The organism is Pedococcus bigeumensis, from assembly GCF_039531795.1.
Taxonomy (GTDB): Bacteria; Actinomycetota; Actinomycetes; order Actinomycetales; family Dermatophilaceae; genus Pedococcus; species Pedococcus bigeumensis.
On the sequence record NZ_BAAAQS010000005.1, the window covers coordinates 624,899 to 838,579 of the forward strand.

Here is a 213,681-nt window from a genome sequence, read left to right on the forward strand (position 1 = left end):
TCACCACATGCGGCGAGGGTCAGTGCTGCCACTGACATCACCGCTGCAACCTTCATCGTGTGACGCAAGGCTGTCTCCTGTTCTTTGGTGTGCATGAGGCGCTCTGGTGCGCCACTAGGCCGTGAGGATAGCCCGATGAATCAGCCGGTTGGTCAGGCTTGCCGGTCTTGGGGCACAAACCGTTACCGATCCGCGACTGTCTCTCATACCGGTGCAGGAGCAACGGCGCCGGTCTTGACCACGCCGGAGACGACCGCGCCGGCGAGCAGGCGCGCGCCCTGCACGACCGAACCGTCGTCGACCACGAGGTCACCCTGGTGCAGGTCGTAGGTCCGGCCACCGGGCGTCCGCGTACCCAGGCGCGCCATCGCGCCCGGCACCTGCCGCAGGTACCACGCGAAGTCCTCGCCGCCGAGCGACTGCGGCGTGCTGACCGCCACCAGCCCGGCGCCCTCGGCCGCGGCGCGCAAGACGTCGATGGCCTCGGGGTCGTTGACCACGGGTGGCACGCCCTGGACGTGCTCGAGCACTGCCGTCACGGCATACGGGGCGACGACGTGCTCGACCGCCTCCGCGAGGAGGGGGCCGATCGTGGTCCAGGCCTGCGCGTCGAGCATCCGCAGGGTGCCGGCGATGGCGCCGCTCGAGGGGATCACGTTGGCCGCCTGGCCCGCGTGCACCTCACCCCAGACCAGCGCGAAGGCGCTGCGGGGGTCGAGCCGTCGGGACAGCACCGCGGGGAGCTCGGTCACCACCTTGGCCAGGGCGAAGGTGAGGTCCTCGGTGAGGTGGGGGCGCGAGGTGTGGCCGCCGCGACCGCTCAGGTGGACGCTGACCCGGTCAGCCGCCGCGGTGATGGCGCCCTCGCGCAGGCCCACGCTGCCGACGTCGAGGCTGGGGTCGCAGTGCACGGCGAAGATGGCGTCGACCCCGTCGAGCGCTCCCTCGGCCAGCAGGTCGACCGCGCCGCCGGGGATGACCTCCTCGGCCGGCTGGAACAGCAGGCGCACCCCGATCCCCCGCTCGCGCAGCGCTTCCTCGTGCTGCTTGAGGGCCAGCCCGGCGCCGAGCATGGCGGCCACGTGGACGTCGTGACCACACGCGTGGCAGATGCCTTCGGTGGTCGAGGCCCAGGGCAGGCCGGTGACCTCGCCCACGGGCAGCGCGTCGAGGTCGGCGCGCAGCGCGACCCGGTAGGCCGGCTGCTCGGCCCCGAGGTCGGCGATGATGCCGCTGACGGGGAGGGAGCGGTGCACGATCCCGGCCGCGGCGAGCCGGCGGGAGACGGTCGCGGTCGTGCGGGCCTCACCCCGGGACAGCTCGGGGTGGGCGTGCACGTCGTGCTGGAGTGCGAGGAGCTCCGGGGCGAGGGCGTCGACGGTGGCGCACAGCGCCACCAGGAGGTTGTCGGTCATGTCAGCGCGCACTCTACTCGCGGCGTCCGTGACCCCTTGCCCTCCGCGGGCCTGTGGCGGCCGCGGTTCGGTGGCGCGGGGCTAGAACGTGTCGCGCGGGACGTAGAGGCCCCAGACGTCGCGCAGCGCGTGGCTGACCTCGCCGCCGGTGGCGCGCAGCCGCAGCGCCTCGCGCATCGGGTAGAGCAGGTTGTCGGTGCCGCGGGCCGCCTCGCGCACCGCCTCGAGGGCAGCCTCGACGGCGGCGTTGTCGCGCTCGGCCCGCAGTGCGGCGAGCCGCTCGCGTTGGTCGTGCTCGATCTGCGGGTCGACGCGCAGCGGCTCGTAGGGCTCCTCCTCGTCGAGGGCGAACCGGTTGAGCCCGACGACGGTGCGCGCCTTGCTGTCGATCTCGAGCGCGATCCGGTAGGCCGACCGCTCGATCTCGGACTTCTGGAAGCCCTGCTCGATCGCGGCGACCGCTCCCCCACGGTCCTCGACGGCCTGGATCAGGTCGAGCGCGGCGGCCTCGACGTCGTCGGTCATCGACTCGACGACGTAGGAGCCGGCGAACGGGTCGACCGTCTTGGTCACGTCGGTCTCGTAGGCGATCACCTGCTGGGTGCGCAGGGCGAGGCGGGCAGCCTTCTGCGTCGGGAGCGCGATCGCCTCGTCGAACGAGTTGGTGTGCAGCGACTGGGTGCCACCGAGCACCGCCCCGAGCCCCTGGAGCGCGACCCGCACGAGGTTGACCTCGGGCTGCTGCGCGGTCAGCTGCACGCCGGCGGTCTGGGTGTGGAAGCGCAGCATCTGGCTCTTGGGGTTCTTCGCCCCGAACTCGTCACGCATGATCCGCGCCCAGATCCGGCGAGCCGCCCGGAACTTGGCGACCTCCTCCAGCAGCGTGGTGCGGGCGACGAAGAAGAACGACAGTCGCGGCGCGAAGTCGTCGACGTCGAGGCCGGCTGCCTGGGCGGCGCGGACGTACTCCTTGGCGTTGGCGAGGGTGAAGGCGATCTCCTGCGCGGGCGTCGCCCCGGCCTCGGCCATGTGGTAGCCGCTGATGGAGATGGTGTTCCAGCGCGGCAGCTCCTTGTGGCAGTAAGCGAAGATGTCGCTGATCAGCCGCAAGGACTCCTTCGGCGGGTAGATGTAGGTGCCGCGGGCGATGTACTCCTTCAGCACGTCGTTCTGGATCGTGCCGGCCAGCCTCGACGAGTCGGCGCCGTTCTCCTCGGCGACGAGCTGGTACATCAGCAGCAGGGTCGCGGCGGGGGCGTTGATCGTCATCGACGTCGACAGGTCACCGAGCGGCAGCCCCCCGAACAGCGTCCGCATGTCGTCGATCGAGTCGATGGCGACGCCGACCTTGCCGACCTCACCGTGGGCGATCGCCTCGTCGGAGTCGTAGCCCATCTGGGTCGGCAGGTCGAAGGCGACCGAGAGCCCGCCGGTGCCGTTGGCCACCAGCTCGTGGTAGCGCTCGTTCGACTCCTTGGCCGTGCCGAACCCGGCGTACTGCCGCATCGTCCACGGGCGCCCCGTGTACATGTTCGGGTAGACGCCCCGCGTGTAGGGGAACTCCCCGGGCGCACCGAGCTGGGTGGCGGGGTCGAAGCCCTCGAGGTCGCCCGCGGCATACACGGCCTTGATCGGGAGGTCGGACTCGGTGCGGGTCTGCAAGCGGTCTTCGGGGACGTCGGCGGCCATGCGCCCACGATAGTGAGCCGGTGTGCCGTGTGGTCGCCGCTCGTGGCCCACCTCACCGTGGCCTCGGTCACCCCACCCCGTCACACCTGAAGCTGGGGTCAGTCAGTGGCCCAGCTCGGCCCGGCGCTTGTCCCACCGCTCGGAGAGCTGCTGCATCTCCTCGGTGACGAACTCCAGGAACGCGACGCTCAGGGCCAGGCGGTCCCCCGCCGTCGTGCCCGCGCCCCCGACCTGGTCGACGCCGTCACGCAGCGCCTGGGTGAGCGGTGCGTAGAGGTTGGCCGAGTTCATCATCACGTCGTGCCAGGCGTCGTCGGCGACGACGTAGACGTCGCGACGACTGCCCTGCTCGCGCTCGCGGTGGATCATCCGCAGCTGCTGCAGCGAGCGCACCGCCCCCGACACGGAGGCGGGGCTGACGGCGAGCACCTCCCCGATCTCCGCGGCCGTCATCCGTCCGTCGTCGTCGGCCAGCAGGGCCGCGAAGACCCGCGAGGGCAGCCGTTGCATCCCGGCCGCCGTGAGGGCGGACCCGAACCGCTCGACGAAGCGCGCCGGGTCGGCAGCGGGGGAGGTGGGCGTCATGAGGCGAGTTTAGATCATTCAGAGATTTCTGAAAACAGTGTATGGTGGGCGCCATGGCTCCTGTCATCGAGGCCGTCGGCCTCATCAAGAAGTTCGGCACCACGACCGCCCTCGACGGCCTCGACCTGACCGTCCACGAGGGCGAGGTCCATGGCTTCCTCGGCCCCAACGGCGCCGGGAAGTCGACGACCATCCGGGTCCTGCTCGGCCTGTTGCGCTCCGACGGCGGCACTGTGCGGCTGCTCGGCCGTGACCCGTGGAAGGACGCCACCGAGCTGCACCGCCAGCTCGCCTACGTGCCCGGCGACGTCGTGCTCTGGCCCAACCTCACCGGCGGCGAGGTCATCGACCTGCTCGGCCGGCTCCGGGGCGGGGTCGACGACACCCGACGCGCCGAGCTCCTCGAGGCCTTCGAGCTCGACCCCACGAAGAAGGGCCGCTCCTACTCCAAGGGCAACCGGCAGAAGGTCGCCCTCGTCGCGGCGCTCGCGTCCGACGTCCCGCTGCTCGTCCTCGACGAACCCACCTCGGGGCTGGACCCGTTGATGGAGAGGGTCTTCCAGGATCACCTGGCCCGCGTGCGCGCCGAGGGGCGCACCGTCCTGCTGTCGAGCCACATCCTCTCCGAGGTCGAGACCGCCGCCGACCGGGTGAGCATCGTGCGCGCAGGCCGGATCGTCGACTCCGGCACCCTCGCCGACCTGCGCCACCTCACCCGCACCAGCATCACCGCCACCCTCGCGCGGCCGGTCACGGTGACCGAGGCGCAGGGCTGGCCGGGGGTCGACTCCGCCCGCCAGGACCGCGAGCGGATCGTGCTGTCCGTGGAGACCAGCGCGGTGGGTGAGGTGCTCGGTCGGCTGGGCGACCACGGCATCGAGGCGGTGACCTGCCAGCCGCCGACCCTGGAGGAGCTGTTCCTGTCGCAGTACCACGACGCCATCCCCGACAGCACAATCAGGGCGGAGGTGTCGGCATGACGTCGTCCGCAGGCGCCGGCCTGACGTCGTTCGCCGGCACCGGCGCGCTCCTGCGGCTCGCCTGGCGGCGGGACCGGTGGGTCATCACGACCGCCGCGCTCCTCATGGCGGCCACCGCCTATGCCTCGATGGCAGCGACCCTCGACCTCTACTCCGACCCCGCACAGGCAGCCGCCGGGGCCAAGGTGATGGCGGACAACCCGTCGCTCACCGCGTTGTACGGACCGCTGCCCTCCTTGACCTCCGAGGGCATCGGCGTCCTCAAGACGATCATGATGGGCAGCCTGTTCAGCGCCTTCCTGGCCTTCGCCATCGTGCGACGGCACACCCGCACCGAGGAGGAGGAAGGGCGCTTCGAGCTCGTCGCCGGCGGGGTCGTCGGGCGACGTGCGCCCCTGGCTGCCGCGGTCGGCCTCGCGCTCCTGGCCGTGGTCGGCACCGCCGCGCTGTCCAGCCTCAGCCTGCTGCCCACCGGCGTCGACCTGACCGGCTCGCTGGCGTTGGGTGCGGTCGAGGTCGTCGCCGGTCTCGTGATGACCGGCATCACCGCCGTGGCGGTGCAGCTGACCTCGACCACGCGGGGTGCCGGCGGCATCGCCATCGCGGCGCTCGGCCTGGCCTTCGCCCTGCGCGCCATGGCCGACACGTCCACGGGCCGGGGGCAGGACCTCGTGAACGCCTCCTTCCTGGGCTGGGCGGAGCAGGTCAGTCCGTTCGGCGCGAACCGCCTGTGGTGGCTCGTCCCCGCCGCCGTCCTGACGGCACTCCTCCTCGTCGTCGCCGACGTCCTGCTCCAGCGGCGCGACCTCGGCGCGGGCCTGTGGGCCGCCCGACCCGGCCCGGCCCGCGCCGCCGCGTCGCTGGGCTCACCGCTCGGCCTCGCGTGGCGGCTGCAGCGCGGGTCGCTGCTCGGCTGGACCCTCGGGTATGCCGTGCTCGGCCTCGTCGTCGGCAGCATCGCGAGCTCGGTCAACCAGATCGTGGACAGCCCCGGGATCGAGGAGATGTTCCGCAAGATGAGCGGGGGCCAGGGCTCGATCCTCGACGTCTTCTTCGGTGCCGAGCTGCGGTTCATGTCCGTGGGGGCCGCCGCCTACGGGATCTCGACGACGCTGCGCCTGCGGTCCGAGGAGGGCAGCGGACGCGGGGAGGTTGTCCTCGCGACCCGCGTCAGCCGGTGGCAGTGGCTGGCCAGCCACGCCGTCGTCGCGGCCGCCGGGTCGGTCTGGCTGCTCACGGTGGTCGGGGTCGCCGCCGGACTGGCGGCGGGGTCGGCCACCAGCAGCGGCATCGCCCAGCTGCTGCCGGCCGCCCTCGCGACGGCGCCGGCCGTCCTCGTGTGCGTGGCCCTCACCGTGCTCCTGTTCGGGCTGCTCCCGCGCTGGTCGGCCCTGGCCTGGGGGCTGTTGACCCTGTTCGTGCTCCTGGGTGAGTTCGGGGCGCTGCTCTCGTTGCCGTCCTGGGCGTTGGGCCTGTCGCCGTTCGACCACCTGGGCAGCCTGCCGGGTGGCGAGGCGAACGCCGCCGGGCTGGTCTGGCTGACGGCGCTGGCGGCCCTGGTCGGCGCCGTCGGCTTCACGGCCTTCCGCCGCCGCGACCTCGCCGCCTGATCAGAGGAGGTCGGTGCGGCCCTCGGCGCGCAGCGCGTCGACGACGGCCTTCACGTCCTGGGCGCGTTCGCGCGACATCACGAGCAGCGCGTCCGGGGTGTCGACCACGACCACGTCGTCGAGCCCGACGACCGCGACCACCCGGTCGCCCCCTGGGACGACGACCCCACCGCCGTCGACGACCCGCACGGCCGAGGCGTCCCCCAGGACCCGCACCCCCGGCATACCGTCGGCGTCGCGGAGCAGGGCCCCCAGCGACCTGAAGTCACCCACGTCGTCCCAGCCGAAGCCACCGGGCACGACCGCGACCCGGCCCTCGGCGGCCGCCGGCTCGGCGACGGCGTGGTCGATCGCGATCTTGTCCAGGCCCGGCCACACCTCGGTCAGGCTCGAGGGGTCTGCGGCGAGCGCCCGCAGCCCGGCCGCGAGCTCGGGGTGCCACTGCGCCAGCAGGTCGAGCAGCACGGTCGCCCGCACCACGAACATCCCGGCGTTCCAGCGGAACCGCCCCGTGGCGAGGTACTCCTCCGCCCGCGCGCGCTCCGGCTTCTCCACGAACTGCGTCACCGTGTGCACTGCGCCCGGGGTCGCCACCGCACCCTGCGCCCACGGCTCGCCCAGCTCGATGTAGCCGAACCCGGTGGACGGATGGGTCGGCTCGATGCCGATCGTGACGACGTACCCCTGCTCGGCGGCGGCCACCGCCGTGGTCACGCACGCCCGGAACGCCTCCTCGTCGGCGATCACGTGGTCGGCCGCGAACGACCCGAGCACGGCCGACGGGTCGCGCGCCTCGAGCACGGCGGCGGCCCAGCCGATGGCGGCCATCGAGTCGCGCGGCGCCGGTTCGGCGAGCAGCTGGTCGGCCGGCAGCTCGGGCAGCTGGGCCGACACGGCAGCCCGGTGGGCGACCCCGGTGACCACCAGCACGCGTGAGCCGGTCAGCGGGACCAGCCGGTCCCACGTGGACTGGAGCAGGGAGCGGCCGGTGCCCGTGAGGTCGTGCAGGAACTTGGGCGAGGCGGCCCTCGACAAGGGCCACAGCCTCGTGCCCGCCCCACCCGCCGGGATCACCGCCCAGAAGTGCTCGTTGCTTGTTGCAGCCTCGTTCGCCGCCGCCGATGACATGGCCGGAACGCTAGCCCACCCACCAGCCGGTCACCTGCCGCTCACCCGACACACCCCCGCCCGTGGCCGTTCCCTCACCGTGGGTGCGGACGCTGGAGTCGTGCGAGTCGCCATCGTGACGGAGTCCTTCCTCCCCCACCTCAACGGCGTGACGACCAGCGTCTGCCGGGTGGTCGAGTGCCTGCGCGACGGCGGCCACGAGGTGGTCGTCGTCGCCCCCCGACCGGCCCCGACCAGCTACGCCGGGTATGCCGTGCTCGGCTTGGCGTCGGTCCCGGTGCGGCAGTTCCCGGTCGGGCTCCCGCTCGGCGGTGAGGTGGAGACGCTGCTGCGCGGCTTCGCCCCCGACGTGGTGCACGTGGCGTCGCCGTTCGTCCTCGGCGCGAGTGCCCTGTCGGCAGCCGACCGGCTCGGGCTCCCCGCGGTGGCGGTCTACCAGACCGACCTGCCGAGCTACCTCCGGCAGCACGGCCCCGGCGCCGTGGGGCGGGGTGCGGCGCGAGCGGCGTGGCGCTGGATCCGCCGGATGCACGAGCTCGCCGACCTCACCCTGGCCCCCTCCTGCGCGACGCTGGCCGAGCTCCGCGCCCACGACGTCCCCCGCGTGACGCTCTGGGCGAGGGGGGTCGACGCGGGGCAGTTCCACCCGGGGTGGCGGCTCGACGCGGGGACGGTCGCCCTGCGCCGCTCGCTGGCCCCCGACGGCCAGGTGCTCGTCGGCTACGTCGGGCGACTGGCTCCCGAGAAGGAGCTCCAGCGCCTCACCGCGCTCGCGGGGGTGCCCGGGCTGCGGGTGGTGCTCGTCGGTGACGGCCCCACCCGCGGCCAGGACGGCGCCGCCCTCGCCACCGCCGGGGTCGACGCCGTCTTCCTCGGATGCCGGGAGGGCGACGACCTCGCTCGGGCGTATGCCGCGGTCGACGTCTTCGTGCACACCGGCACCCGGGAGACCTTCGGGCAGACGCTCCAGGAGGCGGCCGCGACCGGGCTGCCCGTCGTGGCACCGGCCCGGGGCGGCCCCCTCGACCTGGTCGACCACTCCCGCACCGGGCTGCTGTTCGACCCCGATGACCCGACGTCGTTGCGCGACGCGGTCACCCACCTCGCCGGCGACCGGGTCAAGCGTGAGGCGATGGGCGAGGCAGGGCGCGCCCAGGTGGCCGGCCGGTCGTGGGCCGGGCTCACCGACCAGCTGCTGGGGCACTACGCCGCCGCCCGACGTCGGCGGGCGCTCGCGGGTGCGCCGGCGACGCGGCATACCCGCGGGTAACCGGACCTGTCTGCTTTCTCACAGCGGGGGCGTTCACGGTCCGCGCGGGCGGGCCGATAACCTGACGGGCGTACTACGGCCCTCGACGCTGGACGACGACTGCCGTGACATCGCTTCGAAAGGGACGCGCAGTGGCGCAGGCAGCCAACGGGACCCTCTACCGCGGCCGCGAAGGCATGTGGTCGTGGGTGGCCCACCGCATCAGCGGCGTACTCCTCTTCCTCTTCCTCTTCGCGCACGTGCTCGACACGGCGCTCGTCAGGGTCTCCCCCGACGCCTACAACGAGGTGATGGGGGCCTACAAGAACCCCGTGGTCGGGCTCGGTGAGGCCGGCCTCGTCGCCGCGGTGATCTTCCACGCGCTCAACGGCCTGCGCATCATCGCCGTCGACTTCTGGTCCAAGGGCCCGAAGTACCAGCGACAGCTCTTCTGGGCGGTCGTCGTCGGTTTCGTCGTGCTCTTCGCGCCCTTCGCGATCCGGCACCTGACCATCGTGTTCACGCACTGAGAGGCCGGGGGAGCTCATGAGCGCCACCACCGAGACCAACTACCACGCCGGCCCCGACGCCGTCTCCAAGAAGAAGTCGCGCTACCGCCGCGTCTCCAAGGGCCGGGGCAACTTCGAGCTCTGGTCGTGGGTCTTCATGCGGGCCAGCGGCGTGCTGCTGCTCGTCCTCGTCTTCGGCCACCTGTTCGTCAACCTGATGCTGGGCGAGGGCATCCACGGCATCGACTTCGCCTTCGTGGCCGGCAAGTGGAGCAGCCCGTTCTGGCAGACCTGGGACATGTTGATGCTCTGGCTCGCCGAGCTGCACGGGTTCAACGGGGTCCGCACGATCATCAACGACTACACCGAGAAGGACCGCACGCGCTGGATCCTCAAGGGTCTGCTCGTGGCCAGCGCGCTGCTCGTCATGGTGCTGGGCACCTTGGTGATCTTCACGTTCGACCCGTGCCTCGACCCCTCCTCCACCCTCTCCGTGTGCACCCGATGACCCCGGACGACCCTGAAACGCTAAGGAATCAGCACTGATGCAGACGCACAAGTACGACGTCGTCATCGTCGGGGCCGGCGGCGCAGGCATGCGTGCCGCGCTCGAGTCGAGCACTCGCACCCGCACGGCGGTGTTGACCAAGCTCTACCCGACCCGCTCCCACACCGGCGCGGCCCAGGGCGGCATGTGTGCCGCCCTCGCCAACGTCGAGGAGGACAACTGGGAGTGGCACACCTTCGACACCGTCAAGGGCGGCGACTACCTCGTCGACCAGGACGCTGCCGAGATCATGTGCCGCGAGGCCATCGACGCAGTCATCGACCTGGAGAAGATGGGGCTGCCGTTCAACCGCACCCCTGAGGGCAAGATCGACCAGCGCCGCTTCGGGGGGCACACCCGCAACCACGGTGAGGCCGCCGTCCGCCGGTCGTGCTTCGCGGCGGACCGCACGGGACACATGATCCTGCAGACGCTCTACCAGAACTGCGTGAAGCAGGGCGTGGAGTTCTACAACGAGTTCTACGTCCTCGACCTGCTCATGAACACCGGCCACGATGGCATCGAGCACACCGCCGGCGTCGTCGCCTACGAGCTGGCCACGGGTGAGCTGCACGTGTTCCAGGCCAAGTCGGTCGTCTTCGCGACCGGCGGCACCGGCAAGGTGTTCAAGACGACCTCGAACGCCCACACCCTCACCGGCGACGGCATGGGTGTGGCGTTCCGGCGCGGGATCCCGTTGGAGGACATGGAGTTCTTCCAGTTCCACCCGACAGGTCTCGCCGGTCTGGGCATCCTGCTGTCCGAGGCAGCCCGTGGCGAGGGTGGCATCCTGCGCAACGCCGACGGCGAGCGCTTCATGGAGCGCTACGCCCCCACCATCAAGGACCTGGCGCCCCGCGACATCGTCGCGCGGTCGATGGCCAACGAGGTCCGCGAGGGTCGCGGCGCCGGCCCCAACAAGGACTACGTGCTGCTCGACCTGACCCACCTCGAGCCGGCGCACATCGATGCCAAGCTGCCCGACATCACCGAGTTCGCGCGGACCTACCTCGGCGTCGAGCCGTACACCGAGCCGGTGCCGGTCTACCCGACCGCGCACTACGCGATGGGTGGCGTGCCGACCAACGTCGAGACCGAGGTGCTGCGCAACAACACCGACATCGTCCCCGGCCTCTTCGCGGCCGGCGAGGTCGCCTGCGTGTCCGTGCACGGGTCCAACCGCCTCGGCACCAACAGCCTCTTGGACATCAACGTCTTCGGGCGCCGGGCCGGCATCGCGGCCGCGGAGTATGCCGCCAACGCGCCGTTCGTGGACCTGCCGGCCAACCCCGCCGGGCTCGTGGAGGGCATGGTCGAGACGATCCGCACCCGCGAGAGCGGAGAGCGCGTCGCCGACCTGCGGCGCGCCCTGCAGGAGACGATGGACCGCAACGTCCAGGTGTTCCGCACCGAGGCCTCGATGAAGGAGGCCCTCGGCGTCATCGACGAGCTCAAGGAGCGCTACGCCGCGGTCGTCGTGCAGGACAAGGGCAAGCGCTACAACACCGACCTGCTCGAGGCCGTCGAGCTCGGCTTCCTCATCGAGCTGGCCGAGGTCATCACGCTCGGCGCGCTGGCCCGCAAGGAGTCGCGCGGCGGCCACTTCCGCGAGGACTACGAGTCCCGCGACGACGTGAACTTCATGCGTCACACGATGGCCTACCGCGCGCCCGTCACCGATGTCGAGCAGGGCCCCAGGTTCGCGGACGAGGTCCGCCTCGACTACAAGCCCGTGACCGTCACCCGCTACCAGCCGATGGAGCGCAAGTACTGATGACCGCCACCGCAGAGAAGGCCACGACCGGCGACTCCCCCAAGCCGGGAGCCGTGCCGTCGTTCACCGTCACGCTCAGGATCGCGCGCTTCGACCCCGAGCAGGACAGCGAGCCGCACTGGGAGAGCTACGAGGTCACCTCGCACGCCACCGACCGCGTGCTGGACGCGCTGCACCAGATCAAGTGGGACCAGGACGGCTCGCTGTCGTTCCGCCGCTCCTGCGCCCACGGCGTGTGCGGGTCGGACGCGATGCGGATCAACGGCAAGAACCGGCTCGCCTGCAAGACGCTGATCAAGGACGTCAACCCCGACAAGCCGATCACTGTCGAGCCGATCAAGGGCCTCCCGGTCGAGAAGGACCTCATCGTCGACATGGAGCCGTTCTTCGACGCCTACCGCGAGGTGATGCCGTTCCTCATCACCGAGGGCAACGAGCCGACGCGCGAGCGGATCCAGAGCCAGGCCGACCGCGACCGGTTCGACGACACGACCAAGTGCATCCTGTGCGCGGCCTGCACGACGAGCTGCCCGGTCTTCTGGAACGACGGCCAGTACTTCGGCCCCGCCGCCATCGTCAACGCCCACCGGTTCATCTTCGACAGCCGCGACGACGGCGGCACGCAGCGGCTCGAGATCCTCAATGACAAGGAGGGGGTGTGGCGCTGCCGCACCACCTTCAACTGCACCGACGCCTGTCCTCGTGGCATCGAGGTGACCAAGGCGATCCAGGAAGTGAAGCGCGCGCTCCTGACTTCGCGGTTCTAGCCCCTTGGCCCTCGTGACAGCGTCGTCGCGCGCGCTCCTCGCTCCCCTGGTGGTGTCGGTGGCGCTCTCGCTGGGTGCCGCGGTCACGGGGTCGGCCGGTGCGGCGACCACGCCGAAGCCGACCCCGACCGTCACGACGAAGACGCTGCCGGTGCCGAGGGCGACCGTGGAGCCGCTGTCGTCGATCGGCGGCCCGGAGCTGGCCTCGATGGCGGTTGTCACCGAGCTGCCCGCCGGCGTGCCGGCGCCGCCGGAGCTCAAGGACGTGGCGTGGGTGCTGGCCGACCTCGACTCGGGGAAGGTCGTCGCGGCCAAGGCCGCCCACGCCCGCCTGCTCCCCGCAAGCACGTTGAAGACGCTCACGGCGCTCACCCTGATCCCGAAGGTCCCGGCGACCCGCACGGTCGTCGCGACGCAGCAGGACGCGAACGCCGACGGCACCCGGGTCGGCATCGTGCCCGGGCTCCCCTACACGGGACGCCAGCTCTTCCAGGGCCTGTTGATGTCGTCAGGCAACGACGCGGCCTACGCGCTGGCCGAGGCCGGTGGCGGACGCGAGGCGACCCTGGCCGCGATGAACGAGCACGCGGCATACCTGGGGGCGCACGACACGGTCGCCAAGGATCCGTCCGGGCTGGACGCCCCGGGCCAGACCTCGAGCGCCTACGACCTGGCCCTGATCGGGCGGGCAGCGTTGGAGCTGAAGGACTTCCGCAGCTACGTCACGACCAAGGAGGTCGACTTCCCGGGTCGGGTCGATCCCAAGACCAAGAAGCGGACGACGTACAAGATCCAGAACCACAACAAGCTCCTCTACAACTACGAGGGCACCATCGGCATCAAGAACGGCTACACCGAGAAGGCCAACCGCACCTTCATCTCGGCCGTGACCCGCGGCGGGCGGACCTACCTGCTCAGCGAGATGTACGGGCTGGACTCGTCGTGGCGACCGCAGGCCGCGATGTACGACTGGGCGTTCGCGTACGGCGACCGGGCGGGGGCCGTGGGCGAGCTCGTCGCGCCCGGCACCGTCGCCGCGCCGCCCCGCCCGCTGCCGAGCACCTCCCCCACCCTGCAGCCGACCGCCGCCGCGGCGGCACCGGCAGCGGGCGCCGCAGCCGGGGCTGCCTCCCGCGAGCCGGGGCCGTCGGCCCGGCCGCGCACCTGGCGCGACACCGCGGGCCTGGCCAGCTCGACCGTCGTGCTCCTGGCCCTCACCCTCGTGGTCCGGGCCCGACGGCGCGTGGTCAGGGCGCGTAGCGCCGCCCGGCACCGCTGATCCCAGCCGGGCCACGCCGGGCACTGGCGAGCCGACACCGCCGGCCCTCGTGCCGCCGGACGGTCACCGCCGGCGGAGCAGGCTCCGTATGCCGCGGCCGATCGAGCCGAGCGCGACTGCACCCACCGCACCGAGCACCGCTCCCGCGGCGACACTCGTGCGGTCGGCGGCGCGCTGTCCGAAGGTGGGCAGTCCCGCGTCGGTGCGCTCACGGATCGTGACCAGGGACTCGGTGTCGGGGCCCTCGACGAGCTTGTCGACCTGACCGGCACTCAGGCCGGGGACCGTCACACCGGTCTCGAGGTCGTTGGCCGCCCAGGCGGCGGAGATCAGGATCACCCGCGACATGAAGTTCAGCCACACGAGCAGGCCGACGACGAGCGCGAACCCGAGGTAGAGCTTGTTGCCGGTCGTGCTCGAGATGAGCAGCGCGCCGAAGGTCTTGAGGAGGGTCAGCCCGATCCCGCCGAAGATCGCGCCGTGTCGCACCGCCCGCCAGGGCAGGTGGATCCCCGAGAGGACGCGCAGCATCACCGCCACGATCGACCCGTCGAGGACGACACCGACGACGAAGGCCACGACGGTCAGGACCCACCCCTGGCCGCCCAGGCCGAGGTGGTCGGCCACCCACGAGGCCGTGGAGCCGGCGACGGCGCCGACCGCCGCCGAGAGCAGGATCGCCACGCCCAGCAGGAGCAGCACCCCGAGGTCACGGAGCTTGGCCAGCACGGCGTTGCCGGATGACGGGCCCACGCCGAAGATGGCGCGGATGCCCTCGCGCAGCGCGCCGAGCCAGCCGGTGCCGGCCAGCACGAGGCCGACGACGGAGACGACACCCTGCACCGACAGGGCAGCGCCGGTCGGCACCGTGACGTCGATGACACCGTCGGGCTGGTCGGGCGTCTTGACGAAGCCGGGCAGCAGGTTGTTGATGGCGTCCTTGGTGTCGGCGAGCAGCTGGGGCTGGCTGCGCAGCACGATCCCGAACACGGTGAAGGCCAGGAGCACCGCGGGGAAGACCGAGAAGAACGCGAAGTAGCCGACGCCACCGGCGATGAGGTTGCCGCGGTGGTCGCCGTAACGCTTCCAGGCCCGCCAGACGGGGGTCGCCTGGAACCGCGCCCACCACCCCTTGAGCGTCTGCACCGTCAGGCCCCGTCCAGCTCGAACGACCGCACCGGGCGCCAGACGCCGTCGGCTCCGTGCTCGTAGAGGTGGAAGTCGGTCACCTCGAAGGTGCACTCGAAGTCGGCCAGGTCGCGGAAGGCACGGTCGAGGTTGTCCTCGGAGACGTGGTGGGCCACCGTCACGTGCGGGTGGTAGTAGAAGTCGAGCTTGCGCTTGAGGGGCCCGCGCCGCACCGACTTCTCGAGCAGCTCGCAGTCGGCGAGGCCGCCGGACACCTGGACGAACACGACCGGCGAGATCGGCCGGAAGGTGCCAGTGCCCCGCAGGACCATCGGGAACGAATGTCCTTGGGCTGCAACGTCTTCGAGGTGCTGGACCACATCGGACAGGTCGTCGCCGTCCACCTCGGTCGGGGGCAGCAGCGTGACGTGCGTGGGGATCGAGTCGGCCAAGGGGTCGCCGAACGAAGCACGCTTGGCCTGGAGCATCTCCGCGTGCGGCGACGGGATGGCGATGGACACACCGATGGTGGGCACGACGGCGACCCTACCCAACGCTCTTGGACCGCGCCGTCTCAGCGGGCACTGGGCAGCAGTCCCGCGGCAGCGCGCACGCGAGCCATCGTGGCCTGTGCGACCTCGCGAGCGCGGTCGGCACCGTCGGCGAGGATCCGGTCGAGCTCGGCCGGGTCGTCGAGCAGCTCGGCCATCCGCTGCTGGAACGGCGTGAGGCGGTCGACCACCACCTCGGCCACCTCCTTCTTGAGGTCGCCGTAGCCACGACCCGCGAAGGACGCCGCGACCTCCTCGACGGGGACGCCGGAGAGCACCGAGTGGATGACGAGCAGGTTGGAGACGCCCGGCTTGGTCTCGGGGTCGTAGCGCACCTCGCCATCGGTGTCGGTCACGGCGGAGCGGATGTTCTTGGCGATCCGGGCAGGGTCCTGCATCAGGTCGATCAGGCCCTTGGGCGACGACCCGGTCTTGCTCATCTTCGACGTCGGGTCCTGGAGGTCCATGATCTTGGCGGCGCCCTTGACGATGTACGCGTCCGGCACCACGAGGGTCTCGCCGAACCGGGTGTTGAACCGCTCCGCCAGGTCACGGGTGATCTCGAGGTGCTGGCGCTGGTCCTCCCCGACCGGCACGTAGGCCGCGTCGTACATGAGGATGTCGGCGGCCATGAGCATGGGGTAGGTGAGCAGCCCGACGTTGGCGTTCTGGCCCTTGGCGACCTTGTCCTTGAACTGCGTCATCCGCCGGGCCTCGCCGTCGCCGGTGAGGCAGTTCATCACCCAGCCGAGCTCGGCGTGCTCGGTGACGTGGCTCTGGCAGAACACCGCGGAGGTCTTGGGGTCGACCCCGCCCGCGAGGTACTGGGCCGCTGTCACCCGGGTGCGCTGCCGCAGCACGGCCGGTTCGGTCGGCACGGTGAGCGCGTGCAGGTCGGCGACGAAGTAGTAGGCGTCGAACTCGTCCTGCAGCTTCACCCAGTTGACCAGCGCCCCGAGGTAGTTGCCGAGGTGCAGGGAGTCGCTGGTCGGCTGCATCCCGGACAGGATCCGGGGCAGCGCAGCGGGAGCGGACGATTCAGGCATGCCCGTCATTCTGTCAGGTCAGGTGCAGGAGGAAACCTTGGGCGGGGGCGAGCACGGGGAGGGCCAACCCGACCTGTCCCAGCGCGGCCCCGCTGACCCGCAGGCCCGCCCCGAGGGCGTCATCCCACCAGCGCGGTCCGCGCACCTGGGTCACCGCGGGCAGGCCCGCCTCCGGCCGGACCCGCACCGTGTAGGTCTGCGCTGGGTCGAGCCCGGGGAGGGTGAGGAGGCCGGGCGCCACCGACGGGCCGGTCTGGGTCCGCAGGACCGTGTATGCCGCCTGCTCACCGCCCGGCGCGACGGTGCCCGTCACGAGCAGCCCCTGCTCCTCGGGGAGGTCGGCGCGCACGAGGTCACCGGTGTGCAGCAGCGGGCGCAGCTCGCGGTACAACCCGGACCAGGCGGTCAGCGCGGTCAGCTCGTCGGGGGTGCACCCGGTGATGTCCCACTCCAGGCCCGCGTGGCCCTGGAGCGCCAGCAGCATCCGGAAGGACAGGTCGAGCGTGCGGTGGGTGGTGTGTGCGGTCGCCGGGCCGACGTGCGTGCCCATCAGCTCGGCCGGCACGAGCAGGGAGGTCCACCGCTGGATCTGGGCGCGCTCGAGCGCGTCGTTGCAGTCGCTCGTCCAGATCCGGTCGGTGCGGGCCAGGACGCCGAGGTCGACCCGCGCGCCCCCGCTCGAGCACGACTCGATCTCGAGCGCGGGGTGGGCGGCCCGGAGCCGGTCGAGGAGGGCGTAGAACGCGGTCGTCTGGGCGTGCACGGCCGGCCGGTCGACCCCGTCGGGGCCGGTGCGCAGGGCCTCGTGCAGGTCGCGGTTGTGGTCCCACTTGACGAAGTCGATGCCGAGGTCGCCGACGAGCGCACTGATCTGCTGCTCGACGTGCGCGGCCGCAGCGGGGTTGGCGAGGTCGAGGACGTGCTGCTGCCGGGACGGACGCGGGTGACCGGCCTGCGGGCCGAGGACCCAGTCGGGGTGGGCGCGCACCAGGTCGGAGTCGAGGTTGACCATCTCGGGCTCGAACCACAGCCCGAACTCCATGCCCCGGCTCTTGACGTGCTCGACGAGGGGGGTGAGCCCCTCCGGCCACGCGTCGGTGGACACCACCCAGTCACCGAGCCCGCTGGTGTCGTCGCGGCGGCTGCCGAACCAGCCGTCGTCGAGGACGAACCGCTCGACGCCGATGCCGGCCGCCGTGTCGGCGAGCTGCTTCAGGCGGTCGAGGTCGTGGTCGAAGTAGACCGCCTCCCAGGTGTTGAGCACCAAGGGCCGCGGGTCGTTGCTGTGGGCGGCGGTGCTGCGCTGGCTCCGGTGCAGCCTGCGGGACAGCCCGTCGAGGCCGTCGGTGGCGTGGACGAACACGACGTCGGGCGCCGTGTAGGTCTCCCCGGGCGCGAGCCGCACCTCGCCGGGCTCGAGCAGCTCCCCACCGCCGAGCACGGCGGCGTGGACGCCCGCGCCCTCGGGGAGCCGTTCGGTGAGGTGCTCGTGGTTGCCGCTCCACGCGACGTGGACCGACCAGACCTCGCCGGCGCGGAAGCCGAAGCCGGCCGTGCCGACGGTCAGCAGCAAGGTGGCGTCGTGACCGGTGCGACCCCGGCGGGAGGCGCGCAGGTGGGTGCCGTCCTGGAGGACCGAGCGTTGGGGTGAGCGCTCACGACACCAGCGTCCGGTCAGGTCGAGCACCTCGGTGGCACGGGACGGGAGCGGGAGCAGTGCCCGCAGCGCGCCCACGTCGAGGACCGTCCCCTCGGCGTCGCCGCCGGTGTTCGTCAGCGAGGTCGACACCCGCAGCACGCCGTGCTCGTCGAAGGCGTGCCGCAGCACGACCTCGGTCCGACCGTCGCTCGCGGTGGTGACCAGCGCCCGGTCACCGTCCGAGCGGGTGGTGACGCCCCACCGGGCGGCGGCCGCGCCACCGCCTCGGTGCGCGGCATACCCGGGGGTGCCCATCCAGCCGTCACCGCTGGTGGGCAGCACGGTCAACGGCCACGGCTCGTCGAGGGCGTTGTGCGGCACGGGGCCGACCACGAGGCCCGGCAGCTCGGACACCACGGCGTCCGGCAGGTCGGCGCCCCAGTGGAGCACCCTCGGGAGGCCTCCCCCCGAGGTGTCGAGGACGAGGCAGGTGCCAGCGGACCGGAGGGTTGCGGTCGGCAACGTCATCCCTTGGTTGCTCCCAGGGTCAGGCCTGCGACGAACTGCTTCTGCAGGAGGAAGAAGACGATCAGGGTGGGCAGGGCGATGACCACGGAGCCGGCCGCCACCAGGTTGTTGTCGGTGAAGAACTGTCCGCGCAGGTTGTTGATCGAGCTCGTCACGGGGTACTTGTCGCCCGACTGGAGCAGCACCGTCGCCCAGAAGAACTCGTTGTAGATCCAGGTCACCTCGAGGGTGGCCAGCGCGGCGAGCGGGGGGCGGCACAGCGGCAGCGTGAGCTGGAAGAACTGGCGCAGCACGCCGGCCCCGTCGACCACGGCCGACTCGTAGAGCTCGCGGGGCAGCGTCTTCATGTAGTTGGAGAGCACGAACGTGCAGAACCCGGTCTGGAAGGCCACGTTGACGAGGATCAGGCCCCAGTACGAGTTGAGCAGGGTGCCCGAGTCGCTGACCCAGAACGGCACCTCGATGGCGCGGAACATCCGGTAGACCGGGATGAGCAGGGCCTGGGGCGGCAGCAGGTTCGCCGCGGTGAAGAGCCCGAGCAGGGCGAGGTTGAACTTGAACGAGAACCGCGCGACCACGAACGCCACGCAGCTCGACAGGAAGAGCGTGAGCAGCACGGCGGGCACCGTGATGTAGGCCGAGTTGAGCATGGTGTGGGAGAAGTTGGCCTGTTCCCACGCGTTCTTGTAGTTGGCCAGCGTGAACCCGCCGAAGGACAGGTAGCCGTGCTTCGACGTGTAGGCGTAGTCCCGGAAGCTGTTGAGCACGGCGTAGGCGACCGGGAAGATCCAGACGAGCGCGACGACGGCCAGGAAGACCTGGATGCCGCGGTTGCCCTTCTTGGACCCGGCGCCCTGGGGACGCTTGTTGCCCAACGGGTTCCGGAGTTTCGGCGCCACCACCTGGGGCGCCTCGCTGCTGGCAGTCATCGCTGCTCCCTCATGACGATCCGTAGGTAGATGACGATGAAGATGGAGGAGATGACGAGCATGAAGGTGGCGAGGGCCGAGCCGAAGCCGATCCGGCTGGCCTCCCCCACGATGTTGCTCGTCACGAGGGTCGAGATCAGCTCGAGGCCGTTGCGGCCCTTGTTGATGACCCAGACCAGGTCGAAGGCCCGCAGCGACTCGATCACGGTGACCACGAGCACGATGATGTTGATCGGGAACATCACGGGGAAGACGACCTTGAAGAACGTGGTCCGCTCGTTGGCCCCGTCGACCTTGGCCGCCTCGCGCAGCGTCGGGTCGACGCCCTTCAGCCCGGCCAGGTAGAGCAGCATGATGTAGCCGACGTGTCGCCAGCTCGAGGCCACCAGGGCTGCCCAGAGGTTGTAGCGGGTGTCGCCGTACCAGTCGATCGAGCCGCCGGTGATCTGGTTGATGAAACCCTGGTCACGGCTGTAGATGAGCTGCCAGATGAAACCGACCAGGGCCAGCGACAGCACCACCGGCAGGTAGATCGCGGTCTGGTAGATCCGCGAACCGCGCACCTCCCGGTCGAGCAGGATCGCGAGGAACATCCCGATCGGGGTGGCGATGAAGAACATCACGGCCAACCAGATCAGGTTGTGCTGGAGCGCCGGCACGAACGGTGGGTAGATCGTCAGGACGTCCTTGTAGTTCTGGAGTCCCACGACCTTGGCCGAGGAGATCGGGCCGATCCCGTCCCAGTTGGTGAAGGAGAGCAGGACCGACCCGACCGCCGGCACGACGACGAGCCACAGCACCAACAGCGTCGGCACCACGATCATCAAGCTGACCACGACCCGGTCGACCGGGCTGAGGTGGTCGATCCCCTTGTACTTGGAGCGCCCAGGCTTCGAGCGCCCGGGCTTGCTGGGCTTGGTCTCTCGTGGTGCGGTACGTGTCGGCACGGTGGCTCCTCGGCGTCGTCGCGGGCGTCAGCTCGCGAAGATGCTCTTCTTCTGCTTCTCGATGTTGTTGACCAGTCCGTCGATGTCCTTCGGGTTCTTGAGGAAGGACTGGATGGCGGGGATCATCACCGTCGATGCGAAGTCGGGCCGGGTGTCCCGGTCCATGAACTGGGCGATCGACTTGGCCTGCGAGACGAACTCGACCGACTTCTTCTGCAGCGAGGTGTATGCCGCCTTGTCGGCCTGGTCGTTCGTCGCGATGACGCTCGGGTCGGCCTTGACGACGATGTTCTGCGCCGCGGCGGAGCCGACGTAGCCGAGCAGCTTCTTGGCACCGGCCTCGTTCTTCGGACGCTTGGCCATCATGTAGCCGTCGATGGGCGCCTCGATGGCGTCCGCGCCGATGGTGGAGTCGATCTCCGGGAAGTTGAAGAAGGTGAGGTCCTCCTGCTCCGCCCCCTTGGCGAACTGCTGGGCGACGAAGGAGCCGAGCAGGTAGGTGCCGGCCTTCTTCTGCTGGAGCGCCTGCGCGGCCTCCTGCCAGGTGCGTCCGAGCGAGTCGGGCTGGTGGTACTCGAGCAGCCCGGCCCAGGTGTCGAAGACCTTCTTGACCTTGTCGCCGTTCCAGGCCTCCTTGCCGGCCATCAGGCTGACGTGGAAGTCGTAGCCGTTGACGCGCAGGTTGAGCTGGTCGAAGGTGCCCATCGCGGGCCAGCCGTCCTTGTCGCCGAAGGCGATCGGGACCAGGCCGTCCTTCTTCATCTGCGTGCCGAGCGTCTTGAACTCGTCGAGCGTCTTGGGCTCGGTGTAGCCGTGCTGCTCGAAGACGCTCTTGCGGTAGAACATCGCCCACGGGTAGTAGGTCGACGGCACGAAGTACTGCTTGCCGTCGTCCCCGGTCGAGGACTTCTTGAGCGCGTCGGACATCCCGGCGCCGGACAGGTCCTTCCAGACGTCCGAGACGTCACCGGCGAGGCCCTTGGAGGCGAAGAACCGCATCCGGTAGCCCGCGAACCACATCCAGACGTCGTCGGGCGAGCCCTGGAGGTAGTTGTTGATGTTCTCCTGGAACGAGTTGTGGTCGATCGTGTTGACCTTGGCCGTCAGGCCGGCGTTGGCCTTCTGGAAGGCGTCCATGACGGCCTGGATCGCAGCCTTCGGGACGGCGTCCGACTGGTTGGAGCCGACGGTCACGGTGCCCTTGGCGGCACCTGTGGTGCCGCCGTCGCCGCCGCCGCCACAGGCGGACAGCAGCGTCGGGGCGGCGAGGAGGGTGCCGGCGCCGAGGGCGCCGCGGAGCAGGGTCCGACGGCTCACACCGCGGACAGAGTCGGGGACGAGGCGGGCGAGGTACTCGGCCTCGGAGGCGGGGCGGGACATGCGGTCTCCTTTGAACGCGAATTGCACCGGCGTGGTGAGGACGATCATCTCGACAGATTCGATCAAAAACCACCAACAAAACACGAGGATGACCGGCCACAGCCACGGCTGTCAACCCTTTCCCAGAACCGTTCCGAATCGTTGTCAGAGAACGAGATTGGCTCAACCACAACCTTTCAACGTTGTAAACACGGTTGCCGCCCGAAGCGCTCCCGTCCGCCGGCAGCAAGTGTTGATTTTTGTTGACATGGGTTCCTGAGCGGCGCAACACTGTCGCCCATGCGTCAGTGGCCGACAGACCGGATCGCCTTCGGGGGCGACTACAACCCTGAGCAGTGGCCCCGTGAGGTGTGGGCCGAGGACATGGAGCTCATGCGGGAGTCCGGCGTCTCGTTCGTGACGCTGGGCGTCTTCTCGTGGTCGTGGCTCGAGCCGGCCAAGGGCGAGTACGACTTCGGCTGGCTCGACGACATCATGGGCCTGCTCCACGAGAACGACATCGCGGTCGACCTCGCCACCGCCACCGCCACCCCGCCCCCGTGGCTGTCCGCGGAGCACCCCGAGATCCTGCCCGTCGACCACGAGGGGCGGACCCTCTGGCCGGGCAGCCGCCAGGCCTGGTGCCCGAGCTCACGCGTCTACCGCGAGCACGCGCTGGCCCTCACCACCCAGCTGGCGCAGCGCTACCACGACCACCCCGCCCTGGCCCTGTGGCACGTCTCGAACGAGTACGCCTGCCACAACATCCCCTGCTACTGCGACACCTGCGCCGCCGGGTTCCGGGTCTGGCTGGTGCGCCGCTACGCAGGGCTCGACCGCCTGAACGACGCCTGGGGCACCGCCTTCTGGAGCCAGCGCTACACCGACTGGGAGCAGGTCCTGCCGCCGCGGCTCACGACGACCTTCGCGAACCCGACCCACGAGCTCGACTACAAGCGCTTCCAGTCCGACACCCTGCTCGACTTCCACCGCAGCGAGAAGGCCATCCTCAACGACCTCTCGCCGGGGGTGCCGGTGACGACCAACTTCATGACGCTCGCGCACTTCGACCACCTCGACTACCACCAGTGGGCGCCCGACCAGGACATCGTGAGCACCGACCACTACGTCGTGGCCACCCTCGAGCACCCCCGTGCCGAGCTCGCCTTCAGCGGCGACCTCACCCGGGGTCTGGCCGGTGGCGCTCCCTGGCTGCTGATGGAGCACTCCACCAGCGCCGTGAACTGGCAGCCGGTCAACCCGGCGAAGGACCCCGGCCAGACAATGCGCGACAGCATCGCCCACGTGGCGAGGGGCGCTGACACCATCGGCTTCTTCCAGTGGCGGCAGTCCCGGTCGGGGTCCGAGAAGTTCCACTCCGCCCTGGTCCCCCACGCCGGTCGCGACAGCGCGCGGTTCCGCGAGGTCTGCGAGCTCGGTGCGCTGGCTGGACGGCTCGGGGCGCTCAAGGGCGCCCGGGTCGAGGCCGACGTCGCGATCCTGTGGGACTACCAGGCCCAGTGGGCCGCCCACGGACCCGCGATGCCGTCCAGCGAGCTGCGCTACCCCACGACCGCCCACGCCATCCACCGCGTGCTGCGCGACCAGGGTGTCACGGCCGACGTGGTGCACCCGAGTGCCGACCTCACGGCATACCGGGTCGTGGTGGTGCCCACCCTCTACCTGGTGACCGACGAGCACGCGGCGGCCATCGCCGCGGCCGCGGAGGCCGGCGCCCAGGTGCTGGTCACCTTCTTCTCCGGCATCTCCACCGAGGACGACCACGTGCGGCTCGGCGGCTACCCCGGCGCCTTCCGCGACCTGCTCGGCGTCCGCGTCGAGGAGTTCTTCCCGTTGATGCCGGGTGAGACCGTCGCGCTCGCCGGGGGCGGCGCCGGACGGCTGTGGAGCGAGGACGTCACCGCCGTCGACAGCGAGGTGCTCGACCGGTATGCCGCGGGCCCCCTGGCCGGACGACCCAGCCTCACCCGTCGCGTCACCGGGGACGGCGCGGCGTGGTACCTCAGCACGCTCCCCGACGACTCCGCACTGGCGGACCTCCTCGCCCGGGTCACCCGGGCCGGCGGGGTCTCCCCGGTCGCCGACGTCCCACCCGGCGTCGAGGCCACCCGCCGCAGCGGCGCCGAGGGCTCGTGGCTGTTCCTGATCAACGACACCGGCAACCCCCAGCAGGTGGCCGTGAGCGGCCATGATGTGGTGGCTGATGGCCCGGTGGGGCCAACCGTCACCCTCGCGCCGGGTGGCGTCGCCGTCGTCAGGGAGGACTGATCGAGATGCTCGCGAGCCAGCGTCGCACCACCATCCTCGGGCTCGTCGAGGAGAGTGGCGCGGTTCGCGTGTCCGAGCTGGTCGAGCAGCTCGGCGTCTCCGACATGACCGTGCGGCGCGACATCGAGCAGCTCGCCGGGGAGGGCCTGGTCGAGCGGGTGCACGGCGGCGCCCTCGCGGTCGGCAGCCGCAGCAGCGAGGAGCCCGGCTTCACCGTCAAGTCCGGGCTGATGCACGCCCAGAAGGTCGCCATCGCCGAGACGGCCGCCCAGCTCGTCGAGCCGGGGGCGGCCATCGGGATCTCCGCCGGCACGACCACCTTCGAGTTCGCGCGGGTGGTCTGCTCCGTCCCCGACCTCACCGTGGTCACCAACTCGGTGCCCGTCGCCCAGCTGCTGCACGAGTCCGGGGCGCCCGGGCAGACCGTCGTCCTGACCGGCGGCGTCCGGACCCCCTCGGACGCGCTCGTCGGACCGGTGGCCGTCACGGCCCTGCGGATGCTCCACGTCGACCGCTTGTTCCTCGGCGTGCACGGCATGGACGCGCGGGCCGGCCTCACCACCCCCAACCTCGTCGAGGCGGAGACCAACCGCGCGATGGTCGAGACGTCCCGGCAGGTGTGCGTCCTGGCCGACCACACCAAGTGGGGCACCGTCGGCCTCAGCACCATCATCCCGCTCTCGTCGGTCGACCTCGTGGTCTCCGACGAGGGCCTCGGGTCGCGCGCCCGCACCGCCCTCTCCGAGGCCGGCGCCGAGGTGACCATCGCCCACCCCTCCCGCACCCGGCTCGACCGATCCCGACGAGGAAACCCATGAACCTGACCCGCACCAGCCGTCGGCTCGCGGACGGTCGGGAGATCATCTACTTCGACGACACCCCGGACGCGCCCCCGCGCACGGCCGAGGACCAGCGCCCCCTCGGGGAGCGCGCGCTCTCGGGCGAGCTGCGCCACGACGCCCTCGTGGGCGACTGGGTGGCCGTCGCCGGGCACCGGCTCAACCGGACCTTCCTGCCGCCCAAGGACGAGTGCCCGCTGTGCCCCACGGGCACCGGCAGCGTCCCCTCCGAGGTGCCGGAGGCGGCCTACGACGTCGTGGTGTTCGAGAACCGGTTCCCCTCCTTCGCGCCGGTCTCGGACCACCACCCCGACGACGGTGCGACCGACGACCTCGACCGCACTGCACCGGCCCTGGGACGGTGCGAGGTGGTCTGCTTCACCAGCGACCACGACTCGACCTTCGCCGACCTCTCCCCCAGCCGGGCCCGCACCGTCATCGACGTGTGGGCCGACCGGACGGCCGAGCTGGGCGCGCTTCCCGAGGTGGAGCAGGTCTTCTGCTTCGAGAACCGCGGCCAGCAGATCGGCGTCACCCTGCACCACCCCCACGGCCAGATCTACGCGTATCCCTATGTGCCGCAACGCTCCGCGGCCATCCTGGCGCAGGCGACGGAGCACCACGCCCGCACCGGACGGCTGCTCGGGGCCGACATCCTCGCCGCGGAGCTCGAGGCGAAGGTCCGGATCGTCGCCGAGAGCGAGCACTGGGTGGCGTACGTCCCCTTCGCGGCGCGCTGGCCGGTCGAGGTGCACCTGGCGCCGCGGCGCGACGTCCCCGACCTGCCGTCCCTCACCCCTGCGGAGCGCGACGACCTGGCCTCGGTCTACCTCGACCTGCTGCGACGGCTCGACCGCTACTACGTGACGAAGGACGGCAGCCCGATCCGGCTGCCCTACATCGCCGGGTGGCACCAGGCCCCGAGCAGCCGGGGGCGCGAGGTGTCGCGCCTGCACCTCCAGGTGATGTCGGTCCTGCGCTCCCCGAAGAAGCTGAAGTACCTGGCCGGCTCGGAGTCCGGGGTTGGTGGCTGGGTGAACGACGTCCCACCGGAGCAGATCGCGGAGCGCCTGCGGGACGTGGCCCTGTGACCGCCGACCACGCGGCCGAGCTCTTCCGTTCCACCTTCGGCGCCGAGCCCTCGGGGGTGTGGTCGGCGCCCGGGCGGGTCAACCTGATCGGGGAGCACACCGACTACAACGGTGGCCTCTGCCTGCCGATCGCGCTGCCGCAGCGCACCTTCGCGGCCGTACGCCGGCGCGACGACGACGTCGTGCGCGTCGTGTCGGCGCAGGCCGACGGCCTGGTCGAGGTCTCGCTCGGAGCCGTCGGTCCCGGAAACCCGAGTGGGTGGGCCGCCTACGTCGCAGGGGTGCCGTGGTCACTGCGCGGCGCCGGGTATGCCGTGGGCGGGCTCGACGTGGCCGTCGACGGCCGGGTGCCGCTCGGCGCCGGACTGTCCAGCTCGGCCGCGCTGGAGTGTGCCGTGGTGGCGGCGGCGTCCGACCTCCACGACCTGGGGCTCCTTGCCTCCGCGTCGGGACGGTCCACGCTCGCCGCCGTGTGCGTGGAGGCCGAGAACGCCGTCGCCCAGGCCCCCACCGGGGGGATGGACCAGTCAGCCGCGCTGCTCGCCGAGGAGGGCCATGCCCTGCTCCTCGACTGCCGCGACCACAGCACCGAGCAGGTGCCGTTCGACCTGGCCGCCCACGGGCTCGCCCTGCTCGTCATGGACACCCGCGCCGAGCACGCGCTCGTCGACGGCCAGTACGCCGAGCGCCGCGACTCGTGCGAGCAGGCAGCCCGGGAGCTGGACGTGGCCAGCCTGCGCGAGGTCTCCGCGGACGACCTTGCGGAAATCCTCCCCACGCTGTCCTCGGACCTGCTCCGACGCCGGGCGCGACACGTCGTCACCGAGATCGAGCGGGTGCGCCAGGCGGTCGGAGCGCTGCGGAACGACGACTTCCAGGCGGTGGGCCGGCTCTTCCTCGAGTCGCACGCCTCGATGCGTGACGACTTCGAGATCTCGGTCGCCGAGCTCGACACCGCGGTCGACGCAGCGGTCAGGGCCGGAGCCCTGGGCGCCCGGATGACCGGCGGCGGGTTCGGCGGGTCGGCCATCGCCCTCGTGCAGGCGGACGCGGCAGAGGCCACCATCACGGCCGTGGAGAAGGCCTTCGCCGACAGCGGCTTCGGTGCACCCGACTGCTTCGTGGTCACCGCCTCCGGGTCAGCCGGCCGCGACGCCTGACCGACCCCGCCCGGGGTGGTCGCACCTGGTCGGCTCCGCGACGACCCGCCCGTCGCGAACCCGGTGGCCGGCTCAGCCCAGGTCGTAGTCGACCACCACTGCCGCGTGGTCCGACCAGCGCAGGTCGTAGGCCGCCGCACGGCCGACCGAGGCGGTCGCGGCCCGAGCCGCCAGGGGGCGGCTCGCCAGCTGGTAGTCGATCCGCCAGCCCGCGTCGTTGTCGAAGGCCTTGCCGCGCCAGGACCACCACGTGTAGGGACCCGGGCCCGGCCCGTGCGCCGCCCGGTGCACGTCGACCCAGTGCCCGGCCGCGAACCAGCGGTCGAAGCGGTCGCGCTCCTCGGGCAGGAACCCGGACTTGCGCAGGTTGCCCTTCCAGTTCTTGAGGTCGTCCTCGCGGTGGGCGACGTTGAGGTCTCCGGTGACGACGGCGAGCGACCCCGAGGAGGTCCAGGCGTCGAGGCGCGAGCCGATGGCGTCGAGGAAGCGCAGCTTCTGCTCCTGGCGCGGGGTGCCGGCGTCACCGGTGTGGACGTAGGTCGAGACGACGGTCACGGTCCCGGCCGGCGTCTCGAGGTCGGCCTCGACCCAGCGCCCGGTGCCGTCGAACTCCGCCGGACCGACCGCGACCTGCACCCGTGACTGGGGCTGCCGGCTGACCACGGCGACGCCGGCGCGACCCTTCGACTCAGCCTCGGTGTGTGCGACGTGCCAGTCACCGAAGCCACCGAGCTCGAGGCACTCCCGGAGCTGGTCGTCCGTGGCGCGCACCTCCTGCAGGCACAGCACGTCGGGCTGCTGCTCGGCCAGCCACGTCATCCCACCACGGCGGGCGGCGGCACGAATGCCGTTGACGTTCGCGGAGACCAGTCGCACCCGGCCATTCTCCGTGCCAGCGCCCGGTGACCCGCACTAGGGTGCCGACCATGCCCGACGAGACCCCGCAGACCTCCCCTGCGCCCACGACCCCGGCCGAGTCCTCCCCGCTCCCGGTGGGTGGCGCGGCCGGCGCGGCAGGCGGCAGGCCCAACGCCGAGGCCCCTCCCGTGCCCCCGAAGGACGACCTGGTGACCACGCGGCACACCCTCAAGATCGGGCGCCGCACCCTGCGCTACACGGCCACGGCCGGGCGGATCGTGATGCGCTCGGAGGTGTTCGAGGACGGCGTCTTCAAGGGACACCAGGCCAAGGCCGAGCTCGGCGTCACCTCCTACGTCCTCGACGCGCCGGCCGGCACCCGTCGCCCCGTGACGTTCGCGTTCAACGGTGGTCCGGGGTCCAGCTCGGTCTGGCTCCACCTGGGGCTGCTCGGACCACGACGGGTCGACTCGGGCGACGTCGGCCGGCTCACGCCCCCGCCCTACGACCTCGTCGACAACACCGAGAGCCTGCTCGCCGTCTCCGACCTCGTCTTCATCGACCCCGTCTCGACCGGCTACTCGCGCGCCGTCGAGGGTGGCAAGCCGAAGGAGTACCACGGGTTCAAGGCCGACATCGAGAGCGTGGGCGAGCTCATCCGCCTGTGGACCACCCGCCACAACCGCTGGCTGTCGCCGAAGTTCATCGCCGGCGAGTCCTACGGCACGATCCGTGCGGCCGCCCTCGCCGAGCACCTGCAGACCCGCCACGGGCTCTACGTCAACGGCATCATGCTGATCAGCTCGGTGCTCGACCTGGCCACGGTCGACTTCGAGTTCCGCAACGACCGCGCGCACGTCGACTACCTGCCGACCTACGCCGCGACGGCGCACTTCCACGGCAAGCACGGGCGCAAGTCGCTCAAGACGGTGCTCGCCGAGGCGGAGGAGTATGCCGCGCGCGACTACCCGTGGGCCCTGTCGCGGGGGTCGCGGCTGACGGCCGCGGAGCGCGCCGAGCACGTCGGCCGCCTCGCCGCGCTGACCGGACTGTCACCGGACTACGTGGACCGCGCCGACCTCCGGATCGAGCACGTCCGCTTCTTCACCGAGCTGCTGCGTGACCGCGGCCTGGCGGTGGGCCGCCTCGACTCGCGGTTCACCGGGCCCCTGGTCCACGGCAACGCGGAGACCTGGGACGCCGACCCGTCGATGGACGCGATCAGCGGTCCCTACGCTGCCGCCTGGAACCACTACGTGCGGGACGAGCTCGACTACCGCAACGACCTGCCCTACACCCAGCTCTCCGAGCTGGCCTCGACCGACTGGTCGTTCAAGGAGTTCGAGGGCAAGCCGGTCGACGTCAGCGCACAGCTCGCCCGGGCCATGCGCGGCAACCCCCACCTCAAGGTGCACATCGCCTACGGCTACCACGACGGGGCGACGCCCTACTACGGGGCGGAGGACGTCGTGGCACACCTGGAGATCCCGGAGTCGCTGCGCGGCAACATCGAGCACGCCTACTACGAGGCCGGCCACATGATGTACGTCCACGAGCCCAGCCGGCTGCAGCAGTCCAAGGACCTCGCGGCGTTCGTCGAGAGGTCCAGCGCCCAGGGGTCCAGCGGGGCGGACGACTGAGCCCGGCCCTGGGCCGGTCGAGGGGCGCGCACCGGCGGTCGGGGGCCTGTCGACCAGCCGTCGAAGGGCGGCTGCCGCCGACTTCGGCATCCCTGCTGCCGAAGTAGACCGCGCCGTCGGGTGGTCCGTGGGGCACGGCACCGGGGGCCCGGTGCGAGGTGCCGGACCACGGCGGCCGTCCCTGCACCCGGCCAGCCGTGACCCTGACCTGAAGGTAGGTGACCGTCTCCCGGCGCCTCGGCAGATCGCCGGAACCCGGTGTCCGTTTCGCGGCATGCGCCCGGTCTGCGGCCACGCTTCGGACGGTTCCGACGAGGCCCTCATCGTCCCTTCGGCGGAGGGTCGGCGGCCCGGAGCCCTCAGGGTGTCGCACATGTGCAAAGCCGCCGAGTGCGGGAGAGTGGTCACAGCCTGGGCCGGGTGGCCCCCTGTCGCACAAGGAGAGCCGCGCATGCGCACACCTGCATTGACCTCACGTCTGGGCGCCGAGGCGCTCGGCACCTTCTGGCTCGTCTTCGGCGGGTGCGGCAGCGCCATCTTCTCGGCGAAGTACCTGGCGCCCAACGTCGTGACCGGCCAAGCGGTCCAGCTGGGCATCGGCTTCCTCGGCGTCGCCCTCGCGTTCGGCCTCACCGTGCTGACGATGGCGTATGCCGTGGGGCATGTCTCGGGTGCGCACTTCAACCCCGCGGTCACGATCGGGGTCGCGGTGGCCAAGCGGTTCCCCTGGCGGGACGTCCCGGCCTACCTCGCCGCCCAGGTCGTGGGCGGCCTGCTCGCCGGGCTGGCGCTGTGGGGCATCGCCCGCGGCGTCTCCGGCTTCGACGCCACGGGCAACCTCGCGGCCAACGGCTACGGCGACCACTCCCCCGGCGGCTACACGCTGGTCGCGGTGCTGTGCGCCGAGGCGATCCTCACCGCCTTCTTCCTCTACGTCATCCTCGGCGCGACCGACGACCGGGCCCCGACCGGCTTCGCCCCGATCGCGATCGGCCTCGCCCTCACCCTGATCCACCTCATCTCGATCCCGATCAGCAACACGTCGGTGAACCCGGCCCGCTCCACGGCGGTCGCCTTCTTCAACGGCAACGGTGCCCCGGCCCAGCTGTGGGCCTTCTGGGTCGCGCCGATCGTCGGGGCCGTGATCGCCGGCGCCACCTACCACCTGGTGACGGGCGTCGACCGCCGCGACGAGGACATCACCGGCGTGGTCGACCCCGAGGACCTCAAGCCCACCACCTGAGGACGACCCGCGCTGGCTGACCGCGCCGGCCGACGCCGGCGCCGCCCACCTGCACGGCCAGAGGCCCCTACCCGGATCCGGGTGGGGGCCTGCTGCCTGCGGGGCTTGCGCAGGTATCTTGATATCAAGATACTGTGGTGACGACCGAGGACGGTGGCCCGTCGGGCCGATAGCCTGAACACCGTCCTCGCAGCCCGACACCCGGACCCCCACCTCAGGAGAGAGTCGCCTCCATGGCCAAGATCATCTACACGCTGACCGACGAGGCGCCCATGCTGGCGACCTACTCCTTCCTCCCGGTGATCGAGGCGTTCGCCGGCACCGCCGGTGTCGACGTGGAGACCCGCGACATCTCCCTGTCCGGCCGGATCATCGCCGCGTTCGACGACCTGCTTCCCGAGGGGCAGCGGATCGGCGACGCCCTCGCCGAGCTCGGTGAGCTGGCCACCACCCCCGAAGCCAACATCATCAAGCTGCCCAACGTGTCGGCGTCCCTCCCCCAGCTCAAGGCCGCCATCGCCGAGCTGCAGGCGAAGGGCTACGCGCTGCCCGACTACCCCGACGAGGCGACCACCGACGAGCAGCGCGACGCCCGCGCCCGCTACGACAGCGTCAAGGGCAGCGCCGTCAACCCTGTTCTGCGCGAAGGGAACTCCGACCGCCGCGCTCCCGCCGCGGTCAAGAACTACGCGCGCAAGCACCCCCACTCGATGGGCGCCTGGAGCCCCGACTCGAAGACCAACGTCGCCACCATGGGCCAGGACGACTTCCGGTCCAACGAGCAGTCCGTGGTGATCCCGGCGGCCGACACCCTGACCATCCAGCTCGTGACCGACGCCGGCACGACCGTGCTGAAGGACGGCCTGACGGTCCTCGAGGGTGAGGTCGTCGACTCGACCGTCATGCGCGTCGCGGCCCTCGACGCCTTCCTGGCCGAGCAGATCGCCCGTGCCAAGCGCGAGGACGTGCTCTTCTCGGTGCACCTCAAGGCCACGATGATGAAGGTCTCCGACCCGATCATCTTCGGCCACGTGGTCCGGGCCTTCCTGCCCGACGTGTTCGCCCGCTACGGCGCAGACCTCGCCGCGGCCGGCCTGTCCCCCAACAACGGCCTCGGTTCGATCATCGACGGCCTGTCGGCGCTCGGTGACCAGGGCGCGGAGATCAAGGCCGCGATCGACCAGGGCCTGGCAGACGGCCCCCGGCTCGCGATGGTGAACTCCGACAAGGGGATCACCAACCTGCACGTCCCGAGCGACGTCATCGTCGACGCCTCGATGCCGGCCATGATCCGCACGTCCGGCCACATGTGGGGCCCGGACGGCGCCGAGGCCGACACCCTGGCCGTCATCCCCGACAGCTCGTACGCCGGTGTCTACCAGGCCGTCATCGACGACTGCCGCGCCCACGGCGCCTACGACCCGACCACGATGGGCTCCGTCCCGAACGTCGGCCTGATGGCCCAGAAGGCCGAGGAGTACGGCAGCCACGACAAGACCTTCGAGATCGCGGAGGCCGGCACCGTGCAGGTGGTCAACGCGGCCGGCGACGTGCTGATGTCCCACGACGTCCAGCCCGGCGACATCTGGCGCGCCTGCCAGACCAAGGACGCCCCGATCCGCGACTGGGTCAAGCTCGCCGTCACGCGCGCCCGGGCCTCCCGGACCCCGGCGGTCTTCTGGCTCGACGAGTCGCGCGCCCACGACCGCAACCTGATCGAGAAGGTCAACGCCTACCTGCCGGAGCACGACACCGAGGGTCTCGACCTCCAGGTCATGGCACCGGTCGACGCAGCGACGTTCTCGGTCGAGCGGATCCGCAAGGGCGAGGACACCATCTCGGTCACGGGCAACGTGCTCCGCGACTACAACACCGACCTCTTCCCGATCCTCGAGCTCGGCACCAGCGCGAAGATGCTGTCCGTGGTGCCGCTGATGAACGGCGGCGGGCTCTTCGAGACCGGTGCCGGCGGGTCGGCCCCCAAGCACGTCCAGCAGCTCGTCCAGGAGAACTACCTGCGCTGGGACAGCCTCGGTGAGTTCCTCGCGCTCGCGGAGAGCCTGCGCCACATGGCCACCACCACGGACAACGCGCGGGCCGAGGTGCTGGCCGACACCCTCGACCGGGCCACCGAGCGCCTGCTCAACGAGAACAAGGGTCCGGCCCGCAAGGTCGGCCAGATCGACAACCGTGGCAGCCACTTCTACCTCGCGCTGTTCTGGGCCCACGAGATCGCGACCCAGACCGCCGACCCGGAGCTCGCCGCCTCGTTCACCACCGTGGCCGACACGCTCGCCGCGAAGGAGGCGACCATCACCGAGGAGCTGCTGGCGGTGCAGGGTCACCCTGCCGACATCGGGGGCTACTACCGCCCCGACGAGGCCAAGACGGCTGCGGTGATGCGTCCGTCCGCGACCTTCAACGAGGCCCTGGCCGCCCTGCGCTGACCTCTCCAGAGCGAGCGGTATGCCGCGTGGTCTGCTGACCACGCGGCATACCGTCTACGCAACGTGCCCGAGGCCCGTGGGGGCGGGCGGTCCTACCGTGGTGGGTGGCCAGCCAGGCGTCCGCACCACCTCGACTCGACCTGCCACGGGCCGTCGGCACGCGGCATGCCCGTCTCATCACCAGAGGAATGCCCATGAAACGACTACTAGCGCGCATGGCCGCACTGGCGCTCGGCGTTGCATCAGTCCTGCTACTCGCCCCGTCGGGCGCGCAGGCCACCGGAAACGGCTCGCTCGACGTCTACCAGCTGGAGATGTCCTACAACTGCAACACCAAGGCCTTCTGTGGCAGCGATCTCGGGGGTTTCTGGGCCTGGGCAGAGCTCGACCGCAACCCGGTCACCGGAGCTACGTCCGGAGAGCTCGACGGTGCGGGTTGTGCACACGGTGAGTTCAGCGGCGCGGTGAGCGTCAAGGCCGAGATCACCCGCTGGTGGGTGGCACCCGGGAGCGCCGGACCGACCACGCTCTTCACGGACGAGGTCGACACAAGCCGGTTCCGCGGCCAGGTCGACGTCGAGACGCTCACGGCCAACGACACCGGGGTGAACTTGGTGCCCGGGCACCAGACTGCCACGTCCGTCTTCGGGTTCAGGCCGCCTCCCGGCGTGGCCATCCAGATCCAGATCGCCTACAAGCCTGCACACTGACACTTGAGGGAACTGCTGCGCCCCGCATCCACCAGGACCCGGGGCGCACGCACCTCAGGGCGGCGGCCCGCCCCCTCATGGTGGGTCCAACCGCAGCTTGAACCCCTCGTGCGACGCCGTGAACCCCAGGCGTTCGTAGAACCGGTGGGCGTCGCCGCGGCTCTTGTCGGTCGTGAGCTGGACCAGCGCGCAGCCCCTGCGGGCCGACTCGTCCACGGCCCAGCGGATCATCTGCTCACCCAGCCGCCGGCTGCGGTGGCTCGCCGCCACCCGCACCGCCTCGACCTGCCCGCGCATCGCGCCGCCCCGCGACAGCCCGGGGATGAAGCTCAGCTGCATGGTGCCCACGACCACGCCGCCGTCGTCGAGCACCACGAGCAGCTGCGACGGGTCCGCGTCGATCGCCGCGAAGGCCCGCAGGTATGCCGTGAGGTCCCGGGGGTCCTCGCGGCTCGCCCCGAGCTGGTCGTCGGCGATCAGGGCGACCACGGCCCGCACGTCGTCCGCTGTGGCCCTGCGCAGCGTCACGTCACCCGGCTGGAGGACCGCGAGCGGCCCGGGTGCGGCCGCACCCGCAACGCAGGCACGGCCGCCGGGCACGGCGGCATACCCGTCGCCCTCGAACCTGGTCCGCCCGTCGAACGCGAGGGCCGTCGCCAGCTTGCGTCGCGAGTTGGGGGCCAGGCCCTCGGGCAGGGCGTCGACGGCGAACCAGCCCACCTCGGTGGACTCGTCGTCGTTGACCCGCGCCTCACCCGAGTCGTAGCGCGCGAGGAAGCACAGGTCGGCGTACTGCGCGCGGTCGCCGTTGGGGTAGGTGACCTCGGGCTGCGTCCACACCCCGGCCAGCGCCTCGATCCGGGCGACCACGCCGGTCTCCTCCTCGATCTCGCGCAGCAGTCCGTCGGCCGGTTGCTCACCGGGCTCGAGGATGCCGCTGACCAGGCCCCAGCGACCGTTGTCGGAGCGCCGCGCCAGCAGCACCCGGCCACGTCCGTCGCGGACGACGGCGGTGACTCCCGGCATCCACAGCAGGTCGTGCCCCAGCCGTTCGCGCAGGGCCAGGACGAAGTCGGGCGTCGGCATGCCCCGACCCTAACCACCCCCGATGCGGTCGCTGCAGCCCTGCTAGCGTCGGTGCCGCAGGGACCGCAACCTCAGCAACCACCCGGGGAAGCAACCGTCGAGAGCAACCTTCGACAGCGACCTCAGGACCAGCGTCCCTCGCCACCAGTCGCCACCCCCATCAAGAGTGAAGGGCCCACCGTGAGCACTACTCCCGTCAAGGTCGCCGTCACCGGCGCCGCCGGCCAGATCGGCTACAGCCTCCTCTTCCGGATCGCGAGCGGTTCGCTCTTCGGCCCGGACACCCCCGTCGAGCTGCGGCTCCTCGAGATCACCCCTGCCCTCAAGGCGCTCGAGGGTGTCGTCATGGAGCTCGACGACTGCGCCTTCCCGACGCTGGCCAAGGTCGAGATCGGTGACGACGCGGAGAAGGTGTTCGACGGCGTGAACCACGCCCTGCTCGTCGGCGCGCGTCCGCGTGGACCGGGGATGGAGCGCGGTGACCTGCTCGAGGCCAACGGCGGCATCTTCGCCCCCCAGGGCAAGGCCCTGAACTCCGTCGCCGCGGACGACATCCGCGTCACCGTGACCGGCAACCCGGCCAACACCAACGCGCTCATCGCGATGAGCAACGCCCCCGACATCCCGAAGGAGCGCTTCTCCGCGCTGACCCGGCTCGACCACAACCGCGCGATCAGCCAGCTGGCCGCCAAGACCGGCGCCTCGGTCACCGAGATCACGCACATGACGATCTGGGGCAACCACTCCGCCACGCAGTACCCCGACCTGTTCCACGCCGAGGTGGGTGGCCGCAACGCGGCCGAGCTGGTCAACGACGAGGCGTGGCTGGCCGACACCTACATCCCGACCGTGGCCAAGCGGGGCGCGGCGATCATCGACGCCCGTGGCGCCTCCTCCGCGGCCTCGGCCGCGTCGGCCACCATCGACCACGCCCGCGACTGGGCGCTCGGCACGGCCGAGGGCGACTGGGTCTCGATGTCGGTGTGCTCCGACGGCTCCTACGGCGTGCCGGAGGGGCTGATCTCCTCGTTCCCCGTCACCACGAGCAACGGCGACTGGCAGATCGTCCAAGGCCTGGAGATCAACGACTTCTCCCGCGCCCGCATCGACGCCTCCGTCAAGGAGCTCGAGGAGGAGCGCGACGCCGTCCGCGGCCTCGGGCTGATCGGCTGACCCGGGCCAACGGCCTCCGCCACGGCAGACCTGAGAGCGGCCGTCCCCCATGGGGGGCGGCCGCTCTCGCGTGGGCCGGACGGCCCGGTGGACGACCCGGTGGAAGCCCGGCGGACGACCCCCGGCGCAGTCAGCCGCGCGGCTTCAGGTCGAGCACGGAGGTGATGAACGCGAGGGCGACCCCGAGGATGGCCATCGTGGCGACGTCGACGCCCCGCGAGCGCACGGCGAGCCCGCCGCTGCGGGCGGTCGGCAGCACGAGCCGCAGCACCGCCGCCAGACCCAGCCCGGCGGCGATCGTGTAACCGGCCGCGCGCACCTCGTCGAAGGCGAACAGGACCACACCGGCCAGGAGCACCGGGGCGGCAACCCACCACCAGCCCAGGCGCGGAGCGGTCACCGGGTCAGGCCGAGGTCTCGGCGAGCTGGCGCTCGGCGGCCGCCACGATGTTGGACAGCAGCATCGCGCGGGTCATCGGTCCGACCCCGCCCGGGTTCGGGCTGACCCAGCCGGCCACCTCGGCGACGTCGTCCGCCACGTCACCGGCCACCTTCGACTTCCCGTCCTCGGCGACGATCCGGCTCACGCCGACGTCGAGCACGGCGGCTCCCGGCTTGACCATGTCGGCCGTGATGAGGCCCGGCTGACCCGCGGCGGCGACCACGATGTCGGCCTGCCGCACCTCGGCGGCGAGGTCTCGCGTGCCGGTGTGGCAGAGCACCACCGTGGCGTTCTCGCTGCGCCGGGTCAGCATCAGCCCGAGCGGGCGGCCGACGGTGATGCCGCGACCGACCAGGGCCACGCGGGCACCGGCGATCGGCACGTCGAACCGGCGGAGCAGCTCGATGCAGCCGGCCGGGGTGCAAGGCAGCGGGGCCTCCTTGCCGAGCACCAGCCACCCGAGGTTCGTGGGGTGCAGGCCGTCGACGTCCTTGGTCGGGTCGACCCGCGAGAGCAGCGCGAACTCGTCGAGCCCGGTCGGCTGCTGCACGAGGAACCCGGTGCAGCCGGGGTCGGCGTTGAGCTCGTCGATGACGGCCTCGACCTCGGCCTGCGTCGCGGTCGACGGGAGGTCGCGGCGGATGCTCGTGATGCCGATCTCGGCGCAGTCCTTGTGCTTGGCGTTGACATACCACTGGCTCCCGGGGTCCTCCCCCACCAGCACCGTGCCGAGCCCGGGGACGATGCCGTGCTCGCGCAGCACGTCCACCCGCCCGCGGAGCTCGTCCTTGATGGTCGCCAGGACCGCTTTGCCGTCGAGGATGCGTGCCGTCACGGTCGCCCATCCTGCCACGCCGGGTCGGCGCCTCCGTACCGGCGGGGCGTCACCCCGCGCGCGGCACCGCCGCCGCGAGCGCGGCGATCGCCTGCGTGAAGCACTCGGCGGGCGGCGTGACGAGGCCGGCGCCCACCTGCCCGGTGCCGGCGACCCGTCCGGCCATGCCGGTGTTGATCTGGGGCAGGATCGCGGTCCGCGCCACCGCGGAGACGTCGATGCCGGTCGGCGTGCCCCGGAACTCCAGGATGGGCACCTGGTATGCCGTGTGCTCACCGACCGTGATCTCGTACATCGTGCGCGTGGCCCGCAGGGCGAGCGGCACGTCACCGCCGACGAACTTCACGATCGCGGGGGCCGCGGCCATCGCGAAGCCACCGATACCGGCCGTCTCGGTGATGGCCGAGTCGCCGATGTCGGGGTTGGCGTCGTCAGGTCCGTAGGACCCGAGGAACAGCCCCTCGGGCGTGTTCGCCGGCCCGGTGAACCACTGGTCGCCGGTGCCTGCGGTCCGGATGCCGAAGTCGGTGCCGTTGCGGGCCATCGTGGTGACGACCGTCGAGCCCGGGATGCCTTCGGCCGCCAGCGTCGACAGCTTGCACGCCGGCATACCCAGGTTGAGGAAGAAGTGCTCGTTCGCGCCGGAGAAGCGCACCGCCTCGGCGATGTCGCTCGCCGACCCGTCGGCGGTGATCAGGGTGGGCAGCAGCTCGCGCAGGAGCATCAGCGAGCCGGCCCGGTTGCGGTTGTGCCCCTCGTCACCCATCTGGAGCATCTGGCTGATGATCGACTTCACGTCGATCGGGCCGGCGGCGCGAATCGCCTGCTGCAGCAACGGTCCGAGCACCGAGTTCATCCAGTGCAGCCGGTCGATGACCTCAGGGCCGTAGGCGCCGTAGCGCAGCACCTTGCCGAGTCCCTCGTTGAGGGAGCACCACGACGTGTGGTCGTGCACCTCGTCGAGGAGCTCGTAGACCCACATCGAGGGCGAGACGACGCCTGCCATCGGGCCGACGGCGTCGCGGTGGTGGCACGGTTCGAGCTCGACGTCGCCGCGGCCAAGGGCCGCCTCGGCCGCCTCGGGCGTGTCGGCCATCCCCTCGAAGAGCATCGCGCCGATCAGCGCTCCCCGCAGCGGACCCGAGGCCCGCTCCCACTCGATCGGGGGGCCCGCGTGCAGGAACGTCCCGCGCTCCAGCCCGAGCGCCTCGCTGGCCGGTCGCACGTCGACGAAGTCCGCGCCCGCTGCCGTCATCCGCTGCCAGGCCAGCTCGTTCGCCTCCCGACGGCGGGGGTCTGCCGCCACGCGGGCGAGGTGGGGTGCGGTGCCCTCGAGCGGTGGCTGCCAGTCGGTCTCGGTCACCTCGACGGCCTGGTCGCGCAACGCGTCAGCGAACATCGACGCTCCTGCCGTGGCGAGCACCGGATCGGCCTGCAGGAGCCCGCGCAGGGGTGAGGTCATCGGGTCGCTCCGTCGTGGTCGGCGCCGAGGAGGGCGAGCGCATGCCTCGTCGCCTCGGCGTTGGAGAGGTGGACGGCCGCCCCGGCCGCGGACAGCCGGGCGCCGCTCGCGTCCAGCCCCTGGGGGTCGCCGCGGGTGCCGGTGAGCGAGACGACCACCGGCAGCTCACGCCCCGCCGCCGTCGCCACGGCCCGGGCATCACGGATCGCGTGGGCCAGCTCGGGAGCCGGGTCGGGGTGCGCGCCGTGGCCCAGGACCAGGTCGAGCAGCAGCACGCCACACGACGGGTCGGCGCCCTCGGCGGCGATCCGCTCGAGCCGCAGCGTCGGGTCGATCATCGGGTGCGCCCGACCCCGGGTCAGCTCGTCGGCACCGAAGTCGATGACCACGTGGGTGTCGGCGCGCAGGTCGGTGCCGAGCGCCAGCTCCGGCGACAACGGGATGTTGGACCTGATCTCTGCGCCGCCCAGCTCCCGGGCGGCGACGAGCATCGCCTCGTCGGCCAGCGTGCCGCCACAGAACAGACCCCGCAGGTACCTCCCGTGGTTCGGAAGATCGCCCGGGTCCTGGCCCGGCAGATCTTCCGAGGAAGCGACCTGCAGGGGCTCCCACGACGGCCAGGCCGGGACCTCGCGGCCGAGCGAGCGCAGGAACGTCGCGACGGCGGCCGTGAGGTCGGGCCGCCCGGCCCCCAACGTCGCCCAGTGGACCGGCTTGCCGACCCCCGCGGCATACTCCTCCAACGCGGTGAGCACCTCGGCGGCCGGTGGCTTCGAGACGACGAGGATGGACCCGGTCGCCTCGTCGGCCGCGAGCGCGGCGAGCGCCTGGCGGGTGGATCGCCCACCGACCGCCGCCGAGAGGTCACGGCCCCCGACGCCCAGGCAGTGGCTGACGCCCACCCCTGCGGCATCGAGGAGCGCCATCACCTGTTGGGCCCCGGTGCCCGAGGCGGCGACGATGCCGACCGGCCCGCGTTCGACGACGTTGGCGAAGCCGAGCGCGACACCGCCCACGACGGCGGTGCCGCAGTCGGGGCCCATCACGAGGACGTCCTGCTCGGCGGCCGCGTCCTTGAGCCGGACCTCGTCCTCGACGGGCACGTTGTCGGAGAAGACCATCACCGAGACGCCTTGGGAGATGGCGTCGAACGCCTCCACGGTGGCGTGCTGACCGGGCACCGACACGAGCGCGAGGGTGGCGCCGCCGGCGCGGACCGCGCGGCCGAGGGTGCGCGGGGGCGGGGCCTCGCCGAAGCCGCCTGCACCCGAGCCCGCCGACCGCAGCCCCGCCAGGGCGGTGTCGAGGGCGGCCAGCCCCGCCGTGACCCCGTCGGCGTCGTCGGCCCGGATGGCCACGACGAGGTCGTTGGGCTGCACGCCCGGTGGCACGGCGAACCCCATCGCGCCGATGACCTCGAGGTTGAGCTCAGTGGCCATCGCCACCTGCGCGGCCGACACCCCACTCGCGTCGGCGACCTGCCGCGACACCTGCATCAGGCTCACCGAGTCGTGGTAGGCGCCGCTGCGCACCTCGAGGTGGTCGGTCACGGCAGGCTCCTCGGGATGGCGGGTACGGGGGTCGCGGGGGTCGCGGGGGTCGCGGGGGTCGCGGTCGGGGCGAGGAAGAGGGGCGCGGTCGAGGCGGGTACGGGGGTCGCGGCGGAGGCGGGCACGGGGGCGGCTGCCGGGGCGAGCACGAGGTCTGGCGCGGCCAGGGCGTCGAGGCAGCCGGCAAGACCGCCGAGCAGGTCGGCGCCCGAGGTGTGGCCGATCGCGAGCACCGCCCGCACCGCGTCGGCGACCGTGCCCTGCTCATCGCGGCGGGAGGAGCCGAGCGAGGCGAGGACCTCGAGCAGCCTGGTGACCGGCGCGGCGGCATACCCGTCGGCGGCCTCGCGCAGCAGCGACGCGGACAGGCTCGTCGTCGTGGCGAGACGGGGCTCGACCGCGCGCCAGAGCTCGTCGACCAGGGCGGGGGTGCCGCGTCGGTGCAGCCGCAGCCCGAGGAGCACACCGCACAGCACGTCGTCGCCGCTCGGCGTGAGTCCTGGTCCTGCCCCGACCAGCGTGCCCACCCGACCGGCGAGGCCGGCTGGCGTGCAGTCGCCGTGCAGGAGCACCTCGGTGACCGCGCGGGCCGGCGGACGCCACGGCAGGGGCAGGGTCGCGAGGTGCCCGCTGTCGAACCCATCGAACCCATCGAACCCATCGACCCCCTCGGACCCGTCGGCCCCGTCGGGCCCGTCGGGTCCACACACCCCGTCGGCCGCGCGCGGCGCGGGCCGGGGGGTCCAGGTCCGGACGGCCCGCACGGTGACGCCGGGCAGCCGGACGTCACCGCCGCCGACCATGACCGGGTCGCCCGGCTGCGCTCCCCAGCCCACCGTCGGGAGCCTGGCGGCCACCATGAGCGCGGTCGGGAGGCGCAGGCCGTCGCGCGTCACGACCGGAAGGACGTCGGCGTGCCCGCCGGCCTGGAGGTAGAGCGCGGTCGGGAACACCGCCAGGACCGTGGCGCTGCGCGGCGCTCCGTGCACGAGCCGGGCGGACCGCAGGGAGACGGCGGCCGGCCAGGTCGCGGCTGACCGTGTCATCGCCGACCTCCTCCCGCGTACTCGCCTCGACCCGTCGGAAATCACCCGACTGACGCAGCGACGCTATCGAGTGCGATTACAGTCACCTCATGGTGAATGTTGCCAAGGATGGCGGCCTGGTTGACGCGGAGTTGCCATCGGTCGGTGCGCCCGCGCCCAGCCGCGACCTCGTCGGCGGCGTGAGCCTCGACGGGCTGCTCACGCTGCCGTCGCTGGCCGGCACCGAGCTGGTGCACGGGCCCGACGGGCTGCTCCCCGGCGTCCTGCGGGCCTCGCTGCTCGGCGCCTCACCCGACCCCCGCCACCACCTCGTCTGCAGCGACGCCGAGACCGTCGAGGCGTGGGAGGCGGCCGGCCAGGACCCGCTCGAGCAGAGCGCCCTCGACGGCGCCGCGGCCCTGGTCATCGCCGGGGGCTCGGCGAAGCAGGTCGGTCGGTGGCGGGCACGCGCGACCGAGGTCGGCCTCCCGCTCGTGCTGGCCCCGCACACGGTCCGGGCCGAACGCGTCGTCACCGAGGTGCTCGGGGCGGTCCTCGACCAGCAGTCGGGCATCCTCGAGCGCGTCGAGGAGGCGCACCAGATCCTCGTCGGGGTGGTGCTGGCCGGTGGCGGACTCGAGGACCTGTGCCAGCGGCTGGCCGGGTTCCTCGGCGGCGCGGCCATGGTGACCAGCAGCGACGGCCGGGTGATCGCGCAGGCCGGGAGCGACGCCGACCTGGGGGCCGCCCTGTCCCTCGACTGCTTCGACCGCACCGGCCGGCTGATCACCGAGCACGAGCCGGTGGGCATCCGCCCGAGCACCGGCCCCCAGGCGCGGCGCGCCATGGTGCGGATCGCGGCCGGCAACCTCAACCACGGCCTGCTGGCGGCCTTCGTCGGCGACCGCGCGCTGACCGCCGACGACGTCCACCTCCTCGAGCGGGCGGCCACCGTCGCGGCGCTCGCCATCACCAAGGAGCAGGCCGTCTCGGCGGTGGAGAGCAAGTACCGCGCCGAGTTCCTGCGCGACGCCCTGGCCGGACGCGCCGGCACACCCACCGAGGCCGTGGCGCACGCGGCGGCGCTCGGGTGGGACATCGACCGCCGCCTCGTGGTGGTCGTGGCGGAGACCGACGAGGACGACGCGCACTCCTCCCGGCCGCCGGAGGAGGTGGGGGTCCTGCAGGAGCGCTTCGCCCGCGCCTGGAACCAGGCCATGGCCGTCCGTGACCCCCGCGCCCCGGTGATGGGGTTCAGCCAGGAGGTGGTGGCCCTCTGCGGCGTGCCCGAGGGCGCCGACACCGAGTCGATCATGCGCACCGTCGCCGAGATCGTGCGCGTGATCAGCGGCATCGGCGGGGGTGGCCGGCGCACCTTCTCGACCGGCGTCTCCCGCCCCGTCGAGTCCGTGGCCGACCTGCCGCAGGCCTACGAGGAGGCCCTCTCGGCCGTCAGTGTCGGACGGCAGCTGCACGGCGACTCCGCCGTGACGCACTTCGACGGCCTCGGCGTCTTCCGGCTGCTCGCCCTGATCCCTGACAGCGCCGACCTGCGCCGGTTCGTCGACGAGGCCCTGGGGCCGCTGTCCACCGACGACTCGGCCGAGAACGCCGACCTGCGCAGGACCCTGTCGATCCTCATCGACACCAACATGAACGTCGCCGAGACCGCGCGCCAGCTGTTCTTCCACTACAACACGCTGCGCTATCGCATCGTGAAGCTCGAGAAGATGCTCGGCCCGTTCACGACCGACCCCCAGCTGCGGCTCAAGCTCGCCCTCGCGCTCAAGGTGCACCAGATGCGCGGCATCTGACCGCGCGGGTGCCGCGGGCGAGCCCCGTGGGTATGCCGCGCGTGAGCCACGTGGGTGTGCCGCGCGTGAGCCCTGTGGGTGTGCCGGCGGGGAACGAAGCTGCCGCGCCCTCTGGCGGGAGGGACGCGGCACAGTCCATTGCACTCCTGCGGGACCCGGAATGCGAGCGCGCCACTCCGCATACTCTGCCGAAAGGCGCGCCGGGCTCGATATCAACAATTGCCCAATGCAGCGGGCGGTGGGGCCGCTAGTTTTCGCCTATCCCGGAAGGGACCGTGGGCCACGCCGGCTGGGTGGCCACGCCGTGGAGAAGGAGTCCGCATGTCACTGGGCCTGGGTTGGAAACTGCACGGAGACGGCAACCTCTCCGGACCGGACGACGTCGTCGCCCCGGACGAGCGCCTCGGGTGGGGCAAGACCGTCGGGCTGGGGGCGCAGCACGTCGTCGCCATGTTCGGGGCGACCTTCGTCTTCCCGCTGATCATGGGCCTCAACGCCCAGCTCGCGATCATGATGAGCGGTATCGCGACGATCGCCTTCCTGCTGATCGTCCAGGGCAGGGTCCCCAGCTACCTGGGCACCTCGGCGTCGTTCGTCGGTGCGGTCGTGGCGATCCGGGCCCAGGAAGGCGCGACCTCCGCCACGGTCACCGGCGCCATCCTCGTCGCCGGTGTCGTGCTGGCGCTGGTCGGGCTGCTCATCCACTTCCTCGGCTCGGCGGTGCTGCACACGGTGCTGCCGCCCGTGGTCACCGGCGCGGTGGTCATGCTGATCGGCTTCAACCTCGCCCCCGTGGTGGCCAACATCTACTGGCCCCAGGACCAGTGGGTCGCCCTGCTGGTCATGACCTTCGTCATCATCTGCGCCGTGGCGTTCAAGGGCTTCGTCGGACGCATCGCCATCTTCCTCGCGCTGATCTTCGGCTACGTCCTGTCCTGGCTGTTCGACAAGGCCTTCGGGCAGATCACCGCCTACGACGCGGGCGCCGGCAAGATCACGACCCACTTCCGCACCAACTTCCAGGGCGTCAAGGACGCCGCCTGGTTCGGCTTCCCGCCGCACACCGAGATCGTCGCCGGCAAGGAGATCGTGGGCTGGCACGCCCCGTCGTTCTCGATGGCGGCCATCCTGCTCGTGATCCCCGCCGTCATCGCCCTCATCGCCGAGAACACCGGACACGTCAAGGCGGTCGCCGAGATGACCAAGACCGACCTCGACCCGGTCATGGGTCGGGCCATCGCGGCCGACGGTGTCGGCACCGTCCTCGCCTCTGCCGTCGGTGGGTCGCCCACGACGACCTACGCCGAGAACATCGGGGTGATGGCGGCGACCAGGGTCTACTCGACCGCGGCCTACTTCGTCGCCGCCTTCGTCGCGATCCTGTTCGGGCTGTCGCCGAAGTTCGGCGCGCTCGTCGCGTCCACCCCGGGCGGCGTCCTCGGCGGGATCACGGTCGTGCTCTACGGCATGATCGGGCTGCTCGGCGCCAAGATCTGGAAGGAGAACGGCGTCGACTTCGCCAACCCGATCAACCTCGTGCCGGTCGCAGCCGGCATCGTCATCGGCATCGGCAACGTGACGCTGAAGTTCTCCGACAGCTTCTCGCTCACCGGGATCGCGCTGGGCACGATCGTGGCCATCGCGGCCTACCACCTCGCCAAGGCGCTCGCCCCCCGCGAGCTGCGTGACCGGGCCGCAGCGGCGGGTGTCCCCGGTGGCACCGTGCTCACCGTCGGCGGCACCGAGACCTACGGCGACAGCGACGGGATCGACGACCTCTACCAGGGCGACGAGCGACGCTGACCCCTCCCGACGACCCGTGGGCCCCCGATCGAGGTCGGGGGCCCACACCCGTTTCGACCCGACACCGCACCACGACCTTTCGCCCATCGACTCCAGACGGCAGGATCAGTCCGTGAAGCCAGCCCCCTTCGTGCACCACGCACCGCGCTCCGTCGCGGAGGCGGTGTCCGTGCTGGCGCGGGTCGGCCACGACGGCAAGGTGCTCGCGGGCGGCCAGAGCCTGATCCCCATCCTCAACATGCGGCTCGCCTCGCCGGCCCACCTCGTCGACATCAACCTCGTCGCAGGGCTCGCCGACGTCGTCGTGAGCGACACCGAGGTGCGGATCGGTGCGCTCGTGCGCCACGCGCAGCTCGAGCACCACGCCGAGGCGTATGCCGCGTTGCCGCTGCTGCGCCAAGCCCTCGTCAACGTCGCCCATCCCGTGATCCGCAACCGCGGCACCACCGTCGGCTCGATCGCGCACGCCGACGCCGCCGGCGAGATGCCCGCCGTGCTCGCCCTCACCGAGGGCGTCGTCGAGGCGGTGTCGGCGGCAGGCCCACGGGAGATCGCGGTCGCCGACTTCTTCGAGGGGGCGCTGGAGACCTCCCTGGCCGCCGACGAGCTGGTGGTGGGTGTGCGGTTCCGCCGCTTCGCGGCCGGCACGGGCACGGCCTTCATGGAGCGAGCCCGTCGCCACGGCGACTACGCCATGGCCGGGGTGGCTGCGGCCGTGCGGGTCGAGGACGGCGTCGTCGCGGACGCGCGGCTGTCCTTCGTGTCCGTCACGGACGTGCCCCTGACCCTCGACGTCACCCCCGCCTTCGTCGGCCAGGAGCCCGAGGCCGTCGACTGGTCCTCGGCGGCCGACCTCGTCGACGGGGCCATCGAGCCCGACGGTGACATCCACGCCACTGCGGCCTACCGCGCCATGCTCGCGGCGGAGCTCTCGCGGCTCACCCTTGCGTCGGCTGCTGCTCGATCCGTTGCCCTGCAACACCTTCCGTCCGAGAGCGAAGGACCCGCCGCATGACCGAGCCCAGCGTCGACGCCACGACCGAGGAGCTGCTCGACCTCACGGTGGTGGTCAACGGCGTGCCGCGTCACGCCAAGGCTCCCGCGCGCCGGCTGCTGTCCGACTTCCTGCGCCACGACCTGCGGCTGACCGGCACCCACGTGGGGTGCGAGCACGGGGTGTGCGGAGCGTGCACGGTGCTGGTCGACGGCCAGCCGATGCGGTCGTGCCTGATGTTCGCCGTGACCGCCCAGGCCCACGAGGTGACCACCGTCGAGGGGCTCGGCGCGATCGACTCGATGGGTCCGGTGCAGCAGGCGTTCATCGAGTGCCATGGACTCCAGTGCGGGTTCTGCACCCCGGGCTTCCTCACCACCATCACGGCCTACCTCGAGGACCACCCGCACCCCACCGCCGACGAGGCGCGCGAGGCGATCTCGGGCAACCTCTGTCGCTGCACCGGCTACCAGAACATCGTGAAGTCGGTGCTCCGCGCCGCGGAGCTCCGCGCCGAGCGCGCAGGCGAGGCGAGGCCATGACCACCCAGATGTTCGGGGCGCCGGTCCGGCGACGCGAGGACCCCCGGCTGGTGACCGGCGGCGGGCGCTACCTCGACGACCTCGGCCACACCGCCCTGGCGGCGGCGTTCGTCCGCAGCCCGCACGCCCACGCCCGCATCGTCGACATCGACGTGGACGACGCGCTCGACGTCGACGGGCTGGTCGGCATCTGGACCCACGAGGACCTCCCCGGCCGCGTCGGCGAGCCCCTCCCGCTGCTCATCCCCCACCCGACCCTCACCCACGGCCGCACCCAGTACGCGCTGGCCCGCGACGAGGTCAACTACGTGGGCGAAGCCATCGTCATGGTCGTGGCCCGCGACCGCTACGTCGCCGAGGACGTCTGCCAGCGGATCAGGGTCGACTTCGAGCTGCTGACCCCGGTCGTCGGCATCGCGAACGCCCGTGACGGGGCGGCGCTGGTCCACGACGACGTGCCGGGCAACGTCGCCTGCCGGATGCTCCAGGAGGTCGGCGACGTCGACGCCGCCATCGCCGCGGCACCGCACACCCTCGAGCTCGACCTCGACATCGAGCGCAGCGCCTGCATGCCGATGGAGGGCAAGGGGGTGCTGGCGCGCTGGGACTCCGACAAGGGCGAGCTGCGGATCTTCTCCTCGACCCAGACCTCGACCGGGGTGCGGGCAGCGGTCGCGGCCAAGCTCGACCTGCCCCTGGCGAAGGTCGAGTGCATCGCTCCAGACGTGGGTGGCGGTTTCGGGGTCAAGATCAACCACCCCTGGCCGGAGGAGGTCCTGATCCCTTGGGCCGCAAGGCTTCTCAACCAGGAGGTGAAGTGGACCGAGGACCGGCGTGAGCACTTCGTCTCGAGCGCGCACGAGCGCGGACAGCTCCAGCAGGTCCGGGTCGGCTTCGACGACGAGGGTCGTGTGCTGGGGCTCGACGTGAAGTTCTGGCACGACAACGGCGCCTACACGCCCTACGGCATCATCGTCCCGATCATCACGTCGACCCAGCTGCTGGGGCCGTACAAGCCCGGCGCCTACCGCTGCGAGTTCTGGTCGCTCTACACCAACACCGTCCTCGTCACGCCGTACCGCGGTGCGGGGCGGCCGCAGGGGTGCTTCGCCATGGAGCGCACCATGGACGCGATCGCCGACCGCCTCGGCCTCGACCGTGCCGAGGTCCGCTCGCGCAACTTCATCCTCCCGAGCGAGATGCCCTACGACCACGGGCTGCTGTTCCAGGACGGGCGCCCGCTGAGGTACGACTCCGGCGACTTCCCGGCCAGCCTCGCCAAGCTCAAGGCCTTGGTCGGCTGGGACGACTTCGCCGCCTACCGCGAGCAGGCCGAAGCCGAAGGGCGGAAGGTCGGCCTCGGGATCGGCTGCTACGTCGAGGGCACCGGCGTCGGCCCCTACGAGGGCGGCCACATCCAGATCGAGACCAGCGGCCGGGTCAACGTCTCGACCGGCCTCACCTCACAGGGACAGGGTCACGAGACGTCGTTCGCGCAGATCGTGGCGCAGGAGCTCGGGGTGTCGATCGAGGACGTCTTCGTGACCACCGGCGACACCCGCCGGATGCCGTATGCCGTGGGCACGTTCGCCTCGCGGGCGGCAGTCATGAGCGGCAACGCGATCGCCCTGGCCGCCCGCAACGTGCGCGCCAAGGCCCTGCGGATCGCGGCCGACGCGCTCGAGGTGTCGGCCGAGGACCTCGAGATCGTCGACGGCGACATCCGGGTGAAGGGCGCCCCCGACACCCACATGTCGCTCGGCACGGTCTCGGTGATGTCCAACCCACTGCGCTACGCGTTCGACGAGGCAGCCAAGGCAGCCACCCAGTTCGCCGGCAACGCCGACCCGTCCAAGCCCCCGGTCGCCGACGACGACGAGCCCGGGCTCGAGGGCAAGGACTTCTACTCCCCCACCCAGGCGACCTTCGCCAACGGCATGCACGCGGCGATCGTCGAGACCGACCCCGTCACCGCCGAGGTGAAGATCCTGCGCTACTGCGTGATCCACGACTGCGGCACCATGATCAACCCGATGATCGTCGAGGGCCAGGTGCACGGAGGCGTGGCCCAGGGCGTCGGCGGGGCGCTCTACGAGCGGATGGCCTACGACGACTCCGGCCAGCTGCTCAACGCCAGCTTCATGGACTTCCTGATGCCCTACGCCTCGGAGGTCCCCCACATCGAGACCGACCACCTCGAGACGCCGTCACCGCTGAACCCGTTGGGGATCAAGGGCGCCGGCGAGGCCGGCTGCATCCCGGTCAGCGCGGTCATCGCGTCGGCGATCTCCGATGCCGAGGGGTTCGCGATCACCTCCATGCCGATCTCGCCGGTCGAGCTCTGGGAGCTGCGCCGGCGCCACGCCCGTGGCGAGATCCCCTCGCTGGCACGCACCCGGCATACCCCGGCCAGGGCGTCGGCACCGGTCGCACCTGCCTCGTCGTCGTCGGCACCGGTCGAGTCCAGACCGTCCGCACCCGCTCCATCCGCACCCGCTCCTTCCGCACCGTCCACGCCCTCCCGGGAGGCACCATGAAGATCTCCGGCACCGCAGCGCTGAAGGCGACCCCGCAGCAGGTGTGGGACGCCTTCCACGACCCCGAGGTGCTCGCCCGTTGCCTCCCTGGCTGCGAGTCGCTCACCCAGGTCGGGCCGGACGAGTACGCCATGACGGTGACCGCCGGGGTGGCCGCGATCAAGGGCACCTACGACGGCAAGGTCGCCCTGATCGACCCCAGGCACCCGGAGCAGTTCACGATGAAGGCGCAGGGTGCTGGAGGACCCGGCACCGTGGACGCCGACGTGGTCGTCCGCCTGGCCGTGTCGGCCGTGGGAGGGACCGAGCTGTCCTACGACGCCGACGCGGCGGTCGGCGGCATGATCGGTGGCGTCGGCCAGCGGATGCTCTCGGGCGTGACCCGGAAGATGGCCGGGCAGTTCTTCGTGGCGGTCGATGACGACATCGCCGGGGTGCGCAAGGAGAAGAAGGCCAAGCCGGTGGAGGTGCCTGCGGGACCGCGGCCGCTCGAGGCCGTCGGCACGTCGACGGCCGGCCGTGGCGGGCCGCGTGACTTCGGCTGGGGCGTCCTGACCGGCGGGGCCGTCGCGCTCGCCGGGGTTATCGTGGGATGGCTGATCGGAGGACGATGATGCGCGCATTCACCGCTGCTGCCATCCAGCTCGCGCCCGTGCCGGGGCCCCTGTCCCCTGAGTCGGTGCGCAAGAACCTCGACAAGTGCGTCGACTTCACCCGGCGCTGTGTCGACGCGACCGGTGCCGAGCTGGTCGTGCTCCCCGAGTCGGCCACGACGGGGTTCACCCCCGACTGCCCGGTCGAGGAGCTGTGGGACCTCGTGTCCGAGATCCCCGGGCCCGTCACCGAACCCGTGCAACAGGTCGCGAAGGACCTCGGGGTGTATGCCGTGCTGGGCACCTACGAGCGTGGCCCCGAGCGCGGCGTCGTCTACAACTCCTCGGTGCTGGTCGGCCGCGACGGCGAGGTGCTCGGCGTCTACCGCAAGACCCACCCGTTCTGCACCGAGCACGTCGACGGAGGCGGCTGGGTCACGCCCGGCAACACCGTCACCGTGTGCGACACCGACCTCGGGCGGATCGGCATGATCATCTGCTTCGACGGCGACTACCCGGAGCTCACCCGCATCCAGGCCGTGCAGGGGGCCGAGGTGATCTGCCGTCCGAGCGCGCTGCTGCGGTCGGCCGACATCTGGGAGCTGACCTCGCGGGCGCGGGCCTACGACAACCACGTGTTCGTCGTGGGGGCCAACGCCACGGGGACCGACCCGGCCGGGGTGCTCTACTTCGGCAACTCCCACATCGTCACGCCCACCGCGCACATCGTGGCCAAGGCGGCGTCCCACGAGGGATGGGTGTCAGCGGTGCTCGACCCGGCCACCGCCCTCTCCTCGCTCACCCCCGGCTCCAACATCAGCCAGGGCTTCGACCACCTGCGCGACCGCAACCTCGACCTGATCCGCGCCCACCGCGACGAGCTCGAGCGCCCCGCGGAGACGTCCTTCCCCCACTGACCCACCCCGCAACCCGTGGCGCTGGTGGCACGAAGGCGCCCCTGCGGGGAGACTGGCCCGATGCCGCTGCCCACCAGCACGCCCTCCGCCCAGGGCGTCGATGCCCTCGGCATCCTCGCCCTCGTCGACGCCCTCGAGTCGGGCGGTCACGACCCGCACAGCCTGGTCGTCGCCCGGCACGGCCACGTCATCGCCCGCGGGTGGTGGGCCCCCTACGCCCCGGAGCGGGTCCAGCTGGTCTACTCGCTGAGCAAGTCGTTCACGGCCACCGCGGTGGGGCTGCTCGTCGACGAGGGTCAGCTCTCGCTCGACCAGCCCGTCCTCGAGCTCCTGCCCCCCGGCGACCTGCCGGCCGGGGTCGAGGTCCCGGAGCGCTACCAGCGGCTGACCCTTCGCCACTGCCTGACCATGACCACCGGCCACGACGCCGAGGGCTACGGTCCGCCTGTCGTGCAGGCGTCCCACGAGCCCTCGCGCGACGACGGCTCCGACCCGGTGCTGGCCGCGATCCTGGCCACCCCACAGGAGCACGAGCCCGGCACGGCATGGGCCTACAACCAGGTCGCGACCTACCTCGCCGCCGGCGCGGTCCGCGGGGCGACCGGCTCGTCGGTCCTCTCGCTCCTGCGCGAGCGGGTGCTGCCGCTGCTCGACCCCAGGGGTGGGTCCGACGTGGTGTGGCAACGCACTGCCACGGGGCGCGAGCTCGGCTTCTCGGGGATCCACGTGGGCACCGACGCCATCCTCGCCCTGGCCCAGGTGTACCTCGACCAGGGCCAGTGGGGCGGGTCGGCACTGCTGTCGCCCGAGTGGGTCACCACCGCCACGACCTCCACCGGCCTGCCCAACCGCGAACCGGACCCCAACCCCGACTGGACGCAGGGCTACGGCTGCTCGTTCTGGATGGCCCGGCACGGGTACCGCGGCGACGGGGCCTACGGCCAGTTCGCCATCGTGCTCCCGGAGCAGGACCTGGCGATCGCGATCACCAGCGAGACCCTCGACATGCAGGCCGTCCTCGACCTGGTCTGGGACCACCTGCTCCCAGCGGTCGGCCGGGACGACGAGGGGGACGGCGAGGTCGGTGTCGGGGTTGGTGTCGGGGTTGGTGTCGGGGTTGGTGTCGGGGTAGGGGTTGGTGTCGGGGTAGGGGTCGAGGTCGGCGACGAGCTCGCGGATGCGGCCCTCGAGGAGCGCCTCGAGACCCTGGAAGTGCCGACCCCCTCCTCGTCGGGTCCGGGACCTGAGGCCGCACGATGGGTGCGGGCCGAGGACAGCACCGTGCCCCCCGCATATGCCGCGATGAGCCTCACGCAGGGCGGCACGGCATACGAGGTGGTCCTGGACTGCCACGACACCCAGGTGCGCCTCGACGTGGGCGACGGCGAGTGGGCTCCGTCGGTGTTCGCCGTCGGTGGCGTGGAGCTGCCCGTGGTGGCCTCGGGCGGTTGGGACGACCACGGCTGCTTCAGCGCCGACGTGCGCATCGTCGAGACGCCGCACACGCTGCGCCTGCGGACCCGCACCGACGGCACCGTGCACCTCGGCTGGCGCGAGGTGCCGATGCACGGCCCCGACCCGCTGGGTCTGGCGGTCCGCGGGCGGGAGATGCCTGCCCAGAACTGAGGTCACCCCCAAACCAGAGCGAGCACACGCGGCTGGTGGCAAACGCAGGCATCTTTCCTTGACACCTCTGTGCGTATCCCTATAGAACTGACTGTCAACATAGGCATAGGAACGCACAGGGGGAAAGATGGGGACATCCATCCGTCGCGCCGCGATCGCCACACTGGTGGCGAGCGGGCTGGCGTTCGCGGCGACGGCCAGCGCCAGCGCGGACACCAAGACGTCGACGTCGTCGACCGGGTCGATCACCGAGTGGAAGCTCGGCGGCACGTACTACTACCAGCACCACGACCACGACGACTTCGGGCTGGACGTGGTCTCCGGCATCGCGATCGACGCGCGCTGGGCCAGCTGCAGCATCAGCGGCGGCACCGGCGCCACGAAGTACGACATCACCGTCGCCGAGGGCCGTCGGGTCCTCGGCACCGACTTCCTGGCCGGGACCTGCCTGCGCGTGCAGTACCGCGGCTACTCGACCACCGGGACGTTCTCGTCCACGCAGTACTGGAACTACAGCTTTGCGTGAGTGCGGTCGGCCCGGGCGTGGGACGGGCGCGGCCCTGGCGGTGACGGCAGGGCTGATGGCCCTGGCGGCCCTCGGCGGCTGCGACCAGTCAGGACACGCCACCACCACGGTCGAGCAGAAGCAGAGCGCCGACGCGACCGCGCCCACGACGGCCGCCGCCGGGGAGCGCGCTCGGGTGCTCCCCATGCTGCGCAAGTACCACGACCAGGTGCTGTGGCCGCAGGGTCGCGACCTCAGCCCGGACGCGATGTGGAAGGACATCGCCCCGCACGTCGGCCAGGTGGTCATCGATGACGCCGCGGTGCAGGGCGAGGTCGGGTTCGACAACCTCTGCGCGTGGGCCTTGACGGCGATCGACACCGTCAAGGCGTCCGAGGACACGACCGAGGTCCGCAAGGGCCTCCTCCAGTCGAGCAAGCTGATGCCGGGTGGGGAGTCGTTCTCCCAGGAGATGGCCGACGAGCTGGTCCTGGGCAACATCGAGAAGACCCAGCAGTTCGTCACGGCCAACAAGTGCGACGACTCCAGCTAGCGGTCGGCCCTGGCGGAGGACCGCCGCCGGTGGGTCCGCGGTGGATGGTGGTGCGGCCGGTGGTGGTGCGGCTGATCGTGGTGCGGCCCAAGGTGGTGCGGCCGGTGGTGGTGCGCCTCTGCGCGGTCCTGGTCGTCACGGCCTGCGTTGTCGCGTGCTCGGCACCGTCGGGTCCTGCGCCCCAGAAGTCGCCGCTGGTGCGGGCCTCGAGCAGCCCTCCCGAGACGGTCGTGGTGGAGAAGGCCGACCTCTACCGGGCCCGGGAGGTCGCCGGCGTGGTCGAGCGCCGCCCCGAACGCGTGGTCCGGTCGCCCTGGTCCGGCACGTTCACCCCGGCCCGTGGCCTGGGGCGGGGCAGCACGGTGGGCAAGGGGGCAACGGTCGGGGTGATCCGCACCTGCGCCATGCCGGGCCCGGCGGCGGCGGTGAGCAGCGGCGCCACCGCCGACACCGGGGGTGCGCCCGCGCCGTCCGGGGCCTCGACCGGCACCGGCACCGACGCGGGCACTGCGACCGGCACCGGGCTCGAGGCCGCCACGGCGACGTGTGCGCCACGGTGGCACGCGGTGCGGGCGCCGGTCGGCGGGAGCGTCACGGCACTGCCGGGTTCGGGTGCGCAGACCACCGAGGGTGCGGCGGTCCTGCGGATCCGCCCGCCGGGCTATGTCATCCGGGCCACCGTCACCGACCCTGCGGCGCTGTACGACCTGATGCGTCCACCGCAGACCGCCCGGTCCAGGATCGTGGGCGGCCCCGCCGGGTTCACCGTGCGGTTCGAACGGCGCACGTACGATCCTGCGGACGGGTCCGTGGTCCTGGTCCTCGCCGTTCCCGCCGACATCGTCGTGGTGGAAGGGCTGCACACGTCGACCGCCTTCGTCGTGAGCCGGCGCACGGACGTCCCCACGCTTCCGGTGACCGCGGTCCAGGGCACGACGGGCAGCGGGCGGGTGGTCGTCGTCGACGGCGACCGCCCCGTGGTGACCTCGGTCCGGCTCGGTCAGCACGACGGGTCGCGGGTCGAGGTGCGCGGCCTGCCCGCCGCCGCTCGGGTGCTCCGCTTCCCGTTGGCCTCCGACTTCCTCGCGGCGCCATGACGACGGCCGAGGACCTCCGTCACCACCGCCCGGACAGCGACCACCACCGCCTCCACAGCGACCACCACCATCAGCACGGCGGACTCGTCATCGACGCCGTGGGACTGTCCAAGTCGTTCCGCGCCCGCGGCGGTGACCCGACCGAGCTCCTGTCCGGCGCGACCCTGCAGGTCGCACCGTGGACCACGGTCGCCGTCATGGGTCGCTCAGGGGCGGGCAAGAGCACCCTGCTGCGAGCCCTGGGGCTGTTCCAGCCGTTCGACGCCGGCCGCTACCGACTCCTCGGCCGCGACGTCGCGGGCCTGTCCGACCGGGCCTGCTCCGCCCTGCGGGCGCGGCACATCGGGTTCGTGTTCCAGGAGTTCCGGCTGCTCCCCCACCTCACGGCGACGGCCAACGTCGAGGTCGCGGCGGCCCTCGCCGGGGTGCCGGCCAGGTCGCGCCGCCGCGAGGCCCAGCGTGCCCTCGACCTGGTCGGGCTGTCGCACCGGCTCCGGGCCCGGCCACGCACCCTGTCGGGCGGGGAGCAGCAACGCGTCGCCCTGGCCAGAGCCCTCGTCAAGCGTCCGTCGCTGATCCTGGCCGACGAGCCCACCGGCGCCCTCGACGACACCACCGCCGCGAAGGTCCTGGAGATCCTGCGCCACGCAGTGGCGACCAGCGCGGCCGCCCTGGTGGTCGTCACCCACGACCCGGTGGTGGCGACGGCCTGCGACCGGCAGCTTCGCCTCCAGGACGGACAGCTGCTACCCCTGCTCCCCGATCCGGACAGCGTCCCCAAAGGGCCGGCCGACCGTCCTGCCGTGGGCCCGAGCGAGCGTCCTGCCGAGGGCTCGGTCGGAGACTCTGGCGTGGGCTGCACCGGAGACGCTGCCGGGGAGTCCGCCGGGGAGTCTGTCGCGGGTCCGACCGCGTGAGGCACGCGGTCACCCTGGCGACGCAGGAAGTACGGGGCAGCTGGCGCCGCAACCTGGTCAAGGGCGCGATCCTCCTCGGGGCCATCGGCACCCAGCTGTTCACCTCGCTCGCGGCGGAGGCGAGCGAACAGGCCGTGGCCACCTACGGCGCGGCGGTCTTCGGTTACGAACAGACCTACCGGGCCGACCTCGAGACCCCACCGACGCTGGCCCAGCTGGCGACGATGGACGCGACCCTCGACCGCGAGGTCGTGGCGCACCCCGCGGCCGTGGTGGTGCTGCAGGCCAGCGTCGGTGCCGGACTCACCTCCCGCACGGCGCCGGTCGGCGGTCCGGAGACGGTCGCCTCGATCAGCTCCTTCCACGGGGCGTGGACCGAGGTCAGTGCCACCATGGCCGGGGCGCCCGGCTTCGCCGAGGTGGCCGGGGCGGACGCCCTCCCCCGCCTCTTGGTCAGCGGCCAGCTCGCGGACCGCCTGGGGGTGTCTCCCACGGCGCTGGTCACGGTCACGGTGTCCGGCGTGGCACCCCCACCGGCCGGCTCGGGCGAGGTGGTCGCCGGGCCGGACGAGGGAGGCAGTGCCGCGCCGGGGGGCGAGGAGCCGTCGGCGCCGGAGGGCGAGGAGTCACCCACGCCGGAGGCCGGCACCGACGCCGGCGGGGCGCAGAGCCCGCTCGTCGTGCCCGACGTCCCGGCCCACCGCGGACCCGTCGAGCCGAACAAGGCGCTCGTCAACGACGTGCTGGCCAGCCGGAGCCTGCTCCACCTCATGGGCGCCGCGCCCGAGAGCGCCTCGATCTACTGGCGCTGCGCCGCCCCCGAGTGCGCCGACACCGCCGGGCTGGCCGAGGATGTCGCGCGCACCGCGGGGTTGCGCCTCGCCGAGGGCCTTCGGGTCGACTCTCACGACGAGCTCACCCCCGTCCTGCACCAGCAGCGCGAGCAGGGCGCCCTGTTCGCGTGGGTGGCCCTCGGGCTCGGTGCCGTCGCTGTCGCCATCGTGGGCACGGCAATGGTCGAGGTGCGCACGCCCGAGCTGGTCACCCTGCGCACCCTGGGAGCCACCCGCTCGACCCTGTTCGCGGCGGCCCTGGTCGAGGGACTGGTCGTCGCCGTGGCGGTGGGGGCCCTCTCGATGGTGGCCAGCCTGGCGCTGGCCCGCCTCGATCCCGACCTGCTCAACCACATCGACGCGGTCGAGCTGACCCGGTTCGACCCACCCCTGGACGTCTACCTGCGCACCGGTACGGTGACCGTCCTCGTCGGCCTGCTCACCGGGCTCCTGCCGGCCCTGCGCGCCCACCGCCTCGTGCGGGCCAGCTGAACGGGCCGAGTGACGACACAGGCCTGACGAGGGCTGTTGGCAACTTGTGCCAAGGCGAGGCAGCCGCCCGACCGGTTGAATCTCACGCATGGCGCAGCGACGGATTCGGATCGGGATCGACACCGGAGGTACGTTCACCGACGTCGTCGCCTTCGAGGAGGGCACCGGCGAGCTGGTCACGACCAAGACGCCGTCGACGCCGAGCAACCCGGCGGACGGGTTCATCACCGGCGTGACGAAGGTCCTCGACCTGATGGGGGCCGCCGGCCAGGACGTCACCGCCGTCGCCCACGGCACCACCGTCGCCACCAACAAGCTCCTCGAGGGGAAGGTCGAGCGGCTCGGTTTCGTCACCACCGAGGGCTACGAGTTCATGCTCGAGATCGCCCGGCAGGCGGTCCCGGACGGCTATGGCAACTCCTACTTCTGGGTGAAGCCACCGCGCATCGTGCCGGCCGACGCCGTGCGGACCGTCGGCGGACGGATGGACTTCCAGGGCAACGAGATCCGCCCCTTCGACGAGGCGTCGGCCGTCGCGGCGGCGCACTGGTTCCGCGACCACGGCATCACCACGCTCGGCGTCTGCTTCCTGCACTCCTACGCCGACGACTCCCACGAGCTGGCCATGCGCGCGGTGCTGCGCCGCGAGCACCCCGAGGCGGTGGTGTCGATCAGCAGCGAGGTGCTGCGCGAGTACCGCGAGTACGAGCGGTCGATGACCACCCTCGTCGACGCCGCCGTGAAGCCCAACGTCAGCCGTTACGTCACCAACATCCAGCAGCGGCTGACCGAGATCGCCCCCGATGCCGCCTTCTCGATCATGAAGTCCAACGGCGGCGTGCTGTCCGCCGACGAGGTCGTCAACCAGCCGATCACCACGGTGCTGTCCGGTCCGGCCGCAGGCGCACTGGGGGCCGGGCTCATCGCGAAGCGGGCCGGCTTCCCCAAGGTCCTCACCTGTGACGGCGGTGGCACCTCGACCGACGTCTCGGTCGTGCTCGACGGCGAGCCGACGCTGACCACCGAGGGCACGGTAGGCGCCTATCCCAGCAAGATCCCGATGATCGACGTCGTCACCGTCGGCGCGGGCGGCGGCTCGATCGCGTGGGTCTCGCCGGAGGGCACCCTCAAGGTCGGCCCCCACTCGGCCGGCGCCGACCCGGGCCCGCTCTGTTACGCCAAGGGCGGCACCGAGCCGACGATCACGGACGCCCACGTCGTGCTCGGCCGGATCCCTCCCCACCTGCTCGGGGGCGAGATCCCGCTCGACGTGGAGGTCGCCCGCACCGGCATCGACGCCCTCGCGGACCGGCTCGGCATCGACCCCGTCCGGTGCGCGACCGGCATCCTCGAGATCTCCGCCTGGAACCAGGCCAACGCGCTGCGCCAGGTCTCGGTGAAGCGCGGCCTCGACGTGCGCGACTTCATGCTGACCACCTTCGGCGGGTCAGGGTCGCTGCTGGCCTGCCGGCTCGTCGACATCCTCGACCTCGCCGGGGTGGTCGTCCCGCAGAACCCCGGCAACGTCAGCGCGTTCGGACTGCTCACGGTCGACGTGAAGAACGACTACGTCCAGACCATGGTCTCCAAGCACACGGCGCTCGACCACGCCGCGGTCCAGAAGACCTTCGACCGCCTCACCGACCGGGCCGCGAAAGCCCTTGACGCTGAAGGTTTCCCGCGCGACGCCCACCGCTACACCCGCACCGTCGACCTGCGCTACTTCGGGCAGGCCTTCGAGGTGCGCGTCACCGCCCCCGACGGCCCGGTCGACGAGGCGTATGCCGCGCACGTCGCCGAGTCCTTCCACGAGGCGCACCGCGCCCTATACGGGTACGACTTCTCGGCCGACCCGAGCCAGCAGGTCGAGTGGGTCAACCTGCGCGTCACCGGGATCGGCCCGATCACCCGCCCGGACCTGCGCGAGCTGCCCGCCCGCGACCCACGGTCTTCGGAAGATCCGCCCGGTCAGGGCACGGCGGAACTTCCGAACACCGGCAGTCGGCGCAAGGTCTGCTTCGACGCCGACGAGGGCTATCGGGACACGCCGGTGCTGTGGCGGCCCGACCTGCGGGCCGGGGACACCTTCGACGGCCCGGCCATCGTCGAGGAGTTCGGGTCGACCGTCCCGGTGCACCCCGGCTTCACCGTCCGGGTCGACTCGATCGGCAACCTGGTGGTCACCAGGACGAGCGCCACGGCCCCCAAGGCGACCGCCCCGACCACTCCCACGACCGCGACGACGACGGAGGGCGCGCGATGAACCCCGCCGGCCTGCCCACGGCATACGAGCACGGCAACCGCCTGACGCCACCGGGGACCCAGGTCGACCCGATCCTCGTGGAGATCGTCCAGGGCACCCTCGCGAGCGTCGAGATGGAGGTCGAGACGGCCATCGCCCGCACCAGCCGCTCCCCGATGATCCGTGACGCGCACGACTTCCGGGCCGGCATCCACGACCGCCAGCTGCGCAAGCTGACCGGCCGGTCCTACAGCGCGCTCGTCCACCCGATCGCGCGCGACTTCCCGCTGTCCGAGATGGCCGAGGGCGACGTCTTCTTCCACAACGACGTCTACGAGTCCGAGGGCGGGATCGGGCACCTTCCCGACCTGTGCGTCACGGTGCCGGTGTTCAGCGGTGGCGAGGTGGTGGCCTTCGTCCAGGCGTTCGGCCACCACGACGACATCGGTGGAGCGGTGCCCGGGTCGATGCCCAGCAACGCCTCCAGCGTGTTCGAGGAGGGCCTCGCGGTCCCGCCGATCAAGCTGTGGGACAAGGGAGTCCCCAACAAGGCCGCGTTGCGGATCATGACCCGCAACAGCCGGATGCCCGACTCGCTGGCCGCCGACCTCGACGCCGAGTGCTCGGCCTGCCTGATGGGCGCCCGTCGGCTGTCCGAGCTGTTCGAGCGCTATGGCCGCGACACCATCGAGGCGACCTTCGACACCATCCTCGACCAGACCACCGAGACCTACCGTCGCGAGATCCTCTCGAAGATCCCCGACGGCACCTACGTCTGGGAGGACTACGCGGAGCACGACGGCGTCGACGACCCCAAGCTGCACACCCAGCGCATCACCCTCACCAAGGAGCCCACCGGCGGGCCGGGACCGGGCGACGGTGGTCCGCGGCTCATCATCGACTTCACCGGCACCGCTCCCCAGGCCAAGGGCCCGATCAACCACTGCGGCGACTACGTGGGGGGCAACTTCCTCAAGAAGTGGCTGGCCCCGATCCTGCGCAACCTGGCAGACAGTCCCGAGCGGATGGCCGAGCTCGACGTCAACGAGGGGGTCGTGCCGCTGATCGAGATGCGTTTCCCCGACAAGGGCACCCTGCTCACGCCGATCTTCCCGGCCCCGACGAACGCCCGGACCTTCGTCATCCTGCGACTGCTCGGGGTGCTGGCCGGGGTCGTGGCCAAGGCGGTCGACGGCAAGATGCCCGCCGACCAGGAGACCATCCGCTACACCGGCGTCTACGGCAAGGACCGCGACGGCAACGACTACCTCATGCGCGAGGTGCTCGGTGGTGGCTCCGGCGGTCGCTACTACGCCGACGGCGAGGACACCATCCACGTCGTGCCCGACTCGCGCAACCTCCCGACCGAGTTCACCGAGAGCCGGTTCCCGTTCATCGTCGAGCGGCTGGGGCTGGCCGTCGACTCCGGCGGCGCGGGGCGCTACCGCGGCGGGCTGGGTTACGAGAAGCAGATCCGGATGCTCAAGGACGCCCACTTCATGTCCATTGCCGACCGCTCCATCCTCGCGTGCTGGGGAGTCAAGGGCGGCAAGGCCGGCAGCTCGTTCAGTGTGACCATCGACGTCGGCGGCCCCGAGGAGCGCGAGGTCGACGCCCTGGCCGACGCCGAGCCGGTCAAGGCGGGTCAGGTGATCCGGATCCGCACCACCGGTGGTGGCGGGTGGGGCGACCCGCTCGAGCGCCCCTACGAGGACGTCGAACGCGACCTGCGCTGGGGCAAGGTGTCCTTCGACGGCGCGCGCACGGCATACGGGGTGGTCGCCTCGGGAACCAAGGACGAACCGGTCGTCGACGCCGCGGCGAGCGACGCCCTGCGTGCCCAGCTGCGCGACGCGCGACCCGGGACCGAGCCGTTCTTCGACCGCGGCCCCGGCTACGCTCGGCTCGCCGACGGCAAGGACGCCGCCGACGTCGACTGGCTCTGAGGACTCCCGTGAACGCACCGCTTGAGGACATCGTCGTCATCGACCTGTCGCGAGCCCTGGCCGGCCCGCACGCGGCGATGATGTTGGGAGACATGGGCGCTCGGGTCATCAAGGTCGAGTCACCGGGCACCGGCGACGACACCCGCGGCTGGGGACCGCCGTTCGTCGGCCCCGACGACGACCCCATCTCCACCTACTTCCTCGCGGCGAACCGCAACAAGGAGTCGATCACCCTCGACCTCAAGTCCGACGACGGCCGCGACGTCCTCACCCAGCTGGTGCAGCGGGGCGACGTGCTCGTCGAGAACTTCCGGCCCGGCGTCCTCGACCGGCTGGGGTTCTCCACGCAGCGGCTGCACGAGCTCAACCCGACGCTGGTCGTGCTGAGCATCAGCGGGTTCGGCCACGACGGCCCGCAGGGCGGGCGTGCCGGCTACGACCAGATCGCCCAGGGCGAGTCGGGGTTGATGTCGGTCACCGGCCCCGACGCCGACCACCCCCAGCGGGTCGGCGTCCCGATCGGCGACCTGTTGGCCGGCATGTACGGCGCCTACGGCGTGGTGACCGCCCTCCACGAGCGCACCACCACCGGTGTCGGCCGGGTGGTGCGCACCAGCCTGCTCGCCGCGCTCGTCGGAGCCCACGCCTTCCAGGGCACCGCCTACACCGTCGCCGGCCACGTCGGGCGGGCGCAGGGCAACCACCACCCGTCACTGTCGCCGTACGGCCTCTTCCACTGCCAGGACGGCGACATCCAGGTGGCCTGTGGCAGCGAGTCGTTGTGGCGCAAGCTCGCCGAGGCGTTCGAGATCGACCCGCAGGCCCCGGGCATGGCCACCAACCGCGAGCGCGCCGTCAACCGCGACCAGGTCACCGCAGCCCTCAACGCCGCCTTCGCCACCCATCCCCTCGCCGAGCTGCTCCCCCGGCTCGCCTCGCTGGGCATCCCCGCGGGCGAGGTCCGCACCATCGACCGCGTCTACGACTGGGACCAGACCCGGTCACAGGGCCTGGTGCTCGACGTCGACCACCCCGTCCTCGGCCACATCGAGCTGCCCGGCCCGCCGATCCGCTTCGACGACAACAGGTATGCCGGTGGGCGCAGCGAGCACGCCGCGCCCCCGATGCTCGACCAGCACGGCGCGAGCATCCGCGCCTGGCTTGCGGGCTCGGAGCCCAGCGACCCCTGAACGGACGACCGCAGTCGTACGATCGTCGGGTGGACGCGAGCGCGAGCGTCTCCCGTCAGGAGATCCGGTTCTGCCGCGCCCCGGACGGGGTGCGGATCGCGTATGCCGTGCACGGGAGTGGGCCGCCGATGGTGGTGGACTCCTGCTGGCTGAGCCACCTCCAGTACGACTGGCAGTCGCCGGTCTGGCGGCACTACCTCGCCGAGTGGGGCCGCGACCACACCGTCATCCGCTTCGACGAGCGCGGCCACGGGCTGTCCGACCGCGGCGTGGTCGACCACAGCCTCGCGGCCAGGCTCGGTGACCTCGAGGCCGTCGTCGAGGACGCCGGCGTCGACCGGTTCGCGCTCCAGGCGATGGCCCAGGGCGGGCCGGTCGCGATCGCCTACGTCGCCAAGCACCCCGAACGGGTGTCGCGGCTGGTCTTCTACGGCAGCTACTCCGGGCAGCAGTCGAAGGACCCCACCGAGGCCGAGATGAACGACACCCTCGACGCGCTCATCAAGGTCGGGTGGGCCCGGCCCGACTCGGCGTTCCGTCGGGTGTTCACGTCGCTGATGATCCCGCGCGCCACCGAGGAGCAGCACACCTGGCTCGACGAGCTGCAGCGCGTCGCCACCGACGCCGACACCGCGCGGAGCTCACGCCGTCAGCGGCTGGCGGCCGACAGCAGCGCCCTCCTGGGTGAGCTCGACGTGCCCACGCTGGTGATCCACTCACGGGGCGACCGGATGAACGACTTCGAGGAGGCCCGCTACCTCGCGGCAGGGATCGACGGGGCCCGGCTCGTCGCCCTCGAGAGCGACAACCACATCGTGCTCGAGGACGAGGCCGCGTGGCCGGTCTACGTCGCGGAGCTGCGCGACTTCCTCGCCGAGGACCGGACCCGTGGCCACGTCGGGCCGGCCGCCACGGTGACCGGGGCGGCCGGGGCTGCCGGTTCGGCCGGTTCGGCCGGTTCGGCCGGTTCGGCCGGTTCGGCGGGCGGCGGCGAGGGCCTCGACCAGCTCTCCACCCGCGAGGTCGAGATCCTCCGGCTCGCGTCCGAGGGGCTCGACAACGACGTCATCGCGCGCGAGCTCACCCTCAGTGTCCGCACCGTCGAGCGGCACCTGAGCAACGTCTACGCCAAGCTCGACCTGCACGGGAAGTCGGCCCGCACCGCAGCCGTCGCCCGCCTCCTCACCCGCGCCTGACGGCATACACGTAGTGGCTGGCCTGCCCAAGATGGGTGCAAGCACCGATGCCCGCCGCGCTCCACCGGTCCTACCTTCGTCCTCGCGGGGGCAACCAGACCTGACGGAAGAGACTGAAGGGGTTCAGCAGCATGAGTACGCAGACATCATCAGGCACGGCGGTCACCGACACCGACGAGGACCGCGCCCTCAAGGCCCGGCACGCAGCCATGTGGGCGCTGGGCAACTACCCGGTGGTGGCCAGTGACGTCATCGCCTCGCTCGGCCCGGTGCTCGTGGAGGCGGCCGGCCTCACGGCCGGCCAGCGGGTGCACGACGTGGCGGCCGGATCCGGCAACGTCGCGATCCCCGCGGCCCGCACGGGGGCGCAGGTCACGGCCACCGACCTCACGCCCGAGCTGCTCGACAAGGGGCGCACCGACGCCGAGGCGGAGGGCCTGACGATCACGTGGCGGGTCGCCGACGCCGAGGCGCTCCCCTTCGACGACGGCGAGTACGACGTGGCGTTGTCCTGCGTGGGCATCATGTTCGCACCGCACCACCAGGCCGCGGCCGACGAGCTCCTGCGCTGTGTCCGCCCCGGCGGGACGATCGGCTTGGTCAGCTGGACCCCCGAGGGGTTCATCGGGCAGATGTTCGCGACGATGAAGCCCTACGCGCCCGCTCCACCGCCCGAGGCGCAGCCGCCTCCGTTGTGGGGCCACGTCGACCACGTCCGTGAGCTGCTGGGCGACCGGGTCGAGGACCTCACGGCCCGGCAGCAGGACCTCGTGGTCGACCAGTTCGCGACGCCCGAGGAGTTCCGTGACTTCTTCAAGGCGAACTACGGACCGACCATCGCGGTCTATCGGGCGATCGCCGACGACCCCGAGAAGGTGGCCGCGCTGGACCGCGACCTGGTCGCGCTCGCCGAGCGGTTCGACCGCGGCGACGGGCACACCGTCCTCGACTGGGAGTACCTCCTGGTCACCGCACGTCGCGCCTAGGTCCGCGCACGACGACAGGCCACCCCGGGCGGGGTGGCCTGTCGGTCGTGCAGTGCGGGTGTGGGTGCGGGTCAGACCGAGCGCACCGGCTTGCGGTTGCGCAGCTTGCGGCGCACCTGCTTGCCGATCGCCTCCGCGGCGATGCCGAGGCGGTTGCGGCCGGGCTCCGGGTTCGGCAGCGCGAGCGAGATGACCTGGCTCCACGCGGACGCGACCTGCTTGGGGAGCGGGCCGGTGGTGTAGGTCAGGCCGTAGCGCTCGCAGATCTCCTGCACCTTGGGCGCGATCTCGCCGTAGCGGTTGCTCGGCAGGTCGGGGAACAGGTGGTGCTCGATCTGGTGGCTCAGGTTGCCGGACATGATGTGCAGGGCCTTGCTGCCCGAGATGTTGGCCGAGCCGAGCATCTGGCGCAGGTACCACTCGCCGCGGCTCTCGCCCTCGATGGACGCGCGGGCGAAGGTCTCGACACCGGTCGGGAAGTGGCCGCACATGATGATCGAGTGCGTCCAGACGTTGCGGACGAAGTTGGCGGTCGCGTTGGCCGCGATGGTGTGGAAGAACGACGGGCCCGACAGCAGCGGGTGCACCAGGTAGTCCTTGCGGGCCTGGCGGCCGACCTTGCGCAGCACCATCTTGCCGTTGCGCTTGAACTCCTCCTTGTCGCCCCGGCCGGCCAGCTGCTTGCCGATCTCGAGGTCGTAGGCGGCGATGCCGTACTGGAAGAAGCACATGTTGAGGAAGTTGTAGATCGGCTGGCCGAGGTAGGCCGGGGTCCAGCGCTGGTCCTCGTCGACGCGCATGATGCCGTAGCCGAGGTCGTTGTCCTTGCCGATCACGTTGGTGTACGTGTGGTGCAGCTCGTTGTGGCTGTGCTTCCACAGCGCGGCCGGGGTGGCGCTGTCCCACTCCCACGTCGTCGAGTGGATCTTGGGGTCGCGCATCCAGTCCCACTGGCCGTGGAGGATGTTGTGGCCGACCTCCATGTTGTCGAGGATCTTGGCGACGGACAGGCCGGCGGTGCCGACGATCCAGGCCGGCGGGAAGATCGAGAACAGCAGCACGGCGCGCGAGGCGAGCTCGATCTTGCGCTGCACGTCGATCACCTTGCGGATGTATGCCGCGTCGCTGGCTCCGCGCGACTCCAGGACTTCCTGGCGCAGCGCGTCGAGCTCCACGGCGAGCGCCTCGACGTCCTCGGCGGTCAGGTGACCGGTGGGGTCAGCCTTGCCGGAGCGCTTCGGCACGTGGCGGCGCTCGGCGATGGCGGTCGACAGCCGGCTGTTCGTCGAGCGGGGCGACGGGGTGCCGGGAGCCTTGGGGGTCGAGGCGGCGGAACCATCGATGGTGAGGTCAAACTTCTCTGCGGTGGCAGTCATGAGGTCTCCTTAGAGGTCGATCTCGCAGTGGCCGGCAGCAGCCGACACACACGTCTGGATGCGGATGCCGTCGCCCTCGGCGGCAATGGTCAGGTCGCCATTGCGCAGGTCGCGCACGGCACCTTCCTTCAGGGGCACGACACAGCCGAAGCAGATGCCCATCCGGCAACCGGAAGGCATCAGGACACCGGCGGCTTCGCCGGCGTCGAGGATCGGGGTCGAGCCGTCGGCATCGACGGTGATGCGCTGGCCGCCGAAGGTGACGGTGCCACCCTCGCCCTCGGCGATGACGACCGGGCGGAACCGCTCGGTGTGGAGCCGGTCGGTGATCTCGGCATCGGCCCAGGCCGCCTCGAAGGCGTCGAGCATGCCGGTGGGCCCACAGGCCCAGGTCTCGCGGAAGCGCCAGTCGGGCACGAGCTCGTCGAGGGAGTCGGTGCCGACCATGCCTTCGGTGTCGGTGTGCCGCTCGACGAGGCGAATGCGGCCGGCGTCGGCCCACTCGCGCAGCTCGGCGGCGAAGATGACGTCGGCCTCGGTGGGGGCGGAGTGGATCACGACGACGTCGTGCAGCTCGTCGAGGTGGTTGCGCAGCATGCCCATGACGGGGGTGACCCCCGACCCGGCGGTGACGAACAGCGCCCTGGCCGGACGGGGCGTCGGGAGCACGAACTCACCGGTCGCCTGGTCGAGGTGGATCAGGGTGCCGGGCTGCAGGGCCCGGACCACGTGGTTGCTGACCTTGCCGTCGGGGATCGCCTTGACGGTGATCGAGATCAGCCCGTCGGGCGAGGCCACCGGGGAGGTCAGCGAGTAGGCGCGCCAGTTGCGGACGCCGTCGACGTCGACCCCGATGCGGATGTACTGGCCGGGCACGTGCCCGGCCCAGGAGCGGCCCGGCTTGATGTGCACCGTGGCGGCGTCGCGGGTCTCGGGGGTGACCGACACGACGCGGCCACGCAGGTCGGCGCCGGCACGCATCGGCGCGATGAGGTCGAGGTAGTCGTCGGGCAGCACGGGGGTGGCGACTGCTTCGGCGACTCGACGGAGGACCGTGCGCAAGGACGGCAGGGATCTGGTGGACCCTGGCGTCGTGCGGAGTGGGAGAACTGCGGTCATGGTTCCACTATGGGCCATCAGGTAGGCTAATTTCCTGACCTGTCAGAGTGAGTTCTCCCCAGTCCTTTGTTCGCTAGGAACAATATGAGTACGGAAATGCCCCTGAACGACCCTTCAGCCGACACAACTGCCACCGGCGCCGCGACGGCCCCGCCGAGCACGACTGCCCCGACGAGCACCTCTGCCCCATCGCCCACCCCCACCCCATCGCCCACCCCCACCCCATCGCCCACCCCCACCCCGGCGTCCACCTCTGCCACTGAACGCGCAGCAGGGCTGACCATGTCGCCGGAGGTGTTGGCCAGCCTCAAGGGCGCCCTGCCCGCCGTGGCGAGCCACGCGGTCGAGGCGATCATCGAGGAGGTGCCGAGCTACGCCAGCGCCCGGGACTACCTCGTCGGCAACATCGAGACCGCCGTGCGGGTGGCGCTCGGCACGTTCCTGTCGATCGCCGCGCGCTCCGACGACCCGAGCACGCCGCTCGGACCCGCGCGTGAGGCGTCCTACAACCTCGGTCGGGGCGAGGCCCGCAGCGGTCGCAGCTTGGACGCCCTGCTCTCCGCCTACCGGATCGGGGCCCGGGTCTCGTGGCGCGGCCTGTCCGAGGAGGGTGTCCGGGCGGGGATGAGCGCCGAGCTGCTCGCGCGCTTCGCCGAGCTCGTCTTCGCCTACATCGACGAGCTCTCCGCGGCCAGCGTGGCCGGTCACGCCGACGAGCTCGCCACCGCCGAGCGGGTCCAGCAGCGCCAGCTCGAGCGGCTCGCCCTCGACATGCTGCGCGGCGCCTCCGACGAGCTGGTCAGGCGCAGGGCCGAGCGGGCCGGCTGGGACCTGCCGCGGTCGGTCACGGTCCTGTTGGCCCCCCAATCCGAGCTGCACCACACCCGCACCCTCGTCGACGGGCGGTCGCTCATCCTCACCGAGGACGTGCCCGGCGTCGACGCCCGCGACGACGTCGCGGCGCTCATCGTCCCCCGGCTGACCCCCACCGCCCGGCGCCGCCTGGTCCGGGCCCTCGACGGCCACGACGTGGTGCTCGGCCCGACCCGGCCCTGGCGCGAGGCCGCGACGTCCCACCAGCGGGCCCTGCGGGGGCGGGCGACGCGCACGGGCCGGCGCACGGCATACGACACCGACGCCCACCTGGCCGAGATCGTCCTGGGCGCCGACCCCATCGCGCTCGCCGACCTCCGCGCCCAGGCGCTGGCGCCGCTGGACGACTCCACGCCGGCCAGCCGCGAACGGCTCGAGGAGACCCTGCGGCTGTGGCTCCTGCACCGCGGTCGCCGTGAGCCCGTCGCAGAGGCGCTGTTCGTCCACCCGCAGACCGTTCGCTACCGCGTCGGCCAGCTGCGCGAGCTCTTCGGCGACGCGCTCGACGACCCCCGGCGGGTCGCCGACCTCGTCATCGCGCTCGGGGTCGCCCAGGCACCCGTCGCCGCTGCGGGCAGCGACTCGGCCTGACCGGCCGCTGCCCCAGGCCGTGCCCACTCTCCGCTGCCCGCGGCCGTGCCACTGCCCGCTGCCCAGATGTGCCAACGCGACCCACACCATTGGGCAGGTCCTGCCAACGTCACACGGCGCCGGGCATCCCTAGGCTCGCCGCACGACGACGAACGGAGGTGGCATGCGGGTCCTGATCGCGCTCGGCGGCAACGCCATGACCGGTCCCGACGGCGACGCCACCCCGCAGGCGCAGCGGGCAGCCATCGCGCGGGCGATGGAGCACGTCGCGACCGTCGTCGCAGCCGGGCACGAGGTCGTGCTCACCCACGGCAACGGTCCCCAGGTCGGCAACCTGCTCGTCAAGAACGAGCTGGCCGCCCACGTCGTGCCACCGGTGCCGCTCGACTGGTGTGGCGCGCAGACCCAGGGGACCATCGGCTTCACGATCCTCGACACGCTCGAGCCCGCGCTGGCGGCCAAGGGCGTCGATCGGCGGGTCGCCGCGCTGATCACCCGCACCCTGGTCGCCGCCGACGACCCCGGGTTCGCCGCACCGACCAAGCCGATCGGCCGGTTCCTCAGCCGCGAGCAGGCCCGGCCGCTGATCGAGCACGGCGAGACCTGGGAGGACCGCGGCGACAAGGGCTGGCGGCGAGTCGTCGCCTCCCCCGAGCCGATCGAGGTGCTCGAGACCCACACCCTGCGCACCCTCCTCGGAGCGGGTTACGTCGTCGTCGCGGCGGGCGGCGGCGGCATACCGGTGGTGCGTGAGGCTGACGGCAGGGTCCACGGCGTCGAGGCCGTGATCGACAAGGACCTCACCGCGGCGGTGCTCGCCAGCGCCATCGGCGCCGACGTGCTCATCATCGCCACGGACGTCGAGCAGGCGGTCCTCGACTACGGCACCCCCGGCGCGCAACCCGTCGGGCGGGTCCGCCTCGCCGACATGGAGGCGTATGCCGCGGACGGCCAGTTCGCCTCGGGCTCGATGGGCCCGAAGGTCGAGGCCGCCATGCGGTTCGTCCGTCACGGTGGCCGACGCAGCGTGATCACCGCCCTCGACCGCATCGCCGACGCCCTGCACGGCGATGTGGGCACGGTGATCGGAAACCCTTCCGTGCCAACCGAGCTCGACGCCGACCACGAGGTCGGCACACCCACCGACGACGCACCACCAGCTGTCCGACCAACCGAGAGGTGACCGCCATGCCCGAGCCCATCGAGGTCCGCAAGGTCCCGATCCACCACGTGTCCGACGCGAGCGAGCTGGCCAAGCTCATCGACGACGGCGTGATGGACGCCAGCCGGGTGGTTGCCATCATCGGCAAGACCGAGGGCAACGGTGGCGTCAACGACTACACGCGGATCATCGCCGACCGGGCGTTCCGGGAGGTCCTGGTGGCCAAGGGAGCGCCGGCCGACCAGGTGAAGCAGGTGCCGATCGTGTGGTCCGGCGGCACCGACGGCATCATCAGCCCCCACGCGACGATCTTCGCGACCGTGCCCGTCGACCAGGCCGAGCAGTCGGACGACCTGCGGCTGACCGTGGGGTTCGCGATGAGCGAGCCGATCCTGCCCGAGGAGATCGGCTACACCGGGATGATCAGCAAGGTCGCCGACGCCGTGAAGGTCGCCATGGAGCGCGCGGGCATCACCGACCCGGCCGACGTGCACTACGTGCAGACCAAGACCCCGCTGCTGACGATCCACACCATCCGCGACGCCGAGTCGCGCGGCAAGTCGGTCTGGACCCACCACACCCACGAGTCGATGGACCTGTCCAACGGCACGACCGGCCTCGGGATCGCCGTCGCACTCGGCGAGATCGAGATGCCGACCGACGCCGACGTCATGAACAACCGCGAGCTGTTCTCCGCCGTCGCGTCCTGCTCCTCGGGTGTCGAGCTCGACCAGGCGCAGGTCGTGGTGGTCGGCAACACCAAGGGCATCGGCGGTCGCTACCGCATCGGCCACTCCGTCATGCGTGACGCCCTCGACGCCGACGGGGTGTGGTCGGCCATCAAGGATGCCGGGCTCGAGCTGCCCGAGCGGCCGCACTCGTCCGACCTCCAGGGGCGGCTGGTCAACGTCTTCCTCAAGTGCGAGGTCAGCCAGAGCGGTGAGGTCCGGGGTCGCCGCAACGCCATGCTCGACGACTCCGACGTGCACTGGCACCGCCAGATCAAGTCGGCCGTCGGCGGGGTCACCGCCTCCGTCACCGGTGACCCGGCCGTGTTCGTCTCGGTGTCGGCCGCCCACCAGGGTCCCGATGGCGGAGGCCCGGTCGCGGCCATCGTCGACCTCGGCTCGGGCGAGCCGACCGGCTACCGCGCGCCCACCCCCGACTGACCCCGGCGGCGCCCCAAGCCCGCACCTGTTGCCATCTGGTGGTCACCGACCCCGTGAAACCTGGGTCCCGTGACCATCTCCTCGCAACAAGTCGGGGAACTGTCCGACTTGTTGCTACCTGGTGGTCAGCAGACCCGCGAAACCGCTGTCCCGTGACCATCTCCTCGCAACAAGTCGGGGAACTGTCCGACTTGTTGCCGCCCTGTGGTCAGCAGACCTGCGACCTGGGGCGCGCTGGACCTAGTGGGCGAAGTGGCGGGTGCCGGTGAAGTACATCGTGACGCCGGCGGCCTCGGCGGCTGCCACGACCTCTTCGTCACGCACCGACCCGCCCGGCGCGACGACGGCGCGCACGCCCGCGTCGAGCAGCACCTGCAGCCCGTCAGCGAACGGGAAGAACGCGTCGGAGGCGGCGACCGCACCCGTGGACCGGTCGGCGCCGTCGGCGTTCGCCCGCGACACGGCCAGGTGGCACGAGTCGACCCGGTTGACCTGCCCCATGCCGATGCCGACCGAACCGCCGTCCTTGGCGAGCAGGATCGCGTTCGACTTCACCGCCCGCACGGCCCGCCACGCGAACTGAAGGTCGGCGAGCGTCGCCTCGTCGGCAGCCTGACCGGCGACCAGCCGCCACCGAGACGCGTCGTCCCCGCCCGGCGTCTCGCCCTCGACGACGGCGTCGATCCGATCGGGCACCTGCACCAGCAGTCCCCCGCTGATCGGTCGCGTCTCGATGGGGTCGCGGTGCGCGGCCATGTCGGCGGGGAGCAGGAGCAGGCGGCGGTTCTTCTTCTCCCGCAACACCTCCAGCGCGTCGGCGTCGAACGCCGGGGCGGCGATGACCTCGCTGAAGGTGTCGTTCGCGGCGAGCGCCATCGCCCTGGTGACCGGCACGTTGGTGGCGATGATGCCGCCGTAGGCCGACACCGGGTCGCAGGCGTGGGCCGCGGCATACGCCTGCTCGACGGTGGCGCCCACGGCGATGCCGCACGGGTTGGCGTGCTTGATGATCGCGACCGTCGGCTGGTCGCCGTGGTCGTGCGCGGCGCGCACGGCGGCGTCGGTGTCGATGTAGTTGTTGTAGGACATCTCCTTGCCGTGCAGCTGCTCGGCCGAGGCCACGCCGGGGCGCCAGTGCGTGTAGAGGGCAGCCGGCTGGTGCGGGTTCTCGCCGTAGCGCAGCACGTTGGCCCGCTGGAACGTCGCGCCGGTCCAGGCCGGGAAGCCGGTGCCGTCACTGGTGTCGATGTAGACGTTGCCCATCCAGTTCGCGACGGCGTTGTCGTAGTCAGCGGTGTGCACGAACGCCTGCGCCGCCAGCCGCTTGCGCTCGGGAAGCGTGAACCCACCGTCTGCGACGGCCGAGAGCACGGCCGGGTATGCCGCGGTGTCGGTGACGACCGCGACGCTCGGGTGGTTCTTGGCCGCGGCGCGCACCATGGAGGGACCGCCGATGTCGATCTGCTCGATGACCTCGTCGGGCCCGGCGCCGGAGGCCACCGTCTCCCGGAACGGGTACAGGTTCACCACGACCAGCTCGAACGGCTCGACGCCGAGGTCGGCCAGCTGGGCCACGTGGTCGGCCTTGCGGGTGTCGGCGAGGATCCCGGCGTGCACCCGGGGGTGCAGCGTCTTGACGCGGCCCTCCAGGCACTCGGGGAAGCCGGTGAGGTCCTCGACCTTCGTGACCGGGATCCCCAGCCCTTCGATGAGGGCGGCCGACCCACCCGTCGACACGAGGGCGACCCCTGCGTCGTGCAGCCCCCGCGCGAGGTCCTCGAGCCCCGTCTTGTCGTAGACCGAGACCAGTGCCCTGCGAATGGGCCGGCGTCCGGCCTGGTCCGAGGTGTCGGGAGTGGGCGTGGAAGCAGTCTGCTCGGTCACGGAATGGTGGCCTTCCCATCGGAAACGGTGATTCCTTCGCGGGCCGCACGGCCCACGATCTCGACGAGCAGCGGGTGCTCGACAGCCTTGATGCGCTCGTGGAGCGTGTCCTCGGTGTCGTCGGGCTCGACGTCCACCGTGGCCTGGGCGAGGACCGGACCGGTGTCGATCCCCGCGTCGACGACGTGCACGGTGCAGCCGGTCTGCTGCGCGCCGGCCGCGAGCGCGTCGCGGACCGCGTGGGCGCCCGGGAAGGACGGCAGCAGGGCAGGGTGGGTGTTGAGGACGGTCCACCGCCCGAGGACCTGCGGTCCCAGCAGCTTCATGAAGCCGGCCGAGACCACAAAGGCAGGCTCGTGGTCGCCGATCCGCTCGGCCAGCGCTGCGTCCCACTCGGCCCGGGTGTCGAAGTCCTCGACGCGGCAGACGAACACCGTGATGCCGGCCGCGGCAGCGCGGTGCAGCCCCGTGATGCCAGCACGGTCGCCTCCGACGGCGAGGATCCGCACGCCGTAGGCCGGGTCGGCGGCGGCGTCGATGAGGGCCTGGAGGTTGGTGCCCGATCCGGAGACGAGCACGACGATCCCGGTCGGCTCAGGGGCAGTCACCCGGGAGACGATACCGAGCCGCCGTCACGCTGCCGCAGTCGCGTCCACCTGACGTCGTCGCAGGGCCGGCCGGGGTCAGCGCCGCAGCTTCCAGCGGTCCCAGGCCAGCACGAGGACGGCACCGAGCCCCAGCTCGACGAGCAGGGCAAGGGTCATCGCCCCGGCGGGGGCGCCGATGTCCCGCAGGCGGGTGGTGCCGAGTGAGCCCCCGCCGAGGACGTCCAGGAGGCCGATCGCCCCGGCAGCGACGACGACGGCGGTGCCGGTGACCGTGAGCTTGGTGCGCACGGTGGACAGCCGGGCCACGGAGCGCAGCGACCGCCAGCCCACGAGGGCCCCGACCGCCACGGGCAGCAGCACGATGAGGGGCAGGAGGCCGGGGAACGCCCCGGGCTGGGGCAGTGCGCCGAAGGCCGGCACCATCGGCAGCAGTGAGGTGCGGCTCCCGGTCCAGGTGGCCGAGGCGCCCTCCACCGCCGAGAAGCCGGTGCCCGCGACGAACGACACGGCCCACAGCGCGAGGTTGGGCAGCACGGCGACCTGCGCGAGGGTCAGCGCGACACCTCCGACGAGCCCGGGCGCCAGCTCGGCCTGCAGGTGGCGCACCTCGCCGAACCTGACGACGAGCAGCACCATGCACATGACGACACCTGCGGACAGGAGGACGCCGGCACCCTCCAGCCCGGGTCGCAGCGCCCGTCGCAACGGCTCCGGCAGCCAGGCGGGGCGGCGCAGGGCGGGGCCGGCGAGCTCGGGCCGGCCCCGGACCAGGCGGGCCAGGGCCAGCCCGGCCGAGGCCATCGGCACCACGAGCACGGGGAGCACCAGGGTCCAGACGACCGGGTGGGGACCGGCGAGGAAGGCGACCGCGACCCACAGCAGGGCGCAGGCGGCATACCCGACGGCCCACGCGAGGAGGGCGGCGCCGAGGGGACGGTGGATCGTGTCGCGGGCGAGGCGGATGGTGCGCGCGTCCGCGGCCTCGCGCGCGGCGCGGGTGGCGGACCACGCCCCGACGAGCACGCTCAGGGCGAAGCCCAGCAGCGGCACGACCGTGATGTGGGTCGCCCCGATCGCCAGGTGTGCCCCTCCGGCGAGCAGCCACAGGTTGGCCCCGATGCCCAGCGAGCTGGTCCAGGAGACGGTGCTCTCCGAGGCGGCCACCCACACGAGCAGGGCCGGCAGCACGAACGTCGCGGCTGACCCGGCCGCGGCCAGCACCCCGGCCACCAGCGCCCGCCGGTGCACCACAGCTCCCGGGCCGTCACCGGTCGACGAGGTCCCCGCCCTCAGCATCTCCATCACAGTCATCGCTGCCCCATCGTCGCCGACGGCCCGGTCTGAGCCGGCGTGCAACGCCGAAGGCCGCCCAGAAATGTCCGAACGCGCCGCAACCGGACATCGCACGAGCGCGTCTGCTGCGGTGTGATGGCCTTGGTGGTTCCGATGGGCGCGACAGCGCCGACGCAGGAGGTGACGATGGGCGCGCAGTCCGCCGAGGCGGAGTTCGACGCGTTCTACCGCGACACCTCCCGCCGCGTCGTCCACCTGGTCTACGCGTTCACCGGTGACCTCACCGTCGCGCAGGACTCCACCCAGGAAGCCTACGCGAGGGCGTGGCAGCAGTGGTCGACCGTGCGCACCCACGACGACCCGCTCGCCTGGGTCCGCACGGTGGCGCGCCGGGTGGCGATCTCGGGCTGGCGCAAGCGGACCAGCCAGGACCGCGCCCACGAGCGGCACGGCGCCCACGACACGACGGGGCCACCGACCGAGGACCGGGTGGCGGTGGTGGCAGCGTTGCGCACCCTGCCGGAGCCGGTCCGCGAGGCCGTGACCATGCACTACATCGGCGACCTGAGCATCGACCAGATCGCCCACGAGACCAACACCCCCGCAGGCACCGTCAAGGCGCGCCTGCACCGGGGCCGGGCCCAGCTCGCCCAGGCCCTGCAGCACCAGGAGAACCCCCATGGCTGAGCACGACGACTGGACTGCGGCGGATGACGCCAGCCTCCGGGCTGCCCTGTCGTCGCTGCGCGCCGACGTCGAAGCCGCTCCCCTGCCCGACGTCCGCTTCGTCAAGGCAAGGGGTATGGCGCGTCGTCGCCGCCGGTTCCTCACGGTGGGTGCCGCGGCGGCCGCGGCGCTCGTCGTGGCCGGCACGGTGGGCTACACGCAGCTCGGTGGCGACCCCGTGCTCAAGCCCGTGCCGGCCGACCGCAGCGGCACCACGACCGCGGCGCCGTCGCCGACCACGACCTCGTCGCTCGACCAGCCCGGGGCGCTGCCGTTGCTCCAGGAGTGGACCAAGGCCCTCGACCTCAAGGGCACTGCGCGCCTCACGCCGGTCAAGCCGTTCGAGGCGGTGGAGTGCCTCGACGCCGAGCCGGGGACCAAGGTGCAGCAGGAAGGCATCACGCTCGACGCCGGCGGCCCCTCCGGCGGCCAGGTGCTGTTCCGGCTCGGCAAGGGCACCGACCCCCAGACCGCGGCGTCAGGGGTCGCCAACGACGTCTCCGACTGCCAGGTCGGACCCGACTTCCGCATCACGGCCCTCGATGACACCAACGCGGGGTCGTTCTACTCCTACCGGGCCGGCGCCGCCGGCACCGGCTGGCTGATGGTCATCCAGGGGCCGCACGACGTCGCGGTCCTCCAGATCACGGACCCCACCCCGACGACGTCGCAGTTCACCGTCGCCCAGGTCACGGCGCTCGGCGAGATCGCCAAGGAGCGCCTGGCCCGCTACGGCACCGGAGCGACGTCGCCCACGCCCACCTCCACCACGTCGCCGTCGGGGCCGAAGGCCGCCGACGAGGACATGACCGTCACCGGACCCGGCCCCGTGCCGTCCTCGAGGCTGTTCGTCGCCGCCACCCAGTGGGCCTCGCCAGGGCTGACGGGTGGGGCCAGGACCAGCGACGGGCCAGGCGCCCTCGAAGGGTCGACGGCGGTCGTCAGCTGCGAGACAGACCAGCAGCAGTCCGCCATCGGTGGGCAGGTCGGCGTCGTGTCGATCCGCACGGGCACCGGCACCACCGGCTACCTCGGCCGGCAGCGGGTGCAGCTCGACGACGCCACCGACACCACGGTCCGGGAGGCGTACGTCAGCGCGCGGCTCGCGGAGGCCAAGTCGCTCTACGCCAAGGGCTGCGACGGGGCCAACTACACGGTGCGGTCCACGCCCGGCCCGACCGATGGCACGTTCCGGCTCGACACGGTCTTCACCGACGGGTCGCCGACCCTCTCCGAGTGGGTGGGCGTCACCAGCCAGCGCACCCCCGGAGCCGTCAGCACGGTGGTGATCACCAGGGCCAGCCACCCCGACCAGGGCTTCGCCGAGCTCGACCGCCTCCTGGCCCTCGCCCGCCAGAAGTAGACCTCCGCCGGACCGCTCCCAGGGCCGGACCGCTCCCACCGCCGGGCGGCATGCGCGGGCGGCTCGGTGACCTGGTGACACACGGGCGACGGCCGCCACCCAGAGGGGTGACGGCCGTCGTGGATCTCGTTGCGGCAGAGGCTACTTCTGCAGGTCTCGCATGATCTCGCGCATCAGCTCGGCGGTCGCGGAGGGCGTCTTGCCGACCTTGACGCCGGCGGCCTCGAGGGCCTCCTGCTTGGCGGCGGCCGTGCCCGCGGAGCCGGAGACGATGGCGCCGGCGTGGCCCATGGTCTTGCCCTCGGGAGCGGTGAACCCGGCGACGTAGCCGACGACCGGCTTGGTCACGTGGTCCTTGATGTAGGCCGCAGCCCGCTCCTCGGCGTCGCCACCGATCTCGCCGATCATGACGATGGCGTCGGTCTCGGGGTCCTTCTCGAACGCCTCGAGGCAGTCGATGTGGGTGGTGCCGATGATCGGGTCGCCACCGATGCCCACCGCGGACGAGAAACCGAAGTCCCGCAGCTCGTACATCATCTGGTAGGTCAGGGTGCCCGACTTGGAGACCAGGCCGATCCGCCCGGCGCCCGCGATGTTGGCGGGGATGATGCCGGCGTTGGACTTCCCGGGGCTGATCAGCCCGGGGCAGTTGGGTCCGACGATGCGGGTGGCCTTGCCCTTGCTGTAGTTGTAGAACTCCGCGGAGTCCTTGACCGCGATGCCCTCGGTGATGACGACCGCGAGCGGGATCTGCGCGTCGATCGCCTCGACCACGGCGGACTTCGCGAACGCCGGCGGCACGAAGATGACCGACACGTTGGCGCCGGTCGCCTCGATGGCCTCGGCCACGGTGCCGTAGACGGGCACGGAGACACCGCCCTCGAAGTCGACGGTCGTGCCCGCCTTGCGCGGGTTGACGCCACCGACGATGGCGGTGCCGGAGGCGAGCATGCGCTGCGTGTGCTTCATGCCCTCGGAGCCGGTCATGCCCTGCACGATGACCTTGGAGTTCTCGTCGAGAAAAATAGCCATTGGTATGCCGTTCCTTCGGTCAGTTCGTCGCGGCCGAAGCCAGCTCGGCGGCCTTGCGGGCCGCGCCGTCCATGGTCTCTTCGATGGTCACCAGCGGGTGGTTGGCCTCCGCGAGGATGCGCCGGCCCTCCTCCACGTTGTTGCCGTCCAGTCGGACGACGAGCGGCTTGGTGGCCTCGTCGCCGAGCTTCTCCAGCGCGCCGACGATGCCGTTGGCGACGGCGTCACAGGCGGTGATGCCGCCGAACACGTTGACGAACACCGACTTCACCTGCTCGTCGCCGAGGATGATGTGCAGGCCGTTGCTCATGACCTCGGCCGAGGCGCCACCGCCGATGTCGAGGAAGTTGGCCGGCTTCGGGTGGCCCGGGAACTCCTCACCGGCGTAGGCCACGACGTCGAGCGTGGACATGACCAGCCCGGCGCCGTTGCCGATGATGCCGACGGAGCCGTCGAGCTTGACGTAGTTGAGGTCCTTCTCCTTGGCGGCGGCCTCCAGCGGGTCGGCCGCGGCCTTGTCCTCGAGGGCCTCGTGGTCGGGGTGGCGGAAGCCGGCGTTCTCGTCGAGCGTCACCTTGCCGTCCAGGGCGACGATGTCGCCCGCCTCGGTCTTGACCAGCGGGTTGACCTCGACCAGCGTGGCGTCCTCGTCGCGGTAGACGGTCCAGAGCGACTGCAGGACGGGGACGATCTTCGCGGCGGTCTCGTCGTCGAAGCCGGCGGCGGACACGATCTCCTGCGCCTTGGCCTCGTCGATCCCGGTGTTCGGGTCGACCGCGACGCGGGCAAGGGCCTCGGGGCGCTCGACGGCGAGCTGCTCGATCTCCATCCCGCCCTCCTTGCTGCACATCGCGAGGTAGGTGCGGTTCGCGCGGTCCAGCAGGACCGAGAAGTAGTACTCCTCGGCGATCTGGGCTCCCTGGGCGATCATCACGGTGCCGACGGTGTGGCCCTTGATGTCCATGCCGAGGATCGCCTCGGCGTGCTGCTGGGCCTCGTCGGCCGACTTGGCGACCTTGACGCCGCCTGCCTTGCCACGGCCACCGGTCTTGACCTGGGCCTTCACGACGGTCACGCCGCCGCTCTTGGGGCCGATCTCCTCGGCGGCCGCGCGGGCCTGCTCCGGGGTGGTGGCGATGGCGCCGGCGAGCACGGGCACGCCGTGCTTCTCGAACATGTCTCGGGCCTGGTACTCGAACAGATCCACGTCTGACGTCCTCGTCTACGGATGGGTTTGGTTCGACGCCGAGACTAGCCCTGTCAGGAGGGCCTGGCCCCCTCGGGTGCGGGCCGGTGGGCCCAAATGGGACCAATCTCACCACCAGCGGCCGGTCTGCCGCGGGAGACGGTATGCCGCGCGGGCGAGTCCGCGGCACACCGGACCGCTCGGCATGGTGCCGACGCCGCTCAGCGCACGGTGACGCTCTGTCCGGGGGCGACGAGCAGCACCCAGACCGGGCCCTTGGGGTTGAAGGTCAGCGTCTGCGCGCCCACCGTGAAGCTGGTCGGGGCCGTGACGCCCTTGCGCGACCACCGGCCCTGCCACGACCTTCCGTCGCGCAGGACGACCGTCTTGCCGCTGCCGACCACGTCGACCACCGGGGTGGGCTGGCCGTTGACGTCGCGGTTCCCCGACTTGTGGGTCACGACGTACTGCACCACGACGGTCCCCGCGCCGTACTGCCGACCACTCGGGTCGACGTCCGGGCGCCCGTCGGTCGTGACGAGGTACTGCTTGCGCTTGGCGTTCCAGACGAGCGTGACCCGCGAGGACGGCCACCGGGCGGCGACCGAGGTGGTCGCCTTCCCACCGGCAGCAGCCGGGCCGTAGCGGAACCCGATGTCGGCCGGCTTCACGCTGCCGCCGGCTCGGGCGAGCAGCTCCTTGGGGTTGCCGATCACGTTGTAGGGGGCCGGCCGGGAGTGGTCGCGGTGGTAGCCCCGGCTGTTCTGGTCGAAGCTGAGGTTGACCTGCTTGCCCCGGTCGAGGATCCGCTTGGTGTAGCTGGACGAGCCGGAGAACGCGAGGGCGACCCTGCCGTAGTTGGCCACCAGGTCGACATCGGACTCCCGGCCGCTGCGGACCGGCCCGACCTCGGGCGCCTGGGTCCGGCTGAACACGGCCAGCAGCCGGGTGAGACCGCCCTCGACCGGCTCGACGTAGACGACGTCGGCGACGTCGAGCCCGATCCGCGGGCGGGCGGCCGGGGTGTTGTCGATCTTGACGGCGAGGACCGGGCCGCCGACCAGGGGCTGCGGTCCGGCCGGGGTCGGCGCCGCGCTGGTGGTCGTGGTCGTCGACGGGGCCGTCGTCGTGGGGGCGGACGGTTTGTCGCCCGAGCAGGCCGCGAGCCCGAGGCCGACCACGACCACGGCGGCGAGGACGGGCGTGGTGGGGCGGCGGGTCACGACCTCGAGGATACGAGCCACCGACCCGCCACACCTCGTCCGGACGTCCGACGCGCCGGTTCGGGCGCCGGGGGCACCCGCACAGGACCGAGGTCCGTGACCTGCGCGCGTCGTCACGGCAGGATGCCCGGTATGCCGCGCTTCGCACCCTTTTCGGTGGTCGCCGTGGCGGGGGGCCTCGTCGCCATCCTCGCCGGCTGCACCGCAGACGACCCCACCCCCCTCCCGACCGCCACGTCGAGCACGACGAGTGCCGCGGGCGGCCGGCTCACGATCCAGTACCTCGCCGACGACGGGTTCACCGGACTGGCCTTCGTGGAGGAGGGTGGCGCGGTGCTGGGCAAGACCCGAGCAGGTCAGACGACCTGCACCCTGGAGCCCGCGGCATACACGGCGCTGGTCGAGGCGGCAGCCACGATCACGAAGCAGGACCAGGCCTTGCCCACCGCCGGCGCGGGCGACGGGGCGACCGTGCCCACGCTCGGCAACGACGTCGGTGCGGTCGCGGTGCTGGACCCACGCGTGGTGGGCGTGGCGGACACGGTCAACCAGCTGGTCGCCGACATCGCGGCGCCAGCGGCCTCGCGGCAGGTCTGCACGTGACCCTCGGGCCGGGCAGGATGGGCGGTATGTCCAGAACCGCACCGTTGCCGCTGCTCGCCGTCCTCGCTGCCGGGACGCTGTCGGCCTGCGGCACCACGGATCCCCGGATCCCGCAGGCACCGTCCACCACCGCGACCCGGCAGGCGAGCTTCCCCCTCACCATCCAGCGCACGGGCGGGATCGCGGGGTTCCGCGACACCGTCTCGATCGACGCCGACGGGCACGTGCTCGCCGCCACCAAGCAGGGTCAGGTGAGCTGCGACCTCGACCGGGCCAGCCTGGCCGTCCTCAACGAGGCCGCGCTCCAGGTGCACGACACCGACCAGCCGACCGCGCCGCCCAGCAACCAGTCCGACTCGATGGCGGTGGTGTTCGGTGCCGGCACGGGCCTGTTGTCCGTCAACGACGCCCGTGTCGCCAGGGCCGAGCCGGTCGTGACCCAGCTCCTCGCCGACCTCACCGGGCCGGCCGCCAACCGCAAGCTCTGCACCTGACGCGCCGCTGCGCACCACCCACGACGGCGCCCCACACGACGGTGCCACTGACGACGGTGCCACTGACGACGGTGCCACTGACGACGGTGCCACTGACGACGGTGCCACTGACGACGGTGCCACTGACGACGGTGCCACTGACGACGGTGCCACTGACGACGGTGCCACTGACGACGGTGCGCCGCCGGCCCGAGGGCCGACGGCGCACCGTCTGGGTCCATGCGATCAGCAGGTGGCCGAACCCGCCGGCACCGCGATGGCGTCGAACGCGGTCTTGACCGCTACGCAGGTCGGCGACCCTGCGCCATACAGCTCCTTCGCCGAGGTGATGGCACCCTCGCGAGCGGCCTTGTAGTCGCTGCGCGAGGTGAGCTTGGTCGACAGCGTGCGGTACCAGACCTTCTCGATGTTGGTGCGGCCCGCGCCGGTGACGGCTGCGGCACCACCGCACACCGGGCTGTTGTAGGCGACACCGCCGATGGTCTTGGCGCCGCTGCCCTCGGAGGCGAGGAAGAACCAGTGGTTGAGGGGGCCCGACGAGTAGTGCGGGTCGAGGTTCTTCAGGGTGCTGCTCCAGCAGTCCTTCGACGCGCCGTCCTTGCTCGGCTGGTCCATGTAGCGCAGCGGCGTGCCGTTGCCACGGATGTCGATCTTCTCGCCGATGAGGTAGTCGCCCGGGTCGGCCGCCGAGTTGGCGTAGAACTCCACGGCGGTGCCGAAGATGTCCGACGTCGCCTCGTTGAGACCGCCCGCGTCGCCGCGGTAGGCGAGACCGGCGGTGTTCTCAGTGACGCCGTGGCTCATCTCGTGGCCGGCCACGTCGATCGCCGTCAGCGGCTTGGCGTTGTTGGCGCCGTCACCGTAGGTCATCTGGGTGCCGTCCCAGAACGCGTTGTTGTAGGCGTTTCCGTAGTGGACCCGGCTGCGCGCACCGACCCCGGTGTCCCAGATGCCGTTGCGGCCCTGCACGTTCCTGTAGTAGTCGAACGTCTTCTCCGCGCCGTACTGCGCGTCGACACCCGCGGTCTGTCGCGAGCTGGTGGAGCCGTTGCCCCACACGTCGTCGGCATCCGTGAACAGGGTGCCGGTGCCGGTGGTGGCGCCGTTCAGGTCGGTGGTGAAGTTACCCACCGCGTCCTTGAGCTGGTAGCTGCCACCGGACAGCGTCGTGCCGATCGTGACGGTGCCGGAGTACATCGAGCTCCCCGTGCCCTCGACGACCTCGTCCCACGAGTCGAGCGTGGAGCCGGTGGATGCGTCGACGACGGCGTGCAGGCGGCTCGGCGTCTGGTCCGCCTTGGTCCCCACGGTGAGGACGTCGTAGGCCAGGCGCGGCCCGGCGGCACCCGCGTAGACGACCAGGGCGGAGGACGCCCCGCTGTCGGCCCGGGCCGCCTTGCGGGCCTGCCCGAGGGTGAGCTTCGGCGAGGTCGAGACCTCGACCGCCTTGGTGGCGTTCCAGCGGACCGCCTTCGTCGACCCGGCCGCGGTGCGCTCGACGACGAGGTCGCCGCCGATGACCTTGAGCCCCTGGAACGTGCGCTCGTAGCGCACGTGCTTCGTGCCGTCGGCGTCCGTCACCACGCTCTTGACCTGCAGCCGCTGGCCCGACCCGAGGCCGAGCGCTCGGGCGGCGTCGGCCACCTTCGACTGCTCGGCCGTGACGGCCGGCGCCCGGTGTGCGTCGGCGGTCGGGGCGGCGTGAGCCGCGGCGAGGGGGGTCGCGACGGCCGTGGCCACCGCGATGCCGAACGCGAGACCTGCTGAGAGCTTCTTCACGGAATCTCCTTCGAGGGACGTGCATGGGTGGTCGTGCATGGGGTCGTGCATGGGGTCGTGCATGGGGTCGTGCAGGGGGTCGTGCACGGGGTGGACGCGCGCCCAGGGACGGCGCGATGGTGGCGGCGGGTGCAGGCCTGGAGGTGCCGGGACCCGCCGCCACCAGTTCAGGGCGAGAAACCGGGCCGACGCTCAGGGGGAGCGCCGGCCCGGCCGGTCTCGGGCTAGCTGGTGGCCAGGGCCGTGTCGTCGACGACGAACGACGTCTGCAGGGAGGAGTCCTCGTTCATGAGGAACTTCACCGAGATCGTCTTGCCCTTGTAGGCCGTGACGTTGAACGACTTCTGCGTGTACGTCGCGTTGGTGCCCACGTTGGAGTAGGTGGCCAGGGTGGTCGTCGTCGAGCCGTTGACCACCTGCACCTTCATCGTGTCGTAGGCCGTGCTGCCCGACTCCGCGGTGTCCGTCCGGAGCCAGAACGACAGGGTCGCCGCGGTCACGGTCGACGGGATCGTCACGCTCTGCTGCACCGTCTCGGTCGAGGTCGAGCCGTTGCCACCGAGCCAGGCCTTCCAGCTGCCGGTGCGAGCCGGACGGCCGGTGTTGTTGGTGATCGGCCCCGAGGTGCCGGTCCAGCTCACCGCACCTGACTCGAAGCCCGGGTTGAGCAGCAGGTTGCCACCGGTGGGCGGGGGCGTGCTCCCGCACGTGGCCGAACCGGCCGGGACGGCGATGGCGGTGAAGGCCGCCTCGACCGACTTGCAGGTCTGGCTGGTCGCGCCGAAGAGCTCGATGGCCGAGCTGATTGCGCCGTTACGGGCGGCCGCGTAGTTGCTGTTGCTGGTGAGCTTGGTCGAGAGCGTGCGGTACCAGACCTTCTCGATGTTGGCCCGGCCCGCGCCGGTCACCGCTGCGGCGGTGCCGCAGACCGGGCTGTTGTAGCTGACGCCGTTGATGGTCTTGGCGCCGCTGCCCTCGGAGGCCAGGTAGAACCAGTGGTTCAGCGGCCCCGAGGAGTAGTGCGGGTTGAGCTGGCCGAGGGTCGAGGACCAGCAGTCCTTGGACGCACCGTCCTTGCTGGGCTTGTCCATGTAGCGCAGCGGCGTCCCGTTGCCGTTGATGTCGATCTCCTCGCCGATGAGGTAGTCGCCCGGGTCGCTCGGGTTGTTCGCGTAGAACTCGACGGCGGTGCCGAAGATGTCCGACGTCGCCTCGTTGAGGCCGCCGGCGTCGCCGCTGTAGACCAGCCCCGCGGTGTTCTCGGTGACACCATGGGACATCTCGTGCCCGGCCACGTCGATCTCGGTCAGCGGCGCGGCGTTGCCCGCCCCGTCGCCGTAGGACATCTGGGTGCCGTCCCAGAAGGCGTTCTCCATCGCGTTGGCGAAGTGCACCCGAGACGGAGCGCCACGACCGTCGTTCCAGATCCCGTTGCGGCCCAACACATTCTTGTAGTAGTTGAACGTCGTGGTGGCGCCGTAGTGGGCGTCGACGGCAGCAGAGGCACGGTCCGAGACCGCGCCGTTGCCCCAGATGTCGTCAGAGTCGAGGAACAGGTCGCCAGCCGGGCCGACCCCGGTGTTGGGGTCGCCCTGGTTGTGGGCGTCGCGGGTGTTGTTGCCGTGCGTGTCGGTGAGCTCGTAACCACCGCCGGTGTGCGCCTTGGTCTCGAGGGAGGCGTTGTAGAAGATCCCGTCACCCGTGCCGGTCTGCACCTCGTCGTAGCTGATCAGGGTGGCACCGGACCTGGCGTCGACGAGGGTGTGCAGCCGCGACGGGACCTGGTCGGCCCGCACGCTCTTCACCAGCACGTCGTAGGCCAGCACGGGCTTGGCGCCACCCGCCCACACGACCAGCTCGCCGGACGGGGACTCGGTCCGCCTGCCGGCGGACCTGCCCTCGGACAGGGCCTCGGCCTTCGTCACCGACGGCGTCGTCGAGGTGACGGCGACCTTGCCGCTGGCGTTGTAGACGACGTCCTTGGTCGCGCCCGCCTTCGACTTCTCGACGACCAGGTCGCCTCCCACCACGCGCAGGCCCTTGAAGGTGCGGTCGTAGCGGACGTGCTGCGTGCCGTCGGCGTCGGTGAGGACGTTGCGCACCACGAGCTTCTCGTCCTTCGAGAGGCCGAGTGCCGCGTGGTCCTTGTCGGCATTGACCTGGGCTGCGGTGACGCTGGTCGGAGCCAGGGTCGGCGCGGACAGGGGGGATGCTGAAGCGGCAGACAGTGGAGTGGCCACGGCCGCGGCGACTGCGACGCCCAGTGCGGCGCCGGTAGACAGTCGGATCACGAAAACCCTCTTCTCGGACATGCGCAGGTTTGGTTGCCTGCACGTCGGGCGGCGGGATCCCCCTCCAGGGGCGGCACAGGGTTGCCGTGGGCGTCGCGCCGTGCCGACCTAACCCGCCGTGCGAAGCGCGGGTCAATGTTTCTTGCGAAGACTTGACCAAATGCGTGGGAACCTGCGGAATGTCACGTTCCACACCGACTTTTCTTCTGGTCTTGTCCAAGACCGCGTCATCGTCGAGCCGTCGCCACCCCGCTCCGGTCCAGCCACTGGACCCGAGGACTCAGCATGCGGACGGGTTTCGGAGAACGTAACCGCCCGGCCCCCTCGCTCGTTGTCAGTCCACTGCAGCGGCGCCATCCCGGCCCGCCCGCCACCGTGGAGGCTCGATGTCGCGCCGCACCTCGTCCCAGCTCTGGCCCGTCGGCGTCCTCGCCGTGGCAGCCCTGGCCATGCCCGCCTTCGTCGCCACCGAGGCGTCCGCCGCGTCGGCGCCCCGCAACGCGCCGGCCGCGTCCGCCCCCCTTGACGGCGTGGACACCTACTCCGGATTGACGTTCACGGTGCCGGCGGGCAAGAACGACCTCGGCCAGCCGCAGACCTGCACCATCGACGCCGACCTCTACAAGCCGCACTCGGCCAGCCGCGCCGCGAGGGTCCCGGCGATCCTCACGACCAACGGGTTCGGCGGGAGCAAGGCCGACCAGGCGGGCTTGGGCGCGGCCTTCGCCAAGCGGGGCTACGCGGTGCTGTCGTACACCGGGCTCGGCTTCCCGGACAGCGGCTGCAAGATCTCGCTCGACGACCCGGGGGTCGATGGCGTGGCCGCGAGCTCGCTGGTGAGCTTCCTCGGCGGCGCAGGCTCCGCGGCATACACCTCGTCGACCGTGGGCGGCCAGACCGGTGGGGCGGGCACGGTGGCCGTCGACTTCACGGTCCTCGACGACGCGGCGACGCACGACCCGCGCCTCGGGATGATCGGTGGCTCCTACGGCGGCCAGATCCAGTTCGCTACTGCCGCAGTGGATCGCCGCGTGGACACGCTCGTCCCCCTCATCACCTGGAACGACCTGCGGTACTCGCTGGCCCCCAACAACACCAGCTTCACCAGCGGCGTGACCTACGCCGGCTCCAACCCCGGCACCGAGAAGGTCGGGTGGGCGGGCCTGTTCTTCGGCGTCGGCATCCTCGACGGCCTCCAGGGCGCGGCGATCGACCCGACCCGCAACGTGGGGTGTCCCAACTTCGTGCTCGAGGCCTGTCGCGCCAAGGCGACCCTCGACACGCTCGGGTACCCGGACGCGGCGACGACCGCACTGACCGACCGCGTGTCCGTGGGCCACTACATCGACCAGGTGAAGGTGCCCACCTTCCTGATCCAGGGCGAGAACGACACCTTGTTCAACCTCCAGGAGGCCAGCGCCACCTACCGGGGGCTCAAGGCGCGCGGCGTCCCGGTGTCGATGGCCTGGCAGTCGTGGGGCCACTCCGGCGGCACCGGCGCCAACACCGGCGCGGCGCCCGGGGAGCTCGACCTCACCGGCGAGCACATCGAGGACACCTACCTGGGCCTGCGCATCAAGAACTGGTTCGACCACTACCTCAAGGGTTCGTCGGTCTCCACCGGCCCCGGCTTCTCCTACTTCCGCGACTGGGTCCCCTACACCGGCTCGGCCGCTCCCGCGTACGCCAGCGCCGGCAGCTACCCGGTCGGCACCCGCGCCAGCTGGTACCTGTCCGCGGCCGACCAGCTCGTCGCGTCGCGGTCGGCGATCCTGCCGGGCTCGACGTCGTGGGCCAACCCCGGGCTGGGGGCACCGGCGTCCTACACCGAGGTGTCCGGGCTCGAGGGCCAGGTCGACCTCCCCGACGGGCTGACCGTCCCGTTCGACACCCCCGGCACGTTCGGCTCGTGGTCGACCCCCGCGCTGGGCAAGCCGCTCACCGTCGTGGGCGCCCCCACCCTCGACGTGCGGTTCGAGTCACCGACCGTCGCGGTCACCCAGTCGGCTGGCCCCAGCGGTCAGCTCCAGGTCTTCGCCAAGCTCTACGACGTGGCACCTGACGGCTCGATCACGTTGGTGCACAAGCTGATCAGCCCCGTGCGGGTCGCCGACGTCACCCAGCCGGTGCACATCGAGCTCCCGGCCATCGTGCACCGCGTCGAGGCCGGGCACCGGCTGCGGCTCGTCCTCGCGAGCACCGACGCCGCCTACAAGAACGCGTATGCCGTGCAGCCCGTCACGGTCCGCGCGTCACCCACCGCACCGGCCACCCTGAGCATCCCGGTCGTGCCGTAGGCAGCCGCCCCGCCGTGCCGCTGGACCCGACGCGGCGGGGTGTTCTGCTCAGAGCAGCAAGCGCTGGTCACCGTGGGACCACCCGCCCCACGGTGGCTCCATGCGCGAAACTCCCAGCTCACCGCTCGCCCCGTCCGACCACCTCACCACCCGGCTGCTCGAGCAACGGATCATCGTGCTCGACGGCGAGCTCGACGACCACGGCGGCACCCGCCTGTGCTCCCAGCTCTTCCTGCTGTCGGCCGAGGACCCGCGGGCCGACATCAGCCTGTGGATCAACTCCCCCGGCGGCTCCGTCCCGGCCATGCTCGCGATCCACGACGCGATCCGGCTGATCCCGAACGACGTGTCCACGCTCGCCCTCGGACTCGCCTGCAGCGCCGGCCAGTTCCTCCTCACGGCGGGGACGCACGGCAAGCGCTACGCCCTGCGGCACTCGCGGATCCTCATGCACCAGGGGTCGGCCGGCATCGGTGGCACCGCCGTCGACATCGAGCTGCAGGCCGACGACCTGCGCCACACCGTCGAGACCGTGCTCGGGCTGATCGCCGAATACACCGGCCAGCCGCTCGAGCGGGTCCGCGAGGACTCCGCGCGCGACCGGTGGTACTCCGCGGAGCAGGCCCTGGCCTACGGGTTCGTCGACGGCATCCTCGACTCGCTCGACAGCATCCGGCCCAGACGGGTCGCCCGCACCGGACTCGGGAGCCCGCAGTGAGCACCTACACGATCCCCAACGTGATCCGCACCCACCCCCGGGGCGACCGTGTCATGGACGTCTACAGCCACCTCCTGAGCGAGCGCATCGTCTACCTCGGCACCGAGATCGACGACGGGGTCTCCAATGCGCTGATCGCCCAGATCCTGCACCTCGAGTCCGAGGACGCCGACCAGCCGATCGACCTCTACATCAACTCCCCCGGCGGTTCGCTCACGGCGACCTTCGCGGTCTACGACGCGATGGAGTTCGTCCGGGCACCGATCGCCACGACCTGCATCGGCCAGGCCTGCTCCACCGCGGCGATCCTGCTCGCCGCCGGGGCTCCTGGGAAGCGCAGCATCCTTCCGCACGCCCGCGTGCTGCTGCACCAGCCCTCGGCACGCAGCCAGGGCGCCATCCCCGACCTCATCCTCGAGGCGGACGAGGTGATCCGGCTGCGCGCGGAAGCGGAGCGGGTGCTCTCCCACCACACCGGGCAGCCGCTGGAGACCCTGCGGCGGGACACCGACCGCGACCGGATCTTCACCCCCGAGGCGGCCGTGGAGTACGGGCTGGTCGACCGGCTCGTGTCCTACCGCACGCCGGCGCAGGCCGAGGCAGCCGGCCCGGTCAGCCGACCTGGGCAGCCGGCCCGGTCAGCCGGCCCGGTCAGCCGACCTGGGCAGCCGGCCCGGTCAGCCGACCTAGGCAGCCAGCCGGATCTCGCCGGGAGGGGGGGCTGCCAGCGCACTGTGCTGGCGGCGCAGGTCGAGGGACGCGAGGTGGGTGACCTCGACCAGCTCCTCGCCGAGTGCACCGGTGATCGCCGCGAGCACCTCGGACGACGGGTCCTTGCGGCCCCGCTCGACCTCCGACAGGTACTGCGGGGAGATCCCGGCGCGAGCCGCCGCCTCGACGAGGGTGAGCCCGCGACGGCGCCGCAGGTGCCGCAGGCGGGCTCCGACCACCTCGCGCCACAGGGGCTGGGCCACCGGCGGGGCCGAGGGCCGTGCCGACGGTGGCGCCACGGGTGGCGCCGAGGGGCGCGCCATCCGACCAGCAGGCGGCACCAGGTGAAGGGACGACGCAGCGCTCATGCCACCACGCTAGGCGCGGCCCGGCGGCTCTCGGAAGGCCGGTTCGCCGACGGCACAACCAGCGGTCCCACATCGATGTGACGCAGCAGACAGCGCGGCGCCCCCGTGGCAGGACCAAGTGCCCTCCTGCTCGTCCCTGCTCGGTTCGAGCATGGAGTTGCAGGCAACCGGGCAACTAGGCCCACCAAGGAGGAAAGCAGTCATGACAACGATCCAGCGCCACCCCAAGCTCGATGTGCTCGTCGAGCACGACCTGGTGACCCACTCGATGGCCCGCAGGGCGCTTGCGGTGCTGCGGGTCGCCTTCGGCCTCACGTTCCTGTGGGCCTTCTTCGACAAGCTGTTCGCCCTCGGCTTCCACACCGGCGTCAACGCCCAAGGCGTGACGGACCGCTTCGGTCCGGCCGCGTGGATCCACGGCGGCAGCCCCACCACGGGATTCCTGAAGAACGGGGTCCCAGAGAACAATCCCTTCCAGGGCTTCTTCAACGGCATGGCCGGACAGGCCTGGGCGGACTGGCTGTTCATGGCTGGACTGCTCGGCATCGGTCTCGCGCTCACGCTCGGCATCGGCATGCGGATCGCCGCAGCCACCGGCGCCCTGCTCTACGCGCTGATGTGGGCAGCCTCGCTGCCGCTGGAGAACAACCCGGTCATCGATGACCACATGCTCGGCGCCATCAGCGTCGTCGTGCTGGCGGCCCTCCTCGCTGGCGACACCTGGGGATTCGGCCAGATGTGGGCTAAGACCGGGCTCGTCCGGCGCTACAGGTTCCTGCGGTAGCCCGGACAGGGCGAGGGGTCAGACGAGAGTCTGGCCCCTCACTTCGTGTGCCCGGCCGGGTGCCGGCCGGCCGTGGCGCTGGTGGGACGGTCGCTGGTGGGACGGTCGCTAGTGGGACGGTCGCTAGTGGGACGGGACTGCGCCGCGGACCCACGCGACGATGTCGGTGGTCGTGGCGCCGGGGGTGAAGACCTTGGCGACGCCGATCTTCTCCAGCTCGGGGATGTCGGCCTCGGGGATGATGCCGCCGCCGAACACGACGATGTCGGTGGCGTCGCGCTCCTTGAGGAGCTCCATCACCTTGGCGAAGAGGGTCATGTGCGCACCGGACAGCACGGACAGCCCGACGAGGTCGGCGTCCTCCTGGATGGCGGCCTCGACGATCTGCTCGGGCGTCTGGTGCAGCCCGGTGTAGACGACCTCCATGCCTGCGTCGCGCAGGGCCCGGGCCACCACCTTCGCGCCACGGTCATGGCCGTCGAGCCCGGGCTTGGCCACGACGACGCGCAGAGGAGAGTCAGTCATGGCCGCAGACTAGCCACTCTCGGCGCGCAGCAGGGTCCCGGGTGGCGCACACCACGGCCGAGAGTGCCTCCCGCACCCGGTCCTCGGCACCTGTGCGTCACCGAACCGCGCCGGTGGACTCCTCGTGACCATGAGGTGGCCAGAGGTCGCAGGGTGGCGCAACCGGACACGCGTGTCGGTTGGGCCACAACACTCGAAAGCGGGCGATTCACCCACTAGGTTCAGTGGGATGTCGCAGAGCGTCCCGCGCCCTCGCCGACCTGCCGCACCGAAGCGGCGCCCGTCGGGTGACGAGGCGCGCCCGGGGCCGCTGGTCCGGGCCACTCGAGGGGTGCGGACGGCGACCGTCATGGCCGGCGACATCGTCGGCGGCGCGGCGAAGGCCCTGGCCACCCCGACCGGAGCCCTCGGGGCAGCCGTCGAGGCAGCCTGGGTGACCACCCACCTCGCGCTCTACCCGTGGGGCCTGATCGGGCGGCACGGCAGCGACAGCCAGCTCGGCTTCCGCGTCGAGCACCTCCCCCCGATCCAGCGTGGGTTGGTGATCTCCGACGTCGAGGCCGCGGGCACCCCGATCCTGCTGGTGCACGGCATGGTCGACAACCGGTCGATCTTCACGCTGCTGCGCCTCGGCCTGCGGCGCCGCGGCTTCGGTCGCGTCACGAGCATGAACTACTCGCCGTTCACGGCGGATGTCCGCGTGGCCGCCGCCCAGCTCGCCGAGGAGGTCGAGGCGCTCGTCGCCGAGACCGGCTACGAGCGGATCCACGTCGTGGGTCACTCGATGGGCGGGCTGATCGCGCGCTACTACGTGACCCGGCTCGGCGGCGACGAGCGGGTCCACACGCTCGTGACGCTGGGCACGCCCCACCAGGGCACCTACACGGCATACGGGTGGCACAACCAGCTGACCCGACAGCTGCGCCCCGGCAGCGGGCTGATGCGTGAGCTCGACGAGCCGGTGCCGGAGTGCCGCACCCGGTTCGTCGTCTACTGGTCCGACCTCGACCAGATGGTCTTCCCGCAGCGCAACGCCGCACTCACCCACCCTGACCTGCAGGCTCGCAACATCGACCTGCACGGCGTGGGCCACATGTCACTGCCGATCATCGGCAGCGTGGTGCACGGCATCTCCAGCACCCTGGCCCACCTCGACTCCGAGGGGCACACCCTGACGCCCGGCGTGACCGAGCTGCGGCGACGCACCCCGTGAGGTCAGCCGTTCGGGCCATTGATCTCCCGACACGCCCTCTTTCCCCCGGAACGATTTTGGATAACGAACTGGTCACGCTAACCTCGGGGCTTCCGTGTCCCCCCGCACGCAAGGTTTTCATTCTGTGAGCAACGCTTCCTACTCGGGCCGTCACCGTGCCCCGGGCCGTCACCGCGCGCCTCGAAGAGGTGTCCGCCTCGCCAAGAGCGGCTACCTCCTGCCGAGCGCTGCCGCGGCGGCACTGGTCGTGACGGCCACGGGGGCCACCGTCGCGGAGTCGTCCCCGGCGTACTTCGACCTCACCGGCGCCACGGCCAAGGCCAAGGCGGAGGACGCGGAGACCGCGCGGTTCGAACGGATCGAGGCGTCGCAGCAGCGCGAGGTGCAGGTCACTGCCGCGCAGGCCCGCGTGCTGGAGGCCGCCCGCATCGCCCGCACCGCCGAGCGCAAGGCGGTCGCCAAGAAGCGGGCGCTGGCCGCGGCCCTCAAGAAGGCCGAGGCCGACCGCAAGGCCCGCGAGAAGTGGCTCCTCCCGATCAAGGGCGCGACCTTCACCTCCGGCTTCGGCTGGCGGTGGGGCCGGATGCACGAGGGCAACGACTTCGGCACGCCTGTCGGCACCCGCCTCGGGTCGATGTCGACCGGCACGGTGATCTTCGCCGGGGCCGAGGGCGGCTACGGCAACAAGGTCGAGATCGAGTACTGGGACGGCACGGTCTCCGTGTACGGCCACATGAGCCAGATCGACGTCGTGGTCGGCCAGCAGCTGGCCCCCGGCGACCTGGTCGGCCTCTCCGGCAACACCGGTCACTCGACCGGGCCGCACCTGCACCTCGAGATCCACCCCAACGGCGGCGCGGCGATCGACCCGGCTCCGTGGCTGCACGCCCACGGCCTGCAGTAGCAGCACCGCACCACCACGGAAGGCGCCCTCCGGGGCGCCTTTTCCGTATGCCGCGTCAGGGCTTCTCGACGTCAGGGCTTCTCGACGTCAGAGCTTCTCGAGCGGGGCGTAGCGGAGCAGGAACCGCTTGACGCCGGTGTCGCCGCCGAAGTCGACGTGGGCCTGGGTCTTGTCGCCGTCGCCCTCGGTCTTGACGACGGTGCCCATGCCGTAGCTGTCGTGGGTGACCTTGTCGCCCGGGTGGAGCGAGATGAGCGGACGGTTGCCGGGTGAGCGGACCCCGGGACGGGCGGCGAGGGTCGCGACCGCCGGCAGCCCGGGTCGGCGGGTGGTGGTCGCGGCCTCGGCGCGCTGCCACTCCACCAGCTCGGGCGGGATCTCGTCGAGGAACCGGCTGGCCGGGTTGTACTGCGGCGCCCCCCAGGCCGAACGGACCGCCGCACGCGACAGGTGGAGCCGTTCGCGGGCGCGGGTGATGCCGACGTAGGCGAGCCGGCGCTCCTCCTCCAGCTCCTTCGGGTCGCCCAGCGCCCGCAGGTGGGGGAAGGTGCCGTCCTCCATGCCGGTGAGGAAGACCACCGGGAACTCCAGGCCCTTCGCGGTGTGGAGCGTCATCAGGGTGACGACACCGAGGTCCTCGGCCTCCTCGGAGTCCGGGATCTCGTCGGCGTCGGCGACCAGCGACACCTGCTCGAGGAAGTCCTCGAGCGAGGCGACCTCACCGGTCGAGGCGCGGGTCTCGTCGAACTCCTGCGCCACGGCGACGAGCTCGGCGAGGTTCTCGATGCGGGTCTCGTCCTGCGGGTCGTGGCTGGCCCGCAGCTCCGCGAGGTAGCCCGACTTGTCGATGACGGCCTCGAGCAGCGCGCCGACCCCCTGCTCGTCGTCGGCGTGCACCTGGCCGAGCTGCTCGAGCAGCCCGGTGAAGCCCTTGATCGCCGCGACCGAGCGGGTGGCGATCCCGGGGGCGTCCTCAGGCCGTCCGAGGGCCGCGATGAACGGGATGCGCTCGCGCTCGGCGAGGGCCGCCACGCAGGCCTCGGCGCGGTCGCCGATCCCGCGCTTGGGCACGTTGAGGATGCGCCGCAGGTTGACGGTGTCGGTGGGGTTGGAGATGACCCGCAGGTAGGCCAGGGCGTCCTTGACCTCGCGACGCTCGTAGAACCGGGTGCCCCCGACCACCTTGTAGGGCAGGCCGACCCGCACGAAGACCTCTTCCAGCGCACGGGACTGGGCGTTGGTGCGGTAGAAGACCGCGACGTCCTTGGGCTTGACGCCCGCGGAGTCGCCGAGCTCGTCGATGGTCTTGGCCACGAAGGCGGCCTCGTCGTGCTCGTTGTCGCCGACGTAGCCGATGATCGCCGTGCCGTTGCCGCTGTCGGTCCAGAGGTTCTTCTTGCGGCGCTCGGGGTTCTTGGCGATCACCGAGTTGGCGGCCTGCAGGATTGTCTGGGTGGAGCGGTAGTTCTGCTCGAGCAGGATGGTCCGCGCCGTCGGGTAGTCCTCCTCGAACTCCACGATGTTGCGGATCGTCGCGCCCCGGAAGGCGTAGATCGACTGGTCGGCGTCGCCGACCACCACGAGCTCGGCCGGCTCGACCGCGGGACCGTCGCCCACCGGCATACCGGGGCTGCCCGCGGCGCCACCCACCAGCTCGCGCACGAGCTGGTACTGGGCGTGGTTGGTGTCCTGGTACTCGTCGACCAGGACGTGGCGGAACCGGCGGCGGTAGTGCTCGGCGACGTCGGGGAACGCCTGGAGGATGTTGACCGTCGTCATGATGAGGTCGTCGAAGTCGAGGGCGTTGGCCTGGCGCAGCCGGCGCTGGTAGCCGGTGTAGGCCTCGGCGAGCATCCGCTCCTGGTGGGTGCCCTCCCCCACCCGCGAGGCGAAGGTCTCCTCGTCGACCAGCTCGTTCTTGAGGTTGGACACCTGGTGGCTGAACGACCGCGGCGGGTAGCGCTTCGGGTCGAGATCGAGGTCACGCATGACCATCGCCATGAGCCGCTGGCTGTCGGCGGCGTCGTAGATGGAGAAGGTCGACTTGAGCCCGACCTTGGCGGCCTCGCGGCGCAGGATGCGCACGCACGCGGAGTGGAACGTCATGACCCACATCGCCTTGGCCCGCGGCCCGACCAGGGCGGCGACCCGCTCCCGCATCTCGGCCGCGGCCTTGTTGGTGAACGTGATGGCCAGCACCTGTCCCGGCTGCACCCCCCGAGCGGCCAGCAGGTAGGCGATCCGGTTGGTGAGGACCCGGGTCTTGCCCGAGCCCGCGCCGGCGACGATGAGGAGGGGCCCGCCCTCGTGGAGGACCGCCTCGCGCTGCTGCGGGTTGAGCCCCTCGAGCAGGGTCTCGGGGTCGGCACGGTGGGTGGAGCCGTCGTCGGGGCCGCGGCCCTCGGCGGCCGCCTGCGCCCAGCTGGGGACGCCGCGGTCGTCGACCACCGTCGCCCGAGCCGCCGCAGCGCTCGGTCGGGTGCCGGAGCTCGGATCGGACGGGCGGTGCTGGTCGAAGGGCTCGAGGTCATCGAAGAGCGTGCTCATGTTGCTCCCAGCCTACGTGGCCGAGGCGACAGACCCGATATCCCGTGGCTGCCCGTGGGCACCCCCGCTAGCGTCGGGGCATGACCCGGCTCGTCGACCCGCACGTCCGCTACCAGGCCGGCTACCTGGCCGCGTCCGACGAGTTCGCCCGGGCAGGGGAGCAGCGGGACGGCGACGGCGACCTCGCGCAGCCGGCCGAGCCGGGATATGCCGGCTACACCTTCACCCGCGAGGGCCTGGCGGACCCCGCGGAGTTCGCCCGGTTCGTGGCCCAGCGGGTCGCGGCCCGCGACGAGGACGCACCCCGGAGGTCGCGCTGGACGGCCTGCCACTTCTTCTGGGTCGTCGACGACGCGGACGACTACGTCGGCTCGCTGGCCCTGCGCCACGACCTCACCCCCTTCCTGCTGCGCGAGGGCGGCCACATCGGCTACAGCATCCGCCCCTCGGCCCGGCGACGCGGCCACGCCACGGCGGCCCTGCGGCTGGCCCTTCCCGTGGCCCGCCGGGACGTGGGGCTCGACCGGGTCCTGGTGACCTGCCTCGAGACCAACGAGGGGTCCCGTCGGGCCATCGAGGCGAACGGCGGCGTCTACGAGGACTCCTGCAACGGCACGCGGCGCTACTGGCTGGCGACATGAGCCTGGCCCCCCACCCGGTCACGGGCCAGCCCTTCGAGTCGCCGGTGCCACCGGGCACGGGGTGGCCCGGCGACTCCGCGACGGCTGCGACCCCGGTGGCGCGCACGGCGGCTCAGGCGCACGCCCTGGCCTGCACGTCGCCCGACGTCGCCGAGCTCGACGCACGGGTCACCGTCTGCCGTGCCTGTCCCCGGCTCGTCGAGTGGCGCGAGACCGTGGCGACCCGGGGGCGCCGGGCCTCCTTCGCCGACCAGCCCTACTGGGGCAGGCCGGGGGCGGGTTTCGGCGACCCCGAGGCGGAGGTCCTGGTGGTCGGGCTCGCCCCGGCCGCCAACGGCACCAACCGCACCGGCCGCATGTTCACCGGCGACCGCTCGGGCGACTGGTTGTATGCCGCGTTGCACCGGGCCGGCTACGCCAGCCAGCCGCAGTCCCTCGCCAGCGGCGACGGGCTGACCCTGCGCGGGATGCGGATCGTCGCGGCGGTCCGCTGTGCACCGCCCGGCAACAAGCCCACGACGGCGGAGAAGGCCACCTGCGCGCACTGGCTCGACCGCGACCTCGAGCTCGCCGCACCCCGGTTGCGGTCGATGCTGGCCCTCGGGTCGATCGCCTGGGACGCCACCCTCGGCAGCGCGCGACGCCTCGGCTGGCAGGTCCCGCGGCCCAAGCCCCGGTTCGGGCACGCCGCCGAGGCCGTGCTCACCACGCCCGAGGGCCGCGCGGTCCGGCTGGTCGGCAGCTACCACGTCAGCCAGCAGAACACCTTCACCGGCAAGCTCACCGAGGCCATGCTCGACGCAGCGGTCGCGCGGTTGGGCCAGGTGTGACCGTGGTGCTGCTGTCGACCCCGCACGTCCGCTTCCACCGGTCCTTCCTCGCCGCGGCCGACGAGTTCCGGGCTGCCGGCCAGGAGCAGCACGACGGCATCGTGAGCTGGCCGGCCGAGGGCGACTTCCCCGGCGTCGTCTTCACCCGCGAGGGGCTGGAGGAGCCGGCCGAGTTCGCCCGGCTGGTGGCCCACCGCATCGGCGACGCCGACGAGTCCGGCCTGCGTCCGCCGGGCTGGACCCCGGCCACCTACTGGTGGATGGCGGACCCCGCGCAGCCCGACGAGTTCGTCGGTGCCATCTCGCTGCGCCACAGCATCGACCACCCCATGCTCGCGAGCGTGGGCGGCCACGTCGGCTACGGCGTGCGTCCGAGCGCCCGACGGCGCGGCTTCGCCAGCGACGCACTGCGGCAGGTCGTGCCGCTGGCCGCCGCACGCGGCATACCGAGGCTGCTCGTGACGTGCGACCTCGACAACGTGGCGTCGGCGCGCACCATCGAGGCGAACGGCGGCGAGTTCGAGGGTGAGCTGCGCGGCAAGCGGCGCTACTGGATTCCCACCGGGGCCTGAGCCGGTCGGGCACGCACCGCACCGCAGCATCGTCGCAGTCTCACCGCAGCCGCACCGCGGCCTCACCCGAGCGGCAGCTCGACCCGGAAGCAGGTGCCACCCTCCACCGGCGCCGGCTGCACCGAGACCGTCCCCCCGAGCCCGTCGACGAGCGCCTTGACGAGCGCGAGCCCGAGCCCGGTGCCGACGCGGCGCACCCCCCGGTAGCGCTGGTAGAGCTCGGACCGCTCGAACGCGACCGCCCGGTCGTCAGCCGTCAGCCCGGGACCGCCGTCGCGCACCTCGAGCACCGCACGGTCGAGCTCGACCCGCAGGGCCAGCACGAGTGGTGCGCCGGACTCGGTGACCCGCAGGGCGTTCTCCGCCAGTCCGTCGATGACCTGGCGCACCCGCACCGGGTCGGTGCGGACGGGCACGGCGGCGGGGGGACGCTCGACCGCGAAGCGGACGCCGTCCCGACGACAACGCTCGCCCCACACCTCGGCGGCCTGGTCGACGACGTCGCGCAGGTCGAGGGACACCGCGTCGAACCGGAAGTCGTCGGCCCCCAGCCTGGCCAGGTCGAGCAGGTCGGCGACCAGGCGCTCGAGCCGGGCCGACTCGGCCACGATCGTGCGACCGGCCGCGGGCACGCCGGCACCGGTGATGACGCCGTCCTGGAGTCCCTCGGCGAAGCCCTTGACCGCCCCGAGCGGGGTGCGCAGCTCGTGCGAGACCGACAGCAGGAACTCGCGCTGCCGCCGCTCGCTGTGCTCGAGCGCCTCTGCGAGCGCGTTGAGCGACTCCCCCGTCTCGGCGACCTCGCTGGGGCCCTCGGGCACCACCCGCACGGCCCGCTCCCCCGCGGCCATCCGGTGCGCGGCAGCAGCGGTGCTGCGCAGGGGGGCGGCCAGCCGTCGGGCGAAGAGCACCGAGGCCAGCACCGCGAGGACGAGGCCGACCACGAGCGCCAGCAGCACGCGGTTGAGCAGCCGCAGGCTCTGGCCGGTGGCGAGGCTGGCCCGCTGGGCGAAGACGACCGTCGCACCGGTGGTCAGCGGCCGCACCTCCACCAGCACCTGCCGACCGTCGATGCGCAGGGTGTGCGAGCCGCTCGCCGTCCGTTGCGCCGCCGGCAGCTGGGTGTATGCCGCGCGGGCCAGCGCGTCGCCCGCCAACCTCCCACCCGGCCCCTCCCAGGCGACCGGGGTGTCCTGCTTGCGCACGACCCGCAGGGCCGGCGCGATGTCGACGGGCCGGCTCGCCTCCAGGACCGCACTCACCAGATCTGCCTTGCTGCGCAACGCCTTTCGCGCCTCGTCCTGGGCGGCACCCCGGACCAGGCCGACCGAGACCAGACCGGCCACGACGACTGCGATGGTGACGACCACCGCCATCAGGGCGGCGGTGCGGCGCTCCAGCGAGCCACGAGCGACCGGGCCTGCGGCGCTCACGGTCGCTCGACGCTGTAGCCGACGCCGCGCACGGTGCGGATCGGGCTGTCGTCGCCGAGCTTGGCGCGCAGCTGGGCGATGTGGACGTCGACGGTGCGCGTCGGGTCGTCGGCCGGGTAGTCCCACACGGCCATCAGCAGCTCGCCGCGCGTGTAGACCCGGCCGGGTCGGGCCATGAGATGAGCCAGCAGGTCGAACTCCGTTGTCGTCAGGGGCAAGGGGCGGTCATGGAGGCGGCCGCGTCTGGTGTCGGTCTCGAGGACCAGGGCGCCGACGGCCAGGGTCCGTGGTCGGTCCCGTGCCGACTCGGCCGCGCGTTGTTGCCGGCGCAGCAGCGCACGCACCCGCGAGGCGAGCTCTCGCGGGGAGTAGGGCTTGGTCACGTAGTCGTCCGCGCCCAGCTCGAGCCCGACGATCCGGTCGACCTCGTCGTCGCGGGCGGTCACGAAGATCACCGGCGTCCAGTCGTCACCGGCCCGCATGCGGCGGCACACCTCGATCCCGTCGACGCTGCCCGGAAGCCCGATGTCGAGCAGCACCAGGTCGTGGTCGCGACGGTCCAGCGCGGCGAGGGCCGCGTCGGAGTCGGCCACCACGTCCACCCGGTGCCCGTCGCGCTCCAGGTAGAGGCGGGCGAGCTCGGCGAGGGCAGGCTCGTCCTCGACGAGCAGCACGCGCGAGGTCGACACCGGGTGCACGCCCGAGGGGACGGCCTGCTTGGCGCCCGGCGTCGCGCCCGAGGCGGGGCCCGAACCGGTGCCCGGGGGTGTGGTCATGGCGCAACCGTCGCCGACCCGAGGGTGCGACGGCAAGCGCCCTCGCGGCATACGGGGCAATCGCCGCGCGGTCGTGGCCGAACCCGAACACTCCCCGAACACTGCGGTCACGTTGCTCGCACATCGAGGGTCCATCGTTCGGCGCATGGACACACGAACCATCCTCATCCGCTGCGCGGCCCTGCTCTCGGTGGGCGCCGCGCTGATCCACGTCGGGGTTAGCGGCGACCACTTCCAGGAGTGGTGGGCCGCGGGCCTGTTCTTCCTCGTCGCAGCGGCCGCCCAGCTCGGGTGGGCGTTGTGGTGCTGGTCGCGACCCTCGTCGCGACGCGTCCTCCTGGCGGGGGCCGGGGGCTCGGCGGCGCTGGCGCTGGTCTGGGTGGTGTCGCGCACCAGCGGCCTGCCGCTCGGACCGGGAGCCGGCGTCGCCGAGCCGGTGGGCGTCGCCGACACCGTCTGTGTCGCGCTGGAGGTGCTCAGCGCGGGCCTGGCCGCCGTGGCGGCGACCGCCTGGGCGCCGACCCGGCTCGGGGCTCCGTCGACGCCGCGCAGGGCGGCCGCGCTCACCGGCGCCGTCGCCGCCCTGACGCTGGTCGCGAGTGGCGCCGCGATCGCGGCACCGGGCCACGCCCACAGTGGCACCGAGGCCGCCGCCGCGTCCGCACACGGCCACGTCGCGGGCTCGGACGGCGGGGCAGCCGACGAGGACGGCGACGGTGAGGGTGCAGCACACGACCACTCCGACGTGCCCGACCTGCCCGACACGGCCTCGGCCACGCCGGAGCAGACCGCCGCCGCCGAGGACCTCCTCGCCAGGACCATCGCGGCCACGGCCGCCTACCGGGACCCGGCTGCTGCGACCAGGGCCGGCTTCGACGTGCAGGCGGCCTGGGACCGCAAGCAGAAGCTGCTCACCGCCGCCGGCAGGAAGGCGCGCGCCACCGGCACTGTGCACGTGCCCGACAAGGCCAACCGCACCGACGGCCGGATCCTCGACCCGACCGCCCCCGAGACCCTGATCTACCGCAGGTCCGCCGAGGGGAAGTTCACCCTCGTCGGCGTGATGTTCACGGCCGAGAAGAAGACGCCACCGACGAGCTACCAGCCGTACGTGCGCTGGCACACCCACGAGGCCTGCACGGGTGGCGGCGTCAAGAAGCTCAAGCCCGTCAACGGCACGTGCGCCGCCGGCACCACACCGCGCACCTCGGGGGCGATGACCCACCTGTGGTTCGTCGACCGGACGCAGCTGGCGCAGGCGTTCGCGGTCAAGCCTCCGCTCAAGGCGATGGCCGCCTACCAGAAGGCACTCTCCTAGGGCAGCGGCCGGCCTCGTCCTGCCTCGCGGCCACCGCCGGGAGGCAGGACGTAGGGTCGGAGCATGGCTCCTGACGCAACCTCCCACGACGCACAGACCGCCCGCGCGCTCGTCGTCCCCCGCACGGGTGACTCCTCGGTCCTGGAGGTGAGGGACGTCGAGGTGCCGCCGCCCGGAGACGCGCAGGTGCAGGTGGAGGTCGCCGCCGTCGGCGTCAACTTCATCGACGTCTACCAGCGGCAGGGCGTCTACCCGCTCTCGACGCCTTTCGTGTCCTGCTCCGAGGGAGCCGGCACGGTCGTGGCGGTCGGGTCCGGGGTCGGCGACCTCGCCGTGGGCGACCGCGTCGCCTGGGGGTCCGGGCTCGGCGCCGGCGCCTCGGTGGTGAACCGGGCGGCCGACACCCTGGTCCCCGTGCCCGAGGGCGTCGAGCTCGACGTCGCCGCCGCGGCCATGCTGCAGGGCATGACCGCCCACTACCTCGTCAGCTCCACGTATGCCGTGGGGCCGGGGACCACGGCACTGGTCCACGCGGCGGCGGGCGGGGTCGGCCAGCTGCTCGTGCAGATGATCAAGGCCAAGGGTGGCCGGGTCATCGCGACGGCAGGGTCACCCGCCAAGCTCGACATCGCCCGGGGTCTGGGCGCCGACGCCGTGATCAACTACCGCGAGGCCGGCGACCTCGCCGGGAAGGTCCGCGAAGCCAATGGTGCCAAGGGAGTCGACGTTGCCTATGACGGCGTCGGCAAGGCGACCTTCGACGCGTCGCTCGCGTCCCTGCGACCCCGCGGGCTGATGGTCCTGTTCGGCGGAGCCAGCGGGCAGGTGCCGCCGTTCGACATCCAGCGGCTCAACGCCGCCGGCTCGCTCTTCCTGACCCGCCCCACCCTGGGCCACTACACCGCGACCCGCGAGGAGCTGCTCGAGCGGGGCACGTCGGTGCTGGCCGACATCGCGGCCGGACGGCTCGTCGTCGAGGTGGGCGGCCGCTACCCGCTCGCCGACGCCGCCACGGCCTACGACGACCTCGAAGCGCGCCGCACCACGGGCAAGCTCCTGCTCATCCCGTGACACCGGTGCGCTGACCCCGGTGGACTGACACTGGTGCAGGGCAGGATGGTGGCGTGACGACGGAGCCGACCGGTGACCAGGCGCCTGTGGCGAGACCGTGGGTGCTGCACGTCGACATGGACCAGTTCATCGCGGCCGTCGAGATCCTGCGCCACCCCGAGCTGGCCGGAGTCCCCCTCGTGGTCGGCGGGCGGGGCGACCCCACCGAGCGCGCCGTCGTGTCGACGGCGTCCTACGAGGCGCGTGAGTTCGGCGTGCGGTCAGGGATGCCGCTCAAGGTGGCCGTGCGCCGCTGTCCGGAGGCGGTCTTCCTGCCCGTCGACGGGCCGGCCTACGAGGAAGCGTCCGCGCGGGTGATGGAGACGCTGCGGGGCATGCCGGGCGCCGTGGTCGAGGTGCTCGGCTGGGACGAGGCCTTCGTCGGGGTGACGACCGACGACCCGGTCGCCTATGCCCAGTCGATCCGCGCAGCAGTCCTGGAGGCGACCGACCTGCACTGCTCGGTGGGGGTGGGTGACACCAAGGTGCGCGCCAAGATCGCCACCGACTTCGGCAAGCCCCGCGGCGTCTACACCCTCACCCGCGACAACTGGTTCGAGGTGATGGGCGACCGGCCGACCATCGCCCTGTGGGGCGTCGGCGCGAAGATCTCGCAGCGGCTGGCCGGCCACGGCTACAGCACGGTGCGCGACCTCGCCGAGGCCGACGAGGCGACCCTGGTGGCGGAGTTCGGCCCGTCGATGGGCCCCCACTACGGCCGGCTCGGTCGCGGCGTGAGCTCGGCCAGGGTCGACGACACACCGTGGGTCGCGCGGGCGCACGGCCGGGAGACCACCTACCAGTCCAACCTCGTCGAGCCGCACGAGGTAGCCGACGCGATCCGCCTGCTCGCAGGTCAGGTCGTCGACGACATCCGGCGTGAGGAGCGGCCCTGCCAGCGGGTCTTCCTCAAGGTGCGGTTCGCGCCGTTCTTCACGACCAACCGGGTGCGCAAGCTCGCCGAGCCGACCTTCGACCCCGAGGTGATCGCGCAGACCGCGCTCGACCTGCTCGCAGCGCTCGAGGACGACCGGCCGATCCGGCTGCTCGGGGTGCGGGCCGAGATGGTGCCCCCTGAGGGCGGGTACGTCGACCCCCGCACCACCGGTCGCGGAGGCCCCAGCGCGCGGGCAGCCGGCACCGGTGGCGGCACCGAGGACGTCGCCCCCGAGGCCTGATCCCGTGCGGCCCTCCGGACTTGTTGCGCGCTCGTCCTCACGATGGGCGCCAGATGGCGGTTCCGTGACCACCAGCCGGCAACACGTCTCCGGCCGAGAGCACCTGTTGCGACCAGGTGGTCACGGGGTGGTCAGATCGGGGAGTCCGTGACCATCAGCCGGCAACACGTCGCCGGCCGAGAGCACCTGTTGCGACCAGGTGGTCACGGGGTGGTCAGATCGGGGAGTCCGTGACCACCAGCCGGCAACACGTCGCCGGCCGAGAGCACCTGTTGCGACCAGGTGGTCACGGGGTGGTCAGATCGGGGCGTCCGTGACCACCAGTGGGCAACAAGTCGGATCGTGGAAGAGCCGACGACGCAGCCTGGCCCCGTCAGAGCAGGCGTCGGCCCATCGCCCAGGCGGTCAGCTCGTGACGCGACGACAGCTGCAGCTTGCGCAGCACCGACGACACGTGGGTCTCCACGGTCTTCACCGAGATGAAGAGCTCCTTGGCGACCTCCTTGTACTGGTAGCCACGGGCGATCAGCCGCATCACCTCGCGCTCGCGCGCCGACAGGCGGTCGAGCTCCTCGTCGACCTGGGCGACCTCACCCGCTGCGGCGCCGAACGCGTCGAGCACGAATCCCGCCAGCCGCGGCGAGAACACCGCGTCGCCGTCCGCCACCCGCTGGATGGCGCGGGTCAGGTCGGTGGCGCTGATGGTCTTGGTGACGTAGCCCCGGGCACCGGCTCGGATGACGGCGATGACGTCCTCCGCCGCGTCCGAGACCGACAGCGCCAGGAACCGCACCGGCTGGCCCTGCGCGGTCTCCAACCCCTTGCAGCCGTGGATGACGTCGATGCCGCCGTTCCCGTTGCCGCCGGGCAGGTGCACGTCGAGCAGCACGACCGGCGGCTTGACCTGCCGGATCACGGCGATGGCCGCGTCGACGTCGGGCGCCTCGCCGACGATCGACACCGACGCCCCGAGCTCGGCCCTGACCCCCGACCGGAACATGCGGTGGTCGTCGACGAGGACGACCTCGACGGGCTTCTTCTCAGGCGTGTTCACGGGTTTCCTCCACTGCGGGTTCTTCGGGCGTCGGTTGGGGTGGTCGCAGGTCGGGGGGCAGGGTGAGGCTGACCTCGGTGCCGTGCTCGAGCCGACGGACCCTGGCGGAGCCGCCATGGCGCTCCATCCGGCCCAGGATCGACTGCCGGACGCCGAGTCGGTCCTCCGGGATCTCGCCCACCTCGAACCCCGGGCCGTGGTCGCGGACGAACGCCTCGACCCCCGACGGCCCGACCTCGAGGTAGAGCGACACCGGGGGCGCCCCGTGGCGGACGGCGTTGAGCAGCGACTCGCGCACGGCGCGCACCAGCGCCTGCCCGCCGTCGTCGAGGGGTCGGTCCCCGGTCGAGACCACCTCGATGGGGGTGCCGTGCAGGTCCTCGACCTCGTGCGCGGCCTCGACCACCGCGGTGGCGAGCGTCGCGTCGGAGTCGGCCGGCCCGGCATACAACCATGAGCGCAGCTCGCGCTCCTGGGCGCGGGCGAGCTGGGTCACGGCGCCCGCGTCGCCGGCCTTGCGCTGAATCAGGGCCAGGGTCTGGAGGACCGAGTCGTGGAGGTGGGCGGCGATGTCGGCGCGCTCGGTCGCCCTGGCGAGCTCGGCCTGCTCGTGGCGCAGGTCCGACCAGAAGCGCAGGGCCCACGGGGCGGCGATCAACGCGACGCCGGCGAGGACGGCGAGCACCGCGGCGCCGATATCCCAGATCGCGGCGAGCGACCGGCCGCGGGTGGCCATGATGACGAGCCCCGTGAGCGCCAGCACGCCGCCGAAGGCCAGGCGCGCCACGCTGAATCGCCTTGTGCCCGTTTCGGATCCGAGCCAGCGCCCACGTTGGGAGTCGTCGAGCTGGGACCACGCGAGGACAGCTCCGGCGGCCACGACGAGGAGGGGGAGGAGGATGCCGAGGCGGGCGTTCAGCCCGGCATTCTGGGCCACGACGACGAGGCCGATGCCGAGCATCAACCCACCGACCAACAGCACCCGGGTCGCGTCACGCTCACCCGTGCCGGCGAGCGGCTCGGGACCACCCCCGGCGGCGGCGAGCGCGTCGGCGTCGGCAGGGTCGACGGCCCGACGACCGCGACCGACCACCCCACCGCGGGACTGCGGGGTGAGGGCCCAGAGGAAGACGTAGGCGACCAGGCCTGCTCCGGTGGGGATCGAGATCAGCACGAACGCCAAGCGGATCCAGCGCACCGGCCAGCCCAGGTGGTGGGCCAGCCCGATCGCGACCCCCGCGATGACCTTCCCCTCGACGGGGCGGGTCAGCTGCGGACGCGCGGCGCGGCGTTCTGCGGCCCTCGCCTCCGCTGGGAGGACGGGCCGCTCGTAGGGAGTCGGCATGTCCTCATCCTGACGCACGAACGCGTGGATACCGAACGCATTCAGGGTGGTCTCGGCACCCTTCAGGGTCGGTTCAGGGTCGACCCTCATGGCAGCGACCTCCCGCCACGGACACCATGGATGACATGACGCAGAACCCTGGGCCGACCACAGGCCCGACCAACCAGACCAACCCCGACGGCCACGCCACCGGGCTCGACCGCTTCTTCGGCTGGATCCGCTCGGTGGACCTGCGCCGCGACGGCGACGACAAGTGGCTGGCCGGCGTGTGCTCCGGCATCGCCACCCGCCTGGGTGTCGACCCGATCGTGATCCGCGCGGTCCTGGTGCTCCTGGTCGTGCTCGGCGGCGTCGGCATCACCGTCTACCTCATCGCCTGGGCGTTCCTGCCCAACAACCACGAGGAGATCATCGCCGAGAAGGCGCTGCGCGACGGTGACGTGCTCGGCATCATCCTGCTCGTCGTGATCGGGCTGTCGCTCATCGGGGCGAACGGCCTGACCGGCGACGCCTCCGGGATCGGCTGGATCTGGTGGGTGGTCGTGCCGGTGGGCCTCGTCGTCTGGCTGGTGACCCGCAACCGCGACGGTCGCAGGGCACGGGTCGGCCAACCCGCCTACGGCCCCCCACCCGCGTCGCAGGCGGGCCCGAATGCCGGGTCGCCCACCCCCTACGCCGCTGCGCCGGCTCCCTACACAGCCCAGCCCGGAGCCACCGCACCGGCCGCCGCGCCCGCCCACGCTGCCCAGACGAGCCCCGTTCCCCAGACCACCGACCCAACGACGCAGGAGTATGCCGCCGTGTCCACCACCGCCTACGCCCCCAACCCCGGAGCACCCGCCCCCGTGGACACACCCCCCGGCGGCGTGTACGGACCCCCGCCTGCTCCCGTCGCCCCACGGCCCCGGCCGCCGAAGGTCCCCCGTCGTCGCAGCGGTGGCCTCGTCGCCACCCTGTTGACCGGCGGGCTGGCCCTGGCGACCTACGGCGCGATGCTCTCGATCCACGACGCGGCCAACTGGCCGGGTAGTGACGAGACGGTGGCGCTCGCCGCGGCCCTCGGCGTCCTCGGCCTCGGCACGCTGGTGCTCGGCCTGCTGGGTCGGCGCGCAGGGTTCACCGGCTTCCTGGCGATCGTGCTGGCCCTGGTCACCTGGACCGCGTCGGTCGTGCCCGACATGACCTTCGGCGGCGGGATCGGCGAGCGCACGTGGCGCCCGTCCGTCACCGACACGACCCAGCGCTACCGGCTCAGCATCGGTTCGGCCGAGCTCGACCTCGCCGACCTGCCCGACAACCCCGGCACCGCTCGCCAGGTCGAGGCCCGCGTCGGGATCGGCGAGCTCAGGATCTACATCCCCGAGAACCTCACGGTCGAGGTGCACAGCTCCGTCGGTGCCGGCGACATCTCGCGGCTCGGCACGGCCGACCTCGGCCCCATCGCCCCCTCCGGGACCAACGGCGACGGCGACCCGATCCAGCTCGACGGGCGCGGCGGACACAACATCAGCACGGTCGAGACCTTCGGCACCGGCACGCCCGACGTCGTCGTCGACGCCCACGTCGGCCTCGGCCAGATCCTGATCGGCAAGGAGTGAGCCCCATGACCAACCCCGACACCCCGCGCAACGACGGCGAGCACACCGACCCCCGGGACGACACGACCTTCGCCACCACGACAGACCCGACGTCCGACCCGGCGACCGCCGGGACGACGGCCGCGACGACAGACCCGGCCGACGACACCACGCAGTGGGAGCAGACAGTGCACAGCGACACCACCCAGCAGCTCGACACCACCCAGCAGCTCGGGTCCGAGCGGCCCGAGGCGTCCGAGGCATCCGAGGCGTCCGAGACGTCGCGGACCCGCCCGATCGAGGTCGAGGACCAGTCCGCTCGCGACCTGTTCGGCAACCCGGTGGACCATGGCCACGACTCCCCCGTGATGGCCGGCGCCGGGCCCACACCCGCGCCGGTCCTCCCGGAACGCCCGAGCGGACCGCACGCTCCCGCCATCGTGCTGGGGCTGGTCTGCCTGGCCGTCGCGGGGATCATCCTGGCCCAGGAGCTCGGCGACCTCACCGTCGACTGGGGCAACATCGGACCGGTCGGGATCATCCTCACCGGTGCGGTGCTGGTGCTCTTCGGCCTGGTCGGTCTCTTCACCTCCCGCCGCGACAAGACCAGCTGACCCGCCCCGCGGCATACCTCATGTGGTTGGTGGGTCAGAGTCCTGGGACCGGCTCGCGGTCTCAGGCTCCCAGCCAGCGGCGCATGTGCGGCGCGAACGACCGGCTCAGGTGGTAGCGCTCCAGGTCGTCGCGAGGCACCCACCGCACATCGGCCGTGGAGCCACCCACGTCGTGGACGACGGGGTCGGAGGGCTCGGGGCACCACGCGGCATAGACGATCCTGACGGCGTGGAAGTCCTCGAGGCGGCCGCTGGGCGCCCGCCCGATCCAGTGCGAAGTGTGCGCCTCGAGCAGCCGGACCGACTCCACCGACTGACCGCTCTCCTCCCAGACCTCGCGGTGCAGCCCGGCCACTGGTTGCTCGCCCGGGTCGAGACCGCCACCGGGGAGGGTCCACCGGCCGGGTGCGGAGGTGAGCTCGGACAGCTCGGTGAGGAGCACCCCGCGCGCGCTCGTGACGACCCCGTATGCCGCGGTGCGCTGGTAGGGGCTCGCCTCCTCCCCGGGTGCGAGCACGAGGCCCGGGTCGGTGGGCACCGGCGCCTGGGTCGGCACCACGGCCGACGCCGGTGCCACGGTGTAGTGCAGGACGAGGGAGCCGTCCTCGGCGCGGTGCGCATCGGCGAGGTGCGGGCGTGACCACCCGAGTCGGGCCAGCTCACGGACCGGGTCGGCGCCGTGGACGAGCACGAACTCGGCCACCTGCCGACCGGGAGCGGCATCAGCTCGAACGACGATCGGATCACCTTGCGGGTCAACGGATTCGGTCATGATGCGCCTGCCCGGCGGTATTCATCCTCGGCCAGTGTCGCGACCGACGGCCAGTCCTGGTTAGGGCCGACGTCACGGTTGTGCGCGGCGATCCGCAGGCGCAGCTCCGGATCTCCGACGAGCCGGGCCAGCCCCTGCGCGAGCGCCTCGTCGTCGGCGCCGAGGAGGCCGTTGACGCCGTCGACGACGAAGTCGCCCACGCCGGTGTCGAGCCGGGCGACCACCGGCAGTCCCGCTGTGCGGGCCTCCAGGGCCGCGATGCCGAAGGCCTCGAGCCTGGCCGGGGTGAGGTAGACGTCGCTGTCCCAGTAGCGCTCGCGCAGCGCGTCGCGCCCGACGCGGCCGGGCATCGACGCCCAGCCGGTCATGTCGTGCCGCTCGGCGAACCGTTCGAGCCGGCTGCGCTCCGGGCCCTCCCCGAACAACGTCAGCCGCATCGGCAGGTCGCCACCCGCCAGGTCCCGAGCCCGCGCCGCGACCTCCAGGACCGCCAGCGGACGCTTGCGTGCCGCGAGGCGCATGGCGGCCACGACCTCGACCGGGGCACCCTGCTCCCGGGGCGCTCGAGCTGGCGGCCGCCACAGCGCTGTGTCGATGCCGTTGGGGAAGACCCGCACCTCGGTGCCGCGCCCGACGACCGCCTGCACCGAGGCGGCGGCCACCCCGGACACGGCCGACAGCGCGGCGCCACGGGCTCCCCACCGGCGGGCGTGGCCGAGGGCTCGGAAGACCGGCTGCGAGCGCTCCATGAGGCAGTGCCAGGTGATGGCGGTGGGCATCCCGAGCCCGAGCGCGACGCCCGCCAGGTCGGTCGCGAACGGGCTCACGACGCCCATGTGCACGTGCGCCACGTCGAAGCCCCCCGCAGTGAGCCGCCGCCGCACCTCCGGTGGCGCGAACGGGTTGACGGGCAGCTGCCACGGGAGCTGGATCGCCATCCGGTGGACGGGCACGCCGTCGACGTCCTCGACGAAACCGTGCCGCTCCCCGCGCTCCCCCAGCGTGGCGGTGAACACCTCGACCTCGTGACCACGGGCCTGCAGCTGCGCCGCGAGGTCATGCGTCTGGACCTCTATCCCGCCCAGCCTGGGCAGGTAACAGTCCGTCAGCAGGGCCACCTTCACAGGCAAGAGCCTGCCATGCGACAGGATGGCCGGTGATGACCCACACGCTCGTGGCCTTCCACGCCCACCCCGACGACGAGGCCCTGCTGACCTCGGGCACGTTGGCGCGCGCTGCGGCCGAGGGCCACCGGGTGGTCGTGGTGGTGGCCACCGACGGCGACCTCGGGCTGGCCTCCGAGGCCTTCACGGGCGACGGCAACCTCGGCGCGCGCCGGCTCGAGGAGCTGCGCCGGTCGGCCTCGGCGCTGGGCGTCGCCCGGGTCGTCTACCTCGGCTACGCCGACAGCGGCTTGGGTCCGGAGCTCCTCCCCGACCCCCCGGGCCGCGTCCGCTTCGTGCGCGCTCCCGTCGACGAGGCAGCCGGCCGGCTGGCTGAGGTCCTGCGCGAGGAGAGCGCCGACGTCCTGCTCAGCTACGACCGCAACGGTGGTTACGGGCACCGCGACCACGTGCGCGTGCACGAGGTCGGCGAGCGGGCGGCACAGCTCGCGGGGACGCCAAGGGTGCTGGAGGCGACCGTGCCGCGCGACACCATCGCGCGCGCCGTCGACCTGGCTGCGAGGGTCTACCGCTTCCCACCCGACTTCGACCGGGAGTCGTTCGGCCGCGCGTTCAGCGCCCGCTCCGAGATCACCCACCGCATCGACGTGCGCCGGTATGCCGCCGCGAAGCGGGCTTCCATGCGCGCCCACGCCTCCCAGGCGAGCGCGGAGGACGGCGCCGACCGCACGCTCGCGGCGTTCCTGCGGATCCCCAGGCCGCTCTACGACCTGGTGTTCGGGCGAGAGTGGTTCGTCGACCGTGCCCGCCCTGCCGGCCTGCCCGTGGCGCACGACGTGTTCGAGGGGTTGTCGTGAGCTCCGTCGACGCCACCGACGACCCGGCGGGCCGACCCGGCAACGGGCCGGGCACCCGCCGGCCACGGTCCGCCGTGCGGACGGTCGTGCAGGGGGCGTTCGGGCTGGGCCTGGCTGCGTTCCTGCTGGCCTGGGGCGTGCCCCACTTCGCCAAGACCTCGTGGTCGAAGATCTGGGACGTCCTGACCCAGGTCCCCACCGGCACTGCGCTGCTGTTGCTCGCGGGCGTCGTGGTCGGGCTCTACTGCTACACCTTCACCCTCACCGGCTCGATGCGCGGGCTGCGGCACTGGCAGGCGCTGATCGTCAACGTCGCCGGGTCGTCGGTGGGCAACCTGCTGCCCGGGGGCGGGGCGGCCGGGCTGGCCGCGACCTACACGATCTGCCGCTCGTGGGGCTTCTCGCGCCGCGACATCTCGACGTCGGCGATCGTCACCGGCGTCTGGAACGTGCTGGCCCGGATCGCGCTGCCGGTGCTGGCCATCCTCGGGCTGCTGGCCGGCAACGACCAGGATGTCCCCCACAAGCTCGAGGACCTCGCGGTCGCCGGGGCGGTCAGCGGGTCGGTCATCCTCGCCGTGTTCGTGTCCATCCTCGCCTCCGAACGGGCCGCCATCGCGATCGGCCAGGGCATCGACAAGGTCATCGGGCGCCTGTGGAAGCGGCGCAGCATGGGGGTGCACAGCCTCGTCGTCGACCTGCGCGCCCGGATCAACGAGGTCGTCCGCACCGGCTGGCTCAGCATGACGCTGGGGCTGGTCGGCTTCTTCGGGGTCTACTACCTCCTCTTCCTGCTCTGTGCGCACACCACCGGGGTCGACCTGCCCTACGGCCAGCTCTTCGCGGCCTACGCGATCGGCCGGCTGCTCACGGCGGTCGGGGTGACCCCAGGCGGGCTCGGCGTCACCGAGGCCGCGACGACCGTGGCGCTCGTCGGCTGGGGCGCGGGGCATGCCGAGGCCGCGGCGACGGTCGTGCTGTTCTCGGTCTTCACGCACTTCATGGAGATCCCGCTGGGCGCCCTCGGCTGGGCCGCCTGGTCGGTCAGCCCGAAGAAGGCGCCGGTGGAGGAGACTGTGGCCGAGGCCACCAAGGCAACGATGGCCGAGCCTGCGGAGGAGCGCCTCGATGACTGACCCCGACGGCGCGGACGCTGACCGGGAGAAGGCCGAGCGAGCCGAGCGCGCGGCATACCACGTCGAAGCGGACCGCAAGCGGCGCGAACACGAGTCGGCCAAGGCCCAGGTGCTCGTCGACGCCTTCGTGGCGAGCGCGCGCGAGGCCGGCCTGCCCACCCAGGAGCTGACCGCCAAGCCGTGGTCGGGCAGCGGGCGCTACCGCACCGGCGTGCAGGGCTGGTACCTGCGCCGCGACCTGTCGATCGGGGTGGGGACCGACAACGGCTACTACGTGCTCGTCACCGCGCCACGGCGGCTCGGGCGCTGGCGCACCGTAGCGCTGGAGCCGAGCCCTCCCCCGCTGCAGGTCGGCGCCGGGGCGCGCGACGGCGAGTCGATCGCGCTCGACGCACTCCTGAAGCTGCGGCTCGACGCCGGGACCACCTTCCCCTGAGCGGTGGCCGTCAGCCGGTGCGGATGTTCCACCGGTGGCCGAAGGGGTCCACGACCCAGCCGGACCGACCGCCGGGGTCCGCCACGACCGGCCGGTCGGCCGTGGCGCCGGCCGAGACTGCTTCGGCGCACCACGCGTCGGGGTCGTCGACCGTGAGCACCACTGCGCAGGTCGCGTGCCCGAGGGTGGCGGGCGCGTAGGCACCGAGCTCCTGGTACTCGTCAGAGACGAAGAACCTCGCGTCGCCGATGGCGAGGGTGGCATGGGCCACGTGTCCGCCGTCGTCGTAGCGCTCGAGCACCTCGGCTCCGAACGCGTCGGCGTAGAACCGCAGGGCCGCTTCGCCGTCGTCAACCGTCAGATAAGGGGTGATTCGCGTCATCCCACGCACCGTAGCCCGGTCGGGGAGTCGGCGCCTGACGACTCAGCGCCTGACGAGTCGACGGACCTGCCGGTTGCGGGCCTCGTCGGCGATGGCGTCGTCCTGCGGCGCGGGCTCGAACGGCCGCCCGGTCGCCTGCTCCGCCGCCAGCCCGATCAGCGCATCGGCGAGGCGCGGGTTGGCCGGCAGGATCGGGCCGTGGAGGTAGGACCCGATGACGTTGGCCGTGCGGGCGCCCTCGGTGCCGTCGGTGCCGTTGTTGCCGAACCCGGACCGCACCCGCCCGAACGGCGCCTGCCCGTCACCGAGGGTGGTCGAGCCCGAGTGGTTCTCGTAGCCCACGACGTCGCCGAAGTCGGTGGAGAGCACCACGGGCCCGATCATCCGCTTGGCGTTGCCCTGGGTCGTGACGTCGAGGATGCCCAGACCCGGCAACCGCTTGCCGTCGACGGTGATGAACGCATTGCCGAGCAGCTGGTACATCCCGCAGATCATCAGCATCGGCGTGCCGCCGTCGGCGAGGGCGCGCAACCGGTCGGCGATCTGCTCGAGGTCGGCCTCCACGCGCACCTGCCCGGAGTCCTGGCCACCTCCACCGACGACCAGGTGGGCCCGCTCGGGGAACTCGCCGCCGGGGTGGTGCTGGTGGACGACCGGGCTGTAGCCGTGGCGACGGATCCTGGCCGCGAGGGTGCGCGTGTTGCCGAGGTCGCCGTAGATGCTCATCTCGCGCGGGTAGAGGTGCACCACGTGGATGACGCCCTTCCCGGCGCGGTCGGCGTCGGGGACGCGCGCCGAGCCCTCGGGCTCGCCGGGGATCGCGACGTCGGGTGTGCCGCCGGGCTGGCTCATGACGCCTCCTCGCCGATGTCGGGTAGGTCATAGCGCGCGGCGAGCGTGCGGCGCAGCGCCATCATCGCCGTGTAGGTGCAGAAGATCCGCTTGGGCTCGTCGGGGTGCTCGGCGAGGAAGGCGTCGAGGGCCTGGTCGAGGTCGGGCTGCACCTCGCCGACGGGGACGTCGTCGTACTGCAGCCGCAACGCCATGTCATAGCCGCGCACGCCGCTCGTCATCGTGACGCCGCGCTCGCGCAGGGAGTCGAAGCTGACGTCGTAGAGCCACGACACGTCGCGCCCGTCGGCGTAGTTGTCGTTGATGGCGATCATCGTCGCGACGGGGGTCGACCCGTAGGTGCCGAGCGCCACCGTGAAGCCGGCGGGGTTCTTGACGAGGACCAGCTCGAGCGGCTGACCGTCGACCATGACCACCTCGCCGCGACCGAACGGAGGTGTCACCGCCCGCAGGGCGGCCGCCGCTGCGGCCGGGTCGAACGCGTCACCGAGCAGCATCCGCGCGGTGGCCGCGGCCGCGGTGGCGTTGATCATCGCCGCCAGCCCGCGCTGCTGGAGCTCCAGCGGGCCGACCGTGCCCGAGCCGGGGCCACCCTCACCGAACAGCACCTCGAAGGTGCGCTCGTTGCTCGGCTTGAGCAGGCCGTCCTCCGGTCCCGCGACCGGCGGGACGAAGTCGTCCTCGAACCGCACGTCCTGCTCCTGGAGCTCGGGCAGCCGGTCGGCGATCGACGCGTCGACGCCGAAGTAGCGGACCGTGACGCCGTCAGCGACCCGGTCGCGGATCCGCGAGACGAAGGAGTCGTCGAGGTTGAGCACCACCCCGGTCGTCGCCTGCTCGGCCAGCGAGGCCAGCAGCTGGGCGGTGTGGTCGATCTCCGCGAAGCGGTCGAGCTGGTCGCGGGCGACGTTGAGCAGCAGCGCGTGCGTCGGGCGGACCGCGGCAGCGAACTTCAGGGCGTGCGCCTCGTCGAGCTCGAGCACCGCCATGTCGGCCGTGAGGCGACCGCGCAGGGGCAGCTCGCCGAGCATCGACGAGATCACCCCGCGGGTGAAGTTGGAGCCGGTCGGGTTGGTGAAGACCGTGCGTCCGTGCGCCCGCAGCACCGCCACGAGCATCTTCGTGGTCGTGGTCTTGCCGTTCGTGCCGGTGACGACCACGATCCCGCCGGGCACGTCGGCCAGCGCATGGGCGAGGAAACCGGGGTCCACCCGCTCGGCGACCAGGCCGGGGAGCGCCGAACCTCCGCCGCGCAGTCGCGAGGCAGCCCTCGCCGCCTTGCCTGCGACCACCGCCGCCGTCGTCCTCAGCACGCCCCAAACCCTAGTGCGTGGCGGCGCACCGGCCGGGCACCGGGCAGCCGTGGGGTGGCCCACCACCCAACGGCCGGCTGGCCGGGCCGGGTCGTCGGCACGCGGCATACGATCCACCCATGTCGTCCGCGCCCTCGCCGTTCACCCCCGACGAGACCTGGCTGGGGGGCGAGCGCCGACGGCTCTGGGACTTCGCGAGCAGGTCCGTCCACCCGGCGGGCGGGTTCGCCTGGCTCGACGACCGCGGCGAGCCGGAGCTCGAGCGTCCGGTCCACGCCTGGCTGACCTGCCGGATGACGCACGTGGCGGCCCTCGAGGTGCTCCAGGGCAACACGGGGGGGCAGCCGGCGCTCGACCACGGCGTCCGTGCGCTGCGGGAGGTGCTGCGCGACCGCGAGCACGGCGGCTGGTTCAGCGCCGTCGACGCGGCGACGCACGAACCGGTGTCGTCGACCAAGGAGTGCTACGCCCATGCCTTCGTGCTGCTGGCCGCGTCGAGCGCCACGGCCGCCGGGCACCCTGACGGCCAGGGCCTGCTCGACGACGCCCGGGACGTCTTCGCGACGCACTACTGGAGCGACGCCGACGGGCTGGCCGTCGAGAGCTGGGACCGTGCGTGGCGGACCTCTGAGGACTACCGCGGGGCCAACGCCAACATGCACACGGTCGAGGCGCTGCTGGCCGTCCACGAGGTGACCGGTGACCCCGTGCCGCGGGCCCAGGCCGCCCGGATCCTCGAGCACGTGGTGCACGGGTTCGCACGCGGCAACGACTGGCGGCTCCCTGAGCACTTCACGGCCGACTGGCTGCCGCTGCCCGACTACAACCGTGACCACCCGGCCGACCAGTTCCGGCCCTACGGCGTCACGATCGGCCACCTGCTCGAGTGGTCGCGCCTGACCCTGCACCTGCGCACCGCCCTCGGCGACGCCGCTCCCTCGTGGTTGCTCGACGACGCGGTGGCACTCTTCGACACCGCGGTCGGAATCGGGTGGCACGCCGACGGTGAGGACGGGTTCGTCTACACGACCGACTTCGCCGGGCAGCCCGTGGTGCGCAACCGCCTGCACTGGGTGCTCGCCGAGGCGATCGGTGCCGCGTGGGCGTTGGGCCGCGCGGTCGACGACCCGTCCTACGGCGACTGGTATGCCGCGTGGTGGGCCCAGGCGGAGCGGTACTTCATCGACCGCGAAGACGGCTCGTGGCGGCACGAGCTGGACCCGTCGAACCACCCCGCGTCGACCGTCTGGTCCGGCAAGCCGGACGTCTACCACGCCTACCAGGCCGCCCTGTTGCCGTCGCTGGAGCCCGCCGCGTCCTTCGCCGGGGCACTCCTGCACCGCTGACAGGGCCGCCGTCTGCCTGACCGGTCGCAGGGGTCGCCCTCTCTGACCCGCCGCAGGGGTCGCCTAGGTCGAACGGTCCGACTTCTCCATTTTCGTCCCTCGGGCGCGCCGCGTGAACTTATGCTTGGCCGGCACGTCGGAGGGACGGGCATTCTTCGGGCAGAGGTGGATTCGGTGCGGGGCGGGACTACCTTTGCGAGCGCACTCGTCGTGCTCGGCTCACTCGTCGGAGCGGTCGCGATCGCCCCGACGGCCGTCGCGGGTGTGCCGACCGCCGTCGTTCCGGTGGCCGACGGCAGCAGCGACATCGTGGTGATCGGCGACACGGACGCGGCCTCGAAGCAGTCCAGCGGCTACCGACCTCCGGGCCCGGTCGCCGGAACTCCGCGGGTGGAGCTCGACGCTGCCTCCTCCACCGTGACCCTCTCCGTCGTCGACCCCACCCACGGAGGCACGGCGAGCGTCACCGTCGCGTGGCCGATGCACCTCGGCACCTGGTGGACCGACTTCAACGGACCTGACCCAGAACAGACGGTCAGGCTCACCCGCGGCGCACAGAGCTGCACCTACACGGGTGGCAGCCTGACGGTGCACCGTGCGGAGGCCACTGCGACGGGACAGGTCTCCGCACTGTCGGCCGACATCACCGGCTCCTGCAGCATCGGAGGTGGCCACTTCTCCAGCGCCCAGATCAGGATCGGCGACCCTGAGCCGACCAGGGCAGTCGCCGTGCCGCGGGCGACGCCGGCGCGAATCTCGACCGGTGCCCTGGTGGGTACCGTCGTGACTCACGACGTGACCGTCACCAACTCGGGGCCCAAGCCGTGGAAGGTCGGCACAGCGGCGATTGCGTCGGCCAACGGCTTCACGCCGCGGTTCGCGGTCGTCCCGGGCGCCAACCTCTGCACGGGAGTCACGCTTGCCACTGGGCAATCGTGCACGGTGCAGGTCAGCGCGACGGCGCCCAACTACATGATCGACGAGAACCTCCTGATCGGGGGTGACGCCAGCACCCTCCTGGTGGTGCCGGTGCGTCTGGAGGGGTACAACCCGGTCGAGCCGCCGACGGCGGCCCGCGCCGAAACCGGCCGGCTCTCCGCGACCATCGCCTGGGATGCGCCGAGCGTCCTCCCGCGGACCGAGTACCGCGTCTACGACACCACGAACGGCATCCGCACCCTGCTGGCCACCGCACCACCGTCGACCACCACGGTCGAGGTTCCCGTGGGCGGACCCAGGACGCTCTCGGTCGTCTCCGCCAACGGGACCTTCGCCGAGTCACCCGAGGTCGACGTGGACCTCCCGGTCGTGGCCAGCGAGGTGGTCGGCAACGACTGGTACGGCCACTCCCAGTCGGTCGCGACGGACGCCGCTGCCCCGCGCGCCCGCAAGCTGACCGTCGAGCGGGTCGATCTGGACCCGTCACGCACGCGATGGGTCACCGATGCGTACTCGAACGTCAGCGTCTGCGCGGTGGCGACCGGGGCGTGCACGCCGGTGCCGGGCACCGCCGCGACGGGCGCGGCCGACCTGCTGCGTGGGACCGCCTGGCTGCCCGACGGCGGCATCGCGTTCCTCCGTGGCGACTCCGAGGAGCAGCGGACGCTCTGGGTGGTGCACACCGACGGCTCCGGCCTTCGCAAGGTGGCCAGTCTTCCCTCTCGGTCGCAGGTGGCCGCTGTGCCCAGTGGGGACGAGGTCGTCCTGCGCAGCCTTGCGGGTGTGGAGCGGCTCGAGCGCGTGCGACTGAGCGACGGCCGGGTCACGCCCATCCCGAACACCGACTGGGCTGACGACTTCACCGTGTCCACCCAAGGGCTGCTCGTCGTGGAGCGACGCAAGAGCCCTGCCGACACGTTGGGGCCCAGGATCCATACCGTCATGAAGCTGGACGGCAGCGAGGGCCGCACCCTCAACCTTCCTGCGGGCGACAACCGCGAGGTGGTCTTCGACCGCACCGGCACCCGCGTGGCCTATGCGCGCTACACCGACTGGTACCAGGCGACGATGTGGGTAGCTGGTGCGGACGGCTCAGGCGCCCGTCAGCTGTCCGACGCGTCGGCGGGTTGGCTCGACCTCAAGTGGTCCGCGAGCGACACCTTCGCCCCGACCGCGAGCGTCAACGTGCCGGCATACACCACTCGCACGGCAACGCTGACCATCGGCGCCTCCGACCGTGACGACGCCTCGGGCTCCCTGCGACGACAGTGCCGCCTGGACAGCGCCACCACGTGGACCGACTGCGGAGCCAGCCTGACCCTCACCGGGCTTGCGGCTGGCACCCACAAGCTCACCGCCCGCGCCTCCGATCCCAGCGGCAGGATTTCCGCCGAGGTCTCCAGGAGCTGGGTCGTCGACGCCAGCACACCCACGGCGGCACTGGCTGCGCCAGCCGCGGTGCAGACAACCCCGACCACCACGCTGACCTGGACCGCCTCCGACAGCGGAGGCTCGGGCCTCAGCACCTACGACGTCCGCACCCGTGTCGCGTCCCGGTCGGGTGTCCTCGGCGGCTACCAGTACCCCGCCTCGTGGCAGAAGCGGACTACCCGGTCCCTGGGGGTGACGCCGACCGGAGGAAGCCAGTACTGCTTCTCCGTCCGCGCCCATGACAAGGCGGGCAATGCCGGGGCGTGGAGCCCCGACCGGTGCACGTCGATGCCGCTGGACGACCGGAGCATGAGCGCCTCCACCGGATGGAGCCGTGGCACCTCGTCGGCGTACCTGCACGGCACGTGGACCAGAGCCACCCGCACCGCCTCTCAGCTCACCGTGGCAAGCGTCCGCGGCCGCCACCTCGCCATCGTCGCCACCACCTGCGCCACGTGCGGCAGCATCGACGTCTACCACGCGGGCGTGAAGCTGGGTCGGGTCAGCCTCTACTCGTCCACGACGAAAACCCGTCAGGTCAAGTGGCTACCCCTCCAGTCCGTGACCCGGTACGGCACCGTCACGATCCGCACCACGGGCACCCGGCAGGTCATCATGGACGGGTTGGCGATCGCCCACTGACCCTGCGACAGGGTTGGGTGTCGCGGGTCGACTAGAGCTGCAGGATGCGTGCGCTGATCTCGTATGCCGCGGCGACGCCCCGCGGGTCGTGCAGCTCACCGGGATCGGCCAGGACCTCTTCGGGGCGCCGGCGGACGGCCGCACTCGGGTCGCCGGACACGAGGTCGTCGCACAGGCCCGCGACGACCAGGTGGGCGTCGTGGTCGTCCAGTCCTTCGAGCGCCAGACCGTTGTAGAGCAACGTCGCTGCCTCCTCGAACACCTCACGTGCCATGTCCGGGTCGACCTCCGGACGTTCCGCTGCCACGCGCTCCGCGGTGGCGAGCAGCTGGTCGTAGGGCGGGTCGAAGGCCGGGGAGGTCATGCGCTGAGGGTCCATCGCCGACCGCTCGCAGGCAAGCGATTATGCGCGGGCCAGGTCTGAATGCCCCGGTTTGGATGGTCTGTCACCGCAGATGTTCTACCCGGAGTCACCGTGCAGGGGGAGGCGGTCGGAGGCCGGCGAGTCCTAGCGTCGAGGCACGCCCTGCGCTGGGCAGGGCAGTCGTCCGTCAATGAAGGAGCACCATGCGCCTCTCACGTCTGGTCATCGTCCCGGCGGCAGCCGGGGCGCTCGTTCTTCTCGGCATGTCCGCAGCAAGTGCCGGCGAGATCACCGGCAACGGCAAGCCACCAGGGGGCGAAGGCCTCGGGTCGGCCCACGCCAACTCGATCTGCGCCTTCTCGGGTCTGGAGGACGGCGACGGCGCCGGCTTCCCCGGACCCGGCGGAGCCCCGCCCCAGAACTGGGGCCACGTGCAGAAGGCCGAACGCGCCGCCGGCGCCACCGTGCAGGACCTGAAGGCGTCCGGCTTCCAGCCCGGCGACTCCTGCAACGGTCACACCGGCTTCCTGGCGGGTGGCGGCGGAGAGCCGTAACCAGCACAGCCCCCTGATGGCTCGCGCGGCGCCGGTCAACCCTCCTTGTGCGTCTTGAGGTCGTACGTGAAGTGGACACCGGCGTCGAGTGAGCCATCGGGCTTCTGCGGCTTGTACTCGAGGTCGACCTTCCCGAACGAGAGGCCCACGCTCTCGACGGTGGCATCACCCTCGGCGGTGACTGCAGTGGACACGGTCATCACGAGCACGTCGGCCATGGTGATCACGAGGTACTCCTGCTGACCCCTGCCGGCCTTGCGCACGGTGATGGTGGCGTCCTTCAGGTGCACGCCGGTGGCGCAGGCCTTCATCAGGCTGGGCGACGCCTTGTCGAGGTGGTGCGTGAAGGTGAACATGTCGAAGCTGACCTTGCCTGCGCCGCCTCCCCCGCGACCCAGGCCCCCCGACTGGGACATGCCCCACGCCCAGGACAGGACCTCGATCTCATCCTTGTGCCTGGCATCCCGGGACTCACCCTGGATGGTGCCGATCCTGGCGAAGATCGAGCTGGCCATGATGCGTCCTCCCTCGGGCTCAACGCTTCGACCTCCCCAAGGTCGACCCGTCGCGTGCGGGTGTCAACCTCGACCTCGCCACTTGACCTCGCCACTTGACCTCGCCACTTGACCTCGCCACCTGACCTCGCCGCCTGACCTTGCGCTCGACCTCGACAGGAAGACCAGGGCGTTCGGCTCGGCGGCAGAATGGCGGTCGTGGAGCAGCAGCTCGGCATGACCACCCTCGCGGACGGCACCGGCATACGGTTTGCCGTCTCGGGCCGCGGCCCGATGGCGATCTACGTGCCGGGCTGGGTCTCCCACCTCGAGCTCGGGTGGGCCGTACCGGCCGAGCGTCGGCTCTACGAGGCGCTGGGCGACGGGCGCACCCTGGTGCGCTACGACCGGCCGGGGTGCGGGCTGTCCGAGCTGACCGCCCGCACGGACGCCGTCGAGCTGGAGCTGGACGTCCTCCGTGCCGTCGCGGCGGCGGTGGGGGTCGAGCGCTTCGACCTGGTCGGCGCGTCGTTCGGTGCGCCTCTCGCGGTGAAGTGGGCAGCCCGTCACCCGGAGACGGTCCAGCGCCTGGTCTTGTACGGCGGCTGGGTCGACGGGGACGGCATCGCCGCACCCGAGGTGCAAGGGCACGTGCTGGGCCTGGTCGCGCAGCACTGGGGATTCGCGTCGGACGTGCTGACGGAGATCTTCGCCCCCGACGCGGACGCCGGATTCCGCGCGATGTTCTCGCGGTACCAACGGGATTCAGCATCTGCGACCTGGGCGCACCACCTGCTGGCGGCGTGCTACGACATCTCCGTCGCCGACGACCTCGGTCGCATCACGGCACCCACGTCGGTCATCCACCGACAGGACGACCGCGCCGTGCCGCTGAGCGAAGGAGAACGGCTGGCCGCCGGCATCGAGGGCGCGACGCTGACCGTGCTGCCGGGTCGCACCCACATACCCTTCGTCGGCGACTCGGACTCCGTGGTGGACGCCATGCGCCGAGGACTCGGACTCCGGGCGCTCGAGCGAGAGGTCGTGCGGCCGCTGCTCACGCCGCGCCAGCTGGAGGTGGCAGGACTGGTCGCGCAGGGCTGGTCGAACCGGCAGATCGCCGAGGGGCTGGTCATCACCGAACGCTCGGCCGAGTCCCACGTCGAACGCATCCGCGCGCGGCTGGGGTTCCGGTCCCGGGCGCAGATCGCCGCGTGGTACGTGGCATCCAACCTCGCAGGCTGACCTCGCAGGCTGACCTTGAGGGCCGACTTCGCAGGCTCCCCTCGCAGGCTGACCTCAGCTCACGGTGAGCTCGCGGGATGACCTCATCAGGGACGGACTGCGGTATTTCCACTGCTGACGACACGAGGACACCTCGGCCACGCTCGACGAATGACCATTCACTCCAAGCAATCCCCGCCCGCCACTGCCCGCCGCACCGAGTCGCCCGACCCGCCCGTGGCGGTCCAGGTGGCCGAGGTGGTCGAGGTGCCCGGGGCGGGCGAGGCGTTCGACGACCACCCGGTCCGCGGGCGGTTCAACTCGGCGTTCTTCTGGGCCATGGGCGGCTACATCAACTGGCACCTGCGCCACCACAAGGCCACGGCCTTCGCCGACCTCCCGCCGACGGTGGTCGAGCTGGGGTCGGGAGTCGGGGCGAACCTGCGCTACCTACCGGACGGCGCCCGTCTCATCGCCATCGAGCCCAACCCCCACATGCACGCGAGGCTCCGGCGCGCAGCCCGTGCCCGCGGCGTCGATCTCGAGATCCGCAGCGTCGTCGCCGAACGGATCGACCTGCCCGATGCCAGCGCCGACGCCGTCATCTCCAGCCTGGTGCTGTGCAGCGTCCGCGATCCGGAGGCTGTCCTCGCCGAGGTCCGCCGTGTCCTGCGTCCCGGTGGCCGCTTCAGCTTCGCCGAGCACGTCGTGGCGAGGCCGGGCACCCTGACCCGCTGGACGCAGCGCACCCTGCGCCGGCCATGGGCCTGGGTCTTCGAAGGATGCTCCTGCGAGCGCGACCTGGCGGGATCGATCCGGTCCGCCGGCTTCAGCAGCGTCGACCTGGCTCCCTACCGGATCCGCTCGCCCTTCGTGCCGTTCAACACCCACATCGCGGGCACGGCCGTCGCCTAGGAGGCCCCACTGGGTCGAGTCGTTGTTCGGAAGTTCCGCCGCGTCCAGGTGCGGCGGAACTTCCGAACTACCGTCGAGGTCAGGCCGGGACGGCCAGCCCGTCAAGCCAGGCCTGCCAGCCCGGTTGCTCACGCTGCACGTAGTCAGCTGCCGCTGCGGAGAACAGGTAGGCGCGCACGCCAGCGGTCGTCTTCCCCTCGCCCTCGCCGAACGCGAAGGCGGTGAGCATGCCGGGCACCGGACCGCTGAGCCGGACCAGCGCCTGCCGCTCGCCGACACGCTCGACGGTGCCGGTGGCTCCGCGGACCTCGACGGCCGAGCCCTCGGCGCCGAGCCCGAGCGCGTCGCGCAGCGCCGCCCAGACCGACCCCGCGTCGCCGGGGCTGGAGGTGGTGACCTCGAGCTGGGTGGCCTCCTGCCCCGGGAAGTGCGCCAGGTAGAGGCGCAGGTTGTCGAAGAACGGCATCCAGCTGGCCCCCATCTCGTCCCAGAACTCCGACTCCCAGTCGGCGCCGGTGCCGAAGCCGCTGCTGGTGACGCGCACGACGCAGGTGCCGCCCGACCGCGCCTCGACGAGGAACTCCGAGGTCAGCGGGCTCAGGGCATCGGGGTCCTGGCCCATCAGGGCGGCCCAGTCCTCTTCGTAGACGATCCGCCTCGGCGGTTCCCACTCGGTGACGTGGCCGTCCGAGCCCATCTCCGGGCCCATGGTGAAGTGCAGGGCGCCCCCCTCGCGCTCCTCCATCTCGGTCGGCAGGAACCACGCGCTCATGCCCTTCGCCGTGGCGACGGCCTGCCAGACCTGCTCTGGGGTGCCGGGCACCTCGACGCTGAACTCCAGGCGGTACGGGACGTTCGGGGTGGTGCTCATCAGCTCTCCTCGGGAAGTGGGTGGGCGGCGACGACGAGCCGGTGCGGCCGCCCGTCGTCGTGGTGGTAGCGAGCGGCCAGGTCGAGCACGGCGGCGGTCAGGTCGTCGGCGAAGGCGGCCCGGTCGGCGGCCGACCGGAAGCCGATCTGCGTGTCGATGGTGAGGGTGGGGAGGCGCTTGCCGGCGGCGCCGGCCCGGCGCGACAGGGCGCCGACCTCACGCACCAGCCGCCCGGCCAACGCGACGAGGTATGCCGCCGAGAGGTGGTCGTCGTTCGCCCCCGGGTCGGCCGCCGAGGCGGACACGGCAGCCGGCGACACGACATACGACGCCGCGGAGGCCTGCAACACCCGCTCGGTTATGCCTCCGTGGTGACGCTCCTCCGACAGCTCCACCAGGCCGTGCGCTTCGAGGGCCCTGAGGTGGTAGTTGACCTTCTGGCGCGCGAGGCCGACCTTCGCGGCGAGGCCGGCGGCGGAGGCCGGGACGGCCAGCTCGCCGAGCAGCCGGGCCCGGACCGGATCCAGCGCGGAGGCGGCTGCGTCCGCGCTCTCGATGACTTCGACGTCGTGCATGGTGTCGATGGTGCTCCTTGACAAATATTTCTGTCAAGAGGTCGTGCCTTGCGAGTCTCACGCAGTGGGGCGCAGGATGCTGGGTGGTTCCGGCGGGAGGGGCGAGGGTGAGGCTCAAGCACTTGTACGGGTCCGCTTCGCCTACGACGAGGGGTGGAGCGTCGGCCTCGAGGCCGGCTGGGAGAAGCACCTTTACCTCGCCGAGGGTCGCTGCACCGGCGCGGTCACGGGCCGGTTTCGAGGAGCCAACTTCCCCTCCGGCGCACCGGGACCGGCCCCTTCGTGCCCGACTTCCGCGCAGCCATCGAGACGGACGACGGCGCAACGGTCCTGTTCGAGTGCCATGGCTACGGCCGCGCCTACCCGCCGGGGCGGAGACAGATCGTCGGCTCAGTCCTCCACGTCAGCGACCGCGACCCCTACCGCCGGCTGAATGACGTCGTCTGCGTCTGCGTCGGGGAAGTGCGGACGCCCACTTCCCTGCACGAGCGTGGTCCTGACCTCGTGCTGGATGTCGCCGAGCTGGTGTGGGAACCGATCGCCGACTGACGGCGCAACCGCAATGGGCGGTCTCGGAATGTCGTCCGACCCGCAGGTCCGACTCGTCCCGGCAACCGTGCGGCTCCTCGGATCAGGTGGGTATGCCGCGCCGCCCGCCGAGCGCACTGTCGAGATCGGCTACGAGGTGGCCCCCGAGTTCCGGCGGAAGGGATTCGGCGTGGCCGCCGCCCGCGCGCTGGTCGCGCAGTGTGGGAGTGGCGATGGAGCCGGCGTCCGCCGTGATCGCCGGCACGCGCAGGCACCCGGCCGATCACGACGAGGCGGCCCCGCCGGTCAGCGCGCCTTCGCTCGCGGAACGGCATACGTGAGCAGCACGGCACCGCTCGGCGTGGGGCTCGCGCGCACGAGGTCGAGGCGGTCGATCTGGTCGCCCGTGGGGAACAACCGGCGTCCGCCGAAACCGACCGTCGGGCCCACCACGAGCTGCAGCTCGTCGACCAGGCCCGCGGCCAGCAGCGACTGCGCCAGCTGGACGCTGCCGTGCACACCGATGTCTCCGCCCGGGGTGGACTGGAGCTCGCGCACGACGTCTTCGATCGGTCCGTGCACCGCCTCCGCGTTGTGCCAAGGCGTCACCAAGGGCGATGAGGTCACGACGAACTTCTTGACGGTGTTGATGAAGGTCGCGAACGGCTCGTACTCCGCGGTGGGCCAGAACCGCGACCACTGGTCGTACATGCCGCGACCGAGGAGCACGACGTCCTGGGTGGCGATGATCTCCGCCTCGTTCGCCTCCATCGCGGCGTCGAACTCGGGCACCTCCGTCCGGTCAGGGTTCTGGGCGAAGAACCGGTCGGGGTCGTCGACCGCCCCGTCGAGGGACATGAGGGTGTAGAGCACGACCTTGCGCATGCGGACTCCTGGGTGCTGGTGGTGTGGTCGACAAGGAGACCACGCTGCGATCGAAAACTCAGCGGTGGTGACACCTTCAGCTGCGTCGAGTCGGCTCGAGCAGGTAGTCGGCCACTGCCCGCGGCTGCAGGTGCCCGCCCGGGAGCACATCGACCTCGACGCCGAGCCGGTCCCGAGCGACCCGGCGCTGCAGGCCGACCGGGAAGAAGCGGTCGTCGGCGCCGACCAGGACGCGAGCCCCGTGGGCCGGCCACGCAGTGAAGTCACGCACCGAGTAGCGCACGGATCGCGCCGGTGTGGACGCCGTTGTCAGGTGTCCACGGTTTGATGGGCGAATGCCTGAGGTCGTGTGTGGTGCGCTGGTCCGTGGAGGTCGGGTCCTCCTCGTTCATCGCAGTCCGAGCAAGCGGGCCTACCCGAACGTGTGGGACCTGCCCGGTGGGATCGTCGAGGCCGGCGAGTCGGAGCTGGATGCGCTGACGCGCGAGCTGCACGAAGAGCTCGGCGTGCAGATCGTGACGGGCTCGGCGTCCCACCTCTGTCGGGGGACCGTTGGCGCCGCGGACGATCCCGCACGGCTCAGCGCCTGGCTGGTGCGCGACTGGTCGGCGACGCCGGCCAACGTCGCTCCCGACGAACACGACGACCTCGGATGGTTCGCTCACGACGAGCTGCCTCCACCCGCCCACGCGGTTGCCCGCACGGCACTGCTGGCGGCGTTGGAGCTCAGCGGTACTCGGCGTCCCGCACGCGATCCTGGAGCCGCTGCAGACCGGCACGGATGAAGGCCCCGTATCCGTCGGTGGGCAGCATGCTCCCGGCCCGCATCCCAGCAGTCGCTTGGGTGCTCGCGTCGCCGACCCGACCCTGCCGCAGATAACCGTCGCCGAGGTTGAGGTGCAGGCTGGGAGCCAGGGCGGCTGCTGAGGTCATGCCCACGGGGGCGAGATCCTCGTCGACGACATGCGCATGCTCGGACAGCGCTGTCTCGTCCCAAGCCACCTCGTCGTCGAGCGACGACTGCAGGTCGGCCAGGTAGTGCGCGAGGATGCACCGCTGAGCGTGGTCGCCGTCGGCGGTCCCGGCCCAACAAGCCTGCAGGGCCTCGCGTCCCCCGTGCTCGTCTCCCCCCAGTGCGATCCCGATGGCTTGCGTGATGTCACCCCAGTCGGTCATGGGTCGACGCTATGACCTGGCCCCGACAGCGCACCTGCACATTCCTGACATCTCATCTGCGCATGGTCGTCAGCCCACCTGCGCAGAGCCGACGGACACCCCGGGTTCGCGAAAACCAACCCGCCCGCATTCGTGTGGCAACGTCCCGGCGCGGGTAGGAAGGAGCCATGGCAGACACGGCAATCTTCGACGTCGACGGGACCCTCGTGGACACCAACTACCAGCATGCCTTGGCGTGGTTTCGTGCTTTCCGTCGCTACGACATCACCCGTCCGATGTGGCGCCTCCACCGAGGTATCGGCATGGGCGGTGACCTGTTCGTCTCCGCGGTCGCGGGCCGAGAGGTCGAAGACGCGCACGGGGACGCCCTGCGCGACGCCTGGGCGGAGGAGTTCGACCAGCTCGTCGGCGAGATCCAGCCCTTCGAGGGCGCGCACGAGCTGCTGGCCGAGGTCAAGGAGCGCGGCTTCCGGCTCGTCCTGGCCAGCTCGGGCAAGACCGAGCACGTCGAAGCCTTCCTCGACCTCATCGACGGCAAGTCCCTCGCGGACGCCTGGACCACCTCCGAAGACGTGGAGCAGAGCAAGCCGGAGCCGGACATCGTGGCTGCGGCGCTGGCCAAGGTCGAGGGCGCCAGCGGCATCATGGTGGGCGACTCGATCTACGACGCCCAGGCTGCGGCGAAGCTCGGCATCCCCACCCTCGGCGTGCGCACCGGCGGCTTCTCGGTGGGCGAGCTGCAGGAGGCCGGCGTGCTGCAGGTCTTCGACTCGCTGGTGGCCTTCCGCATCGCCCTCGACGGCACGCCACTGGCTCGCGCCAGCCGCTGAGCGACGACGCACGGGCCGGTTGGTCGATGCCGTCCCGGTCCACCCCACGGCAAACCGGGACGGCTCGGTCAGCGCGCTCCCCCTGGTGCGCACTCGTGCCGGATACTCGGCCTGTGCCACGTACTCGCTGCTACCGCGACGGAGCCCTCACGGGTGAGGACTTCCCCATCGACGAGGTGTCCGACCACCTGAAGGACCCAACGGCCTTGGTCTGGGTCGATCTGTGTGCGCCCGACCTCGAGGAGCTGCAGCTGGTGGCCAACGAGCTCGGGCTGCACGCGCTGGCCGTCGAGGATGCCGCCCAGGGTCGCCAGCGACCCAAGCTCGACCGCTACTCAGGACACGACTTCCTCAGTGCCTACTCGGTGTGTCTCGACGTGGACAGTGGCCAGCTGGTCACCGGTGAGATCCATGCGTTCATCACCCCGACCGCCCTGATCACGGTCCGGCGCGATGACTCCTTCTCCCTCGACGCGGTGCTGACGCGGTGGGATGACCAGGCAGAGCTCACCAAGTTCGGGGTCGGCGCCCTCCTTCACGGCCTCCTCGACGTCCTGGTCGACGGGCACTTCGACGCCGTGGAGTCACTCGACGACCAGATCGAACAGCTTGAGGACCTGCTGTTCGATGACCGGCCGCACGACCGGAGCGTCCAACGCCGCAGCTTCGAGCTGCGCAAGAGCCTGGTGCAGCTGCGTCGCGTGGTCCTGCCGATGCGCGAAGTCGTCAACACCCTGATGCGACGCGACACCGGCCTCGTGTCCGACGAGCTGCTCCCCTACTACCAGGACGTCTACGACCACGTGCTTCGCGCGACGGAGTGGACCGAGAGCCTGCGCGACCTCGTGAACACCATCCTCGAGACGAACCTGACGATCCAGGGCAACCGTCTCAACATCATCACCAAGAAGGTCACCAGCTGGGCAGCGATCATCGCGGTACCCACCGCGATCACTGGTTTCTACGGCCAGAACCTGCCGTACCCAGGATTCGGTCACCAGTCGGGCTTCCTTGCCTCGACGTTCCTGATCGCGATCCTCTCCGGCGCTCTGTACCTCACCTTCAAGCGCAAGGACTGGCTGTGACAGGGCTCCTCCCGAGAGGCGAACTCATGGCCCTGCAACACCCACCCAGCTTGGCGTCATCCTCGCCATCGGGACGGACAGGCCGATGGACGTTCGGGTAGGGCTGTGTGGGTGGACGGTTTCCCAGTCCTCGTACGTGCGTCGCTTCCCCGTTGTCGAGGTGCAGCACACGTTCTACGAGCCGCCGACGGATGCCGTGCTGACGCGCTGGAGGTCCCAGGTGCCGGCCAGCTTCGAGTTCACGATGAAGGCGTGGCAGGTCGTGACCCATGAGTCCAGCAGCCCCACCTACCGGCGCCTGAAGCAGCCCCTACCGGACAGTGCACGTGGTCAGGTCGGAGCGTTCCGGACGACGCCCGAGGTCCTGGCGGGCTGGCAGCGAAGCCTTGACTGCGCCCGGCTCCTGCAGGCCACCGCCGTGCTGCTCCAGTGCCCCAAGAGCTTTCGACCGACGCCCGACAACGTCGGCCGTCTCCGCAGCTTCCTGTCGAGCGTGGATCGGCCAGCCGGGTGGCTGCTGTGGGAGCCCCGTGGCGAGTGGCCCAAGACACTGCTCACGGAGCTCTGTGCCGAGCTGGACCTCGTCCACGTCGTCGACCCGATGCAGACCGAGACGGTGACACCGGAGCGGACCTACTACCGGCTGCACGGCACCACGGGTCTGCGGCACGTCCACACCGACGACGAGCTGCGCAGGCTGCGCGACCTGGTCGACGGCCGACCATCGCCGTACGTCATGTTCAACAACCTGCCTCGCGCACGCGACGCAGAGCGGTTCCTCGCCCTGCTCCCTGGTCGCGGCGCCTGAACGGCCTGCGGCACGACGCACCATACGGACCACACACACCCCACGGGCGGCCGGCCGGGGCGGTGACCGACACGTCCTGCCGGTCAGCGATCATTGGCCCCATGGAGGACGAACGCGCGCCGCAGCCGGCCGGGGGCGATGCGAAGGTCATCACGCTCTGCGGCTCGACCAGGTTCGAGGCCGAGTTCGCGGAGGTCAACCGGCTGCTCACGATGGAGGGTTGCGTCGTGATCCGCCTCGGGATGTTCAGCCGCCGCGATCTGCCGGACTACGACTGGACGGCCGACCGCTCCGACCTGAAGCGGCGCCTCGGCGAGCTGCACCTCCAGAAGATCCGCATGGCTGACGAGGTCTACATCGTGGATCCGGGTGGCTACATCGGTGAGTCGACCCGAGGGGAGATCGCGTACGCGAAGTCGCTCGGCAAGCCGGTTCGGTACCTCAGTCGCGAGAGCGCAGCTGGAGCGGGAGACGGCACCCACGACTGAGTAGGGCCGCCGTATGGTCGGGTCATGCAGCGGTACGTGGCACTCCTGCGCGGCATCGCCCCCAGTGGGCAGAACATGACCAACGACAGACTGTCCGGGGTCTTCGAGGAGCTCGGCCTCGCGGACGTCGGGTCGGTGCTGGCCAGCGGCAACATCACGTTCAGCACGGACACCACGGACGTACCAGCGCTCGAGCGACGGATCGAGGAGGCACTCAGCCGCCTTCTCGGCGTCCGGAGCTGCACGATCGTTCGCTCATCCGCCGAGCTGCGCACACTCGTGGACAGCGATCCCTTCGGCGGTGCGCGGCACGAGCGCCGCTCGTACCTGACCGCAACCTTTCTCCAGAATGCTGCTGGCGTGCCGGACGTCCCGCCGATGACCCCCGGTCTGGCCACCCGGGTCATCGGATACGACGCCCCAGCCCGAGCCGTCCTGGCAGTCACTGACAACAGCGACCCGAGCAGCGGCTCGCGTTTGATGACCTGGCTGGAGAAGGCCTACGGCAAGGACATCACCACCCGCAGCTGGCTGACCGTCCAGCGGATCGTCACGAAGCTCGAGCACTGACCCACCGAGCCCTCGTTCGCACGGCAATGGTTGCCCTTCCCACCGTTGACAAGCGCGCCGGGTGACCGAGACTGCGTAGGCGCGACCAGGGGCGTTCAGCGCAGGAGCAGGTTGAGCCCGACCGTCAGCACGACCGACAGAAGCACCGACACGAGGATCATCGTCAGACAGCCTGCGGCGCCACCCAGGGGCCGGACGTCGACTCTTCCGATACGCATGGGACCTCTCTACCCCGCGCCGCCTTCATCCACACAATGCGGGGTGGGGCTCGGGCGACGGGGCACCGTCATCGTGCGAGATCGTCCGCCGCGCCCCCTCAGCGCGGAGCCGGCCACCCTGTCGGTGAGCGATGACAGGATGGCCGCATGTCCGGCGAGGAGACGCCCCAGGAGACCCCCCAGAAGACGCGCAGCGAGACCCGCGAGGAGACGCCCGAGGAGACGCCCGGCGAGACACCCGAGGAGGTGGCCGGAAAGTCGGTGATCTCATTCGCCACGGCGCCGGACTGTGAGGCATGGTTTCGCGAGCACCATGCCGACCGCCACGGATTCTGGCTCAAGATCGGCAAAGCCGGCGCGGCACAGACGGTCAGCTATGCGGAGGCGCTCGACGTCGCGCTCTGCTACGGCTGGATCGACGGCCAGAAGCGGCGCCATGACGAGAGCTACTGGTTGCAGCGCTTCACCCCGCGCGGGCCTCGGAGCAGGTGGTCGCAGATCAACCGGGACAAGGCGTTGGCGCTGATCGAAGCCGGTCGCATGCACCCGGCCGGTCAGGCGCAGGTCGACGCGGCGAAGGCCGACGGGAGGTGGGCGGCGGCCTATGCCGGCCAGAAGAGCGCGAGCGTCCCCGACGACCTGGCCGCTGCCCTCGCCGCCGACCCGGAGGCCAAGGCGTTCTTCGAGACCCTCTCGGGCTCCAACCGCTTTGCGATTCTCTTCCGCGTCCACGATGCGAAGAAGCCGGAGACCCGGGCTGCGCGCATCGCGAAGTTCGTCGAGATGTGTCACCGCCACGAGACTCTCCACTGACCTGCTGGCGAGCTCGGGCCCTCTTGTCGATCGGCCGGCCCGAGGGGGCTCGCAAAGGCGCCAGGCTCCGGACGTCAGCCAGAGCCGACTGCCCGCGAGCCAGGCACTCCCGCGCGTACAGACACGAGGACGTACGTCCCTGTCTCACCCAGCGCCCCCCTCATTAGCGTGCACGGTGAGGTGGAGCGCACCTGGCACGCCACCCGTTGCGGTGAGAGCGAAGGCGGATGTCATGAGGCAAGTCAGGATGTTTCGGGGACTCGGGGTGGCTGCCGTGGCTGGCCTGTTGACTGCGTTGGCCTTGCCGGCGAGCGCGGCCCGCGTCACCCACGAGTCGTACACGTTCTCGGGCACGATGGCCGACGCCAAGTGGTTCGTCGCAGACGGCCAGGAGCCGGACGTCGGCACCCCACGCATCCTGTCCATCACGGGCGCGGACGCGATGTCCGTGCACCGGGTTCCGGGGGCCAAGCCCGAGCGCACGCCCCAGCCAGCCGTGTTGGCGATGGCGCTGACGATGCCGGGCACCACACCTGGGGACGACCCCTACCCGGCGGAGCTGTGGTGCGTCACCGAGAGTGCCAGCTTCACGGTCGCGGGCGACCTGTCCGAGGCTGCGTTGCGGATCCCGACCTGCGTTGCGGAGGTGCTCGTCGTCGACCCGAAGACCGGCGAGGAGGTGCCGAACGGAGTGACCGTCACGCTGACCGCAACGGCGCAGTGGACGGCGACCGGTCCGCTGGAGTCGCAGAAGTCGCACTCTCGCTACACCTACGGCCAATCCTGGACCATGGACATCAGCCGAAGCTCGATGCGGCCGGCGCTGGCCACCATCACCATCACTGGGCTGCCGGGCGGCTCGTTCGCGGGAACCACGCAGGAGGCGACGATCCAGACCGTCACGGCCGGCAGCCTGCTCCACCAGTAGGCCAGAAGGCCCCGGGCGCGGTGCCGAGGCACCTGGCTCCACCCGTGAGCCGGACGTCGTGGTCGCAAACGTCGGTATGCCGCGGGGCTCGGGTCCGTCGTTGCCCGGGCTGGCGCTGAAACCACGGCGCCTCAGAGCGGGTGGTCCACCTCCGGAAGCCCCATCGCGGCGCGAGCCTGGTTGACCGTGCGCGTGACAAAGGGCCCCTTCGACTCGGTGTATGCCGGGCCCCAGACGTTGTCCGCGACCAAGGCTTGCTTCAGCGCCGCGTACTCGTCGCGCCGTTGGGGGTCCTGACGCAATGTCGCGGCGAAGAGCCGCAGGTGTGCCTCCGGCCACTGCACTGCCGTGAACAGGTGGACGATCGCGGTCCGCACGCCGGTCGCCGGAAAGGTTGCCGCCCAGTGGTCTCCCACGGGCACGGGCCGGCTCCAGCCGCCTGTCACGAGCCGCTGGCCTGCCTCTGCGTCCGTCGTACCTGGGGGCATGCGGACAGCGATGTCGATCACGGGTTTGGCAGGCAGGCCCGGCACCGAGGTCGACCCCACGTGTTCGAGGTCCCAGTCGTCACCGAGGAGTGACCTCAAGTCCGACTCGAAGCGCGCGTAGAGCTCCGGCCATCGGCGGTCGTAGGGCACCAGGCGCTCGGGCGGGTAGTGGTCAGTCGGCGTCATGCTCACGCACCTCCTTGCTCCGCCAGGCCCTCGACGGCCGCCAGGGTTCGTGTTGGTGCGAGAGCCAGACCAGCGCTGGGTCCACGTCACGGACCCGGAACTGGCCGGGGGTCTGGGGTACATCGAGATCGCGAGAAGACACCGCCAAGTCGCCGACGACGACGGGATGGAGTCCCGAGCCCTTGGCGCTGGACGTAGATCGGTTGCCTGCGAAGAGGCGGTTGCCACCACAGTGGTCGTAGTGGAGGTGGGTGTTGACCACGACGCCGATCGGAGCGGGATCGATCTCGAGCATGCCGCGCGGGTCGATGCGTGGGTCCATGTCCGCGACCAAGGGGTGCGACACGGTGAGCCCCGTGTGGACCAGCACTCGCTCCTCTGGGTGGTCGATGACATGCGTGTACCCAGGCATCACCTGTCCGGCCGCCCCCAGATCGGCGACGTGGACCGGGGTGACGGTGATGCTGGGCGCAACCATCAGGCGCCGACCTGGTTATCGCGGCTCGTACTGCTCGGCACGGGGTCAGCTCCTCTTTCGGCGGACGGCACAACGGCTCATGCCGACGCCCGACCCGAAGCTGGCTCGAGACGGGGTGTCGCACATGGTGCCCAGGGGTGGATGAGCCACGCAGGGGTCCTCACCACCCCCTTCCTGCCCACCCTGCCACAGCGCCCCAGGTTGGCTCACCACCACGGTGTGCGGCGGTTGACTCGGATTGCACACGTGGCGGACTGACGCACTTCCGGTGGGCGCGAGAGGGGTGGGATCGTCGACGGTGTGAAACCTTTCCGGCCGCTCGTCGGTCGTGTGGTCATGACAGGCATGATCCTGCGAGGCGTGAATGCCCCGGCACGGCACCGGGTCGTGGCGGGTGGGGCGTTGATCGTGGCCGCCCTGGCAGGGTGCACGAGCGACGCCACGGACAAGGCTCCCCAGCCGGTGACTCCCCCGTGGGCGAGCGACACCACGACGAGTGGCCGGTCCTCCGTTGCCCACCTGGCTATCCATCCGGGCACCTACCGGATTCCGGCCTCCGCGTGGTCGCAGGCTGACTACACGGTGACTTTCCGAGAGGGCTGGTCGGTGCAGTACGGCCACGTCTTCAGCAAGCACGCCGACCAGGATGACGAACTCGGCTTCTATGCCGTCGTGGTCGACGAGATCTTCACCGACCCGTGCCGCGGCGAGGCAGTGCCCAAGGCCGTCGGGTCACGCGTGGCAGACCTCGTCACAGCGCTGCTGGAGCAGCCCGGGCCGACCAAGAGCACCCCTGAGGCCAGCGTCTTCGGGGGGTACCCCGCAACCCGGATCGACCTCGAGGTCCCACAGGGCCTCGACCTGGCGAAGTGTCGGTTGGCCGAGGACGACGTCATGGGTCTCCAGGTCTGGATGAGCACGCCTGCGGACAAGTACTTCGTGCTGCTTCCCGGCCAACGCGCGAGGGTGTACGTCGTCGATGTGCGCGGGAAGCGCCAAGTCTTCCTGGTCGCGACGGGCGCACGCACCTCGGCCACCGACAACGCCGAGCTGGCGGCCGCCCTCGACTCGATCCGCATCGAGGGATAGATCCACCATGAGTGCGGGACGTGGGAAACCCCTCGAGGACCACGAGGTCCAGGGTGAGTCAGACCGGGTGCGCGTGGTGTTCGAGGCGTCGTACCGGCGCTTGGTCGGACAGCTGTATGGCGTGTGCCGCGACCTCACGGAGGCGGAGGAGGTCGTCGCGGAGGCCTTCGCCCGCGCGGTGCAGCACCGACGCACGTTCGACCGCCTGGACAACCCGGAGGCGTGGCTGCGCACCGTCGCGGTCAACGTCAGCCGCACCCGCGCGCGCCGACGCAGGCTGCTCGGGGACCGCGGGCATGCGACGGTCGCGAGGCACCCGGTGCTCGAGGACGATCGATTGGCGCTCATGGCCGCCCTCCGGACGCTGCCCACCATCCAGAGGGAGGCGATCGCGCTCCACTACCTGGCCGACCTCCCTGTCCAGGCAGTCGCAGAAGCCACGGGCGTCCCCGTCGGCACCGTGAAGACCCGGCTGCGCCGGGGACGTGCTGCTCTCGCCCTTCGGCTCGCCGACCTTCCCGACCACCGTCAGGAGGAGGCGCCCCATGCCTGACCTCGACCGGCTCCTGGACTCCGAAACGTCCCTCGCTGCGGCTCAGGCGGCTCAGTCGCCGGACTTCGCGGCGATCGAGCAGCGCGCCGCGAACCGACGCCGGAGCCGCACTGTGATCACCGCCGCTGCCGCCGCCGTGCTCATCGTCCTGGCCACCTTCGGAACCGCGTTCATGGGCGGCTTCGACCGCACCGCTCCGCAGCCGGCCAAGCACCCCACTCCCCGAACCATCGGGGACGTTCTGGCCAGGCACTGGACCCCGCTTCGCCCCGACACCTCGAGGCGGATCACCGCCAGGCAGTCCGAGGTCGATGAAGGAGACACCTCCTACGGCGGGATCGACATCCGCGAGGTCACCTCCGGGGACACGTCGCACTCCCTGTCTTGGGGGATCAAGCTCCGGGAGCGCCCTGAGCTGGCATCGTCCCTCGACCTTGGGGGCCGCGTGATCGAGCACGGCCTGGTCTTCGACACCGATCGCGATGGAGCCGCGGACTGCCAGCTCGGGATCAACACCGACGCCCCGAAACCCGGGCAGCTGCGGGTGTGGGTCAAGAACCTGACGACCGGCGTCACCGACGAGCGGGTCGGCGGGCCGTACGGCGTGCCCTTCGACTTCGCCCATCCCAGCGAGAGCGTCGCTGAGCGCCCACGAGATGTGATCATCTTCTTCTTGTCAGGCGCACCCAAGCCCTGTGTCTTCCCCGATACGACGGCCCTCTATGCGTACGCGTCCGTCACTGAGAACGGGGTGGCCACCGAATGGGACTATGCACCCGACGACGCATGGCTGGAGATCACCCGTTGACCCGCCCCGGCTGACGTCGACCACGTTGACTCGCGACGCACGGGTGCGGGGAGCCGCGCGTGGCCCGGACGGAAGGCACGGCTCAGGGGGAGGTCTTGCCCGCTTCCATGGCGGCCTTCACGTCGGAGGCGTACTGACCGGACCGCTCCTGTCCCGACAGCTCACCGATCGCGTCCATCGTGGCGTCCGTGATGGCTCGCAGCAGGGCGGCCTTCTGGAAGCGGGCCGACAGACCGGCCACGTCGATCGGCACACCGAACTTCACGGTGACCTTCGCAGGCCGGAAACCGTTGGAACCAGAGGGCTGCACGTGGTCGGTGCCGATCACGGCGCAGGGCAACAGCGTCGCACCGGTGGAGAGCGCCATGCGGGCCACGCCGGTGCGGCCGCGGTGCAGCCGACCGTCGGGTGAGCGCGTGCCTTCGGGGTAGACCCCGAACGCCTCGCCCTGGCGCAGCACGTCCTCCGACATCTCGAGCGAGGCAGCGGCAGCCCGCGGGTCGGAACGGTCGACCGGGATGGTGCCGGCCGTCGAGTGGAACCAGCGCACGGCCGCCCCGCGCAGTCCGGTGCCCTGGAAGTACTCGGCCTTGCCGAGGAAGTGCACCTGCCGCCCCGAGGCGAGCGGGATGACGATCGAGTCGATGAACGATAGGTGGTTTGACGCGACGATGAGCCCACCCTCGCGCGGGACGTTCTCGCGGCCCTCGACGTGCAACCCGGTGAGCAGCTTGAGCGGAGGCCCGATGAGCACGTAGCGCATCACCGCCCGGCTCACGGCGTCGTTCACGCTGGCCGTGCTCAGACCGCGTGCCCTACCCGGCCGCACGCGGCACCTCGCTACGCACGCGGCACCCGGCTAGCCACTCGGCATACCTCGCGCACGTCTCACTCCCACTCGATGGTGCCCGGCGGCTTGCTGGTCACGTCGAGCACCACGCGGTTCACCTCACGCACCTCGTTGGTGATGCGGGTGGAGATCCTGGCGAGCACCTCGTAGGGCACCCGGGTCCAGTCGGCCGTCATCGCGTCCTCGGAGGACACCGGGCGGAGCACGACGGGGTGGCCGTAGGTGCGCCCGTCACCCTGGACGCCGACCGAACGGACGTCGGCGAGCAGCACGACGGGGCACTGCCAGATGTCGCGGTCGAGGCCGGCCGCCGAGAGCTCGTGCCGGGCGATGGCGTCAGCGGCCCGCAGGATCTCCAGCCGTTCGGCAGTCACGGAGCCGACGATGCGGATGCCGAGCCCGGGGCCGGGGAACGGCTGGCGCCAGACGATCGCCTCGGGCACGCCCAGCTCGAGGCCGACCTGGCGCACCTCGTCCTTGAAGAGCGAGCGCAGCGGCTCGACGAGCTTGAACTGCAGGTCCTCGGGGAGCCCACCCACGTTGTGGTGCGACTTGATGTTGGCCGCGCCGGTGCCGCCACCGGACTCGACGACGTCGGGGTAGAGCGTGCCCTGGACGAGGAACTCCACGGGGTGGTCGGAGTCGCCTCGCGACCCCACGACGTCGCGGGCGGCCTGCTCGAAGACGCGGATGAACTCGCGGCCGATGATCTTGCGCTTCTCCTCGGGGTCCGACACCCCGTCGAGCGCGGACAGGAAGCGCTCGCGCGCGTCGACGACCACCAGGTCGACCCCGGTCGCCGCGACGAACTCCTTCTCGACCTGCTCGGCCTCCCCGGCGCGCAGCAGGCCGTGGTCGACGAAGACACAGGTCAGCTGGTCGCCGACGGCCTTCTGCACGAGGGCCGCTGCGACGGACGAGTCGACACCACCGGAGAGCGCGCAGAGCACCCGTGAGTCGCCGACCTTCTCGCGGATCGCGTCGACCAGCTCGTCGACGACGTTGGCGGCGGTCCAGTCGGGTTCGATCTTGGCGCCGCGGTAGAGGAAGTTCTCCAGCACCCGCTGGCCGAAGGTCGAGTGCATCACCTCGGGGTGCCACTGCACGCCGTAGAGCTGGCGCTCGTCGTCCTCGATCGCGGCGACCGGCGCACCGGCCGTGGCCGCGGTGACCGTCATGCCCGCCGGCGCCTCGGTGACCGAGTCGCCGTGGCTCATCCACACGGACTGGTCGGTGGGCTGCCCGTTGAAGAGCGTCGACTCCGTGTCGGACACCTTGGCCGGCGTCGAGCCGTACTCCCCCAGCCCCGTGTGGGCGACCGTGCCGCCGAGGGCCTGGGACATCGCCTGGAAGCCGTAGCACATGCCGAACACGGGCACGCCGGCCTCGAGCAGCGCCCGGTCGAGCTCGGGGGCGCCTTCCTCGTAGACCGAGGAGGGTCCGCCAGAGAGCACGATCGCGGCGGGATCCTTGGCGAGCAGCTCGGCGGTCGACATCGTGTGGGGCACGACCTCGCTGTAGATCTTCGCCTCACGCACGCGCCGGGCGATCAGCTGCGCGTACTGCGCCCCGAAGTCGACGACGAGCACCGGCCGCGCCTGGAGAGGGGTGGCCGGCTCCTCCGAACGCTCGGCGTCGGCGGCCTCCACCCGGTCGTCGTCCTGGGCCTGGGTCACCACGTCGGCGGCTGCGGGGTCGCTCACGCGCACAGGCTACCGGCGTGCCACAGCCAGCCGCGCCTCGGTCTCACTGGCGACCTTGCGCTCGGCCCAGAACGACAGGAACGGCACGACGCCGGCCAGCATGACCAGCACCATCTTGCCGAGCGGCCAGCCCACCTTGAACCCGAGGTTGGCGGTGGCGACCAGGTAGACGATGTAGATGAACCCGTGCGGCTGGGGCCACCAGTCGAGCACGTGGTTGTCGAAGCCGTAGCGCAGCACCATCTCCGCCACGAGGATCAACAGCCCCACCCCGACGACGAACGCCATCACCTTGAAGAAGCCGAGCGCCTTGCGGGCGGCGTCGACGTCCTTGATCCTGCTCGCGTCCGCCGGCTGGCTCGTGCTGACTGGCTCACTCACGCTCTGGGTCTCCTTCGTCTGCTCCGGCCTGCTCGTGGGCCAGTGACTCCTGCGCATCCTCTCGCACCATCCTGAACCACATGAACGCGGCAAAGCCGCCGAAGATCCACCACTGCACCGCGTATGCCGCGTTGCGCCACTTCAGCCCGCCCGTCACCTCCGGCGGGGGGACCCGCCGCACGCCTTCGGGAGCGGGGATGCCGACTCCCGCGGCGGTCTTCTCCCCCTGCGCGAAGACGAACGCGTTGTAGAGCTCGCCCGGCCACTCGTTGACCAGCACGGAGAAGTCGATCGACCCGAGCGCCTCCCTCGGCCAGCCGGGCAGCCCGGTGGGCGCGGCCGCGGGGGACTCCCCCGGCGCGAGCGTGCCGTCGACCGACACCACGCCGGCGGGCGGGTCGACCGGCGTCGTGGGGTCGGTCACGAAGCCGCGGACGACCGCGAGCCGGGCACCGGTCTCGGTGACGTCGAGGGGGGTCACGACCCAGTAGCCCGTGCGGCCGTCGAGGCGGCGCGGGCCGACGAGGAACTGGTCCGACGCGGCATACGTGCCGATCGCGGTGACGGCGCGGTTGGACTGGGGGTTCGGGAACGCCTCGTGCGGTCGGATGACGGTGTCGAGCAGCGCCGGGCGCGCCTCGTGCGCCTTGCGCAGGGCGTCGGCGAGCCCCTTGTCCTGCGCGACGTGCAGCTGCCACAGCCCGAGCTGGGCGCAGGCGGCCATGATCGCGAGCAGGAGGGCGAACAGGCCCAGCCAGCGAGGCTTCAGGGCGGTTCGCAGCACCGGGTCAGGCTACGGGAAGCCTCGAGTCGTCGAAGACGAGGATGCTGCCGCCGTAGCAGGCGACCCACACCATCTTCCGGGTCGGCTCGTAGGTGATGCCGATCGGGTGGTAGTCGGTCTTGACCTCGTCGACGACCTCGAGGTCGGAGGTGCGCAGCTTGGTGACCGTCGAGGACTCGTAGTTCACCGAGTAGACGGCCGCGCCGTCGGGCGAGATCGCCAGCGACCGCGGCTGCTCACCGGTGCGGACCCACTCGAGGACCTGGCCGGTGCGTCGGTCGACCTTGCTGACGGTGCCGTCACCGTTGTTGGTGACGTAGAGGAACTTCCCGTCGGGGCTCTCGACGATGTGTCGGGGGCCGTCGCCCGTCTGCGCGAACGGGTGCACCGACCGCGCCGCCAGGTCGACCCGGACGACCCGGTCCGAACCCATCAAGGCGATGTAGGCGCTGCGGCTGTCGGGCGAGACCGCGATGCCGCGTGGGTACTTGCCGCCCAACGGGATCCGCGCCACCTCCTTGCCGGTCGAGGCACTGATGACGGACAGGTCCCACGAGCACCAGTTGGTGACCAGCACGGTCTTGCCGTCGGGCGTCACGGCGACGTACTTGGGCACCGACCCAACGGCCACGACCTTGTCGATCGCGAACGACTTCGTGTCGATGCGGTAGACGGTGCTGGGCGAGGTGCCGTCTCCCCTGGTGCAGGTGTCGAGCCCCTCGGAGCCGTAGCCCTGGCCGTACATCGAGTAGTTGGAGACCCACGCGTAGCGGCCGCCGGGGGTGAAGGCCATCTCGACGGGCGACCCCTTGGAGGTGCCGGGGTGACCCTTCACGCCGAACTTCGCGAGGTCGACGGAGTCGTCGATGGACTTCAGGCGAGCGCCGTCGGGACGGAAGACCGTGACCGTGTGCTTGTACATCATGTTCTGGGCGAAGACGAGGCCCTGCTTCGAGGCCACCACCGACTTCGGCGTGAGGTCGCCGGTCAGCCGCAGGACCCGCACCATGGCGGTCTTCGCCGAGGGCCCGGGAGCGCCCTGGGCCTCGACCGGGTGGAGCGTCGGCACCGGGATCGCAGGCTCGGCCGCCGCCGGTCTGGTGGCGGCCGGCTTGGCGGCCGTGGCCTCCGCCGTGCCACCGGAGAGGAAGCCGACGAGCCGGACGACGCCGAGGACGCTCAGGCCGAGGAAGGCCACGACGACGAGCAGCGCGACGCGCCTGCGGCGCACGTAGACGGCTTCCTTGCGCACCATCATCGCCACTCACCCCTTCCGTCGGTCACGGTATGCCGCGTGCGAGCGAGCACCCCGAAGGCTCACCGGGCGGGCCGAAATTCGGTGTCGGGGGGTCGTCGCCGCGGCATACGGTGGGGATCCTGATGCAGACGATCCCGTTCCCCGACCCCGGCCGACCCGACACCCGCAGCACCACGCGGTTCATGCTCTGGGTCGGTCGGCAGCAGTGGCGCACCCAGGTGCTCGGGATGCTCGCGGGGATGGCCTGGATGCTCGCCATCGCGCTGGTGCCGGCGGCGGTCGGCAAGGGTGTCGACGACGGCATCGTCCCCGGCGACCTCGGTGGCCTGGTCCGCTGGGCCCTGGTGCTGATCGGCCTCGGCGCGATCTGCGCGGCGACGGCCGCCATCCGGCACTACTTCGCCGTCTACAACTGGCTCTTCGCCTCCTACCGTGGCGCGCAGCTCACCGCCCAGGGGGCCGAGCGTGCCGGGCCGGCGCTGACGCGCTCCATGCCCTCCGGCGAGGTGGTCGCCGTCTTCGCCAACGACGTGATGCGGCTCGGCGGTCTCTACGACGTGATGGGCCGGTTCTCCGGCGCGGTCGTCAGCTACGCCGTCGTCGGGGCGATCCTGCTCGCCGCCTCGCCCGCACTCGGGTGGCTCGTGCTGCTCGGTGGCCCGGTCATGCTGGCCAGCCTGAGCCTCATCGTGCGCCCGCTCCAGCGTCGTCAGGCGAGGCAGCGCGAGGAGGCCGGACGCCTGACCACCCTCGGCGCCGACACCGTCGCGGGGCTGCGCGTGCTGCGTGGCATCGGCGGGGAGCAGACCTTCCTGCGACGCTACGAACAGCAGTCGGCCAGGGTCCGCGAGCGCGGGTTCCAGGTCGCCGGCATCCAGGCGGCGCTCGACTCCGCCGAGGTCCTCATCCCCGGCATCTTCGTGGTCCTCGTGACCTGGCTCGGCGCCCGCGAGGCGGTGACCGGCGACATCACCGCGGGTCAGCTCGTGGCGTTCTACGGCTACACGGCATTCCTCACCATGCCGCTGCAGACCGCGATCGAGGTCGTCGACCGGGGCATCCGCGCGCAGATCGCGGCGGGCAAGATGCTGCGGGTCATGGCGGTCCAGCCCGACCACGATGCGGCGAAGCCGAGCACCGTCGCACTGCCGGCCGCCGACGCCGACCTCGTCGACCCGTTGTCCGGCACGGTCATCCGCGGCGGACGGCTGACGGCCATCGTGTCCGCGCGGCCGGAGGAGTCGTCGGCCGTGGCCGACCGGCTCGGCCGACACGGACCCGGTCCCCACCAGACGACCTGGGGTGGCGTGCGGCTCGACGACCTGTCGATCGGCGACGTGCGCCGGCACGTGGTGGTCAGCGAGCCCGACCCCCGACTCTTCACCGGGGTGCTGCGCGACCAGCTGCGTGGCGGTCCCGGCCGACGACCGGCAGCCGCCGGCGTCGGGAGCGACCACGGCAGCGACCACGAGGTGCTGGCGGCCCTCACGACCGCGAGCGCCCTCGACGTCCTCGACGCCGTGGCCGACGGTCTCGACGGCACCGTCGAGGAGCGCGGACGGTCCTACTCGGGAGGCCAGCGCCAGCGCCTCGCCCTCTCGCGCGCCCTGCTCACCGAGGCGCCGGTCCTCGTGCTGGTCGAGCCGACCAGCGCCGTGGACGCCCACACCGAGGCGCGCATCGCGGGCCGGCTCGCCGAGCACCGCCGCGGCCGCACGACGGTCATCACGACCGTCAGCCCGCTGCTGCTCGGCCAGGCCGACGAGGTTGTGGTGCTCGAGGACGGGCTCGCCACGCTCACCGGCACGCACCGCGAGCTGCTGGACCACCCGACCTACCGACACATCGTGATCCGCGGAGAGGAGGACGACCAGTGATCACCGACCACGCCCGACGCACCCTGCCCATTGCCGACATGGCCGGGGTCTGGCAGCACACCCGCGGGCTCGTGCGCGAGCACCGCGGTCTCGTCGTCCGCGTGCTGGGGCTGCACGCCCTCGCCGCGCTCGCAGCCCTGGCCGCGCCGTGGCTGGTCGGCCGGCTCGTCGACGTCGTCAGCGGCCACCGTGGAGACACCGGCACCGTCGACAAGATCGCCATCGGTCTGGCCGTGGCCGTCGTCGCGCAGACGGTGCTGACCTGGGCCGCCCGGCGCTGGTCGTTCATCCTCGGGGAGACCGTCTTCGCCGAGCTGCGCGAGCAGTTCGTCGGGCGCGCGGTCAACCTGCCGTTGTCGACGGTCGAGCGGGCCGGCACGGGCGACCTCGTGGCCCGCACCACCAACGACGTCGAGGCGCTGTCCCACGTCGTGCGATTCGGCATCCCGTCGCTGTTCGTCGCGTCGATGACGGTGCTGATGACGACGGTCGCGGCGCTGTTCACCTCGCCGCTGGCGACCTTGCCGATCCTGCTCGGGCTGCCCTTCTACTGGTTCTCGACGAGGCGCTACCTGCGCCACGCGTCCGACGGCTACCTCTGGGAGCGCGCGACCTACGCCCAGCTCAACGGCGTCGTCGCCGAGACCGTCGACGGCGCCCGCACGATCGACGCCCTCTCGCTCGGCGGCGCCCGGCGAGCGCGGTTCCACGAGGCGCTGCGCGAGTGCTTCCAGGCCGAGCGCTACACGCTCAACCTGCGGCTGCACTGGTTCCCGGCAGTGGTCTTCGGCTACTACGTGCCGACCGCCGGTGCGGTGCTGTGGGGCGGCTGGCTGGCGATCAACGGCCACATCAGCGCCGGCGCGGCAACCGCCGTCACCCTCTACATCCACCAGATGACCAACCCGCTCGACGAAGTGCTCGGCTGGCTCGACGAGATCCAGGTCGGCGCCACCTCCCTGGCCCGCGTCATCGGGGTGGGCGACGTGCCGCCCGACCGCGTCGCCACCGGGGAGGAGCCCGAAGGCTCCGACCTCGCGGTCGACGACGTCCGCTACGCCTACCGGCCCGGGCACGACGTCCTGCGTGGCGTCTCGCTCGACCTGCGACCCGGCGAACGGCTCGCGATCGTGGGCCCGTCGGGCGCGGGCAAGTCCACCCTGGGCCGCCTGATGGCCGGCATCGACGGGCCTCGCGAGGGCAGCGTCGAGGTCGGGGGCGTGCCGCTGGTCGACCTCACCCTCGGCCAGCTGCGCGGCGAGGTGGCCCTGGTCACCCAGGAGCACCACGTCTTCGTGGGCACGCTCGCCGACAACCTGCTCCTCGCCAGGCCGGGCGCCACCCGCGACGAGCTCGACGACTCGCTGCGGGCCGTCGACGCCCACGAGTGGGTGGCCGGGCTCCCCGACGGCCTCGACACCCAGGTCGGCAGCGGTGGCCACACCCTGAGCGAGGCGCAGTCGCAGCAGGTCGCCCTCGCCCGCCTTGTGCTCGCCGACCCGCACACGCTGGTGCTCGACGAGGCCACCTCGCTGCTCGACCCCCGTGCCGCTCGCCACCTCGAGCGCTCGCTCGCCGCCGTGGTCGAGGGTCGCACCGTGGTCGCGATCGCCCACCGCCTGCACACCGCGCACGACGCCGACCGGGTGGCCGTGGTCGAGGACGGTGTGGTCAGTGAGATCGGCACGCACGACGAGCTGGTGGCCGCCGACGGCCCGTATGCCGCGTTGTGGGCCTCGTGGCGCGACCAGCCCGGGGCGGCCTCGGGTGTGACCGGCGGGTCGGCCGGCCACAGCACCTCCGACTGACCCGGCGAGGACGGGTCGAGAGTGCGCGACACGCTGACGAGAGGGCGGTCGCCCCAGCGCGTCGTGCACTCTCGACCTGCTGAACCGCAGCACCAGGCGCGGGCCAGCGCCGGGTCACCGGAGGTCGAGCTGCGACGGGTCGAGGCCGAGCGCGTCGGCGAAGCGCCGGAGGCAGGTCACGCGCCGCGCGGGACGGTAGACGTCCTCGGCATAGATCTCGAGGAGTCGCCAGCCCTCGTCCTGGGCCAGGCCCTGCCGGCTGGCGTCGTGGCTCCGTCGACGGATGGACGCGTGGTCACTGCCCTGGTACTCCCCGATCACGCGTTGGGCCTCCCACACGAGGTCACCTTCGAGCAGCCACCCCCCACCCCGGTGGAAGATGGCGCGGTTGACGGCTGGCTCCGGGAAGCCGGCACGCCCGAACATCAGCCGGGCCCTCGTCTCCATCGGTGACCGGACGGGGGCCCGCACGAGGTCGAGCGCCTCGGTCAGCACCACCTTGCCGCGGGGGCGGCATCGCCTGGCCAGGGCCGACGCCAGGTCGTCACGTCCCCGGTCCGCCGGCGCAGTCGAGGACCCCGCGTCTGGACGGCCGGCGAGCCGGGTCGCCACCTGGTCGCCGATCACGACCAGGTCCTCGACCCCGACCCCGCCGCCGAGCAGCTCGCCGAGGTCCACCCAGGTGTCGGCGAGCCCCGTGACCCGCAGCCCCCGAACCACCGTCGTGGCCCGGACCTGCAACCCGCGGTGGCCCCGGCACCCGCGCCGCCGGATCTGGGATCGCTCCGAGGAGCGCATCACGTCGAGGTCCGTCGCGGCGTCGAGGTGGCTCGGGAGGTCGAGGCCCCACAGCTGACATGCCGTCACGTGGCTGAACACCACGTCGTCGGGGAGGCCGACCGCGAACGCCCGCGCCCGCAGCTCAGGCGTGCGAGGCGGCTCAGCCATCCGCACGGCCCGGGTCGGGCTGTGGAGGGCAGGGTCGCGCACCCGCCACCGCGGCATACCGGAGTCACGCGCTTGCGCGACCGAGAAGGGGCCGTTGGCCAGCTCCGGCGGCAACCACGGCACTCCCATCGCTGACACTGTGCAGCACTCCCGGGCACCGCCGACCGCCCATCCACAGGGCTGCCGCCGGGACACCGGTCGAGAGTGCGCCACACGCTGACGGGCGGGCGGTCGCCCCAGCGTGTCGTGCACTCTCGAAGGCCCCGCGCAGCAGGTCGCAGAAATGTCCCCCGGCCGCCGTAACCCCTGCTCACCAGCCTCGTTGTCTGGGTGGTGTGGCTGGAGACCCACCCCCCGGCTCGTCTCCAGCCACACCGCTTCAGGCGGTGGTCGGCGCAGCGCAGGGGCGTGCGTCGCCCACCGCCTCTGGCTGTCCCCACCAGGTGGCAGGAAGTCGCCCGCCGTCAGACCTTGGCGCTCTCGTGGGTGTAGCGCGTGACGGCGGGATGGGCCGCCCTGACGGCCTCGAGCCGGCGGTAGGCCTCGCCCTGCGCGGGGCGCGGGTCGGGCTCTCCCTTGTTGGGCCACAGCGACATGGCCCGCTCGGCCTGCGCCGTGATGGTGAGCGACGGGTTGACACCCAGGTTGGCCGAGACGGCCGAGCCGTCGACGACGTGCAGGTCGGGGTAGCCCCAGACCCGCTGGTAGGGGTCGAGGACGCCGCGCTCGCGGTTCGAGCCGATCGTCACCCCACCGAGGAAGTGGGCGGTCAGGGGGATGTTGGCGACCTCGCTGACGCTGCTGCCGGGGAACGCCCTGAGCCCGGTCGCCTCGCTCAGCCGCGCGGCCAGCGCCTTCATCGCCTCCTGGCCCGCCGGGATGTAGGTCGGGTTCGGCTCGCCGTGCCCCTGGCGGGAGGTGAGCCCCCTCCCGCCGAACAGTCCGCTCGTGCCGTTGACGTGCAGCGAGTTGTCGCGCGACTGCATGATCAGCCCGATGACGGTGCGCTCGCTCCAGCGGTACTGCGATAGCGAGCGGAGGAAGACGACCGGGTGCCGCGCCGCCTCGACGAGGAACTGGGCCGGGCGGGGCAGCTCACCGCCGGGCACCAGGATGGTCGCGAGCAGCCCCATGGCGTTGGAGCCCTGGCCGTACCGGCAGTTCTCCACGTGGGTGTCTGCATCCGGGTGGAACGACGACGTGATGGCGACTCCGTGCGACAGGTCCAGGCCGGGCTTGACCTTCTCGAGCATCGCGCCGTTGACGGCCTCGGAGTTGGTCCGCGTGAGGTGGCCCAGCCGGGCCGACAGCCGCGGCAGCACGCCGGTCTGGCGCATGGCGTGCAGGAGCTTCTGGGTGCCCCACGTCCCCGCCGCGAACACCACCTGGTCGGCAGTGACGGTATGCCGCGCCTTGCGGAACCACGCGCCGCTCGCCTCGTGCGTCACGGCATACCCACCGCCGCGTCGAGGGGCGACACGCACGACGGTGCGCATCGGCTCGATGGTGACGCCGAGCTTCTCCGCCAGGGCGAGGTAGTTCTTCACGAGGGTGTTCTTGGCGCCCACGCGGCAGCCCACCATGCAGTTGCCGCACTCGGTGCAGCCCGTGCGGTCGGGGCCGGCGCCGCCGAAGTAGGGGTCCGGCACGCGCTTGCCGGGCATGCCGTAGAACACGCCGGTGGGAGTCTTCCGGAAGGTGTCACCCACCCCGAGGTCCTCGGCCGTCCGTCGCATGACGTCCTCGACGACGCCCTCGCACGGGTTGGTGACGACGCCCAGCATCGTCGAGGCGAGGTCGTAGTGGGGCGCCAGCTCGGCCTGCCAGTCGGTGATGTCTGCCCACTGCGCGTCGGCGAAGAACGGTGCCGGGGGGACGTAGAGGGTGTTGGCGTAGTTGAGCGAGCCGCCGCCCACCCCCGCCCCGGCGAGGATCATCACGTCGGGCAGGCGGTGGACCCGTTGCACGCCAAAGCATTTCAGCCTGGGGGCCCAGAGATAGCTGCGCAGGTCCCACGACGTCTTGGCGAAGTCCTCGTCGCGGAACCGGCGTCCGGACTCGACCACGTGCACGCGGTAGCCCTTCTCGGCCAGCCGTAGCGCCGTCACCGAGCCGCCGAACCCCGACCCGATGACCAGGACGTCGTAGTCGGTGCCCGAGCCGCCCGGACCCGCACCCGTCACGCGCGCCCCACGGACTTGAGCACGCGCAGCGCTGCCGTCATCAGGCGGGTGTAGGTCTCCTCGCTCATCCCCGCGACGGGGGCGATGGGCAGGAGGAGCTGTGCGGTGACGTTCTGCGACTCGGTGTACTTGAGGATGCCCTCGCTGCCGTGCCGCCGACCGACACCGGACTGCTTCATGCCACCCATGGGCGCTGCGACGCTCCCCCACGCGGCGGCATACCCCTCGTTGATGTTGACCGTGCCGGCCTTGATGGCGGTCGCGATGCGTCGACCCCGGGCGACGTCACGGGTGTACACCGCGGCGTTGAGGCCGTAGTCGGTGTCGTTGGCGAAGCGGATCGCCTCCTCGTCGCTGTGCACGCGGTAGATCGCCACCACCGGGCCGAAGGTCTCCTCGTCGCGCAGCGTCATCGCGGCGGTCACGCCGTCCAGGACGGTCGGTTCGTAGAAGTACGGGCCGACGTCGGGCCGCGCGCGACCACCCGTGAGCACGCGGGCGCCCTTGTCGCGGGCGTCCTCGACGTGGGCCGAGACGCGCTCGAGCTGCTGGGCGGAGACGAGCGACCCCATGTCGGTGCCGTAGGCGAGCTCCGCCCCGAGGCTCATCTCCTCGACCGCCGCCACGAACCGGCGGGTGAACTCGTCGGCCACGGCGCCGTGCACCAGCAGCCGTTCGATCGAGATGCACAGCTGGCCCGCTGAGGAGAAGCAGGCCCGCACCGCACCCTCGACCGCCTTGTCGAGGTCGGCGTCCTCGGCGACGTACATCGAGTTCTTGCCACCCAGCTCGAGCGAGTAGCCCACCAGGCGCCCGGCGACCGAGGTGGCGACGCGGCGCCCGGTGTCGGTCGAGCCGGTGTAGCAGACGTAGTCCGCGAGGTCGACGACCGCCTGACCCACCGTGGGCCCGTCGCCGAGGACGACCTGCAGCACCGACTCGGGGAGCCCGGCCTCGGTGAGCAGCTGCACTGCCCGCAGGGCGGTCAGCGAGGCCTGGAGGTCCGGACGGAGCACGACGGCGTTGCCGGCCATCAGGGCGGGGATGGCGTCGGTGATCGCGAGCGACAGCGGGTAGTTCCAGGGGCTGACGATGCCGACCACCCCGTGCGGGTGGTGGTGCACCGTGCTCTGGGTCAGCACCGGGAACAGCCCGGCGCGACGGCGCGGACGCAGGTATGCCGCGGCGGAGCGGGCGTAGTGCCGCGCCACGATGGCCACGTCCGCGACCTCCTCGAAGGCCTGGCGGCGGGTCTTGCCCGACTCGAGCTGCACGATGTCGAGCAGCTCGACCTGTCGCTCGAGGACGAGGTCGTGGTAGCGCAGGAAGATCCGCTCACGCAGCTCCATCGGCGTGCGTGCCCACTCCCGCTGGGCGGCGCGCGCGGCATCGACCGCCACGGCGACGTCCTCGCGGGTCGACATCGGCAGCGAGCCGAGGGGCGCACCGGTCAGCGGCGTGTGGCTCACGTGGTGCCCGGCCCTGGGCGCAGCCACCACCCGCCGAGCCAGCCGTCGGACCAGTGCCGGGTCCACGGCATACGTGGCGGTGGGGTCGGTCTCGGGGTCGGCGACGACGTCGTGGGCCATGCCTCGCAGCCTAGGTCCGGGGCCGCCTTCTTACCAGTAGTAAGTTAGCCCGTCCCGCGGTGGCCGCACGAGACGTGCGTCACCCTTTCCGCCCCGCTGGGTGGTCCAGGACTAGGACCTCTGCGGGAGTCCCGCCTCCTTCGTGGGGAGCAGTCTGGACGTTTGCAGGGGTCCAGAACGCTTTCAGAAGGGAAGGGACTACTGATGCGATTCGTCTCGACACATCGGCGCCTGTTGGCCCTCGTGGCTGCAGGGGGCACCACGCTCGCGCTCGCGGCGGCGGCTCCTGCCGATGCCCACCAGACCACACCCCAGGTCGTCGCCAAGGGCCTCGACAGTCCACGCCACCTCGCCGTCTCGGACGGCCGGGTCTACGTCGTGGAGGCCGGCCGGGGCGGGACCGGCCCCTGCGCTCCCCACCCAGAGCTGCCCGGGACCTTCTGCTTCGGGTTCACCGGGGCAGTCACGCGGGTCAACCCCTGGGGCCCCGACAAGCGGGTCATCACCGGCCTGGCCTCGATCTCCAGCGGCGAGGACGCCCTCGGGCCGTCGGACATCGTCTTCAGGGGGAACACCTGGGTGCTGAGCAGTGGGCTCGGCGCGGATCCGGCCTACCGCAACAAGTTCGGAGCGGGCGGACCACTGCTCGCTACGCTGCTGACCGGGCGGCTCGGACACCGGGGCTTCCGGGTCTTCGCGGACGTCGGGGCCAACGAGGCGCTCAACAACCCCGATGGCACCGACCACGACAGCAACCCCACGGGGATCCTGCGGGTCGGCGACAGCTGGTACGTCGCGGACGCCGGCGGCAACGCGATCGTGAAGGTCAGCCCGTGGGGCACGTTCAGCACCGTGGCTGCGCTTCCGCCAGCGCTGACGACGAAGCCCTCCCCCGCCGGACCGCCGGCCGGCTTCCCCGCTGACGCCGTGCCGACCGAGGTGGTCAAAGGACCGGACGGGGCGCTCTACGTCAGCCAGCTCACCGGCTTCCCGTTCGAGCAGGGCCTGTCGAGCATCTGGCGGATCGCCCCCGGCGGCCAGCCGCAGAAGTGGGCGACCGGGCTGACCAACGTGACCGACATCGCCTTCGGCCCCGGCGGCCACCTGTATGCCGTGCAGATTGCCGACAAGGGCCTCGCCGACCCGGGCGGCCCGATCGGGAGCCTGGTCAGGGTCACGCCGCACGGAAGCAGCCACACCACCATTGCTGGCGGCCTCTTCGCGCCGTACGGCGTCGCCTTCATGGACGGCTCCGCCTACGTGAGCACCTGCTCGGTGTGCACCGGCGGTGGAGAGGTCCTGCGGGTCAGGCTCTGAGCAGCCAGCGGTCTTCCCCCGAGGGCCTCGGCTCTCGGGGGAAGGCCACGCGGGGTCAGCTGCGCTGGTAGGGAGCCACGACGACCTCGACCCGCTGGAACTCCTTGAGGTCGGAGTAGCCGGTCGTGGCCATGGCGCGGCGCAGCGCACCGATCAGGTTGCTCTTGCCGTCTGCGGTGCGGCCGGGCCCGAACAGGATCTGCTCCAGGGGCGCGAGCGCCCCGACCTCGACCCGCTCGCCTCGCGGCAGCTCGGGGTGGTGCGCCTCCGAGCCCCAGTGCAGCCCCCGGCCGGGCGCGTCGGTGGCCCGGGCGAGCGCGGCGCCGAGCATCACGGCGTCGGCGCCACAGGCCACGGCCTTGACGATGTCGCCGCTGTCACCCATGCCACCGTCGGCGATGACGTGGACGTAGCGGCCACCGGACTCGTCGAGGTAGTCGCGACGGGCAGCGGCGACGTCGGCGATCGCGCTGGCCATCGGGGCGTGGATGCCCAGGGTGCGACGCGTCGTGTGGGCCGCTCCCCCACCGAACCCGACCAGCACGCCTGCGGCACCGGTGCGCATGAGGTGCAGGGCGGCCGTGTAGGACGCGGCCCCACCGACGATGACCGGCACGTCGAGCTCGTAGATGAAGCGCTTGAGGTTGAGCGGCTCGGCCCGGCCGGAGACGTGCTCGGCGCTGACGGTCGTGCCGCGGATGACGAACAGGTCGACCCCGGCGTCGACGACCGTCTTCCAGAACTGGTTGGTGCGCTGCGGGCTGAGCGCGCCGGCCGCGGTGACCCCTGCCTCACGCACCTGGCGCAGCCGCTCGGTGATCAGCTCGGGCTGGATCTCGGCGGCGTAGATCTCCTGCATCCGCGCGGTGGCGAGGGCCGGGTCGAGCGTGGCGATCTCGGCCAGCAGCGGCGTCGGGTCCTCGTAGCGGGTCCAGAGCCCTTCGAGGTCGAGCACCGGCAGCCCACCCAGTCGCCCGAGGGCGATCGCCGACTCCGGCGACATCACGGAGTCCATCGGTGCCGCGATGACGGGGATGTCGAAGTGGTAGGCGTCGATCTGCCACCCCACCGACACGTCCTCGGGGTCGCGGGTGCGGCGTGAGGGCACCACGGCGATGTCGTCGAAGGAGTACGCGCGGCGGCCGCGCTTGCCTCGGCCGATCTCGATCTCAGTCACCGCGCAAGGCTATCGGGCGCGACCGGTGCTCCACGCCCGAGCCTGCGACGACGAGCGAGAGGGGGAGGGCGAGACGGGGCGACGTCCCGTCGCCGGGTGAGGGGGGCGACCGGCGACGGGACGTCTTTGAATCGTCGCGACCGACCGTGGCCCGTCAGCGACGACGTTGAGTGCACCCCTGCTGGGACGTGAAAACGTCCGTGTCGCAACCCTAGGTTGCCCGCTCGCGGGGCGACTCACCCAGATTGCGTATGCCGTTCTGGACGTCGTGCAGACACCGTCGCCACGGCGCGCTTCGGCCGGACCACGCGGCATACCGACCGCTGGGGACCGGCGCCTTCAGGCGTCGGCCCAGGCGTCACCCGGGCGTCAGCCCTGGCGTCAGCGACCGCTGTAGTTGGGTGCCTCGACGGTCATCTGGATGTCGTGCGGGTGGCTCTCCTTGAGCCCCGCGGAGGTAATCCGCACGAACTTCCCGCGGGCCTTGAGCTCGGGGATCGTGGGCGCTCCGACGTAGAACATCGACTGCGCCAGCCCGCCGACGAGCTGGTGCACGACGTTGCCGAGCGGGCCGCGGTAGGCGACCTGGCCCTCGATGCCCTCGGGCACGATCTTGTCGTCGCTGGCGACGTCGGCCTGGAAGTAGCGGTCCTTGGAGAACGACTTCTTGCCCCGGGAGGCCATCGCCCCGAGCGAGCCCATGCCGCGGTAGGACTTGAACTGCTTGCCGTTGACGAAGATCAGCTCGCCCGGCGACTCCTCGCAGCCCGCGAGCAGCGAGCCCAGCATCACGGTGTCGGCCCCGGCGACCAGGGCCTTGGCGATGTCGCCGGAGTACTGGAGACCGCCGTCGCCGATGACGGGGACACCGGCCGAGCGGCAGGCGAGCGAGGCGTCGTAGATGGCGGTCACCTGGGGCACGCCCACACCGGCGACGACCCGGGTGGTGCAGATCGAGCCGGGTCCGACGCCGACCTTGACGGCGTCGACGCCGGCGTCGACGAGGGCCTGCGCGCCCGCGCGGGTGGCGACGTTGCCGCCGATCACCTGGACGTGGCGGGTGGCCGGGTCGGTCTTGAGGCGGCGGACCATGTCGAGCATCAGTCGGGCGTGCCCGTTCGCGGTGTCGGCGACGAGGACGTCGACCCCGGCCTCGACCAGGGTGGTCGCCCGCTCCCACGCATCACCGAAGAAGCCGATGGCGGCACCGACGAGCAGCCGGCCGTGGTCGTCCTTGCTGGCGTGGGGGAACTGCTCCGACTTGACGAAGTCCTTGACGGTGATGAGCCCGGCGAGACGTCCCTCGTCGTCGACCAGCGGCAGGCGCTCGCGCTTGTGCTGGCGCAGCAACGCGGTGGCGTCCTCGCGGGAGATGCCGACGCGACCGCTCACGAGCGGCATCGGGGTCATCACGTCGCGCACCAGGGTGGTGGCCCACTCGGCGACCGGCGTGAAGCGCAGGTCGCGGTTGGTGATCATGCCGAGCAGGTGGTCACCCTCGTCGACGACCGGCAGCCCGGACACGCGGTACTCGCCACAGCGCCGGTCGAGGTCCTCGAGCGTCGCGTCGGGCCCGATCGTCACGGGGTTGCTGATCATGCCCGTCTGGGTGCGCTTCACGAGGTCGACCTGGTAGGCCTGGTCCTCGATCGACAGGTTGCGGTGGAGGATGCCGATGCCGCCCTGCCGCGCCATCGCGATGGCCATCCGCGACTCGGTCACGGTGTCCATCGCCGCCGAGACCAGCGGGATGCGGATCGAGAGCTCACGGGTGAGCCGGGCGGTCGTGTCGACGTCGGAGGGGATCACGTCGGTCTCGCCCGGGAGCAGGAGGACGTCGTCGTAGGTCAGGCCGAGCTTGCCGAACGGGTCGTGCTCCTCGGACTCGGGAGCGGGGACCGCGGCAGCGGCGGGATCGGCGGCAGGGGAAGGAGCGGACTCCTCCAGGCGGTGACGGTCGTCGAGGTCCACACCAAGGCTCATTGCCCAATCGTAACGGGCCGCCAGCACCAGCCACGACGGCCCTCCGGGGCCGGCTCGTGGCCGGTCACGAGCAGTCACGCGGCCCGGTTCGCCAGTCCCGTCCAGAATCTGGGATGGCCGGGCCGGGTGTGAACGGCCTTGAACAACTCCTTACGTTACGGGCCTGTTTCCGCAGGTCACGCGACGGTAGCGTCCGAGACGTGCGGCATCGTGCCGCGGGAGAAGAGGACGACATGGCTGAGTTGTCACGGCTTCCTGGACCCATTGCCGACCTGTGGGACTGGCAGCTCGACGGGTCCTGTCGGCAGATCAACCCAGAGGTCTTCTTCCACCCCGAAGGCGAGCGTGGCCCGGCCCGCCGCTCCCGCGACTCCCAGGCCAAGGAAGTCTGTCTCGCCTGCCCGGTGCTCACGCAGTGTCGCGAGCACGCGCTCCGGGTCCGCGAGCCCTACGGAGTGTGGGGCGCGATGACCGAGGACGAGCGCGAGGCGCACTACGCCGGCCACGCGGTCCCCGCCGCCAGCTGACCGCTGCCCGCTGCGGGCGGACCCCCGGCTGGTGACACACCTAGACTCGGCGGCGTGAGCAGCCCTGTCGAGCCTGTCCAGGTCCCCATCCGCGACGAGTCCATCCGGCTCGGCCAGCTCCTCAAGCTCGCCGGCGTGGTCGATGACGGCGCGATGGCCCGCTCGGTGATCGAGCTCGGCGAGGTGACCGTCGACGGAGCCGTCGAGGTGCGACGCGGCGCGCAGGTGCGCCCCGGTCAGGTCGTGACGTATGCCGGCCAGTCACTGCACGTCGTCACCGGCGGCTGAGCTCCGCCGCCAGCTCCGCTGACGCCTCCACCGCCACCTCCACCCCCACCTCCGCCGACGCCTCCACCGCCAGCGCCACCGACACCTCCACCCGCCCGGTCACTCGGCGACGAGCAGGGCCCGGAGCATGTCCCTGGTCTGGGCGCTGACCGCCCAGTTGTCGCGCGACTGCCAGTCCACGGAGAACACGTCCGCGCAGTTGCTGCTCAGCTCGAGCGTCCGCCCGTTGCGCAGCCGCGCCTCGACGACGAACAGCGACGACCCGGTGGTGCAGGTGCTCCCTGCCCGCGTCGCCGATCCGCTCCTGGCGAGGTCGGCATTGAGCTGGGCGAGCTGCGGGTCGCCGAGCACGTTGGCACGCACCGGCCGGAACCGAGGGACCGCGGTCGGCACGGCCCGCGGGTGCAGGCAGGCGGTGGCGGCCTCGAGCACCGCGCCGCGGGGCAGGCTGGGCGGGGCCACCCCCGGCGGCGCGAGCGACTTCCCGAGCACGGAGGGGCAGCCGAGGAACCCACCCTCCGTGGCGTCGGACGCCGGGTCGGTCAGCGCCCCCTGCTCGGCCAGGGCGGTGTAGTAGCTCGCGAGCGCGGGCCAGCCGTTGCAGGCCAGGCCCTCGTTCGCATAGGTGTGCACCGCGCCGTCGACCCCGAGGAGCACCATCCGGAAGGCCGGCCCGGTCGGCAGGGGCGGGCACTCGGTGCCCCTCGTGCGAGGTGCCAGGTCGAGGGCGTCCACGGCCAGCGGCACGCTCACCGGCGCATCCGGCGGCAGGAAGCCCGACCACACCGAGCCGTCGTCGGTCTGCGCGCACACCAGCACGGCCGACACGCTGCGGCTCAGGGGCTCGGTGGTGACCGGCGGCGGGGTCGGCGGCGCGAGCGAGTCACGGCAGGTCACGGCGGACGGCTGCGGGGTGGGTAGGGGGGTCACGCCGTCGGGGCCACGGCCGGCGAGGAGGCTGCCGACCGTGACGGCGGCCACCAGGGCCACTCCCCCGAGCGCCCAGCCGCGCACTCCCCGCCAGCGCGCGGCATACGGTCTCGGCTGCTCGAGGAGGCCGGCCACGGAGGGGTCCTGGGGTGGCAGCGCGTCGAGCACCACCCTGAGCCGGCCCTCGTCGAACCCCAGCCGGCCGCAGACCGTGTCGAGCGCGCGCACCCGATGCCGTCGCGCCGCGGCGACGTCGTCGTCGAGCGCCGCCGCGACCTGGCCGTCAGAGAGGCCATCGAAGGTCCACAGGACCAGGGCCACGCGCTCGCGCGGACCCAGCTCGGCCAGGGCGCCCAGCACCTCGGCGCGGGACGGCGGGTCGGCCACGGTGGCCGGCTGCTCCACGCGGCGGACCCGGGTGTGCCGCCGCCGCAGGTAGGTCTCCACGAGCGCCCGCCGCAGCCCCGCGTCGTACGAGCCCGCACCGACCTGCGACAGGTGGCGCCACTGCGGCCAGCTGCGGGAGAGCGTGGTGCGGACGAGCTCCTCGGCTGCGCGGTCGTCCCCCACCAGCAGCCAGGCCGTTCGCAGCAGGTCGCCACCCCGAGCGACGACGTACTCGTCGAAGCTGGGGGGTTCGGCGAACCGGTCCGCCATGGCCACCTTCGTCCTTCGCCACCTGCCCTTCCCGAATCGTATGCCGCGCAGTCGGTGCAGGACATGGCGGCGGCATGACATGGCGAAGGCCCGCCCCCAGTGGGGACGGGCCTTCGACGAGGTATGCCGTGGGGTCAGTGACCGTGGCCGTGACCGTGACCGCCACCGGCGGACTCGGACTCCTCTTCCTTCTTCTCCACCACGAGCGTGTCGGTGGTGAGCACCATCGCCGCGATCGAGGCGGCGTTGACCAGCGCGGAGCGGGTGACCTTGACCGGGTCGATGACGCCGGCCTTGATGAGGTCGCCATACTCGCCGGTCGCGGCGTTGAGGCCGTTGCCCACCGTGAGCTCGCGCACCTTGGAGACTGCGACGTAGCCCTCCATGCCGGCGTTCTCGGCGATCCAGCGCAGCGGCTCGGCCGCGGCCTTCTTGACGATCAGCGAACCGGTCGCCTCGTCGCCCTCGAGCACGAGGTCGTCGATGGCGCTGGAGGCGTGGACGAGGGCCGAGCCGCCACCGGCGACGATGCCCTCCTCGATGGCCGCGCGGGTCGCCGAGATGGCGTCCTCGATGCGGTGCTTCTTCTCCTTGAGCTCCACCTCGGTGTGGGCACCCACCTTGATGACGCAGACGCCACCGGCGAGCTTGGCGAGGCGCTCCTGGAGCTTCTCGCGGTCCCAGTCGGAGTCGGTGCGCTCGATCTCGGCCTTGATCTGGTTGACCCGGCCGGTGACGTCGTCGGAGTCGCCGGCGCCGTCGATGATGGTGGTGGTGTCCTTGGTGACGACGACGCGACGGGCCTGGCCCAGCACGTCGAGGTCAGCCTGATCGAGCTTGAGGCCGACCTCCTCGGAGATGACCTGGCCACCGGTGAGGGTCGCCATGTCCTGGAGCATCGCCTTGCGACGGTCGCCGAAGCCCGGGGCCTTGACCGCGACCACGTTGAAAGTGCCGCGGATCTTGTTGACCACCAGGGTCGACAGCGCCTCGCCGTCGATGTCCTCGGCGATGATCAGCAGGGGCTTGCCGGTCTTGACGACCTTCTCCAGCACCGGCAGGACGTCGGCGATGGCCGAGATCTTGCCCTGGTTGATGAGGATGTAGGCGTCCTCGACCACGGCCTCCATGCGCTCGGCGTCGGAGACGAAGTAGGGCGAGATGTAGCCCTTGTCGAACTGCATGCCCTCGGTGAACTCGAGCTCGGTCGTCGCGGTCGAGGACTCCTCGACGGTGATGACGCCGTCCTTGCCGACCTTGTCGAAGGCCTCGGCGATGGTCGAGCCGATGGTCTCGTCCTGGGCGGAGAGCGACGCGACCTGGGCGATCTCGTCCTTGCCCTCGATCTCGCGGGCGTTCTCGAGCAGCCGGGCGCTGACGGCCTGGACAGCGGCGTCGATGCCGCGCTTGAGGCTGGCCGGGGCGGCACCCGCGGCAACGTTGCGCAGGCCCTCCTTGACCATGGCCTGGGCGAGCACGGTCGCGGTGGTGGTGCCGTCACCCGCGACGTCGTTCGTCTTGGTGGCGACCTCCTTCGCGAGCTGGGCGCCGAGGTTCTCGTAGGGGTCCTCGAGCTCGATCTCCCGCGCGATGGTCACACCGTCGTTGGTGATCGTGGGGGCGCCCCACTTCTTGTCGATGACGACGTTGCGGCCCTTGGGGCCGAGCGTCACCTTGACCGCGTTCGCGAGCGCGTCAACGCCGCGCTCCAGCGACTTGCGGGCGGAGTCGTTGAACTCCAGCGTCTTAGCCATGAAAGTCCTTCTCTAGCAATCGGGTGCAGTGCAGTGAGATGAGGCCGTGAACGCGACGTGCCCCATGTGCCGGATAGCCGGCACACAGGGCACGTCACTCACGAGGTGCGGATGCTCAGCCGACGATGGCGAGGACGTCGCGGGCGGAGAGGATGAGGTACTCCTCGCCGCCGTGCTTGATCTCGGTGCCGCCGTACTTGCTGTAGATCACGCGGTCGCCGACGGTGACGTCGAGCGGGACGCGGTTGCCGTTGTCGTCGATGCGGCCCGGGCCGATCGCGAGGACCTCGCCCTCCTGGGGCTTCTCCTTCGCGGTGTCCGGGATGACGAGGCCAGACGCGGTGGTCTGCTCGGCCTCGACGGACTTGACGACGATGCGGTCTTCGAGCGGCTTGATGGAAACCGACACGGTGAGGACCTCCCCTTCGGGAATGTCGAAGTTGGACAGTGGTGGTGGTGCGGGGTGCTGCCGATCCGGTCGCCGTCGCGGGGGTCGACCGGCTGGCTGCGTTAGCACTCGGCGAACCGGAGTGCCAACGCAAATCTAGGCTCGCGGTTAGCACTCGGTCAACTCGAGTGCCAGAACTGGACGCCGAGTTCGCCGAGGGCGGACTCCACGACCCATATCCGGTGGCGCGGAAGACCCCGGAGCGGGCAGGGTCTGGCCCATGACGACCTCCCCGAGCGACCCCGCCGTGCTGCTCCGCGCCTACGACGAGCAGCTCCGGCAGGAGGCCGAGGTGCCGTCGGCCATCACGGTGGACCGGCTGGGCCCCCTGGTGCTCGCCACCTACCTCGGGGGCCGGGGGTTCATCACGTACCGGACCCTCGACGTCGACGGCACCCCCGCGAGCGAGGAGTCGGTCCGGCAGCTCGTCGAGCAGGCGCTGGCCCACTACGAGGCGATGCCCGAGATCGACCGGGTGGAGTGGAAGACCCGCGGCCACGACCACGCCCCCGGGCTGCACGACGCGCTGGTCTCCCACGGGTTCGTGCCCGACGAGCCGGAGTCGATCATGATCGGCGAGGCCCGGCTGCTCGCGGTCGACGTCGAGCTCCCCGAGGGCGTCGCGGTGCGCCGGGTGACCGACGAGGACGAGGTCCGCGCCATGACGGCCATGCAGGGCGAGGTCTTCGGCGACGAGCCGGCCGAGCTCCAGGGCATGGTCGAGCAGCTCCTGCACCGGCTGCGGACGCGCGACGACATGGAGATGTGGGTGGCCGAGCACGACGGCCGCATCGTCAGCGCCGGCCGGCTCGAACCGGTCGAGGGCACCGAGTTCGCCGGGATCTGGGGCGGCTCGACGTTGCCCGACTACCGGGGCAAGGGCATCTACCGCGCCCTGACGGCAGCCCGGGCACGGTCGGCGATGGGCCACGGCAAGCGCTACATCAACAGCGACTCGACCGAGTTCTCGCGGCCCATCCTCGAGCGGTCCGGCTTCGTCAAGGTCTCGACGACCACGCCCTACGAGTGGCGCCGCACCGGCTGAGCCACACTCCGCAGGCTCAGCCCCCGATCAGGGGGGCGCCGACCCGCGACCTCGGCACGCGGCATACGCAACAATGCGCGACATGGACCTGGCCCTCTTGCGACGGCTGACCACCGGCGAGGGCTGGGGGTTGCTGCAGTCGCTCCCGCCGTACGACGAGTCGTCGGCCCTCGCGCTCCAGCAGCGACTGCGCGACGCGGGCTTCGACCCCGACCTCGTGGCGGCCGCTCTCAACCAGGCCAGGCTGCGGGGCCGCGCCGTCGAGAAGTTCGGCGAGTTCGCCCGCGGCATGGTGCTGACCTCCGACGGGCTCGAGCAGGCCACCCGGCTGGGCGTCGCCGCGCAGCACGCGCAGCGCTTCCGCGCCGCCGGCATCCACACCGTGCACGACCTCGGCTGCGGCATCGGGGCGGATGCGATGGCGATGGCCGGGCTCGACCTGCGGGTCCGGGCCATCGACGCCGACGAGCTGACCGCCGGCATCGCGGCGGTCAACCTGCGGCACTGGCCCGACTCCACTGCGCAGCAGGGTGTCGTGGAGGAGTTCACCGCCCCGGCCGGCGAGGGGGCTCGGGGGGTCGGTGCCTGGCTCGACCCGGCGCGACGCACCCCCGGCGTCGCCGACGTCACCGGTCGCACCCGCCGGATCTTCAACCTCGCCGAGATCTCCCCCAGCTGGGCGACCGTGCAGGAGGTCGCCCGCGCCCTCCCCGCCACCGGCGCCAAGCTCAGCCCGGCCTTCCCCCACGCCGCCCTGCCGCCCGGGGCCGAGGCGCAGTGGACCTCGTGGGAGGGCGACGTCGTCGAGTGCGCCGTCTGGTGGGGACCCCTGGTCCGGACCGCCGGACGCTCCGCCGCCGTGCTGCGCGCGGCGGGTCCCGCGGTCGTGGTCACCGAGGCCGACACCGAGGGCGACCCCCCACCGCTGCAGAACCTCGCCGACCTCGGCGGCTGGCTCTACGAACCCGACAAGGCCGTGCTCCGGGCCGGCCTGGTCGGCGCCCTGACCGCCGCGACCGACGGTGCCGAGCTCGACGCCGGGGTCGGCTACGTCGGGTCGAGCCGGTCCGTGGACGTCCCCTACGCCAAGCGGTATGCCGTGGTCGAGGCGATGCCCTTCAACGTCAAGGCGCTGCGTGGCTGGCTGCGCGACCACGGGGTCGACCGGCTGACCATCAAGAAGCGTGGGGTCAGCGTGGACGCCGACCTGCTGCGACGGCAGCTGCGGCTGCCGGCGAAGGGGCACCAGGAAGCGACGGTCGTCCTGACCAGGGTGCGCAGCAACCAGGTCGCGCTGATCGTCCGTCCGGCCTGAGGCGGCCTCCTCGCGCGGCGCACAGTCGGGCGAATCGCAGGCAAACGGGGGCAAGTCAGGGCAAGCGATGCCCGAAATCGCCGGGAGTTGGCCCTGCGCCGTTACCATCTCGTATCCTCGGCGGCGATGTCCTCCCCTCACTCCGACGGTTACGGCCGCCACCGCGGCACCAGTCCCCGACCCACGACCCTGCTGTCCCGGGTGTGGCGACGCCCGAGCCACCGCTCGGCCGTCAAGGGCCTGGGCCTGGCTGCGTCGGCCCTCGGAGTCGCCACCGCCTTCGCCGCCCCCGCGCCGGGAGCGTCGTTCGAGCTGACCGCCGCCGAGGTGCACCACCCGCCCGTGGTCGCCCGCGCCGAGGCTGTGTCGGCGCCCGCCCGGGTCGCCGACTACGGGGTCATCGGGTTCACCGCGAAGGCCGCCCCCAAGCCGAAGGTCAAGGCTGCCCAGGCTGCCAAGAGCACCCGGACGGCGACCGGCATCTCCCGCAACACCTCGCGCGTCGGCCTGGCCAACGTCGGCGGCATGACCCCGAACGCCATCGCCGTGATCAACGCGGTCAAGGCGCAGTTCCCCGGCTCCGGGCCGTTCGGTGGCTACCGCCCCGGCGACCCGCTCGACCACGGCACCGGCCACGCCGTCGACATCATGTGCGGCACGGCCGAGGGCAACGAGATCGCGAGCTTCCTGCAGGCCCACGCCGGCGAGCTCAACATCAAGTACCTCATCTGGCGCCAGCGCATCTGGTACCCCGGCGGCAGCTGGCAGGGCATGGCGGACCGCGGCAGCCCGACCGCGAACCACATGGACCACGTGCACGTCTCGGTCTTCTAGACCGCCGCCTCCCCGGTCGGCTTCCGGCCCTCTACCTCCCCGGTCGGCTTCCAGCCCTCCACCTCCCCGGTGGGCTTCCAGCCCTCCACCTCTCGGGTCAGCGGGGTCGCTAGAGCTCGGGGTCGCGCTGGGCGCCCCGGTGCCGGACCGCGTCCGCGCCGGCCTGGCTCGCCGCCGCGACCGCCGCGGCCCGGTCCGCTCCGCGGGCCAGGGCCGCAGCCAGCGCACCGCAGAACGCGTCGCCCGCGCCCGTCGTGTCGACCACGTCAGCAGCGTCGACCGGTATGCCGTCGTGCCGCTCCCCGTCCCAGCTGCATCCCGCGGCGCCGAAGGTCACCAGCAGCGAGGTGGGCTGGGCGTCGCTGTCCGCGAGCTGGAGCGCCTCGTGCTCGTTGACCACGAGCGGGTCGGCGAGCGCCGCCACGTCGTGCGGCAGGGCGGCATACGGTGCGGCGTTGACGACCACCCGCGCGCCTGCGCCGTGCGCCAGGCGGGCGGCCGCGGCGACGGTGCGCACCGGCACCTCGAGCTGCAGGAGGAGGACGTCTCCGGCGCCGAGGCCGGACAGCGCGTCGGCGAGGACGTCGGGAGCGACCTGCCCGTTGGCGCCGGGGATGACGACGATGGCGTTCTCGCCCTCGTCGTCCACCGTGATCCAGGCCTGACCGGTCGACGCGGTCGAGGTGGTGCGGACGGCCGAGACGTCGATCCCGCGGTCGCGCAGGCGCTCGACGTAGGCGCGTCCGCCCTCGTCGTCGCCGACCGCGGCCACCATGGCGACGTCGGCGCCGGCGGCCGCTGCGGCGACGGCCTGGTTGCCACCCTTGCCGCCCGCGAACCGCTCGAGCGCGCCGTCGGCGAGGATCGTCTCGCCCGGGCCCGGGTGACGTTCGACGGCGGCGACGAGGTCGACGTTGAGCGAGCCCAGCACCACGACCCGGCCCATCAGCGCATCCCCCCGCCGACCGTGTCGAGCCACAGCGTCGCGTAGCGCTGGGCGTCGACGTCGAGGCAGACCTCGATGGTCGACCGCGCCTGCCCGTGGGGGTCGTGGTCGAGCCCGGCGGACCAGTCGCGGCGGTCGACGATCGTGCGCCCCCGCGACCACGTGCCAGCGAGCTCGACCCGCACCGGAAGGCGCTCACGACGGACCCCGGCCGGCTCCAGCACGGCACAGACCGCGCCGGCATCGCCGATGGTGGCGTCGTCGGTGCCGAACCGCTCGCACTGGAACGCGATGAGCTGGCCGGCGAGGTCGGCCGCGTCGCGCCCCCCTGGCGCCGACAAGGTCCGTGCGGTCTCCCGCCCAACGCGTGGGGCGTAGAAGACGTCCAAGCCGTACATCGTCACCGAGATGTCGAGGTCGGCACAGGCATCAAGGACCACGGCTGCCGCCTCGGGGTCGTGGAACACGTTGAACTCGGCGGACGCCGTGGCGTTGCCGGCCTCGACCGCTCCACCCATGAACACGATCTCGCGAATTCCCTTGGCAACACTGGGATAGGTGCGCAGGAGGAGGGCGATGTTGGTGAGCGGCGCGAGCGGGATGAGCGTGACCCGGCGGGCCTGGTCACCCTCCGCCGCATCGAGGAGCACGTCTCGGAGGAGCTCGACTGCATGGCGCGGGTCGGGCCGGCGCTGCGACTTCGGCCAGTCGAGGTCGCCCATGCCGTCCTGCCCGTGCACGTGCCGGGCGTCGACCGGGTCCTCGAGGAGCGGTCGCTCGGCACCGCGGGCGACGGGCACGTCGGGGCGGTCAGCCGCGTCCAGGACGGTCAGGGTGTTGGCGACCACGGCGTCGACCGCGGCGTTGCCACCGACACAGGTCACGGCGCGCAGGTCGAGGGCCGGGTGCAACGCGGCCAGGAGCAGCGCGCACGCGTCGTCGACGCCGGTGTCGACGTCGAGGACGACGGGGATGGCCATGCCGCGATCCTGCCAGAGCGGGCGGCGCGCCTCCCGTGCGGTTTCGTCGCGGTTTCGTCGCGGCTGGGCCACCGGGATAGGTTCGGGCCGTGACTGAGCACCCGGCCCGCCACGCCCGTGTCGTCGTGGCCGGACTGGCAGCGCTGGCCCTGACCACGACGGCCGCCTGCGACTCGGGCGCCCCGGGAGCTGGACCCATCTCTACGGGCACGGGCACGGGCACGGGCACGGGCACGAGCAGCGGGTCCGGGAGCTCCACGTCATCGTCCAGCCCGAGCTCCAGCTCGTCCTCCTCGAGCTCGTCGAGCTCCACGACCACCGCCACGCCCTCGTGTGGGCAGCGGCTGGCCGAGGCGATGACCCCGGCGCAGCGCGCGGGCCAGCTGCTGATGGTCGGGTTGCAACCCACCGGCAGCTCGCGCGCACTCGCAGCCCAGGTGAAGAAGCAGGGCCTGGGCGGGGTGATCTTCCTGGGTGGGTGGTCGAACGGCGCGACGTCGATGGCTGCGATCTCGACTCGGCTGCAGGCCGCCGCCGCGGACGGCCTGCTCGTCGCCGCCGACCAGGAGGGCGGCCAGGTGCAGCAGCTGCGCGGGTCGGGGTTCACGCGGATGCCCTCCGCCCGCACCCAGGCCCAGTCGGGCGTCGGCACCGAGCAGAAGAACGTCGAGGCCTGGTCACACGAGCTGAAGAAGGCGGGGGTGAACATCAACCTGGCCCCGGTCGCGGACACCGTGCCCACGTCGCTCGGAGCCGCCAACCAGCCGATCGGCCGCTACCGCCGCGACTTTGCGCCCGGCTCCCCCAAGACCAATGCCGCGTATGCCGCGGCGTTCGTCCGCGGCACCCTCGCCGCCGGCATCGCCCCGACCGTCAAGCACTTCCCGGGGCTCGGCCGGATCACCGGCAACACCGACGTGACGACCATCGGCATCACCGACCGCACCACCGACGCCGACGACCCCTACCTCGCGCCGTTCGCGGCCGGCATCAAGGCGGGCGCGCCGCTGGTGATGATCTCCTCGGCGCACTACCCGAAGCTCGACGCGGACAACCCGGCGATGTTCTCCAAGGCCATCGTCACCGGCCTGCTGCGCGACAGCATGGGCTTCGACGGCGTGGTCATCACCGACGACGTCGGCGCGGCCAGGGCGGTCTCGGCGGTGCCGGTCGGTCAGCGCGCGACCAGGTTCATCGCGGCTGGCGGCGACATCGTGCTGACCGCACGGTCGTCGCAGGCTCCGGTCATGCTCAAGGCGATCGCGGCCAAACGCGCGGCCAGCCCCGCCTTTGCCGACCAGGTCGACGCGGCCGCGGCACGGGTGCTCGACCTGAAGGCCGACCTCGGCCTCGTGAAGTGCAGCTGACCCAGGCGAACGGATAGCGCTTCCGCCACGCCACGTACACGACGCCGGCTGCCGTCATTCCGCCCAATATGGGCGCCCCCGAGCTTCGGTGGAAGTGCGTCGGCATGGTTCAGCGACTGGCGGCACCCCCGGGGATACGGCGGACGCCGACGCGGCTGGTCTTGTAGCCTCGCGGCGTGACGTTGTCTACGGGGCCCGTGCTTCGGCTCGATCAGGTGTTCACAATCAATGGCGTTCCGGAGGTGACCTTCGTTCAGCCGAGTCGATGGAACACGCTACTTTCAAACCTCCAGACTCCCGGGCGGGGCCTGGTGATCGAGGGCCCTTCGGGTATCGGAAAGACAACGGCCGTCAAGCAAGCGCTTGCCCAGCTTGGCCATGCCGGCGCTGCTCAGATCCTGTCGGCCCGCCGCGCCGCGGACCTCGAATTGATCCGGCTGCTCCCCGAGATGAACGGCTTTGGCTTCGTGGTGGTTGACGATTTCCATCGCCTCGACGATGCCGTCAAGGCCAGCCTGGCGGATCTACTGAAGACTCTGGCGGACGATGAGTCGACCGACAGCAAACTGGTAGTAGTCGGTATCAACCGCGCAGGCGAGACATTGATACATCACGCCCCGGATGTCGCGAACCGCCTCGATCGGCTCCGCATGGAAGTAGAACCGTCCGCAAAGATTGAAGAAATGATCGCAAAGGGCGAGGCAGCGCTCAACGTTTCCCTCCGCTCGCGGGACGGAATTGTGGAGGGTGCTCATGGCAGCTTCTACTTGGCACAGCTTCTCTGCAACGAAGCATGTTCAGGCGCGGGGGTGCTTTCGGCATCTACAAAGCACGTCAATATCGATCTCCCGTACACGACTGTGCGCCGAAACGTTGTTGAACGTGTCAGCGCCGTCTTTGACCCGGTCTTCACGAAGTTTGCTCGAGGGACGAAGTTCCGACCGGGTGGTCGGGCCCCATACCTCCAGATTCTGACGTGGCTCAGCGAGGCTGATTCTTGGACGATCGCGCTCGACGAGGAGATGAGGCAGCATCCCAAGGCACGCGCGAGCGTGACTGTGGTCATGAAGAACGGTTACCTTGCGAATCTCGTAGCCGATCCAGATCTGCGCGGCGTGTTCCACCTGGATGAACAGACGAAGGTGCTGGCGATCGAGGACCCGCAGGCCGCCTTCTACCTTCGCAGCCTGAGCTTGCCCGACTTCGCTAAGCGGGTGGGGTTTCGCAGCGTCGAGTTCACTACGAGCTACGACGTTGCTCTGTCTTTCGCTGGTGAGGACCGCGCGATGGCCGAGGCCCTCAATGACGAGCTTGAGGAGCGTGGCCTCGTAGTGTTCTACGACCACACCGAGCAAGCGCGGATACTTGGCGAGGACCTCGAGCGGTTCTTCGAGCCCATCTACTCAGCTGAAGCGGACTTTGTCGTCGTCGTCCTTGGCCCCTCCTACGGGCAGAAGCGCTGGACTCGGTTCGAAAGCGACGCTTTTGAAGAGCGGTTCGATCAAGGGCACGTCATTCCCATTTGGTCGACCTTGGTGCCGGAGGTCATCTGGGACAAATCCAAGACACGTGGTGGGATGACATTCGATCCAGCCGGCGATCTTCGATCGCAAGCCTCCACGATCGCAGAACTCGTGGCTGAAAAGATCACATCCGCCAGTTGAAACGTCCCAACGAGCACGACGAGGCGGCGGCATCCGCGCGACCAACACAGCGTGTCGAGCTGCCGCAACCACACGTAGTGGGTGAGCGCTTGAGGCCTCCGCCTGGGTTATGCATTTGTCGATCTGTGCTCGTCAACGGCTGCAATGCGCCCGTTTCCACCATGACGATTCGCACGATCGCACGGGGCTAGCCATCGGCGCCCGCCCGACGCAGTCGCTTGCGGATGCGGCTGGGCTGCCGAAGGCGGCGTGGCTGGTCAAGCCCTCGGCGGAGCCATCGGCGACCTCGGGCATCGACGAACTCGAACTCGATTGCCCAGTCGTATTCGTTGAAGGGCTCGTCTGAGTGAACTTCGTAGAGCTGTTGTGATCTCCCCGGCTCTAGGGACTCGGCGGCGTGAGCAGTGATGTACCCGAAAACTGGGTCATCCCAGGCCCCCGGCCGACCGGCAACGCGACGGATCAGCGCTTGGTAAATGTGCTGTTCTGAGTAATTGACGGCGCTCAGCGTGAGCACGTGGTCGGTGCCAGTGCCGCCCGAATAGGCCAGGTCCTGGGAGTAGCACGAACGCCCCGGGAGAACTTGCCGGGCTTGCGAGGCCTCGTCATCCCGGCGGTCCGCCTGCTGCCGCGCGAACACCAAAACACCGATCAAGAACGCGGCGACTGTCCCAATAGCTGCGAACGCTTCAGCCCATGACTGCGCCAGGTTCATGCCCCAGAGTTCAGGTTCCACGCGGCGACCCTAGGACAGCATGTCCATCCAATCCTCGACCCACGCCCGGGCGGATCTTTCGCGGTGCGTCCCACGGCCGCGATCGGGCCCCTACCGAAACCGGGAAGTCACCTCAATAACTCCGGCGCCCAGGAGGTACTTCGACAATTCGACGACTACGTCATCGGTGACAACTTCGGTGCCGGCGCCGAAAGTGGTGGGCAAGTCCCACGTGGTCGGGTCGATCAGGCTGTCACGATAGGCCCTCTTCATCGCTGCCTCGGCCGCCACGACCTGTTGGAACGGTGCCCTCAGAACACTTATGGGCTCACACCCTCGCCGCAGGTGTGCTTTGACGCGGTTCGCGTCTCCATGCCCAAACTTCAGCAAGCCTCCGATCCTCACGAGATACAGGTACTGCGGCTGTCCGGCCTTGGCCCGATGGGTGCGTGAGACGGGCTCTGGAGGGCAAACTCGGCACTCCGTTCGGGCCAGGGACAGCTTCTGCACGGTGCCGCAATCGTCGTGAGACGCCCAGGTCCCGTGGCTGCGAGACGGATCGCGATACCCCCAGGGCATGCCGGAAACGTCAGTCGCCAGCACCGTCCAACCTGGCCGTGCGTAGCTCTCTTCCGCGTTGGCAAGGAAGACAGTGGATTCGGCTGCGAGTGCGTCGCTTCCGGTGATAGCCCGCGGGTCGGTCCCGAAGAACACGGCGAGTTCTCGCCGGACCCCTCGCTGTCGAAGCAGAGATTTCATGTCGGCCATGGTGTCCGCATCCAAGTCCGTGCGATCGTCGAGACAGATGGGGCATCTAGTGCGCCAACCAGGGCGGCACGCACGGGTGGTTCCGCAGGCGAGGCACTGCCAGATGTCGACGGCAGTACCACTGGGCTGGGCCCGTAACAGTCGCATCTGACCGTCCACAAGCCGAGCGCAATCTCGACAATGAGCCATCCAAGCGATGTCAGGGCCGCGCGTGCCGCTACTGGCTCGCGCCCCCAGAGTGACTCGACAGTTGGCGCAGACGCGGCTCATGAACTCCACTCTCCCGCGCCGTGCCCTGTGCCGCCCGACTTCGCCGCTCAGCGATCGAGTCGCGTCTTACCGCCGCCGAGGTTGTCTCTCCTGCGCGGCCGAAAGCGGACCGTGCAAAGCCCCACAGACCCGGTGCGTCAGGCAACACAACGGACTTTGTGACCAGCAGGTCCTGAGGTTGGCCGTGCTAACTTCCCAACACGGGTGGCGGCGTCCGGTCAGGGGGCGGCATGGAATTTGAACAGGACTACTACGCGTTGTTGCAGCTGTCGCGAACGGCGGACACCGCGACGATTCGTGTGGTTGTGCGCGAATGGAGGAAGCGCACACACCCGGACCGAGGCGGTGACGCTGAGACGTTCAAAGCGATCGGTCAGGCGGAGGAGATCCTGTGCGGTCCGCGACGATCCGAATACGACGCCTGGTTGCGGTCTCTCGACTCCCGGCCTGCTCCCTCGCAGACCGCGCCAGGAGCTCCAGCGCCAAGGCCGCCTGAGCCGGGACCGACGTCTGGTTCGGTGGAGTTCACCGTGACGCACATGTCGGGTGCCTCGTTCACCGTGGGCGGTGAACGCCGTGAGTTCAACACCCCTGAGGAATTGGCCGCGGCGCTGCGCGGATCGGATGCCCACCAGACCGTGTCCGTGACGCCAGCCCAATGGCGAGCCGGGTTCGCCGTCAAAGTCGCGCACGACGGGTCGTTGTTGCATGTGCCAGCGCAGGCTGCACCGCAGCTGCGGTGGGCTCGTCGTGGCTATCGCGGACTGCTCGGTGGCGCGCCTGGAGATCTGCTGCTGACGGTCTACGTCGTTGCGCCCGTACCGCCGGCTCAGAGGCCGGGAGTCGCGTATGCGCCGCGGCAACCACACGCAGCTGCACCGCCTTCGGTGACGCGGCCGCAGCGTAAGGGCCGTTCAGCGGTCGGATGATTCTTCTCCGGAGCCTTGAAGGTGCTGTTCTCGCTCGCCCTGCTCGCTCTGGCGGTCGCGTTGGCGTGGATTTTGTGGCAGTCACAAGGATGAGTACGAACAGCGAGCTATCTCGGCGATCTTCCGGCGCCAGCGGTTCCCTCGGGTGCGCGACCGCTCATTCTCGAGCCACCAGAACCTCTGGGGTTGCGTCATTCCGCCGCGAGGGCGTCTGAGCCAAGCTGCTACCTCGTCTGCGGGGCATGGTCGGAGTCAAACGAATCACCGTCGCGGGGGCGCTCATCCCACGAGGCGGCTGGAGCATCGCCCTTTGAGTTCCACGCCACGATGTCGAGAAGTCGGACATCACTGAGGTGTCCTGGTCCTTCAACGGCACTCTGTAGGACGCTGAAGGCGACAGGTTGGTTTGCGATGTCGTCCCGAATTGCCTCGGTGATCAGAACCATATAGTCGGCCCAAGAGCGACCCTTCTCCACGGGGACTGGCGCATCGTCACCGACATAGCAAGCGCGCACCCAACGATCGTGAAGAACAACAGAATGCGGTCGCTTGCGGTGCAGGACCTTGGACAGAGTCGTCCCGCTGACACCCCACGGCCGAGTGGTTGGATCGTCCAGAACCCCGTACAACGCATGCACAGCCGGGCGAAGCTCTTCCCGATCTGCTACCTCGGCCAGTGGCGTGTCAAGACGAGGGTCGCTTAGCGCCTCTTCCAGCCGACCTCGCACGCTCTGCAGTCCGTAGAACGACCTGATTTTCACGGGCACATTCAGCAGCCCGGGGGCCAGCAAGTCGCCGTCCGTGAGCCGGCTTGGTTCGGTGGTGCCTCCGTCGAAGCGGTCGTAGGCAGGAAAGGCATATGGGTGCTCGCTCACCAGGTTGTGTGCCGTGTGGGTGTATTCGCGGACCCAAGTCGCGGCGGTCTCAAGCGGAATCAAAGCTCGACCAACCCTGATGTCCTGCGTTTGCGCCGTCATGGTTCGCACGGTATCGATCAGACGCGCTTGACGGGCGAGATGACGTTCATGTGCCGAACCCACACGATGGCTTGCCCGTCCCGAAAGGCGAGCTCTCCGCTGACGATGACTGCGTCCCCAGGCGAGGGCCGCTCGAGTGTTGCCCAGGCCCGAGGAAAGACGACGCAACGCAATCGATGTCCGCGCCACTCCCCCTCGAGCACGGGCCCAAGGCTGTCCGGCCTTCGTTGACTTGAATTCGACGAACTTCGTGCGCAAGGAAACGCTGACAGCGTTGCCATCGGATTCCTCCGCGAACAGGTCGCTGGGCCTTAGCGGCCGCGGCGGCTCTGACGGCACCTGGGGAAGCGGGCTGACCATGCACGAGATGATGGGCGGTACTACCGACAGCCGGCATGTACCGCTCGTCGACTCTTCTGTCACACATGCCAGGGTCTGCGTCACACCGCCGCGACGGACCGTGGCGCTGGCAATCAAGATTCGCGACGACACTGTCTTCAGCAAACGGGAATTCGAGGTAGCAGGACAAAGGGGCGACGACGCACTCCTCGGCTAGACCCTTGGCGCTACGAGCTCCGACGCAGGAGGCCGCCAATGCCCGCGACTAATAGGGTCGTTGCAGCCCAGCCCAAGACCTTCAGTCCGACGAACGCAGCCGCTGCCAAGCCAGCGGTCCGGTCGAGCCTCCAGCTGTCCTGCCCGCCAAAATCGATGGCCGGGATGACCGTGTCCGCCGAGTACGCAACTGGGTTGAAGCAGGACACGTCCACAGGACAAACGTCGGCTGTAACCTGTTGGCGAACGAGGTTGGAGGATGACCCTACGAATCCCGTTGCCTGAAAGTGGGTCTGTTGCGACCAAGCAAGAGCCGTGCCAAGCAGGACCAGTGCGAACAAGACGGCTACGACGCGAAATGGGTAATACCCGAAACCGATGATTTGACGCGACCACCGGCGCGGGTCCCACCGTCTGTGCTTCCGAGCCAGCTTGACCTGTGCTCGATAGCGCACGGCTCGCGCGTCTCGTGGGCGTCCAGCTCGCTCATAGAAGTTGGCTAGGTCCCACATCACCGACACGGGAACCGCGTTGGTGTCGCCTTGCTCCAGCCATGCAAGCCCTTGCTGTCGGCTGCTCCGGATCGGGCCGCGCAATTGAGTGAAGCTAATCCCATGCAGTCGCCAATCTTGACCAGGCGTGTGAACGACGTTCAGGCAATGGATGGTGCTAGCCACCAACCGGAGCGGGACTTGGGACTTGAAGACTCGAGTTGCATAAGCGGGATGTCGGTTGAAGAAGGCGGTCCCTCCAACGCTCAGCGCCTCGCCGTACAACCCTGACCTCGCCTCTGTCCCGTGGCTCGCTGCTTCATCGAGGGCTCCTACCAAGTGGGCGGATCCGAAATCCAGCGCTCCGGTCACTTCTCCCCCTACCAGTTCAACGGCGCCATTGAGTCTTGCGCCGCAGAACTTGAGATTCCCGTTCACCTTGATTCGCTTGGCCGAGAAGCAGGGTCCTGGGAGTCCGGATTGGCCAACCGCCCCTGACAGAGCGCTTTCGGACGCGTTGACAGTTCCGACGATGTCGGCCCCAGTCAGCACCATGGTTCCGACAGCACGGACAGGTTCGTGGCAAGCGCGTCCGCCGTCACTTGTCCTGGGCTCGAGACTCAGTCCATCTCCAACGTGGATACCTTGCGCGGCGATGCATCGGCCGTCCTGGTCGCGACCGGCATCCAGCCGACTCCCACGCAGCACCCAGGCACCCTCGACCTTGGCCACTTGGAGAAGCAGTGGTGCCGCAGCGTTCACGCCTTCCATCCTGATCGAGCCGCCCACCCTGAGCCCCCGAGCTGCCAAGGCATAGGGATCGCGATGGGGATGGTCATCGACGGCTAGGTCAGCGTCATCGAGGACGAGGTCTCCGCCAATTTCCGCCCCGACTAGGCGAATCCCAGCATTCGTCCAAAACGGCCGATTCGTTGAACCGACGCTCATTCGATTCATGAACATGGTCCCGCCCACAGAGATGCGGTCCATGTAGAGCCCGGAAGCCGCCGTTGTGGAACATTCCACTCGGGCTGCTCCGACGCTTAGCTGGCCATCGACCCGTGCACGCACTAGGCGAATTGGATCGTGCGCGGTCACTCCACTCATGAAGAGCGAACCCTTGACCGACAGACGATCAGCGCTGAGCACGGCCTGACCGGTGCGGCCCTCTGGGTGGGTGCCGTCCTCGCCATGACCGCCCGTGAAGGACGATCCGCTCAGATCGAGGGTTCCCAGAACATGAGCGTCAATCAGGTTGACATGACCTCGGAACTCACAGTTGCGAAGGCAAACGGACGTCGCAAGCCGGCAATGACTCAGGTCGAGCGGCCCTTCGACAATGGCGCCGTCAATGTCGACCTTCCGACCCTCGGGCTTCGTCTCGAGAATGAAGGCTCGTAGGTCGTCTGCGCGAATTAGACGATGCGGCGCTCCCAGGAGGTGCCAGGTCGAGCCAGATGCCCCGCGCGCGCGGATGTCCTCCAGACCTAGCGCTGCGCCGTGCCCCGTTGTAGGCATGGAATGAGAATGCCAGACGCCTAAGCGCGACTCCTGACAAACGCAGATCCTCCGACTGGCCCGCCTCGCTTCCGACGGTGTCCCGTGTACCGGCTGCATCCTCCGCACACCTGCAAGCGTCAGCGGGGTGAAGCTCCGCCTGCAGCCTTCGTCTACCCAGGGGAGATGAGTCGTGCGCCTCTGGTCCTAGGTCTTTCCGCCGCCTGTCGGCTGCGCCATAGAGGTCCCCTCATAGCAACAAGCGCCCGCAATCCACTGCGCGTGTGAGACTCAGTTGCATGCGTGATGCCCCTCCGACTGCGAGCGAGTCGGCCTTCTTCGAGCGATTGAGTGCCTTGGTCCCGGAGGCTCAGGACTGGTATCACGCTGACGTTGACGGAACGCTCTGGATGACCGCCTCCTATGACGACATGGTGGGTGGCGTGATGGTGGCTACCTGGCGTATCGACTTCGATGGACTCGAACTGGTCGGCGGGCGTAGTCCCGCCAACTTGAACTGGGACGACGGCGTTCGGGGGCGCGAAATTGGGATGCCGCTCGACCCGCCCCATGGCTTAGTCGTGAACTTCTGGTCGGTCAATGAGGCAGCACAGATTGCTGCGGATTGGTTCCACCTGGTGACCGAGGGGCGAGCTTGTTCGTAGCGCCCGCCCATGCCGCGATCCCTGCGGTACGTCATACCGCCGCCCGTCAACCTCGGCATGTACCTATGGCTGGGCCAAGAAGCGGACCAAAGAGTGAAGGGTCGCCGGATCGGCCTCCGCTGAGGTCTCCAGACCTCTCTAGTTTCACGATGACGTCAGCGTATGCAGTCTTAACTCCTTCGCCACCTCCCCCAACTCACGCGAATGCGCTAACTGTGAGAGGCGCGGACGTCTACGATCGGGATGGCAGTTGTCGCCCCGGGCATCAGAACACCAAAGGCTTCGGCGACTGAGAGTCATTGGGTCTCGGCAGCCCGTCTACCGATTCCCAGATCGTCCCGGCCATCCGGCGCGCGGTGTGGCGACCATCATTCTTGACTCGCAGTCTGGAGTGCTCTGGCCCCGTTCAGCGAAGTCGCCGGGGCGATCCCGCTGCGAGACAGGCCGTGGACTGCCGACCGCACGTTGGAAGGAAGCATATATGACCTTCATAGCCGTAGTGACGAGTCCGCGATTCGTGTTCGTCAGCAGTGACCTCCGCGTTACGGCAATGAAGGGAGGCATTATCACTGAGCAAAGCGACTGGGCCATGAAGACAACTCTCATGGGGAGCGACGAGGTCTTCGGATTCACCGGCTTGGCGCGGCTTGGACGTCAGCTCACTGACGAGTGGCTCGGCGAGGCGCTCGCGGGCGTCGCACCCGGGCGTCGACTCCAGGCCCTCGCCGAAGCAGCGACATCGAGCTTCAAGGACTTGAATCTGCGCATCCCGCATGCCTTTATCGGCGCGGGATTTCACTCGCAGAAGAATCGGCGAATCCCACATGCTTGGATCGTGACGAACTCATGGGATGACGTCGAGCTCCGCTACGATCCGCGACTGCTGGATTCACGCTTCGAGGTGTACTCACTCCCCATGGATAAGTCGCGGACGACAAACCTATGGAGCGTCGGCGGCGAGGATGAGAACGGGGAGGTCTCACACCCAGCAATCCAGAAGGCGAAAGACGACCTTGAACGCATCGTGCGCAGCGACTGCGGCAACCCTCGCCTCGCCATGGACAGACTCGCGCAGCTCAATCAGGAGATGACCGCCCTCGGCAAGCACATAGGCGCCAGCGCAGTTGTCACATCGCTTCCCCGCAATGCCAGTCAAAACAGCGGCATCGTTGTATGGGTTGAAGAGCCCAACTTGCAGGCAATGAACCGATTCGCAGTGAGCGTGAACTACGTCGCGGACTATCAAGGCACACACCCTGAGCGATGGCGGCAGCCTGGGCTGATCAGTGAGCAGGGGTTTTCGATGGCTGGGGTGGTATTCGCGAGGGAACCAACGGGAATTGGTCCTGATCCTCGGCGCCACAACACGGGCGCGGCTTTTGGAATCAAGTCAGATTAGTGCCTGACCGAAGCAGCCCACTCCTTAGGCAGTCGAAGCCGGTACGACCTACCGTCGCGACCAGTTTGCTTACGGCAGGGATGCCCGATGCTCCGAGTCTCCAGCCGTGCGTCATTTCGCCGCATGTCGAACATACTGATGGCCGAATCCACATCGATGCGCGGTGTGTCCGCTAGCCGTGTGTACCGGTCCGCTGCACGGAGGCGGACGGGGGTTCGTTCAGGTGAGGCTGGAACATCCATCCACACCAACAGCATTGGGAGACATCGTGTTCATCGCCATCCTCGATCTCGGGACCGCCGCACCAGACCGGCCCCGTGCCTTGGCCCAACTCGAAGCCGAACGGCCGCTCGTCCGCTCGATGCCGGGCAACCTCGCCTTTCGCGTCTACGAGTCGCGCGAGGACGACCGCTCCGTGACGGTCGTCCATGAGTGGAGTGACCAGGCGTCATTTGACGATTACCTCGCCTCTGACGCCTTTGCCCGGTCCAACGCCATTCTCCGACCGTTGGTCACCGAAGGACCAGTGAGCCGTCGCTTCCGCGCCGAGCTCGTCGAGTCCGTCGCCTGACTGGAACGACATCCCTACGATCGGTGCGTGGGAGTCCACCCGTGACCCGTGAGGCGTTCGCGTTCACCCGGTCCTTCGCACCGACCGGGCCGACCGAACTGCTCGTCGACCGGCACTACCTGTTGTGCGCCTCCCAGGGCGCGCTACGGCTCGAGGCCGAGGGCCAGCGTTGGCTGCTGCCCCCGGCCCGGGCCGCCCTTCTGAGCGCGGGACGACCAGCCACGGTCACCATCCCGCAGCCGGCGACGACCGCCTCGGTGCTCTTCCACATCGACTTCGTCCCACCACCCCCGCAGGGGCTCACTGTCGTCGACCTCGACCCGCTGGCTCGCGCACTCGTCGCCGAGTGCGGCGGGTGGCAGGAGGCGGACGAGCCGCTGCCGCCGTATGCCCGCACCATCTTCGCGGCCCTCGCCGCAGTGGTGTGGCGGCTGGCCAAGCAACCCAGCCCCGTCGTCATGCCGGCCGGGCGCTCCGCCGAGGTGCGGACCGCATTGCGGCTCACCGAGGAACGGCTCGCCGATGAGGTCCGATTCGAGGACGTCGCGGCCCAGGTCGGGCTGGTTCCGCGCTCCCTGGCGCGCCGGTTCGAGGCCGAGGTCGGGATGACCTGGCGCGCCACCCTGCGGCGGATGCGGGTCCTGCGGGCAGTCGAGCGGCTCGCAGCCGATGACACCCCGGTCACCACGATCGCCCACGACGTGGGCTACGGGTCGCTGTCCGCGTTCAACGCTGCCTTTCGTGAGCTCACCGGAACCACACCATCGGACTACCGCGCAACGTTTACCTTCTGACTCCCGCACCTATGGCCTTCGCCGAACCATCGACGCCAAGCCTGAGGCGACGCCAGACCGAATGCCCACGCCGTCGGCCACGCTCCAATCTGCCTGCCGAGACAGTCAGGAATGCACCGCGTATGCCTGCCTTTGCCACCGCGGCAGCTCCGCGGCCCATCGCATCGGAACGTCCGCTCATGCCTGCGAGCTCAGGCGGCGTCTATTCGCCGCGGATGCCGTGAAACGATTGGCGGATTCTTCCTTCCGGCCGGACGATCGGCTTGTGGTGGCCAAACCCACCGGATCCGCTTGGGATAGCGTCGCGGGGTGACGCTAAACCATGTTCGACGCGGAAGCGGAAGTCCGTTGCTACTCGTGCACGGTCTGGGCGCAGGGTGGCAGTCCTGGGCTCCGATCATCGACGATCTAGCCGAGCACCGTGAGGTCATCGCTGTCGACCTACCGGGGTTCGGTGAGACACCGTCGTTGTCCGGCGAGGTATCGATCGCGACCTTGACCGACTCCGTCGCGGACTTCATCCGGGAACAGGGGTTGGACGGGGTCTCCACCGTGGGCCAGTCGATGGGCGGCCGCATGGTGCTCGAGCTCGCGCGGCGGGGAGTTGGCGGCGACACTGTGGCCTTGGACCCTGGGGGTTTCTGGAGCGACCGCGAGCTGGCCGTCTTCGGTGCCACACTGCGCCCATCGATCGCCTTGGTCCGAGCGCTGCGCGGCGCACTGCCATCACTGCTCGCGAGCCCGGTGGCCAGGACTGTGCTGCTGGCGCAGTTGTCGGCGCGGCCCTGGGCGCTCGCTCGCGACACGGTGCTACCAGATGTGCGCGGGCTGGCCGACTCCCCCGCGACCGCAGCGGCCCTCGAGGCCTTGACGAAGGGTCCCAAGCAAGGGGGCGCCCCGGCTGGCACGGTGCCCGGCCGGGTGACGATCGGGTGGGGGCGTCGTGACTGGGTGACCCTTCCGAGGCAAGCCGCACGCGCCACGGAGCTGTATCCCGACGCGGTGCTGCACTGGTTCGAGCGATGCGGTCACTTCCCTCAGTGGGACGCTCCACGAGAAGCTACCCGACTGATTCTCGACAGCACCTCCTGAAGTCGGTTGCTTGCCCGTCGACGCGACACCAATCGCCGCCGAAGGCGGATGGCGAGCGGTTCAGGGACTGCGTTACGGCGCCGCTCGTGCCCCGCCACCTATGGGCGACTGTGTCTCGCCGGTGCGAGTAGGGGCCGTCGCGGCTTAGTAGCCGGGGAAGACCCTCCGCAACTCGATAGCGTGACGTTGCCGGTCACCCCAACGTCTGCGGAATGTTCGGAGCCGAGCCGCCCGCTGAGCAGGCGCACTACGGCCTCCGCCGGACCTTCGAATTTCGCCGTTGGGTGATCGGCGGAGTCGGACACCGTGACCACGTCGGTGATTTCAAGCGCGCCTCCCAGCATCGCCAGTCGGACTTCCTGTTCGAGTTGGTCCGCCTTCGCAGAGAACCTCAGCAGGAAGGCCAACGGTCCGCGGAAGAGCTCGACGAGGAGTTCGGCAGATTACGGGTCCACGGTCGCGAGCGGATCGACTCCGACGCACACGTCCCAAGCATGGTTGGCAACTTCATTGAGCCGCATGCCCAGCGCGACCAACAGCGGGACCGGCTCGGGAAGGAAGCCCAAGTCGATCATCAAGCCAGCGCTGCTCCGCGCTGAGCGCCTCGATGGTGTCGAGGTAGGCCGCATCATGTTTGACGAACTCGGCTGCCTGGACCGCCGGCGATGATGCGTTCCAGCGGGCCCAGATCGCCTGATTGTCCTCAGCTTCGACCCGCTCGCCTGCGGCGGTCGCGATCGGCTTGCGGCCGATTTCCGCACCGCTACCCATGTGCGAGAGCGCCTGCGCGACTCCACCCCGTCGCCCCACTAGGGTTGTTCAGATTCTCCTCGGACATGGCCGGCACCAGCGCAGCAAGGATGTCGTGGTTAGCGCGCAGTGCCGGGACGGCGCGGTCGGCAAGGGAAGTCATGGTGGAAGCAACCAAACAGACCGCAGGCTCCTTCCCACAGTGAACCCATGACGGGGTCATCACGAAGAATCGCGCCCCTGGCGCCGTGATCTCGTTGGTCCCGGCCGACGGGCGCCAGCGCGGCGTCCTTGCAGCTGCCGCGATCCGGACCGTGCGTCTAACCGCCGCGTAGTCGGCATCACGTCGCGTAGTTGAACTTGCGACGCCGACCACCCATCGCACGCACCGAGATAACGCCTTCGCAGACGTCGAAACCCTCAAACAGACAGCCGGCCTTCCAGATCAGCGATCACCCTGGCGTCGCCCTCGCTCCCAGCAGTCCAAAGCGCCCAATTGTCGTCACCGACGACGCATGCTCATGGACCGAGGTACGACCGATCACCGCGGCGTATCCCTCACTCGCCTGCGGGTCATCAATCGCTTGCACTGGCACGATGACGCAAGGATCACCTCGTGGAGACAGCTCGGTGTCAGCACTGTCGAAGGGCGTTGTGTCCGAGGTAAAGCCAAGGTTTGGTCCGCGGCTCAGGATGCCCTCACGCATTTCGTCCATCGCTGATTCCGAAAGACGGGTGGATCCGGACCCGAGAGGCGTGTTGAGTTGTTTGCTGGCGACCTCCAAGTAGAGCTCGGAGTAACGCTTCTTCGCCTCTCCCACCTGGACACGACTTTCCAAGCTCTGAGGGAGGAGGGCGCCCAGCCCGTCCTTGGCGTGGAACACCCGATTCCGCACGCGATTATGCAGTTCGTCGTAGATGTCGTGGACTGCGTTTCCGCTCCCTCCCGCGGAGTAGGTGTCAAGAGCCACGCTGTCAGCAACCGACGCTAGGGCGCGCTTGAACCACGTCTCCTCTGACTCCGCTGCGCGTCCGCGCGCGCCGACCTTGATCGGTTCGATGGCGCTGAGAATCGACTCAAGGGCGAGATAGACGTTGCGGAATGCATCAAATAGATCGTCGGTCACTTGCGACATGCGGTAATAGCGCATGCTTTCCTGCCAAGCCAAGACCGTTGGCTCTGGCTCCTCCTTGATCGAGCCATCTGGCGCGCGGACGACCGCGGTGCCGCTTGTGAAAAGGGCCGCGTCCATCCGCGCCCAAAGCCTGACGCACTTCTCCTGTGCTGATTCCCAATAGGCAATCCGGATGCCACCGGTTCCATCGAGCGACGCAGCCCCGAGGCCTCTCAATGCGAACACGTCAAGTCCTCTGTTGAGGAGTTCTACGGCCTGCGACATGACGGTTTCGTAATTGCCCCTGGCACACCTCGCAAGACAGCACCCAGGACGCCTTCACGAATCTCGACCTCGACACCGCCAGCCAATGTGGCGACGGCACTCTGCTTCGGGCGGTCACGAAGGAAGAGGACGGCACCGCCAGTACCCGCCGGGCCGAATAGTGGGATTCCATCAAACGTCGCCATGCCGGAACCCTATGCGTCGCCCAACCACCGAGTCGCTCGCTTCCCGCCGACCATGGACTTGGGGGGGCAACGTCAAGACAGCGAGAAGGTCGTCGTGCTCGCGGGAATATTCGCCCGACAGATCCTCGCGGGGCGGAGCCGGGCACCCTTGGGACACAGCCCGGCTCCGACGCGCGTGCCGTCATATCGGCCGCGTTCCGGTTTCACCAGGGCACGGACCTGAGCGAAGCAACTCGCTAGGCCCTGCGTGATACCGCCACCAGCTACTCGCCCCGGAAGCGAATGGTTTCCCGCAGAACCATCGGGACCATTCATCCGACTCAACCTCTCCGCCGAAGGAGCCTGACCCGGTTTCCCGGACACCTGATCTGAGGGGATGATCCCCTTGGGGGGACGACGTCATCGCAGGTGATGTCTCTGGTCCAGTGCTGGTTTCGCCAACGCTGTGCGCCCGGCTTGACGAGCTGAGCCAGGCGGTCGGGGTGTCATGCGTGTGGTTGACGAGTTGGAGCGCCGGGATGCGTGCCGCGTTGCACCCCTTTCTTGATCGAGACTGGCCGCTGGTACCGGAACCAATCGGCTCGCTGCTGCCCGAGCACGGATGGTGGAAATTCGCTGCGCTCGAGGCGTGGCTGGATTGCCACCCTGAGGTGAGCGAACTCGCGTGGTGCGACGACCACCTTCTCGGTGATCGCCCCGCAGCCGCAACGACGCAGCCTGACCGCTCGCGGTCTGAAGCGGCTGCTCCTGGCGCCGCGAACTGAGGTCGGACTCACCCCTGAGGACATCGACCAATTGACTGCGTGGGCCGGCGCGTAACTCTGGAGACCCGCCCACCCCTTCGAGTGGCCCGACAGCACTCGTGTCATTGCGCCGCGATACGGCTTCCGAGGTCCCCATAGCCGAGCGTCGGACCAACTAGCGCGGCCGCCAGTAGAGCGCGCAATAGCACCATGCGAAGTAGTAGCCGAGCCAAAGGTTGCCAAGGGGCTGCCATAACCCTTCAAGCAGAGCTGCCGTCGCCACAGTGAGGAAGCAAATGCCCATTTGGCACCAAATGTTGAAGAGATTCCCCCACTGTCTGGTCACCCGAGGACCCTATAGTCCTGATCGAGTCCAGGTGCTGCTGTTCGTCAGCAACCGGCGTTTCGATGGCTGGGGCTCTAAGAGGGGCGCCCTTGCGTCCTACCGCCGCGACTGGCACTTTGCCTCAACGCTGAGCTCTCAACCGATCTTTGCGTCGTCTGGTGTCGGGGCCAGCGCGACCACCGGAACGCCGGCTGCTGCAAGTCTCTGGACAAACTCCTCGACAGAAAACCAGTTCGGGTTGCCAGGGAGCGCCTCGTGACGGCACTGGTAGAGGGTCGTGGCCCACGTTCCATTCGCGATGCGGTCGGCAACCCGGCTGCCATTGAGTCCGCCCTGCGCGCCCATGTATGGCCACGTGGGATCTCCTGCCAGGTGCCGTTCGACAAGCTTCGCTCCAGCAAGGTCGCCGTCCTGGTATCCAGCCCACTTGCTGACCAGATCGGGGTATCGCCTCAGGGCCGTGGCCAGGACGCCTAGGAAGTAGCGCTGATCGACGTCAGCGTAGGCGTCCAAGAGTCGCTGCCACGTGATGATCGGTGTCCCTAGGTCAGGCATCGCCGCTGCGAGCGCCTCAGGAAGCAGGGCCCAATGCGCCAGCGTCACCTTGTCGACAGCCAGGTGGCCAGCAAGGTGCTCGCAGATTTTGTCCAACTGCGCCTTCTGCGCCGACAACTGCTTCACCAGGTCTGGCTTGCTGGGCCGATCGAACATCTTCGCCTCGAGGGCAATCAGGACTGGAGACGGCTCGGTGATGAGGATGACTATGTCCGGTGTGTCCTTGGCTAGCGCCGCCATTCCCGGGTACAGGCCTGCCGCCTTGCCGATCGCGGACTCGATGAGGCTGTACTCGGTGAAGAAGAGGACGGTGCAATCCTCCGGGTCGTCGCGCACCTCTACTTCGCCCAGGTGGAGCAAGTCCGGGCCCGCGAGCCGGTCCAAGTGGCGCATCGAGTCGGCACACAGGAGCGCCGGCAGAACCGTGCCGGTGTAGTAACGCTCTTTCCGATTCAGGGGCAAGGTCGTGTCCAGCAACTCATCCAGCGTGGCCATGCGTCCTCCTGGGCGTGAGTCTCATGCGACGCGACTATGCGCCACTAAGGCGGCCGCGTCTAGACACAACGGCCCGGCGAATGGCTGTCGGCCCCAGCGTGGGGACTGAGACACTGAGTTGCGCCACACCGCCGCCAGTCGGGCCGGACAACTCTCTAAGAGGCGCCCCCGCCAACCAGCTCCGTTCAGCACCGCACGAAACGCAACTCGTTCGCCTGGCGCTCAAGGGTTCTCGCCTGGTCCTCGAGTTCGGAGCGTCGGGGATCAAAGAGGTCCAGCGCATAACTCTGCTGGCGCAGTGTGCGCGCGACTCTCTCTAGCTCCATAGCTCGAAACAGGCCATCAGACTGCACGGCTCGGCATCTGGCTTCAGCCTCATCCGTGGCGTCGTCCAAACTGCGCTGCAGCTCGGATGGGTTCTCACCGTTCCAAGGAGGTGTGTAGTTCGAGCCGGAGCGGGCCAGCGGAGTAGCAGAACCGGTCGACAAGACCACGGTGGAGGTTACGACTGGCTGGTCGAGAGAGGGTGATTGGTCACCTGGATTGGAGCTCTTGCCCCAGACAAAGGCTGCGCTGATCAGGACAAGCAGACCCACGACTTTGGCCCCTGACCTCATCACCGCGCCCTTTCCCGTCTTGGAATGAACGTACTGGTGCCCAACTGTGGCGGCTTCCACCGAACGCCGTACACGGAATGTCCACGCACGGTGTGCGAAGTCCCCTTGGGCCCGACGCTCTGTACACCTGCCCTGCCCCTGCCGCAGAAACGGATCGGGGATTCGCGGGCGTGCGTCTTTTCGCCGCGGCTCCTCGCCCCCTGTACGACGGCCAGTGCTACAACAGCACGAGGAGTGGCCGGCAAACGGGCTGTTGGTAGCCGATGGATCGCTTCGAGCCGTTGTACAGACTCGACCAACGTGACTGGGCATCACATCTAGCGCATACTTCCCCCGTTGACCGGTCAGCCGTACGCGTCCTCCATGAGCGCCTACTGCCTAAGAAGGGAGCCCTGGCGGCGGCACGATGCCGTTCAACCAAGGAGCCACCTCCTCGAGCCCGAGGAACAGCCCATAGTTCTTTCCGTCGGCACCGTCCACGTGCCCTGTCACGACGCCCATCACGAGATCCGGAATGTCCATCCGGTACACGGCACCTCCGCTAAGCCCGGGAGGCCCTGGGAAACTGACTTCGTGAACTTGGTGGCGGCCGAAGTCGCCCGCACGGTGGAAGCTTTGGACGTACCCACGAAACAACCTCGGCTCTTGGGGAGCGGTGCCGATCGGCGTCGCAGGACCCGGGTACCCGAACGCTTGAATCGGTGACCCGATCCCGGCGACGGCAGACTGTCCCCAGAATGCGTACCGCGGACGAGCCTCCCCGGTTCTGCCAGTGGGTAGATCTGTCACATCTCGCAGAGTCCGGTCCAGACGAAGCAACGCAAGGTCCGCGGTCGGGTGCCGGTGAACCTCCACCACCTTCCTTTCCTCCCCTGCGAGAGGGAACCGAACAAGCAGTCCCTCCGGCGCGACACAGTGCTTCGCGGTAGCAACCAAGTCGTCCTCGCCGTACAGAAAGCAGGTGCCCATGAACCGGACCACGTCATCGTGTGCAAGCCCGAACATCACCCCCGTTGCATGCATCGGACTAAATAGCATGACCCCTCCAAACAAATCTCACAATGAGAACGTGACGTACTTCGTTGGCGTAAGAAGTACGTCTTCTAGATCGAACTGCAGCCTAAGGACTAGCCCGACGGCCAGCTCAGCGCTCGCCATTGTTGTTTCGCGCGAGGGGCGGCGGCCCTTGGCGCGAGGTGCGTCTTTCCGCCGCGACCGGACCAGCCTCATTGGCGGAGCACCGGGAGTGGCTTTCCTAGCTTCGGTTCAGTCCAAGCCGTTCTCGTGGAGCTGGCGCGAGGGTGACGGCCACCGCAATTTGTCGTAGGTCCAGCGCCGTATTGTCGAAGGTGAATCCGGCCAGACAGATATCCGGGAAGACCACCCATAGAAAAGTGTCCAAAACGGCGCCACGACGGGGATGGTGAGCACGTGCTCGATGGATTCGCTGGGACGCTGGTGGGGCCGCGGCGTTCTACGACGGGTGATGTACCCACATGGTGTCCATTTGGGCTTGGGTGACGACATGAGGATGAAGTCATGGCGCTTGCGCGCCGCCGTGATCGCAGCGCTCATGGTTCTAATGGGTGGCATGTCGACCCCAGCAATCGCTGGCCCTATCAAGGTGGACACGACGGGGGCGACGTTGCGCTACTTCGACCGCCTCCAGCAGTGTCCCAACTCATCGGTCAGTTCGATGTCCTGGATGGGCACCAGTGGTGGCGACATTCGTTTGGGCAATTTTGGGAAGAACGGTCAGGTTGTCAACGGGGATGCCGTGCTTGCGGTGGCGGCTGACCTGGGCACAGCCCCTGTCACGTCGCTCTATCTCCCAGGGGTGATAGACCCCACCACGGGCAGCTTCCTACATCTGACCCCAGACCGGCCGAGCGGGTCAGGCGCCGTCATCGGAGGGTCCGGTATCAACTGGAACAACGGCCTCGCTATCCAACCCGGGTTCACGACCGTCACCGAGGGCTACGGCACCGCGGTCGTCCGCTTTGCGCTTCTGACGCGCGACAACCAGTCTTGGACGAAAGCGCCCGGTGCCACTCTCCCGCTAAGCATCCTCGTAGGCTCGACGTGCCCTGCCTGGGGCACGATCGCCGAGGCGCGATTGACAGTCGGCGGCGGCGCCTGAATCGCGGCCAAGGAAATCGCTGCGCTGCGTCTTTTCGCCGCGAACCGCGCGGGCAGCCATGCTGCCTCATTCGGTGCCCAGACTGTTCCTCGCCTTAAGAGCTTCCGCTGTTGGGGTCGTACTCGGTCACATGGCGGAGAATCTCGTCAACGACCTCCGCCAGGGGCAAGTTCGCATTGATCAAGGTGCCTGTTCGGGGGATGTCCTCCTTGGTCTGATGCAGGCGAAGGACGAGCTCACGCTCTGCTGCTTGAGAACCCCCCTCGCCTAGTGGACGTTGCTCGAGCCGTTCGACCAAAGTTTCGAGGTCGACGTCCAAGACGAAGACGGCATCGAACAGATCGATGAACTTGGAGAAGTTGCGAGAGCCCCCGCAGAAGAAGGTGACCGGCTCCTGCTGGTCCGCCACCAACACTCGCACTCGCTCAACGTCCCAGATGTGATGTTCATGGTCCGCGGTCTGGGTGGATGCGCCGGTCTGGGGATCACCTTGGTAGGCAAGCTCCCGGTCACCCTTGATGGCATCGTGTCCCCGCCGCTCCAGTTCTCGGCACACTGAAGTCTTTCCTGTGCCGGAGACACCCTCGATCAGGAAGTCGCGTGCGCCCACCAAGGCAGTATTCAGCGTCCTCGGATAACGGCACAACGACCGCACCTGCCGCGGCCAGTTGGCGCGTCTTACCGCCGCCAGTCGGGCCGTTGGTGAAGTCGTTACATCGCGATGAGCGCGCCTGCGGACACGCTCTCACGCCAACGGCTACGGTCGGAGCTCCTTGAGCAGGACCAGATGCATCGCAGGTGACCAGAGCAGCGGCGCGGCGGTCGCTCCCCATCGCTTCCCCCCAAACGCCAGCATGTGCGGCGAGCACACATCGACGGCGACATGCTCAGGGAGGAACCCTTCGCTCGTGGCCGTTCCCTGAATCCAGGCCAACAGCTCACGCGCCTCTTCCACGTTGCCCTCGGCCAAGGCCACCCGCCCCAGAGACGCGGCCAGCAGGATCCACTGGCTGCCCCCGTAGAAGGAGTCGCCAAGGTAGCGGCGCACGCCACCGCCGGGCGCGCGCAACTCCTCGCGGACTCTCTTCACAGTGATCTGGAAGACGTCGCTGTCCAAGGGCACGAGTTCGAACGGCACGCCCAGCCAGAGCAGGGACCCGTCCACCCGCGTGTCGCCGCCGGCGGACCTGACGAAGCCGCTGGCCAGGGTGAACTCCTCGCCCAGCAGTCGCTGTCGGATGACTTCGGCCTGGCCACGTGCCGCACTCTCGCCGAGCAAATCCCCAGCGTCACGCAGCCCAGCCGACACCGCTGCCAGCGATGAGGTGTGCAACAGGCCGGGGTACTCCTCCCAGCAGTCGTAGCAGGGCGTCTCACCAACGCCCATCAGATACCGCACGACGAGCCGCATGGCGCGCTCGACTGTCGAATCCACACGACCGCCGTTGCGGCGCACGTGGTCGACGGCGGCCCAGAGCCAGAAGCCGTAGCAGTCGGTCTGGAAGTTGGGCCACTCGTGCGTGGGGTCGACTGGCTCCTCCTCACCAGCAAGGGTGAAGCGGGCCGGCGTCATCACACGCCCATCAACGGTGCCTGTTGCGACAGCGTCCAGCGCTTCATCTACCCGGTGCTCGTGCCGCAGGAGGGTTTCTGCCACCCAATGGTGCCAGCGCGCCGAAGCGTCGGGCCGACCACCGCGGTCCATGGCATAGGCGCACCAGGAACCGTCCCGCAACCATCCGTACCGATACACCTCGTGCACCGTGCTCGCCGGTATCGCCCCGTTGGGGACTGAGCGTCCACGAGAAGGTCAAGGCTGAATCGACCATTCAAGATCGCCGGCATGGACACATTGTCGCCGAGATGCCAGCCAGTGCCCGCTCATGCCGCTACCGTGCCGTGAGCGCCTTGTGCCTGACGTTGCGGAGTGCTGTTCTGGCTGCATGTACTCAGTCTGGGGCTCGAATTGCGCGGTCCGGGCCGCAGCGGTGGCGCTTTCGGCAGCGGTTTGGGTTTCTGGATGTTCTGGGAGCACACCGAGGAGCGACGGTGCGAGTCAGCCACAATCTGTTACTGCGCCGCCGACACCCACGCATTTCTCCAGATTGGGCTATAGGTTCATCGTTCCGGCTGGGTGGTCTGCACACGAAGGGTCGATTGACTGGGAAGCTGGTCCCGCCCACAAGGACCTGCCCGACGTTGATACGTTTCGGTCCAAAGACGGGGATCCATGGCTCGTTGTGCAAAGGCGTCGGCTCTCCGGACATCCTTCGTTGTCGGCATGGATCGCTGAGATGACCGCACGGAAGGACATCACTTACGGTGAGTGCGTCGCTCCGGAGCACGAGCGGGCCGCGACGCTGGGGGGCGAGGTTGCCCGGATGCGTGCATTTCATTGCCCGGTGGACGGGCCGAACGCCTTGGCCATCCAAGTCTTGACGACACACGACGGCTTCGGCTGGGTCGCTCTTTGCTATAGCGAGTCAGGAGAAAGCGGCCGCATAGCTGACGCCGAGCAACAGTGCTCTACATGGCTGCAGGAGTTCAGCTTCGCAAACTGAATCTGAACTCATCAACTGACACTCGCCGCAGGGCGGTTGCTGCGCCATCAGCTCATGGCGCATTCGCGCGGTGCGTCATACCGCCGCGAACCGGGGCGTCGAATGTTCACTCACTGCGCATGACCGGATCCGGCAAACTTGTCACTAAGTCACCGCGGGGTCAGGACTCTTCGACAGGTCGGATCTCCACTACTGGGTGTGCCCGCGTGAGGATTTGCGCGGCCTCCACAAGCTCGTCGTAGTCGTCGCAGGTGACGATGTAGAAACCGGACATCTGCTCGACAGTCTCCGCGAACGGCCCTTCGGTGATGAGCACGTTCGACTTCGGTCCGCGCTTGATCGTCCGTGCTTTGCTGCTGTGCGCAAGCCCGGCGCCACCGATCACGGCGCCGCCACCCGCCTTGAGCAGTAGGGCGAACTCGTGGTCGGTATCGAAGGTGGCTTGGTGATCGGACTCGGTTCCGAGCTCCCACTCCGCCTCGTTGTCGGCGGGGAACATGACGACGTAGTCGGTCACCACGCCTCCTTTCATTCAGGGTCTGATAACTACATGACGTTCGGGGCGGTCACCAATCGACATTCGGGTCGCAAACCTTCGGCCCGCCCCACGACTACACGGATGTACGCATCTGCCGCTGACCGCGAGGGTCCTGCCGATGAGAGGACGCCGGGACGGTAAGTCACCGCAGCTTGTTCCAATCCAAACGTCCGGTCCACGTGGGCGCTATCAGCAGCGCTGCTGCGAGGGCCCCCACCGCAAAGGCCCAGACAGAGAAGAAGTCTGGCCCCATGCGCGCATCGGCGACGTTGCCCGACGGATTGTCGGGGTCGTAGATCAACTCGGCCGCGTCGCCCACGCGCGGCTTTGGTTCCCAGCGGTAGTTGCCAACCTCCGCGGAGATCTCTCTCCCGCGGACATCCGGGAACCTCACGACCACGACATTGTCCCGCCGCTCGGTGTGAACCTCCAGGACCTCGCCGCTGGCCCGGACACCCTGGTCTCGTAGTGACGCGGCCGACTGATAAGTGATGACAAGCCCGATGAGGCAACCGATGGCGGCGACGACCAGGAGGGCCGATGCAATCCTTCGGCTGTTCATTAGCCGCGCGAACCCATTGGGCTTCCTCTGTGTCACGGGGCAGAATCTAGCCCGGCGACCAGCCAATGAGCGGTCATGCCGCGACGAGGACAAGCGTCTTCCCGCCGCCTAACCGCCTCCTCTGGCGTACTCAACGTCGAAGGTGGCCCGCGAGTGGCAGTCGTTCCGCAACCCTATTCGCGCGCTTCAGAACAAGAGATGGCATCGTCCTCTCGTGAGTCGCAGACTCCGCTCTCTGATCCGAGGCTGCTTCTTTAGCGAGCCCTCGCCGGGATAGTGATGGTCCGCGCGCCGCAAGTGCCGGACAGGATGCTCGAGAGCTTGCTGCGCTCCGCAGTGTCCATCGTCAGCCGCCATCGGTACTTGACCTGCACCCAGTAGATCGCGTAGAGGCACCGGGAGGACGACAACGGAGGCAGCCACTGGGCCGGATCAGACGCGCCCTTGGACGAGTTGAGGTTGTCCGTGATGACGTTCAACTGGGGGTAGTAGAGGTCGTTGGCGTAGCGGTGGCGGTCCGTGCTGCTCCAGTAGCGGGCGCCCGAGCCCCACGCTTCGGCAAAAGCGACGTGGTGGTCGATGTCGACGTCGGAGGGGTTGGTCCAGGTGCGTCCGTCCCACTTGGAGATCCACTTGCCCGACTTGACGTAGCAGTGGCTGCTCGAGGTCTAGGTAACCGGCACCCTTGACTCGGAGATGAGGACCTCGGCGCGGGTGTTCTGGCAGTCGCCGTTTGCGTCGATCCAGTCCTGGAACTTCGCCCTGTCATAGCCCGCGTTGTACTCGGACGCCACGCCAATCTTGAACAGCAGCGACCTGGCGGTCGTGGTGGTTGCCTCAGCAGGGGCGGCAGCTCCAAGAGCCACGCCGGCTGAGATGAATGTCGCCAAGAGGGCGGCGATCAAGCGGCGCGAAGTCACACGTACAGCGGAGCACAATCAACACCCGGACGTCCTCCAAATCGGGGAAATGGCACCCTCCCTGAGGCGAGAGGGGAGGAACCGCGGCCCGGGCGTTTCCGTGTCACCCCTGCACCGGGCCGCAGCGCATCCCTGCTGGCCGCGACCCGAGGGAGGGCACGAGGGGGATCGGAACCTCAACCACGGGCCGCGGTACCTACATCGATACCCGTTCAGGCTGCTCGGCAAACGCGCAGGTCAACGGCTTGATCTGGCTTGCGCCGTTCCGTTCGGCACGCACGGTTCCCGGTCTAGAGTTGGCGGTGCGGGGTTCCCTTCCTGGCACACCCGAGCCGGTTCTTCGCACACGTCTTGAGGAGCATGAGGTGCCTAACGAACTCGATCAGACGTGGCAGTTGTTGGACGACTTCGCTGAGGTCGCGCGCCTCCTCGCAGTCACACCGCTGACCCTGACATCGCCGATACCGTGTGCGAGTTGGCGTTGAGGACCGTCGGCGGGGATCACGCGTCGATCACGAGCATTCGGGCGGGCCACTTCACGACGGTCGCGGCTACGAGCGAAGTGCCTGAGCTTGCGGACAAGATCCAGTCCAAGGTCGGTACCGGTCCGTGCTTGGATGCGATCCGCGAAAGCGACACGGTCCGGGTCGACGACCTAGCGACTGACACTCGCTGGCCCCGGAGCCTCCCGTTACACCCGAGCTCCGAGGTCTGGTGCCTTGTACCCCGTTCAGCGCGGGACATGCGCCCGCGCGATCCGGCGTCACGCTCGCCGTGCCGCATGTGGTTACCCCCAAGCGTCGGGGGAGCGACCGCAGATGCCAGCATCAACGGGCCGCGCCACCCGCTTCCTTCTGCGCCCGGTCCATGAAATACACCGCGAGATCCGCCAGCCGGGCACCCATGCTGGCCGCGATGCGACGCAAGCGCCTCTCCGCCGAATACCTGCTCAACCCAAGATGCCTGGAGCTTGTCTTGCCTTGAGCCAGGGCGAAGTCTGGCTCTTCGACTTTGAGGTCAAGTGCCAGGCTCTGCAGGAGCTGCACCAGTAGGACCCCGTCGGAGTCTTCCGATCAAGTGACCGGCCGGCCCCCTGGATCGCGTGAAGGGCGCGCTCCGCAGCCCACTGACTTGGATGGGACTTCTTCGAGCAGTCGAGCACCGCGACCATTCCTCAGTGCTCAGCTGGCTCATATCCAGCCCGGCACGGTGGGTTCGCGACTGACGGCGCTCGGCCCGGTTCAGAGCAATGTCCGTGTCCGTCTGACAAGGGAAGGTTAGCTGCCAACGTCTTGCAAGGGCCAGCAGGCGCGTGCAGCCATGTTGAGTCTTTCCGCCGCCTGTCGGGTGTCGCTCTTCCGCGGCTGGGGCGTCACCACCGAACCTGCCCAGCGGGGCGCCGGCTAGTTTGTCGCTGGGACGGGCGCGTCCGTTATCGGTGCGCCAAGCGGCTCGCCTGTGGGCACCCAGATGTGGGCACCGGGTGCTGTCTCCGGGGTGAGCCAATGGTTGCTGTGAGAGAGGTCGAGGGCGCTGCTCAGCAGCGCGTGCGTGGCCGGTGATGGGTCCGCAACACGCCAGGCGAGGGACCACGGGTAGGCGGGTTGGGCCTCCTTGGGCTGGTACACGGGTAGCCCGATGTCGGCGTAGCGGTCGGCGTAGCTGCGGAACTCCAGGTAGCGGGCTTCGGGGGTGGCGCGCGCGACGTGGACTAGGCAGTGGCTGAACGCGCCCGGTGTGCCCAGCCAACGCATGGTGATGCCGAAATGCTCCTCGAACGCGGTCAGGTACTGTCCGTGCGCGTTGTATCGCCCTGACTCGGGTGGGTCACCGAACACGTGCAGGGGGCGCTCGTGCAGGGACGCGGTCTGTTGGGGCAAGTCGCCTGGGGCGCCGACGAGCACCAAGGGTTCAAGCCGAAGCGGCTGGTGTCGCCATCCGGTCGGGTGCTGGGCGAGCATGTGGGGCGTGACGCGCAGGATGGCCACGTCCAGGCGGTTCGCTAGGAGTGCCTCGAGCTGGCTGATGCTGTCCATGGTGTGTTCGAGAACTTCGACGTCGGGGTGCGCCCGAATGAACTCGTCGGCGACCAGTCGGCTGGTGTCGAGCTCGAAGATGTGCGCGATGCGTACGACGTCGCCCCGTGGTGGTTGGGCCATGCTCGCCGCGATGGCGAGCAGTTGGCGTGCATCGTCGAGGAATCGCTGTCCGCGCGGGGTGAGGGTGACGTGGCGGGTGTCGCGCACCAGAAGAGGCGCCCCGACTTGCTCCTCCAGTTTGCGGATCTGCTTGGACAGGGCCGGTTGGCTGATGTACAGGTTTGCGGCGGCTCGCCCGAAATGGAGCTCGTCGGCGACCGCGACGAAGTAGCGAACAAGGCGTAGGTCAAAGTCCATCCGGGTCACCGCCAGTGTTCCGAGCGCGCCCCCGTAGTTCGGGCCGCACGTGCGTCAACGGTAGACCCGGCGGCCGGACGAATGCAGGGTTGGCGGTTATCAGTCGGGCCGATACAGGTCTTGGACGCAGGCTGTCGTGGGGGTGTTTCGTGGCAGGCATGCCCGGCCACCGGCGCCACCACGATGGCAAACCGCCACGTGCGCACCAGGACTCGCAAACCAGCGGCGAGCGCTGGTCGGACCTTCCACCCGGCCAGCACGCGGTGGCAACGCTGCCGGAGGTGAGCAGGGGCCCCGTCCCGACGATCGAGCTGGAGCAATGGACAGTCACCGTCACCACCGAGCGCGGCCAGCTCGCCGCATGGGACTGGGCCGAGCTGAACGCGCTGCCCCAGGTGCCGTTCGAGACGGACGTGCACTGCGTCCAAGGATGGTCGCTAATCGGCAGCAGTTGGGAGGGGGTGCCGGTGCGGCTGCTGCTGTCCGGCCTGGACACGTCAGCGTCGTATGCCGTCGCGACCGGCGCCGACAGGTACCGGGTCTGCCTTCCGGTTGACGACCTGCTCGAGATGCCCACCTGGGTCGTGCTCCGGCATGCCGGGCACCCGCTCAGCCCGGCGCACGGGGCCCCGGCCCGGCTCCTGGTGCCCCACCTGTACCTGCACCAGAGCGTGAAGTGGCTGACCGACCTCGCCCTGACCGACCGCGACGTCCCCGGCACCCCAGCCGCCCTGGGCCTGCACCCGTACGGCGACCCGTGGCGTCAGCAGCGCTACCGCGACCAACCCCGGACTCTCACCCCAACCCTTGACCACTCCACAACACCACCCGAGAGGTGACCATGAACGTCCACCCGAAACCGCGTCGTCGGAGCCTGCTTGTCGCCGTCGCCGCCATCGCTGCGCTCGCCGCGGCGGCCCTGCCCGCCCAGGCCACCTCCGGTGTGACGACCGCCGCCAGAAGCGCGGGGTCGACGGCACCGACCGTCGTCCTGGTCCACGGCGCGTTCGCCGCCCCCACCGCCTGGGACGAGGTCAACGCGTCCCTGCGCAAGGACGGGTACGCCACAGCAGTCCCGGCGCTCGGGCTGCAGTCGGTCGCCGCCGACGCCCAGATCGTGGCGGCCACCCTTGACGCCATCCCCGGCCCGAAGGTCCTGGTCGCGCACTCCTACGGCGGAGTGGTCGTGTCCAACGCGGCCACCGGTCGCAGCGACGTCACCGCGCTGGTGCTCACCGCCGCATATCTGCCTGCACAGGGGGAGTCCATCGGCAGCCTGTCTCAGGGGTACACACCACCCGCCTTTCTCGCGCCACCGTTCCCACCCGGCCACCTGCTCATCGACGCGACCGGTTCAGCCATCATCGACCCGGGGTTCTTCCGCGCCGACTTCGCCCAGGACCTCAACCCCAAGCTGGCTGCCCACATGGCCGACGCCCAGAACCCGGTCAACCTGGGCGTCCTGTTCACCCCATCCGGCCCGCCGGCGTGGGCAACCGTCCCGTCCTGGTACGCCATCTCCGGCGCGGACCGCATCATCGACCCGGCGCTCCAGCGCGCCATGGCCGCCCGTGCTGGCTCGACGACCGTCACGTTCGACGATGCCAGCCACGCAGGCGGGTTCACCCACTATGCCGCCCGGTTCACCAAGCTCATCGAGCAGGTCGCGTCCACGGCGGCGACGTCATGACCGGCCGCCCCGTCGTCTTCGTCCACGGGCTGTGGCTGCACGCGACCAGCTGGACACCGTGGATGGACCTGTTCCGCGACCAGGGCTACCAGCCCATCGCACCGGGCTGGCCCGGCGAGCCGGACACCGTCGAAGAAGCCCGCAACCACCCCGAGCTGGTCGCCGACACAACCATCGACGCAGCCACCGAGCACTTCGCGGACATCATCGCCGACCTTGACGACGTCCCGGTCCTGGTGGGGCACTCGTTCGGCGGTCTCATCGTCGAGAAGCTGCTCGGTGAAGGTATCGGTGCCGGCGCCGTCGCGATCGACCCGGCCCAGATCAAGGGCGTGCTGCCACTCCCCCTGGCCCAGCTGCGCGCTGGCCTGCCCGGCCTCGGCAACCCTGCCAACCTGCACAAGGCGGTGTCGCTGACAGCCAAGGAGTTCCGGTTCGGGTTCGGCAACGCGCTCAGCGAGGAAGAGTCCAACGCCCTGTACGAGAAGTGGACCATCCCCTCACCGGCGCGCCCCCTGTTCCAGGCCGCGGCGGCGAACTTCGTGATGCACTCCCAGGCGGCGGTCGACACCGCGAACCAGACCCGTGGGCCCCTGCTGCTCATCTCCGGGACCGCCGACCACACCGTGCCAGACGTCGTGACCCGCTCCACCCTCAAGCAGTACCGGGACTCCGCCGCGGTCACCGAGCTCAAGCAGTTCGAAGGCCGCGGGCACTCGCTGACCATCGACGCCGGGTGGCCCGAGGTCGCCCACGCGGTCCTTGACTGGCTCAAGACGAACGGGCTGTAAGTCGTGGACCTCGAACTGCACGGCAAGGTCGCCGTCGTCACCGGCGCCAGCAAGGGCATCGGGCTGGCCATCGCGGCGGCCCTGGCCGCGGAGGGCGCGTTCGTGGTCGCCGGCGCCCGCGACGCCACGGCCGGGCTCGACGACCTGGCCGCCGGCGGACGGGTCCGACCGGTCAGCGTGGACCTCGCCACACCGCAAGGCCCGCAAGCCTTGGTCGAGGCAGCCGCCGACCTCGGGCGTCTGGACATCGTGGTCAACAACGTGGGGGCCGTGACCCCGCGCCCAGAAGGGTTCCTGACCATCACCGACGAGCAGTGGTTGGCCTCGCTGACGTTGAACCTGCTCGCGGCCGTGCGCACCACCCGCAGCGCCCTGCCCCTGATGTTGGACCACGGCGGTTCCATCGTGACTACCAGCTCGGTGAACGCGTTCCTGCCCGACCCGCTCGTGCTCGACTACAGCGCCGCCAAGGCGGCCCTGACCAACTTCTGCAAGGCCCTGAGCAAGGAGGTCGGCCCGCGCGGCATCCGCGTCAACACGGTCAGCCCCGGCCCGGTCGCCACCGACCTCTGGCTGGGTTCGACAGGGGTCGCGCAGACCGTCGCCAAGGCCAGCGGCGCAAGCCCGGACGCCGTCGCAGCGTCAGCCGCCAGTGCGGCAGCGACCGGACGGTTCACCCGCCCCACCGAAGTCGCCGACCTTGTGGTGTTCCTGGCCAGCGCACGCGCAGCGAACATCACTGGGGCCGACTTCACCATCGACGGAGGTCTCATCACCACCCTGTAGGCCAGTTCCCGTCGGGACGGGTTGGACCCGCACGGGTGCGCCGGGGAAGCGAGATGAGATTGCTGGTCCGCTGCCCTCGGCTGTCACGCGAGGGCTGATGGCGGGGATTCCGAGACTGCGACGAGGGGTCGACGCTGAAGCCCAACGGGCATGCAATGCGTCGACGCTACCCTGGCGCGAATGACCCGAGCTTCAGGCCCTCGACCGTGGTTCGACCGGCTCTCAACGACCGCGGTCTGGGCGGCGCGTCTTTCCGGCTCCCTTCTGTTGTCAACTGGTGCGTTCGAGGTGTCTCTTCAGTGGCGTGACGGTGCGGCGTAGCGTCAGTGCTGCGGGTCCGAGACGTGGCTGGTCCGAAGTGTCGGTGTGCGGGTGTGAGCCGGCCGCGCTGGATTGAAGTGACGCCCCGCGGTGCCCTCCCGGACCCGCCTCGACGGCTTTCGATCGGCTTGCTGCCGCGTCGGCGACCAGCTGCCGAAAGATGGCGTCGGAGATGCGGCGCATCCGCCGGTTCCCGGCCAGGGAAAGGCGGTGCCGGCTGTGCTCCCCGGAGGACGCGTCGAGGGGTGCGGTGCCGGTCCAGGACGCGAACCGGTTGCGGTCAGCGAACCGGGTGACATCCCCGACGTCGGCCAGCACTCGAGCGGCGACGGGTCCGACTCCGCGCAGGTCCATCAGGTGTGACCCCCGTTCGAGCACGATGGCCTTGAGCTCTGCCGTCGACTTCTTGATCTTGGCCTCGACCGCGACCAGCTCGGCCAGCTCCTCCGCGGCGATCCGGCGGCGGGTCTTGCCGGCGATGTCGCGGGGACGGACGGTGGCCAGCATGGTCTTCGCCTGGCCGGTGGTGATGTCCTTCTTCGCCTGTCCCGGAAGGAGTTCGGCCAACAACGCCTGAAGTCGAATCGACGGTCTGGACCCGTCGCCGGGTGAGGGCTTCAGGGCGGTCGGTGAGCATGCGCAGTGCCTCGAGCTCGCCGTCGAGCTGCAGCACCCGCAGGGTGGGGTCCGTACCGCGACGACCGCGATCGAGTGCGCGTCCCGGGCGTCGGTCTTGCGGTTGTGGCCGGTGTCGAACAGGCGAACCCGGGCGGCCAGCTTGGCCGGCACGTCGACAACATGTTCGCCATCTTCGAGCAGTCGCTGCGCCAGCGGCCGCCCCGCACCGTTGCGGCTTCGACCGCCCACACACGGTCCGGCCACCCGGCAACGTACTTGCGCATCGCCGCGTAGCCGGCTCGTTCGGTGGTGAACCGTCCTGAGCCCAGCAGGTTCTCGTGATGGTCGACGACCTCGATCGTGGCCGACAACTTGTGTGGATCGACCCCGATGACCACGTGCTCCGCGTGTTGCATGTGCTGCTCCCGCCTGCGCTCGTTCCCAATGTGGACGGCGAGGTGGGCATTGCTCTACGAGCAGGGCATTCCCTTCTTGAGCCACGCCTCGTCACGGTGACCGGCGGGCCGCAGACCGAAAGAGAGCCACACCAGTTCAACCGGTGGGCAGCCGCATGGAGAGCTGCCCGCCGATCACCTGGACCGAGTCTGGCCAGACGCCGGCCCTATAGGAATCGTCTAGTAGGCTCCTGCCGACCGCCGGCATCGCGGCACATCCGGTACGTGACTCACCCTGATGTCCGGTGGAGCTCAGGTGGCGCGGTCCGGCGCACCCGCGGACAGATGGGTCTCGCCATGCTGTCGGAAGCAGGAACATCACGAGGCATGGGCCGGCCCGAGCGACATTCGCTCTCAGGCAGACCCGACAATCCCCGTCGCGCACGGTGTCGGTGCCGGTCTAGGCTGCACCAGAGGGCTGGAGGCCGGCATGCACCCGTCGTTCCTGGAGCGTGACCACCAGGTCGACGCGGTGATCGGGTACGCGGCCGAGGCCGGTGCCGGCACCGGGCGCCTTGTGCTGGTGCAGGGTGAGGCCGGCGGTGGTAAGTCGACACTCCTTGAGCGGGTCGAGGTGCGCATTCCCGACGCGACTTGGCACTGGGGCGCCTGCGACGGCCTGTTCACACCGCTCCCCCTGGCGCCGCTGCGCGACATCGCCGCGAGCATCGGTGGCCCCGTTCTCGCGGCGTCGCTGGCCGACGGGTCCCGCGAGGCGCTCTTCGCCGCGCTCCTCGATGCGGTGCGCACCGACCCAGGCCTCACGGTGCTGGCGTTCGAGGACGTGCAGTGGGCCGACGAGGCGACCCTCGACCTGCTGCGCTTCCTCGGCAGGCGCATCCAGAAGGAGCGGGCACTTCTGCTCGTCACGTTCCGCGAGGAGGACTCGGCGTCGTCGAGCACCCTGCGCAAGGCGCTCGGCGAGCTGGCGAGGCAGCGCGCGACCCGCAGGGTCACCCTCGCTCCACTCACGCTGCGTGCGGTCACCCAGGTCGTCGCGGGAACCGGCCTCGACCCGGTCGAGGTGCACCACCTCACCGGCGGTAACCCCTACTTCCTCGCCGAGGTCGTGGGAAGCGCGGACGGCGGGCTCCCGGCATCCGCGCGCGAGGCAGTGCTGGCCCGCGCGGAGCACCTCGACCTGACCCCCCGGCACCTGCTCGACGTCGCGGCACTGGCCGGCAACCGCGTCGACCCAGCGCTCCTCGCGGCCGTGACGGACGCGCCCGAGGCGGCCTTTGCGTCCCTCGTCGACGCCGGGCTGCTCGTCACCGACGGGCGCGCGCTGCGGTTCCGTCACGAGATCGCCCGCCTGTCGGTCGCGGATGCCGTGCCCGAGCCACGGCGCACGACCCTCCACGGGCGCCTCCTCGCCGCGCTGCTGGACCGCGGGGACGGTGACGACTCACGGCTCGCCTTCCACGCCGGCGGCGCGGGTGATCTGCCGGCCGTGGTGCAGTACTCCCGGGCAGCGGCCACACGCGCCGCCGCGCTCGCCTCGCACCGGGAGGCCGTGGAGCACCTCCACCGGACCCTCTCGGCTGCGACGCGCCTCGGCCTGGAACCACGTAGCCGCGCCGAGGTGCTCGACGACCTGTCCACCGAGCTGGGGCTGCTCGACCATTGGGAGGAGGCCGAGCACTGGCGGGCCGAGGCGATCGGCCTCTGGCAGGGCCTCGACGACCCGCTGCACGAGGGCAACTCGCGGCGCATGCACGCTCGCGCGCTGTCCCGGCTGGCGCGGGGCGCCGAGGCCCGGCAGGCTGTCGACCAGTCGCTCGCCGTGCTCGAGCCCCTCGGGTCGACGCCCGCACTCGCGCGCAGCGTGGAGTACCTCGCGGCGGTGCAGTGGCACGACGGGGCGAACGCGGAGGCCATCGAGACGTGCGACCGCGCCGCGGCCCTCGCGCAGCATCTCGACCTGCCCGATGTGTTCAGCGACGTGCTGAACACCCGCGCCTGCTCGATGATGTCGCTCGACCAGGACTGGGTGCCGACGATGCGGCGTGCTCTGGCGGTCGGCCTCGACGCCGGGTGCGACGAGCAGGTGGGCCGGGCCTTCATGAACTACTACGGCGGGCTCGTCGAAGCGGGGCGGATCGACGACAGCGAGGAGGTCTTCGCGGCCGGCATGGCGTTCTGCGAGGAGCGCGAGGTCCTCACGGCGGGCCACTTCCTGCGCTCGAACCGCGTCACCGCGCTCGAGGAGTCGGGGCGGTGGCTGGAGGCCGTGTCGGCCGGCCGGACCCATCTCGAGGACCCGTCGGTCTCGCCGGTGCGCCGGATGGGTGCGCTGCTCAGCCTGGCCCGGATCGGCGTGCGGCGCGGGGACGCCGACGCGGCGGCGCTGCTCGACGAGGGCCTCGCCAGTGCCGAGGGCACCCGCGAGCCGCAGTGGCTCGTTCCCTTCCGTCTGCTCGACGTCGAGCGGCAGTGGCTAGGCGGCCACCTCGAGCGGGCCGGGGCCGCCGCGTCGGGCGCGCTTGCTGCTGCCGCGCTGGCGCCGCTCGACAGGCGCTTCGGGGGAAGCACCGCGGTGTGGGCCCGCCGGTTAGGCCTGCCGCACCCCGAGCCGTCGGCGGTGCCGGAGCGGTGGGCGCGCGAGCTGCGCGGCGACGTGGCCGGTGCCGTCACCGGGTGGGATGCCGTGGGCTCGCCGTACGAGGCGGCTCTTGTGCTCGCGTTCTCACCGTCGGCCGACAACCAGGTCGAGTCGCTGGGCCGGCTCGACGCACTGGGCGCGACCGCGGTGGCGGCCGTCGTGCGGCGCCAACTGCGCAAGGCCGGCGTGCGGTCAATGCCGGGCGCGCCACGGGCGACCACGCTCGAGCACCCGGCCGGCCTGACCAGCCGCGAGCAGGACGTGCTCGTGCTGCTCGGGCAGGGGCTGAGCAACGACGAGATCGCCGCCTCCCTGGTCATCTCGAGCAGGACGGTGGCGCACCACGTGTCGGCGGTGCTCGCGAAGCTGGGAGTGTCCGGTCGGCGGGACGCCGTGGCCCAGGCGCGCAGGCGTGGCCTGCTCCCGCCATCCGGCATGGGTGGGGGCCGGCCGCGCGGTAGGTGAGCCGAGGCTGCAAAGCCCGTGAGCGGCATCCCAGACGGTTGTGGGCAGGCCCGCGGACAACACGGGTAGCGGTATGGGCTAGATGGGCATCGATGGCCCATCTCCCGGTCGCGGCGCGCGCTTAGCGTCGTCGGTGTCAAAAAGACACAAACCCCAAAGGAGCACCACATGCCACTGTTCATGGACGTCCACCACCTCGACGGCGGGGTGGCCCTCGGCGACGTCGCCAACGCCCACAAGGCCGACCTCGAGAAGCAGGGAGCACACGACGTCAGCTACCTGCGGTACTGGGTCGACGAGGGCCAGGGGAAGATCTTCTGCCTCGTCGAGGCACCCTCGGCCGACGCAGCCCACACTGTGCACCGCCAGGCGCACGGGCTCGTGGCCGACGCGATCTACCAGGTGCAGGAGGGCTCCTGATGCGGGCCCGCCTGGCCGCGGGCCTCGCGGCGACCGCCCTGACCGGTTCGGTGGTGGCGGCGATCGGCGCAGGGGCCGGGTCGGCGTCGGCCTACGACCGGTCACCACGTCAGGACGGCTTAGCGGCCGCCCGCGCGGCGACGGCCAAGTACCACGACATCAGGAAGGCCACCGACTTCACCGAGCTCGACGACGCCGCCGGCATCGCCTGCATCGACAACCCGGCCGGGGGCATGGGCGTGCACTTGGTGAACGGCTCCCGACTGGACTCGGTGCTCGACCCGGCACTGCCCGAGGCCCTGGTCTACGAGCCGCAGGCCGACGGGTCGATGAAGCTCGGGGCGCTCGAGTACGTCATCCTCGCCTCGGACTGGAAGGACCCCGGCGCGCCGAAGCTGTTCGGGCAGTCGTTCGAGTACCAGCCCGGGCCGGGTGAGGCGAACCAGAACCGGTTCGGGCTGCCGGCGTTCTGGGAGCTGCACCTGTGGGTGTGGAACGAGAACCCACGCGGCATCTTCGACGACTGGAACCCGAAGGTGAGCTGCACGAACGCCTGAGGGGTCGAGCGGCCCCGCCGGGTGGTGGGCGGGATCGCTCGACCCTCGAACGCGGATCTCCGGACGGGGTCCATGACCCCGTCCACCGGGCGCGCTCAACGACCAGCGGTAACGGCCCAGCGACGGGCCGTGCAACGGTGGCGTGGCAGAGAGTCTGAAGTCGCGTGGCCACGGTATGTCCGGGGCAGGGTTACCTCGACAAGGGAGTGGTGTAGTGAACAGGACAATGGCCGTCCTCAGGCGCCGCCGGTTCGCCACCGTCATGGTGGGCGAGGGACTGTCGATGATCGGCGATGCCGCCTTCGAGATCGCGCTCGCCTGGACGATCCTGCGGTCCACCGGTTCGGTGGCCGCGCTTGCGGGCGTGCTGCTCTTCCACGCAGTCCCGCGCGGTGTGCTGCTGCTGCTGGGCGGAGCCGTCGTCGACCGGCGCTCACCGCGGTCGGTGATGATCGTGACCCACGGCCTGCGAGCCGCCGCGCTCGCGGTGTTGGCGGTTGCCGCGGCCTCGGGCCCTCTAGCCCTGTGGCAGCTGGCCGCCCTCGCGCTCACGATGGGGGTGTCCGCGGCGTTCTTCGGACCGGCATCCGAGAGCATTGTGCCCAGCCTCGTCGAGGAGGACGAGCTCGCCCAGGCCAACGCCGTCCGCGGGGTCTTCGAGCAGACGTCTCTCATCGTCGGGCCGGTCATCGGTGGCGCCCTGATCACGGTCGCGGGCATCTGGGTGGTGGTGGGCTTCAATGCCCTGACTTTTGCGGTCGCCGGACTCACGGTACTGGCGGCCCCGAGAACCGTTCGGCGCGGCGCGAAAGCGCCCTCCGCGACCGAGATCCTCCGACAGATCGCCGAGGGCATAGGGCACGCTCGACGGTCCCACGAGGTGCGGCTGGTACTGATGGTCATCTCGGCCGCCACCTTGAGCTACAGCGGCGTCTTCGCCGTCGGTCTGCCGGTGCTGGCCACCTCGTTCGGGGGGGCTGGCACTCTCGGGCTCATGGTGGCCGGGTGGGGGGCCGGCCAGCTCACCGGCGCACTGACCGCCGCCGTCACCGGCCTCCCCCGACGATGGGGGTTGCTGATCATCGGGATGACCCTCGTGGAGGCTGCCATGTTCACGACGCTCGGGTTGGTCCCCTCCGCCTGGGCCGCGGCCGCGTTGCTGTTCGTCGTGGGCATAGGCGTGGCGTACAGCAGTGATGTGGCGCTGCCGACGTTCATCCAGACCCAGACCCCGAGTCAACTCCTTGGCCGAATCAACTCGGTCATCGGCCTTCCCCGAGTGGTGTTCGAACCCGTCTCCATCACCATCCTCGGGCTCGCGTTGTCCCGCTCGGCCTCATGGGGTTTCGCGCTCGCAGCCCTGCCAGTCCTCGTTGCCGGCACCGTGCTCGCACTCGACCCGCGGGCCCGCGCGCTCAGCACGCAGCCGGCCGTGCTGTAAGTGTTGGACGCGGAGACGCCGGCGGGGAGCTCGCCGTGAGCGGTCACGGCGCGTCCAACACCGGCGGGAACGATTGCGCGCCTTGCGGCACGTGAGTGCGGTTCACTCAGCCGCGCTCAGGTACCCACGTCACCGCGCTGCGCCGCCGGGCGATGTGCTGGAGATCCGCGACGAGCTCCGCCTCGCCATCGTTACCTGGACCGAGTGCACCCACCACCACCGGCGACGGCATCGCGCCTCGGCAGGCTCACCCCGGTCGGGTTGTTGACCATCAACCGTGCCGCTCACGCGTACTGAACCACCAGACCGGCAGTGTCGACCGAACCTTCAGCAGCCCCGGCTGATGCCTGAAGGGTGCCACTTTCCGCCAAGGGCTACCCACGTGTCGACGGTTCGGCTCACCGCCCTGCGTCCAGAGCTCCACGCGAGGGCGCAGACCTGCGTCTAATCGCCGCTTCGAGGCCGGGGCTACCGTCGTTGGGTCCGAGTGCCTGACCGCGGTGGCGGCGGGCGGGGTCGGGCCGTTCATGCTGTCGCCGCATGAGGTGAAGCCATGTCGGAGTCAACAGTTCTCTTGCCCTTTCAGCCCGCATCGATGTCGACCGCGCAACTCGCTGCGGTGTCGTACTTGGCCCGTTACTCCGGGCACACGCATGCCTTGTACGAGTACCAGCTCCGGGAGTGGTTTTCGTGGTGCGAGGTTCACGGCCTCGACCCGCTCGTGGCCGTCCAACGCGCACACGTGGAGTTGTACATTCGACAGCTCGGTGACCGCGGGCTGATGGACTCCTCGGTGGTCACCATGATGCACGGCGTGCGGGGCTTCTTCCGGTTCGCGCATATTGACGGCCTGATTCCGTCCGACCCAGCTGTCTACGCGAGGCTGCCGAAGGTGCACCGCGACGAGTCGCGCACTCAGGGTCTGGACCGACTCGAGCTGATCCGGTTCCTGCAGGTCGCGCAGACGATCACCGTCCACCACGGCGCGTTGGCGTTTCTGTTGGGCATCAATGCCCTCCGCGCCTCAGAAGCAGCTGCCGTCCGGATCCAGGACTACGCCGAGACTCTGCGCGGACATCGGGTGCTGCATCTGGTCGGTAAGGGCAACAAGCCAGCCACCATGCCGATCACCGTTCCGGTGCTTCGCGTTCTTGAAGCCTGCCGCGGAGAACGGACCAGCGGGCCCCTGATTCTGCGGCCGCTCACGGGCAATCCCGTCGACCGGAGGGATGTCTATCGAATGGTCGCGAGGGTGGCGAAGGCTGCCGGCATCCCGCGACACATCAGCCCGCATTCGCTGCGGCACGCCGCAATCACCAACGCCCTAGACGCCGGCGTCCCGTTACGCGATGCCCAGATCCTCGCTCGCCACGCCGATCCCAGAACGACCGATCACTACGACCGCGCCCGCGGCAACCTTGACCGACATGGCGTCCACTTCCTGACGGCCTACGTCGCCGGCGTCTGATCGCACCAGGCTCGATGCACCATTCTGTAGTACATCGTCAGACAATGACGTACACTGCCGGAGTGGGTGAAGAGATCTGGTGGGACGCCGATTCCGTCGCCTATATCCGCTCCCGCGGCCAGCGATACGCCGATGGTGTCGGAATCGAAAGGGAATGGACTGAGGAGGTCGTCGGACGTGGACCTCTTGGCTTTGGAACCGGACCCGAAATCCCGGATCGGAGCGTCTCGGTTCATCGGCCATTCCCAATCTGCCGGGCGGGTGCTTGTCGTGATCGCCTACCGCGACCTCGACGGTGACCTGCACGGCATCAACGCATGGCCGGCCACGGGGGCAGACCTAAGGCTCTATAGGCAAGGAGACGACGATGGCAAAGACGATTGATCCAGCACTGGCTGAACGGCTCCGGCGCGAATCCGAACAAACCAAGGACGACGCCTACCCCGCGGACTCTACGGGCCGGCGGCCAAACCGCCAGAAGGTGTACTCCGTCCGACTCAGCGCCGAGGAAGAAGCCGAGGTTCAAAGAGTCGCAGCTGCCAAGCACCTGCCTGCATCAACACTGGTCCGGTCGTGGATCCTGGAACGACTCGACCGAGAACACTCCGCCTGACCTGCCCCACTCCGCCGCGCGGAGTCGCCTAGCCATTCGTGGTGGCGGATTGGATCAAGGCAAGAAGCTCCCGGTCGGGACTGACATGTCGCTGGTACAGCGGGCCGCATGGAACCCTCGACAACCGCACAGATAAATCGAGCAGGTCTAGGTCCTGCTGGTCCGCGCGGTAGGCACGTGCCAGGTGCGTGAACTCATTCATCGACCCGATCAGGCTCCTGCTCTCAGTGGTACCCACGCGGTAGTCGACCATTCCGCTGCACTCCTTGGCGATCACGGCCTCATCGACGCGGTGTCGGCGAAGGACGGCAGCCAGCGAGGTCGGGAAACGTTCAAGCAGTGTCGATGCCGGCGCCATCGGCACGATCACCGGCAGCAACGTGGTCTCACTGACCAGCAGCGCAATCTGACGTGGGCGCCACGGCAGCACGGTGGCGTACCAATCGCCCAGCATGGTCGTAGACCTTTCCGCGTCGGCTGCCACTGGTCCGGAGAGCCGCATCAAGAACTTGCGGGTGCCCCGGACGATGACCACGCAAGCCATCATCCTCTGCTTTGCCGACGGGCGCACACACGCGTCTATCCGCCGCGACTGCTCAACCCAGAATGCCCGGAACTTGGCTTTGCCTTAAGCCATGGCGGAGTCTGGCTCTTCGACTTTGAGGTCAAGTGCCAGGCTCTGCAGGAGCTGCACCAGTAGGACCCCGTCGGAGTCTTCCGATCAGGTGACCGGCTGGATCCTTGGATCGCGTGAAGGGCGCGCTCTGCGGCCCACTGAGTTGGATGGGACTTCTTCGAGCAGTCGAGCACCGCGACCATTCCTCAGGGCGCGTGCTCAGCTGGCCCATATCCAGCCCGGCACGGTGGGTTCGCGACTGAAGTCGCTCGGCCCGGTTCGGAGCATGTATGTCTCCGTCTGACAAGAGAAGGTTAGCCGCCAACGTCTTGCAAGGGCCAGCAGGTGCGTGCAGCCCTGTTGAGTCTTTCCGCCGCTTGCCGACGTGGCATGAGGGGTGCTCTCGTTGGCGGTCCCGCCCATCCGCGGGTGAAGTAGCCTCCGTAGATGGGCGACGCCGCCGAACGAAGTCCCGAAGATCTCTTTGCGGGCCTTCCTGAAGTCGTCGCGATATTCCGCAAGGTTCAGCGGGCCGTATTCACGATTGGCGAAGCGTCTGTGGCGGTATCAAAGAGCCAGGTCGCATTCCGGCGTCGCAAGGGCTTTGCGTACGTTTGGCGTCCTGGGCAGTACATCCACAGTGATGTGCCGGCGGTGCTCTCCATCGCGCTGCCTCATGAGGTCAGGTCCGATCGCTTCAAGGAAGTCGTCCACCCGTCGACGAACGTGTGGATGCATCACCTCGAGCTACACACCCCTAGCCAGATCGACGACGAGGTTCGCGGATGGCTCGAAGAGGCGTACGCCAACGCCGGCTGAGCCATCGCATACCGACGCACGGGCAGGAACTGCGTTTTACCGCCGCGAGCGGGGCAACGCGATATGCACTCTCTTGCCGATGTGCGTGATTCGCCAAGCTGTAGCGAGATGTGCCAGTCACGGACGCATCGGCCGTGGTGGCCGCGCAGCCCGCAGAGGATTCAGCGTGCACCTCCGCCACGCCACGCTCGTACGCCCCCATGTCGACGGCGGGGGAATCAGCCGGGCGGGGCAGGATGGGACAATGCATCGCGGCCTGTCTGTCACCGTCACCTCCGTTCTCCGGCTTGCGCTGGCGACCGCAGTGGTGTCCGCTTCCGTGGTCCTCGTGGGCGGCTCGGCGGTCTGGAAGATGGAGCGCGACCGGCCTGGCACCACGTTCCGCACCTGGGGCGACGGCGTCTGGTGGGCTCTGACCACGATGACGACGGTGGGCTACGGCGATCACGTGCCCGAAACCACGTCCGGACGGGTCATCGCTGCGATGATCATGGTCATGGGCGTGGCAGTCCTTGGCGCGGTGGCGGCGGTCGTGGCGCTGATCTTCGCCGCGGCCGTCGCACGCCGCGAGGAAGGCATCCTGGAGGCCGAGGGGAGGACTCTGGAAGCGCGCCTCGAAGCGCGGTTGGGCGCGCTCGACGCACGCTTGGCACGTATCGAGGAGCACCTACAACGGCGCATCCCTGATGACGACACTCGCGGGCGATGATGCGAGGCTGCGCCAGAGTAGGGTCCGGCCCGCCATATCTCGCCCGGACGCCGGCGGCAGCCGTGCACGAATGCACTCTCATGCCGCGAAGCGGTGTGTTTTCGGGCGCGCCGCCCAATGGTGGACGGCGCCTCTCGATCCCCCGGGCGTGCGTGCCTAGGTCAGGAAGTCCTTCAGCCAGCCCGGCTGTACGACGGCGAGCGTGACCATCGTGGCATCGATGGCTACCCCCAGGACCAGTTGCGTGTCCCAGTACGCCACGAGCAAGACGAAAGACAGACCGCCGGCGAGGACGGCCAGGACCGGCCACGCGGCGGTAAGGCCCGGTACACCCCATATGGCCAGAGCCAGCGCTGCCGACGCCACGATGACGGCCGCGATCAGGGCCACCGCCACGTCCTGGCGCGCCGCCTCGGGAACCAACCACGAGCGCTGGGTCGAGAACTGGGTGACGTCCGGCACCAAGTACAGCAAGTGCACCAGGCCATGAGCAAGGAACAGGACTCCCGCAACGATGCGTACGACGACCATCGGAGCGCCTCCTCCATCTCACCGTGAAGTCCGGTCCACACCCATCTGAGCAGGGCTTCCCAGGGGGAATCAGGGCCAAAGGACCCGTTGTCCTTGCGGGCATCCCTCGCTCAGCCCCGATGAAGTCGGTGCACGCCACACGAGAGCGGTCATACCGCCGGGTACGCGGTCTGAAGTGCCCGAATTTGCGCCCAACGCTTCTTGCCATGATGGCGCGGATCGCGGCGGCGAGGTCCTGTGCCAGCGGGGGTGCGGCGATAGCCGTGCCAGTGAATGTCCCTCGCCCGGTATGGCGAAGCGCACTTACGCGCAGGTGTCGGCACCCATACCATCAAGGCATGGTGTGGCGCTTCAACCCGCCGCCGGACTGGCCTCGTCCGCCATCCGACTGGACCCCTCCAGCCGGATGGCACCCGGACCCGTCATGGCCTCCCGCGCCCGAGGGGTGGCGCTTCTGGGTGGAGGAGCCGGGTGCGGGGCGGGCGCCCGCGCCAGCGCAGGAACCCCCACCCGCGGATCAGCAGCTCCGGCCCGGCCCTCCGCCACCACGCCGCCGGACCGGCTTGGTCGTGGCCGCCGTCGGCGCGGTCCTGCTCGGCCTGGTTGCGCTCGCTGCGGGCCTGCTCGTCGGCGCACTGTCCGGCAAGGGTCCGCTGGGGCAGACCCGCACTGAGCAGCTGAGCACCACGACGACAACCGATGCGGTCCGCGTCGACAACAGCTGCGGGCCGGTCAAGGTGCGCGAGGGCGGCGGCGGTGTGGTCCGCACGCAGGCACGCGTCACCACGAGATTCGGCATGACGCCCAGCGTGACCAGCCGCGAGGAGGGCGGACGCGTCGTGGTCAGCACCCACTGCGGGTCGCCGTTCGGCGGCAGCGTCGCGTTGACGGTGGAGGTGCCCCCAGCGGCGGAGGTGAACGCACAAAGCAGCGCCGGGGCGGTCCAGGCCGACGGGCTCAGCGGTGCGTTGACCTTGAGCAGCAGCGCTGGCAGCGTCTCGGGTGTCGCTCTACGGTCAGCGCAGGTGAACGCCCAGAGCAGCGCTGGCTCGGTGACCCTGCGGTGGGCCGGCGAAGCCGACCCCCAGCGCGTGTCGGCGGAGAGCTCGGCTGGCTCGGTGTCCGTCCTGCTGCCGGACCGGCCAGGCACGGCATACCGGGTGGAGGCCGACACCTCGGCCGGCTCGACCACGGTGGACGTCCGCACCTCTCCCTCCGCGACGCGGGAGGTGCGTGCGCACAGCAGCGCCGGCTCGGTCACCGTCAGCTACGGGTGAGCGGGCGGCCCCGGCCCCGCTCCGCTTTGAATAGTTCGATGACGCCGATGGACTCGTAGCAGCGCAGCGTGCTGGCCGGCAGTTCCGTCAGGGCCGCGGCCTCCTTGTCCGAAGGGGGAGCGCACTTCGCCAAACACCTGATCCGCACGCCCCGCACGAGGTTGGTCACCTCGCCGCGAGGTGGGCAGCCTTGATCCCGTGCCACCCGGCATCCCTGTCGACCGCTCCGCCAGCGCGACAGACAGCGGTCGCGACAAACAACGGTGGTGAACGCAGGCACTCATGAGTTGATCTCGATTGTGGCTGTGACGTCGGGCAGACTCGGCACATGCGTGCGCGTGCCGACCATTGTGTGGCAGTGGCAGTTCTGGGAGTCCTCATGTCGGGATGTGGTCCCGGCGCGCCGTCGGACACCGGGGGGCCGAGCGCCGCGACCACCTCGTCTTTCCCCACGTCGTCCGCCGCTCCCACACCCTCGTCGGCGCGGAGTACCACCGCCACGCAAACCTCCGGGCAGTCGGTGACGTACTCGGACTCCCAGCAGGACTACACCTCCGCGCTCGTTCGCGCTTGGGGCGTCGGCGACCAGAGCAGGGCGCGCCGCTACGCGACAGTCGCAGCAGTGAAGAAGCTCTTCGGCACCATGGACCGCGGCGGTCCAGGATGGTCACTGGTCGGCTGCGACAACGCGGGCCCCCAGCCGGCGTGCACCTTCATCGACCGAGGGCAGGGACAGCGTCTCGTGATTTTCTACGACGCCTACAAGCTCGGCCAGCCTCGTGCGGTTCTAGACCTGGAGTTCATCTCAGACAACCCCACCCTCGCCACACAATAGGGACGCCTGTCTCTGCTCCTGTGTCGCCGCAAGTGTTGCCGGTCATGCCCGCTTTGAACGTGCGTGATCCCGCGGACGCGCTGTTGCGTCCCAACGCTGCGCGAACCCTCGACGCGCAGCATCTGCTTCACGGTCGTAACGTGCGACGATGGCCGCCGCTCGGCAGAGGTCGAGCACGCACGCGACATCTGATTTGTCGAGCGCGTCGCAACTCTCGAAAGGACTACCGTGGCCCGCAAGCGCTATGGCTTCTTGAACTTCGTCTTCGATGCGATTCTCACCCTGGTGACGGGTGGCCTATGGCTCATTTGGATCTTCGTTCGTGAGATGCGCAGCCGATAGCCAGTTGGCGGGTTTGGCCGGCCCGCCATCGCTCAGCCGCGCAGAGCCGCGATCCCGTCGAGCAGCAGGTCGAGACCGACGTCGAACTCATCGGCGAAGTCATACCCGGCATCGATGACCTCGGTGACGAGGGCCTCGAGGTTGGGATAGGGGCTCGGCCCTCCGTGGTCCCGCGCCGTTTCGACGACCGGGGCGGGGTCTGCGGGCAGGGCGAGCTCCTGCCGGACGAAGCCGTAGACGTAGGCGTCCAGGAACGCCAGGACCTGGGCCGACGCCCGGGCAGCGAAGCCCCGCTCGCGCAGGTAGCCGATGACGTGATCCTGGTGGGCGAGCGTGATCGGACCTGGCGCGGTCCGGGACTCGACCAGGCCGATGGCCCAAGGGTGCCGACGCAGGGCCAGGCGCTCCGACACCGACCTCGTGCGGAGCCCGGCTCGCCAGTCCTCACCTTCGGGTAGGGCCATCTCGCGGAAGACCTGGTCGACAAGGGCGTCGAGCAGCGCATCCGAGAGGACCTCAATGAGCGCCATGACATCAGCGGCGGCGACGCCGAGCGCCTTCCCTGTCGGCACCGGTCGCGCGCAACCTGCCTTGGCGAGTCGCTGGGTGGCTACCGGTCGGAAGGCTGCACGTCGGGCCGCGCCTGCGAAAGCCCGGATTCTGACGGCCCCTGCACCGGGGCGCCACCACCTCATGCTGTGGGCCGCGGCCCTGCTCACACCGGCCGTCTTCCTCGCACCGGCTGGCTTCGTCTCCAGCCGCGGCTACAGCGGAGAGTCCGAGCTCGTGGCGGCCTCCGAATCGGCTTTCGTCCGCGCCGACGTGTCGGGTCCCCTAGCCGACTCGCAGGCGCTGGCCGAGCTGACCGCCTTGTGGCGGGAGTTCCACCTCGTCAAAGCGGTCATCGCCGGCCTGCTCGTCCTGGCCCTCGTGGGACTGGCCTCGACGACGAGCCGTCGAGCGGAGGCCGCCCCACGTGGTCGTCGCCGGCGGCTCCTGCTTTCGGTCTACGGCGGCGTGGTCGCCTGGCTCCTCGGAGCGCTCACCGTCCTGCTCGCGAACGTGCAGGGCGCAGCCGCACCCTTCGCGTCAGTGGCGTCGCTGCTGCCGACCGGCCATGGAACAGGTGGGCTGGAGGTGGTCCTGAGCCACCTGCGGGGGGCCGTGGCGTCCGGGACGCCCTCACCCACTGGAGGTCTCGCGAGCCAGCTCCTGGCTGACTTCACGCTCTACCAGGCGGTGTTCGCGGTCATGGCTGCTGCCACGGGCGGCCTGCTCTCCGCCGTGACCCTGCGCGCGGTCTGGCGGCGGTGGCGGCTCCGTGGGTCGGACCGGTCCCCACGACCGACGTGGCTCGTCCAAACCATCGTGTATGGCGCGGCCGGAGGCCTGTTCCTCTTGCTGGCACTGGCGAACGTGAGCACGTGGCCACACCCCGTGCCAGCACTTCTGGCCTCCCTCGGCGGCTGACCTCGCTTCTTCGCCCACGGGTCACCCACCGCGCCCTCGCGCGTGGCGGGCGGTCTCGGCCGACTGGGCGCGTTTGGCCGTGGCCGCCGGCGGCGCGCTACCCGCCCCCGGTGACCGGCGCTCCAACTGCTGCCTCCCTGCGCACTTGAGGGTGGGTCACACCTCTCGTGTCCACCGCGACCCCTGAGGCCGGTCAGGGTCGCCTCAGGGTGAGGCTCAGGCGCCTCCCCGATGTGGGCGTCGGGCCATGAGCGCCACCATTCTCGACATGATCACAGTCGAATCACTCACGAAGAGCTACGGACGCGGCATGACCGCCGTCGACGGCGTCTCGTTCACCGCAGCCACCGGTCGGGTCACCGGGTTCCTCGGCCCCAACGGCGCCGGCAAGTCGACGACGATGCGCATCCTGGTGGGCCTCACGCCGGCCACCTCGGGGACCGCAACGATCGACGGGCGCCGGTTCATCGACCTGCCCAACCCAGGCACGGAGGTGGGTGTCCTACTGGACGCCTCCGCACAGCACGCCGGGCGCACGGGACGGGAGATCCTCACCCTCGCGCAGCGGACGATGGGCCTGCCCCGGACCCGGGTCCAGGAGATGCTCGACCGCGTCAGCCTGACCGCCAACGAGGCCGACCGACGCGTCCGCGACTACTCCCTGGGGATGCGTCAGCGCCTCGGCATCGGCACCGCCCTCCTGGGCGACCCGCGCGTGCTCGTCCTCGACGAGCCAGCAAACGGACTGGACCCTGCCGGCATACGGTGGATGCGCGACCTCCTGCGCGGATTCGCCGACGAAGGCGGCACCGTCCTGCTCTCCTCCCACCTCCTGCACGAGATCGAGGTCATCGCCGACGACCTCGTGGTCATCGGCCAGGGACGCATCGTGGCCCAGGGCACCAAGTCGGACCTGCTCGCGTCGGCCGGCACCGTGGTCCGCGCCCGCGACGCTGCCGCCCTGACGGTGGCATTGGAGAGCGCCGGCCTCGCCATCACGGCTCACCCTGACGGCAGCGTGCACACCGACGCCTCCCCCGACCAGGTCGGCGAGATCGCGCTCGCCGCACACGTGGTCCTCACCGAGCTCCGTACTGCCGACGGGGCCGGGCTCGAGGAGATGTTCCTCGAGCTCACCGCAGACACCCAGCGCGAAGGAGCAGCAGCATGACCACCACCGCCCTGCGGACCCCGACCTCCGAGTCGGCCACGTCCGCCCCCCGCGCACGCACAGCGACGGCGCGGATCCCACTGGCCCGCATCGTCGGGGTCGAGCTGCGCAAGATGTTCGACACCCGCTCGGGCTTCTGGCTGATGGCCAGCATCGTCATCACGAGCGTGCTCGCCACGGCCGCGATCATCGTGTTCGCACCGGACGACCAGCTCACCTACGACAACTTCGCGGCCGCCATCGGAGCCCCGATGACCGTCATCCTGCCGATGATCGGGATCCTCGCGGTGACCAGCGAGTGGAGCCAGCGCAGCGGGCTGACGACCTTCACCCTCGTGCCGCACCGTGGTCGAGTGCTTGGGGCCAAGTTCCTCGCAGCCATCACGGTGGGTGTCGCGTCGATGCTCGTCGCCCTCGTCGTCGGTGTCCTCGGCACGGTCGTCGGGAGTGCCATCGCCGGCGTGGACCCGGTCTGGAACGTCTCGGTGGGCCACTTCGCGACGATCGTCCTGGGCAGCGTCCTCGGCATGGTCTTCGGCTTCATGCTGGGCCTGCTCATCCGCAACTCCGCGGGGGCCATCGTCACGTACTTCGTGTACACCCTCGTCCTGCCGCCGCTGCTCGGGCTGCTCGCGGCGAACCAGAAGTGGTTTGCCGACCTGCAGCCGTGGGTCGACTACAACTACGCGCAGAGCCCGCTCTTCGACGGCGGCCTCACCAGCCAGCAGTGGCAACACCTTGCCGCGACCGGTGGGCTGTGGTTGCTCCTGCCAATGGCGATCGGGCTGCTGGTCGTCCGCCGCGCCGAGGTCAAGTAGAACCTTCAGCGGTCACGTTGGTCTCGTGGCCCGGTCGAGCCGAGTGCGCGCCAGCCAAGCGTCACACCGGTATCACGGGCTGAAAAGTCGCACAGCGAGTCGCTGCCCCTCGGTCTTGACCCCCTCCTGGACCTTGCCCAGCTCGGCCTGGAGCAGGAGTGCGGTGGTCACCAGACCGACGTGACCGGGTCACCTGATCTTGCGCAGCTCCCGCTGGATGTCCTCGTCGGTCACGTCGCGACGGAAGAACACGTCCCAGCCGGCGAGGACCAAGCCCATGCCCCACGCGGCAAGGATCCAACCGGGCCAGAAGTAGCCGGAACCCGTCAGCGCCCAGATCCCCACGATGAAGGCGCCGTTGATCACGACGTAGGCCACCACATCACTGCGGAACCTGTGCCATCGCGTCACCTCCTGGTCTGACAGCCCCCTCCACCATCACCGTCTCCCTTTCGGCGCGGGCCCCACAGGGCCGTTGGTCCCAGAGTGCCGTTGGTCCCAGAGTGCCGTTGGTCCAGGGTGCCGTTGGTCCAGGGTGCCGTTGGTCCCAGAGGGCCGTTGGTCCCACACCGCATTCCGACGCCGGCCTCGCCGTCGGGAGCCGGCCCACACCCCGGGACCGGTGCGACCTTCGCGTGGAGCCTGTGACCGCGTGTGCCCCCCGAGGAGGGTGAACGTTTACCCCCTCTCGCGCCTCTATATGGGTGGGACCATGCATGAGAGCGGTGGTGAGAACGTGAGGCAGCGCGACCAGGACGAGTTCGAGCGGGTCTTCCGCTCTGCGTACGCCGCCGTCCTCCGAACCGCGTACCTCGTGCTGCAGGACCGAGGTCGTGCAGAGGAAGTGACGCAGGACGCGTTCCTGCGCCTGTACGAGCGGTGGGGTGGCGCGGTCACTTACGAGCACCCGCAGGCATGGGTGCGCAGGGTCGCCGTCCGCGACGCGATCCGTCGCGCGAGACGAGAACGCGTGGTGTCCGTCATGGCGCCGGTCGACACACCGACGACCGGTGAGCGGCCGCCGGACATCGACCTGCTGCGCGCGGTGGGCGGTTTGCCGCCCAAGCAACGGGCTGCGGTGGCCCTCCACTACCTCGAGGACCTGCCCGTGAGCGAGGTCGCGGAGCTGATGGAGGTCGCCCCGGCAACCGTCAGGCAGCACCTCTTCAAGGCACGGTCACACCTGGCTGAACGCCTCGGCGAGTCGATGGAGGAGGTGACCGGCAATGCCCATCGATGACCGGCTCCGCGCTGGACTGCCAACCGTCCTCGACGACGGCGACCTCGACGTGGACGCAGCCCTCGGAACGCTGCTCCAGAGGGCTGGGCGGCGCAACCTGGTGCGTCGCGCGGCGTATGCCGTGGGGCTGGCTGCCGCCACGGCCGTGATCACGGTGGTGGCGTTGGGCCTCGGTGGTGGTGACTCGCGCCGGACCTTGCAGCCAGCGACGCCGGGCCGTCCAGTGCAGGTGCTGGACGCCGGCCGTGGAAGTGCTGCGGACCCCGCTCCCTTGTCCCCCGGCGCCTACGCCATCCCGTTCCTCGGCGCGGCAGACGACGCACCGTGGGGCAGGCTCGAGGTGCC

The 213,681-nt window shown here is 70.5% G+C and carries 200 protein-coding genes (1 of these 200 running past the window's edge); 116 read left to right on the plus strand and 84 right to left on the minus strand.

The window, feature by feature from the left end; genetic code table 11:
- The 4 genes from ABD262_RS18590 to ABD262_RS18605 form a co-directional block, all read right to left on the minus strand.
- On the minus strand, positions 1-38 hold the 5' end (the start) of the coding sequence (locus ABD262_RS18590) for a BMP family lipoprotein (RefSeq protein WP_344139419.1). Its footprint begins 988 nt before the window's first position; only the first 38 of its 1,026 coding nucleotides appear in the window; it begins with the start codon at positions 36-38; its stop codon lies off the left edge, out of view.
- A gap of 165 nt (positions 39-203) precedes the next feature.
- The gene (locus ABD262_RS18595; protein ID WP_344139422.1) at positions 204-1,415 is read right to left on the minus strand and encodes an amidohydrolase; all 1,212 of its coding nucleotides are present in this window, start codon (positions 1,413-1,415) and stop codon (positions 204-206) included.
- An 81-nt stretch (positions 1,416-1,496) separates the two neighbouring features.
- Entirely contained in the window at positions 1,497-3,104 is a 1,608-nt protein-coding gene (locus tag ABD262_RS18600; RefSeq protein WP_344139425.1) for an acyl-CoA mutase large subunit family protein, read from the minus strand.
- 102 nt (positions 3,105-3,206) lie between these two features.
- Positions 3,207-3,689, minus strand: a complete 483-nt coding sequence (locus tag ABD262_RS18605) for a GbsR/MarR family transcriptional regulator (RefSeq protein WP_344139428.1) — start codon at positions 3,687-3,689, stop codon at positions 3,207-3,209.
- A gap of 53 nt (positions 3,690-3,742) precedes the next feature.
- On the opposite strand from ABD262_RS18605, the gene ABD262_RS18610 reads away from it, so the two are divergent.
- Both ABD262_RS18610 and ABD262_RS18615 read left to right on the plus strand, forming a co-directional pair.
- Positions 3,743-4,669: an ABC transporter ATP-binding protein gene (locus tag ABD262_RS18610; protein ID WP_344139431.1), complete on the plus strand. Its 927-nt coding sequence runs from the start codon at positions 3,743-3,745 to the stop codon at positions 4,667-4,669.
- On the plus strand, positions 4,666-6,279 hold the full coding sequence (locus ABD262_RS18615) for an ABC transporter permease (RefSeq protein ID WP_344139434.1): 1,614 nt from the start codon (positions 4,666-4,668) through the stop codon (positions 6,277-6,279). The genes ABD262_RS18610 and ABD262_RS18615 overlap by 4 nt, the downstream gene beginning before the upstream one ends.
- On the opposite strand, the gene ABD262_RS18620 is transcribed toward ABD262_RS18615, so the two are convergent.
- Positions 6,280-7,407 carry a mannose-1-phosphate guanylyltransferase gene (locus tag ABD262_RS18620; RefSeq protein WP_344139437.1) on the minus strand — a complete coding sequence of 376 codons (1,128 nt, stop codon included), beginning with the start codon at positions 7,405-7,407 and terminating at the stop codon, positions 6,280-6,282.
- Positions 7,408-7,507: 100 nt separating this feature from the next.
- Here ABD262_RS18620 and ABD262_RS18625 point away from each other — a divergent pair, with 100 nt between their 5' ends.
- The 6 genes from ABD262_RS18625 to ABD262_RS18650 all read left to right on the plus strand — a co-directional run bounded on the left by ABD262_RS18625 (position 7,508) and on the right by ABD262_RS18650 (position 13,532).
- Positions 7,508-8,677, plus strand: coding sequence for a glycosyltransferase family 4 protein (locus ABD262_RS18625; protein ID WP_344139440.1), 1,170 nt, complete (start codon positions 7,508-7,510; stop codon positions 8,675-8,677).
- A gap of 131 nt (positions 8,678-8,808) precedes the next feature.
- On the plus strand, positions 8,809-9,186 hold the full coding sequence (gene sdhC / locus ABD262_RS18630; protein ID WP_344139442.1) for a succinate dehydrogenase, cytochrome b556 subunit: 378 nt from the start codon (positions 8,809-8,811) through the stop codon (positions 9,184-9,186).
- 16 nt (positions 9,187-9,202) lie between these two features.
- Positions 9,203-9,673, plus strand: a complete 471-nt coding sequence (locus ABD262_RS18635; protein WP_344139445.1) for a succinate dehydrogenase hydrophobic membrane anchor subunit — start codon at positions 9,203-9,205, stop codon at positions 9,671-9,673.
- Between the two features lie 37 nt (positions 9,674-9,710).
- Complete coding sequence (gene sdhA, locus ABD262_RS18640) at positions 9,711-11,486, plus strand: succinate dehydrogenase flavoprotein subunit (protein ID WP_344139448.1); 1,776 nt, start codon at positions 9,711-9,713, stop codon at positions 11,484-11,486.
- The gene (locus ABD262_RS18645; protein ID WP_344139451.1) at positions 11,486-12,253 is read left to right on the plus strand and encodes a succinate dehydrogenase iron-sulfur subunit; all 768 of its coding nucleotides are present in this window, start codon (positions 11,486-11,488) and stop codon (positions 12,251-12,253) included. Before sdhA ends, ABD262_RS18645 begins: the two co-directional genes overlap by 1 nt.
- 13 nt (positions 12,254-12,266) lie before the next feature.
- On the plus strand, positions 12,267-13,532 hold the full coding sequence (locus tag ABD262_RS18650; protein ID WP_344139455.1) for a D-alanyl-D-alanine carboxypeptidase family protein: 1,266 nt from the start codon (positions 12,267-12,269) through the stop codon (positions 13,530-13,532).
- A gap of 63 nt (positions 13,533-13,595) precedes the next feature.
- On the opposite strand, the gene ABD262_RS18655 is transcribed toward ABD262_RS18650, so the two are convergent.
- From ABD262_RS18655 to ABD262_RS18685, 7 genes are read right to left on the minus strand one after another with little or no spacing between them, the layout of a single operon-like run.
- Positions 13,596-14,678: a YihY/virulence factor BrkB family protein gene (locus tag ABD262_RS18655; RefSeq protein ID WP_344139458.1), complete on the minus strand. Its 1,083-nt coding sequence runs from the start codon at positions 14,676-14,678 to the stop codon at positions 13,596-13,598.
- Positions 14,679-14,680: 2 nt separating this feature from the next.
- The gene (locus tag ABD262_RS18660; RefSeq protein WP_344139464.1) at positions 14,681-15,196 is read right to left on the minus strand and encodes a 2'-5' RNA ligase family protein; all 516 of its coding nucleotides are present in this window, start codon (positions 15,194-15,196) and stop codon (positions 14,681-14,683) included.
- 38 nt (positions 15,197-15,234) lie between these two features.
- Positions 15,235-16,266, minus strand: coding sequence for a tryptophan--tRNA ligase (gene trpS, locus ABD262_RS18665; RefSeq protein WP_425564904.1), 1,032 nt, complete (start codon positions 16,264-16,266; stop codon positions 15,235-15,237).
- A gap of 4 nt (positions 16,267-16,270) precedes the next feature.
- Positions 16,271-18,424: an alpha-galactosidase gene (locus ABD262_RS18670; RefSeq protein WP_344139469.1), complete on the minus strand. Its 2,154-nt coding sequence runs from the start codon at positions 18,422-18,424 to the stop codon at positions 16,271-16,273.
- Complete coding sequence (locus ABD262_RS18675) at positions 18,421-19,353, minus strand: carbohydrate ABC transporter permease (RefSeq protein ID WP_344139472.1); 933 nt, start codon at positions 19,351-19,353, stop codon at positions 18,421-18,423. Before ABD262_RS18675 ends, ABD262_RS18670 begins: the two co-directional genes overlap by 4 nt.
- Positions 19,350-20,300: a carbohydrate ABC transporter permease gene (locus ABD262_RS18680; protein ID WP_344139475.1), complete on the minus strand. Its 951-nt coding sequence runs from the start codon at positions 20,298-20,300 to the stop codon at positions 19,350-19,352. The genes ABD262_RS18675 and ABD262_RS18680 overlap by 4 nt, the downstream gene beginning before the upstream one ends.
- A gap of 27 nt (positions 20,301-20,327) precedes the next feature.
- Complete coding sequence (locus tag ABD262_RS18685) at positions 20,328-21,680, minus strand: ABC transporter substrate-binding protein (RefSeq protein WP_344139478.1); 1,353 nt, start codon at positions 21,678-21,680, stop codon at positions 20,328-20,330.
- 279 nt (positions 21,681-21,959) lie between these two features.
- Here ABD262_RS18685 and ABD262_RS18690 point away from each other — a divergent pair, with 279 nt between their 5' ends.
- From ABD262_RS18690 to galK, 4 genes are read left to right on the plus strand one after another with little or no spacing between them, the layout of a single operon-like run.
- Positions 21,960-23,948 (plus strand): beta-galactosidase, encoded by a 1,989-nt coding sequence (locus ABD262_RS18690; protein ID WP_344139481.1) that lies wholly within the window; start codon positions 21,960-21,962, stop codon positions 23,946-23,948.
- 5 nt (positions 23,949-23,953) lie between these two features.
- A complete protein-coding gene (locus tag ABD262_RS18695) occupies positions 23,954-24,766 on the plus strand; it encodes a DeoR/GlpR family DNA-binding transcription regulator (RefSeq protein ID WP_344139484.1) in 813 nt (270 codons plus the stop codon).
- A complete protein-coding gene (galT, locus tag ABD262_RS18700) occupies positions 24,763-25,878 on the plus strand; it encodes a galactose-1-phosphate uridylyltransferase (RefSeq protein ID WP_344139487.1) in 1,116 nt (371 codons plus the stop codon). The genes ABD262_RS18695 and galT overlap by 4 nt, the downstream gene beginning before the upstream one ends.
- Positions 25,875-27,038, plus strand: a complete 1,164-nt coding sequence (gene galK / locus ABD262_RS18705; RefSeq protein ID WP_344139490.1) for a galactokinase — start codon at positions 25,875-25,877, stop codon at positions 27,036-27,038. Before galT ends, galK begins: the two co-directional genes overlap by 4 nt.
- A 72-nt stretch (positions 27,039-27,110) precedes the next feature.
- Here the strand turns inward: galK and ABD262_RS18710 are convergent, their stop codons facing one another.
- A complete protein-coding gene (locus ABD262_RS18710) occupies positions 27,111-27,914 on the minus strand; it encodes an exodeoxyribonuclease III (protein WP_344139493.1) in 804 nt (267 codons plus the stop codon).
- Positions 27,915-27,964: 50 nt separating this feature from the next.
- Here ABD262_RS18710 and ABD262_RS18715 point away from each other — a divergent pair, with 50 nt between their 5' ends.
- From ABD262_RS18715 to ABD262_RS18730, 4 genes are all read left to right on the plus strand, one after another.
- Positions 27,965-29,536: a S10 family peptidase gene (locus ABD262_RS18715; protein ID WP_344139496.1), complete on the plus strand. Its 1,572-nt coding sequence runs from the start codon at positions 27,965-27,967 to the stop codon at positions 29,534-29,536.
- A gap of 451 nt (positions 29,537-29,987) precedes the next feature.
- On the plus strand, positions 29,988-30,779 hold the full coding sequence (gene aqpZ / locus ABD262_RS18720) for an aquaporin Z (protein WP_344139499.1): 792 nt from the start codon (positions 29,988-29,990) through the stop codon (positions 30,777-30,779).
- 233 nt (positions 30,780-31,012) lie between these two features.
- Entirely contained in the window at positions 31,013-33,226 is a 2,214-nt protein-coding gene (locus ABD262_RS18725; RefSeq protein ID WP_344139501.1) for an NADP-dependent isocitrate dehydrogenase, read from the plus strand.
- 215 nt (positions 33,227-33,441) lie between these two features.
- A complete protein-coding gene (locus ABD262_RS18730; protein WP_344139504.1) occupies positions 33,442-33,936 on the plus strand; it encodes a hypothetical protein in 495 nt (164 codons plus the stop codon).
- Between the two features lie 75 nt (positions 33,937-34,011).
- Here the strand turns inward: ABD262_RS18730 and ABD262_RS18735 are convergent, their stop codons facing one another.
- Complete coding sequence (locus ABD262_RS18735) at positions 34,012-35,022, minus strand: GNAT family N-acetyltransferase (protein ID WP_344139507.1); 1,011 nt, start codon at positions 35,020-35,022, stop codon at positions 34,012-34,014.
- A 180-nt stretch (positions 35,023-35,202) separates the two neighbouring features.
- Here ABD262_RS18735 and ABD262_RS18740 point away from each other — a divergent pair, with 180 nt between their 5' ends.
- Entirely contained in the window at positions 35,203-36,195 is a 993-nt protein-coding gene (locus ABD262_RS18740; RefSeq protein WP_344139510.1) for a malate dehydrogenase, read from the plus strand.
- Between the two features lie 130 nt (positions 36,196-36,325).
- Here ABD262_RS18740 and ABD262_RS18745 read toward each other — a convergent pair whose 3' ends face one another.
- From ABD262_RS18745 to ABD262_RS18765, 5 genes are read right to left on the minus strand one after another with little or no spacing between them, the layout of a single operon-like run.
- Complete coding sequence (locus ABD262_RS18745; protein WP_344139513.1) at positions 36,326-36,595, minus strand: DUF3017 domain-containing protein; 270 nt, start codon at positions 36,593-36,595, stop codon at positions 36,326-36,328.
- 4 nt (positions 36,596-36,599) lie between these two features.
- A complete protein-coding gene (locus tag ABD262_RS18750; protein ID WP_344139516.1) occupies positions 36,600-37,472 on the minus strand; it encodes a bifunctional methylenetetrahydrofolate dehydrogenase/methenyltetrahydrofolate cyclohydrolase in 873 nt (290 codons plus the stop codon).
- Between the two features lie 49 nt (positions 37,473-37,521).
- Entirely contained in the window at positions 37,522-38,934 is a 1,413-nt protein-coding gene (locus ABD262_RS18755) for a YlbE family protein (RefSeq protein ID WP_344139519.1), read from the minus strand.
- The gene (locus ABD262_RS18760) at positions 38,931-40,484 is read right to left on the minus strand and encodes an AllF/FdrA family protein (protein WP_344139521.1); all 1,554 of its coding nucleotides are present in this window, start codon (positions 40,482-40,484) and stop codon (positions 38,931-38,933) included. Before ABD262_RS18760 ends, ABD262_RS18755 begins: the two co-directional genes overlap by 4 nt.
- A complete protein-coding gene (locus tag ABD262_RS18765; RefSeq protein ID WP_344139524.1) occupies positions 40,481-41,530 on the minus strand; it encodes an oxamate carbamoyltransferase subunit AllH family protein in 1,050 nt (349 codons plus the stop codon). The genes ABD262_RS18760 and ABD262_RS18765 overlap by 4 nt, the downstream gene beginning before the upstream one ends.
- Before the next feature lie 89 nt (positions 41,531-41,619).
- On the opposite strand from ABD262_RS18765, the gene ABD262_RS18770 reads away from it, so the two are divergent.
- From ABD262_RS18770 to ABD262_RS18855, 18 genes are all read left to right on the plus strand, one after another.
- Complete coding sequence (locus ABD262_RS18770) at positions 41,620-43,323, plus strand: PucR family transcriptional regulator (protein ID WP_344139527.1); 1,704 nt, start codon at positions 41,620-41,622, stop codon at positions 43,321-43,323.
- A gap of 321 nt (positions 43,324-43,644) precedes the next feature.
- On the plus strand, positions 43,645-45,126 hold the full coding sequence (locus tag ABD262_RS18775) for a uracil-xanthine permease family protein (protein ID WP_344139530.1): 1,482 nt from the start codon (positions 43,645-43,647) through the stop codon (positions 45,124-45,126).
- A gap of 112 nt (positions 45,127-45,238) precedes the next feature.
- Entirely contained in the window at positions 45,239-46,141 is a 903-nt protein-coding gene (locus ABD262_RS18780; RefSeq protein ID WP_344139534.1) for an FAD binding domain-containing protein, read from the plus strand.
- Positions 46,138-46,662 carry a (2Fe-2S)-binding protein gene (locus ABD262_RS18785; RefSeq protein ID WP_344139537.1) on the plus strand — a complete coding sequence of 175 codons (525 nt, stop codon included), beginning with the start codon at positions 46,138-46,140 and terminating at the stop codon, positions 46,660-46,662. The genes ABD262_RS18780 and ABD262_RS18785 overlap by 4 nt, the downstream gene beginning before the upstream one ends.
- A complete protein-coding gene (gene cutA, locus ABD262_RS18790) occupies positions 46,659-49,199 on the plus strand; it encodes an aerobic carbon-monoxide dehydrogenase large subunit (RefSeq protein WP_344139540.1) in 2,541 nt (846 codons plus the stop codon). The genes ABD262_RS18785 and cutA overlap by 4 nt, the downstream gene beginning before the upstream one ends.
- Entirely contained in the window at positions 49,196-49,813 is a 618-nt protein-coding gene (locus ABD262_RS18795; protein WP_344139545.1) for an SRPBCC family protein, read from the plus strand. The genes cutA and ABD262_RS18795 overlap by 4 nt, the downstream gene beginning before the upstream one ends.
- Positions 49,813-50,709 carry a carbon-nitrogen hydrolase family protein gene (locus ABD262_RS18800; RefSeq protein ID WP_344139548.1) on the plus strand — a complete coding sequence of 299 codons (897 nt, stop codon included), beginning with the start codon at positions 49,813-49,815 and terminating at the stop codon, positions 50,707-50,709. The genes ABD262_RS18795 and ABD262_RS18800 overlap by 1 nt, the downstream gene beginning before the upstream one ends.
- A 60-nt stretch (positions 50,710-50,769) precedes the next feature.
- Positions 50,770-52,335 (plus strand): serine hydrolase domain-containing protein, encoded by a 1,566-nt coding sequence (locus ABD262_RS18805; RefSeq protein ID WP_344139551.1) that lies wholly within the window; start codon positions 50,770-50,772, stop codon positions 52,333-52,335.
- A 127-nt stretch (positions 52,336-52,462) separates the two neighbouring features.
- Positions 52,463-52,861, plus strand: a complete 399-nt coding sequence (locus ABD262_RS18810) for a hypothetical protein (RefSeq protein ID WP_344139554.1) — start codon at positions 52,463-52,465, stop codon at positions 52,859-52,861.
- 55 nt (positions 52,862-52,916) lie between these two features.
- Positions 52,917-53,393, plus strand: coding sequence for a hypothetical protein (locus ABD262_RS18815; RefSeq protein ID WP_344139557.1), 477 nt, complete (start codon positions 52,917-52,919; stop codon positions 53,391-53,393).
- A 29-nt stretch (positions 53,394-53,422) separates the two neighbouring features.
- Positions 53,423-54,490: an efflux RND transporter periplasmic adaptor subunit gene (locus ABD262_RS18820; protein ID WP_344139560.1), complete on the plus strand. Its 1,068-nt coding sequence runs from the start codon at positions 53,423-53,425 to the stop codon at positions 54,488-54,490.
- Positions 54,487-55,407 carry an ABC transporter ATP-binding protein gene (locus ABD262_RS18825; protein WP_344139562.1) on the plus strand — a complete coding sequence of 307 codons (921 nt, stop codon included), beginning with the start codon at positions 54,487-54,489 and terminating at the stop codon, positions 55,405-55,407. The genes ABD262_RS18820 and ABD262_RS18825 overlap by 4 nt, the downstream gene beginning before the upstream one ends.
- The gene (locus ABD262_RS18830) at positions 55,404-56,732 is read left to right on the plus strand and encodes an FtsX-like permease family protein (RefSeq protein ID WP_344139565.1); all 1,329 of its coding nucleotides are present in this window, start codon (positions 55,404-55,406) and stop codon (positions 56,730-56,732) included. Before ABD262_RS18825 ends, ABD262_RS18830 begins: the two co-directional genes overlap by 4 nt.
- A gap of 88 nt (positions 56,733-56,820) precedes the next feature.
- A complete protein-coding gene (locus tag ABD262_RS18835; protein WP_344139568.1) occupies positions 56,821-58,995 on the plus strand; it encodes a hydantoinase/oxoprolinase family protein in 2,175 nt (724 codons plus the stop codon).
- Positions 58,992-60,920: a hydantoinase B/oxoprolinase family protein gene (locus ABD262_RS18840; protein ID WP_344139571.1), complete on the plus strand. Its 1,929-nt coding sequence runs from the start codon at positions 58,992-58,994 to the stop codon at positions 60,918-60,920. The genes ABD262_RS18835 and ABD262_RS18840 overlap by 4 nt, the downstream gene beginning before the upstream one ends.
- An 8-nt stretch (positions 60,921-60,928) precedes the next feature.
- Complete coding sequence (locus tag ABD262_RS18845; protein ID WP_344139573.1) at positions 60,929-62,110, plus strand: CaiB/BaiF CoA transferase family protein; 1,182 nt, start codon at positions 60,929-60,931, stop codon at positions 62,108-62,110.
- Between the two features lie 29 nt (positions 62,111-62,139).
- Positions 62,140-63,306: an alpha/beta fold hydrolase gene (locus ABD262_RS18850; RefSeq protein ID WP_344139576.1), complete on the plus strand. Its 1,167-nt coding sequence runs from the start codon at positions 62,140-62,142 to the stop codon at positions 63,304-63,306.
- A gap of 131 nt (positions 63,307-63,437) precedes the next feature.
- Entirely contained in the window at positions 63,438-64,292 is an 855-nt protein-coding gene (locus ABD262_RS18855) for a class I SAM-dependent methyltransferase (RefSeq protein ID WP_344139579.1), read from the plus strand.
- Positions 64,293-64,363: 71 nt separating this feature from the next.
- Here the strand turns inward: ABD262_RS18855 and ABD262_RS18860 are convergent, their stop codons facing one another.
- Together ABD262_RS18860 and ABD262_RS18865 are read right to left on the minus strand one after the other, a co-directional pair.
- A complete protein-coding gene (locus ABD262_RS18860) occupies positions 64,364-65,668 on the minus strand; it encodes a fatty acid desaturase family protein (protein WP_344139581.1) in 1,305 nt (434 codons plus the stop codon).
- 9 nt (positions 65,669-65,677) lie between these two features.
- On the minus strand, positions 65,678-66,787 hold the full coding sequence (locus ABD262_RS18865; protein WP_344139584.1) for a ferredoxin reductase: 1,110 nt from the start codon (positions 66,785-66,787) through the stop codon (positions 65,678-65,680).
- Positions 66,788-67,069: 282 nt separating this feature from the next.
- Between ABD262_RS18865 and ABD262_RS18870 the strand changes: the two genes are divergently transcribed.
- The 3 genes from ABD262_RS18870 (at position 67,070) to bar (ending at position 70,582) form a co-directional block, all read left to right on the plus strand.
- Positions 67,070-68,251 carry a PucR family transcriptional regulator gene (locus tag ABD262_RS18870; RefSeq protein ID WP_344139587.1) on the plus strand — a complete coding sequence of 394 codons (1,182 nt, stop codon included), beginning with the start codon at positions 67,070-67,072 and terminating at the stop codon, positions 68,249-68,251.
- A 163-nt stretch (positions 68,252-68,414) separates the two neighbouring features.
- Complete coding sequence (locus ABD262_RS18875; protein ID WP_344139590.1) at positions 68,415-69,434, plus strand: carbamate kinase; 1,020 nt, start codon at positions 68,415-68,417, stop codon at positions 69,432-69,434.
- A gap of 5 nt (positions 69,435-69,439) precedes the next feature.
- The gene (gene bar, locus ABD262_RS18880) at positions 69,440-70,582 is read left to right on the plus strand and encodes a barbiturase (protein ID WP_344139593.1); all 1,143 of its coding nucleotides are present in this window, start codon (positions 69,440-69,442) and stop codon (positions 70,580-70,582) included.
- A 240-nt stretch (positions 70,583-70,822) separates the two neighbouring features.
- On the opposite strand, the gene purH is transcribed toward bar, so the two are convergent.
- The 3 genes from purH to ABD262_RS18895 all read right to left on the minus strand — a co-directional run bounded on the left by purH (position 70,823) and on the right by ABD262_RS18895 (position 74,385).
- Positions 70,823-72,466 (minus strand): bifunctional phosphoribosylaminoimidazolecarboxamide formyltransferase/IMP cyclohydrolase, encoded by a 1,644-nt coding sequence (gene purH, locus ABD262_RS18885; protein ID WP_344139596.1) that lies wholly within the window; start codon positions 72,464-72,466, stop codon positions 70,823-70,825.
- Complete coding sequence (purN, locus tag ABD262_RS18890) at positions 72,463-73,074, minus strand: phosphoribosylglycinamide formyltransferase (protein ID WP_344139599.1); 612 nt, start codon at positions 73,072-73,074, stop codon at positions 72,463-72,465. Before purN ends, purH begins: the two co-directional genes overlap by 4 nt.
- A gap of 75 nt (positions 73,075-73,149) precedes the next feature.
- Complete coding sequence (locus ABD262_RS18895) at positions 73,150-74,385, minus strand: cell division protein PerM (RefSeq protein WP_344139602.1); 1,236 nt, start codon at positions 74,383-74,385, stop codon at positions 73,150-73,152.
- A 168-nt stretch (positions 74,386-74,553) separates the two neighbouring features.
- On the opposite strand from ABD262_RS18895, the gene ABD262_RS18900 reads away from it, so the two are divergent.
- Both ABD262_RS18900 and ABD262_RS18905 read left to right on the plus strand, forming a co-directional pair.
- Positions 74,554-75,054 (plus strand): SigE family RNA polymerase sigma factor, encoded by a 501-nt coding sequence (locus ABD262_RS18900; RefSeq protein ID WP_344139605.1) that lies wholly within the window; start codon positions 74,554-74,556, stop codon positions 75,052-75,054.
- Complete coding sequence (locus tag ABD262_RS18905; RefSeq protein WP_344139608.1) at positions 75,047-76,456, plus strand: hypothetical protein; 1,410 nt, start codon at positions 75,047-75,049, stop codon at positions 76,454-76,456. Before ABD262_RS18900 ends, ABD262_RS18905 begins: the two co-directional genes overlap by 8 nt.
- Before the next feature lie 141 nt (positions 76,457-76,597).
- Here ABD262_RS18905 and sucD read toward each other — a convergent pair whose 3' ends face one another.
- The 3 genes from sucD to ABD262_RS18920 all read right to left on the minus strand — a co-directional run bounded on the left by sucD (position 76,598) and on the right by ABD262_RS18920 (position 79,897).
- Positions 76,598-77,488 carry a succinate--CoA ligase subunit alpha gene (gene sucD / locus ABD262_RS18910; protein WP_344139611.1) on the minus strand — a complete coding sequence of 297 codons (891 nt, stop codon included), beginning with the start codon at positions 77,486-77,488 and terminating at the stop codon, positions 76,598-76,600.
- 19 nt (positions 77,489-77,507) lie between these two features.
- A complete protein-coding gene (sucC, locus tag ABD262_RS18915) occupies positions 77,508-78,695 on the minus strand; it encodes an ADP-forming succinate--CoA ligase subunit beta (RefSeq protein ID WP_344139615.1) in 1,188 nt (395 codons plus the stop codon).
- A gap of 200 nt (positions 78,696-78,895) precedes the next feature.
- Entirely contained in the window at positions 78,896-79,897 is a 1,002-nt protein-coding gene (locus ABD262_RS18920; RefSeq protein WP_344139618.1) for a DUF3048 domain-containing protein, read from the minus strand.
- Positions 79,898-80,029: 132 nt separating this feature from the next.
- Here ABD262_RS18920 and ABD262_RS18925 point away from each other — a divergent pair, with 132 nt between their 5' ends.
- Complete coding sequence (locus ABD262_RS18925; protein WP_344139621.1) at positions 80,030-80,500, plus strand: hypothetical protein; 471 nt, start codon at positions 80,030-80,032, stop codon at positions 80,498-80,500.
- Between the two features lie 26 nt (positions 80,501-80,526).
- Entirely contained in the window at positions 80,527-80,994 is a 468-nt protein-coding gene (locus ABD262_RS18930; protein WP_344139624.1) for a hypothetical protein, read from the plus strand.
- Between the two features lie 225 nt (positions 80,995-81,219).
- Here ABD262_RS18930 and ABD262_RS18935 read toward each other — a convergent pair whose 3' ends face one another.
- Complete coding sequence (locus ABD262_RS18935; RefSeq protein ID WP_344139627.1) at positions 81,220-82,773, minus strand: M4 family metallopeptidase; 1,554 nt, start codon at positions 82,771-82,773, stop codon at positions 81,220-81,222.
- 224 nt (positions 82,774-82,997) lie between these two features.
- Positions 82,998-85,064 (minus strand): M4 family metallopeptidase, encoded by a 2,067-nt coding sequence (locus tag ABD262_RS18940; RefSeq protein ID WP_344139630.1) that lies wholly within the window; start codon positions 85,062-85,064, stop codon positions 82,998-83,000.
- A 386-nt stretch (positions 85,065-85,450) separates the two neighbouring features.
- Between ABD262_RS18940 and ABD262_RS18945 the strand changes: the two genes are divergently transcribed.
- The 4 genes from ABD262_RS18945 to ABD262_RS18965 all read left to right on the plus strand — a co-directional run bounded on the left by ABD262_RS18945 (position 85,451) and on the right by ABD262_RS18965 (position 89,942).
- Positions 85,451-87,361, plus strand: coding sequence for a CocE/NonD family hydrolase (locus ABD262_RS18945; protein ID WP_344139633.1), 1,911 nt, complete (start codon positions 85,451-85,453; stop codon positions 87,359-87,361).
- A 100-nt stretch (positions 87,362-87,461) separates the two neighbouring features.
- On the plus strand, positions 87,462-88,079 hold the full coding sequence (locus tag ABD262_RS18950) for a ClpP family protease (RefSeq protein ID WP_344139636.1): 618 nt from the start codon (positions 87,462-87,464) through the stop codon (positions 88,077-88,079).
- Positions 88,076-89,239, plus strand: a complete 1,164-nt coding sequence (locus ABD262_RS19655) for a ClpP family protease (protein ID WP_425564906.1) — start codon at positions 88,076-88,078, stop codon at positions 89,237-89,239. The genes ABD262_RS18950 and ABD262_RS19655 overlap by 4 nt, the downstream gene beginning before the upstream one ends.
- 121 nt (positions 89,240-89,360) lie before the next feature.
- Positions 89,361-89,942, plus strand: coding sequence for a hypothetical protein (locus ABD262_RS18965; RefSeq protein ID WP_344139639.1), 582 nt, complete (start codon positions 89,361-89,363; stop codon positions 89,940-89,942).
- Positions 89,943-90,065: 123 nt separating this feature from the next.
- Here ABD262_RS18965 and icmB read toward each other — a convergent pair whose 3' ends face one another.
- Positions 90,066-90,467 (minus strand): coenzyme B12-dependent isobutyryl CoA mutase small subunit, encoded by a 402-nt coding sequence (icmB, locus tag ABD262_RS18970; RefSeq protein ID WP_344139642.1) that lies wholly within the window; start codon positions 90,465-90,467, stop codon positions 90,066-90,068.
- Between the two features lie 229 nt (positions 90,468-90,696).
- Between icmB and ABD262_RS18975 the strand changes: the two genes are divergently transcribed.
- Both ABD262_RS18975 and ABD262_RS18980 read left to right on the plus strand, forming a co-directional pair.
- A complete protein-coding gene (locus ABD262_RS18975; protein ID WP_344139645.1) occupies positions 90,697-91,680 on the plus strand; it encodes a lipase family alpha/beta hydrolase in 984 nt (327 codons plus the stop codon).
- A gap of 124 nt (positions 91,681-91,804) precedes the next feature.
- A complete protein-coding gene (locus tag ABD262_RS18980; protein ID WP_344139648.1) occupies positions 91,805-92,584 on the plus strand; it encodes a M23 family metallopeptidase in 780 nt (259 codons plus the stop codon).
- Positions 92,585-92,671: 87 nt separating this feature from the next.
- Here ABD262_RS18980 and pcrA read toward each other — a convergent pair whose 3' ends face one another.
- Positions 92,672-95,131, minus strand: a complete 2,460-nt coding sequence (gene pcrA, locus ABD262_RS18985) for a DNA helicase PcrA (RefSeq protein WP_344139651.1) — start codon at positions 95,129-95,131, stop codon at positions 92,672-92,674.
- Between the two features lie 80 nt (positions 95,132-95,211).
- On the opposite strand from pcrA, the gene ABD262_RS18990 reads away from it, so the two are divergent.
- The 3 genes from ABD262_RS18990 to ABD262_RS19000 are packed head-to-tail and all read left to right on the plus strand — an operon-like array spanning position 95,212 to position 97,174.
- Positions 95,212-95,772 carry a GNAT family N-acetyltransferase gene (locus ABD262_RS18990; protein ID WP_344139654.1) on the plus strand — a complete coding sequence of 187 codons (561 nt, stop codon included), beginning with the start codon at positions 95,212-95,214 and terminating at the stop codon, positions 95,770-95,772.
- Entirely contained in the window at positions 95,769-96,602 is an 834-nt protein-coding gene (locus ABD262_RS18995) for a uracil-DNA glycosylase (RefSeq protein ID WP_344139657.1), read from the plus strand. The genes ABD262_RS18990 and ABD262_RS18995 overlap by 4 nt, the downstream gene beginning before the upstream one ends.
- Positions 96,603-96,604: 2 nt before the next feature.
- Complete coding sequence (locus ABD262_RS19000; RefSeq protein ID WP_344139659.1) at positions 96,605-97,174, plus strand: GNAT family N-acetyltransferase; 570 nt, start codon at positions 96,605-96,607, stop codon at positions 97,172-97,174.
- A gap of 62 nt (positions 97,175-97,236) precedes the next feature.
- Here ABD262_RS19000 and ABD262_RS19005 read toward each other — a convergent pair whose 3' ends face one another.
- Both ABD262_RS19005 and ABD262_RS19010 read right to left on the minus strand, forming a co-directional pair.
- Positions 97,237-98,607 carry a sensor histidine kinase gene (locus ABD262_RS19005; protein ID WP_344139662.1) on the minus strand — a complete coding sequence of 457 codons (1,371 nt, stop codon included), beginning with the start codon at positions 98,605-98,607 and terminating at the stop codon, positions 97,237-97,239.
- Positions 98,604-99,383, minus strand: coding sequence for a response regulator (locus ABD262_RS19010; RefSeq protein WP_344139665.1), 780 nt, complete (start codon positions 99,381-99,383; stop codon positions 98,604-98,606). The genes ABD262_RS19005 and ABD262_RS19010 overlap by 4 nt, the downstream gene beginning before the upstream one ends.
- A gap of 145 nt (positions 99,384-99,528) precedes the next feature.
- Here ABD262_RS19010 and ABD262_RS19015 point away from each other — a divergent pair, with 145 nt between their 5' ends.
- The 3 genes from ABD262_RS19015 (at position 99,529) to ABD262_RS19025 (ending at position 102,989) form a co-directional block, all read left to right on the plus strand.
- On the plus strand, positions 99,529-100,701 hold the full coding sequence (locus ABD262_RS19015; protein WP_344139668.1) for a hypothetical protein: 1,173 nt from the start codon (positions 99,529-99,531) through the stop codon (positions 100,699-100,701).
- Between the two features lie 63 nt (positions 100,702-100,764).
- On the plus strand, positions 100,765-101,772 hold the full coding sequence (locus tag ABD262_RS19020) for a quinone oxidoreductase family protein (protein ID WP_344139671.1): 1,008 nt from the start codon (positions 100,765-100,767) through the stop codon (positions 101,770-101,772).
- 53 nt (positions 101,773-101,825) lie between these two features.
- Positions 101,826-102,989: a DNA polymerase IV gene (locus tag ABD262_RS19025; RefSeq protein ID WP_344139673.1), complete on the plus strand. Its 1,164-nt coding sequence runs from the start codon at positions 101,826-101,828 to the stop codon at positions 102,987-102,989.
- Positions 102,990-103,362: 373 nt separating this feature from the next.
- Here ABD262_RS19025 and ABD262_RS19030 read toward each other — a convergent pair whose 3' ends face one another.
- A complete protein-coding gene (locus ABD262_RS19030; RefSeq protein WP_344139676.1) occupies positions 103,363-104,043 on the minus strand; it encodes a LuxR C-terminal-related transcriptional regulator in 681 nt (226 codons plus the stop codon).
- Positions 104,030-105,388, minus strand: a complete 1,359-nt coding sequence (locus tag ABD262_RS19035) for an ATP-binding protein (protein ID WP_344139679.1) — start codon at positions 105,386-105,388, stop codon at positions 104,030-104,032. Before ABD262_RS19035 ends, ABD262_RS19030 begins: the two co-directional genes overlap by 14 nt.
- Before the next feature lie 125 nt (positions 105,389-105,513).
- On the opposite strand from ABD262_RS19035, the gene ABD262_RS19040 reads away from it, so the two are divergent.
- Positions 105,514-106,986: a PspC domain-containing protein gene (locus ABD262_RS19040; protein ID WP_344139682.1), complete on the plus strand. Its 1,473-nt coding sequence runs from the start codon at positions 105,514-105,516 to the stop codon at positions 106,984-106,986.
- 5 nt (positions 106,987-106,991) lie between these two features.
- Positions 106,992-107,579 carry a hypothetical protein gene (locus ABD262_RS19045; RefSeq protein WP_344139685.1) on the plus strand — a complete coding sequence of 196 codons (588 nt, stop codon included), beginning with the start codon at positions 106,992-106,994 and terminating at the stop codon, positions 107,577-107,579.
- Positions 107,580-107,640: 61 nt separating this feature from the next.
- On the opposite strand, the gene ABD262_RS19050 is transcribed toward ABD262_RS19045, so the two are convergent.
- Positions 107,641-108,351, minus strand: coding sequence for an NUDIX hydrolase (locus ABD262_RS19050; protein ID WP_344139688.1), 711 nt, complete (start codon positions 108,349-108,351; stop codon positions 107,641-107,643).
- Entirely contained in the window at positions 108,348-109,469 is a 1,122-nt protein-coding gene (locus ABD262_RS19055; RefSeq protein WP_344139690.1) for a glycosyltransferase family 4 protein, read from the minus strand. Before ABD262_RS19055 ends, ABD262_RS19050 begins: the two co-directional genes overlap by 4 nt.
- 41 nt (positions 109,470-109,510) lie before the next feature.
- Between ABD262_RS19055 and ABD262_RS19060 the strand changes: the two genes are divergently transcribed.
- From ABD262_RS19060 to ABD262_RS19070, 3 genes are read left to right on the plus strand one after another with little or no spacing between them, the layout of a single operon-like run.
- On the plus strand, positions 109,511-110,332 hold the full coding sequence (locus tag ABD262_RS19060) for a PIG-L deacetylase family protein (RefSeq protein WP_344139693.1): 822 nt from the start codon (positions 109,511-109,513) through the stop codon (positions 110,330-110,332).
- Positions 110,329-111,468 (plus strand): lysylphosphatidylglycerol synthase transmembrane domain-containing protein, encoded by a 1,140-nt coding sequence (locus tag ABD262_RS19065; protein WP_344139696.1) that lies wholly within the window; start codon positions 110,329-110,331, stop codon positions 111,466-111,468. Before ABD262_RS19060 ends, ABD262_RS19065 begins: the two co-directional genes overlap by 4 nt.
- Positions 111,461-111,904: a hypothetical protein gene (locus tag ABD262_RS19070; RefSeq protein WP_344139699.1), complete on the plus strand. Its 444-nt coding sequence runs from the start codon at positions 111,461-111,463 to the stop codon at positions 111,902-111,904. The genes ABD262_RS19065 and ABD262_RS19070 overlap by 8 nt, the downstream gene beginning before the upstream one ends.
- A gap of 10 nt (positions 111,905-111,914) precedes the next feature.
- Here the strand turns inward: ABD262_RS19070 and ABD262_RS19075 are convergent, their stop codons facing one another.
- Genes ABD262_RS19075 through ABD262_RS19085 form a run of 3 tightly spaced genes read right to left on the minus strand, consistent with a single transcriptional unit; the run spans position 111,915 to position 114,451 of the window.
- Complete coding sequence (locus tag ABD262_RS19075) at positions 111,915-112,286, minus strand: VOC family protein (protein WP_344139702.1); 372 nt, start codon at positions 112,284-112,286, stop codon at positions 111,915-111,917.
- 42 nt (positions 112,287-112,328) lie between these two features.
- Complete coding sequence (locus ABD262_RS19080; protein WP_344139705.1) at positions 112,329-113,138, minus strand: type 1 glutamine amidotransferase; 810 nt, start codon at positions 113,136-113,138, stop codon at positions 112,329-112,331.
- Positions 113,135-114,451 (minus strand): MurT ligase domain-containing protein, encoded by a 1,317-nt coding sequence (locus ABD262_RS19085; RefSeq protein WP_344139708.1) that lies wholly within the window; start codon positions 114,449-114,451, stop codon positions 113,135-113,137. Before ABD262_RS19085 ends, ABD262_RS19080 begins: the two co-directional genes overlap by 4 nt.
- Positions 114,452-114,570: 119 nt before the next feature.
- Between ABD262_RS19085 and ABD262_RS19090 the strand changes: the two genes are divergently transcribed.
- Complete coding sequence (locus ABD262_RS19090) at positions 114,571-115,797, plus strand: AGE family epimerase/isomerase (RefSeq protein ID WP_344139710.1); 1,227 nt, start codon at positions 114,571-114,573, stop codon at positions 115,795-115,797.
- 174 nt (positions 115,798-115,971) lie between these two features.
- Positions 115,972-118,809: a hypothetical protein gene (locus tag ABD262_RS19095; protein WP_344139713.1), complete on the plus strand. Its 2,838-nt coding sequence runs from the start codon at positions 115,972-115,974 to the stop codon at positions 118,807-118,809.
- Positions 118,810-118,840: 31 nt separating this feature from the next.
- Here the strand turns inward: ABD262_RS19095 and ABD262_RS19100 are convergent, their stop codons facing one another.
- A complete protein-coding gene (locus ABD262_RS19100) occupies positions 118,841-119,173 on the minus strand; it encodes a hypothetical protein (protein WP_344139716.1) in 333 nt (110 codons plus the stop codon).
- Positions 119,174-119,376: 203 nt separating this feature from the next.
- Between ABD262_RS19100 and ABD262_RS19105 the strand changes: the two genes are divergently transcribed.
- Positions 119,377-119,727, plus strand: a complete 351-nt coding sequence (locus tag ABD262_RS19105; protein WP_344139719.1) for a hypothetical protein — start codon at positions 119,377-119,379, stop codon at positions 119,725-119,727.
- 35 nt (positions 119,728-119,762) lie between these two features.
- Here ABD262_RS19105 and ABD262_RS19110 read toward each other — a convergent pair whose 3' ends face one another.
- Entirely contained in the window at positions 119,763-120,242 is a 480-nt protein-coding gene (locus ABD262_RS19110) for an Hcp family type VI secretion system effector (RefSeq protein ID WP_344139721.1), read from the minus strand.
- A 198-nt stretch (positions 120,243-120,440) separates the two neighbouring features.
- On the opposite strand from ABD262_RS19110, the gene ABD262_RS19115 reads away from it, so the two are divergent.
- Both ABD262_RS19115 and ABD262_RS19120 read left to right on the plus strand, forming a co-directional pair.
- Positions 120,441-121,466 (plus strand): alpha/beta fold hydrolase, encoded by a 1,026-nt coding sequence (locus tag ABD262_RS19115; RefSeq protein WP_425564907.1) that lies wholly within the window; start codon positions 120,441-120,443, stop codon positions 121,464-121,466.
- A gap of 150 nt (positions 121,467-121,616) precedes the next feature.
- Positions 121,617-122,360 (plus strand): class I SAM-dependent methyltransferase, encoded by a 744-nt coding sequence (locus ABD262_RS19120; protein ID WP_344139727.1) that lies wholly within the window; start codon positions 121,617-121,619, stop codon positions 122,358-122,360.
- Between the two features lie 79 nt (positions 122,361-122,439).
- Here the strand turns inward: ABD262_RS19120 and ABD262_RS19125 are convergent, their stop codons facing one another.
- Together ABD262_RS19125 and ABD262_RS19130 are read right to left on the minus strand one after the other, a co-directional pair.
- Positions 122,440-123,231 (minus strand): SRPBCC family protein, encoded by a 792-nt coding sequence (locus ABD262_RS19125; RefSeq protein WP_344139730.1) that lies wholly within the window; start codon positions 123,229-123,231, stop codon positions 122,440-122,442.
- The gene (locus tag ABD262_RS19130; protein WP_344139733.1) at positions 123,231-123,806 is read right to left on the minus strand and encodes a helix-turn-helix domain-containing protein; all 576 of its coding nucleotides are present in this window, start codon (positions 123,804-123,806) and stop codon (positions 123,231-123,233) included. Before ABD262_RS19130 ends, ABD262_RS19125 begins: the two co-directional genes overlap by 1 nt.
- Positions 123,807-124,088: 282 nt before the next feature.
- Between ABD262_RS19130 and ABD262_RS19135 the strand changes: the two genes are divergently transcribed.
- A complete protein-coding gene (locus ABD262_RS19135; RefSeq protein ID WP_344139736.1) occupies positions 124,089-124,355 on the plus strand; it encodes a hypothetical protein in 267 nt (88 codons plus the stop codon).
- 285 nt (positions 124,356-124,640) lie between these two features.
- Here ABD262_RS19135 and ABD262_RS19140 read toward each other — a convergent pair whose 3' ends face one another.
- Both ABD262_RS19140 and ABD262_RS19145 read right to left on the minus strand, forming a co-directional pair.
- Complete coding sequence (locus tag ABD262_RS19140) at positions 124,641-125,219, minus strand: dihydrofolate reductase family protein (protein ID WP_344139739.1); 579 nt, start codon at positions 125,217-125,219, stop codon at positions 124,641-124,643.
- A gap of 76 nt (positions 125,220-125,295) precedes the next feature.
- Positions 125,296-125,490, minus strand: a complete 195-nt coding sequence (locus ABD262_RS19145) for a hypothetical protein (protein WP_344139742.1) — start codon at positions 125,488-125,490, stop codon at positions 125,296-125,298.
- Between the two features lie 64 nt (positions 125,491-125,554).
- On the opposite strand from ABD262_RS19145, the gene ABD262_RS19150 reads away from it, so the two are divergent.
- The gene (locus tag ABD262_RS19150) at positions 125,555-126,004 is read left to right on the plus strand and encodes an NUDIX domain-containing protein (RefSeq protein WP_344139744.1); all 450 of its coding nucleotides are present in this window, start codon (positions 125,555-125,557) and stop codon (positions 126,002-126,004) included.
- Here ABD262_RS19150 and ABD262_RS19155 read toward each other — a convergent pair.
- Complete coding sequence (locus ABD262_RS19155; RefSeq protein ID WP_344139747.1) at positions 125,946-126,395, minus strand: hypothetical protein; 450 nt, start codon at positions 126,393-126,395, stop codon at positions 125,946-125,948. The genes ABD262_RS19150 and ABD262_RS19155 overlap by 59 nt on opposite strands.
- A gap of 167 nt (positions 126,396-126,562) precedes the next feature.
- Here ABD262_RS19155 and ABD262_RS19160 point away from each other — a divergent pair, with 167 nt between their 5' ends.
- The 5 genes from ABD262_RS19160 (at position 126,563) to ABD262_RS19180 (ending at position 130,176) form a co-directional block, all read left to right on the plus strand.
- A complete protein-coding gene (locus ABD262_RS19160; RefSeq protein ID WP_344139750.1) occupies positions 126,563-127,225 on the plus strand; it encodes an HAD family hydrolase in 663 nt (220 codons plus the stop codon).
- A 113-nt stretch (positions 127,226-127,338) separates the two neighbouring features.
- A complete protein-coding gene (locus tag ABD262_RS19165; protein WP_344139753.1) occupies positions 127,339-128,310 on the plus strand; it encodes a magnesium transporter CorA family protein in 972 nt (323 codons plus the stop codon).
- Positions 128,311-128,446: 136 nt separating this feature from the next.
- Positions 128,447-129,118 carry a DUF72 domain-containing protein gene (locus ABD262_RS19170; RefSeq protein ID WP_344139756.1) on the plus strand — a complete coding sequence of 224 codons (672 nt, stop codon included), beginning with the start codon at positions 128,447-128,449 and terminating at the stop codon, positions 129,116-129,118.
- 101 nt (positions 129,119-129,219) lie between these two features.
- Complete coding sequence (locus ABD262_RS19175; RefSeq protein WP_344139759.1) at positions 129,220-129,606, plus strand: hypothetical protein; 387 nt, start codon at positions 129,220-129,222, stop codon at positions 129,604-129,606.
- 24 nt (positions 129,607-129,630) lie between these two features.
- Positions 129,631-130,176: a DUF1697 domain-containing protein gene (locus ABD262_RS19180; RefSeq protein WP_344139762.1), complete on the plus strand. Its 546-nt coding sequence runs from the start codon at positions 129,631-129,633 to the stop codon at positions 130,174-130,176.
- 95 nt (positions 130,177-130,271) lie between these two features.
- On the opposite strand, the gene ABD262_RS19185 is transcribed toward ABD262_RS19180, so the two are convergent.
- Complete coding sequence (locus ABD262_RS19185) at positions 130,272-130,394, minus strand: hypothetical protein (RefSeq protein ID WP_344139765.1); 123 nt, start codon at positions 130,392-130,394, stop codon at positions 130,272-130,274.
- Between the two features lie 147 nt (positions 130,395-130,541).
- On the opposite strand from ABD262_RS19185, the gene ABD262_RS19190 reads away from it, so the two are divergent.
- Positions 130,542-131,207, plus strand: a complete 666-nt coding sequence (locus ABD262_RS19190) for a YdeI/OmpD-associated family protein (protein ID WP_344139767.1) — start codon at positions 130,542-130,544, stop codon at positions 131,205-131,207.
- Positions 131,208-131,454: 247 nt separating this feature from the next.
- On the plus strand, positions 131,455-132,135 hold the full coding sequence (locus ABD262_RS19195; RefSeq protein ID WP_344139770.1) for a hypothetical protein: 681 nt from the start codon (positions 131,455-131,457) through the stop codon (positions 132,133-132,135).
- A 131-nt stretch (positions 132,136-132,266) separates the two neighbouring features.
- Here ABD262_RS19195 and ABD262_RS19200 read toward each other — a convergent pair whose 3' ends face one another.
- Both ABD262_RS19200 and ABD262_RS19205 read right to left on the minus strand, forming a co-directional pair.
- Entirely contained in the window at positions 132,267-132,809 is a 543-nt protein-coding gene (locus tag ABD262_RS19200; RefSeq protein ID WP_344139773.1) for a GrpB family protein, read from the minus strand.
- Positions 132,796-133,287, minus strand: coding sequence for an MBL fold metallo-hydrolase (locus ABD262_RS19205; RefSeq protein WP_344139776.1), 492 nt, complete (start codon positions 133,285-133,287; stop codon positions 132,796-132,798). Before ABD262_RS19205 ends, ABD262_RS19200 begins: the two co-directional genes overlap by 14 nt.
- Positions 133,288-133,647: 360 nt before the next feature.
- Here ABD262_RS19205 and ABD262_RS19210 point away from each other — a divergent pair, with 360 nt between their 5' ends.
- Genes ABD262_RS19210 through ABD262_RS19220 form a run of 3 tightly spaced genes read left to right on the plus strand, consistent with a single transcriptional unit; the run spans position 133,648 to position 135,737 of the window.
- Positions 133,648-134,376 (plus strand): hypothetical protein, encoded by a 729-nt coding sequence (locus ABD262_RS19210; RefSeq protein ID WP_344139779.1) that lies wholly within the window; start codon positions 133,648-133,650, stop codon positions 134,374-134,376.
- 7 nt (positions 134,377-134,383) lie between these two features.
- The gene (locus tag ABD262_RS19215; RefSeq protein WP_344139782.1) at positions 134,384-134,929 is read left to right on the plus strand and encodes an RNA polymerase sigma factor; all 546 of its coding nucleotides are present in this window, start codon (positions 134,384-134,386) and stop codon (positions 134,927-134,929) included.
- On the plus strand, positions 134,922-135,737 hold the full coding sequence (locus ABD262_RS19220; RefSeq protein WP_344139785.1) for a hypothetical protein: 816 nt from the start codon (positions 134,922-134,924) through the stop codon (positions 135,735-135,737). Before ABD262_RS19215 ends, ABD262_RS19220 begins: the two co-directional genes overlap by 8 nt.
- An 82-nt stretch (positions 135,738-135,819) precedes the next feature.
- Here the strand turns inward: ABD262_RS19220 and ABD262_RS19225 are convergent, their stop codons facing one another.
- The 5 genes from ABD262_RS19225 to ABD262_RS19245 form a co-directional block, all read right to left on the minus strand.
- Positions 135,820-136,527 (minus strand): lysophospholipid acyltransferase family protein, encoded by a 708-nt coding sequence (locus tag ABD262_RS19225; protein ID WP_344139788.1) that lies wholly within the window; start codon positions 136,525-136,527, stop codon positions 135,820-135,822.
- Between the two features lie 98 nt (positions 136,528-136,625).
- On the minus strand, positions 136,626-138,236 hold the full coding sequence (guaA, locus tag ABD262_RS19230; protein ID WP_344140058.1) for a glutamine-hydrolyzing GMP synthase: 1,611 nt from the start codon (positions 138,234-138,236) through the stop codon (positions 136,626-136,628).
- A gap of 63 nt (positions 138,237-138,299) precedes the next feature.
- Positions 138,300-138,671: a DUF3817 domain-containing protein gene (locus ABD262_RS19235; RefSeq protein WP_344139791.1), complete on the minus strand. Its 372-nt coding sequence runs from the start codon at positions 138,669-138,671 to the stop codon at positions 138,300-138,302.
- Complete coding sequence (locus ABD262_RS19240; RefSeq protein WP_344139794.1) at positions 138,664-139,455, minus strand: SURF1 family protein; 792 nt, start codon at positions 139,453-139,455, stop codon at positions 138,664-138,666. The genes ABD262_RS19235 and ABD262_RS19240 overlap by 8 nt, the downstream gene beginning before the upstream one ends.
- Positions 139,456-139,459: 4 nt before the next feature.
- Positions 139,460-140,713 (minus strand): YncE family protein, encoded by a 1,254-nt coding sequence (locus tag ABD262_RS19245; protein ID WP_344140061.1) that lies wholly within the window; start codon positions 140,711-140,713, stop codon positions 139,460-139,462.
- Between the two features lie 122 nt (positions 140,714-140,835).
- Here ABD262_RS19245 and ABD262_RS19250 point away from each other — a divergent pair, with 122 nt between their 5' ends.
- Together ABD262_RS19250 and ABD262_RS19255 are read left to right on the plus strand one after the other, a co-directional pair.
- Complete coding sequence (locus ABD262_RS19250; RefSeq protein ID WP_344139797.1) at positions 140,836-142,590, plus strand: ABC transporter ATP-binding protein; 1,755 nt, start codon at positions 140,836-140,838, stop codon at positions 142,588-142,590.
- 38 nt (positions 142,591-142,628) lie between these two features.
- Positions 142,629-144,398, plus strand: coding sequence for an ABC transporter ATP-binding protein (locus tag ABD262_RS19255; protein ID WP_344140063.1), 1,770 nt, complete (start codon positions 142,629-142,631; stop codon positions 144,396-144,398).
- A gap of 114 nt (positions 144,399-144,512) precedes the next feature.
- Here the strand turns inward: ABD262_RS19255 and ABD262_RS19260 are convergent, their stop codons facing one another.
- The 3 genes from ABD262_RS19260 to ABD262_RS19270 form a co-directional block, all read right to left on the minus strand.
- Positions 144,513-145,475, minus strand: coding sequence for a hypothetical protein (locus ABD262_RS19260; protein ID WP_344139799.1), 963 nt, complete (start codon positions 145,473-145,475; stop codon positions 144,513-144,515).
- Between the two features lie 335 nt (positions 145,476-145,810).
- Positions 145,811-147,529 carry an FAD-dependent oxidoreductase gene (locus ABD262_RS19265; RefSeq protein ID WP_344139802.1) on the minus strand — a complete coding sequence of 573 codons (1,719 nt, stop codon included), beginning with the start codon at positions 147,527-147,529 and terminating at the stop codon, positions 145,811-145,813.
- Positions 147,526-149,118, minus strand: coding sequence for a succinic semialdehyde dehydrogenase (locus ABD262_RS19270; protein WP_344139805.1), 1,593 nt, complete (start codon positions 149,116-149,118; stop codon positions 147,526-147,528). Before ABD262_RS19270 ends, ABD262_RS19265 begins: the two co-directional genes overlap by 4 nt.
- A 204-nt stretch (positions 149,119-149,322) precedes the next feature.
- Here ABD262_RS19270 and ABD262_RS19275 point away from each other — a divergent pair, with 204 nt between their 5' ends.
- Positions 149,323-150,435 (plus strand): ScyD/ScyE family protein, encoded by a 1,113-nt coding sequence (locus tag ABD262_RS19275; protein ID WP_344139808.1) that lies wholly within the window; start codon positions 149,323-149,325, stop codon positions 150,433-150,435.
- 55 nt (positions 150,436-150,490) lie between these two features.
- Here ABD262_RS19275 and ABD262_RS19280 read toward each other — a convergent pair whose 3' ends face one another.
- Both ABD262_RS19280 and guaB read right to left on the minus strand, forming a co-directional pair.
- Complete coding sequence (locus ABD262_RS19280) at positions 150,491-151,612, minus strand: GuaB3 family IMP dehydrogenase-related protein (protein WP_344139811.1); 1,122 nt, start codon at positions 151,610-151,612, stop codon at positions 150,491-150,493.
- A 381-nt stretch (positions 151,613-151,993) separates the two neighbouring features.
- Positions 151,994-153,595: an IMP dehydrogenase gene (gene guaB / locus ABD262_RS19285; protein WP_344139814.1), complete on the minus strand. Its 1,602-nt coding sequence runs from the start codon at positions 153,593-153,595 to the stop codon at positions 151,994-151,996.
- A gap of 233 nt (positions 153,596-153,828) precedes the next feature.
- Between guaB and ABD262_RS19290 the strand changes: the two genes are divergently transcribed.
- Positions 153,829-154,122, plus strand: a complete 294-nt coding sequence (locus ABD262_RS19290) for a WhiB family transcriptional regulator (RefSeq protein WP_344139817.1) — start codon at positions 153,829-153,831, stop codon at positions 154,120-154,122.
- Between the two features lie 54 nt (positions 154,123-154,176).
- Entirely contained in the window at positions 154,177-154,410 is a 234-nt protein-coding gene (locus ABD262_RS19295; protein ID WP_344139820.1) for an RNA-binding S4 domain-containing protein, read from the plus strand.
- A 99-nt stretch (positions 154,411-154,509) separates the two neighbouring features.
- Here ABD262_RS19295 and ABD262_RS19300 read toward each other — a convergent pair whose 3' ends face one another.
- From ABD262_RS19300 to groES, 3 genes are all read right to left on the minus strand, one after another.
- On the minus strand, positions 154,510-155,997 hold the full coding sequence (locus ABD262_RS19300) for a hypothetical protein (protein WP_344139823.1): 1,488 nt from the start codon (positions 155,995-155,997) through the stop codon (positions 154,510-154,512).
- A gap of 134 nt (positions 155,998-156,131) precedes the next feature.
- Positions 156,132-157,751, minus strand: a complete 1,620-nt coding sequence (groL, locus tag ABD262_RS19305; protein WP_344139826.1) for a chaperonin GroEL — start codon at positions 157,749-157,751, stop codon at positions 156,132-156,134.
- A gap of 115 nt (positions 157,752-157,866) precedes the next feature.
- The gene (gene groES, locus ABD262_RS19310; RefSeq protein ID WP_056882342.1) at positions 157,867-158,160 is read right to left on the minus strand and encodes a co-chaperone GroES; all 294 of its coding nucleotides are present in this window, start codon (positions 158,158-158,160) and stop codon (positions 157,867-157,869) included.
- 259 nt (positions 158,161-158,419) lie between these two features.
- On the opposite strand from groES, the gene ABD262_RS19315 reads away from it, so the two are divergent.
- The 3 genes from ABD262_RS19315 (at position 158,420) to ABD262_RS19325 (ending at position 161,393) form a co-directional block, all read left to right on the plus strand.
- The gene (locus ABD262_RS19315; RefSeq protein WP_344139830.1) at positions 158,420-159,244 is read left to right on the plus strand and encodes a GNAT family N-acetyltransferase; all 825 of its coding nucleotides are present in this window, start codon (positions 158,420-158,422) and stop codon (positions 159,242-159,244) included.
- A gap of 82 nt (positions 159,245-159,326) precedes the next feature.
- Positions 159,327-160,559 carry a class I SAM-dependent methyltransferase gene (locus tag ABD262_RS19320; protein ID WP_344139833.1) on the plus strand — a complete coding sequence of 411 codons (1,233 nt, stop codon included), beginning with the start codon at positions 159,327-159,329 and terminating at the stop codon, positions 160,557-160,559.
- 126 nt (positions 160,560-160,685) lie between these two features.
- Positions 160,686-161,393, plus strand: coding sequence for a VldE C-terminal domain-containing protein (locus ABD262_RS19325; protein WP_344139837.1), 708 nt, complete (start codon positions 160,686-160,688; stop codon positions 161,391-161,393).
- Positions 161,394-161,502: 109 nt separating this feature from the next.
- Here the strand turns inward: ABD262_RS19325 and ABD262_RS19330 are convergent, their stop codons facing one another.
- Together ABD262_RS19330 and ABD262_RS19335 are read right to left on the minus strand one after the other, a co-directional pair.
- Entirely contained in the window at positions 161,503-162,339 is an 837-nt protein-coding gene (locus tag ABD262_RS19330) for a PfkB family carbohydrate kinase (RefSeq protein ID WP_344139840.1), read from the minus strand.
- Positions 162,339-163,319 (minus strand): nucleoside hydrolase, encoded by a 981-nt coding sequence (locus ABD262_RS19335; RefSeq protein WP_344139843.1) that lies wholly within the window; start codon positions 163,317-163,319, stop codon positions 162,339-162,341. The genes ABD262_RS19330 and ABD262_RS19335 overlap by 1 nt, the downstream gene beginning before the upstream one ends.
- A gap of 89 nt (positions 163,320-163,408) precedes the next feature.
- Between ABD262_RS19335 and ABD262_RS19340 the strand changes: the two genes are divergently transcribed.
- Together ABD262_RS19340 and ABD262_RS19345 are read left to right on the plus strand one after the other, a co-directional pair.
- Positions 163,409-164,686, plus strand: a complete 1,278-nt coding sequence (locus tag ABD262_RS19340) for a glycoside hydrolase family 3 N-terminal domain-containing protein (RefSeq protein WP_344139847.1) — start codon at positions 163,409-163,411, stop codon at positions 164,684-164,686.
- A gap of 176 nt (positions 164,687-164,862) precedes the next feature.
- Entirely contained in the window at positions 164,863-166,350 is a 1,488-nt protein-coding gene (locus ABD262_RS19345) for a TIR domain-containing protein (protein ID WP_344139850.1), read from the plus strand.
- Positions 166,351-166,537: 187 nt separating this feature from the next.
- Here the strand turns inward: ABD262_RS19345 and ABD262_RS19350 are convergent, their stop codons facing one another.
- Entirely contained in the window at positions 166,538-167,086 is a 549-nt protein-coding gene (locus ABD262_RS19350) for a hypothetical protein (protein ID WP_344139853.1), read from the minus strand.
- 90 nt (positions 167,087-167,176) lie between these two features.
- On the minus strand, positions 167,177-167,833 hold the full coding sequence (locus ABD262_RS19355) for a hypothetical protein (RefSeq protein WP_344139856.1): 657 nt from the start codon (positions 167,831-167,833) through the stop codon (positions 167,177-167,179).
- A 500-nt stretch (positions 167,834-168,333) separates the two neighbouring features.
- On the opposite strand from ABD262_RS19355, the gene ABD262_RS19360 reads away from it, so the two are divergent.
- On the plus strand, positions 168,334-169,032 hold the full coding sequence (locus ABD262_RS19360) for a DnaJ domain-containing protein (RefSeq protein WP_344139859.1): 699 nt from the start codon (positions 168,334-168,336) through the stop codon (positions 169,030-169,032).
- Positions 169,033-169,256: 224 nt separating this feature from the next.
- Here ABD262_RS19360 and ABD262_RS19365 read toward each other — a convergent pair whose 3' ends face one another.
- Positions 169,257-170,009: a DUF6308 family protein gene (locus ABD262_RS19365; protein ID WP_344139862.1), complete on the minus strand. Its 753-nt coding sequence runs from the start codon at positions 170,007-170,009 to the stop codon at positions 169,257-169,259.
- 2,132 nt (positions 170,010-172,141) lie between these two features.
- Between ABD262_RS19365 and ABD262_RS19370 the strand changes: the two genes are divergently transcribed.
- The 7 genes from ABD262_RS19370 to ABD262_RS19400 all read left to right on the plus strand — a co-directional run bounded on the left by ABD262_RS19370 (position 172,142) and on the right by ABD262_RS19400 (position 177,672).
- Positions 172,142-172,456, plus strand: a complete 315-nt coding sequence (locus tag ABD262_RS19370; protein ID WP_344139865.1) for a hypothetical protein — start codon at positions 172,142-172,144, stop codon at positions 172,454-172,456.
- 395 nt (positions 172,457-172,851) lie between these two features.
- The gene (locus ABD262_RS19375; protein WP_344139868.1) at positions 172,852-173,217 is read left to right on the plus strand and encodes a hypothetical protein; all 366 of its coding nucleotides are present in this window, start codon (positions 172,852-172,854) and stop codon (positions 173,215-173,217) included.
- A gap of 481 nt (positions 173,218-173,698) precedes the next feature.
- Positions 173,699-174,616 carry a hypothetical protein gene (locus ABD262_RS19380; RefSeq protein WP_344139871.1) on the plus strand — a complete coding sequence of 306 codons (918 nt, stop codon included), beginning with the start codon at positions 173,699-173,701 and terminating at the stop codon, positions 174,614-174,616.
- Positions 174,617-174,884: 268 nt separating this feature from the next.
- Complete coding sequence (locus ABD262_RS19385) at positions 174,885-175,187, plus strand: putative quinol monooxygenase (RefSeq protein ID WP_344139874.1); 303 nt, start codon at positions 174,885-174,887, stop codon at positions 175,185-175,187.
- A 41-nt stretch (positions 175,188-175,228) separates the two neighbouring features.
- Positions 175,229-175,981: an AraC family transcriptional regulator gene (locus ABD262_RS19390; RefSeq protein ID WP_344139877.1), complete on the plus strand. Its 753-nt coding sequence runs from the start codon at positions 175,229-175,231 to the stop codon at positions 175,979-175,981.
- A 357-nt stretch (positions 175,982-176,338) separates the two neighbouring features.
- Positions 176,339-177,073: an alpha/beta fold hydrolase gene (locus ABD262_RS19395; protein ID WP_344140066.1), complete on the plus strand. Its 735-nt coding sequence runs from the start codon at positions 176,339-176,341 to the stop codon at positions 177,071-177,073.
- Between the two features lie 212 nt (positions 177,074-177,285).
- Positions 177,286-177,672, plus strand: coding sequence for a hypothetical protein (locus tag ABD262_RS19400; RefSeq protein ID WP_344139880.1), 387 nt, complete (start codon positions 177,286-177,288; stop codon positions 177,670-177,672).
- 603 nt (positions 177,673-178,275) lie between these two features.
- Here the strand turns inward: ABD262_RS19400 and ABD262_RS19405 are convergent.
- The 3 genes from ABD262_RS19405 to ABD262_RS19660 form a co-directional block, all read right to left on the minus strand.
- Entirely contained in the window at positions 178,276-179,223 is a 948-nt protein-coding gene (locus tag ABD262_RS19405) for a hypothetical protein (protein WP_344139883.1), read from the minus strand.
- 1,409 nt (positions 179,224-180,632) lie between these two features.
- Positions 180,633-181,547: a hypothetical protein gene (locus ABD262_RS19410; RefSeq protein ID WP_344139886.1), complete on the minus strand. Its 915-nt coding sequence runs from the start codon at positions 181,545-181,547 to the stop codon at positions 180,633-180,635.
- 995 nt (positions 181,548-182,542) lie between these two features.
- The gene (locus ABD262_RS19660; RefSeq protein ID WP_425564911.1) at positions 182,543-183,202 is read right to left on the minus strand and encodes a S1 family peptidase; all 660 of its coding nucleotides are present in this window, start codon (positions 183,200-183,202) and stop codon (positions 182,543-182,545) included.
- A gap of 487 nt (positions 183,203-183,689) precedes the next feature.
- On the opposite strand from ABD262_RS19660, the gene ABD262_RS19415 reads away from it, so the two are divergent.
- Positions 183,690-184,304: a hypothetical protein gene (locus ABD262_RS19415; protein ID WP_344139889.1), complete on the plus strand. Its 615-nt coding sequence runs from the start codon at positions 183,690-183,692 to the stop codon at positions 184,302-184,304.
- Between the two features lie 94 nt (positions 184,305-184,398).
- Here the strand turns inward: ABD262_RS19415 and ABD262_RS19420 are convergent, their stop codons facing one another.
- Positions 184,399-184,914, minus strand: a complete 516-nt coding sequence (locus ABD262_RS19420) for an AAA family ATPase (protein ID WP_344139892.1) — start codon at positions 184,912-184,914, stop codon at positions 184,399-184,401.
- A 147-nt stretch (positions 184,915-185,061) separates the two neighbouring features.
- On the minus strand, positions 185,062-186,081 hold the full coding sequence (locus ABD262_RS19425) for a glycoside hydrolase family 15 protein (RefSeq protein ID WP_344140069.1): 1,020 nt from the start codon (positions 186,079-186,081) through the stop codon (positions 185,062-185,064).
- Between the two features lie 517 nt (positions 186,082-186,598).
- On the opposite strand from ABD262_RS19425, the gene ABD262_RS19430 reads away from it, so the two are divergent.
- On the plus strand, positions 186,599-186,865 hold the full coding sequence (locus tag ABD262_RS19430) for a hypothetical protein (protein WP_344139895.1): 267 nt from the start codon (positions 186,599-186,601) through the stop codon (positions 186,863-186,865).
- 160 nt (positions 186,866-187,025) lie between these two features.
- Here ABD262_RS19430 and ABD262_RS19435 read toward each other — a convergent pair whose 3' ends face one another.
- The 4 genes from ABD262_RS19435 to ABD262_RS19450 form a co-directional block, all read right to left on the minus strand.
- Positions 187,026-187,382 carry a YciI family protein gene (locus ABD262_RS19435; protein ID WP_344139898.1) on the minus strand — a complete coding sequence of 119 codons (357 nt, stop codon included), beginning with the start codon at positions 187,380-187,382 and terminating at the stop codon, positions 187,026-187,028.
- 163 nt (positions 187,383-187,545) lie between these two features.
- The gene (locus ABD262_RS19440; RefSeq protein ID WP_344139901.1) at positions 187,546-188,001 is read right to left on the minus strand and encodes a DUF3592 domain-containing protein; all 456 of its coding nucleotides are present in this window, start codon (positions 187,999-188,001) and stop codon (positions 187,546-187,548) included.
- A gap of 218 nt (positions 188,002-188,219) precedes the next feature.
- Positions 188,220-188,444, minus strand: a complete 225-nt coding sequence (locus tag ABD262_RS19665; RefSeq protein ID WP_425564913.1) for a hypothetical protein — start codon at positions 188,442-188,444, stop codon at positions 188,220-188,222.
- Positions 188,445-188,633: 189 nt separating this feature from the next.
- On the minus strand, positions 188,634-188,870 hold the full coding sequence (locus ABD262_RS19450; RefSeq protein ID WP_344139903.1) for a hypothetical protein: 237 nt from the start codon (positions 188,868-188,870) through the stop codon (positions 188,634-188,636).
- A 469-nt stretch (positions 188,871-189,339) separates the two neighbouring features.
- Here ABD262_RS19450 and ABD262_RS19455 point away from each other — a divergent pair, with 469 nt between their 5' ends.
- On the plus strand, positions 189,340-189,756 hold the full coding sequence (locus ABD262_RS19455; protein WP_344140075.1) for a GAF domain-containing protein: 417 nt from the start codon (positions 189,340-189,342) through the stop codon (positions 189,754-189,756).
- Here ABD262_RS19455 and ABD262_RS19460 read toward each other — a convergent pair.
- Together ABD262_RS19460 and ABD262_RS19465 are read right to left on the minus strand one after the other, a co-directional pair.
- Complete coding sequence (locus ABD262_RS19460) at positions 189,713-189,931, minus strand: hypothetical protein (protein ID WP_344139906.1); 219 nt, start codon at positions 189,929-189,931, stop codon at positions 189,713-189,715. The genes ABD262_RS19455 and ABD262_RS19460 overlap by 44 nt on opposite strands.
- 357 nt (positions 189,932-190,288) lie before the next feature.
- Complete coding sequence (locus tag ABD262_RS19465; RefSeq protein WP_344140079.1) at positions 190,289-191,281, minus strand: LysR family transcriptional regulator; 993 nt, start codon at positions 191,279-191,281, stop codon at positions 190,289-190,291.
- Positions 191,282-191,562: 281 nt separating this feature from the next.
- Here ABD262_RS19465 and ABD262_RS19470 point away from each other — a divergent pair, with 281 nt between their 5' ends.
- Genes ABD262_RS19470 through ABD262_RS19485 form a run of 4 tightly spaced genes read left to right on the plus strand, consistent with a single transcriptional unit; the run spans position 191,563 to position 194,548 of the window.
- Positions 191,563-192,120, plus strand: coding sequence for a molybdopterin-dependent oxidoreductase (locus ABD262_RS19470; protein ID WP_344139909.1), 558 nt, complete (start codon positions 191,563-191,565; stop codon positions 192,118-192,120).
- A gap of 2 nt (positions 192,121-192,122) precedes the next feature.
- Positions 192,123-192,971, plus strand: coding sequence for an alpha/beta fold hydrolase (locus tag ABD262_RS19475; RefSeq protein WP_344139912.1), 849 nt, complete (start codon positions 192,123-192,125; stop codon positions 192,969-192,971).
- A complete protein-coding gene (locus ABD262_RS19480; RefSeq protein WP_344139915.1) occupies positions 192,968-193,762 on the plus strand; it encodes an alpha/beta hydrolase in 795 nt (264 codons plus the stop codon). Before ABD262_RS19475 ends, ABD262_RS19480 begins: the two co-directional genes overlap by 4 nt.
- Positions 193,763-193,765: 3 nt before the next feature.
- Entirely contained in the window at positions 193,766-194,548 is a 783-nt protein-coding gene (locus tag ABD262_RS19485; protein ID WP_344139918.1) for an oxidoreductase, read from the plus strand.
- 270 nt (positions 194,549-194,818) lie between these two features.
- On the opposite strand, the gene ABD262_RS19490 is transcribed toward ABD262_RS19485, so the two are convergent.
- Positions 194,819-195,436, minus strand: coding sequence for a transposase (locus ABD262_RS19490; protein ID WP_344139921.1), 618 nt, complete (start codon positions 195,434-195,436; stop codon positions 194,819-194,821).
- Between the two features lie 936 nt (positions 195,437-196,372).
- Between ABD262_RS19490 and ABD262_RS19495 the strand changes: the two genes are divergently transcribed.
- The 6 genes from ABD262_RS19495 to ABD262_RS19520 all read left to right on the plus strand — a co-directional run bounded on the left by ABD262_RS19495 (position 196,373) and on the right by ABD262_RS19520 (position 203,508).
- The gene (locus ABD262_RS19495) at positions 196,373-199,009 is read left to right on the plus strand and encodes an ATP-binding protein (RefSeq protein WP_344139924.1); all 2,637 of its coding nucleotides are present in this window, start codon (positions 196,373-196,375) and stop codon (positions 199,007-199,009) included.
- A gap of 168 nt (positions 199,010-199,177) precedes the next feature.
- Positions 199,178-199,429: a DUF4242 domain-containing protein gene (locus tag ABD262_RS19500; protein WP_344139927.1), complete on the plus strand. Its 252-nt coding sequence runs from the start codon at positions 199,178-199,180 to the stop codon at positions 199,427-199,429.
- Positions 199,429-199,986, plus strand: a complete 558-nt coding sequence (locus ABD262_RS19505) for a hypothetical protein (RefSeq protein ID WP_344139930.1) — start codon at positions 199,429-199,431, stop codon at positions 199,984-199,986. The genes ABD262_RS19500 and ABD262_RS19505 overlap by 1 nt, the downstream gene beginning before the upstream one ends.
- A gap of 226 nt (positions 199,987-200,212) precedes the next feature.
- A complete protein-coding gene (locus ABD262_RS19510) occupies positions 200,213-201,427 on the plus strand; it encodes an MFS transporter (protein ID WP_344139933.1) in 1,215 nt (404 codons plus the stop codon).
- 595 nt (positions 201,428-202,022) lie between these two features.
- Positions 202,023-202,895 (plus strand): tyrosine-type recombinase/integrase, encoded by an 873-nt coding sequence (locus tag ABD262_RS19515; RefSeq protein WP_344139936.1) that lies wholly within the window; start codon positions 202,023-202,025, stop codon positions 202,893-202,895.
- A gap of 367 nt (positions 202,896-203,262) precedes the next feature.
- On the plus strand, positions 203,263-203,508 hold the full coding sequence (locus ABD262_RS19520; protein WP_344139939.1) for a hypothetical protein: 246 nt from the start codon (positions 203,263-203,265) through the stop codon (positions 203,506-203,508).
- 28 nt (positions 203,509-203,536) lie between these two features.
- Here the strand turns inward: ABD262_RS19520 and ABD262_RS19525 are convergent, their stop codons facing one another.
- Complete coding sequence (locus tag ABD262_RS19525) at positions 203,537-204,043, minus strand: DUF6933 domain-containing protein (RefSeq protein WP_344139942.1); 507 nt, start codon at positions 204,041-204,043, stop codon at positions 203,537-203,539.
- A 528-nt stretch (positions 204,044-204,571) separates the two neighbouring features.
- On the opposite strand from ABD262_RS19525, the gene ABD262_RS19530 reads away from it, so the two are divergent.
- Both ABD262_RS19530 and ABD262_RS19535 read left to right on the plus strand, forming a co-directional pair.
- Complete coding sequence (locus tag ABD262_RS19530) at positions 204,572-204,943, plus strand: DUF5655 domain-containing protein (protein WP_344139945.1); 372 nt, start codon at positions 204,572-204,574, stop codon at positions 204,941-204,943.
- A 244-nt stretch (positions 204,944-205,187) separates the two neighbouring features.
- Complete coding sequence (locus tag ABD262_RS19535; protein WP_344139948.1) at positions 205,188-205,652, plus strand: potassium channel family protein; 465 nt, start codon at positions 205,188-205,190, stop codon at positions 205,650-205,652.
- A gap of 156 nt (positions 205,653-205,808) precedes the next feature.
- On the opposite strand, the gene ABD262_RS19540 is transcribed toward ABD262_RS19535, so the two are convergent.
- A complete protein-coding gene (locus ABD262_RS19540; protein ID WP_344139951.1) occupies positions 205,809-206,183 on the minus strand; it encodes a hypothetical protein in 375 nt (124 codons plus the stop codon).
- 569 nt (positions 206,184-206,752) lie between these two features.
- Between ABD262_RS19540 and ABD262_RS19545 the strand changes: the two genes are divergently transcribed.
- Both ABD262_RS19545 and ABD262_RS19550 read left to right on the plus strand, forming a co-directional pair.
- Positions 206,753-207,460: a DUF4097 family beta strand repeat-containing protein gene (locus tag ABD262_RS19545; protein ID WP_344139954.1), complete on the plus strand. Its 708-nt coding sequence runs from the start codon at positions 206,753-206,755 to the stop codon at positions 207,458-207,460.
- A gap of 622 nt (positions 207,461-208,082) precedes the next feature.
- Entirely contained in the window at positions 208,083-208,295 is a 213-nt protein-coding gene (locus tag ABD262_RS19550) for a hypothetical protein (RefSeq protein ID WP_344139957.1), read from the plus strand.
- Between the two features lie 374 nt (positions 208,296-208,669).
- On the opposite strand, the gene ABD262_RS19555 is transcribed toward ABD262_RS19550, so the two are convergent.
- A complete protein-coding gene (locus ABD262_RS19555) occupies positions 208,670-209,167 on the minus strand; it encodes a TetR/AcrR family transcriptional regulator C-terminal domain-containing protein (protein WP_344139960.1) in 498 nt (165 codons plus the stop codon).
- Between the two features lie 163 nt (positions 209,168-209,330).
- Between ABD262_RS19555 and ABD262_RS19560 the strand changes: the two genes are divergently transcribed.
- From ABD262_RS19560 to ABD262_RS19570, 3 genes are all read left to right on the plus strand, one after another.
- Positions 209,331-210,107 (plus strand): hypothetical protein, encoded by a 777-nt coding sequence (locus tag ABD262_RS19560; RefSeq protein WP_344139964.1) that lies wholly within the window; start codon positions 209,331-209,333, stop codon positions 210,105-210,107.
- Positions 210,108-210,375: 268 nt separating this feature from the next.
- The gene (locus ABD262_RS19565; RefSeq protein ID WP_344139967.1) at positions 210,376-211,278 is read left to right on the plus strand and encodes an ABC transporter ATP-binding protein; all 903 of its coding nucleotides are present in this window, start codon (positions 210,376-210,378) and stop codon (positions 211,276-211,278) included.
- Complete coding sequence (locus ABD262_RS19570; protein WP_344139970.1) at positions 211,275-212,096, plus strand: ABC transporter permease; 822 nt, start codon at positions 211,275-211,277, stop codon at positions 212,094-212,096. Before ABD262_RS19565 ends, ABD262_RS19570 begins: the two co-directional genes overlap by 4 nt.
- A gap of 189 nt (positions 212,097-212,285) precedes the next feature.
- Here ABD262_RS19570 and ABD262_RS19575 read toward each other — a convergent pair whose 3' ends face one another.
- Positions 212,286-212,507 (minus strand): 2TM domain-containing protein, encoded by a 222-nt coding sequence (locus ABD262_RS19575; RefSeq protein WP_344139973.1) that lies wholly within the window; start codon positions 212,505-212,507, stop codon positions 212,286-212,288.
- A gap of 301 nt (positions 212,508-212,808) precedes the next feature.
- Between ABD262_RS19575 and ABD262_RS19580 the strand changes: the two genes are divergently transcribed.
- The gene (locus ABD262_RS19580; protein ID WP_344139976.1) at positions 212,809-213,336 is read left to right on the plus strand and encodes an RNA polymerase sigma factor; all 528 of its coding nucleotides are present in this window, start codon (positions 212,809-212,811) and stop codon (positions 213,334-213,336) included.
- The coding region (locus ABD262_RS19585) for a hypothetical protein (RefSeq protein WP_344139979.1) at positions 213,323-213,681 on the plus strand (359 nt) is incomplete at its 3' end. The genes ABD262_RS19580 and ABD262_RS19585, both read left to right, overlap by 14 nt.

What these genes read in the sequence shown, in the direction of transcription:
- ABD262_RS18595 (WP_344139422.1), bottom strand. Translation starts at nt 1,415, where the DNA reads ATGACCGACAACCTCCTGGTGGCGCTGTGCGCCACCGTCGACGCCCTC.
- ABD262_RS18600 (WP_344139425.1), bottom strand. Translation starts at nt 3,104, where the DNA reads ATGGCCGCCGACGTCCCCGAAGACCGCTTGCAGACCCGCACCGAGTCC.
- ABD262_RS18605 (WP_344139428.1), bottom strand. Translation starts at nt 3,689, where the DNA reads ATGACGCCCACCTCCCCCGCTGCCGACCCGGCGCGCTTCGTCGAGCGG.
- ABD262_RS18610 (WP_344139431.1), top strand. Translation starts at nt 3,743, where the DNA reads ATGGCTCCTGTCATCGAGGCCGTCGGCCTCATCAAGAAGTTCGGCACC.
- ABD262_RS18615 (WP_344139434.1), top strand. Translation starts at nt 4,666, where the DNA reads ATGACGTCGTCCGCAGGCGCCGGCCTGACGTCGTTCGCCGGCACCGGC.
- ABD262_RS18620 (WP_344139437.1), bottom strand. Translation starts at nt 7,407, where the DNA reads ATGTCATCGGCGGCGGCGAACGAGGCTGCAACAAGCAACGAGCACTTC.
- ABD262_RS18635 (WP_344139445.1), top strand. Translation starts at nt 9,203, where the DNA reads ATGAGCGCCACCACCGAGACCAACTACCACGCCGGCCCCGACGCCGTC.
- sdhA (WP_344139448.1), top strand. Translation starts at nt 9,711, where the DNA reads ATGCAGACGCACAAGTACGACGTCGTCATCGTCGGGGCCGGCGGCGCA.
- ABD262_RS18645 (WP_344139451.1), top strand. Translation starts at nt 11,486, where the DNA reads ATGACCGCCACCGCAGAGAAGGCCACGACCGGCGACTCCCCCAAGCCG.
- trpS (WP_425564904.1), bottom strand. Translation starts at nt 16,266, where the DNA reads ATGACGGGCATGCCTGAATCGTCCGCTCCCGCTGCGCTGCCCCGGATC.
- ABD262_RS18670 (WP_344139469.1), bottom strand. Translation starts at nt 18,424, where the DNA reads ATGACGTTGCCGACCGCAACCCTCCGGTCCGCTGGCACCTGCCTCGTC.
- ABD262_RS18675 (WP_344139472.1), bottom strand. Translation starts at nt 19,353, where the DNA reads ATGACTGCCAGCAGCGAGGCGCCCCAGGTGGTGGCGCCGAAACTCCGG.
- ABD262_RS18685 (WP_344139478.1), bottom strand. Translation starts at nt 21,680, where the DNA reads ATGTCCCGCCCCGCCTCCGAGGCCGAGTACCTCGCCCGCCTCGTCCCC.
- ABD262_RS18690 (WP_344139481.1), top strand. Translation starts at nt 21,960, where the DNA reads ATGCGTCAGTGGCCGACAGACCGGATCGCCTTCGGGGGCGACTACAAC.
- ABD262_RS18695 (WP_344139484.1), top strand. Translation starts at nt 23,954, where the DNA reads ATGCTCGCGAGCCAGCGTCGCACCACCATCCTCGGGCTCGTCGAGGAG.
- galT (WP_344139487.1), top strand. Translation starts at nt 24,763, where the DNA reads ATGAACCTGACCCGCACCAGCCGTCGGCTCGCGGACGGTCGGGAGATC.
- ABD262_RS18715 (WP_344139496.1), top strand. Translation starts at nt 27,965, where the DNA reads ATGCCCGACGAGACCCCGCAGACCTCCCCTGCGCCCACGACCCCGGCC.
- aqpZ (WP_344139499.1), top strand. Translation starts at nt 29,988, where the DNA reads ATGCGCACACCTGCATTGACCTCACGTCTGGGCGCCGAGGCGCTCGGC.
- ABD262_RS18725 (WP_344139501.1), top strand. Translation starts at nt 31,013, where the DNA reads ATGGCCAAGATCATCTACACGCTGACCGACGAGGCGCCCATGCTGGCG.
- ABD262_RS18730 (WP_344139504.1), top strand. Translation starts at nt 33,442, where the DNA reads ATGGCCGCACTGGCGCTCGGCGTTGCATCAGTCCTGCTACTCGCCCCG.
- ABD262_RS18735 (WP_344139507.1), bottom strand. Translation starts at nt 35,022, where the DNA reads ATGCCGACGCCCGACTTCGTCCTGGCCCTGCGCGAACGGCTGGGGCAC.
- ABD262_RS18755 (WP_344139519.1), bottom strand. Translation starts at nt 38,934, where the DNA reads ATGACCTCACCCCTGCGCGGGCTCCTGCAGGCCGATCCGGTGCTCGCC.
- ABD262_RS18765 (WP_344139524.1), bottom strand. Translation starts at nt 41,530, where the DNA reads ATGACACGGTCAGCCGCGACCTGGCCGGCCGCCGTCTCCCTGCGGTCC.
- ABD262_RS18770 (WP_344139527.1), top strand. Translation starts at nt 41,620, where the DNA reads ATGGTGAATGTTGCCAAGGATGGCGGCCTGGTTGACGCGGAGTTGCCA.
- ABD262_RS18775 (WP_344139530.1), top strand. Translation starts at nt 43,645, where the DNA reads ATGTCACTGGGCCTGGGTTGGAAACTGCACGGAGACGGCAACCTCTCC.
- ABD262_RS18785 (WP_344139537.1), top strand. Translation starts at nt 46,138, where the DNA reads ATGACCGAGCCCAGCGTCGACGCCACGACCGAGGAGCTGCTCGACCTC.
- cutA (WP_344139540.1), top strand. Translation starts at nt 46,659, where the DNA reads ATGACCACCCAGATGTTCGGGGCGCCGGTCCGGCGACGCGAGGACCCC.
- ABD262_RS18795 (WP_344139545.1), top strand. Translation starts at nt 49,196, where the DNA reads ATGAAGATCTCCGGCACCGCAGCGCTGAAGGCGACCCCGCAGCAGGTG.
- ABD262_RS18800 (WP_344139548.1), top strand. Translation starts at nt 49,813, where the DNA reads ATGCGCGCATTCACCGCTGCTGCCATCCAGCTCGCGCCCGTGCCGGGG.
- ABD262_RS18805 (WP_344139551.1), top strand. Translation starts at nt 50,770, where the DNA reads ATGCCGCTGCCCACCAGCACGCCCTCCGCCCAGGGCGTCGATGCCCTC.
- ABD262_RS18810 (WP_344139554.1), top strand. Translation starts at nt 52,463, where the DNA reads ATGGGGACATCCATCCGTCGCGCCGCGATCGCCACACTGGTGGCGAGC.
- ABD262_RS18815 (WP_344139557.1), top strand. Translation starts at nt 52,917, where the DNA reads ATGGCCCTGGCGGCCCTCGGCGGCTGCGACCAGTCAGGACACGCCACC.
- ABD262_RS18825 (WP_344139562.1), top strand. Translation starts at nt 54,487, where the DNA reads ATGACGACGGCCGAGGACCTCCGTCACCACCGCCCGGACAGCGACCAC.
- ABD262_RS18835 (WP_344139568.1), top strand. Translation starts at nt 56,821, where the DNA reads ATGGCGCAGCGACGGATTCGGATCGGGATCGACACCGGAGGTACGTTC.
- ABD262_RS18840 (WP_344139571.1), top strand. Translation starts at nt 58,992, where the DNA reads ATGAACCCCGCCGGCCTGCCCACGGCATACGAGCACGGCAACCGCCTG.
- ABD262_RS18855 (WP_344139579.1), top strand. Translation starts at nt 63,438, where the DNA reads ATGAGTACGCAGACATCATCAGGCACGGCGGTCACCGACACCGACGAG.
- ABD262_RS18860 (WP_344139581.1), bottom strand. Translation starts at nt 65,668, where the DNA reads ATGACTGCCACCGCAGAGAAGTTTGACCTCACCATCGATGGTTCCGCC.
- ABD262_RS18865 (WP_344139584.1), bottom strand. Translation starts at nt 66,787, where the DNA reads ATGACCGCAGTTCTCCCACTCCGCACGACGCCAGGGTCCACCAGATCC.
- ABD262_RS18870 (WP_344139587.1), top strand. Translation starts at nt 67,070, where the DNA reads ATGTCGCCGGAGGTGTTGGCCAGCCTCAAGGGCGCCCTGCCCGCCGTG.
- ABD262_RS18875 (WP_344139590.1), top strand. Translation starts at nt 68,415, where the DNA reads ATGCGGGTCCTGATCGCGCTCGGCGGCAACGCCATGACCGGTCCCGAC.
- bar (WP_344139593.1), top strand. Translation starts at nt 69,440, where the DNA reads ATGCCCGAGCCCATCGAGGTCCGCAAGGTCCCGATCCACCACGTGTCC.
- ABD262_RS18895 (WP_344139602.1), bottom strand. Translation starts at nt 74,385, where the DNA reads ATGACTGTGATGGAGATGCTGAGGGCGGGGACCTCGTCGACCGGTGAC.
- ABD262_RS18900 (WP_344139605.1), top strand. Translation starts at nt 74,554, where the DNA reads ATGGGCGCGCAGTCCGCCGAGGCGGAGTTCGACGCGTTCTACCGCGAC.
- ABD262_RS18905 (WP_344139608.1), top strand. Translation starts at nt 75,047, where the DNA reads ATGGCTGAGCACGACGACTGGACTGCGGCGGATGACGCCAGCCTCCGG.
- sucD (WP_344139611.1), bottom strand. Translation starts at nt 77,488, where the DNA reads ATGGCTATTTTTCTCGACGAGAACTCCAAGGTCATCGTGCAGGGCATG.
- ABD262_RS18925 (WP_344139621.1), top strand. Translation starts at nt 80,030, where the DNA reads ATGCCGCGCTTCGCACCCTTTTCGGTGGTCGCCGTGGCGGGGGGCCTC.
- ABD262_RS18930 (WP_344139624.1), top strand. Translation starts at nt 80,527, where the DNA reads ATGTCCAGAACCGCACCGTTGCCGCTGCTCGCCGTCCTCGCTGCCGGG.
- ABD262_RS18945 (WP_344139633.1), top strand. Translation starts at nt 85,451, where the DNA reads ATGTCGCGCCGCACCTCGTCCCAGCTCTGGCCCGTCGGCGTCCTCGCC.
- ABD262_RS18950 (WP_344139636.1), top strand. Translation starts at nt 87,462, where the DNA reads ATGCGCGAAACTCCCAGCTCACCGCTCGCCCCGTCCGACCACCTCACC.
- ABD262_RS18965 (WP_344139639.1), top strand. Translation starts at nt 89,361, where the DNA reads ATGACAACGATCCAGCGCCACCCCAAGCTCGATGTGCTCGTCGAGCAC.
- icmB (WP_344139642.1), bottom strand. Translation starts at nt 90,467, where the DNA reads ATGACTGACTCTCCTCTGCGCGTCGTCGTGGCCAAGCCCGGGCTCGAC.
- ABD262_RS18975 (WP_344139645.1), top strand. Translation starts at nt 90,697, where the DNA reads ATGTCGCAGAGCGTCCCGCGCCCTCGCCGACCTGCCGCACCGAAGCGG.
- pcrA (WP_344139651.1), bottom strand. Translation starts at nt 95,131, where the DNA reads ATGAGCACGCTCTTCGATGACCTCGAGCCCTTCGACCAGCACCGCCCG.
- ABD262_RS18990 (WP_344139654.1), top strand. Translation starts at nt 95,212, where the DNA reads ATGACCCGGCTCGTCGACCCGCACGTCCGCTACCAGGCCGGCTACCTG.
- ABD262_RS18995 (WP_344139657.1), top strand. Translation starts at nt 95,769, where the DNA reads ATGAGCCTGGCCCCCCACCCGGTCACGGGCCAGCCCTTCGAGTCGCCG.
- ABD262_RS19010 (WP_344139665.1), bottom strand. Translation starts at nt 99,383, where the DNA reads ATGACCACACCCCCGGGCACCGGTTCGGGCCCCGCCTCGGGCGCGACG.
- ABD262_RS19015 (WP_344139668.1), top strand. Translation starts at nt 99,529, where the DNA reads ATGGACACACGAACCATCCTCATCCGCTGCGCGGCCCTGCTCTCGGTG.
- ABD262_RS19020 (WP_344139671.1), top strand. Translation starts at nt 100,765, where the DNA reads ATGGCTCCTGACGCAACCTCCCACGACGCACAGACCGCCCGCGCGCTC.
- ABD262_RS19035 (WP_344139679.1), bottom strand. Translation starts at nt 105,388, where the DNA reads ATGCCGACTCCCTACGAGCGGCCCGTCCTCCCAGCGGAGGCGAGGGCC.
- ABD262_RS19040 (WP_344139682.1), top strand. Translation starts at nt 105,514, where the DNA reads ATGACGCAGAACCCTGGGCCGACCACAGGCCCGACCAACCAGACCAAC.
- ABD262_RS19045 (WP_344139685.1), top strand. Translation starts at nt 106,992, where the DNA reads ATGACCAACCCCGACACCCCGCGCAACGACGGCGAGCACACCGACCCC.
- ABD262_RS19050 (WP_344139688.1), bottom strand. Translation starts at nt 108,351, where the DNA reads ATGACCGAATCCGTTGACCCGCAAGGTGATCCGATCGTCGTTCGAGCT.
- ABD262_RS19060 (WP_344139693.1), top strand. Translation starts at nt 109,511, where the DNA reads ATGACCCACACGCTCGTGGCCTTCCACGCCCACCCCGACGACGAGGCC.
- ABD262_RS19070 (WP_344139699.1), top strand. Translation starts at nt 111,461, where the DNA reads ATGACTGACCCCGACGGCGCGGACGCTGACCGGGAGAAGGCCGAGCGA.
- ABD262_RS19075 (WP_344139702.1), bottom strand. Translation starts at nt 112,286, where the DNA reads ATGACGCGAATCACCCCTTATCTGACGGTTGACGACGGCGAAGCGGCC.
- ABD262_RS19080 (WP_344139705.1), bottom strand. Translation starts at nt 113,138, where the DNA reads ATGAGCCAGCCCGGCGGCACACCCGACGTCGCGATCCCCGGCGAGCCC.
- ABD262_RS19090 (WP_344139710.1), top strand. Translation starts at nt 114,571, where the DNA reads ATGTCGTCCGCGCCCTCGCCGTTCACCCCCGACGAGACCTGGCTGGGG.
- ABD262_RS19100 (WP_344139716.1), bottom strand. Translation starts at nt 119,173, where the DNA reads ATGACCTCCCCGGCCTTCGACCCGCCCTACGACCAGCTGCTCGCCACC.
- ABD262_RS19105 (WP_344139719.1), top strand. Translation starts at nt 119,377, where the DNA reads ATGCGCCTCTCACGTCTGGTCATCGTCCCGGCGGCAGCCGGGGCGCTC.
- ABD262_RS19110 (WP_344139721.1), bottom strand. Translation starts at nt 120,242, where the DNA reads ATGGCCAGCTCGATCTTCGCCAGGATCGGCACCATCCAGGGTGAGTCC.
- ABD262_RS19120 (WP_344139727.1), top strand. Translation starts at nt 121,617, where the DNA reads ATGACCATTCACTCCAAGCAATCCCCGCCCGCCACTGCCCGCCGCACC.
- ABD262_RS19125 (WP_344139730.1), bottom strand. Translation starts at nt 123,231, where the DNA reads ATGAGCACCACCCCGAACGTCCCGTACCGCCTGGAGTTCAGCGTCGAG.
- ABD262_RS19130 (WP_344139733.1), bottom strand. Translation starts at nt 123,806, where the DNA reads ATGCACGACGTCGAAGTCATCGAGAGCGCGGACGCAGCCGCCTCCGCG.
- ABD262_RS19140 (WP_344139739.1), bottom strand. Translation starts at nt 125,219, where the DNA reads ATGCGCAAGGTCGTGCTCTACACCCTCATGTCCCTCGACGGGGCGGTC.
- ABD262_RS19150 (WP_344139744.1), top strand. Translation starts at nt 125,555, where the DNA reads ATGCCTGAGGTCGTGTGTGGTGCGCTGGTCCGTGGAGGTCGGGTCCTC.
- ABD262_RS19155 (WP_344139747.1), bottom strand. Translation starts at nt 126,395, where the DNA reads ATGACCGACTGGGGTGACATCACGCAAGCCATCGGGATCGCACTGGGG.
- ABD262_RS19160 (WP_344139750.1), top strand. Translation starts at nt 126,563, where the DNA reads ATGGCAGACACGGCAATCTTCGACGTCGACGGGACCCTCGTGGACACC.
- ABD262_RS19175 (WP_344139759.1), top strand. Translation starts at nt 129,220, where the DNA reads ATGGAGGACGAACGCGCGCCGCAGCCGGCCGGGGGCGATGCGAAGGTC.
- ABD262_RS19180 (WP_344139762.1), top strand. Translation starts at nt 129,631, where the DNA reads ATGCAGCGGTACGTGGCACTCCTGCGCGGCATCGCCCCCAGTGGGCAG.
- ABD262_RS19185 (WP_344139765.1), bottom strand. Translation starts at nt 130,394, where the DNA reads ATGCGTATCGGAAGAGTCGACGTCCGGCCCCTGGGTGGCGCCGCAGGC.
- ABD262_RS19190 (WP_344139767.1), top strand. Translation starts at nt 130,542, where the DNA reads ATGTCCGGCGAGGAGACGCCCCAGGAGACCCCCCAGAAGACGCGCAGC.
- ABD262_RS19195 (WP_344139770.1), top strand. Translation starts at nt 131,455, where the DNA reads ATGTTTCGGGGACTCGGGGTGGCTGCCGTGGCTGGCCTGTTGACTGCG.
- ABD262_RS19200 (WP_344139773.1), bottom strand. Translation starts at nt 132,809, where the DNA reads ATGACGCCGACTGACCACTACCCGCCCGAGCGCCTGGTGCCCTACGAC.
- ABD262_RS19205 (WP_344139776.1), bottom strand. Translation starts at nt 133,287, where the DNA reads ATGGTTGCGCCCAGCATCACCGTCACCCCGGTCCACGTCGCCGATCTG.
- ABD262_RS19215 (WP_344139782.1), top strand. Translation starts at nt 134,384, where the DNA reads ATGAGTGCGGGACGTGGGAAACCCCTCGAGGACCACGAGGTCCAGGGT.
- ABD262_RS19220 (WP_344139785.1), top strand. Translation starts at nt 134,922, where the DNA reads ATGCCTGACCTCGACCGGCTCCTGGACTCCGAAACGTCCCTCGCTGCG.
- ABD262_RS19245 (WP_344140061.1), bottom strand. Translation starts at nt 140,713, where the DNA reads ATGATGGTGCGCAAGGAAGCCGTCTACGTGCGCCGCAGGCGCGTCGCG.
- ABD262_RS19250 (WP_344139797.1), top strand. Translation starts at nt 140,836, where the DNA reads ATGCAGACGATCCCGTTCCCCGACCCCGGCCGACCCGACACCCGCAGC.
- ABD262_RS19255 (WP_344140063.1), top strand. Translation starts at nt 142,629, where the DNA reads ATGGCCGGGGTCTGGCAGCACACCCGCGGGCTCGTGCGCGAGCACCGC.
- ABD262_RS19260 (WP_344139799.1), bottom strand. Translation starts at nt 145,475, where the DNA reads ATGGGAGTGCCGTGGTTGCCGCCGGAGCTGGCCAACGGCCCCTTCTCG.
- ABD262_RS19270 (WP_344139805.1), bottom strand. Translation starts at nt 149,118, where the DNA reads ATGGCCCACGACGTCGTCGCCGACCCCGAGACCGACCCCACCGCCACG.
- ABD262_RS19275 (WP_344139808.1), top strand. Translation starts at nt 149,323, where the DNA reads ATGCGATTCGTCTCGACACATCGGCGCCTGTTGGCCCTCGTGGCTGCA.
- guaB (WP_344139814.1), bottom strand. Translation starts at nt 153,595, where the DNA reads ATGAGCCTTGGTGTGGACCTCGACGACCGTCACCGCCTGGAGGAGTCC.
- ABD262_RS19290 (WP_344139817.1), top strand. Translation starts at nt 153,829, where the DNA reads ATGGCTGAGTTGTCACGGCTTCCTGGACCCATTGCCGACCTGTGGGAC.
- ABD262_RS19300 (WP_344139823.1), bottom strand. Translation starts at nt 155,997, where the DNA reads ATGGCGGACCGGTTCGCCGAACCCCCCAGCTTCGACGAGTACGTCGTC.
- groL (WP_344139826.1), bottom strand. Translation starts at nt 157,751, where the DNA reads ATGGCTAAGACGCTGGAGTTCAACGACTCCGCCCGCAAGTCGCTGGAG.
- ABD262_RS19315 (WP_344139830.1), top strand. Translation starts at nt 158,420, where the DNA reads ATGACGACCTCCCCGAGCGACCCCGCCGTGCTGCTCCGCGCCTACGAC.
- ABD262_RS19320 (WP_344139833.1), top strand. Translation starts at nt 159,327, where the DNA reads ATGGACCTGGCCCTCTTGCGACGGCTGACCACCGGCGAGGGCTGGGGG.
- ABD262_RS19325 (WP_344139837.1), top strand. Translation starts at nt 160,686, where the DNA reads ATGTCCTCCCCTCACTCCGACGGTTACGGCCGCCACCGCGGCACCAGT.
- ABD262_RS19330 (WP_344139840.1), bottom strand. Translation starts at nt 162,339, where the DNA reads ATGGGCCGGGTCGTGGTGCTGGGCTCGCTCAACGTCGACCTCGTCGCC.
- ABD262_RS19335 (WP_344139843.1), bottom strand. Translation starts at nt 163,319, where the DNA reads ATGGCCATCCCCGTCGTCCTCGACGTCGACACCGGCGTCGACGACGCG.
- ABD262_RS19355 (WP_344139856.1), bottom strand. Translation starts at nt 167,833, where the DNA reads ATGGCCGACATGAAATCTCTGCTTCGACAGCGAGGGGTCCGGCGAGAA.
- ABD262_RS19360 (WP_344139859.1), top strand. Translation starts at nt 168,334, where the DNA reads ATGGAATTTGAACAGGACTACTACGCGTTGTTGCAGCTGTCGCGAACG.
- ABD262_RS19365 (WP_344139862.1), bottom strand. Translation starts at nt 170,009, where the DNA reads ATGACGGCGCAAACGCAGGACATCAGGGTTGGTCGAGCTTTGATTCCG.
- ABD262_RS19375 (WP_344139868.1), top strand. Translation starts at nt 172,852, where the DNA reads ATGCGTGATGCCCCTCCGACTGCGAGCGAGTCGGCCTTCTTCGAGCGA.
- ABD262_RS19380 (WP_344139871.1), top strand. Translation starts at nt 173,699, where the DNA reads ATGACCTTCATAGCCGTAGTGACGAGTCCGCGATTCGTGTTCGTCAGC.
- ABD262_RS19400 (WP_344139880.1), top strand. Translation starts at nt 177,286, where the DNA reads ATGTTCGGAGCCGAGCCGCCCGCTGAGCAGGCGCACTACGGCCTCCGC.
- ABD262_RS19405 (WP_344139883.1), bottom strand. Translation starts at nt 179,223, where the DNA reads ATGTCGCAGGCCGTAGAACTCCTCAACAGAGGACTTGACGTGTTCGCA.
- ABD262_RS19410 (WP_344139886.1), bottom strand. Translation starts at nt 181,547, where the DNA reads ATGGCCACGCTGGATGAGTTGCTGGACACGACCTTGCCCCTGAATCGG.
- ABD262_RS19660 (WP_425564911.1), bottom strand. Translation starts at nt 183,202, where the DNA reads ATGCTATTTAGTCCGATGCATGCAACGGGGGTGATGTTCGGGCTTGCA.
- ABD262_RS19415 (WP_344139889.1), top strand. Translation starts at nt 183,690, where the DNA reads ATGAGGATGAAGTCATGGCGCTTGCGCGCCGCCGTGATCGCAGCGCTC.
- ABD262_RS19430 (WP_344139895.1), top strand. Translation starts at nt 186,599, where the DNA reads ATGACCGCACGGAAGGACATCACTTACGGTGAGTGCGTCGCTCCGGAG.
- ABD262_RS19465 (WP_344140079.1), bottom strand. Translation starts at nt 191,281, where the DNA reads ATGGACTTTGACCTACGCCTTGTTCGCTACTTCGTCGCGGTCGCCGAC.
- ABD262_RS19475 (WP_344139912.1), top strand. Translation starts at nt 192,123, where the DNA reads ATGAACGTCCACCCGAAACCGCGTCGTCGGAGCCTGCTTGTCGCCGTC.
- ABD262_RS19480 (WP_344139915.1), top strand. Translation starts at nt 192,968, where the DNA reads ATGACCGGCCGCCCCGTCGTCTTCGTCCACGGGCTGTGGCTGCACGCG.
- ABD262_RS19495 (WP_344139924.1), top strand. Translation starts at nt 196,373, where the DNA reads ATGCACCCGTCGTTCCTGGAGCGTGACCACCAGGTCGACGCGGTGATC.
- ABD262_RS19500 (WP_344139927.1), top strand. Translation starts at nt 199,178, where the DNA reads ATGCCACTGTTCATGGACGTCCACCACCTCGACGGCGGGGTGGCCCTC.
- ABD262_RS19505 (WP_344139930.1), top strand. Translation starts at nt 199,429, where the DNA reads ATGCGGGCCCGCCTGGCCGCGGGCCTCGCGGCGACCGCCCTGACCGGT.
- ABD262_RS19510 (WP_344139933.1), top strand. Translation starts at nt 200,213, where the DNA reads ATGGCCGTCCTCAGGCGCCGCCGGTTCGCCACCGTCATGGTGGGCGAG.
- ABD262_RS19515 (WP_344139936.1), top strand. Translation starts at nt 202,023, where the DNA reads ATGTCGACCGCGCAACTCGCTGCGGTGTCGTACTTGGCCCGTTACTCC.
- ABD262_RS19520 (WP_344139939.1), top strand. Translation starts at nt 203,263, where the DNA reads ATGGCAAAGACGATTGATCCAGCACTGGCTGAACGGCTCCGGCGCGAA.
- ABD262_RS19530 (WP_344139945.1), top strand. Translation starts at nt 204,572, where the DNA reads ATGGGCGACGCCGCCGAACGAAGTCCCGAAGATCTCTTTGCGGGCCTT.
- ABD262_RS19535 (WP_344139948.1), top strand. Translation starts at nt 205,188, where the DNA reads ATGCATCGCGGCCTGTCTGTCACCGTCACCTCCGTTCTCCGGCTTGCG.
- ABD262_RS19540 (WP_344139951.1), bottom strand. Translation starts at nt 206,183, where the DNA reads ATGGTCGTCGTACGCATCGTTGCGGGAGTCCTGTTCCTTGCTCATGGC.
- ABD262_RS19555 (WP_344139960.1), bottom strand. Translation starts at nt 209,167, where the DNA reads ATGGCGCTCATTGAGGTCCTCTCGGATGCGCTGCTCGACGCCCTTGTC.
- ABD262_RS19560 (WP_344139964.1), top strand. Translation starts at nt 209,331, where the DNA reads ATGCTGTGGGCCGCGGCCCTGCTCACACCGGCCGTCTTCCTCGCACCG.
- ABD262_RS19565 (WP_344139967.1), top strand. Translation starts at nt 210,376, where the DNA reads ATGATCACAGTCGAATCACTCACGAAGAGCTACGGACGCGGCATGACC.
- ABD262_RS19570 (WP_344139970.1), top strand. Translation starts at nt 211,275, where the DNA reads ATGACCACCACCGCCCTGCGGACCCCGACCTCCGAGTCGGCCACGTCC.
- ABD262_RS19580 (WP_344139976.1), top strand. Translation starts at nt 212,809, where the DNA reads ATGCATGAGAGCGGTGGTGAGAACGTGAGGCAGCGCGACCAGGACGAG.